This is a genomic window from Gemmatimonas aurantiaca T-27 (assembly GCF_000010305.1).
Classification (GTDB): Bacteria; Gemmatimonadota; Gemmatimonadetes; order Gemmatimonadales; family Gemmatimonadaceae; genus Gemmatimonas; species Gemmatimonas aurantiaca.
Map to the genome: position 1 here is coordinate 863,421 of NC_012489.1, position 230,686 is coordinate 1,094,106.

Annotated in this window: 196 protein-coding genes, 4 tRNA genes and 1 pseudogene (2 of these 201 only partly in view); 126 read left to right on the top strand and 75 right to left on the bottom strand. The window is 64.5% G+C overall.

Annotation, left to right across the window (positions count from 1 at the left end):
• The 8 genes from GAU_RS03740 to dnaE all read right to left on the bottom strand — a co-directional run.
• Positions 1 to 432, bottom strand: partial view of a PilW family protein gene (locus GAU_RS03740; protein ID WP_156798891.1) — the 5' end (the start) only. Its footprint begins 540 nt before the window's first position; 432 of the gene's 972 nt are visible here — the first part of the coding sequence; the start codon lies at positions 430 to 432; its stop codon lies beyond the left edge, outside the window.
• Positions 432 to 833, bottom strand: coding sequence for a type IV pilus modification PilV family protein (locus GAU_RS03745; RefSeq protein WP_012682220.1), 402 nt, complete (start codon positions 831 to 833; stop codon positions 432 to 434). The genes GAU_RS03740 and GAU_RS03745 overlap by 1 nt, the downstream gene beginning before the upstream one ends.
• Before the next feature lie 59 nt (positions 834 to 892).
• The gene (locus GAU_RS03750) at positions 893 to 1,465 is read right to left on the bottom strand and encodes a pilus assembly FimT family protein (protein ID WP_012682221.1); all 573 of its coding nucleotides are present in this window, start codon (positions 1,463 to 1,465) and stop codon (positions 893 to 895) included.
• Positions 1,466 to 1,476: 11 nt separating this feature from the next.
• Complete coding sequence (locus GAU_RS03755) at positions 1,477 to 3,357, bottom strand: hypothetical protein (RefSeq protein WP_041265229.1); 1,881 nt, start codon at positions 3,355 to 3,357, stop codon at positions 1,477 to 1,479.
• Positions 3,358 to 3,566: 209 nt separating this feature from the next.
• Positions 3,567 to 5,114 (bottom strand): methionine--tRNA ligase, encoded by a 1,548-nt coding sequence (gene metG / locus GAU_RS03760; protein ID WP_012682223.1) that lies wholly within the window; start codon positions 5,112 to 5,114, stop codon positions 3,567 to 3,569.
• A 9-nt stretch (positions 5,115 to 5,123) separates the two neighbouring features.
• Positions 5,124 to 6,452: a PSP1 domain-containing protein gene (locus GAU_RS20370; protein WP_012682224.1), complete on the bottom strand. Its 1,329-nt coding sequence runs from the start codon at positions 6,450 to 6,452 to the stop codon at positions 5,124 to 5,126.
• A 31-nt stretch (positions 6,453 to 6,483) separates the two neighbouring features.
• A complete protein-coding gene (locus tag GAU_RS03770) occupies positions 6,484 to 7,452 on the bottom strand; it encodes an acetyl-CoA carboxylase carboxyltransferase subunit alpha (RefSeq protein ID WP_012682225.1) in 969 nt (322 codons plus the stop codon).
• Positions 7,453 to 7,482: 30 nt separating this feature from the next.
• Positions 7,483 to 10,980, bottom strand: coding sequence for a DNA polymerase III subunit alpha (gene dnaE / locus GAU_RS03775; RefSeq protein ID WP_012682226.1), 3,498 nt, complete (start codon positions 10,978 to 10,980; stop codon positions 7,483 to 7,485).
• Between the two features lie 9 nt (positions 10,981 to 10,989).
• On the opposite strand from dnaE, the gene GAU_RS20375 reads away from it, so the two are divergent.
• The gene (locus GAU_RS20375; RefSeq protein WP_012682227.1) at positions 10,990 to 12,090 is read left to right on the top strand and encodes an aminopeptidase; all 1,101 of its coding nucleotides are present in this window, start codon (positions 10,990 to 10,992) and stop codon (positions 12,088 to 12,090) included.
• Positions 12,091 to 12,228: 138 nt separating this feature from the next.
• Here the strand turns inward: GAU_RS20375 and GAU_RS03785 are convergent, their stop codons facing one another.
• Entirely contained in the window at positions 12,229 to 15,081 is a 2,853-nt protein-coding gene (locus GAU_RS03785; protein ID WP_012682228.1) for a M16 family metallopeptidase, read from the bottom strand.
• A gap of 96 nt (positions 15,082 to 15,177) precedes the next feature.
• Positions 15,178 to 17,286, bottom strand: coding sequence for an ATP-dependent helicase (locus GAU_RS03790; protein ID WP_012682229.1), 2,109 nt, complete (start codon positions 17,284 to 17,286; stop codon positions 15,178 to 15,180).
• A gap of 855 nt (positions 17,287 to 18,141) precedes the next feature.
• On the opposite strand from GAU_RS03790, the gene GAU_RS03795 reads away from it, so the two are divergent.
• Both GAU_RS03795 and GAU_RS03800 read left to right on the top strand, forming a co-directional pair.
• Complete coding sequence (locus GAU_RS03795; protein WP_169307580.1) at positions 18,142 to 23,085, top strand: Ig-like domain-containing protein; 4,944 nt, start codon at positions 18,142 to 18,144, stop codon at positions 23,083 to 23,085.
• A gap of 223 nt (positions 23,086 to 23,308) precedes the next feature.
• Positions 23,309 to 23,764, top strand: a complete 456-nt coding sequence (locus GAU_RS03800) for a hypothetical protein (RefSeq protein WP_012682231.1) — start codon at positions 23,309 to 23,311, stop codon at positions 23,762 to 23,764.
• A 172-nt stretch (positions 23,765 to 23,936) separates the two neighbouring features.
• On the opposite strand, the gene GAU_RS03805 is transcribed toward GAU_RS03800, so the two are convergent.
• From GAU_RS03805 to lipA, 9 genes are all read right to left on the bottom strand, one after another.
• Positions 23,937 to 26,189 (bottom strand): beta strand repeat-containing protein, encoded by a 2,253-nt coding sequence (locus GAU_RS03805; RefSeq protein WP_156798893.1) that lies wholly within the window; start codon positions 26,187 to 26,189, stop codon positions 23,937 to 23,939.
• 95 nt (positions 26,190 to 26,284) lie between these two features.
• Positions 26,285 to 27,172, bottom strand: coding sequence for a lipoyl(octanoyl) transferase LipB (gene lipB, locus GAU_RS03810; RefSeq protein WP_052574223.1), 888 nt, complete (start codon positions 27,170 to 27,172; stop codon positions 26,285 to 26,287).
• Positions 27,165 to 28,565 (bottom strand): dihydrolipoyl dehydrogenase, encoded by a 1,401-nt coding sequence (gene lpdA, locus GAU_RS03815; protein WP_012682234.1) that lies wholly within the window; start codon positions 28,563 to 28,565, stop codon positions 27,165 to 27,167. Before lpdA ends, lipB begins: the two co-directional genes overlap by 8 nt.
• A 65-nt stretch (positions 28,566 to 28,630) precedes the next feature.
• On the bottom strand, positions 28,631 to 32,515 hold the full coding sequence (locus GAU_RS03820) for a hypothetical protein (protein ID WP_156798894.1): 3,885 nt from the start codon (positions 32,513 to 32,515) through the stop codon (positions 28,631 to 28,633).
• Positions 32,516 to 32,596: 81 nt separating this feature from the next.
• Positions 32,597 to 35,065, bottom strand: a complete 2,469-nt coding sequence (locus GAU_RS03825) for a hypothetical protein (RefSeq protein ID WP_041265233.1) — start codon at positions 35,063 to 35,065, stop codon at positions 32,597 to 32,599.
• A 107-nt stretch (positions 35,066 to 35,172) separates the two neighbouring features.
• Positions 35,173 to 36,498, bottom strand: a complete 1,326-nt coding sequence (locus GAU_RS03830; RefSeq protein ID WP_012682237.1) for a pyruvate dehydrogenase complex dihydrolipoamide acetyltransferase — start codon at positions 36,496 to 36,498, stop codon at positions 35,173 to 35,175.
• Positions 36,499 to 36,510: 12 nt separating this feature from the next.
• On the bottom strand, positions 36,511 to 37,491 hold the full coding sequence (locus GAU_RS03835; RefSeq protein ID WP_012682238.1) for a pyruvate dehydrogenase complex E1 component subunit beta: 981 nt from the start codon (positions 37,489 to 37,491) through the stop codon (positions 36,511 to 36,513).
• A gap of 14 nt (positions 37,492 to 37,505) precedes the next feature.
• Positions 37,506 to 38,519, bottom strand: a complete 1,014-nt coding sequence (pdhA, locus tag GAU_RS03840; RefSeq protein WP_041265983.1) for a pyruvate dehydrogenase (acetyl-transferring) E1 component subunit alpha — start codon at positions 38,517 to 38,519, stop codon at positions 37,506 to 37,508.
• Between the two features lie 72 nt (positions 38,520 to 38,591).
• Entirely contained in the window at positions 38,592 to 39,503 is a 912-nt protein-coding gene (gene lipA / locus GAU_RS03845; protein WP_052574225.1) for a lipoyl synthase, read from the bottom strand.
• Between the two features lie 194 nt (positions 39,504 to 39,697).
• Between lipA and GAU_RS03850 the strand changes: the two genes are divergently transcribed.
• Entirely contained in the window at positions 39,698 to 39,913 is a 216-nt protein-coding gene (locus tag GAU_RS03850) for a hypothetical protein (RefSeq protein WP_012682241.1), read from the top strand.
• A 45-nt stretch (positions 39,914 to 39,958) separates the two neighbouring features.
• On the opposite strand, the gene GAU_RS03855 is transcribed toward GAU_RS03850, so the two are convergent.
• Complete coding sequence (locus GAU_RS03855) at positions 39,959 to 42,055, bottom strand: glycosyltransferase (RefSeq protein ID WP_012682242.1); 2,097 nt, start codon at positions 42,053 to 42,055, stop codon at positions 39,959 to 39,961.
• Positions 42,056 to 42,208: 153 nt separating this feature from the next.
• On the opposite strand from GAU_RS03855, the gene GAU_RS22390 reads away from it, so the two are divergent.
• Complete coding sequence (locus GAU_RS22390) at positions 42,209 to 42,799, top strand: hypothetical protein (RefSeq protein ID WP_012682243.1); 591 nt, start codon at positions 42,209 to 42,211, stop codon at positions 42,797 to 42,799.
• 77 nt (positions 42,800 to 42,876) lie between these two features.
• Positions 42,877 to 44,604 carry a hypothetical protein gene (locus tag GAU_RS03865; protein WP_012682244.1) on the top strand — a complete coding sequence of 576 codons (1,728 nt, stop codon included), beginning with the start codon at positions 42,877 to 42,879 and terminating at the stop codon, positions 44,602 to 44,604.
• A 70-nt stretch (positions 44,605 to 44,674) separates the two neighbouring features.
• Here GAU_RS03865 and GAU_RS03870 read toward each other — a convergent pair whose 3' ends face one another.
• The 7 genes from GAU_RS03870 to GAU_RS03900 are packed head-to-tail and all read right to left on the bottom strand — an operon-like array spanning position 44,675 to position 52,635.
• The gene (locus tag GAU_RS03870; RefSeq protein WP_012682245.1) at positions 44,675 to 46,204 is read right to left on the bottom strand and encodes a peptide MFS transporter; all 1,530 of its coding nucleotides are present in this window, start codon (positions 46,202 to 46,204) and stop codon (positions 44,675 to 44,677) included.
• Positions 46,201 to 47,202, bottom strand: a complete 1,002-nt coding sequence (locus tag GAU_RS03875) for an ABC transporter ATP-binding protein (protein WP_012682246.1) — start codon at positions 47,200 to 47,202, stop codon at positions 46,201 to 46,203. The genes GAU_RS03870 and GAU_RS03875 overlap by 4 nt, the downstream gene beginning before the upstream one ends.
• Complete coding sequence (locus GAU_RS03880; protein ID WP_012682247.1) at positions 47,199 to 48,221, bottom strand: ABC transporter ATP-binding protein; 1,023 nt, start codon at positions 48,219 to 48,221, stop codon at positions 47,199 to 47,201. Before GAU_RS03880 ends, GAU_RS03875 begins: the two co-directional genes overlap by 4 nt.
• Positions 48,218 to 49,168 carry an ABC transporter permease gene (locus GAU_RS03885; RefSeq protein WP_169307581.1) on the bottom strand — a complete coding sequence of 317 codons (951 nt, stop codon included), beginning with the start codon at positions 49,166 to 49,168 and terminating at the stop codon, positions 48,218 to 48,220. Before GAU_RS03885 ends, GAU_RS03880 begins: the two co-directional genes overlap by 4 nt.
• Before the next feature lie 8 nt (positions 49,169 to 49,176).
• Positions 49,177 to 50,166, bottom strand: a complete 990-nt coding sequence (locus GAU_RS03890) for an ABC transporter permease (RefSeq protein ID WP_012682249.1) — start codon at positions 50,164 to 50,166, stop codon at positions 49,177 to 49,179.
• A 2-nt stretch (positions 50,167 to 50,168) separates the two neighbouring features.
• Complete coding sequence (locus tag GAU_RS03895; RefSeq protein ID WP_012682250.1) at positions 50,169 to 51,857, bottom strand: peptide ABC transporter substrate-binding protein; 1,689 nt, start codon at positions 51,855 to 51,857, stop codon at positions 50,169 to 50,171.
• A 58-nt stretch (positions 51,858 to 51,915) separates the two neighbouring features.
• Complete coding sequence (locus GAU_RS03900) at positions 51,916 to 52,635, bottom strand: lipoate--protein ligase family protein (RefSeq protein ID WP_052574226.1); 720 nt, start codon at positions 52,633 to 52,635, stop codon at positions 51,916 to 51,918.
• Between the two features lie 217 nt (positions 52,636 to 52,852).
• Here GAU_RS03900 and gcvP point away from each other — a divergent pair, with 217 nt between their 5' ends.
• Positions 52,853 to 55,750 (top strand): aminomethyl-transferring glycine dehydrogenase, encoded by a 2,898-nt coding sequence (gene gcvP / locus GAU_RS03905; protein ID WP_012682252.1) that lies wholly within the window; start codon positions 52,853 to 52,855, stop codon positions 55,748 to 55,750.
• Between the two features lie 143 nt (positions 55,751 to 55,893).
• Here the strand turns inward: gcvP and gcvH are convergent, their stop codons facing one another.
• The 3 genes from gcvH to GAU_RS03920 form a co-directional block, all read right to left on the bottom strand.
• Positions 55,894 to 56,277 (bottom strand): glycine cleavage system protein GcvH, encoded by a 384-nt coding sequence (gene gcvH / locus GAU_RS03910; RefSeq protein ID WP_012682253.1) that lies wholly within the window; start codon positions 56,275 to 56,277, stop codon positions 55,894 to 55,896.
• A 28-nt stretch (positions 56,278 to 56,305) separates the two neighbouring features.
• Positions 56,306 to 56,953, bottom strand: coding sequence for a dephospho-CoA kinase (gene coaE / locus GAU_RS03915; RefSeq protein WP_012682254.1), 648 nt, complete (start codon positions 56,951 to 56,953; stop codon positions 56,306 to 56,308).
• Positions 56,954 to 57,049: 96 nt separating this feature from the next.
• On the bottom strand, positions 57,050 to 57,865 hold the full coding sequence (locus GAU_RS03920) for a helix-turn-helix transcriptional regulator (protein ID WP_012682255.1): 816 nt from the start codon (positions 57,863 to 57,865) through the stop codon (positions 57,050 to 57,052).
• Positions 57,866 to 58,116: 251 nt separating this feature from the next.
• On the opposite strand from GAU_RS03920, the gene GAU_RS03925 reads away from it, so the two are divergent.
• Positions 58,117 to 60,849, top strand: a complete 2,733-nt coding sequence (locus GAU_RS03925; RefSeq protein ID WP_169307582.1) for a hybrid sensor histidine kinase/response regulator — start codon at positions 58,117 to 58,119, stop codon at positions 60,847 to 60,849.
• A 45-nt stretch (positions 60,850 to 60,894) separates the two neighbouring features.
• Here GAU_RS03925 and GAU_RS03930 read toward each other — a convergent pair whose 3' ends face one another.
• Together GAU_RS03930 and GAU_RS03935 are read right to left on the bottom strand one after the other, a co-directional pair.
• Positions 60,895 to 61,506, bottom strand: coding sequence for a thymidine kinase (locus GAU_RS03930; protein ID WP_012682257.1), 612 nt, complete (start codon positions 61,504 to 61,506; stop codon positions 60,895 to 60,897).
• Positions 61,507 to 61,509: 3 nt separating this feature from the next.
• Positions 61,510 to 63,534 carry a DEAD/DEAH box helicase gene (locus GAU_RS03935; RefSeq protein WP_169307583.1) on the bottom strand — a complete coding sequence of 675 codons (2,025 nt, stop codon included), beginning with the start codon at positions 63,532 to 63,534 and terminating at the stop codon, positions 61,510 to 61,512.
• Between the two features lie 323 nt (positions 63,535 to 63,857).
• Between GAU_RS03935 and GAU_RS03940 the strand changes: the two genes are divergently transcribed.
• Together GAU_RS03940 and GAU_RS03945 are read left to right on the top strand one after the other, a co-directional pair.
• The gene (locus GAU_RS03940) at positions 63,858 to 65,048 is read left to right on the top strand and encodes a pyridoxal phosphate-dependent aminotransferase (RefSeq protein WP_012682259.1); all 1,191 of its coding nucleotides are present in this window, start codon (positions 63,858 to 63,860) and stop codon (positions 65,046 to 65,048) included.
• A gap of 29 nt (positions 65,049 to 65,077) precedes the next feature.
• Complete coding sequence (locus GAU_RS03945; protein ID WP_012682260.1) at positions 65,078 to 65,356, top strand: Lrp/AsnC family transcriptional regulator; 279 nt, start codon at positions 65,078 to 65,080, stop codon at positions 65,354 to 65,356.
• Positions 65,357 to 65,456: 100 nt separating this feature from the next.
• On the opposite strand, the gene GAU_RS03950 is transcribed toward GAU_RS03945, so the two are convergent.
• Positions 65,457 to 66,365: a hypothetical protein gene (locus GAU_RS03950; protein ID WP_041265237.1), complete on the bottom strand. Its 909-nt coding sequence runs from the start codon at positions 66,363 to 66,365 to the stop codon at positions 65,457 to 65,459.
• Between the two features lie 169 nt (positions 66,366 to 66,534).
• Here GAU_RS03950 and GAU_RS03955 point away from each other — a divergent pair, with 169 nt between their 5' ends.
• From GAU_RS03955 to GAU_RS03965, 3 genes are read left to right on the top strand one after another with little or no spacing between them, the layout of a single operon-like run.
• Positions 66,535 to 67,458, top strand: a complete 924-nt coding sequence (locus tag GAU_RS03955) for a hypothetical protein (RefSeq protein WP_041265238.1) — start codon at positions 66,535 to 66,537, stop codon at positions 67,456 to 67,458.
• Positions 67,459 to 67,496: 38 nt separating this feature from the next.
• Positions 67,497 to 68,690, top strand: coding sequence for a metallophosphoesterase family protein (locus GAU_RS03960; RefSeq protein WP_012682263.1), 1,194 nt, complete (start codon positions 67,497 to 67,499; stop codon positions 68,688 to 68,690).
• A 3-nt stretch (positions 68,691 to 68,693) separates the two neighbouring features.
• Entirely contained in the window at positions 68,694 to 71,096 is a 2,403-nt protein-coding gene (locus GAU_RS03965; RefSeq protein WP_012682264.1) for an AAA family ATPase, read from the top strand.
• A gap of 3 nt (positions 71,097 to 71,099) precedes the next feature.
• Here the strand turns inward: GAU_RS03965 and GAU_RS03970 are convergent, their stop codons facing one another.
• On the bottom strand, positions 71,100 to 71,960 hold the full coding sequence (locus tag GAU_RS03970; protein ID WP_012682265.1) for a PEP-CTERM sorting domain-containing protein: 861 nt from the start codon (positions 71,958 to 71,960) through the stop codon (positions 71,100 to 71,102).
• A gap of 197 nt (positions 71,961 to 72,157) precedes the next feature.
• On the opposite strand from GAU_RS03970, the gene GAU_RS03975 reads away from it, so the two are divergent.
• Positions 72,158 to 73,138: a GNAT family N-acetyltransferase gene (locus tag GAU_RS03975; RefSeq protein WP_012682266.1), complete on the top strand. Its 981-nt coding sequence runs from the start codon at positions 72,158 to 72,160 to the stop codon at positions 73,136 to 73,138.
• Positions 73,139 to 73,173: 35 nt separating this feature from the next.
• Here GAU_RS03975 and GAU_RS22145 read toward each other — a convergent pair whose 3' ends face one another.
• Positions 73,174 to 73,347 (bottom strand): hypothetical protein, encoded by a 174-nt coding sequence (locus tag GAU_RS22145; RefSeq protein WP_012682267.1) that lies wholly within the window; start codon positions 73,345 to 73,347, stop codon positions 73,174 to 73,176.
• Between the two features lie 468 nt (positions 73,348 to 73,815).
• On the opposite strand from GAU_RS22145, the gene GAU_RS03980 reads away from it, so the two are divergent.
• From GAU_RS03980 to GAU_RS03995, 4 genes are read left to right on the top strand one after another with little or no spacing between them, the layout of a single operon-like run.
• Positions 73,816 to 74,229: a 6-pyruvoyl trahydropterin synthase family protein gene (locus GAU_RS03980; protein ID WP_012682268.1), complete on the top strand. Its 414-nt coding sequence runs from the start codon at positions 73,816 to 73,818 to the stop codon at positions 74,227 to 74,229.
• A 7-nt stretch (positions 74,230 to 74,236) separates the two neighbouring features.
• Positions 74,237 to 74,875, top strand: a complete 639-nt coding sequence (gene folE / locus GAU_RS03985) for a GTP cyclohydrolase I FolE (protein WP_231847952.1) — start codon at positions 74,237 to 74,239, stop codon at positions 74,873 to 74,875.
• A gap of 10 nt (positions 74,876 to 74,885) precedes the next feature.
• A complete protein-coding gene (locus GAU_RS03990; protein WP_012682270.1) occupies positions 74,886 to 75,647 on the top strand; it encodes an SDR family oxidoreductase in 762 nt (253 codons plus the stop codon).
• A 16-nt stretch (positions 75,648 to 75,663) separates the two neighbouring features.
• On the top strand, positions 75,664 to 76,353 hold the full coding sequence (locus GAU_RS03995) for a hypothetical protein (protein WP_012682271.1): 690 nt from the start codon (positions 75,664 to 75,666) through the stop codon (positions 76,351 to 76,353).
• Between the two features lie 50 nt (positions 76,354 to 76,403).
• Here GAU_RS03995 and GAU_RS21770 read toward each other — a convergent pair whose 3' ends face one another.
• From GAU_RS21770 to GAU_RS04015, 5 genes and pseudogenes are all read right to left on the bottom strand, one after another.
• Positions 76,404 to 76,988, bottom strand: coding sequence for a hypothetical protein (locus GAU_RS21770; protein WP_425483087.1), 585 nt, complete (start codon positions 76,986 to 76,988; stop codon positions 76,404 to 76,406).
• A pseudogene (locus GAU_RS21775) lies at positions 76,989 to 78,235 on the bottom strand (AMP-dependent synthetase/ligase); the annotation flags it as partial. It lies immediately after the preceding gene.
• A gap of 83 nt (positions 78,236 to 78,318) precedes the next feature.
• On the bottom strand, positions 78,319 to 79,113 hold the full coding sequence (locus GAU_RS04005; RefSeq protein ID WP_156798897.1) for a hypothetical protein: 795 nt from the start codon (positions 79,111 to 79,113) through the stop codon (positions 78,319 to 78,321).
• 79 nt (positions 79,114 to 79,192) lie between these two features.
• Positions 79,193 to 79,960 (bottom strand): ParA family protein, encoded by a 768-nt coding sequence (locus GAU_RS04010; RefSeq protein ID WP_012682275.1) that lies wholly within the window; start codon positions 79,958 to 79,960, stop codon positions 79,193 to 79,195.
• A 2-nt stretch (positions 79,961 to 79,962) separates the two neighbouring features.
• Complete coding sequence (locus GAU_RS04015; protein ID WP_041265239.1) at positions 79,963 to 80,496, bottom strand: tetratricopeptide repeat protein; 534 nt, start codon at positions 80,494 to 80,496, stop codon at positions 79,963 to 79,965.
• 169 nt (positions 80,497 to 80,665) lie between these two features.
• Between GAU_RS04015 and GAU_RS04020 the strand changes: the two genes are divergently transcribed.
• Positions 80,666 to 81,205, top strand: a complete 540-nt coding sequence (locus GAU_RS04020; RefSeq protein WP_012682277.1) for a phosphoribosyltransferase — start codon at positions 80,666 to 80,668, stop codon at positions 81,203 to 81,205.
• Between the two features lie 28 nt (positions 81,206 to 81,233).
• Here GAU_RS04020 and GAU_RS04025 read toward each other — a convergent pair whose 3' ends face one another.
• Positions 81,234 to 81,809, bottom strand: a complete 576-nt coding sequence (locus GAU_RS04025; RefSeq protein WP_012682278.1) for a hypothetical protein — start codon at positions 81,807 to 81,809, stop codon at positions 81,234 to 81,236.
• An 87-nt stretch (positions 81,810 to 81,896) separates the two neighbouring features.
• Positions 81,897 to 83,966: an NAD-dependent DNA ligase LigA gene (gene ligA / locus GAU_RS04030; RefSeq protein WP_012682279.1), complete on the bottom strand. Its 2,070-nt coding sequence runs from the start codon at positions 83,964 to 83,966 to the stop codon at positions 81,897 to 81,899.
• Positions 83,967 to 84,025: 59 nt separating this feature from the next.
• On the opposite strand from ligA, the gene GAU_RS04035 reads away from it, so the two are divergent.
• Entirely contained in the window at positions 84,026 to 84,316 is a 291-nt protein-coding gene (locus GAU_RS04035) for a YtxH domain-containing protein (RefSeq protein WP_012682280.1), read from the top strand.
• A gap of 48 nt (positions 84,317 to 84,364) precedes the next feature.
• On the opposite strand, the gene GAU_RS04040 is transcribed toward GAU_RS04035, so the two are convergent.
• Complete coding sequence (locus tag GAU_RS04040) at positions 84,365 to 85,315, bottom strand: tetratricopeptide repeat protein (protein ID WP_012682281.1); 951 nt, start codon at positions 85,313 to 85,315, stop codon at positions 84,365 to 84,367.
• On the opposite strand from GAU_RS04040, the gene GAU_RS04045 reads away from it, so the two are divergent.
• The 3 genes from GAU_RS04045 (at position 85,300) to GAU_RS04055 (ending at position 89,170) form a co-directional block, all read left to right on the top strand.
• Positions 85,300 to 86,634 (top strand): thymidine phosphorylase, encoded by a 1,335-nt coding sequence (locus tag GAU_RS04045; RefSeq protein ID WP_012682282.1) that lies wholly within the window; start codon positions 85,300 to 85,302, stop codon positions 86,632 to 86,634. The two genes, GAU_RS04040 and GAU_RS04045, sit on opposite strands and share 16 nt — an antisense overlap.
• A gap of 82 nt (positions 86,635 to 86,716) precedes the next feature.
• On the top strand, positions 86,717 to 86,962 hold the full coding sequence (locus GAU_RS04050) for a hypothetical protein (protein ID WP_012682283.1): 246 nt from the start codon (positions 86,717 to 86,719) through the stop codon (positions 86,960 to 86,962).
• Between the two features lie 129 nt (positions 86,963 to 87,091).
• Complete coding sequence (locus GAU_RS04055) at positions 87,092 to 89,170, top strand: cation:proton antiporter (RefSeq protein ID WP_012682284.1); 2,079 nt, start codon at positions 87,092 to 87,094, stop codon at positions 89,168 to 89,170.
• On the opposite strand, the gene GAU_RS04060 is transcribed toward GAU_RS04055, so the two are convergent.
• Positions 89,171 to 89,404 carry a hypothetical protein gene (locus tag GAU_RS04060; protein WP_012682285.1) on the bottom strand — a complete coding sequence of 78 codons (234 nt, stop codon included), beginning with the start codon at positions 89,402 to 89,404 and terminating at the stop codon, positions 89,171 to 89,173.
• Positions 89,405 to 89,532: 128 nt separating this feature from the next.
• Here GAU_RS04060 and GAU_RS04065 point away from each other — a divergent pair, with 128 nt between their 5' ends.
• On the top strand, positions 89,533 to 90,387 hold the full coding sequence (locus GAU_RS04065; protein ID WP_012682286.1) for a CoA transferase: 855 nt from the start codon (positions 89,533 to 89,535) through the stop codon (positions 90,385 to 90,387).
• Here GAU_RS04065 and GAU_RS04070 read toward each other — a convergent pair.
• Entirely contained in the window at positions 90,365 to 90,886 is a 522-nt protein-coding gene (locus GAU_RS04070; RefSeq protein ID WP_012682287.1) for a hypothetical protein, read from the bottom strand. The genes GAU_RS04065 and GAU_RS04070 overlap by 23 nt on opposite strands.
• Before the next feature lie 182 nt (positions 90,887 to 91,068).
• On the opposite strand from GAU_RS04070, the gene GAU_RS04075 reads away from it, so the two are divergent.
• The 5 genes from GAU_RS04075 (at position 91,069) to GAU_RS04095 (ending at position 100,650) form a co-directional block, all read left to right on the top strand.
• Positions 91,069 to 94,239 (top strand): Ig-like domain-containing protein, encoded by a 3,171-nt coding sequence (locus GAU_RS04075; RefSeq protein WP_041265241.1) that lies wholly within the window; start codon positions 91,069 to 91,071, stop codon positions 94,237 to 94,239.
• A gap of 210 nt (positions 94,240 to 94,449) precedes the next feature.
• The gene (locus GAU_RS04080) at positions 94,450 to 94,839 is read left to right on the top strand and encodes a BlaI/MecI/CopY family transcriptional regulator (protein ID WP_012682289.1); all 390 of its coding nucleotides are present in this window, start codon (positions 94,450 to 94,452) and stop codon (positions 94,837 to 94,839) included.
• Entirely contained in the window at positions 94,839 to 96,821 is a 1,983-nt protein-coding gene (locus tag GAU_RS04085; RefSeq protein ID WP_012682290.1) for a M56 family metallopeptidase, read from the top strand. Before GAU_RS04080 ends, GAU_RS04085 begins: the two co-directional genes overlap by 1 nt.
• Positions 96,818 to 97,897, top strand: a complete 1,080-nt coding sequence (locus tag GAU_RS04090; protein ID WP_041265242.1) for a HEAT repeat domain-containing protein — start codon at positions 96,818 to 96,820, stop codon at positions 97,895 to 97,897. Before GAU_RS04085 ends, GAU_RS04090 begins: the two co-directional genes overlap by 4 nt.
• 68 nt (positions 97,898 to 97,965) lie before the next feature.
• A complete protein-coding gene (locus tag GAU_RS04095) occupies positions 97,966 to 100,650 on the top strand; it encodes a DUF5916 domain-containing protein (RefSeq protein WP_041265243.1) in 2,685 nt (894 codons plus the stop codon).
• A 12-nt stretch (positions 100,651 to 100,662) separates the two neighbouring features.
• Here GAU_RS04095 and GAU_RS04100 read toward each other — a convergent pair whose 3' ends face one another.
• Complete coding sequence (locus GAU_RS04100; protein WP_012682293.1) at positions 100,663 to 101,277, bottom strand: hypothetical protein; 615 nt, start codon at positions 101,275 to 101,277, stop codon at positions 100,663 to 100,665.
• A gap of 144 nt (positions 101,278 to 101,421) precedes the next feature.
• Between GAU_RS04100 and GAU_RS04105 the strand changes: the two genes are divergently transcribed.
• The 3 genes from GAU_RS04105 (at position 101,422) to GAU_RS04115 (ending at position 103,863) form a co-directional block, all read left to right on the top strand.
• On the top strand, positions 101,422 to 102,444 hold the full coding sequence (locus GAU_RS04105; protein ID WP_012682294.1) for an AraC family transcriptional regulator: 1,023 nt from the start codon (positions 101,422 to 101,424) through the stop codon (positions 102,442 to 102,444).
• An 88-nt stretch (positions 102,445 to 102,532) separates the two neighbouring features.
• Positions 102,533 to 102,886, top strand: a complete 354-nt coding sequence (locus GAU_RS04110; RefSeq protein WP_012682295.1) for an ArsR/SmtB family transcription factor — start codon at positions 102,533 to 102,535, stop codon at positions 102,884 to 102,886.
• A gap of 2 nt (positions 102,887 to 102,888) precedes the next feature.
• Positions 102,889 to 103,863, top strand: a complete 975-nt coding sequence (locus GAU_RS04115; RefSeq protein WP_041265244.1) for an SRPBCC family protein — start codon at positions 102,889 to 102,891, stop codon at positions 103,861 to 103,863.
• A gap of 55 nt (positions 103,864 to 103,918) precedes the next feature.
• Here GAU_RS04115 and GAU_RS04120 read toward each other — a convergent pair whose 3' ends face one another.
• A complete protein-coding gene (locus tag GAU_RS04120; protein ID WP_197526044.1) occupies positions 103,919 to 104,569 on the bottom strand; it encodes a class I SAM-dependent DNA methyltransferase in 651 nt (216 codons plus the stop codon).
• A 44-nt stretch (positions 104,570 to 104,613) separates the two neighbouring features.
• On the bottom strand, positions 104,614 to 105,207 hold the full coding sequence (locus tag GAU_RS04125) for a hypothetical protein (RefSeq protein WP_012682298.1): 594 nt from the start codon (positions 105,205 to 105,207) through the stop codon (positions 104,614 to 104,616).
• 162 nt (positions 105,208 to 105,369) lie between these two features.
• On the opposite strand from GAU_RS04125, the gene GAU_RS04130 reads away from it, so the two are divergent.
• On the top strand, positions 105,370 to 106,869 hold the full coding sequence (locus tag GAU_RS04130; RefSeq protein WP_012682299.1) for an FAD-dependent monooxygenase: 1,500 nt from the start codon (positions 105,370 to 105,372) through the stop codon (positions 106,867 to 106,869).
• Positions 106,870 to 106,937: 68 nt separating this feature from the next.
• Here the strand turns inward: GAU_RS04130 and GAU_RS04135 are convergent, their stop codons facing one another.
• From GAU_RS04135 to GAU_RS04160, 6 genes are all read right to left on the bottom strand, one after another.
• Positions 106,938 to 108,767: a methyl-accepting chemotaxis protein gene (locus tag GAU_RS04135; RefSeq protein ID WP_083765439.1), complete on the bottom strand. Its 1,830-nt coding sequence runs from the start codon at positions 108,765 to 108,767 to the stop codon at positions 106,938 to 106,940.
• 216 nt (positions 108,768 to 108,983) lie between these two features.
• Positions 108,984 to 109,346, bottom strand: coding sequence for a carboxypeptidase regulatory-like domain-containing protein (locus tag GAU_RS04140; protein ID WP_041265245.1), 363 nt, complete (start codon positions 109,344 to 109,346; stop codon positions 108,984 to 108,986).
• 119 nt (positions 109,347 to 109,465) lie between these two features.
• Positions 109,466 to 111,442, bottom strand: coding sequence for a DNA topoisomerase (ATP-hydrolyzing) subunit B (gene gyrB, locus GAU_RS04145; RefSeq protein ID WP_012682302.1), 1,977 nt, complete (start codon positions 111,440 to 111,442; stop codon positions 109,466 to 109,468).
• Between the two features lie 133 nt (positions 111,443 to 111,575).
• A complete protein-coding gene (locus GAU_RS04150; protein WP_012682303.1) occupies positions 111,576 to 111,887 on the bottom strand; it encodes a DciA family protein in 312 nt (103 codons plus the stop codon).
• Positions 111,884 to 113,014, bottom strand: coding sequence for a DNA replication/repair protein RecF (recF, locus tag GAU_RS04155; RefSeq protein ID WP_012682304.1), 1,131 nt, complete (start codon positions 113,012 to 113,014; stop codon positions 111,884 to 111,886). The genes GAU_RS04150 and recF overlap by 4 nt, the downstream gene beginning before the upstream one ends.
• 37 nt (positions 113,015 to 113,051) lie before the next feature.
• Complete coding sequence (locus GAU_RS04160) at positions 113,052 to 113,831, bottom strand: enoyl-CoA hydratase/isomerase family protein (RefSeq protein WP_012682305.1); 780 nt, start codon at positions 113,829 to 113,831, stop codon at positions 113,052 to 113,054.
• A 107-nt stretch (positions 113,832 to 113,938) separates the two neighbouring features.
• On the opposite strand from GAU_RS04160, the gene mtnA reads away from it, so the two are divergent.
• The 7 genes from mtnA (at position 113,939) to GAU_RS04195 (ending at position 121,231) form a co-directional block, all read left to right on the top strand.
• Positions 113,939 to 114,973 carry an S-methyl-5-thioribose-1-phosphate isomerase gene (gene mtnA / locus GAU_RS04165; RefSeq protein WP_012682306.1) on the top strand — a complete coding sequence of 345 codons (1,035 nt, stop codon included), beginning with the start codon at positions 113,939 to 113,941 and terminating at the stop codon, positions 114,971 to 114,973.
• A 69-nt stretch (positions 114,974 to 115,042) separates the two neighbouring features.
• On the top strand, positions 115,043 to 116,557 hold the full coding sequence (gene glpK / locus GAU_RS04170; RefSeq protein ID WP_012682307.1) for a glycerol kinase GlpK: 1,515 nt from the start codon (positions 115,043 to 115,045) through the stop codon (positions 116,555 to 116,557).
• A 126-nt stretch (positions 116,558 to 116,683) separates the two neighbouring features.
• The gene (locus tag GAU_RS04175; protein WP_012682308.1) at positions 116,684 to 117,139 is read left to right on the top strand and encodes a cytochrome c maturation protein CcmE; all 456 of its coding nucleotides are present in this window, start codon (positions 116,684 to 116,686) and stop codon (positions 117,137 to 117,139) included.
• Between the two features lie 33 nt (positions 117,140 to 117,172).
• Positions 117,173 to 119,212: a heme lyase CcmF/NrfE family subunit gene (locus GAU_RS04180; protein WP_012682309.1), complete on the top strand. Its 2,040-nt coding sequence runs from the start codon at positions 117,173 to 117,175 to the stop codon at positions 119,210 to 119,212.
• Positions 119,209 to 119,865, top strand: coding sequence for a cytochrome c-type biogenesis protein CcmH (locus tag GAU_RS04185; RefSeq protein WP_083765441.1), 657 nt, complete (start codon positions 119,209 to 119,211; stop codon positions 119,863 to 119,865). The genes GAU_RS04180 and GAU_RS04185 overlap by 4 nt, the downstream gene beginning before the upstream one ends.
• Entirely contained in the window at positions 119,862 to 120,422 is a 561-nt protein-coding gene (locus tag GAU_RS04190; RefSeq protein WP_012682311.1) for a zinc ribbon domain-containing protein, read from the top strand. The genes GAU_RS04185 and GAU_RS04190 overlap by 4 nt, the downstream gene beginning before the upstream one ends.
• Positions 120,419 to 121,231 carry a hypothetical protein gene (locus tag GAU_RS04195; protein WP_012682312.1) on the top strand — a complete coding sequence of 271 codons (813 nt, stop codon included), beginning with the start codon at positions 120,419 to 120,421 and terminating at the stop codon, positions 121,229 to 121,231. The genes GAU_RS04190 and GAU_RS04195 overlap by 4 nt, the downstream gene beginning before the upstream one ends.
• Positions 121,232 to 121,247: 16 nt before the next feature.
• Here GAU_RS04195 and GAU_RS04200 read toward each other — a convergent pair whose 3' ends face one another.
• The 4 genes from GAU_RS04200 to cutA form a co-directional block, all read right to left on the bottom strand.
• Complete coding sequence (locus GAU_RS04200) at positions 121,248 to 122,006, bottom strand: A/G-specific adenine glycosylase (RefSeq protein ID WP_156799181.1); 759 nt, start codon at positions 122,004 to 122,006, stop codon at positions 121,248 to 121,250.
• A 68-nt stretch (positions 122,007 to 122,074) separates the two neighbouring features.
• Entirely contained in the window at positions 122,075 to 123,796 is a 1,722-nt protein-coding gene (locus tag GAU_RS04205; protein ID WP_012682314.1) for a putative ABC transporter permease subunit, read from the bottom strand.
• The gene (locus GAU_RS04210; protein WP_012682315.1) at positions 123,789 to 124,544 is read right to left on the bottom strand and encodes an ABC transporter ATP-binding protein; all 756 of its coding nucleotides are present in this window, start codon (positions 124,542 to 124,544) and stop codon (positions 123,789 to 123,791) included. The genes GAU_RS04205 and GAU_RS04210 overlap by 8 nt, the downstream gene beginning before the upstream one ends.
• Before the next feature lie 26 nt (positions 124,545 to 124,570).
• The gene (cutA, locus tag GAU_RS04215) at positions 124,571 to 124,933 is read right to left on the bottom strand and encodes a divalent-cation tolerance protein CutA (RefSeq protein ID WP_012682316.1); all 363 of its coding nucleotides are present in this window, start codon (positions 124,931 to 124,933) and stop codon (positions 124,571 to 124,573) included.
• Between the two features lie 126 nt (positions 124,934 to 125,059).
• Between cutA and uvrA the strand changes: the two genes are divergently transcribed.
• From uvrA to GAU_RS04245, 6 genes are all read left to right on the top strand, one after another.
• A complete protein-coding gene (uvrA, locus tag GAU_RS04220) occupies positions 125,060 to 127,978 on the top strand; it encodes an excinuclease ABC subunit UvrA (RefSeq protein WP_052574229.1) in 2,919 nt (972 codons plus the stop codon).
• Positions 127,979 to 128,047: 69 nt separating this feature from the next.
• Complete coding sequence (sdaAB, locus tag GAU_RS04225) at positions 128,048 to 128,716, top strand: L-serine ammonia-lyase, iron-sulfur-dependent subunit beta (protein ID WP_012682318.1); 669 nt, start codon at positions 128,048 to 128,050, stop codon at positions 128,714 to 128,716.
• A 41-nt stretch (positions 128,717 to 128,757) separates the two neighbouring features.
• Positions 128,758 to 129,642, top strand: coding sequence for an L-serine ammonia-lyase, iron-sulfur-dependent, subunit alpha (gene sdaAA / locus GAU_RS04230; RefSeq protein WP_012682319.1), 885 nt, complete (start codon positions 128,758 to 128,760; stop codon positions 129,640 to 129,642).
• A gap of 1 nt (position 129,643) precedes the next feature.
• Positions 129,644 to 130,585: a hypothetical protein gene (locus GAU_RS20395; RefSeq protein WP_052574230.1), complete on the top strand. Its 942-nt coding sequence runs from the start codon at positions 129,644 to 129,646 to the stop codon at positions 130,583 to 130,585.
• A 76-nt stretch (positions 130,586 to 130,661) separates the two neighbouring features.
• Positions 130,662 to 131,066 carry a YbjN domain-containing protein gene (locus GAU_RS04240; RefSeq protein ID WP_012682321.1) on the top strand — a complete coding sequence of 135 codons (405 nt, stop codon included), beginning with the start codon at positions 130,662 to 130,664 and terminating at the stop codon, positions 131,064 to 131,066.
• A gap of 3 nt (positions 131,067 to 131,069) precedes the next feature.
• Entirely contained in the window at positions 131,070 to 131,924 is an 855-nt protein-coding gene (locus tag GAU_RS04245; RefSeq protein ID WP_012682322.1) for a PspA/IM30 family protein, read from the top strand.
• 116 nt (positions 131,925 to 132,040) lie between these two features.
• On the opposite strand, the gene GAU_RS22960 is transcribed toward GAU_RS04245, so the two are convergent.
• Positions 132,041 to 132,322 carry a four helix bundle protein gene (locus GAU_RS22960; protein WP_083765442.1) on the bottom strand — a complete coding sequence of 94 codons (282 nt, stop codon included), beginning with the start codon at positions 132,320 to 132,322 and terminating at the stop codon, positions 132,041 to 132,043.
• A gap of 323 nt (positions 132,323 to 132,645) precedes the next feature.
• Between GAU_RS22960 and GAU_RS04250 the strand changes: the two genes are divergently transcribed.
• The 7 genes from GAU_RS04250 (at position 132,646) to GAU_RS04280 (ending at position 138,669) form a co-directional block, all read left to right on the top strand.
• On the top strand, positions 132,646 to 133,269 hold the full coding sequence (locus GAU_RS04250; protein WP_012682323.1) for a hypothetical protein: 624 nt from the start codon (positions 132,646 to 132,648) through the stop codon (positions 133,267 to 133,269).
• 97 nt (positions 133,270 to 133,366) lie between these two features.
• Positions 133,367 to 134,788, top strand: coding sequence for a cysteine--tRNA ligase (gene cysS, locus GAU_RS04255; RefSeq protein WP_012682324.1), 1,422 nt, complete (start codon positions 133,367 to 133,369; stop codon positions 134,786 to 134,788).
• 94 nt (positions 134,789 to 134,882) lie between these two features.
• Positions 134,883 to 134,955: transfer RNA gene (locus GAU_RS04260), tRNA-Thr, on the top strand.
• A gap of 34 nt (positions 134,956 to 134,989) precedes the next feature.
• A tRNA-Tyr gene (locus GAU_RS04265) sits at positions 134,990 to 135,072 on the top strand.
• 49 nt (positions 135,073 to 135,121) lie between these two features.
• A tRNA-Gly gene (locus tag GAU_RS04270) sits at positions 135,122 to 135,194 on the top strand.
• 212 nt (positions 135,195 to 135,406) lie between these two features.
• Positions 135,407 to 135,928 (top strand): ECF-type sigma factor, encoded by a 522-nt coding sequence (locus GAU_RS04275; RefSeq protein WP_052574231.1) that lies wholly within the window; start codon positions 135,407 to 135,409, stop codon positions 135,926 to 135,928.
• Between the two features lie 23 nt (positions 135,929 to 135,951).
• A complete protein-coding gene (locus GAU_RS04280; protein WP_012682326.1) occupies positions 135,952 to 138,669 on the top strand; it encodes a serine/threonine-protein kinase in 2,718 nt (905 codons plus the stop codon).
• A 22-nt stretch (positions 138,670 to 138,691) separates the two neighbouring features.
• On the opposite strand, the gene GAU_RS04285 is transcribed toward GAU_RS04280, so the two are convergent.
• Positions 138,692 to 141,130 carry a sensor domain-containing diguanylate cyclase gene (locus GAU_RS04285; RefSeq protein WP_169307585.1) on the bottom strand — a complete coding sequence of 813 codons (2,439 nt, stop codon included), beginning with the start codon at positions 141,128 to 141,130 and terminating at the stop codon, positions 138,692 to 138,694.
• Between the two features lie 169 nt (positions 141,131 to 141,299).
• On the opposite strand from GAU_RS04285, the gene GAU_RS04290 reads away from it, so the two are divergent.
• The 3 genes from GAU_RS04290 to GAU_RS04300 all read left to right on the top strand — a co-directional run bounded on the left by GAU_RS04290 (position 141,300) and on the right by GAU_RS04300 (position 145,365).
• Positions 141,300 to 141,372, top strand: a tRNA-Thr gene (locus tag GAU_RS04290).
• 107 nt (positions 141,373 to 141,479) lie between these two features.
• Positions 141,480 to 144,677 carry a sensor histidine kinase gene (locus GAU_RS04295; protein WP_169307586.1) on the top strand — a complete coding sequence of 1,066 codons (3,198 nt, stop codon included), beginning with the start codon at positions 141,480 to 141,482 and terminating at the stop codon, positions 144,675 to 144,677.
• A gap of 67 nt (positions 144,678 to 144,744) precedes the next feature.
• Positions 144,745 to 145,365 carry a response regulator transcription factor gene (locus GAU_RS04300; RefSeq protein WP_012682329.1) on the top strand — a complete coding sequence of 207 codons (621 nt, stop codon included), beginning with the start codon at positions 144,745 to 144,747 and terminating at the stop codon, positions 145,363 to 145,365.
• Between the two features lie 39 nt (positions 145,366 to 145,404).
• On the opposite strand, the gene GAU_RS04305 is transcribed toward GAU_RS04300, so the two are convergent.
• The 5 genes from GAU_RS04305 to GAU_RS04325 form a co-directional block, all read right to left on the bottom strand.
• Positions 145,405 to 145,938, bottom strand: coding sequence for a DUF1003 domain-containing protein (locus GAU_RS04305; RefSeq protein ID WP_012682330.1), 534 nt, complete (start codon positions 145,936 to 145,938; stop codon positions 145,405 to 145,407).
• 68 nt (positions 145,939 to 146,006) lie between these two features.
• The gene (locus GAU_RS04310) at positions 146,007 to 147,392 is read right to left on the bottom strand and encodes a TolC family protein (RefSeq protein WP_012682331.1); all 1,386 of its coding nucleotides are present in this window, start codon (positions 147,390 to 147,392) and stop codon (positions 146,007 to 146,009) included.
• Positions 147,393 to 147,415: 23 nt separating this feature from the next.
• Positions 147,416 to 148,630: an ABC transporter permease gene (locus GAU_RS04315; RefSeq protein WP_012682332.1), complete on the bottom strand. Its 1,215-nt coding sequence runs from the start codon at positions 148,628 to 148,630 to the stop codon at positions 147,416 to 147,418.
• A complete protein-coding gene (locus GAU_RS04320) occupies positions 148,627 to 149,385 on the bottom strand; it encodes an ABC transporter ATP-binding protein (protein WP_012682333.1) in 759 nt (252 codons plus the stop codon). Before GAU_RS04320 ends, GAU_RS04315 begins: the two co-directional genes overlap by 4 nt.
• Before the next feature lie 11 nt (positions 149,386 to 149,396).
• On the bottom strand, positions 149,397 to 150,764 hold the full coding sequence (locus GAU_RS04325) for an efflux RND transporter periplasmic adaptor subunit (protein WP_083765446.1): 1,368 nt from the start codon (positions 150,762 to 150,764) through the stop codon (positions 149,397 to 149,399).
• 300 nt (positions 150,765 to 151,064) lie between these two features.
• On the opposite strand from GAU_RS04325, the gene GAU_RS22795 reads away from it, so the two are divergent.
• The 11 genes from GAU_RS22795 (at position 151,065) to rpoC (ending at position 165,618) form a co-directional block, all read left to right on the top strand.
• A complete protein-coding gene (locus GAU_RS22795; protein WP_012682335.1) occupies positions 151,065 to 152,231 on the top strand; it encodes a sensor histidine kinase in 1,167 nt (388 codons plus the stop codon).
• Complete coding sequence (locus GAU_RS04335) at positions 152,228 to 153,097, top strand: LytR/AlgR family response regulator transcription factor (protein ID WP_012682336.1); 870 nt, start codon at positions 152,228 to 152,230, stop codon at positions 153,095 to 153,097. The genes GAU_RS22795 and GAU_RS04335 overlap by 4 nt, the downstream gene beginning before the upstream one ends.
• Before the next feature lie 306 nt (positions 153,098 to 153,403).
• Positions 153,404 to 153,556 (top strand): 50S ribosomal protein L33, encoded by a 153-nt coding sequence (rpmG, locus tag GAU_RS04340; protein ID WP_012682337.1) that lies wholly within the window; start codon positions 153,404 to 153,406, stop codon positions 153,554 to 153,556.
• A 2-nt stretch (positions 153,557 to 153,558) separates the two neighbouring features.
• Positions 153,559 to 153,792: a preprotein translocase subunit SecE gene (secE, locus tag GAU_RS20405; protein ID WP_012682338.1), complete on the top strand. Its 234-nt coding sequence runs from the start codon at positions 153,559 to 153,561 to the stop codon at positions 153,790 to 153,792.
• Between the two features lie 10 nt (positions 153,793 to 153,802).
• A complete protein-coding gene (gene nusG, locus GAU_RS04350) occupies positions 153,803 to 154,360 on the top strand; it encodes a transcription termination/antitermination protein NusG (RefSeq protein WP_052574233.1) in 558 nt (185 codons plus the stop codon).
• Positions 154,361 to 154,458: 98 nt separating this feature from the next.
• Positions 154,459 to 154,881: a 50S ribosomal protein L11 gene (rplK, locus tag GAU_RS04355; protein WP_012682340.1), complete on the top strand. Its 423-nt coding sequence runs from the start codon at positions 154,459 to 154,461 to the stop codon at positions 154,879 to 154,881.
• Positions 154,882 to 154,886: 5 nt separating this feature from the next.
• On the top strand, positions 154,887 to 155,576 hold the full coding sequence (rplA, locus tag GAU_RS04360) for a 50S ribosomal protein L1 (RefSeq protein WP_012682341.1): 690 nt from the start codon (positions 154,887 to 154,889) through the stop codon (positions 155,574 to 155,576).
• A gap of 15 nt (positions 155,577 to 155,591) precedes the next feature.
• Positions 155,592 to 156,095, top strand: coding sequence for a 50S ribosomal protein L10 (rplJ, locus tag GAU_RS04365; protein ID WP_012682342.1), 504 nt, complete (start codon positions 155,592 to 155,594; stop codon positions 156,093 to 156,095).
• Between the two features lie 81 nt (positions 156,096 to 156,176).
• Positions 156,177 to 156,560 (top strand): 50S ribosomal protein L7/L12, encoded by a 384-nt coding sequence (gene rplL / locus GAU_RS04370; RefSeq protein ID WP_012682343.1) that lies wholly within the window; start codon positions 156,177 to 156,179, stop codon positions 156,558 to 156,560.
• Positions 156,561 to 156,736: 176 nt separating this feature from the next.
• Positions 156,737 to 161,305, top strand: a complete 4,569-nt coding sequence (gene rpoB, locus GAU_RS22700) for a DNA-directed RNA polymerase subunit beta (protein WP_012682344.1) — start codon at positions 156,737 to 156,739, stop codon at positions 161,303 to 161,305.
• 2 nt (positions 161,306 to 161,307) lie between these two features.
• Positions 161,308 to 165,618: a DNA-directed RNA polymerase subunit beta' gene (gene rpoC, locus GAU_RS04380; protein WP_012682345.1), complete on the top strand. Its 4,311-nt coding sequence runs from the start codon at positions 161,308 to 161,310 to the stop codon at positions 165,616 to 165,618.
• Between the two features lie 99 nt (positions 165,619 to 165,717).
• On the opposite strand, the gene GAU_RS20410 is transcribed toward rpoC, so the two are convergent.
• Entirely contained in the window at positions 165,718 to 167,697 is a 1,980-nt protein-coding gene (locus tag GAU_RS20410) for a serine/threonine-protein kinase (protein WP_012682346.1), read from the bottom strand.
• A gap of 265 nt (positions 167,698 to 167,962) precedes the next feature.
• Between GAU_RS20410 and GAU_RS04390 the strand changes: the two genes are divergently transcribed.
• The 7 genes from GAU_RS04390 to GAU_RS04420 all read left to right on the top strand — a co-directional run bounded on the left by GAU_RS04390 (position 167,963) and on the right by GAU_RS04420 (position 174,222).
• On the top strand, positions 167,963 to 168,520 hold the full coding sequence (locus GAU_RS04390; protein WP_012682347.1) for a hypothetical protein: 558 nt from the start codon (positions 167,963 to 167,965) through the stop codon (positions 168,518 to 168,520).
• A 205-nt stretch (positions 168,521 to 168,725) separates the two neighbouring features.
• Complete coding sequence (gene rpsL, locus GAU_RS04395; protein WP_012682348.1) at positions 168,726 to 169,130, top strand: 30S ribosomal protein S12; 405 nt, start codon at positions 168,726 to 168,728, stop codon at positions 169,128 to 169,130.
• A complete protein-coding gene (rpsG, locus tag GAU_RS04400) occupies positions 169,127 to 169,597 on the top strand; it encodes a 30S ribosomal protein S7 (protein ID WP_012682349.1) in 471 nt (156 codons plus the stop codon). The genes rpsL and rpsG overlap by 4 nt, the downstream gene beginning before the upstream one ends.
• A 259-nt stretch (positions 169,598 to 169,856) precedes the next feature.
• Positions 169,857 to 170,696 (top strand): YaiO family outer membrane beta-barrel protein, encoded by an 840-nt coding sequence (locus GAU_RS04405; RefSeq protein WP_156798902.1) that lies wholly within the window; start codon positions 169,857 to 169,859, stop codon positions 170,694 to 170,696.
• A gap of 4 nt (positions 170,697 to 170,700) precedes the next feature.
• Positions 170,701 to 172,713 carry a hypothetical protein gene (locus tag GAU_RS04410; RefSeq protein ID WP_012682351.1) on the top strand — a complete coding sequence of 671 codons (2,013 nt, stop codon included), beginning with the start codon at positions 170,701 to 170,703 and terminating at the stop codon, positions 172,711 to 172,713.
• 2 nt (positions 172,714 to 172,715) lie between these two features.
• Positions 172,716 to 173,441, top strand: coding sequence for a class I SAM-dependent methyltransferase (locus tag GAU_RS04415; protein WP_012682352.1), 726 nt, complete (start codon positions 172,716 to 172,718; stop codon positions 173,439 to 173,441).
• A 10-nt stretch (positions 173,442 to 173,451) separates the two neighbouring features.
• Positions 173,452 to 174,222, top strand: coding sequence for a glycosyltransferase (locus tag GAU_RS04420; protein ID WP_012682353.1), 771 nt, complete (start codon positions 173,452 to 173,454; stop codon positions 174,220 to 174,222).
• Here GAU_RS04420 and GAU_RS04425 read toward each other — a convergent pair whose 3' ends face one another.
• The 5 genes from GAU_RS04425 to GAU_RS04445 form a co-directional block, all read right to left on the bottom strand.
• Entirely contained in the window at positions 174,223 to 175,269 is a 1,047-nt protein-coding gene (locus GAU_RS04425) for a polymer-forming cytoskeletal protein (protein WP_012682354.1), read from the bottom strand.
• The gene (locus tag GAU_RS04430; protein WP_012682355.1) at positions 175,269 to 176,552 is read right to left on the bottom strand and encodes a glycosyltransferase; all 1,284 of its coding nucleotides are present in this window, start codon (positions 176,550 to 176,552) and stop codon (positions 175,269 to 175,271) included. The genes GAU_RS04425 and GAU_RS04430 overlap by 1 nt, the downstream gene beginning before the upstream one ends.
• Positions 176,549 to 177,538, bottom strand: a complete 990-nt coding sequence (locus GAU_RS04435) for a hypothetical protein (RefSeq protein WP_012682356.1) — start codon at positions 177,536 to 177,538, stop codon at positions 176,549 to 176,551. Before GAU_RS04435 ends, GAU_RS04430 begins: the two co-directional genes overlap by 4 nt.
• Positions 177,539 to 177,588: 50 nt before the next feature.
• Complete coding sequence (gene wecB, locus GAU_RS04440) at positions 177,589 to 178,797, bottom strand: non-hydrolyzing UDP-N-acetylglucosamine 2-epimerase (protein WP_012682357.1); 1,209 nt, start codon at positions 178,795 to 178,797, stop codon at positions 177,589 to 177,591.
• Positions 178,798 to 179,125: 328 nt separating this feature from the next.
• Entirely contained in the window at positions 179,126 to 179,881 is a 756-nt protein-coding gene (locus GAU_RS04445; RefSeq protein WP_012682358.1) for a PEP-CTERM sorting domain-containing protein, read from the bottom strand.
• 984 nt (positions 179,882 to 180,865) lie between these two features.
• Here GAU_RS04445 and fusA point away from each other — a divergent pair.
• From fusA to map, 26 genes are all read left to right on the top strand, one after another.
• Positions 180,866 to 182,986 carry an elongation factor G gene (gene fusA / locus GAU_RS04450; RefSeq protein WP_012682359.1) on the top strand — a complete coding sequence of 707 codons (2,121 nt, stop codon included), beginning with the start codon at positions 180,866 to 180,868 and terminating at the stop codon, positions 182,984 to 182,986.
• Between the two features lie 41 nt (positions 182,987 to 183,027).
• Positions 183,028 to 184,230, top strand: coding sequence for an elongation factor Tu (tuf, locus tag GAU_RS04455; protein ID WP_012682360.1), 1,203 nt, complete (start codon positions 183,028 to 183,030; stop codon positions 184,228 to 184,230).
• 70 nt (positions 184,231 to 184,300) lie between these two features.
• Positions 184,301 to 184,609 carry a 30S ribosomal protein S10 gene (gene rpsJ / locus GAU_RS04460; RefSeq protein ID WP_012682361.1) on the top strand — a complete coding sequence of 103 codons (309 nt, stop codon included), beginning with the start codon at positions 184,301 to 184,303 and terminating at the stop codon, positions 184,607 to 184,609.
• Between the two features lie 143 nt (positions 184,610 to 184,752).
• The gene (gene rplC / locus GAU_RS04465; protein WP_012682362.1) at positions 184,753 to 185,436 is read left to right on the top strand and encodes a 50S ribosomal protein L3; all 684 of its coding nucleotides are present in this window, start codon (positions 184,753 to 184,755) and stop codon (positions 185,434 to 185,436) included.
• Between the two features lie 2 nt (positions 185,437 to 185,438).
• Complete coding sequence (rplD, locus tag GAU_RS04470; RefSeq protein ID WP_012682363.1) at positions 185,439 to 186,080, top strand: 50S ribosomal protein L4; 642 nt, start codon at positions 185,439 to 185,441, stop codon at positions 186,078 to 186,080.
• Between the two features lie 3 nt (positions 186,081 to 186,083).
• On the top strand, positions 186,084 to 186,371 hold the full coding sequence (locus GAU_RS04475; protein WP_012682364.1) for a 50S ribosomal protein L23: 288 nt from the start codon (positions 186,084 to 186,086) through the stop codon (positions 186,369 to 186,371).
• Between the two features lie 5 nt (positions 186,372 to 186,376).
• Positions 186,377 to 187,207: a 50S ribosomal protein L2 gene (rplB, locus tag GAU_RS04480; RefSeq protein ID WP_012682365.1), complete on the top strand. Its 831-nt coding sequence runs from the start codon at positions 186,377 to 186,379 to the stop codon at positions 187,205 to 187,207.
• A 24-nt stretch (positions 187,208 to 187,231) separates the two neighbouring features.
• Complete coding sequence (rpsS, locus tag GAU_RS04485) at positions 187,232 to 187,522, top strand: 30S ribosomal protein S19 (protein WP_012682366.1); 291 nt, start codon at positions 187,232 to 187,234, stop codon at positions 187,520 to 187,522.
• Between the two features lie 3 nt (positions 187,523 to 187,525).
• Positions 187,526 to 187,903, top strand: coding sequence for a 50S ribosomal protein L22 (gene rplV, locus GAU_RS04490; RefSeq protein ID WP_012682367.1), 378 nt, complete (start codon positions 187,526 to 187,528; stop codon positions 187,901 to 187,903).
• Complete coding sequence (gene rpsC / locus GAU_RS04495; protein ID WP_012682368.1) at positions 187,903 to 188,562, top strand: 30S ribosomal protein S3; 660 nt, start codon at positions 187,903 to 187,905, stop codon at positions 188,560 to 188,562. Before rplV ends, rpsC begins: the two co-directional genes overlap by 1 nt.
• Before the next feature lie 11 nt (positions 188,563 to 188,573).
• Positions 188,574 to 189,002, top strand: a complete 429-nt coding sequence (rplP, locus tag GAU_RS04500; protein ID WP_012682369.1) for a 50S ribosomal protein L16 — start codon at positions 188,574 to 188,576, stop codon at positions 189,000 to 189,002.
• Positions 188,992 to 189,195 (top strand): 50S ribosomal protein L29, encoded by a 204-nt coding sequence (rpmC, locus tag GAU_RS04505; RefSeq protein ID WP_012682370.1) that lies wholly within the window; start codon positions 188,992 to 188,994, stop codon positions 189,193 to 189,195. Before rplP ends, rpmC begins: the two co-directional genes overlap by 11 nt.
• A gap of 14 nt (positions 189,196 to 189,209) precedes the next feature.
• Complete coding sequence (gene rpsQ / locus GAU_RS04510) at positions 189,210 to 189,506, top strand: 30S ribosomal protein S17 (protein ID WP_012682371.1); 297 nt, start codon at positions 189,210 to 189,212, stop codon at positions 189,504 to 189,506.
• A gap of 11 nt (positions 189,507 to 189,517) precedes the next feature.
• A complete protein-coding gene (gene rplN / locus GAU_RS04515) occupies positions 189,518 to 189,886 on the top strand; it encodes a 50S ribosomal protein L14 (RefSeq protein ID WP_012682372.1) in 369 nt (122 codons plus the stop codon).
• Between the two features lie 85 nt (positions 189,887 to 189,971).
• Complete coding sequence (rplX, locus tag GAU_RS04520; protein ID WP_041266018.1) at positions 189,972 to 190,292, top strand: 50S ribosomal protein L24; 321 nt, start codon at positions 189,972 to 189,974, stop codon at positions 190,290 to 190,292.
• Positions 190,293 to 190,483: 191 nt separating this feature from the next.
• Complete coding sequence (rplE, locus tag GAU_RS04525) at positions 190,484 to 191,080, top strand: 50S ribosomal protein L5 (protein ID WP_012682374.1); 597 nt, start codon at positions 190,484 to 190,486, stop codon at positions 191,078 to 191,080.
• A gap of 22 nt (positions 191,081 to 191,102) precedes the next feature.
• Positions 191,103 to 191,408, top strand: a complete 306-nt coding sequence (gene rpsN, locus GAU_RS04530) for a 30S ribosomal protein S14 (RefSeq protein WP_012682375.1) — start codon at positions 191,103 to 191,105, stop codon at positions 191,406 to 191,408.
• Positions 191,409 to 191,464: 56 nt separating this feature from the next.
• Positions 191,465 to 191,866, top strand: coding sequence for a 30S ribosomal protein S8 (rpsH, locus tag GAU_RS04535; RefSeq protein WP_012682376.1), 402 nt, complete (start codon positions 191,465 to 191,467; stop codon positions 191,864 to 191,866).
• A gap of 13 nt (positions 191,867 to 191,879) precedes the next feature.
• On the top strand, positions 191,880 to 192,419 hold the full coding sequence (gene rplF, locus GAU_RS04540; RefSeq protein ID WP_012682377.1) for a 50S ribosomal protein L6: 540 nt from the start codon (positions 191,880 to 191,882) through the stop codon (positions 192,417 to 192,419).
• The gene (gene rplR, locus GAU_RS04545) at positions 192,419 to 192,775 is read left to right on the top strand and encodes a 50S ribosomal protein L18 (RefSeq protein ID WP_012682378.1); all 357 of its coding nucleotides are present in this window, start codon (positions 192,419 to 192,421) and stop codon (positions 192,773 to 192,775) included. The genes rplF and rplR overlap by 1 nt, the downstream gene beginning before the upstream one ends.
• Before the next feature lie 2 nt (positions 192,776 to 192,777).
• On the top strand, positions 192,778 to 193,596 hold the full coding sequence (gene rpsE, locus GAU_RS22900; protein ID WP_012682379.1) for a 30S ribosomal protein S5: 819 nt from the start codon (positions 192,778 to 192,780) through the stop codon (positions 193,594 to 193,596).
• A 77-nt stretch (positions 193,597 to 193,673) separates the two neighbouring features.
• Positions 193,674 to 193,850, top strand: coding sequence for a 50S ribosomal protein L30 (gene rpmD, locus GAU_RS21785; protein ID WP_012682380.1), 177 nt, complete (start codon positions 193,674 to 193,676; stop codon positions 193,848 to 193,850).
• 40 nt (positions 193,851 to 193,890) lie between these two features.
• Positions 193,891 to 194,337, top strand: coding sequence for a 50S ribosomal protein L15 (rplO, locus tag GAU_RS04560; RefSeq protein ID WP_041266019.1), 447 nt, complete (start codon positions 193,891 to 193,893; stop codon positions 194,335 to 194,337).
• 17 nt (positions 194,338 to 194,354) lie between these two features.
• Positions 194,355 to 195,701, top strand: a complete 1,347-nt coding sequence (secY, locus tag GAU_RS04565; RefSeq protein WP_012682382.1) for a preprotein translocase subunit SecY — start codon at positions 194,355 to 194,357, stop codon at positions 195,699 to 195,701.
• Between the two features lie 10 nt (positions 195,702 to 195,711).
• Positions 195,712 to 196,356 carry an adenylate kinase gene (locus GAU_RS04570; protein ID WP_012682383.1) on the top strand — a complete coding sequence of 215 codons (645 nt, stop codon included), beginning with the start codon at positions 195,712 to 195,714 and terminating at the stop codon, positions 196,354 to 196,356.
• Positions 196,356 to 197,132, top strand: a complete 777-nt coding sequence (map, locus tag GAU_RS04575) for a type I methionyl aminopeptidase (RefSeq protein WP_012682384.1) — start codon at positions 196,356 to 196,358, stop codon at positions 197,130 to 197,132. Before GAU_RS04570 ends, map begins: the two co-directional genes overlap by 1 nt.
• Before the next feature lie 42 nt (positions 197,133 to 197,174).
• Here the strand turns inward: map and GAU_RS04580 are convergent, their stop codons facing one another.
• Entirely contained in the window at positions 197,175 to 197,981 is an 807-nt protein-coding gene (locus GAU_RS04580; RefSeq protein WP_231847953.1) for an AraC family transcriptional regulator, read from the bottom strand.
• A 127-nt stretch (positions 197,982 to 198,108) separates the two neighbouring features.
• Between GAU_RS04580 and GAU_RS04585 the strand changes: the two genes are divergently transcribed.
• Positions 198,109 to 198,525, top strand: a complete 417-nt coding sequence (locus GAU_RS04585; protein ID WP_012682386.1) for a VOC family protein — start codon at positions 198,109 to 198,111, stop codon at positions 198,523 to 198,525.
• A 54-nt stretch (positions 198,526 to 198,579) separates the two neighbouring features.
• Positions 198,580 to 199,134: a DinB family protein gene (locus GAU_RS04590; protein ID WP_012682387.1), complete on the top strand. Its 555-nt coding sequence runs from the start codon at positions 198,580 to 198,582 to the stop codon at positions 199,132 to 199,134.
• 52 nt (positions 199,135 to 199,186) lie between these two features.
• Here GAU_RS04590 and ftcD read toward each other — a convergent pair whose 3' ends face one another.
• Together ftcD and GAU_RS04600 are read right to left on the bottom strand one after the other, a co-directional pair.
• Positions 199,187 to 200,719, bottom strand: coding sequence for a glutamate formimidoyltransferase (ftcD, locus tag GAU_RS04595; protein WP_012682388.1), 1,533 nt, complete (start codon positions 200,717 to 200,719; stop codon positions 199,187 to 199,189).
• A gap of 58 nt (positions 200,720 to 200,777) precedes the next feature.
• A complete protein-coding gene (locus GAU_RS04600) occupies positions 200,778 to 201,608 on the bottom strand; it encodes an inositol monophosphatase family protein (protein WP_012682389.1) in 831 nt (276 codons plus the stop codon).
• Between the two features lie 49 nt (positions 201,609 to 201,657).
• Here GAU_RS04600 and trpS point away from each other — a divergent pair, with 49 nt between their 5' ends.
• From trpS to GAU_RS04620, 4 genes are all read left to right on the top strand, one after another.
• The gene (gene trpS / locus GAU_RS04605; RefSeq protein WP_012682390.1) at positions 201,658 to 202,671 is read left to right on the top strand and encodes a tryptophan--tRNA ligase; all 1,014 of its coding nucleotides are present in this window, start codon (positions 201,658 to 201,660) and stop codon (positions 202,669 to 202,671) included.
• Positions 202,672 to 202,673: 2 nt separating this feature from the next.
• The gene (locus GAU_RS04610; protein WP_169307587.1) at positions 202,674 to 203,705 is read left to right on the top strand and encodes a D-2-hydroxyacid dehydrogenase; all 1,032 of its coding nucleotides are present in this window, start codon (positions 202,674 to 202,676) and stop codon (positions 203,703 to 203,705) included.
• Between the two features lie 75 nt (positions 203,706 to 203,780).
• Positions 203,781 to 205,115, top strand: coding sequence for a type IV pilus twitching motility protein PilT (locus tag GAU_RS04615; RefSeq protein WP_012682392.1), 1,335 nt, complete (start codon positions 203,781 to 203,783; stop codon positions 205,113 to 205,115).
• 38 nt (positions 205,116 to 205,153) lie between these two features.
• Positions 205,154 to 206,056, top strand: a complete 903-nt coding sequence (locus GAU_RS04620) for a dihydrodipicolinate synthase family protein (RefSeq protein ID WP_012682393.1) — start codon at positions 205,154 to 205,156, stop codon at positions 206,054 to 206,056.
• A gap of 89 nt (positions 206,057 to 206,145) precedes the next feature.
• On the opposite strand, the gene GAU_RS20415 is transcribed toward GAU_RS04620, so the two are convergent.
• Positions 206,146 to 207,222, bottom strand: a complete 1,077-nt coding sequence (locus GAU_RS20415; protein ID WP_012682394.1) for an HDOD domain-containing protein — start codon at positions 207,220 to 207,222, stop codon at positions 206,146 to 206,148.
• Positions 207,223 to 207,374: 152 nt separating this feature from the next.
• On the opposite strand from GAU_RS20415, the gene GAU_RS04630 reads away from it, so the two are divergent.
• From GAU_RS04630 to priA, 20 genes are all read left to right on the top strand, one after another.
• A complete protein-coding gene (locus GAU_RS04630; protein WP_012682395.1) occupies positions 207,375 to 207,893 on the top strand; it encodes a DUF456 domain-containing protein in 519 nt (172 codons plus the stop codon).
• A gap of 133 nt (positions 207,894 to 208,026) precedes the next feature.
• Positions 208,027 to 209,322, top strand: coding sequence for an adenylosuccinate synthase (locus GAU_RS04635; RefSeq protein ID WP_012682396.1), 1,296 nt, complete (start codon positions 208,027 to 208,029; stop codon positions 209,320 to 209,322).
• Positions 209,323 to 209,359: 37 nt separating this feature from the next.
• The gene (locus GAU_RS04640; RefSeq protein WP_197526047.1) at positions 209,360 to 210,415 is read left to right on the top strand and encodes a YpdA family putative bacillithiol disulfide reductase; all 1,056 of its coding nucleotides are present in this window, start codon (positions 209,360 to 209,362) and stop codon (positions 210,413 to 210,415) included.
• 75 nt (positions 210,416 to 210,490) lie between these two features.
• Positions 210,491 to 211,831 carry a glycine--tRNA ligase gene (locus tag GAU_RS04645; RefSeq protein ID WP_012682398.1) on the top strand — a complete coding sequence of 447 codons (1,341 nt, stop codon included), beginning with the start codon at positions 210,491 to 210,493 and terminating at the stop codon, positions 211,829 to 211,831.
• A gap of 162 nt (positions 211,832 to 211,993) precedes the next feature.
• Positions 211,994 to 215,227: a WD40/YVTN/BNR-like repeat-containing protein gene (locus tag GAU_RS04650; RefSeq protein ID WP_156798904.1), complete on the top strand. Its 3,234-nt coding sequence runs from the start codon at positions 211,994 to 211,996 to the stop codon at positions 215,225 to 215,227.
• 105 nt (positions 215,228 to 215,332) lie between these two features.
• The gene (locus GAU_RS04655) at positions 215,333 to 216,040 is read left to right on the top strand and encodes an SDR family oxidoreductase (protein WP_012682400.1); all 708 of its coding nucleotides are present in this window, start codon (positions 215,333 to 215,335) and stop codon (positions 216,038 to 216,040) included.
• 33 nt (positions 216,041 to 216,073) lie between these two features.
• Positions 216,074 to 217,399, top strand: a complete 1,326-nt coding sequence (locus GAU_RS04660) for a GAF domain-containing protein (RefSeq protein ID WP_012682401.1) — start codon at positions 216,074 to 216,076, stop codon at positions 217,397 to 217,399.
• Between the two features lie 75 nt (positions 217,400 to 217,474).
• Positions 217,475 to 217,810, top strand: a complete 336-nt coding sequence (locus GAU_RS04665) for a hypothetical protein (protein WP_012682402.1) — start codon at positions 217,475 to 217,477, stop codon at positions 217,808 to 217,810.
• Positions 217,807 to 218,133 (top strand): hypothetical protein, encoded by a 327-nt coding sequence (locus GAU_RS04670; RefSeq protein WP_012682403.1) that lies wholly within the window; start codon positions 217,807 to 217,809, stop codon positions 218,131 to 218,133. The genes GAU_RS04665 and GAU_RS04670 overlap by 4 nt, the downstream gene beginning before the upstream one ends.
• 14 nt (positions 218,134 to 218,147) lie before the next feature.
• Complete coding sequence (locus GAU_RS04675; RefSeq protein WP_156798905.1) at positions 218,148 to 219,143, top strand: AAA family ATPase; 996 nt, start codon at positions 218,148 to 218,150, stop codon at positions 219,141 to 219,143.
• Between the two features lie 28 nt (positions 219,144 to 219,171).
• The gene (locus GAU_RS04680) at positions 219,172 to 220,074 is read left to right on the top strand and encodes a DUF58 domain-containing protein (protein WP_012682405.1); all 903 of its coding nucleotides are present in this window, start codon (positions 219,172 to 219,174) and stop codon (positions 220,072 to 220,074) included.
• A complete protein-coding gene (locus GAU_RS04685; protein WP_156798906.1) occupies positions 220,068 to 221,357 on the top strand; it encodes a hypothetical protein in 1,290 nt (429 codons plus the stop codon). The genes GAU_RS04680 and GAU_RS04685 overlap by 7 nt, the downstream gene beginning before the upstream one ends.
• Positions 221,354 to 223,519, top strand: coding sequence for a DUF4175 family protein (locus tag GAU_RS04690; protein ID WP_012682407.1), 2,166 nt, complete (start codon positions 221,354 to 221,356; stop codon positions 223,517 to 223,519). The genes GAU_RS04685 and GAU_RS04690 overlap by 4 nt, the downstream gene beginning before the upstream one ends.
• Positions 223,516 to 224,166 (top strand): DUF4159 domain-containing protein, encoded by a 651-nt coding sequence (locus tag GAU_RS04695; protein ID WP_012682408.1) that lies wholly within the window; start codon positions 223,516 to 223,518, stop codon positions 224,164 to 224,166. Before GAU_RS04690 ends, GAU_RS04695 begins: the two co-directional genes overlap by 4 nt.
• Entirely contained in the window at positions 224,150 to 225,604 is a 1,455-nt protein-coding gene (locus GAU_RS04700; RefSeq protein ID WP_012682409.1) for a hypothetical protein, read from the top strand. The genes GAU_RS04695 and GAU_RS04700 overlap by 17 nt, the downstream gene beginning before the upstream one ends.
• 24 nt (positions 225,605 to 225,628) lie before the next feature.
• Positions 225,629 to 226,588, top strand: a complete 960-nt coding sequence (locus GAU_RS04705) for a histone deacetylase family protein (protein WP_012682410.1) — start codon at positions 225,629 to 225,631, stop codon at positions 226,586 to 226,588.
• Positions 226,585 to 227,604, top strand: coding sequence for a magnesium/cobalt transporter CorA (gene corA, locus GAU_RS04710; protein ID WP_012682411.1), 1,020 nt, complete (start codon positions 226,585 to 226,587; stop codon positions 227,602 to 227,604). The genes GAU_RS04705 and corA overlap by 4 nt, the downstream gene beginning before the upstream one ends.
• A gap of 114 nt (positions 227,605 to 227,718) precedes the next feature.
• The gene (locus tag GAU_RS04715; RefSeq protein WP_012682412.1) at positions 227,719 to 228,648 is read left to right on the top strand and encodes a serine/threonine-protein kinase; all 930 of its coding nucleotides are present in this window, start codon (positions 227,719 to 227,721) and stop codon (positions 228,646 to 228,648) included.
• Positions 228,649 to 228,690: 42 nt separating this feature from the next.
• Positions 228,691 to 229,722 (top strand): dipeptide epimerase, encoded by a 1,032-nt coding sequence (locus tag GAU_RS04720; protein WP_012682413.1) that lies wholly within the window; start codon positions 228,691 to 228,693, stop codon positions 229,720 to 229,722.
• A protein-coding gene (gene priA, locus GAU_RS04725) for a replication restart helicase PriA (RefSeq protein ID WP_052574239.1) crosses the window boundary here: on the top strand, positions 229,682 to 230,686 show its beginning. It continues 1,326 nt past the right edge of the window; 1,005 of the gene's 2,331 nt are visible here — the first part of the coding sequence; it begins with the start codon at positions 229,682 to 229,684; its stop codon lies beyond the right edge, outside the window. Before GAU_RS04720 ends, priA begins: the two co-directional genes overlap by 41 nt.

A 230,686-nucleotide genomic window follows, 5' to 3' on the forward strand; every position in this document is an offset into this window, starting at 1 on the left:
GACCTTCTGGAAGTCGATGCAGGTCGCACCGCACGTGCCGCCTGCCGGGTACGTGGGCAGCGTATCACCATCGTTGTAGATGGGGTACACGGCCGCTTCGTTCGGCAGAAACGGCACACTGAGCACGGAGACTGTGTCGCCGCGCGAGTCCATGGAGGCAAAGACGGGCGTGCTGGTCAGCGCGATCCCGGCTTCCTGAATATCACGCGCCAATGACAGGCCCACAAAACGGGCGTCGCGATCCACGGTCTCGCGTAGCGTCCAGTTGCGACGGGTTTTCCAGCTCTGCATGGAGAACTGCGTCGCACTGGCGATGACCACCATGGCGACGGTCATCGAGATGAGGATTTCGGCGAGTGTGAAGCCGCGGCGGGCAAGCATCCGTGCGCCAGTGCGCGCGCGCGGGATGCGTGATGAGCGAAGGGATTGCATCAGGCCTCTCCGGACAGACCGTTGCCGCGGAACATCAGCGTGGTGAGTGTGACCGGCTGCGAGGAGCGTGGGAAGTCCACCCGCACATCGATGCGAATGAGATTCTGCCGCAATTGCCGCACGGTCAGCGTACGCACGAAGGCGCCATCGGCCGATGTGATGCCCTCACTATTCAACCGCACGGCCGCTTCAGTTTCCAGGAGCCAGGGATCACGCGTGCGGACCTGCTCGACGTAGGCGCGCGCGATGGCGATGGCATTGGTGCGATTCTGCGCGATGGTCTGCAGCGTGATCGTCTGCGAGTTGGCACCAGCGAGCGACAGCAAACCAACGGTCAGCAGTACCACGGCCACGATCATGGAAATGAGCGTGAAGCCGCGACGGGCCCGCAGTCGAGCCATCGGTCCGACTGCGACCGCGGGGCGTCGCCGACGTTCAGTGGACGAGATCGAAGGGCGCATCATTTCCATCCTCCTTCCGGACTCCAGGTCCAGAATCGTGCGTTGCCGGAGGGCGCGACCGAAATGGCCACGACCGCTTTCGGCTCCAGGTCGGCCGTCATATAGACCACACCGGATGAGCCCATCGGTCGCACCAGACCGCGTGAATCGAATTCCACCCGCGAATTGGTGAACGTGACGGCCTGACTGGACGCATCATCGGGGATACCAGGAGCGGCACCACGCCCGAAGGAGATGCCCTTCGGCAGCGGACGTTCGCCGAACCCACGCAACGCCTGCCATTCCGCGGCGGACTGGGTCAGTGTGCCGTCGCCATCGTGATCGAGGTAGCCACCGTACTGTTTCGTGGTGGTGTTGAACGACACACGGACCAACAGGCGCGTCGACAACGAACGGGTACGCGCCACGTCGATGTCCTGGGCCATCTGCATACCGGCAAGCTGCAGCTCCGTACTGCGCGCAATACGGAAGCGCGGCGCCGCGATCGCCATCACGGCACCAACGATGGTGACGACAGCGATCAGTTCGAGGAGCGTGAAGCCCGCGCGGTGGCGGGACGAGTGTGCAGGCATGATTCAGGCCCTCAGTAGAGGGGACGGAAAGCGGTTTGCAAGACAGTGCCCACCGACGGGGTGCCGGGTGGCAATCGTTCAGGGAATCGGAAGTTCACGTCGAAGCTCCACTGGCGGGTGGGAGCGTCGTAGTAGGAGCCACCGCCGCCGGTGTTGTTCCACAAACCCGTCGAGTAGCGGCTCTGGAAGAGCGACACGAGTGAACCGGTATAGCGGAAGACGGAGGCGCCCCATGTTTCGAGGAAACGCGGGAAGTTCTCGAGACCTCCGCCGTAATTCGGCGATCCGCACCCGGCTCGCGCATAGTCACACGTGGTGGCCGAGTGTCCGGCGAGGAGGGCCGCGTTGACGGTACTCCCGCTCGACTGGCGTTTGCGGAAGTCGTACTGCAGTGTGTCGCACCAGCCACTGGTGGCGCCGCCCGTGCCGGTCTTGCACTTGGAACCATCGGCAATGGGGCTCCCGGGCAGCATACCGGGGTTGCCTGCTGGCGGATTCGACAGGAACGTGACGGCATCGCCCATGATGGCGGCGGGTCGCCAGACCTGTGTGTTGTAGTCACCAAGCACATACATCGGGCGATCCGTCACCATGGTGAGGCCACCGGTATCCGACGCGACGCGAGACTTGGGAAGTTGAGCGCCTCCCCGCAGTCGCACGGCCACATAGTCGTTGCCGACGTTGGTATTGGTGTTGTTGATCTCGAAGTAGATGATGCGTGGTGCGCGTGTGGACGGCGCCGAGTCGCTCCAGATGCGCAAGCTGTCCACGTACACATCGATCAGGTCGACCCGCAGGTCTTCACGGCCGTCGTAGAAGGCGTTGGGCTTTGGTTTGAAGATCTTGCGGCACATCGCGGCAGACGGCAGCGTCAGCCCACCGGCGCGCGTCTGGGCCATCAAGGTGCTGCACAGCGTGGTGGGCGTCGCGCTGGCGAGACTGGCGGCATTGATCTGGATGTACCAGTCCGCCTTCCAGGCCATCTTCACCTCCTGCACCATGGGATCGTCGCCGCCTGCTTTGGGCAACACCAGCGTCACCGGCGCGAGATTCTCCGGCAACGGCAGCTTGAGTGGGCGCACGCCATGCGCACTGGTCATCAGGCGCCCGTTGAACTTCTGCTCGGATCGGGTTTTGAATGCCGGACCGGACAGGCTGCGCGAATCGAAGTCCAGCTTCACGGCGGTGCCGGCGTTGTTGTTGATGTTCACGCCGTTCAAGCGGTTGTTGGCGTCCTTGCGATTCCAGAACGCGCTGTCAGGTGTGGTCAGGTTCGACTGGAACGTGACACTGTTCGACGACATGTAGAGGTTGCCGTTGGTGTGCACCCAACCGGCAAAATTCATGACTTGGCCAGGCAGGATCTCGAGGTCTTCTTCGTAGAACACACCAAACTGGAACAACGGGATGGTCTGCGCGTTCACCGACAGCACCGACATCGCGCGATTGCCGGAAGAGTCCTTGGCCGTTACGCGGATATCGATGGGCTGATTGAGCGAGTACAGACCCGCGAACGGTCCCGAGGTGATGGTGCGGGAGATCGGCGCGCCGGTGGTCTGCGTGGTCTGCGTGATGTCATAACCGGGAATCTCCGGTGTCTGGATCGAGGAAATATCCTCACCGTTGATGATCCCATCCTGCATCGCGGCGTCGAGCTGCGACATGATGTCGTCGGCACCGCCCTCCGAGGCATAGCTCACACGAGCGCCGCGATAGTCGGCGGTGGACGTGCGAGAGATCGTGGTCACCGCCGAAAGGCCGGCCAGCACGATCACGGAAAACATCACGAGCACGAGGAGTACCATCTCCAACGCAAATCCGCGGCGTGCACGGACGGCACGGCGCGACGGGGTCAGCGGCGAGAGGGCTTGGCGATTCGACAGACAGGGCATGACAGCGTTCTCCGGTGGTGGCTGCACACCACGAGAACGATTATGGCCGCCCGTTGCAACGCTGATTCTGTCCTGCCACTCGCACGACGAAACAGTGGCCTATCACAATGTCATACTGCTCCGTCACATCCTGCGCATCGGGTGCCGGCATGTGACGTCCGGGCGACTGACCCGGACGGCGAGGCGATCAGGAAGCGATCAGGAAGTGATCAAGAGGCGGTCGGTTGCGGCTGCGGTCTGGGGAACAACGGATCCCCCTTCCTGACCTGCCACGCCGATACGTCGAGTGACTCGAGTTGGTCAAAACGTTGCGCGGAGACCTCGCCTGGCGCACCCAGCATGCGCCACAGTTGCGCGGACTTCTCCGGCATGAACGGCACCAGCAGCACCGTCTGTCGTGCGATGCGACGAATCAACGACGCGAGGATGACTTCGAGCTCGGCACGACGGGATTCATCCTTCGCGACGGTCCACGGCGCCGTGGCGGCCGTGAATTCGTTGGCTCGCGCCGTCAGACGCCCAACGGCGGCCAGCCCCTCGTGCAACTGCCATCCGTTTTCGCCGTGCATGGCGCGGTGGTACTCCGCGATCTCCTCCGCGTCCCCCTGCTCGGCTTCCGGCATCGCCGCCGTGGGCACCACACCGTCGAAATACTTCTCCACCATGGCCATCGCCCGACTCGCGAGATTGCCGAACGCATTGGCGAGATCGGCCGTGTAGCGTTCTTCGAAGCGTTCCCAGGAAAAGTTGCCATCGCCATCGAACGGCACCTCTCGCAGCAACACATAGCGGAAGGCGTCGACGCCGAAGCGATCGATGGCTTCACCCAGGTCGAGCTTCACGCCCGCACTCTTGGAGAAGCGCTCTCCACCGAGTTGCACGAAACCATGGGCCCACACCTGCTTGGGCAGCGGCAATCCTGCCGCCTGCAGCATGGCTGGCCAGATCACCACGTGAAAGCGCGTGATGTCCTTGCCGATGATGTGCAAATCGGCGGGCCAGCGCTGGTCGTATCCCTCGTCGGGAAAGCCGGTGGCCGTGAGATAGTTTGGCAGGGCATCGAACCACACATACGTGCCCTGCGTCTCCCCATTGGACAACACCAGTGGGAACGGCACCGCCCAGTCCAGGCGCGCGCGGGAGGCGGAAATGTCTTCGAGTCCCTGCGCGAGCAGCCCGAGAATCTCGTTGCGCCGGCTCGAGGGCTCGATGAAAGACGGGTTGGATGCGAGCAGATCCTGCAGGAATCCCTGATACTTCGACAGACGGAAGAACCAGTTGCGTTCTTCGACTTCTTCGAGCGTGCGCGTCGGGTGCAGCACACACTTGCCGTCGACGATGTCGGCATCCTGCTTGAACGATTCACACCCCACGCAATACATGCCCGTGTACGACCGCTCGTAGAAGTCATCCGGGTTGCGTTCGGCAATACGGCGGATGAGCGTCTGCACACCGAGCTTGTGATGCGCTTCGGTGGTGCGAATGAACTGATCGTAGGAGATGCCAAGGCGGGACCACATCCCCTGAAAGCGGGCGGCAATGGTGTCGGTGAACGCCTGCGGGGCGACACCCTCCTTGGCGGCGGTCTGCTGGACCTTCTGACCGTGTTCGTCCATGCCGATGAGCAGATGGACGTCATCGCCACAGAGGCGGCGATATCGGGCGATGACATCGGCGCCGATTTTTTCGAGGGCATGGCCAAGGTGCGGGTCACCGTTGGCGTAGTCGATGGCGGTCGTCAGGTAGAAGCGAGACATGCCCCAAACCTAATCGTCGCTATCCTCGCCGTCGTCATCGGCATCATCCGAACCGGCATCGGGACCCTCAACACCATCGGTTTCCGACCGCCGCCGTTCTTCGGCGGCACGCAGACGCCGGCCGCCTCGACGCCCACGGCGACGCTTGCGCTTCGGCCCTTCGGCGGACGCTTCCGGTGCCGTGCCGTCGATGAGGGGCTCGCTCTCGCCATCGGCCATCGCGTCTTCGATCGCGTCTTCGCGAACGGCCTCCCCCGGAGAAGCGGCGGTCTCCCGGAGGTTCGTGGCCACCGGCGCGAGGCTGGGGCTGGGCTCGGACGCTGCCGGCTCGGGAGCACGCGACTCGGGCGGACGGCGATCGGCCACTGCGCGCTGGCTGAAATCCGGCGAGGTGAGCAGGACCGTCTCGAACTCCTGCGTATCCAGCATGGAGGCCGTGGCCGCGTCCAGCATGCCACCGGACAGCGGCGACGGATGCTCCATGGTCGTGGAGAGCGTGGCCGCATCATAGCCATCGACTTCCGCACGCAGTTCCTCGAGCGACAAGATGCGAGAGTCACCTTCGGAGGTGCGTAGCGTCACCCGCTCATGGAAGATGTCGCAGGATATCACCTTCTCCTCGCCGCGTGACGTGACGAGGATCTTGCCTTCCTTGGGGAATTTGCGGCGGCTCAGCACGTAAAACTCGTGCTCATACCGCAGGCAGCACATGAGGCGACCACACGCCCCCGAAATCTGCTGCGGATTGAGCGACAGACGCTGATCCTTGGCGACTCCCAGATTGACCGGCCGCAGATCGGGGAGCCACGACGACGAGCAGTACTCGCGCCCACACCGTCCGACTCCGGACAGCCGCTTGGCTTCATCGCGCACACCGATCTGCTTGAGCTCGATGCGGGTCTTGAACATCGACGCGAGATCGCGCACCAACGCCCGGAAATCCACCCGACGTTCGGCGGTGAAGTAGATCGTCAGCTTCCGACGATCCCACTGCCATTCCGCGTCGGTGAGCTTCATCACGAGGTTGTTGGCCTTCACGCGCTCCATGGCGGCGCGACGGGCCTGCTCGTTTTCGGCGGTCAGCGACCGGTCCAGGATCTCTTCTTCGCGCGACGCCAGGCGCAGGGCGCGACGCGGCGGGGGGGCAGAGCCACAGCCATGCGCACAACCGCGGCAGCGGATGTCGGCCAGCTCACCGGTGGAATGCACACGACCGAAGTCCTCTCCCCGGTCGGCATCGACGATCACCGCCGCCTTGAGCGGTGGGGGCGTCTCGCCGTCCCAGGAGAAAAACTCCTTTCGGTTTCCGCGGAATGCGACTTCGATGAGATGAGCCACAGATGGTGCTACCGCGCGCGGTGCGCTGTGTTCACTCAGTGAACTGTCCCATCCGCAGGAACTTCTCGCGGCGCCGGCGAACAAGTTTGTCCGGCTTGAGGCGACGCAGCTCCTCGAGATTGCGGGTGAGGGTTTCGCGGAGTGCACGCGCCGTGGCGGCATGGTCCGCGTGGGCGCCGCCAACGGGCTCCTGGATCACTTCATCGATCACCCGGAGTTCGACGAGGTCGGCCGCCGTGACCCGCAGCGCGGTGGCGGCCTTCTCACGCATCTCCTGACTCTTGCCGTCCTTCCAGAGAATCGCGGCACAGCCTTCGACGGAAATGGTGGAATAGACCGAATTCTCGAACATGAGCACGCGGTCGGCCACACCGAGTGCCAGCGCGCCACCCGAGCCACCTTCACCAATGATGGTCGCGATGATGGGCACCTGGAGCTGGCTCATCTCCAGCAGGTTGCGTGCGATGGCTTCACTCTGGCCACGTTCTTCCGCACCGAGGCCGGGCCACGCACCCGGTGTATCGATGAAGGTCAACACGGGCACCTGGAACTTCTCGGCCAGCTTCATCAGGCGGAGCGCCTTGCGATATCCCTCGGGGTGCGGCATCCCGAAGTTGCGCTTGAGGTTTTCCTTGGTGTCACGGCCACGCTCATGACCGATGAGCATGACCGTCTCACCTTCCAGGCGCGCCCAGCCGGCCATGATCGCCGCATCTTCGCGGAAGAGGCGATCGCCGTGCAGCTCGATGAAATCGGAAAACGCGTGCTTGATGTAGTCCGATGTGAATGGCCGGCGCGACATACGCGCCACCTGCACCCGCTGCAACGGGGAAAGGTTCTGGTAGATCTGAATGCGCAGATCACCCAGCTTCTTCTGCAGCGGCGCCAACTCCTCCGCCACATCGAGTGAGCGGTCAGCGGCGAGTCGCTTCAGCTCCTCGATCTGCTTTTCGAGATCCGCAATGGGACGCTCGAACTCGAGAACCGGGGCAGCAGCCATAATCGTCCTGAAAAGGTGACGCGTTGCTCGTCAGCCACCGGTGCGCACGAGGCGCACACGGTCGGCGCCAAGCAGCGCGCGAAGATCCGAGAGAATTGCCGGTGATGCCGTGACCCTGAGTGACTTGGACCGGAAACGGACCACCTTGCCGTTGCCATCCAGCCACCGCACTTCCAGCGGAGCAGACCCTTCATGGGACTCCACCTTGGCACGGACATCATCCATCATCGCCGGCGATAGATCCAGGCTGACGCCCAGATCGATTGCCACCGCCACATCACCGCTGGCCCGCAGCTCCGCGAAGCGCGTGACCTCGTTCACGATGAAAGTAGCGCCTTCGACGTCCTGATCCTTCCTGGAGTAGCCACCCTTGAGCAGCAGTGGCACGTCGGGGCGCACACGTTCGGCAATCACCCCCCACGCTTCCGGAAACACCAGCACCTCAGAAGATCCGGAAAAATCCTCGACTGTCAACCGGGCGAACTCCGCTCCGGTGCGTTTGGAGATCTGTTTACGGATTGCCGTCACCACCACACCGATGGTCACCGGCTCTGCCGTCCAGGTACCGAGCTTCGCCACGGTGCTGGTGGCAAAGAGTTCGCACTCTGTTCGGTGTGGCTCGAGCGGATGGCCCGAGATGTAGAAGCCGAGCAGCTCCTTTTCCCGTTGCAGCCGCTCGCTTTCCGACCACATGGCGATGTTGGGAAGCATCTGCGGGGCGGCGTTGTTCCCTCCGCCATTGCCGGGGGCGTCGCCCATGAGGTCCCCAAACAGCGAGCCCTGTCCCCGTTCCGCTTCTTCCTGCTGCAAGGACGCTTCGCTGATGGCGTGGTCGAGCGCCCCCAGTAGCTGGGCGCGGTGTCCACCCAGCGTATCACAGGCACCCGCGGCCACGAGGGCTTCGAACACACGCTTGTTGCACAGGCGCAGGTCGACACGCCCGCACAGGTCATGCAGGGTGGGGAAGGCGCCTTCGGTGCGCGCCGCCAGCAGGGAATCGATCGCGCCCTTGCCCACGTTGCGAATGGCGCCGAGCCCGAAGCGGATGCGTTTGTCGCCGATGACCGTGAAGCGCCAGCCCGATTCATTCACATCGGGCGCCAGCACCTCGATACCCATTTCCCGGGCTTCGGCGATGTACTTGATCACTTCTTCCGTCTTCCCGATGTTCGACGACAGCAGTGCCGCCATGAACTCGGCCGGGTAGTGTGTCTTGAGGTACGCGGTGTGGTAGGCAACCACCGAGTACGCCACCGAGTGACTCTTGTTGAAGCCGTACCGCCCGAACGTTTCGATCTGTCCCGCGAGCTCTTCGATGATCTTCTTGCTGTAGCCGCGCGCGATCGCCTTCTCGGTGAACTTGCCGAGCTCCTTTTTGATGAGCTCCGCGTCCTTCTTGCCCACGGCCTTTCGCAGCACGTCGGCTTCGGCCAGCGAAATGCCGGCCAGCACCTGGGCAATACGCATCACCTGTTCCTGATAGGTGATGACGCCGTAGGTGTTGGAGAGGATGGGTTCGAGTTCGGGCAGCGCGTACACCGTGGGCTCTTCGCCGCGCTTGCGCCGGATGTACACGTTGTGCATGCCGGCATCGAGCGGGCCGGGACGTAGCAGCGCGTTCGAGGCGACCAAGTCGTCGAATCGGTCGCAGCGCATGCGCTTGAGCACGTCCGTGGCCAGTGGCGATTCGAACTGGAACACGCCGCCGGTACGGCCGGCACGCAACACCTGGTACGTTTTTTCGTCGGTGAAGCCGCGCTCTTCCAGCACCACGTCCTTGCCGAGTCGCTCCTTGATGTTGCGGAGCGTGTCGGTGATGACGGTGAGTGTGGTGAGGCCGAGGAAGTCCATCTTGAGCATGCCGGCCTTTTCGAGCGCCGTCATGTCGTACTGCGTGACGATCACCCGCTCGTCACCATCGCCGCCGGCTCCCTTGGAGGCCTGCGTGCAGATGGGGACGAACTCGTCGAGCGGACCCGGCGCGATCACCACGCCGGCGGCGTGCACACCGGTGTGCCGTGAGAGACCTTCGAGCTTGACCGCGAAGTCGAGCAACTGCCGGTAGCGTTCGTCGTTCTTGTAGAACGCCTTTACTTCCGGCACCTGCTCGATCGCTTCCTTGACGGTGAGCGAGAAGTTTGGTGCGTTCGGGATCAGCTTGGCCAGCGCGTCCGTTTCCGCTGGCGTGAAGCCCAAGGTGCGCCCCACATCCTTGATGGCGGCACGCGACTTCATGGTGCCGAACGTGACGATCTGCCCAACGCTGTCCTTGCCGTACTTCTGCCGCACGTACTCGATCACTTCCCCGCGCCGCTCGAAGCAGAAGTCCACGTCCACGTCGGGCATGGACACGCGTTCGGGGTTCAGGAAGCGTTCGAACAGCAGGTCGAATTCGAGCGGGCAGACGTCGGTGATGCGGGTCGCATAGGCGACCAGCGAGCCTGCCGCAGAACCGCGGCCCGGGCCAACCGGAATGCCACGATCACGCGCCGCCTTGATGAAATCGGCCGTGATCAGGAAGTAGCCGGCATACCCGGTCTTCGTGATGACGCCCAACTCGTAGTCGAGTCGCTCCTGCACATTGGCCGGCAGCGGATCGCCATAACGTTCCTTCGCACCGTCCGTGGCGATCTGCACGAGCATGTCGTTCTCGGTCGCCACCCCTTCGGGCAGCGGGAACGACGGCACGTAGTACTTCTTCGCGAACTGCACGTCCACCGCATCGGCGATGGCCAGCGTGTTCGTGAGCACGTCCTCACGACCCGGGAAAAACGTGCGGATCTCATCGGGGGCCTTGAAGTACAATCCATCGTCGTACTTCATGCGATCGCGGTCGTTGCGATCCTTGCCCAGGCCGATGCACAGCAGCACGTCGTGCGCGTCGTGATCCTCGTGCTTGAGGAAGTGCGCGTCGTTCGTGGCCACCACCGGCAGGCTCAACTCGTCAGCGAGCGACAGGATCTTCGCATTGAGGATCGCCTGTCCTTCGCTGGTGTGCGCCTGCACCTCGAGGTGATAGCGCCCCTTGAAGAGCTCCGCATACCACGCCGCGGCCTCCCGCGCCTGATCGACGCGGTCTTCCATGAGGTGTGACGCGACTTCACCAGCCAGGCAGGCCGACGAAACGATCAACCCTTCGGAATACTGGGCGAGCAGCTCACGGTCGATCCGGGGCTTCGTGTAGAAGCCTTCGGTGTATCCGAGGGAGGTGAGCTTGACGAGATTGCGGTAGCCCACGATGTCGCGGGCCAGCAGCACGAGGTGGTAGTACGGCTTGACCCCGGGGGCGGGACGCCCGCGCTGGCGGCGATCGCCTGGCGCGACATAGGCTTCCATCCCGAGGATGGGCTTGATGCCGGCCTTGCGCGCCTTTTCCTGGAACTCCCAGGCGGCGTGCATGTTACCGTGATCGGTGATCGCGAGCGCAGGCATCTCGAAGTGCTGCGCGCGTTTGATCAGATCATCGATACGATTCGCGCCGTCGAGGAGCGAATACTCGGAGTGGCAGTGCAGGTGGACGAACGACATGGATCCCGAATGATATCGCAGCAGGAGAACGGACGGCAGGACTTGTCAGGGACGGGACACACCACCTGGAGGCGCTGGGCTCGCCGCATCGCTGGCGCCCTGGTGGCATCCCTGGCGGTGCTGCTCACGCTCACCCCCATGGGATGTTACATCTCGCGCGCGGCGTACGAGGAGGCGCGCATCCTCGCCCGTCGACAGCCGATCGAACGCCTCGTGGTGCGCGACAACACCGAACCGGCCTTGCGCGCCAAGCTGGCGCTGGTGCTTGCGGCCCGGCAGTTCGCCATCGATTCGTTGGGCCTCGAGGCCAAGGAGAGTTTCACCACCTTCTCCCAGCTCGATCGCGATACGCTGGTGCTGGTCGTGTCGGCCGCCTACCGGGACCGCCTCAAGCTCAAGACGTGGTCCTTTCCCATCGTGGGCAGTTTCCCCTACAAGGGGTTCTTCGATTTTGCGGAAGCCCGGCGGACAGCGGCGGAACTGCGGGCCGAAGGGTTTGACGTGAGCATGGGACCATCCAGCGCCTTCAGTACACTGGGGTGGTTCAATGATCCCCTGGTGAGCACCACCGTGCGACAGGATTCGGTGACGCTGGTCAACACGGTGCTGCATGAGCTCCTGCACAATACCTACTTCGCCAAGGGCAAGGTGTCTTTCAACGAGTCCTTTGCCTCGTTTGTGGGCGGGCGGGGGGCCGAGCACTTCTTCCGGTCATTGGGCGACACCACCTTGCTGCGTCGCGCGCAGGACGATTGGCACGATGACCTCGTACTTGGCGCGTTCTGGGGCCGCACGGCGCTCCAGATCGACAGCATCTTCGCGTCATTGCCCGATTCGGCAACGGCCGACCGCATCACGGCGCGGGATTCCGTGTATGCACGCGCCCAGCGGCGTCTCGTCGATTCGGTGGGGCCGCAGCTCCGTGGCTACCCGCCGGGCTGGCCGCAGCGGGTAGTACTCGACAACGCGGTCTTGTTGGCACGCCGCGTGTATGCCGATGGCCTTGATCGGTTCGACTCGGTGTACGTGGCGTCGGGGGCCAATCTGAAGCTGGCGATAGACCGGATCATTGCGGCGCATCGGGATTCGGTGCAGCGGCAGGACCGGTGAACTGCCAACTGCTTCACCGCGGATGACACGGAAACGCGCGGAAACTACACGGATCAAACACTCTTTTGTTTCTGTATCCGTGTAGTTTCCGCGCGTTTCCGTGTCATCCGCGGCAAAGCTGTTCCTGGTGTAAGCGAACTACTGTGGTCTCTCTGGAAGCAGCACAAAACGCGCGCGGTTGGTTTCCATGAGGTAGCGCTTGGCGGCGGCCGCAAGTTTGTCCGCCGTGAGCGTGCCGATACGGGCTTCATCTTCAATCGGCCCATCGAGCGGGTCGCCGTTCTCGACGCGCCCTCGGATGGTGTTGAGCCAGTAGCCATTCTGCTTCTTGGCGACTTCGAGCTCTCGGCGCTGCTGTTCACGCACACGTTCCACTTCTGCGGCCGTTGGTGGTGTGCGGCGCAGTGAGTCGAGCTCCTGCTCAACGGCTTTGAACATCTGCTCCGCGTTGTCGGGCGCCGAGCCATAGCTGATGGCAATCTGCCATTCCTGACGTAGGCGACGCGAAAACGCCGTGCTCACCGAAACCGAGTAGGTGCCGCCGAGCGCCTCGCGCAGGCGATCGAGCAATCGCATTTCGAGCACTTCGCCGACTGAAGAAAGCAGGTAGGCTTCCTCACGCGACCAAGGCGCGGAGCCGGCCAGCAGCACGGCGGTCTGGCTCTGCGGCGCGATGCCCTTGCGCACGGTCTTGTCGATGACACCGGTGAATTGTTTGGGGCCGACATCGCGTGGCTCTTCCTTGCGGCCACTGGCCGGCAGTGCGCCCAGCCACTGTTCCACCAGCGGCTTGAGCGTGGCGGGATCGACATTGCCGACAAACAGGAACGTGAACTCACTCGCGTCGCCGAACCGGTCGCGATAGATGTTGAACATCTCACCCAGGTTGAGTTCACTCAGCATATCGATGGTGAGCGGACGAACACGAGGATGGCCACCGGCCAGCGTCACTTGCACCGTGTCGGAGAATACCGCACCAGGATTCGCGTCCTTGTTGCGCAGCGCGGTCTCGATGGGCGGCAACAGGGCCTGGAATGCGGCACTGTCCACCCGCGGCGCGGTCATGCGCAGCCACGTCAGTTGCAGCAGTGTCTCGAGGTCGCGTGGTGAGGCACGACCATTGAGACTTTCACTCAGATCGCCGATGCCAGTGTTCACCGACGCCACCTTGCCGGTGAGCTTCTTGGTCAGATCGATCAGCGAAAAGGCACCCACACCACCCCGTTCGATCACGGTGGGTGTCAGCGAGGTCTTGAAGACGTCCTTGTCGGCCACCAGACTCGCCCCGCCCGGGCTCCAGGCGCTCATCACGATCTGGTCGGCATTGAAGTCGGTGGGCTTCACCAGCACCCGCACGCCATTCGACAACGTCCAGTCGGTCACATCCAGCGACGCCACGGTGCGTTCGCTCACCACCTTGCCGGCCGCAGGCGGCGTGGGCACCAGGTCTTCATCGCTGACCGTTTCGACCCATGGCTTGATGTCGGCCGCCACCAGCGTGCCAAACACGCGACGCACTTCCGCTTCGGTGGGCACGGCGAGTCCATCCTTGTCCGGCACCGTCACGGTGACCACGCGGTTTGCCGCACCACTGCGTTGCTGCGCCAGCGCGTTCACTTCATCGAGCGTGACATTGGGCAGCAGCTTCTGCACGGCGGCGTATTCGAACGCGATACCCGGGATGCCGTCACCCACCAGGTAGTGGTTCACATACTCGTCGACGAATGCCCCAGAGGGGGATTTGTCACGCTCGGCATAGGCCCGTTCATAACCACGCAGCATGTTGGTGCGCGCTCGATCGAGCTCCGCGGCCAGAAAGCCGTGCCGCTGCACACGCTCGGCTTCCGTCAGAATGGCTTGCAACGACTCGATGACCTGTCCTTCGCGGGCATTGGCGTCGAGTGACGAGTAGGCACTGCCACGCACGAACGCGCCGCTGCTCGCTCCGGCGCCCACAAACGGTGCGTCGGCTTTGAGTGCGAGTTCGCGAAAGCGTTGGTTGATCATGCCATCGTACAATTCATCGAGCAGGCCGACCCGGAGATCGCCCACGGTGCGCGTTGCCTTTCCGGGGCGCTTCCAGAGTACGCCCACATTCGACGACGTGAGTTCCTTGTCGGTGGCAATGGTGACCAGCGTGGAGTCGTGTGCGGGCACCGTGGCAATGGTGCGAGGGCGCGGCGACGGACGACGCGGAATGCTGGCAAAGGTGGTACGGATCAGGCGCTCGAGGCGCGCGGGATCGACGTCACCCACAGCCACGACGGCCATCAGGTCGGGGCGGTACCAATCGCGCCAGAAGCGCTTGAGCGGCGCCGGTGTGGCACCTTCGATGATCTCGGGTTTGCCGATGGGCAGGCGTTCGGCGTATCGCGAACCGCGGAAAATCACAGGGAACTGCTTGTCGCGGAGTCGTTCGCCCACGCCGAGTCCATCGCGCCATTCGGCGAGCACCACACCACGCTCGGCGACCACTTCGGCGGAGTCGAATTTGATGCCACTCGCCACGTCGCCCAGGAAACGGAAACTGCGCTCGAGAATGCCGGCGCTGTCGGTGGGCACGGGCAGGATGTAGATGGTCTCGTCAAATCCCGTGTAGGCATTGAGATCGGCACCAAATCGCACGCCGATGGACTCGAGGTACTTCACGATGTCGTTCTTCGCGAAGTTGGTGGTGCCATTGAACGCCATGTGCTCCACGAAGTGCGCGAGGCCGCGCTGGTCTTCGTCTTCCAGGATCGAACCGGCATTCACCACCAGCCGCAACTCGGCCCGTTGCTCGGGCTTGGCGTTGCGGCGTACGTAGTACTTGATGCCATTGGGCAGCGTGCCCACGCGCACGGCAGGGTCTACCGGCAAGGCGGCCGTCAGCGCGAACGAATCGCGCGGGGCGGCCGGCTTGACGGGTGCTCTCTGCCCGACTGCGATGGCGGGTGTGATGACGAGAAGCGCGGCCGCGAGGGCAGTGGCCCGGTGCAGGAAGCGGTTCATTGGACGGACCTGGAAGGGACTGAAGGGTTCCTGCAGGCGCTGCGCGCGAAAACCGCAGGAACGGAAGGGATGGAAATGAAAAGCGCTGTTGGAGGCTCAAGCACCGAATCGTCCGCGTAACAGGGCGCGCAAATCAACCACGGGTTCGACGGGGGTGAGACCAAGCTCGCCACGCAGGGCGGGCGTGTCGGGCACATCGCCCAGCGTCACGCGCTGCATGGTGTTGCGTACACCGGGGTCGAGGAAGCGGGACAATTGTGTGTAGGAAAAATCGGCACCGGTGCGTGTGGCATAGCTGTGCAAGGGATACACCACGTACAGATCGTTGCGGGCCCGCGTGAGCGCCACGTACAGGAGACGACGCTCTTCCTCGATCTGTGCGTCATCCACAGCGGCACGGGCCATCGGAAACACGCCGTCCGACGCATGAATCACGAACACGGCGTCCCATTCCTTGCCCTTCGCGGAGTGCACGGTGGACAGAATGAGCGCATCGTCTTCATCGGTGCTGCCGATCGCGAGATCCTGCGTGCTGGATGGTGGCTCGAGTGCCAGCGCGGCGAGAAACTCGGTGCGATCGGTGTATCCGGCGGCGATGATCTCGAGCTGATCGAGATCGGCGAGACGCGGTGGGGCGTCGTCGTAGGTGGCGTTGAGCAGCGGGTCGTAGAGCTGCCGCACCAGACGAATGGTCTCTGACGGGCTGTGCGGACGGTCGGCCCGTTCCACGCGTCCCATACCGTCGAACAGTGCGGCCATGGCCAACAGGCCGGGCTTGGCACGTGCGGGAGCTTTCACCGCCCCAATGGCCATCGGTGCCCAGCCATGCTGGTTGAGCAACTCGATGGCATTGCGGGCGGTGGCATCACCCACACCGGGCAACAGCCGCAGCAGGCGATACCAACTCACTTCATCACGCGGGTTTTCGAGCAGGCGCACAAACGCGAGGATGTCCTTGATGTGCGCGGCTTCGAGAAATTTGAGGCCACCCCACTTCTCGTAGGGAATGCGCCGGTTGGACAACTCGATTTCGAGATCCGCCGACAGATAGCCGGCACGGAACAGCACGGCCATCTCCCGCAGTGGGGTGCCTTGTTCATGCAACTCCAGGAGGCGATCCACGACAAACGCGGTTTGCGCGGATTCATCACGTACGGTCACCAGCCACGGACGCTCGCCATCGGTGCGTGCCGTGAAGAGTTGCTTGGAGTAGCGCTCCATGCTGCGTGAGATCAGCACGTTGGTGCTGTCGAGGATGTGCGGCGTGGAGCGGTAGTTCTGCTCGAGCGTGACGATGCGCGTGCCGGGAAACTCGTGCGGGAAGTCCAGGATGTTGCGGATGGTCGCGCCGCGGAACGCGTAGATGCTTTGCGCATCGTCGCCGACCACCGTGATGTGCCCGTTGGTGCACAAGCCGCGCAGGATGCGGGACTGCAGCGGATTGGTGTCCTGGTATTCGTCGACGAGCACATGGTCGTACAACGCCCGGATCTGCTCGGCGATTGGTGGTGCCTGCTCGAGCAGGAGCGCCCACGACAGCAGCAGGTCGTCGTAGTCGAGCAGGTTGCGCTCACTCTTCCGGCGGATGTAGTCGCCGAAGCAGCGCTCGATGTCGCCCGTCCAGGCCAGGAAGTGCGGCCAAAGCTCGTTCAGCAGCTCCGCCACGGGGCGGTCGGTGTTGATGTGCCGCGAATAGATGGACACCAGTGTTTCGGCGCGTGGGAAACGTGGCGCCGACCGGGGGGCGTTCTTGAGGTCCCCGTAGCCGAGTGCGGATCGGGCGAGCCCCATCAGGTCGCCGGCATCGCTCTGGTCGAGGATGGTGAAGTCGGCGGGCAGGCCGGCAGAGGGGCCGAAACGGCGGAGCAGGCGGTGCGCGACGCCGTGGAAGGTGCCGCCCTGGACGGACTGCGAGGCGGGGCCGACGAGGCGCTCGCAGCGGGAGAGCATCTCCTGGGCGGACCTACGGGTGAAGGTCAGGAGGAGGATACGGTGGGGCGGGATGCCTCTTCTTATAAGAGCGGCGACCCGGTGGATCAGGGTGCGGGTTTTGCCGGAGCCGGCGCCCGCGACGATGAGCAGGGGGGCGTCGCCGTGGTTGGCGGCTTCCGCCTGGGCGGGGTTGAGGGCGGGCTCCGCAGGCTCGCTGAGAAGGGAAGGGGGGAGGTTCTGGGTGGTGAGGTGGATGCGGGGGGGCTCGGCCATGCGACGGAAACTACGGGGGAGGAGCGGGGGCTGGAACGACGGGGGCTGGAACGACGGGAGCTGGAACTACGGGAGCTGGGGCTACGGGAGCTGGAACGACGGGAGCTGGGACTACGGGAGCTGGGACTACGGGAGCTGGGACTACGGGAAATGAAACGGGGGGGCCGGGGGTGTGACGGGGGAGGGGGGAGGGGCGTCTTTACTTCCGTACTGGGCGCGGGGCGGGAATTGCGGCGTGCTCTTCCATAAGCCTGTTACTCGCTGCTGGAAGCTCAACGCTGGCATTTCCCACCCAATCTCCCTCTCCGGACTCCATCTCCCGTGTGCATAACTGGCCAAATCCCGGGTTTTGCCACAGAATGTGACGGTCCTTACAAGGCACTAGGGGTTCCGCAACTTGACCGTGTTGCGGGTCACCCCTAGTTTCTCGTCTTGCTATTGTCGCGAGGAGTGTGTGCGTCACCCTATCCCGGTGTGACGCCTGCACGATGTGCGGCAGTAGGGTAGGTGCAGTGTGCAGGGCTCATACTTGGCGGAGCTTGGACCGTCCGGTTGTGAGTGTCGTAACGTCGTCGAGCGGGTTCCCCGAGCGGCGGCGGGCAGGACTTAACGGGCATCGCGGAATTCGCATGACCATGAGCTCCCATCGGCCGCTCCCCGGTTCGAGTTCAGGTTCTCTGTGAAGGCACGTGGATGAGACGCGACCAGAGTGGTCGTTGTCTACACCAGCACGACGTTATCGCCGGATCACCCGACCCCGTCGATGGCAGCTACCTCCACTACCTCGCAAGAGGGGGATGAATGCAACTCTTTTCTCGGAAGCGGACACTCGCTGCCCTGAGTCTAGGTGCCCTCGTGGCACTTGGTGCTTGCGGCGACGATGTCCAACTGACGGAAGTTCCGCCAGTAGAAACGGTGACCATCACGCCGCCCAGCGCCAACATGAATGTTGGTGAGTCGCTGAACTTTGCGGTGACGATCACGGGCGGTAACGCGACCACGCCGCCGACCCTGACGAGCTGCACGTCGAGCAACGCGGCTGTTGCTACGGCGGCGGTGACGGGTTCGGCGTGCCGCGTGACGGCACTGACGGCTGGCAACATCACGGTGACGGCGCAGACCTCGGGCAACAAGGTTGCGGCGGCTTCGGTGACGGTGGCGGCTCCGGCCGCATCCATCAACACCCTGACGGTTTCGCCGAGCTCGTCGAGCCTGGCCGTGAACCAGACGGTGACGATCGTTCCGAACGTGAACAAGGCTGCGGCTTCGGTCGTGACCACGAACGCGTTCACGTCATCCAACACGGCCATCGCGACGGTTAGCGCGGCGGGTGTGGTGACGGCCGTGGCGCCTGGCGTCGCGACCATCACGGTGTCGGTGACGGGTACGGGCACGGGCTACACCACGACGGTCCTCACGGGCGCGTCGACGGTCACGGTCACGGCGCTGCCCTCGGGCATCACGGCGCTGAACGTGCAGCCGACCTCGCTGGTGATGGGCCTTGGCACGACGGCGCAGCTGTCGGCCGCGGTTCAGCAGCCGGCTGGTGCCGCCCAGGCGCAGATCACCTACGGCACGACGGTTCCGTCGATCGCCACGGTGAGCACGGGTGGTCTCGTGACGGCGGTGGCGCCGGGCACGGCGGTGATCACGGTGACGGCCACGTCGGCCGCCAACACGAACTTCGCCGCGTCGACGCTCACGCAGCAGGTTGCGGTGACGGTGTCGCCGTCGGCGAACGTGACGATCCAGACCATCACGCAGGGTCCGATCGCGACGTACTACTCGACGTCGTCGGGTGCGGAAGGCATCGTGACCTCGGCCAACGCCCAGGTCAACCAGCCGATCGACATCACGAACGTCCGTGACCAGATCCAGGTGGTGCTGAACCTCCAGCCGAACAGCCAGCGTGTTGACTCGGTGGTCGTGTTCATCGCCAACGCGGATGGCACGAACCGTCGTCCGGCAGCGCGTCAGCTCTACTCGAACGGCACGGCGAACCAGGGTGACATCACGTTGTTCGTGAACACCGCTGACTTCACGGCGAACTTCGAGACGGGCGCGGCCGACGTCTTCTACCCGAACGGCCAGAAGCTGGTTTCGGCCTCGGTGTTCACCACGCAGGGCACGACGGCGCTTGAGCAGCAGAACGCTGTGAACAACCGCCAGGTGTTGAACTTCAACAACCTCGACGGTTACGCGGCGCGCTACACCAGCCCGTCCCGCTCGGCCATTCACGCCACGAACAACCTGACGTACTGGGGTGGTCCGGGCGCTGAAGGCACTGGCTCGTACGCCATCGTCCCGGTCTTCTACACCCCGGGTCGCGTGGTGACGCGCATCGATATCGGCCTCCGCGAAGGCCTGAACGGCTCCTCGGCTATCTGCTCGCAGGCTGGCCAGCAGGATCGCACGCTCGCCCTTGGTGTTTCGAACGTCGACCCCATCCGCACGGGTGAAGGCACGAGCTTCGAGCGCTACACGGCGCTGCCGTTCAACGGCACGTACAACAGCGAAGTCGGTCGTATCACGGCCGCCACCGCGAACAGCTGGACGAACTACACGACGGCCGCGAACAAGGTCATCGAGTGCCGTGGTTATTCGGCTCCGGCGACGGACGCATCGAACTTCGTTGGCGTCGTTGCTGGTACGGACAACTACAACAACCCGGCGCCGGTCGTGACCCGCGTCGACGGTTACCGTTTCTCGGCGCAGGTTGCGCGTATCGTGGCGAACCGCCTCGACTACGCTGGCCCGTCGACGATCGAACCGGACATCCGTCGTACGGCTCCGGCCCAGTCGAACAACGTGAACAACGCAATCTGGACGGCTCCGGCCGTGACGGGTTGGGTGAACGCCGCGTTCAACTTCCAGTCGCAGACGGCGGCCTCGTCGGATAACGGCATTGGTCTCCCGGCGACGACGTCGCGCGCCTGGCGCTTCTTCGGTTGCGCTGCTGGCACGGGTGGCACCGCCGCGTCGATCGACACCGCCTCGGTGGCGATGCCGAACACGACGGGTGCGGACATCCCGGAATGCTCGAGCGACAACCAGGGTGGTTGGAACCCGGCCGCGACGGCCTCGGGTGACTACAACCTGAAGACCCGTGGACCGTACACGGTCGGCTACACGGAAACCGACGTGCTCGGCAACCCGAGCTTCTCGCCGCTCTCGCGTCGCCTCGGCGTCGACAAGACGGCTCCGCTCATCCGCTTCTCGACGGCCTCGGCCGCCGATACGGCGTGGGGCAACGTCACGCGCTCCGTGCAGGCTGAAGTGATCGACGAACGTGGTGGCTTCATCGACAACAACGACCTCGATGCCGTCCTCCGCGTGAACGCGAGCACCACGTACCTGCTGCAGCCGACGGCGTTTGGCTCGTTCCAGCATTTCGCGACGCGTGGTGCCTCGAGCGCGAACCCGCAGACGCTGGATCGTGCGAGCACGAACAACGTCAACTGCATCAACCCGAACAGCCTGACCGCGATGAACACCTCGCTGTCGAACCCGTTCGGTAACACCAACAGCACCGCCAACGGCGGCACGAACCCGATCACGAACCCGTCCTGCCCGTTCATCAACCAGGGCAACAACGGCGGATCGATCGGCATCTTCGGCGCGCTGGCTGACGGCTACCGTCAGGCGACGGCCGTGTCGTTCTCGAACCCCGGCATCTACGCCTACCGCGCTCGTGTGTTCGATCGCGCCGGCAACGTGTCGACGGTCCTGAACCGTGCAGTGGCTGTTGATGGCAACGCGATCCCGACGTTCGGCGACCTGAACGTGCCGTCGGTTATCGCTGCGGCTGCGGCTCCGGTGTTCGGCGCCCAGATCAGCGATGATGTGGAAGCGCGTGCGTTCAATCTCAGCCTGCTGTGGCCGACGATTGGTACCCGCTTCATCTACCCGCAGACGCTCCTGAACGCGCGCTTCAACGACGAAGTCGTGACGCCGTTCGCGGGCAACCTGTCGCTCCCGACTGGCGCTCCGTTCATCACGGCGCTGGAAACCACGACCGGCACGGTGCCGTCGTTCTCGGCGGCCCCGGCTGCGCTGAACAACATCACGAACATCCAGGGCACCGGATTCGACGTGAACAATGCGGCCTCGGCCGCCTACACGACGTCGTTCGGCGCGGTCTCGCTGACCAACCTGTCGTCCATCTCGGGCGTCAATGGCAACGCGACCACGAACAACTACGTCAGCTGGTCGGTGCTCAACACGCAGGCGTCGCTGCAGCCTGCCTTCCTGGCCCCCGCGGGTCTGAAGGCTCAGTTGACTGGCAACACCAACGTGCCGAACCCGCCGTTCAGCCGCGTCGAGTTCTTCCGCTTCAACGCTGGCACCGGTCTGTATGAGTTCATCGGTCAGGCGCTCGCCGCTGCCCAGTCGGATCAGGGCACGACGCGCTTCTGGACGTGGACGCTGACGACGGATGCCTACGCCAAGACCCCGACTGCGCTGGAAACGACGCAGCGTCAGGTCGCGGTGAATGATCAGATCATCGCCATCGGCGTCCGCGCCAACGGTGCTGGCCTGGCCACGAACCCGGCCGGCACGATCATCGGCGGCGAAGCGGTCAACATCTCCGTCACGGGCCTCCCGGCCGGTGCGACGGCGTCGGTCGTGATCAGCAACGGCCTCGGCTACCAGCAGACGGTGACCGGCCCGGGCACGTACGTTGTGCCGGCCGCTGGCACGTACTTCGTGACCGGCAACCAGGTCGTCCACAACAACCGCGCCTACGTGGTTGGCTCGGTGACCCCGTCCGGCACGGTGATCGTTGGCTCGAACAGCGTTGGTTCGGCCACCGTCAACTACGTCGACGCGACCACGTCGGTCTCGGTGACGGTCAACAACATCGTGGGTGGCGGCAGCGCGGCCTTCACGATCTCGGGTCCGAACGGCTTCTCGGCCAACCTGACGCAGGCCAACGGCACGCAGACGTATGTGGTCCCGGGTGCGGGCACGTACACGGTGACGCCGGCCAACGCGGGTGGTTCGATCGCCATCGGTGCGTACACGCACAACGTCCCGGCTGCGGTCGGTGGTCTGAACGTTGCGCTGCCGCCGGCCGCTGTGCCGAACGCTACGCTGAACTACGTGAACACCACGAACCACCTCCAGTGGAACGTGTCCGGTCTCCCGACCGGCGTGACGCTCCCGAGCGCTGCTGGCTGCGGCGTCGGTGCATTCGGCAACGGCAGCAACCACTTCACGGTTGCTGGCAATGCGAACTGCACGCTCGCGAACAACACGCTGTACCACGCGCCGACGAACACCTTCTACACCACGACGTTCGCCAACCCGTACGCGGCCAACACGGCGGCGGTCGGCTTGGGCACGAACGGCGCTCCGGCGTACAGCGTTTTCTACGCCGCAGCACCGGCGCAGATCACGGTGAACGCGGTGTCGGTGGGTGGCGGTGCGAACAACCTGCCGAACGGCATTCCGTTCACGGTTCGCCTCACCAGCTCGGTCTTCGCGGCCGAGGGTGGCTTCCGTGACTACCCGGGTGTGACGGGCACTGCCCTGAACATCCCGGCGCCGGCCGGCACGTACAACGTCTCGATCCCGCTCCGTCTGACGGTTGGCACGCAGACGTGGGACATCGTGACGCCGAACACGGCTGCTGGTGTCAAGTTCACCGGCACCAATTCGACGACCGCTGCGGTTCGTAACGCCAGCGCGACGAACGCCGTTGTTCAGAACATCATCATCTCGGGCGCCCCGGCTGCGGTCGGCGACATCCAGGCGGTGGTGAACTTCATCTACACGGGCCCGATCGGTACCCCGTGATGATTGAAGCGGTGGCCGCTTCGGCGGCCACCGGCTAACAAAGAGTTGGGGAGGCGTCCTTCGGGCGCCTCCCCTTTCTCTTGCTCCCGCATTCTTGTTGCAAGAACAGGAACATGCGCACTACGCAGGCGTATCTTGGGGCACTATATTGGAAGGCTGCATGCGCGGTTCATCCGCGCATCTGCACCAACCATCCCGTCTACGACCGTCGTTACCTGACTATATGAAGACTGCTTTTGTCCGTTCGTTCGCTGTGATCACCGTCGTCGGCACATTCAGTGTGCTGGCGGCCTGCGGCCCGTCAGACCTGGTTGGCAAGGAAAAGCTCGGCTCTGTCAAAGAAGGGATGACCTTCGCCCAGGTCGACTCGGTCATCGGCAAGGGGCCCCTCGATCCCATGCAGCCGGGCGATTCGCTGCGCCTGCACAATGGCTTTCGCACCCAGATCTTCCTGATCCAGGGGCAGCAATACACGGTGGTCTGGTACCGGGACACGCCGGGCAGCATTGAAGACGGGATCTCACGCCAGACCGAGACCCCGCTACTGTTTCAGGGCAATATGGTTCTTGCCAAGGGCTGGTCGGACTTCGATGCCAAGGCTGAGGAGCTGAACATTCCGAATCCATACCGCGCCAAGGAGCGCCTGGACTCGATCTCGGAGTCACAAACCAAGCGCTAAGGACGCTGAAGAGCTCCACCTTCGGCGGGTTGGGTGATCGGTACAACAGAAAGGCCCCCTTTCATCACGAATGGGGGGCCTTTTGTCATCTTGGTATCGGACTGTCCCGTACCGCTCTGCACCACCGGCATTCAGGGGACCGGCCACCATGGCGGTCCCCTGAAACAGATGACTACGGGGTCACGACGATGGTGTGGACCGTACCCGTCAGGGAGGTTCCACTGATGTTCAGGACCTGCGTGGAGGGCAGGGCCCCGAGATACCAGTTGACCGAAGCCATACCGGAATCATTGGTGGTGGACGTGGCCACCGTCTGCACCGTCGGCAGCGGAACCAGGCTGCCACCACCACTCAATGTGAACTGGATGACGATACCAGCCAGGTTCACGTTGTTGTTGAAGGCATCCTGCAGCCGCGTGGCGATGGCATAGCTGCTATTGCTCGCAGCCGTCACGCTCGTCGGTGGGTTGCTGACAATGACGATCTTCGAGGCCGCCGCCGGGGTCATCGTGGCCGTGAAGGTCACGCCGGTCAGATTCTGGACCTGCGCCACCACCGAGGCGATACCTGCCACCGTGGGGAGTGTCCAACTGCCCAGCGTGGCCACGCCACTCGCGTTGGTGGTCTGCACCTCGCCGGAAATGGTTCCGGAGTTGGCGTTACCGAGGGCAAAGGTCACCTGAACACCCTGAATCGGGTTTCCGGAGGCGTCTGTCACGCGGATCGAGGGCAGCGATGAGGCTGCCTGATTGGTCGCGACCGTGAGATTGCCCAGATTCTGCGAGCTCAGCGCCTGCACCACCGAGGCGGCACCAGCGGTTGCCGTGGCCGAGAAGACCACGTCCGGCAGGTTCGTCACGCGGGCAATCAGCGTCTGTGTGCCCGCCGTGCCGCCCAGCGTCCAACTGGAGACCGTGGCGGTACCGGAGGCATTGGTCACGACCGTGCTGCCCACTACCGTGCCATTGCCAGAGCCGATCACGAAGCTCACCGTAATGCCGCTCACGGGGTTACCGCGGTTGTCACGAACCACAACCGACGGCGCGACCGGAACCGGCGTGCCGACCGTACCGGTCTGGCTACTGCCGGCCACTGCGGTCACCGACACCGGTGTACCAGGCGTGGCGGTGGCCGTGAACATCACCGGGTTGCCGGTGATGGTGCTTGACCCCTGCACCGTGGCGCGGAGGGTATTGGTGCCGATGTCGTCACCGAGTGTCCAGCCACCGACGGTGGCGATACCCTGTGCATTGGTGACCGGGCGACGTCCAACCGCGGTGCCGCCGCCGCTCACCACTTCGAAGAGCACTTCGACGCCGGCGATCGGGTTGTTGAGGGCATCAGACACCCGCACGGCGGGCTCCGTGAGGACTGCACGGCCAACCACGGCGGACTGATTATTGCCTGCCGAGATGGAAACCTGACCGGCAGCGCCCGGGCGAGCCGTGGCGGTGAACACCACACCGGGCAGCGAGCCCACCGTGGCAGTCAGCGTGTAGTTCTGCGTGGCGTTGCCGAGCTGCCAGCTATCGGGGGCGGCCAGACCACTGGCATCCGTGGTCTTGGTGCCACCTCCAACGATGGAACCGGCGGAACCGGTGAACGTCACCGAGGCACCCGAAACCGGGTTACCACCAGCATCCGTCACGCGCACCTGCGGAGCCGGCGTCACGAGCGCACCGACCGTTCCCGTCAGCGCCGTCGAACCCTGCGCCGTGATCGTGGCGGCAGCGCCCTGCGTGGCGGTGGCGTTGAACGTGATCGGATTGCCGGCCACACCGTTGAACACGGCGAGGGCCGAAAGGCGATTGGCGCCGACACCGGGGCCGAGGCGCCATTCCGTCACAGCGGCCACGCCGCTGGCATTGGTGGTCGCGCCGGAGCCGGTGATGCTGCCACCGCCCGCCGAAATCGTGAAGAACACCGAGACGCCCGAAACCGGGTTGTTGTAGCGGTCGCGCAAGACAACGGACGGGGGCGTGGCCACGGCCGCGCCCGCGACGGCGGTCTGGTTGTCACCAGCCTGTACGGCGATCGTGGCCGGAGCGCCGGCCGTAACGGTGGAGACGAAGTTGACACTGCCAGTGACACCCTGCGCAGTGGCCGTCACACGCTGCGCCACCACCTGCTGGCCAAGGCGCCATGTCGTGCTGGCGAGGCCGGAGTTGTCCGTCGTATCGGCGGCAGGGGCCACGGTACCACCACCTTCAGCCACAGCAAATGTGACCGGTACGCCAGACACGGCACCACCACCGGCGTCGGTGACCTTCACGGTCAGCGTGCCAACGGATTCGCCAACGGTGCCGGACAGAGCCGTTGAGGTAACGGCCACAACGGCGGCGGGAGGTGGAGGACTGTCGTCCTTACATGCGCTGATGGCGAGAACGCCAAGCAGCGGAAGGGCGAGGCGGGGGGAGAGACGCATTGGAAGGCGGAGTAGGGGAAATGTTCGCCAACATGGGACCAACACTAGTGGCACAACGCCCACGCTAGCACGCGGGAACTACGTGGTAAAGGTTACTAAGTGTGCCCGTGCCCTATATGTAACGCAGCACACACTTGTTCCCATTTCGCGTTGCCGTCACGAGCTGACAATGCCGATGACAATGCGATGGGTTGCAGTGTGAACACGTCAGCGAGTGCATCCACTACGGCCTGCTGCACAGCGGCGAACTCGGGCACGGGCAGTCCAGCGGACACACACTCGCGCCATACCGTACCCATCGAGACCCCGTCGATGCCACATGGTACGGTAAAATCGAATGTCTGCAGATCATTGGAGACATTGAGGGCCACGCCGTGCCAGGTCACCCAGTCACGGGCATGCACCCCGATGCTGGCCAACTTGCGGCGCGCGATCGGATCCTCGCCACGCCATACACCCGTGAGTCCGGGCACACGACCACATGTGAGTCCGAAGGTGGCGAGGGCGCGGATGATGCCTTCCTCGATCTGTCGCAGATACCAATGCAAGTCCTTGCGATGGCGCTTGAGATCGATGATGGGATAGACCACGAGCTGACCGGGCTCGTGAATCGTGACATCACCACCGCGCTCCACATCACGCAAGGCGATCCCGAGCGATTCAAGACGCTCGGGCGTGGCGAGCAAATGGCCGGGCTTGGTACTGCGGCCCAGCGTCACCACGGGCGGGTGCTGCACAAGAATGAGCAGATCTTCCGGCAATTCCCCGCTGATGCGCGCAGCGGCGGCCCGTTTCTGCAGGGCCCACGCGTCGTCGTACGGCGTGAGCCCGAGGTCCAGCACCAACAGTTGCGGGGCGCGGGGGGGCGGTTCGGAGGCGACCGGCCGGGTTGGTGGTTCCGCGTCTCGCGACTCGTGACCTGGCACCCGGCTGTTCACCTCCAACTCCACCCCCTGCGCCCCGCCACCGGCGGTATCACGCATGCAGCATCTTGCCCAGCGAGTCCAGCACGGCTTCGCCGATGGCCTCGCTGAGGGTGGGATGCGCGTGCATGGCCAGATCGATCTCTTCCACCGTGAACTCGTTCTCGCGGGCGACCACGAGCTCGTGGATCATTTCGGTGGCGTGGGCACCGACGATGTGTGCGCCGAGGATTTCGCCGTACTTGGCGTCGCGAATGATCTTCACGAACCCATCGGTCTCACCGCTGGTGCGGGCACGGCCGTTCGCACTGAACGGGAACTTGCCCACCTTGTAGTCGAGCTTCTGGTCCTTGCATGCCTGTTCGGTGAGGCCAATGCTGGCCACTTCCGGATGGCAGTACGTGCAGCTCGGCACGTTTTTGTAGTTCACCGGATGCGCGTGCAGGCCACCGAGCAGATCGGCGAGCACATGTCCTTCACGCTGCCCCTTGTGGGCGAGCATCTGGTTGCCGGCCACGTCGCCGATGGCGTAGTAGCCCGGCACGTTGGTCTCGAACTTCTCGTTGATCTTCACGAAACCACGCTCGCTCTTCGTGATGCCCACGGCTTCGAGGCCGATCTTCTCGACGTTGGGTGCGCGGCCAGCGGCGACGAGCACCTTCTCCACTTCGAGCGTCTGGGTCTGACCACCGGCTTCCACCGACATGGTCGCGCCCGCCTTGCCGACCTTCACGTTGGAGATCTTGGCGCCGGTGAGCACCTCGATCTTGCGCTTCTTGAACGCCTTGGCGAGCTCGGCGCTGCAATCGGCGTCTTCGATGGGGAGGATGGTCGGGGCCACCTCGAGGATGGTCACCTTGGTGCCAAACGCGGCAAACACGTCGGCGAATTCCACGCCCACGGCGCCGGCGCCCACCACGGCCATGGTGGCTGGGGCCTTCTCAGCCACCAGCACATCGTCGCTGGACAACACGACGTTCTTGTCGAGCTCGAGGCCGATCTGCGGCAACCCCTTCACGCGCGAGCCGGTGGCGATGACCACGGCCTTCTTCGCGTCATGGGTTTCTTTCTTGCCGTCGATGGTGACGGAGACCTTCTTGCCCTTTTCGAGCTGGCCTTCGCCACGCAGCCACTGAACCTTGTACTTCTTGAACAGGAACTCGACGCCCTTCGAGTTCTGCTGACTCACGGAGCGCGAGCGCTTCATGGCCGGGCCGAAGTCGAGCTTCACGCCGTCGATGGTGATGCCATGTTCGGCCGCCTTGCCGATTTTCTGGGCAAGGCCGGCGCTCTCGAGGAGCGACTTGGCGGGGATGCAGCCCCACAGCACACAGGTGCCGCCGAGCGCTTCGCGCTCGACGACAGCAACCTGCATTCCGAGTTGGGCGCAGCGGATGGCGCAGACGTAGCCGGCGGGGCCGCCGCCGAGGACGATGACGTCGAACGAAGCCATGGAAGTCGGGGAAAGACGGTTGATTAGCAGCACTGAAAGCTAGCCAAGCGTACGGCCCCGGGCACCTACCTCACGGTTTCGCTCCGCACGCCATCGGAGAAGACCACGTCCACGGTGCGTCCTGCGGTGGTAACGGCCGCGCCGGGCTCGCGGATGAAGCCGAGGATCTGTCCGGTCGACTGATCGCGCACCAGGGCCATGGCAAAGGCGCGGTTGCTCCAGGAGACCCGCACCTGACGGCTGTCGCGGCTGAGTGTGGCGTCTGGGCCCGCGTCATTCATCCGGGCACCCGGTGTGGCCTGCACTCCAGCCAGACCACGTGTCCGATCGGAGCGGCGCACTGCGCTGCGCGTGGGCAGACGGTTGTCGCTCACGCGCACTGCGGACAATCGAGCTTCCAGTGCGGCCGACCAGGGCACCACCACGGCAAACTGCTGCTCGAGGTGACCGGTCGCATGGTCCACCGCAGCCGCTTCGATGGGCAACTGGAGCAGGGCACTGCCGTCGTCGTCGATCAGATCGAGGCGGTGCGTGGGGCGCGAGGCCGCGGGGGTGATGGGAGCCGATACGCGGAAGGCCGGCTCCAACTGGATCTGGCCATCGATCACACGTCCCCAGACCAGCAGGCCATCGGTGGGTGTGGTGGATGCCGTCGTGAGCGCGGAGGCCACGCGGCCGGTGCTGTTGCGGAACTGCATGACCGCCGACCAGTTGTAGTCGCTGATCCAGGTGGTGTTGCAGTAGCTCATGACGTCGGTGGCGAGCGGCGACACCAGCGCATTGGTCAGGCTGTTCCATCCCCAGTTGGCGATGATGCCGCCTGCGTAGGGGTAGGACGGATCACCCGCCACGCCGCAGGGCGCGTGACCGCGTGAGAAGTTGTGTCCCCATTCGTGGGCCGCCACTTCATCGCCGCTGGGCAGATAGTCCCAACCGATGGCCGAACGCCCCGGGACAAACCCAAGACCGGCAATGCCGCTGCTGTACGTCACCTTCACCACGCCGTAGTAGTGCATGGTGGATGGGGCGCCATCAGACACGCGCAAGGCGTTGAGTTCACTGAGCACCGTCATCCAGCCATCGTTCTCGTCATTGGCCTGCAAGGCGGCGACGCTCGATGTGAACGGTAGACGGACATCAGCGGTGATGTCCTTGATGGGCCAGAGCCGCCGCGCAGTGTTCAGAAACTGCTGATTGTTGGCGACGGACACATTGCCTGTCAGCACTCCGGTGACCACCGGAACGAAGCGCACCGAGAACGGGGGGACATTGTTCACCGTGATCGCCTGCGTCGAGCCGCCTGCCGGCCACACGTTGTCCGAGCGATCGGCGTCGGTGACCGCCTCGGAGGGATCGAGGTCGACCTGGACACGCAGGGCCTGTCGCACATTGGCGCCGGCGACCAACAGGTTCCACGTGGAACCGAGCGTGCCTTCCGCAGTGGCGGTCCGCACGCTGGCTTCCGGCGCGGCAATGGTCGCAGTCTGAATGAGGGCTGCGCCGTCGTACAACCGCACCCGTACATCGGGGCGGGCACTGTTGGTGCCGGAGGCCACGACAAAGACCCGCAGCAACGCGTCACGTCCAGCTACCAGTGGGACCGAACCATCGAACTTCTGAATGGCCTGCGTGAGGTATACTCCAGCGACGCGATAGTTGAGACCACCACCACCTCCACCGCCGCCTGTTGCGTAGACAAACGACGCGGCGCCGGTGCCATTGACGGGCACCGGGACGGCGCGCGTGGCCGGCGTGGGTGAGTAGGTGGTGCTGCCACTGACCACATCACCCGCCGTGACGGTCCAGGTCACGGCACTGAGCCCCGTCACGGTGCCCGGTCCCACCTGCGTACGCGTGGTCGCGCCGTTGCTGAGTTGGAAGGTGGGGGTGGCTCCCGCTGGCAGTCCGGTGGCGGTGATGTTGATCGACCCCGTGCCTTGCGAGTACGACACCGTGGCGGGGGCCGCCACATTCGATGCCCCGACGGTCACAACTTGTGAGGTCGGCGCTGGCGTGTAGGTGACGCCACCGACGGTGACGTTGGCTGCCGTCACGGTGTAGCTGCCCGGTACCAGGCTGGTGTACGTGGTTGTCGCGGTGGCCGTGCGGGAAAAGCCCGAAGGCCCGGCGATGGTAACGGCGCCGGACACACCGGCGGGAAGCCCCGTCACCGCGAGCGCGAGTGATCCACTGTTGATGGCATAGCGCACACCAAAGTGGAGCGTGTCGCCGGGTTCGGCGACGCTGTCGCGCGACGCCGGCGTGGGAATGAAGGTGCCCGTGGGTGTGGTGACCGCACTGGCTGTCAGGCGCCAGCGGCCCGGCGCGGCCGGTCCGATACGCTGCGAAGAGATGATGGCGTAGTGCTCACCCGCCGGACCCACCAGCGAGATCGATGCGTTGTAGCCTGCCGGGAGACCCGTCACTGGCACATCGATGACGGCCGGGATGACGTCGTACTGCAACGTCATGGCAATTGGGGTGGTGCTGGCGACGATATCGATGGTGCGCGATGCCGGCACCACGCCATACACGTCGCTCCCCACCTTGATGGTGCGTGCGGTCACCGTGTAGCGGCCGACCAGCAGGCCACCGACCAGGCCGGAGGCACGGACGCTGCGAACAAATCCATTGGGGCCCGCAATGACCACATCACCGGCGGTGCCTTCGGGCAGACCCCGTACGGTCAGGGCGAGCGATCCGGAGGCGAGCGCATACGTCACCGAGGCCGAGGCCGTCGTGCCGGTACCGATGGTGATGTTCTGGGCCGCAGGCGTTGGGGCATACCGATCGGCGTCGGCGGACTCCGCGCCGGCTGACACCGATGTGGCGGCGAGTGTATACGTGCCGGCTGGCAACGAGTCGATGGTGACACTGCCCGTGAAGGTGCGCGACAGGCCGTTGCCGGACAGCGTGATGGCTCCGGCCGTCTGCGCAGGTAGTCCGTTCACGGTGAGGGCAAGCTGACCCGCCTGTGCGACGTAGGTGAACGTCGCAGGAGCCGCGACGAGCGAGGCCACCACGTTCACATCGAGCGTGTCTGCAGGCGCGCGAAATGTCGTACGCTGCTGGCCCTGCTGCTGCACCACCGTGCTGGCGACGAGGCGATAGCGACCCGGCGTGAGTCCGGTGAGTGTGGTGGTGCGATCGATGGTGCGTGTGCTGTTGTCCGGATTGATGACGAGCACATTGCCGGGTACGGACGCGGGCAGACCACCGACGACCACTGCGATGGCACCGGTGGCAATGGTGTAGCGCACGTTCACGCGCGCGGTGTCGCCGAACGCGACCACGGTATCGAGCGCGGTGGGGGCTGCCGCATATCGGGCGCCATCGATGGTCACGCCTTCTGCCGCGACGCGCCAGGCATCAGGGGTGTGTTGACCAGTGGCGAGTTGCGGAGCGACGTGCAGCGATGTCTGCGTGACGGGTGTTGGCGCGCCGTTGGGCGGCGTGATCGTCACCGCCGCTGCCGCGCTGCCGGGCAGACCCGAGATGGTGAGCGCCATGGCCGACGGCACGGGACGGTAAATGGCCGTCGCCGAAGCAAGCCCACCCGACGACACATCGACGTCGAACGTGGGCGGCGCACCGGCAAATGTGCCCGGCGTGCCGCGCGTCTGCCGCACGGTGATTGCGTAGCGTCCTGACGGAATATCCGTCCAGGTCACCGGTGCGGTGGTCGTACGGGAGAATGTGGACGCGGGATACGGTCCAACCACACTCACGTGCAACGGCACCCCGTCGGCGAGACCCGAGGCGGTGATCGCCAGAATGCCCGGCGGAACCGGCGACGGTGTTACGGGAGTCGTTGGCAGAGTCGGTCCCCCTGATCCGCCCGTGCTGTCGCCTCCGCCGCAGGCGGCAGCCAACACGACACCGCCGATGGCAAACCAACGGCGTGAGGATGATCGGAACGAGTGGGGACGGACGGTGCGTGCTGTCGACATGGCATTGGGAATAGGTCTGCCGAAAGACGAGCAGGCCGTGCGTTCGGGCACGCCAATTCCGCAATCCCCGTCATTTTTCCGTCAGTGGTCGGGTGTCCCCTGGGAACGCACACCGTCCGACCAGAGCACGCGCAGACCGCGCGTGCGGTATTTCGACTCCTGCTGTGCGGTGTTGTGGGCCGAGGACGTGATATCTGTGCCGCGGATGAAACCCCGTGCGGCTCCGGTGCGCATATCCTGCAGCAGTGCCATCGGGCTGTTCGCAGCGCGCCGGCGCACCACGGAAACCAGTGGCGAGCGCGTGTCCTGCACGCGAATGGACGCGATCGCCGAGTCCACCGTGGTGCTCCACGGGATGACCACGGCGAACTGCAGATCGGACGTCGCGCCGCGTCGTGGGGATTCGTCGCTCACGCGTTCGGCTTCGAACGGAAATCGCACGAGCACCTGGCCCGTGGCACCCATCAGTTCCACCACATGCGTGGGTGTGGCGGACGGCGTGGTGATCGGCGCCGTGACGCGGAACGCGGGTTCCACGATCAGTCGTCCGGATACGACACGCCCCCAGACGAGCAGGCCGTCTCCGGTCACCGCGGTCACCGGACGGGCGCTGGTGCCGGCGATGGTCCCTTGTCGGAACGTCAGCGCACGGGTGTAGCTGTATTCCGACACCCAGGCCGGCGTGCAATAGCTCATGATGTCCGGGGTGTTCGCCGGCTGCAACGCATCGTTGGCACTGTTCCATCCCACCAGGCCAATGGCGGCACCGATGTGGGGATAGTTGCCATCGACGTTTGGCGCGTCGCCGCACGGAGCATGCGTACGCCCGAAGTTGTGTCCCCATTCGTGCGCGGCGATCGTGCCCACATCACGCCGGTCCCAGCCGACGGCTACCGGTGTGCCGACAAGCGCGAGGCCGAACATGCCTTCGGCATACGACGGATGCACGACGCCGTAGTAGTGCGTAGTGGCGGGGGCTCCGTCGAGTGTCTTGAGGGCACGCAGTTCATTGAGCAACGTGTTCCAGCCACCGTTGGCGTCGGTGGGGTGCAACGCAGGTGCCGCCGATGTGAAGGCGGCTCGGACGTCGGAAGTGACCTGTGCGATGGGCCACAGGGTGCGCGCGACGGCGAGGTACCGTTCCTGCGCGGCCGCCGTGATGTCACCCATTGCGCCGTTCAGCGAGATCGGTACGAATCGCACGGCGAAGGTCGGTACGGTGGTGGCCGTGATGGGGCGCGGTTGGCCACCGGTGGGCCAGAAATTGTCACTGCGTTGTGATTCGCCCAGCGTGCTGTCCGGATCAACTTCCACCGACACACGGAGTTGCGCGCGCACCAACTCGGCCGGAATGCGCGTGCGGTACGTGGTACCGAGCGCAGCGTCCACCGGCACGGTGGGCACACCGGAATCGGGTGGCGTCAGCAGCAGGGTGGCGATGGCGGTGGTGCCATCGTAGATGCGTGCGCGTGCGAGTGGTCGCAACGTGGTGCGGCGGTCGGCACGCACGAAGGCGCGCAGCAGTGCGTCTCGGCCAATGACCAACGGGATCCCGTTGTCGGCGCGTTGCACGGCTTGCGTGACCACCACATTGTCGATGGTGAGATTGATGGGTGTCGTGACTTCCTGAAAGGCGATCGCGATGGTGTCACGCACCGGACTGTTGATCGTGCGCGTGAGGCTGCGCGCGGTGGGCGTGAACAGTCGCGTCCCGATCGTCACCGGTTGTGGGGAGATGGTGTAGTTCCCAACCGGCAACGCGAGCAATTCACCGAAGCCGACCAGGCGATCGACCTGCAATGGTCCTTGCATCCGCGCGACGGGTCGTGATTCGATCGGCAGGGGCGTTGTACCAGCCGGTAGACCGGTGGCGCTGAAGAGCACCACGCCCTGCACGTTGCTGTAGGCGACGGCCAGCGAACTTGGGATCAGTGACGCCGTCACTGTCACCTGCGCTGGTGATGTACCCTTGAATGCGGTGCCACCGGCATTGAGGGAGTCGACGGTCACGGTGTAAGCGCCGGGCGGCAAGTCGCCAAAGATGACGCTCCCATTTGCCACACGCGAAAGCCCGTTGCCATTGATGCGCACGGACGCGGGTACCCCTCCAGGCAGCCCGCTGATCTGCACCGCCAGCGCACCGGTGGCCACTTCGAACCGGACTCGGTATCGCAGTGTGTCACCGGGTTGCACGGTTATGTCGATCTGGGCCGGTGAGGCCGCGTACGTGAAGCCACCGCTGCGCACGTCGCCGATGCGCAGAGAGTATCGGCCGGACACCACCGGCGCGATGAAGTCACTCGACGTCAGGGTGCGGGAGAATCCGCTGGGGCCACTGATGCGCACATCGGCGTCGGCGCCATTGGGCAGCCCTTCGATGTTGATCGCGAGCGCTGCGGGAAACAGGTCGGGATCGATGAGTGAGCGTTCATGGCAGGCGACCATGACACCCACGAACATGGCCCACAAGACGCTCACTCGGATCCGAGACACAAACGCCCCGATCGTGCGCAGCGGCGCAGTCAATCGGGGCGTTCGATGTTGGACCATCGGTGGCATCCTGAGAGCGAAATCCAAAATTCCCGAGATACGATACTGGAAGACCGGTCAGCAGGCCCGGTAGTACCCCGGACTACGCTGACCGGCCCGCATGTCGGTCAGAAGACCATCAGCAGCGGCGATTCCAGCAACTGCTTGAACGTCTGAAGGAACCGCGCGCCGACCGCGCCGTCAATGATTCGATGGTCACAGCTCATCGTCACGCGCATGCGCTGACGTGGTACGAAGGCGTTACCGTCCCAGATCGGCTTGGTCTCGGTAGAGCCCACCGCGAGGATGGCAGCCTCGGGCGGATTGATGATCGCGGTGAACTGGTCGATACCGAACATGCCCAGGTTGGAAACCGAGAATGTCCCGCCCGAGTATTCGGCCGGCGTCAGTTTGCGCTCACGGGCCTTCTTGGCCAGCTCGCGGGCGTCCCGCCCGATCTGTCCGAGTCCCTTGGTGTGTGCATCGCGGATGACCGGCACGATCAGCCCATCATCCGTCGCCACGGCCATACCGACGTGCGCGGCCGCGAAATAACGGATGTGATCCCCCATCCAATGGGCATTGCACTCCGGATGGCGCGTGAGTGCGACGGCGACGGCTTTGATGATGATGTCGTTGATCGACACCTTGAACGCATCGCCGGCGGCCACCATCTGTTCGCGCAACTTCACCACGTTCGTCATGTCGATTTCCGACGTGAGATAGAACGTGGGTACGGGGCCGATCGATTCGCCGAGGCGACGGGCGATCGTCTTCCGCATCTGGGTGAGCGCGACGTCCTTGTATTCGCCCTCGATCTGGATGGCAGGTGCCGCGGCCGCGGTGGGCTTGGTGGACGCACTCGGCGCCGCACTGGCGGCAGCGGGTGCGGCGGCCGTGCTGGCCGCTGTGCTGCCCGCGGCCTCGATGTCGCGACGAATGACGCGACCATTCGGGCCGGAACCCTGAATGGCAGACAGGCTGAGTCCCCGCTCGGCCGCCAGTCGGCGGGCGAGCGGCGAGGACCGCACCGGACCGGCGGCTTCTGCTGCCGCCGCCACCGGAGCTGCCGGTGTTGCGGGAGCGGGCGTAGCCGGGGCCGCCGCTGGGGCGGCCGGAGCTTCGGCGGCGGGCGCTGCCGCGGCCGTTGGAGCCGGTGCGGCGGCCGCAGGCGCTGCTGCACCACCACCACTGGTCAGCGCACTGATGTCTTCGTCGGCAGCGGCGATGACACCGATCGTGGCACCAATGGGGCTGGTGGTGCCCTCTTCGACGAGACGGGCACGCAGGATGCCGTCGCCGCGCGCGACGAGCTCCATGATGGCCTTGTCGGTTTCGACTTCGGCCAACGTGTCGCCGGACTTCACGGCATCACCGACGTTCTTGACCCACTTCACCAGGCGCCCTTCTTCCATCGTGGGAGAGAGCGCCTCCATCATCACTTTTGTCGCCATGTGGCCGCCTGGTCAGTCGATGTAAAGAACCTGTTTGACCGCCGCGATCGTCTTCGGCAGATCGGGCTTTGCTGCCTTCTCGAGACTCTTGGTATACGGCATGGGCGCATCGGCCTGGTGCACGCGGACAACGGGCGCATCGAGGTCGTCGAAGCAGTACCGCTGCACATAGTCCACCACCTGCGCACCAACGCCGCAGATTTCCCAGCCTTCTTCCAGCACCACCGCACGATTGGTCTTCTTCACCGAAGCCGTGATGGCGTCCACGTCCATCGGGCGGATGGTGCGCAGGTCCACCACATCGCAGCGGATGCCGTCTTTCGCGAGCTGGTCAGCGGCCTGCATGGCCACCAGCACCATCTTGCCATGCGTGATAATGGAGCAGTGATCACCTTCCCGCTTGAGCTCTGCCTTGCCGAGCGGAATGATGTACTCCTCCTCGGGCACTTCGCCCTTGGTGTTGTACAGCATTTCGCCTTCAAGGAAGCACACCGGGTTGTCATCGCGGATAGCGGCCTTGAGCAGTCCCTTGGCGTCGTACGGTGTGCCGGGGGCCACCACCTTGAGCCCGGGGATGTGGGCCAGCCACGACTCCCACGCCTGCGAGTGCTGCGCGCCAAGCTGCAGCGCCGCGCCATTGGGGCCACGGAACACCATGGGCATCGGGAACTGGCCACCCGACATGTACAACAGCTTCGCCGCGGCGTTCACCACCTGGTCGATGGCGAGCAGCGCGAAGTTCCACGTCATGAACTCGATGATCGGGCGCAGGCCTGCCATCGCGGCGCCCACACCCACACCGGCAAATCCCAACTCGGTGATCGGCGTATCCACGACACGCATTTCACCGAATTCCTGCAGCAGTCCCTTCGACACCTTGTAGGCGCCCTGATACACGGCGACTTCTTCGCCCATCAGGAACACACGGTCGTCGCGGTGCATCTCTTCGCGCAGCGCCTGATTGAGCGCTTCGCGGTACGTAATGATGGCCATGGTCGTTGGCGCCCTCAGCTCGTGGTTTCGACGAGGATGTCTTCCATGAGCGCCTCGAGGGGCAACTCCGGGCTCGCTTCCGCGAAGTCGATGCTATCCTGCACCAGCTTCTTGATCTCTTCGTCCATCGCCGTGATTTCGTCGGCGGTGATCTCTCCGGCGTCTTCCATGCGCTGGCGATGCAGCACGATGGGATCACGCTTGAGGTACTGTTCGAGTTCTTCCTTCGTGCGGTAGGTGCCGCTCACCGCGTCGGACATGGAGTGACCCATGAAGCGATAGGTGCGGATCTCGAGCAGCGTGGGCATGCTCTCCTTGCGGGCGCGCTCGATGGACTCGGCCATCGCCTTGCGCACCGCCAGCACATCCTGACCGTCGACCACGTCACGCGGCATGTCGTACGACGCGCCACGCTTGTAGATGTCGTGAATGGACGACGCACGCTCCAGCGCGGTGCCCATGCCATACCGATTGTTTTCGATGATGAACACGCAGGGCAGCTTCCAGAGTGCGGCCATGTTCAGCGCTTCGTGGAACGCCCCGGTGTTGACCACCGACTCGCCCATGAAGCAGGCGATGACCTGATCGCCGCCCCGATACTTGATGGCGAAGCCGACACCGGCCGCCATGGGCACATGCCCACCGACGATGCCGTGTCCGCCGAGGAAGCCGAGCTGCTTGTCGAACATGTGCATCGAGCCGCCCTTGCCCTTCGCGCAGCCGTCCTGGCGGCCGAAGAGTTCGGACATCACGGCGCGCGGTGTCATGCCCCGGGCGAGCGCCTGCCCATGATCACGGTAGGTCGTGATGATGTAGTCGTCGGAGCGGAGCTGCGCGATCACGCCGGTCGAGACGGCTTCCTGACCGATGTAGAGGTGGCAGAAACCACCGATACGGCCAATGGCATACATCTCGGCGCAACGCTCTTCGAATCGGCGCTGCAACAGCATCGAGTACAGCAGTTCCCGGTGCAGCGTGCGCTGATCGGTGCGTGCCGCCGAAGCGGTGCTCTCCGATTTGGAGGACACCGCGGTGTCCGATTTTTTCTTGGCGGGCATCTGGAGAAGCCGTCGTGGAGGGAAGGAGGCGCGTGAGCGGTGTCAGGCCAGCGAGGCGGCCTGCACCTGCTCCCACGCGTGATAGCTGGAGCGCACGAGGGGGCCGCTTTCGACATGGCGGAAGCCCAGTTGCATGCCGACCTCGTAGAACCAGCGGAACTCTTCCGGCTTCACATAGCGGTCGAGTTCGATGTGGGAGTCCGACGGGCGCAGGTACTGGCCCAACGTCAGGATGTCGACGTCGACCGAGCGCAGGTCTTTCATGACTTCCACGACTTCTTCGTTCGTCTCGCCGAGTCCGAGAATGATGCCCGTCTTGGTGGGGATATCGGGCGCGATCCGCTTGGCGATGCGGAAGATCTCGAGGAGACGCGGGTACCGACCGCCTGGACGTGCCTTCTTGTAGAGGCGCGGGACGGTTTCGGTGTTGTGGTTGTAGATGTCCGGGCGTGCTTCGAGCACGGCTCGGATGGAGTCCTCGTTGCCCTGGAAATCGGGCACGAGCACTTCCACGGAGCATCCGGGCAGGCGCTGGCGGATCTGCCGGATGGTTTCGGCAAAGATGTACGCACCAAAATCGGGCAGGTCGTCGCGGTCGACGGACGTGATGACCGCGTGGCGAAGATTGAGTTCACCGATCGCCTGCGCGACGCGGGACGGTTCCTCGATATCGTACGCCGGGGGACGCCCATGCGAGACGGCGCAGTAGGCGCAATTCCGCGTACAGACGCTGCCCAGAATCATGAACGTGGCCGTACCGTGTTCCCAACATTCCCCGATATTCGGGCAACGTGCTTCTTCGCACACCGAATGCAGGTTGAGTTCCCGCATGAGGTGCTTGAGGCGGATGTAATTGTCTCCGCCGGGCGCCTTCACCTTGAGCCACTGCGGCTTCCGCTCGGGGAGCGGATCGCGGCGGTGGCGCCCCATGATCTGAACGAGTTGCTCGGCCATACCTTGCCAGCGTGTGGCCCGCGGGGTCCAGTCGGACCTGGCGGGGCGTGAACTGGGGAAGCTAGTCCCCGGTGCTCTCCGGGGAAACAGCAAGGTAACCATTAAACGGCAAATAGCCGGAATTCATAGTGCCGGAAACCTAACGCCGGGGCTGTGCGTAATGAGAACGAACATTACTTCGCGCTGAGGCGCTCATGCTTCGCACTCTGTTTACGGTTGGTCTTATCGCGCTCGTGGGCCTGGTGGCCCTCAAGCTGGTGTTTGGGTTGCTCGGGCCGCTGGTGGCGCTGTTGTTCGCGTTGCTCTGGCTGGCCGTGCGCATCCTGCTCGTGGGCGCGGTCGTGTACTTCGTGATCCGGATCGTCAGTCCGGCCACGGCGGAACGCATTGAAAAGGCGGTGCGAGGCTAAGCCTCGCACCGCCCCGGGCCTTTTCGCCCGACCTGCTGCACCGCTTCAGTCGTCGCCGTCGGGCGCATCACTTTCTGCCGCGCCGTCGCCCCGCTCGCGTCGCCCACGCGAGCGGCGCGCGCCCCCACGTCGACCCCGACGTCCTCTGCGGCGCGGGCGGGCTGAAGCCTCTTCGTCAAACTCGTCCGAGACCTCGTCCGCCAGATCGTCCGGCGTTTCGATGGCGCTGCCGGCCGATCCGTCTTCGGAGATGGCGTCCTGTTGGCGTCGGGCGACCGGCGCGCCTTCCATCGGGCGCTGGCGACGACGCGGAGCGGGATTGTCGGACGGGGTGTCGTCCGCATCGTCGACGGCTTCACGGCCACCTTCACTCGAAAGGTCGTCGGCTCCACCTTCCGCATCACTCTCGGTGGTTCCTTCGGCGCTGCCTTCCGCGTCGCCACGACGACGACGCCCACGGCGGCTGCGGCGATTCCGACGTCGCTTGCGAGGCTGCCCCTCAGCCTCTGCACCGTCTTCGCCACCGTCATCACTCCCTTCCGCAGCGTCCGCATCCTGCGGCTCGTCATCGTGGGCGGGCGCATCGTTGCGATCGAGCGCCTGATCGATCAGGCTCGGCGTCTCGTTGGACGGCTGGTCGGGCGGCGTGACGACCACCTCGGGCGCCGGATCGCGCGGGCGCGTGCGGTCGGGACGGGCGTCGAGCACCTGCTCGAGCCGATCGCGACGCTGCGGCGGTGGAGCAAACGGATCGTCCAATTCGAGCCCATCATCCAGCGCGGCGCGCAGAGGCTCGTCCCGAACCCCCTCACGGCGTGGCCGACGGGATTCCGAGGTCTGCTCCTCACTGTGGCGCGCCCGCGCCTGGCGCGGTTCACGGACGTTCTCCGCTGCACCGTCCGACGCGCCTTCCGACTGCTCGGCGCGGACACGGGCGCGATCCGGACGCTCTGGACGAGAGGGACGCTCACGGGGCGATGAGGACTCGCCGCGCTCCGGACGGCCGGAGCGTTCCGGGGCACGGTCTGCCGTGCGCTCGGTGGTCTGCTCGCTGCTCCGATCACGACGGGAGGAGCGTTCGCCCGCTGCCCGTTCAGCGCTGCGCTCTGCACCACGCTCTGCACCACGCTCTGCGCCACGTTCCGGTGCCCGCTCGTTCGCGCGTGACTCCGCTTCCCGTTCCCGATCACGGGAACGCTGCCGCTCGCGACGGGATTCCGGCGGCGGTGCGCCATCGAGCCCCCGCGTGCCTTCGCGTTCGCGCACTTTTTCGCGGAGTCGCTCCACGGAGAGCTCAGGCTCGTCGCGACGGTCGCTTCGACGATCATCCTTTCGCTCTTCCCGTCGACGCGTATTGCCTCGTTCCGGACGACGATCACCATCCGCGGCATCGGTTTCCGAACCCAACACCGCCTTCCGGCCCCGGGCGCCCCACGCCCACTTCAGTGCCGCCAGCCCATCCCGCATCGCGACGCGACGCGTGTCCCGCATGCGAACGCCATAGGTGGGCTCCAATGGCACCGATTCCACCCGCCGCGCATGAGGTGCGAGCTTGAGCAGGAGGTCGGCGTTGGCTGTCCAGCTATCGCCACTCAGGAATGGCGCGTTGCCCGCCACACGCAGGGCATCACGCAACGCGGCAATGCGCACCAGACGCATGGACGCGGTGAGATCACGCACGTCGTCCACCCGCACGAAGGGACGCATGGCCCAGTGTGCGGCGCGGAACAGGCGGCGCACCGGAACGGGCGCGTCGGCGACCACGGTGCGTTCGCCCACGACCAGATCCGCGCCCCCTTCGAACCGGCGAGCAAATTCCGGCACCAGGACCGGCGGATCGGTGAAGTCGCCCTGCATCAGCAGCACGGCATCCCGTCGCGGATATCGCGTGGCGTTCGCGATGTGACGCAGCAGGGCGTCGGTGGCACCCGCATACCCCAGATGCTGTGTGCCGCGCAGGACACGCACCGGCATGGCGCGCTCATACTGCTCGGCCACTGCCGCCGTCTCGTCCGTGCTCGCGTCGTCGTAGACGACGACTTCGTACTCGCGCGGAAACTCAGCGAGCACTGTGCGGAGCCGCCACAGCAGGACGCCGATGGTGGCAACCTCGTTGTACGCGGGGATGGCGAGGTAGAGCACGGGACCGGTTACAGGGACAAAGGTGCCCCGAGGAAACCCGGGGCCGAAGCAACTGGTCGATAATAACAGCAGGGGGGCGCCGGTGGTGCGGTTTCGCGCGCGAAGCGTCCCATGGCGTTCCCGCGCCGCGCCATCCCCCGTAGTTTCCCATACATGCTTGATGAGCTTCGTGACGCGCTGGGCGCGTTCTCCAGCCGACTCAACCCCGACGAGCGTCGCCGTGCCACCCACGGCATGCGCGATGCCCTCGTGCACGCGAAACTGGCCCTCCGGGACCTGGCCGCGGCCAAAGCGGCGACCGAGGCACGACTGCAGGCCGAGCGGACCGAGTTGGAAACGGTCCGCCGCCGCATGGGCTACGCGGTGGAGATCGGGGATACCGAGACCGTGGCCATCGCCGAACGCTTCGCCGCTCAGCACGCCGAGCGGGTGGCCATGCTGGAGACCAAGCTCATGGCGCAGGAGCAGGAACTCACGGTCACCGAGCGTGACTACGAAGCCATGAGTGTCGAGCTGCGACGTGTCATGTCGGGGTTGCCCGCGCAGGACCCTGCAGCTTCACCGGAGGCGGCCGCCGCGCGTGAACTCGATGAACTGCTCGGTGATGGTCCCCCGAGTGGCGACGGATCGTTCGGCGGAAGCCCCGATACCGCGTCGGGTACCCCAGTGCGCCGCACCCGGGCCGAGCGGGAGGCCGTTGCAGACGATCGGTTGGCCGAACTGAAACGGCGCATGGGGAAGTGATCCAACGTGTGACGCGCACGTGGTGCGCCCGACTGTCGTCGGCATCCCGTCCAACCCTGTGTGCGACGTTGTGCGCCATGTTTGCCGCCCGAGAGACGTCGGCGCAGAACATGCGCCCCGACTCCGCACGTGTGCGACCGGCGTCGAGTCAGGGCCGTCTGGCGGTCACCGGTTGTTCCGGTCAGCCGATCAATGACATCGTGGTGATCGCGCAGCCGCCGTTCAAGGATCGCTTACCGCGTCAACTGGAGTGGGGACGCACGCTTGCCCGCACGCTGCACATGGAAACGCGCGATGAAGTCATCCGTCGTTTCCTGTTGTTCAAGGTCGGCGATGCCTGCAATCAGATCAAACGCGCCGAATCGGAACGCATTCTGCGCGCGCAGCCATTCCTCGTGGACGCCCGCATCCACGCCTACGACGACGAGAAGGGAGGCGTGCGCCTCGAGGTGGAGACGCGCGACGATTTCAGCCTGATCGTGGAGCCGCGGGTGCGCGCGACATCACCACGGTTTCGCGGTATCCGGCTCGGCGACGGGAATGTCGACGGCTCCGCGACGCTGGCCGCTGTCGAATGGCGTGATGGACTGGCGTACAACGACGTGCTGGGGGTGGAGTTCAGCGACTACCAGTTTGGTGGCGGACGGAACGAACTGCACCTCGTGGGTCGTCGCAACACGTTCGGACAACGCATGGAGCTCGAGATTGTGCGCCCGTACTACACCGATCTGCAGCGGTTCGCGTGGCAGGCATCGGTGGGCGGCACACGCGACCCGCAGCGGTTGTTCCGGTCCGGATTCCCCGACAATGCCGTCAACGTGCGGCGCAGTTACGGCAACCTCAGTGCGCTGACGCGCGTGGGGTCGGTGGGTCGGCTCAAGCTGATCGGCCTGTCGTTCACGCGGGAAGTGACGCGCGCCGATTCGAACACCATCATGCTCACGCCGGAAGGGGTGCGTCCGGACACGATCGACGCGCAGCCATTGCTGTTTCGGCGGCAGAACGTGGCGCGGGCGAATCTGTTGCTGGGCATCCGCGCCATTCGATTCGTGACAGTGCAGGGGTTCGACGCGCTCACCGGCACCCAGGACGTCCGTGTGGGCGCGCAGATCGGTCTGGTCGGTGGCCACTCGCTCAACATGGGGCCGGGGTTCGACCGCGATCGATTCTTCTCGTCGAACATTTATGCCGGTGCCGGCAACGAGAAGTGGTTCGTGGCGCTTCAGGGCATCACCGAGGCGCGCTACGATCTCGATGCCAAACAATGGCAGAACATCGTGGGGAGTGGGCACACCGCGTGGTACTTCCGGCCTGCGGTGCGCCAGACGACGGTGCTGCAGGCCGACTGGGCCACGGGTCGGCGGATGCGCAGTCCTTTTCAGGTGTCACTCGCCGACCTCGATGGCGGCGTGATGGGGCACCGCAACTCGCGGGATCCTGGTGCGCGCCGCCTCGTGTTTCGCGGCGAGCAGCGTCTGGTGGTGCCCACGCGCTTCAACGTGGGTGACTTCGGTTTCGCCGCCTTCGGCGAAGCCGGTCGTCTGTGGGCGGAACAGTCGGTGCCCTACTCCGTGGACTCCCCGTGGCGCGGCGCCATTGGCGTGTCCGTGCTGGCCGCGGTACCGCCACGTTCACGTCGACTGTGGCGCGTCGATTTCGGTGTGCCCATCAGCAGCGATCCACGTCGGCGGTTCGAAGTGCGTATCAGCAGCCTCGATCGCAGCCGCATCTTCTGGCGCGAGCCAAACGATGTGAGCATCTCGCGCGAACGCACCGCCCCATCCAGCCTCTTCACCTGGCCATAACACCAACACCCTCCGCGAGACGTTGAATCGCAGAGGGTGTTGGAGCGTCTCAGGGTGTTGCCTGTGTCGATCAGGCCTTCACGGTACGTGTGAGCCGCTTGAGCAACGGAACGCAGAAGAAGAGCACGATGGCGGCGGTGAGCGACGACACCACGAAGATGGAGAAGAAGCCGCGATTGGTGCCGGCGAGCTGCTGGATGTAGCCACCGAATCCGGCCTGCGGAGCGGCGGCGGCCTCTCCTGGCAGCGGCGTATAGCCGGCGAGGAAGCCGGCCACCTTGTTGGCCGCAGCGTTGGCGAGGAACCACACGCCCATCAGCAGCGAGGCAAAACGCACGGGCGCCACCTTGGTCACGTACGACAAGCCGACTGGCGACAGGCACAACTCGCCGAAGGTGTGGAACAGGAATGCCCCGATCAGGAACATCGGCGACACTTTCACGCCCGTGTCGGCCTGGCTGCCACCGATCATGAGGATGCCAAAACCGATCGCGATGAGCGCGAGACCGATCGACATCTTGAGTGGTGTGCTGGGCTCGAGTCCCCGCTTGCCCACCACCACCCACATCCACGCGAAGATCGGCGCGAAGGCGATGATGAAGAACGAGTTCACTGACTGGAACCAGCTCGATGGAATCGTGAAGGACCCGAGCTGCAGATTGGTGTTCTTGTCGGCAAACAGGCTCATGGACGATCCGGCCTGCTCGAATGCTGCCCAGAAGAACACGACAAAAAACGCGACGATGAACAGTGCGATCACGCGATTGCGCTCTTCGCCACTGGTGCCGAGCACGGAAATCGCGAGCGCACCACCAATTGTGGCACCCACCATGACTCCGAGCAGACTACCCGAGGAGATCAGCCAGGCCAGCACACCGCCCACTACCGCGCCGACGATACCGTTCCGTATGGACACATCCGGCATGGCGGATGCTGTGTTCACCGTGTCGGTGGCCGGTGCGAGGCGTGCCGCCGGAATGTCGCCAATAGTGCCGAGGTATTTCCGCTTGAGCAGCGAATACATGATCAGGCCAAGCACCATGCCCACACCGGCGGCGGCGAATCCATAGTGCCAACCGAACCGCGGGCTCTGTGCGAGATAGCCACACACCAGCGGTCCAAGGAAGCCACCGGTGTTGATGCCCATGTAGAACAGCGTGAAGCCCGAATCCCGTCGTGTGTCACCGGCTTCATAGAGCTGGCCCACCATCGTGGAGACGTTGGCCTTGAAGAAGCCCGTGCCGATCACCACCAGCCCCAGTCCGGCATAGAAGGCCTGCATGCCCGGCAGAGCCAACACGAAGTGTCCTGCGGAAATCACGGCGCCGCCGATGAGCAGGGCGCGGTGGGTGCCGATGTACTTGTCGGCGAGATAGCCGCCGATCAGTGGCGTGAGATACACCAGCATGGTGTAGGTGCCATACAGACTGGCCGCGCTGACCTTGTCCCACTCCAACACGTTCACGAGGTACAGCACGAGCAGTGCGCGCATGCCGTAAAACGAGAAGCGTTCCCACATTTCGGCCGCGAAGAGCAGCCCGAGTCCGCGCGGATGGCCGAAGAACGAGCGATCGGCGACCTGCGTCGCAACGTGTGTCATGGGGTGGGGGTCGAGGTGGACGGTTCCTTGAGGCAGGCCACAAAATGTCCCGGACTCTTCTCCTCCAGCGGAGGCACGAGCTGGGTGCAACTGGCGTCCTTCAAAGGGTGCAGGCAGCGCGGGTGAAACACACAGCCACTGGGCGGATTCGCCGGTGACGGGGGATCACCCGGGAGAAGAATGCGGTGCCGCGGCACTCCCGGTGAGGGGACCGGCACGGCGGACAGCAATGCCTTGGTATACGGCATCCGCGGCCCGCTGAACAGTTGCCGACGTGGCGCCAGCTCCACGATGCGCCCCAGGTACATGACCGCCACCCGATCGGCCATGTGAGCCACCACCGCGAGGTCGTGGGCGATGAACAGGTAGGCCAGGCCTCGGTCGCGCTGCAGATCCTGCAGCAGATTCACCACCTGTGCCTGCACACTGACATCGAGTGCCGATACGGGTTCATCACACACGATGAACCGAGGCTCCACGGCCAATGCGCGTGCGATACCGATGCGTTGCCGCTGTCCACCCGAGAACTCGTGTGGATATCGCGCGGCGTATTCGGGGCGCAATCCGACTTCATCGAGCAGGCGTGCCACACGACGATCCGCCTCGGCACCTTCCGCAATGGCGTGCACGATGAGGCCTTCGCGAATGGCTGCTCCCACCGTCATGCGGGGATTGAGCGAACCGTACGGATCCTGGAACACGATCTGCAGATGACGCCGCATGCGGCGCAGCGATTCTCCACGCAGCGCCAGCAGGTCGGTGCCTTCGATATGCACACTGCCGCTGGTGGGTTCGATCAGTCGCAGCAGGGCGCGACCCGTGGTGGTCTTGCCACACCCGGATTCCCCCACCAGCGCCAGCGTTTCCCCGGACGCGACATCGAACGACACGTCGTCGACGGCTTTCACGGCGCCGGTCACCCGCTGCAGCAGCCCCGAGCGAATGGGAAAATGCTTGCGCAGGTTGCGCACCGATACGAGCGGCAGGGGACCGGTCATGCGGCGCCCTCGGTCACCGGCAGGCGTCGACGCTGTGGCTCTTCGACGAGATGGCAGCGCACACGATGCAACGATCCCACGGTCAGCAGTGCCGGTTCCTCTTGTGCACAACGATCAAACGCATGCGGGCAGCGGTCGCGAAAGGTGCAGCCGCTGGGCAAGGCGTTGGGGGGCGGTACGCTGCCGCGAATGGTGGTGAGCCGATCCTGCTCCTGACCCAGGCGCGGCATCGCTGCCATCAGTCCTTCGGTGTACGGGTGAGAAGGCGACGCGAACAGCTCCTGAACCGGCGCTTCCTCCACCACGCGCCCGGCGTACATCACCAGTACGCGCGATGCCATTTCGGCCACCACGCCGAGGTCGTGCGTGATCAACAACAGCGCCAATCCCGAGCGTTCACGCATGGTGCGCAGCAGGTCGAGAATCTGCGCCTGAATGGTCACGTCGAGTGCCGTGGTGGGCTCGTCGGCGATGACGAGCTTGGGCGACAGTACCAGCGCCATGGCGATCATCACGCGCTGACGCATACCGCCAGACAACTCATGCGGGTACTGCCGCGCACGCGCAGCGGCATCGGCAATCCCCACCTGCGAGAGCATCTCCACGGCACGCGTCCACGCCTCCCGCGCCGAGCACTTCGTGTGCACGCGCACCACTTCTGCGATCTGATCCCCGACCGTGAGCACGGGGTTGAGCGCCGTCATGGGTTCCTGGAAGATCATGGCCATCTGCCGGCCACGCACGGCGCGCAGGGAACGCTCGTCGAGCGAGAGCAGGTCCTGTCCATCGAAGACGATCGACGAGCCCGTGGCGATCTGCCCCGGAGAAGGGACCAGGCGCAGCAACGACAGTGCGGTCATGGACTTGCCACACCCGGACTCGCCCACGATGCAGACGGTCTCACCAGCCTCCACCGCCAGGTCCACGCCGTCCACCACGCGCACCGGGGCAGGCGAGGCGGGAAAGGCGATGCGCAACGATCGCACATCGAGCAGGGCGCGAGCAGAAGGAGCGTTCACGTCCGGGGTGCGGAACGGTGGAAGGACTCGGGGTCACCGATCGCACGCTGGTCGTTCGACGGTGAGTCACTGGAAGTACTGACGATGGCACCCGGCAGGGGGGTCACGACGCCCGCAACGTGCGCCGGGGCGAACCGGTCGCGCAAGGCATCGCCGAGGATATTGCACAGCAACACCGCACCGATGGTGGCAAGTCCCGGAAAGACGGTGATCCACCATTCCGATTCAATGGACCCGGCTCCGTCCTGCAGGATGGTGCCCCAACTGGCCGTCGGCGGTTGGATGCCCAGACCGAGGAAACTCAGGCCGGCCTCCAGGGCGATGGTGTTGGCCACCGCAAACGTACCGGTCACGGCGAGGAGCGGTGCCAGATGTGGCAGCAGATGCCGGTGAAAGAGGCGCGCGGTGCGCACGCCCATGGCCTGCGCCGCCAGCGCAAACTCCCGGCGCTGCAGGGCGTCGAGTTCATCGGTCACTTGTCGCGCCGTGGCAAACCAGCCGGTGAATCCCACCAACAGCACCAGTTGCCAGACGGAGAGCGGTCCGAGAAACGCCGTGAGCGCGAGCAGCACGAGCAGACGGGGAATGGACAGCGCCACATCGATCGCGCGACGCAGGATGGTCGAAACGGTGCGCGGCGCGAACGCGGTGAGCGCGCCATACGTCGTCCCGAGCACGAGACCGAGCAACACGGCGGCCAATGCAAACCCCAGCGAAATCCGCGCGCCGTGCAGCACGCGACTCAGGACATCGCGTGAGAAGCTGTCGGTGCCGAACGGGTGCATCCAGGATGGGGCCGCACTGCGGAGTGCCACGATATCCAGTTGCCGTTCCGGGGCATACGGGGACACCCATGGAGCCGCAATCGCCAGCAGCGTCAGTGTGCCAAGCAGCACCCACAGACTGCGGTCCGATCCTCGAATGCTCGCCGACGATGGCCAGGACACGTCCAGGCTCACGCGCTCACCGTCGTGTGCAACGCCGCACTCGCGCGCAGTCGGGGATCGGCGCGTTCACGCAGCCACTCCGCGAACCAGGCACCCAGCGCGGTGAGTGTGCTGCCAAGCACCACGCAGGACGCCACGACGGCATAGTCGCGTGCGGCGATGGCACGCAGCAGCACGTAGCCCAAGCCGGGCCAGCTAAAGATCTGTTCCACGAAGATCACACCCGCCAGGTAGGACGGCAGCAACACGCCGGCAAGCGTGATCACGGGCAGCAGGGAGGCTCTCCAGGCGCCACGCAGTACACGCGCACGCGGCAGCCCACTCGCCGATGCCGTGCGCACGAACGGCAGGTCCACGGTGTCGCGCATGCTGCTGCGTTGATATCGCGCAAAGGTGGCCACACCGATGAGTGCCACCGAAGTCACCGGCAGCACGAGATGTTTCAGGCGATCGACCAGTTGCGCGCTGGTACTGAGGTAGGGATAGAGCTCGCTCGTCACGCCGGTGGCCGGCAGCAGATGCCATGTGCGCGCGAACAGCAGCATCAGCGCCATCGCCAGCCAGAATTCGGGCACCGAGTAGATGACCAACAGCATGGTCGACGTGATGCGATCACGCCGCGAGCGGGCGTGTGCGCCCTGCCAGGCCCCGATGGCCATGCCGATGCCTGCACTCAGCACAAAGGCCGGCAGGATCAGCATCAAGGTGTTGGGCAGGGCGTCCATCAACACGGCGGACACAGGGCGTCGCTGTTGGGTGGACCATCCCAGATCACCCTGCAGCAGGGCCCCCAGCCATCGGCCGTACTGCGTCAGCAACGGTTCCTCGAAGCCATACAGTGCCCGCATGCGCGCGCGGACATCGGGCGGGACCGCGTCGCCCAATGCCGCCGCCGGATCACCCGGAGCGAGATGCAGGCAGAAGAAGGCGAGGGTCGCCGCCGTCAGGATCACCAGCGCGCATTGCCAGGTGCGTGCGAGCAGGCGCCGAGACGACACGATCAGCGCGCGGCGCCGAGGCCGATGCGATCGCGATCGATGCGCTGGGCAGGATCCACGCGCCAGTCGGCGAGGTCGGCATACCACCCGTCGGGACGCAGCGGCGGCACGATGAAGCGTTTGTGCAACGCCACCGGCGCGCGCTGTTCGGCGAGCCAGATGGCCGGCGCATCGTTCACGATCTGCTGGAAGGCGCGTGCCCAGTATCGATGACTGGCCTCACGATTGAACGTGGTGAGGGCACTGTCCACCAGCGCATCGAATGCCATGCTGCGATACCGACCGACATTGCCCGAGCCCTTCGCACCCCAGGTCTGCGGCATGCCCACCAATCCCGGTGAGCTGGCCCAGCCCCCCATGTAGGCATCGAACTTTCGGCCATCGGTGCGCGTGGAGAACGCGCTCACTTCGAGCACCAGGGGCTTCACTTCAGCGCCCACGGCCCGCAACTGTTCCTGCAGCAGGATGGCCAGGCTGCGCCGTCCCGCACTGGAATTGGGCACCAGCAACTCGAACGACAGACGTCGCCCATCCCGCTCGCGCACCCCATCGTTGTTGGTGTCGAGCCATCCGGCCGAATCGAGCATGGCACGGGCGGCGGTCGGATCGTAGGGGAGCTGTTTGAAGCTGGTGGTGTCGGGAATGAGTGCACGCGGCGCAGGCCCCAGCGCCACCAACCCCAACGAGTCGTAGGCGTTGCGCACGATGGACGCTCGATCGACCGCCATGTGCAGCGCGCGGCGCACCTGCACGTTGCCGAAGATCGGGTGTGGCGCCGCACTGCCCGAGGCGTCGTTCAGATTGAAGCCGAGGAAGAAGTACTGCAGCGCGCGATTGTCGACGAGACGCAGCGACGGTGCCCGCGCGATCTGCCCGAGGTCACCCTGGCGGATGTATTCGAAGAAGTCCGCTTCGCCGGCAAACAACTTCACCGTGGCCGCACCGAAGTCGGACGCGATGCTCCAGATCACGCGATCGAGCTTGGCGCGCCCGCGCGGATTGCTGGTGTCGGCCACGATCTCGACGCGCTGGCCAGCCACCCAGCTACCAAAGCGGAACCGCCCGCTGCCCACCGGATTGCGTGCGAACGGTGAGGCCGCAAGCTGTTTCATCGACGTGCCGGCGAGCAGGTGCGACGGCAGGACGTACATGTGGTAGGTCGCATCATGGAACTGCTGCGGCGTGCGACGCTTGAACCAGAAGACGGCGGTGCGTGGATCACGGACGCTGACCGAATCGATGTTGCCGAGCATCGAGCGATTGCTGGCCGCGACGGAATCGGACGTGTACACCTGGAAGGTGTATCGCACATCGTTGGCGACCACCGGCTGTCCATCGTGCCAGCGGGCCAGAGAATCGATGGTGAACGCAATCGACAGGGAATCACCGGCCCAGACCCAGGAGCTGGCCAGGCGGGGACGGAAGCCACCGTCGCCATAGGTTTCCAGTGCGGGGCCGATCTCGGCCAGGCGATCAAACACCGCGCCGATGATGGCTGCGTCCTGACTGCCTTCGGCCAACGGCGGAAAGAGGGTCGCCGGCTCGGCGGGTACGGCCACGATCAGGGTGCCGCCCGCTTCGCCGGTGTCACCTGGCGTACGGGCCGCGTCACCGCAGGCCGCGAGCGCGGCGCACAGGGATGCGATCACGCCATGTACCAGGACGCTGCGTCGGAATCGGGTCGGGATCATGGCGGGCGGGGTGAGGCGAGTCAAAGTCGGAACACCATCGAACGATGCGGAGCGTGCGTCAGCGGCGCCAGAGTTGGTCCGCATTGGTGAACACACGGTGCTGTACGTCGATCTCTTCGAGGAGCGACGCGGAAGCGGTGAACGCGGTCACGATCGCATCACGCGGCAACGCGTGCCGTACGGCGGCATCGAGCGTCGCCCGCGCCGTTTCGGCGTCTTTGATGCCGGGCATCTGCAAAAGTGCCGCCGCGGGTGGAATCGGGTCCATGGGTTGCATCGACGCGGTGGCCAGCATCGCCTGATCGTCGTGCAGCAGAATGCTGCCGTGTTGCAGGTAGCGGGTGCCCTGCCGCCAGACGGCGCTGCCCACCAGCTTGCGTCCCTCGACCACCAGCTCGCCTTCGGCAGGCAGGTCGAAACACACCGGGCCATCCGGTGCCACCGGAGGCTGCGCGCCAGCGCGCTGCACGTCCACGCCCATGTGACGCAGGGCCCCGTGCAGGATGTGGTTCACCGCATCGTAGGCGTCCCGCCAACCGGCTTCGCTCGCCAGTCCCACCGTGACGCTGTAGGTGATCTCGCGGGCGTGGAGCAGGGCCCGGCCTCCGGTTGGACGCCGTACTGCGGTCAGCCCGGCCTTGGCCAGACTGTCCGGCGAGAAGCGACCGGCCACGCGCTCATTGCGTCCGAAGGAGACCGTGGGCGCTGACCAGCCATACCACCGCCAGACCGCGACTCCGGGCACCGCCTGGGCCAGGAGCGCGGCATCGATGGCCATGTTCGTTGGTCCATCGGCCGGCTCACAGGGCCAGACGGACCAGGTGGTGGGGAGAACCGCTCGGCGGGGCAACATTCTGGTTAAATTAGACAGGCTGCACACACCGTACGGCATGTCAGGACGCCGGGCTGTGGTGTCGGCCCCCAACCACGTTGCTTCACGCCGCTTCAAGCTGCTTCCATCGGGCAGGGCCGCGAGGTCCTGTCCGTTCCAGAGGATGGTCATGGCCACGCGCACCATCTCGCCCGCACCCGCGGCGGGCGATTCGTTCATTCCGCGTCATGTGGGTCCCAGCGCCGCCGATCAGCAGGCAATGCTGTCGACGCTCGGATATCCCACCCTCGATGCCTTTATTGACGCAGTGGTGCCCGAAGCGATCCGCTTCCGGAGCACGCTGCAGACCGGTGCAGAACAGACCGAAGCCGAGGTCCTCGCCTCGCTGCGACAGATCGCGTCGCGCAATCGTGTGTACCGCTCCTACATCGGGATGGGCTACTACGGCACCCACACGCCGAACGTCATCCTGCGCAACATCATGGAAAATCCGGCGTGGTACACGGCGTACACGCCGTATCAGGCCGAGATCGCGCAGGGCCGTCTGGAGGCGCTGCTCAACTACCAGACGCTGGTGATCGATCTCACGGGGCTCGAGATCGCCAACGCGTCCCTGCTCGACGAAGGCACGGCTGCGGCCGAGGCCATGGCACTGGCGTTTGCGGCCAAGGGCAACGCCACCCGCAACGTGTTCCTCGTGGCGTCCGATTGTCATGCACAGACGATCTCGGTGGTACAGGCACGAGCGGAAGCGCGTGGCATCGTGGTGCGCGTGGTCGATGCGGCCCAGATGGCCGCCGATGCGACGGTGTTTGGCGTGTTGCTGCAGTACCCCGGCACCGACGGCGCGGTGGTCGACTATCGCGGCCTGTGTGAACAGGTGCATGCCACCGGCGCACTGACCATTGTGGCGAGCGACTTGTTGGCGCTGTGCCTGCTCACGCCGCCGGGGGAATGGGGCGCGGACATGGTCGTTGGCAGCTCGCAGCGCTTTGGTGTGCCGATGGGTTACGGTGGCCCGCACGCGGCGTTCTTTGCGACACGCGATGAGTTCAAGCGCTTGCTGCCCGGTCGTATCATCGGCATGTCGCGCGATATCGAAGGCACCCCGGCGCTGCGCATGGCGCTGCAGACGCGCGAGCAGCACATCCGTCGTGAGAAGGCCACCAGCAATGTGTGCACGGCGCAGGTGTTGCTGGCGGTCATGGCCAGCATGTACGCGGTGTATCACGGCCCCAAGGGGCTGGTGCAGATTGCCGAGCGCGTGCACGGTCGTGCCGCGACGCTTGCCGCGGGTCTCGAGAAGCTGGGCTTTGCCATCATGCACGAGCACTACTTCGACACGATTCGTGTGGAAGTTGGTGCGCATGGTCAGCAGGACATTCTGGCGGCCGCCGACTCGCGTCAGATGAACTTGCGGGTGCTGGAGCCGGGTACGCTCACCATCGCCGTGGACGAAACGACCACGGCCGCCGATATCGCCGACCTGTGGGCGGTGTTCAACGGCAATGCCGCGGCTGACTTCAGCTACGACGATGTGGCGGCCGGTGTGGACACCCGCTACGACGAGCGTTTCCGTCGTGTGACGCCGTTCCTCACGCACCCCACGTTCCATCGTTATCACAGCGAAACCGAGATGCTGCGCTATCTCTATTCGCTGCAGGCCAAGGATTTTTCGCTGGTGCATGGCATGATTCCGCTCGGATCATGCACGATGAAGCTGAACGCCACGGCGGAGATGATTCCGGTGACGTGGCCCGAGTTCGGGCAGTTGCATCCTTTTGCGCCGCGTTCGCAGGCCGAAGGTTATGCGCAGATGTTCGAGGAGCTCGAACATGACCTCGCCGAGGTGACGGGATTTGCCGGTGTGTCGCTGCAGCCGAATGCGGGTTCCCAGGGCGAGTATGCCGGTTTGCTGGTCATCCGCGCGTATCACGAAGCGCGCAAGGAAGGCCATCGCACCGTGTGCCTCATCCCGCAGTCGGCGCACGGCACCAACCCGGCCAGCGCCGTCATGGCCGGTTTTTCCGTGGTGGTGGTGAAGACCGACACCGATGGCAACATCGATGTGGCCGATCTCGAAGCCAAGGCCGCGCAGCACGCCGCCAATCTGGGCGCGCTGATGGTGACCTATCCCAGCACGCACGGGGTGTTCGAAGAGAGCATCAAGGACATCACGGCGATCATCCATCGTCATGGTGGCCAGGTGTACATGGACGGCGCCAACATGAACGCCATGGTGGGCATCGCTCGCCCGGGTGATCTTGGCGCCGACGTGTGTCACCTCAACCTGCACAAGACGTTCTGTATCCCACACGGTGGTGGCGGCCCGGGCATGGGTCCCATTGGTGTGGCATCACAGCTCGTGCCGTTCCTGCCCACGCATCCGGTGGTGTCGGTGAGCGGCGACCAGGCCATCGGCCCGGTGTCGGCGGCGCCGTGGGGCAGCGCGAGCATCCTGCCCATCTCGTACGTGTACATCAAGATGATGGGCGGTGAAGGGCTGGCACTGGCCACCAAGATCGCGATCCTGAACGCGAACTACATCGCCAAGCGGTTGGAGGCGCACTACCCGGTGCTCTATCGCGGCCAGCATGGCCTCGTGGCACACGAGTGCATTCTGGACACCCGCAATGTGAAGTCGGCTGGTATCGAGGCCGAGGACATTGCGAAGCGCCTGATGGACTATGGCTTCCACGCTCCGACGCTGTCGTTCCCGGTGGCCGGCACGCTGATGGTGGAACCCACCGAGAGCGAGTCGAAGGCGGAAATCGATCGTTTCATCGAAGCCATGATCGGCATTCGGGAAGAGATCGCCGCGGTGGAACGTGGTGAGGCCGATCGCGAAGACAACGTGCTCAAGAACGCACCGCACACGGCGACGCATTGCACGAGCGACGACTGGTCGCACCCGTATACGCGGCAGCAGGCGGCGTATCCCACGGCGTGGACGCGTGATCGCAAGTTCTGGCCGGCTGTGCGCCGCGTGGAAAGTGCGTTCGGTGATCGCAATCTCGTGTGCGCCTGCCCACCGATCGAAGACTACGCGCCGTCGGCGTGATGGATCGGGTTTGGTGAAGCAAGAAAACGAAGCCCCCCAGACCACGCGTGGTCTGGGGGGCTTTCCATAGTTCCTATCACTTACCACTCACAGCCTACAACCCGCAGCTTCACACCCGATACCGCTGTGGGCCGCAACCTTGCTCAGCCAACCTGTGCTTTGTATTCGTCGGCTGTCATCAGGCCCGCGTCACCGCCGGCCGCGAGGCGCACCTTGATCATCCAGCCGTCGCCATAAGGATCGGTGTTGATCAACGCGGGCTCTCCATCGAGACGCCCGTTGACCTCCACCACTTCGCCGGACACCGGCATGAACAGCTCGGAGACGGCCTTTACGGCTTCCACGGTGCCAAAGACATCGTGCTCGCCATACGTCGCGCCAACCTTGGGCAGCTCGACGTAGACGATGTCGCCCAGCTCACCCTGCGCAAAATCGGTGATGCCGATGGCCACGACACCGCTGTCAGTGGTCGTGCGGACGTATTCATGGTCCTTCGTATAGCGCAGGTCGGCGGGGATGTTCGACACGGTGACTCCACGAGAAAGGGAAAAGCGTTCAGGGCGTAGTATCCGCTGTCGGCACGCGTTGCGGAAGCGGGCCACCGGCCGGCAAGGTCAACAGTGTTGTCCAGAGGGAGTCCACGCGCGCCTGCAGCGTCGCGAGATCACCCTCGTTGTCGATGACCCAATGTGCATCGCGGCGCTTCCGTTCCGATGGCCACTGCGCATCGATCATAGCCTGGGCGTCGGCCCGCGGCAGCCCCCGGGTCTGTACGATGCGCTCGAGCCGCACGGGCGCTGGAGCGTCCACGAGGATGACCCCATCGAACGCGTGTTCGAGCCCAACTTCGAAGAGCAGGGGGATGTCGGAAATGACCACCCGGTCGCCACGGGTCCGCGCGGCCGCGAGGGCTTCTTCACGGAGCCGCCCCACGGTCGGGTGCACGATCGCATTCAGGGCATCTCGTGCGGCGGCGTCGTGAAATACGACACGGCGCAGCGCGGCACGATCGAGTGATCCGTCTGCCTGCAGCATGCCGGCGCCGAAGCGGTCGACCACGGCTTCGAGGCCTGGCGTGCCCACGGCCACGGCTTCACGCGCCAGTTGATCGGCGTCGATGATCGTGGCGCCATGGCGGGCCAGCATGGTGGACACGGTCGACTTTCCTGACGCGATGTTGCCGGTGAGCGCGAGGTGCAGCATGCCCCAAAGGTAACGCGCGGGCTTCCGGACGCGGCACCATACGACAAAGGCCCGGGTTATCCCCGGGCCTCGGTCAGACGGTCATTCCGCGACTGCTCACGCGGCGGCAGAGTCCTGCATGTCCTCTTCGATGTCAGAGACCTGACGTCGCTTCTCACGATTGACGAGCAGCTCCTGGATGACCCACTGGGCACCACCACGCAGACGGATCTGGTGCGGTGTGCACCCCAGGTAGCGCTGGCAGGTGTTGCGGAACGCGCTGCCCGACGGGAAGTCGAGCGCACTGGCCACACCGTCGGCGCTCCGCGAGCCGTCTTCCAGCATGCTCGCGGCGACGATCAGACGTCCCCACGTGAGCAACTGATGCGGTGGCGGTAGCTGCGCCCCCTCGAGACGCTTGGACAGCAAACGACGCGACACCGCGATGAGGCGGGCCAGGCTGTCCGGCGTCAGGCGCTCGTGTGCACGGGTCACCGACAGCATGACCGCGTCACGCACCACACTGCGCAGTCCGGCCAGATGCGGCTTGAGCAAGCTGGACACGCTGCGTGCCTCGGCCTGGTCGAGCAGCGTCGCGAGCAACTGCGGCGTGTCGGTTTCTTCCGCGACGATGAGCACATCGATGCCACAGCGACCGGCGTCGAACATGTCGCGCGCTCGTTCGCGGGTGATATCGACATATGCCACCAAGGCCGCCCGGGGCACACGGACGCGCAACTGACGCACGCGTTCGAAGTCCGCGCGTCCATCGACATACAAATCGAAGACGACAACATTGATCGGCCCGCGCTCGCACGCACGGGTCAGCGAAGTCCAATCCTCGCAAGGCACGAAGCGATACCGATCACGCGCGGCGGTACGTAGCCGGGCGAGTCGGGGTTCGTGAGCGAGAAGCGTCGCGATTACGCCCATGCGACGGTCCGTTCAAAGGGAATGAAGAGAGTTAAGGAACGCATCACCTTCAGGACGCGGAAGCCGTGGGGAGCGTCACAGTCCCGGCTTTTGTGCCCGGTGCGGCGGCTCGGGCCGCCCATGCGGGCCGCCCATGCGGGTCGCCCGTGTGGGCCGCCCACACGAGGGCTCCACCCGACTCCTGTCGCACATCACCCCCTGACAGGCGTCGCCTCGGCGGACACATTACCGAGGCCGCCCTTTTCCCCTCTGTGTCCGCCATTCCTCCTTCTGCCGTCACTGCATTGATCGACGCCGCCAATACTCTTGGCGGGGCGTTGCTCGTGTTCGATGATCAGGGTCGGATCGTGGGGGCCAATGCGCAGGCCGCAGAACTGTTCGGCCTTTCACGGCGGGGCGCGTTGCCATTGCCCTACGCCGAGCTGCGGGATCAGCACGCCGAGTTCGTGGGTTGGCTCGATGCGAGTTTTGCGGGGCGGCAGGCAACCCCCTTCGAGCTCAACGCCGCCTGCGGTGGGGTCCCCTGCTGGTGGACCAGTGTGCTGACGCAAGCGCCGGCATCGACGGATGACGCCGAGTCTGCGCGATGGTGGCTCTGGCGCGCGCACGACATCACGGCATGGCGCGCGCCGCAGCGGTTTGTGCCGGAGCAGGCACACATGGCCGCCCTCGCAGAGTCCGAGGCGCGCCTGCGTGGTGTGCTCGACGCCGGCTTCGATGCCGTGTGTGTGGTGCGGGCGGTGCGAAGCGTCGACGGCACTATCCGGGATTTCCTCATCCTCGACGCCAATCGTCTCGCGGGTGAACGCGCCGGCATGGCGCGGGAAGCGATGATCGGCCAGCCGGTCCTCACGGTGTTTCCCAAGAGCCGCGACTGGGGGCTGTGGGAGGAGTGCTGTCGGGTGCTGCTGACGCGCGAGCCCCTGGAGACCACACACGCCGCGCCCATCGACGATCAGCCCGTGCGCTGGCTGCAGCGACAGATCGTGCCGGTGGATGTGGAGAGCCTGGCCATCAGTTCACGCGACGTGACCGATCGCCACGTGGAGCAGATGGCGATCGCCGCAAGCGAAGAGCGGCATCGCCAGTTGTTCGAGAACAATGGCGCCATGCAGTTGCTGGTGGACGCCGAAACGTCGCTCATCCTCGATGTGAATGCGTCGGCTGAAGCGTTCTACGGATGGTCGCGGGCCACGATGCGCGGGATGTACGTCACCGATCTCGATGCGGCGCCGCTCGAACATTGGCGTACGGTCGTGGCGAAGATCGCGATTGGCACCGGCACCCGTGTGGCGCAGGACCATCGACTGGCCACCGGTGAGCGCCGTCGTGTAGAGACCTTTCTTGGCGTCGCGGAAATCAGCGGTCGGCGCGCCGTGCACATCATCGTGCAGGACATCACGGATCGGGCGCAGGCCGAACGACGTCTGCGTGAATCGGAAGCGCAGTTTCGCGCCGTCATCAACGGCATGCGGGAGGGCGTGCTGCTGTACGACGAGGCCGGTGTCATCCGGGTGTGCAACCCCAGCGCCGAGCGCATTCTCGACATCGAGGCGTCGCGCCTCATCGGATCGGAGCCGTCGCGCATCGACTGGCACGCACAGCGTGAGGATGGCAGCACCTGGCCGCAGGATGCGCCGCCGGGACTGGTGGCGCTGCACAGCGGGCAGAGCCAGATGCAGCAACTCATGGCCATCCAACGCAAGGATGGTGAGACGACCTGGATCAGCGTGACGGCTGAGCCGATTGTCCGCAATGGTGAATCCAAGGCGCATGGTGCCGTGTCCGTGTTCAATGACGTCACGGAAACACGCGCGTCGAGTGAACGGCTGCAGCAGATGCAGAAACTCGAAGCCATCGCGCAGTTGGCCGGTGGCATTGCGCATGACTTCAACAACCTGCTGACGGTCATCACAGGCGCGACCAGTTTTCTGCGCGATTCCCTCGATACCGAGTCACCGCTGCTCGAGGATATTGCGGCCATCGAACGTGCCTCCGAGCGCGCAGAGGAGCTGACGCGTCAGTTGCTGGCGGTGGGGCGTCGGCAGATGCTGCACACGGAGTTGGTGGAGATGAACCACTACCTCCGGGAGTTGCAGCCCTCCATTCGGGAATTGTTGCCGGACGCGGTGGAGCTGCGCTATGAGCTGTCGGCCACTCCCGTGGCGGCAGCGCTCGACCGCTCCCGACTGGGTGACGCGATTCTTGCGTTGGTGGCCAATGCCGGTGCGGCGATGCCCACCGGTGGTGTGCTCACGCTCACGACGCAGGACGTGGTGTGTCCACATCCGCATGACCACGCGGTCGGGGCGCGTCGTCGACCGTACGTGGTGCTGGCGGTGCAGGACACCGGGGCCGGCATGGACGATGGGACGCGGGCGCGTTTGTTCGAGCCGTTCTTCTCGACGCAGCCCTTCGGCAACAGCCGCGGTATGGGACTGGCATCCGTGCACGGCATGGTGCACCAGAGTCGCGGATTCATCGAATGTGATTCGGTGCCGGGCATGGGCACCACCCTGCGACTCTTTTTCCCCATGAGCGGCACGCCACAGACGGTGTGCGCGGTGGAGCCTCGCTCGGAATCGCGGCAGTCATCATCGGGTGCCGTGCTGGTGGTGGATGATGATCCCATGCTTCGTGAACTCGGCCGCCGGATGATCGAGAAGATCGGCGAGTTTGCCTTTACGGCGGCATCAGGGGCAGAGGCGCTGGCATTCCTCGAGCAGCGTGCCGGTGATGTGTCGACCGTGGTCACGGACCTCACCATGCCCGACATGGGTGGGCTCGAGCTGATCGCCACGCTCTCGGAGCGCTATCCGACGATCCCGGTGGTCGCGATCAGCGGCTTCACCGTGCAGGTGGGCGCCCGCGCCGCGCTCGATGCGCGTCAGGTCCCGTTCGTGGCGAAGCCGTTCACGATTCCCGAATTGGCGCAGGCATTGGCCGTTGCACGCGCGCGGCACGCGGATTCGGCCACGCGGTGAGGCGCGCGACGCGAGTATCGCGCGCCTCGTACACCAATGTGTTGATCAGAACAGTTGCTGCTGTGCTTCGTCCCGACGCGGCACGATATGGCAGGCGCGGCACCGGGCTTCGTAAGAATCGGCTGCTCCCACCATGATGGTGGGCGATTCGTAGGGTGCCGGCTTGCCGTCGATGAGCCGCTGATTGCGGCTGGCCGGCGAGCCACACAACACACAGATGGCGTGCAGTTTGTCGACCATTTCCGATACGGCCATCAATTGGGGCATCGCGCCGAATGGCTCGCCGCGAAAGTCGGTATCAGTGCCGGCGAGGATGACCCGCCGGCCCCGATCGGCCAGACTCGATGCCACCTGCACAATACCGGCATCGAGGAACTGCGCCTCGTCGATGGCAATGACCTGCGCCATCGGATCGAGGCGCAGCAGGATCTGCGCTGAGGAGTCCACAGGCGTCGCTTCGAACGTCCGTCGATCGTGGCTGGACACCGCCCACAATCCCGCGTACCGGTCGTCGAGATGCGATTTGAATACCTGCACGCGCTTCCGTGCAATGGTCGCCCGGCGCACACGACGGAGCAGTTCTTCCGTCTTGCCGCTGAACATCACGCCAGCGACGACTTCCATCCATCCGCCTGACGCCTGGAACCCCCCACTCATCGCTTAGCCCTCGGCGTCGAAGTCCGTGCTGCGCTCGGGCGCCGGACGGGCCGGCCGACGCGCGTGTTGCATGCGCTCGGAACGTTCCGCCCATTCGCTGCGACCTTCTGCCCGCTCGCGCACCGGACGGTCGCCAAACGCGCGACGCTCATCCGCCGCGCGGGGCGGACGCCCACCGCGATCGCCGCCACGGTCTGGACCACGGTCGCCGCGCGGCCCACCATCACGTCCGCCGTCGCGTCCACCACGATCATCCCGACCGAACGGTCGCGGACCACGCGGTCCACCGAATCCGCCCGGGCGCTCACCTGGGCGACCAGCGGGACGGTCACCACGAGGCCGGTCTCCACCGGGCCGATCGCCGCCACCACGCGGACCACCGAATCCACGGCCACTGTCACGGCCACCATCACGACCGCCGAAGCTACGACCACCATCGCGGCCGCCGTCACGACCACCCTCACGCCCACCATCGCGGCCGCCACGACCAAAGCCACGATCGCCACCGCGCTCTCCACCACGATCACCGCGGTCGCTGCGCGGACCACGCTCGAATCCACCGCGCTCTGCGCCGCGCACGTCGATCCGCGCGCTCAGGCGACGGCCACGCAGGGTGCTGTTCGAGAGTGCGGCCACGGCCTTGGCCGCGTCTTCAGCATTCAACTCGACGATGGCGTGAGATTCGAACAACTCCACCGTTCCGATCCGATCACCCGGGATCTCGGCTTCGTTGGCAATCGCGCCCACGATGTCACCGACGCGCACTTCATCGCGTTTGCCGACGGCGAGGAACACCCGCTGGCGTCCCGACGCGCCCGTGCCACTGCCGTCATCGGGCCGATCACTACGCTCGGCACGCGGTTCACGCACCCGCGCACCAGCCGCGGCATGTTTGGCGCGCAGGGCGATGCTATCACGGCGGGCTCCTTCGTACAGACGCACGGCCGCGGCGGCGATTTCGAGCGCGTCGTGGTTCTCGAGCAGCGGTGCCAACAGCGCCAGCTCACTGGCCGTCGCGCCACCATTCGACAACGTCGAACGCAACGCGGTGCGCAACTGCTGGACACGATCCTCGGCGCTCGCCTTGCGTGGCAACGGCGTCCAGGCTTCGGCCAGGCCATCGGTGAACAACCGGAACGTCGGCAGTTCTTCCGGCAGCAGCAACGCCACGGCGTCCACCGGGCGCATGGCCACAGCTTCCACCAGGGCATCGTGCGAGGCCGGTGCTTCCCAGAGCACCGTGAGGGCCACATGCTGCGCGCTCGGCTGACGCACGACCTGCACGCTCACACCATCGACGGCCACTCCGAGACGGTGCAGTGCTGCTGTCGCCTGTGCGAGGCCGACCTCCGTGTTGGCCACAATGGTCACCGACGGCGGATCCTGCTCGTCGAGCAGGGCACGCAGACCATCTGCACGGCCGGCGACCGATGTCAGCAGGAAACGCGGGGTGATGGCGAGCGGCGTGTCGCCGACGATGACCGGCGTCAGGCGACGCGCGCGACGAAGCTGGGCTTCGAGGAAGGCTTCGGTCTGCTCGTTCTCCGCTTCGAGTGTTGCCACCCGCATCACATCGCCCGGTGCATCGCCGAGCAGTGCCTGCAGGGTTTCAGCCCCATTGGCGGACAGCACGTCGTCGAGGCCCACGATCACCACGACCTGCAGATGCTGCAGATTGAGGGCGGCGTCACGACGCAGGGCGAGCAGATCGGCGGCGGTGCCTGTGACGACGGCCACCGGACCGGCCGCGAGCACGCGACGCGAACGCGCAACGGCCGTGACGGGCACGACCCGCACATCATCGGTGCCCAGCAGCACGCGGGCCTGCGTGGCCGCCGCCAGGGCCTGTTCGAGAGTTGGCGTGATCACGAGGCATGTCGGGGCGGCGTTTTCGCCGGTCTCACGACTGCGTTCAATTCCGGGCCGCATGGCAGCGGCCATCATCCGCAAATCAGCGGGTCCCTGCAGCACCACGTGCTGGCTCCGCGTCGCCCCTGGCGACGTCTCTTCCCGTTCCTGCTCGCTCACGTCCCACTCCGTCAGTTGTCGGTCAGCCCGGCCGCCCAACGGCCGGTGATAATGAAAACGCCCATGGACGTTTTCGTGCGTGTCATCGCAATCACACCCGTCGCCAGACTCGCTGTTGACCTGATGTCCCGCAGCCCGGATTCCGCATGGCGCACCATGTCGGACCGCGCTTAATTGCGCTGCACGGCGCCACGCGTGCGATGAAGACCATCGCATGGGTGGCGCATTGTTCGCCGCCGCGCCGTCCCTTGACGGCCCGCGACAGGATCCGGGAAAACTACACGGTTCCGCCCCCGAAACCCACTCCATAACCCCGCTCGGCCATGTCCCTGCTTTTCCAGCCCTCGCCCAATATCATTCGACTCAAGGAATCCGCCACGCTGGCGGTGGCCGCGAAGGCACGGGCACTGAAAGCTGCCGGAAAAGCCGTGATTGATCTGGGTGCTGGAGAGCCCGACTTCGATACACCGGCCTTCATTCGGGAAGCCGCTGCGGAAGCCATGGTTGCCGGTCACACCCGCTACACGGCCACCGAAGGGGTATTGCCGCTGCGGGAAGCCATTGCGGCGGACGCCAACCGGATCCAGGTGCAAGGCACCCCGGTCACCCCCGCCGAGGTGGTGGTGTCGAACGGATCGAAGCAGTCGTTGTACAACGCCTGCGTCTGCTGCTTTGGACCGGGCGACGAAGTGCTGGTCCCCACGCCGTCATGGACCAGCTACTACGAGATGATCGAGCTGGCACGCGCGGTCTCGGTGCCGGTGTTCGGTGATGCGGCGAACTCTCTCAAGGTGACGGCCGAACAATTGGCCGCCGCGGCGACACCACGCACGAAGGGGCTGATGCTCAATTCGCCGAGCAATCCCACGGGCGCCGTATACTCACGCGAAGAACTGTCGGCCATTTTCACACTCGCCGCTGAACGTGGCTGGTGGGTCATCGCCGACGAGATCTATCTGCGGATCGCGTATGAGGGGGGAGCGCAGTCGGCGCTGGAAGTGGCGCCCACACGCGACAACCTGATCATCATCAATGGCGTGGCGAAAGCGTACGCCATGACCGGCTGGCGTATCGGCTGGTCGATCGCTCCGGTGGCGCTCAGCAAGGCGATGAACGCGTTTCAGTCACACACCACGTCGAACGCCTCATCGATCTCGCAGTATGCGGCGGTCGCGGCGATTGCACGGCGCGAAGAAGCCGACGTGGCCGTCAACGCGATGGTGCAGTCGTTCCGCGAACGGCGCGATGCGGTGGTCACGGCGTTGTCGGCGTTTCCGTCGGTGCGTTATGTGCACCCCGCCGGGGCGTTTTATGTGTACATCAACGTGGAAGGGTTCCGCGGAGCGGCCGATCCCGGCGCGGCCTTTGCCGCAGCGGTGTTGGACGAATATGGGGTGGCCGTTGTGCCGGGCGGGGCGTTTCTCACCCCCGGGTGGGTTCGCGCCAGCTATGCCACGACACAGTCGGTCGCGGTTGACGGCGTGACGCGCATCGCGCAGTGTCTGACGGCCTGAGTTTTTCTGCCTCCCTTTTCGACGGCCCCATGATCACCACCATCGTCCTGGTGCAAGCCGACCCCAAGTCCATCACTGCCTGCGCGATCGCGTTGGCGGGGATCACGGGAGTTGCCGAGGTCTATTCCGTGTCCGGTGCCTGGGACCTGGTGGCCATCGTGCGTGTGGCCGATCTCGAACAGATTGCCACCGTGGTGACCCAGGAATTCGTGAACGTGCCGGGCATCGTACGTACGCAAACGCTTACGGCGTTCCGGGCGTACAGCCGCACCGATCTCGAGCAGTCGTGGGATATCGGCGTGGAGTAGTGTGAAAGGAGAAACGTCTCACGCACGAGGATGTGTGAGACGTTTCTGTTCGCGGTCGCGATGGTTTATCGATGAACGGGGGATGTCGTGGCCACCGAGGCTACTGGCAGCGCCCCCGTTCGTATTTGAAGACCTCGAGCCAGGTGTCGCCTTCATAGCCGTACGCGTAGGTGACCAGGGGGAACTGCGGCAACTGTACGCCGAAATAGAGTTCCGCCTTGCCGTCCCCGTCGGCGTCGAGTGCGCCCAGGAACTTGCGACGGGGCTGAATGCGGCTCGAGGACACGTCGCTGTAGGTGTACGAGGGCTTGTATCCGTACACCCCCTTGTCGAGCACCACCATCAGATGGCGCGGCCGTTCGGTGATGCGGGTGGCCGAGTCGGGCAGTGCTTCCGGATCATCGTACGTGACAATGACGGTGGGGCGGGTTGAGGCGCCGGTCGCGACCGCATACACGTTGCGCTGATAGCGCGACATCCGCGACAACGAAATGCCGGCGGTGGGTGCAACCAGCGTGTTGACCGTGGACAGCACCCCCTGCAATTCGCCGTCGCTGAGGGAGGTCATGTGCGGGCGCGCGAGTGGGGTGCCGCCGCTGGTGAGGAGTTCCACCCGGGAGTCGATCGACGCGAGGGCCGCGGGCAATGGTGACGGGCAGGGCAGCGTGTCGAGCGGTTCACCCTCCCACATGCCCCGTGTGCTGCGAACCGCCGACAGCGGCTCGCCGTATCGGTACGGTGTGAAGGTGGCGTTGCTGTGCAGGTAGTCGATATCAAAGGCACGCCAACCACGACTGGTCATGCCCAGCGATCGCAGTCCTTTGGCTCCCACGGTGGCGATCGGGATCAGGCGCGGAAGATTGCCGCTCCGATCGACCCGAAAGAGCACCGTGGGCTTGCTGGCCAGGAAGGTGCTGTCGCTCTGCCAGTAGGTGTCGACTTGCGGAGGATTGAGCGCGGTCTTCACTCGATCGCACGAAGTCACTCCGGCGAAGAGCAGCGGGAGCATGAGGGCACGGACGCGGCGCGTGCGGGAGCGATGAGATGATATCACACAGTGAGTTTCGGTCGATGCCTGCCGGAAGTCCACACCTGCCGCCCAGAGTCTGGAGCTTCGGGCGGAATGGGGGGTATGCCGGGAAGGAATCAAATCGGCGGTGTGGGGTGTGGAGGCCCGGATGGTGACACGCGCGACGGCGAGCGCCGCGCTCCTGATGGCGATGTGTGCTGCCGTGACTGGCGTATCCGTGGCAGGTGCCCAGGGTACCGGTCAGACGGTGGGAGCGACGAAGGGGCACAGCCGCGAGGCGGTACGTCTCATGGTGCGCCCCCGCGTCGGCGACACGCTCTGGATGCAAATCGAGCAGTCGGTCGAACTCCGCCCTCGTCGCGGGACCAATCCTCGCAGCAGCGGCACGACACCCGACTACGGGCCGCGCGCCGACCGTCCACCTGGGCAGGTCACGCGGCTGTCGCTGTTCGCGCACTCGCTCGTCGAGGCCAGCGATCTGTCCGAGACCGTCTTGCTGGCGACCAGTGATTCCATGACACTGGCTTTTGGGGCCGGCGGGGAGTTCGGTGCGCCGCGGCGGCAGACCATCAGCGACGATGCCCGGCAGGTCCGTGTCCGCGTTCGGCCTGACGGTTCCATGCGTATCCACGATCCACCACCCACCGCCGTCTCCCTGGGGGCCACGCTGGCATCGGTGCCAGGGTTGCTTCCGGAGGCACCCATCAGCGTCGGCAGTGAATGGACCCGGGAGATGACACTCCCCACTCTGCCGGTGGGTGGCTTTCGTGCGGCCGGGGTCGTGCAGGTGCGATTGCGTCTCGACTCGCTGGCCCGCAACGGTCGGGACGCCTGGGTGTCGTTGTCCGGCGTGTTGCGCCGCAGTGGTGCCGCTTCCGATTGGCCCCCGGGCGCGTCGGTGGTCACGGCCGGTACCATCAGTGGATTCATGCAGGTGGATCGGCAGCGGGCCTGGATCGTGAAGGCCTATACCGAGCTGGAAGTGTCGAGCGACCTGGCGCCGGGAACCGGGGTCACGGGACCCGCGCGGACACTCGATATGCGCATCGTGCAGCAAGTGCGTGTGTGGTAGGCGTCATCCGTCCGAGCGCATGCCGTTAGCTTAGGCGCATGCGCCTTGTGCACCTCGCCGATCTTCATCTGGGGTTTCGCCAGTATCAGCGTTTGACCGCTGCTGGTGTGAACCAGCGCGAAGCCGATGTCGAGAGCACCATTCAACGCGCGGCTGCCCAGATCACCGCGCTGGCGCCCGATGTGATCGTGATTGGTGGCGATGTGTTTCACACGGTCAGGCCGTCCAATCCCGCCATCCTGCATGCGTTCCGGGTTCTGCTGGAATGGCGGACGCAACTGCCGCACACAAAGATCGTGATGGTGGCCGGCAATCACGATGCGCCACGCACCTCGGAAACGGGCTGCATTCTGGGACTGTTTCGCGAGATCGGTGTGCACGTGGCCGACGCCGACGCCGAGCAGTTCACGTTCCCGGAATTGTCGCTCGCGGTGCTGGCCGTGCCCGACGTGCCGGGCATCGTGCGACCCTCGCTCGTGCCACCCGAAGGTTTTCGCCATCGGGTGTTGCTGATGCACGGCGAAGTGGCCGGCATGCTCCCTGCCCACATGGCGAGTCCGGAACGGGCCGCCCTCGAGATCCCGATCGACGCCCTGCATGTCGATCAATGGTCGTACATCGCGCTTGGACACTACCACGTCTACCGCGAAGTCGCGCCACGCGCCTACTACAGCGGCTCCATCGACTACACCAGCAGCAATCCCTGGGGAGAGCTGCAGGAAGAGCGCGAACATCGCGTGCCCGGCAAGGGGTTCATCGAACATGACCTTGTCTCCGGCGCGCATCGGTTTCATCCGGTGATGCCCGCCCGGGCGCTTCGCGATCTGACACCGATCGATGCCACCGGCATGAGCGCTGCCGATCTGGATGGGGCGATCCGGGCCCGCGTGGAAACCGCTCCGGGCGGGATCGATCAGTGTGTGGTGCGACTCACGGTACACAATGCCCCGCGCCACATCGTCCGTGAGCTCGATCATGCGGCGCTGCGGGAGTTCCGGAAGCGCGCCATGCACTTTCAACTCGATACGCATCGCCCCACGCCCATCGCGCATCGCGTGGCGGGCGGCGCCGCGATACGTCGGGCCACGCTGGCCGATGTGGTCGCCGATCGACTGCGTGAACGCGTGTTGACCTCCGGCATTGAACGGGACGCGCTGGTGTCGCTCGGCTTGCACTATCTGCAGCAGGCGGAACAAGCGGCGATGGCGGCCCTGCCAACGGTGGACGGCTGATCCGTGCGCCTCCATTCGCTGCATCTCGTCAATTTTCGTCAGCACGCCGACACACGCATCGACTTTGCTCTGGGACTGACCGGCATCATCGGTCCGAACGGTTCCGGCAAGAGCACCATTCTCGAGGCCATTGCCTGGTCACTCTATGGCAACAGCGCCGCGCGTGGCAACAAGGACTCCATCCGGCGTCTGAGTGTGGAGGATGTCCGGGCACCGGTCCGTGTGGAGCTCGTGTTCGAGCTGGCAGGGCATCGGTATCGTGTCGCGCGCTCGCTCTCCGGGGCCGAGTGTTTCCTCGACGACGCCGAACAGCCCATCGCGAGTACCGTGACGGGGGTGTCCGAGTTCATGCAGCGCCGACTCGGCATGACGCGCAGCGAGTTCTTTCACACCTACTTCACGGGGCAAAAAGAACTCGACGTCATGAGCGCGTTGGGGCCGGCGGAGCGCGCGCGGTTTCTTTCGCGGGTCCTCGGGTACGATCGCATCAGCGGTGCGCAGGAGTTTGTGCGCGAGCGTCGCCGGACACTGGCCGCCGAGATCAACGGGCTCCGACAGGGCATGTCCGATCCGGAGGCCATCTGGCGCGCGGTCAGTGATGCCGAAGCGCGCCTCGCCATGGCGACCGTGCGTGCGAGCGAAGCCGAACAACAGCGGCAGGTCGCCGTGGCCCTGTTGGAGACCCTCGTGCCGCAGTGGCGTGATGTGCAGGCGCAGCGTGAACGACTGCAGTTGCTGCAAGCGGAGTGTCGTGTCACCGAAGGGGAGTTGCTGGCGCGTGTGCGCGATGCGGAGCGACTGACCCGTGAGCTCGACAGCGTGGCGCAGGCCCAACGCACGCTCGAGCCACTGCGTGCCGAAGCGGCGGACCTGCGTGAAGTGCCGCAGGCGCTCGAAGCGATGGAACAGCTAGCGGCGGCCGACGTGCGACGCCAGGGCTGGCTGGAGCGGGTTCAGCAGACGGCGGACGAAGATGCACGACTGGCCGAACGGGCCGCGCGTCTCGAGCAGGCTCCCACGCTCGAACAGGATGCGTTGGCGCATCTGGGGACACTGCGCGAGCAGTTGGCCGATGTCGAACGCCTCGTCGATGAACAGCGCACGGCGTGGGCGCGCGATCGCCAGGAGGCCGAGACACGACTCGAAGCGCTCCGCACGCAGTACACGGAGCTGTCAGACCAACGGACCACCCTTGAAGGATTGGGCGCCGAAAGTCCGTGTCCCACCTGCGGTCGGCCGCTTGGTGAGAGCTTCCAGGGTGTGCTCGATACCGTGTGCGATCAGTTGGAGACCGTGCGCCTCGACGGCAACTACTATCGGCAGCGCGTGGCGCAGCTCTCGACTTTGCCGGCCAGTGTGGAAGCGCAGGAAGAGGCGCGCCGACAGCTACAGGCCGATGTCCAGAATGGTGATCGGCGATTGCAGCGCATACAGGCCGCTATCGCCGAGTCGGGTGCGCTCGGCGTGCAACGGGCGAAGCTCGCCGAACGCCTGACCGAAGCCACCAAGGCACTCTCCGAGTTGCCAACGGGATATGAGGCCGCGCGCCACAGTGCCCTGAAGCGTGACCTCGCGCGTGCGCAGGAGCTGGAAACGCGCATGGCCCGCATCGGGGCGCAGATCGAGCGGGAGCCGGAGCTTCGCTCGGATCAGCGGCGCTCGATGACGACGCAGGAACAGTTGCGTGGACGCCTGAAGGAGCTCGAACAGCAGTTGACGGCTGTGGCGGCGGGTGACACCGACTTCGCCAGCATGCGCGAAGGATATGAACGGGCCGAAGCCACGGCACGGCAAGCCGAACTCGATGCGTTGTCCGCGCGTGGAGAGTCGGAGCGTGCCCGTGCGTCACTCGATAGTGCGGAGCAGGGACGTCGTGAGCTGGCCCGTCGACAGGAAGCACTGGAAGGACTCGAACGGGACCGACGGTTGCATGATGAGCTGGACCGGGCTTTCACCGATATCCGCACGGATCTCAATGTGCAGTTGCGCCCGGAGCTTGCAGACATTGCATCGGGATTTCTCGCCGAGCTGACCGATGGTCGCTACAAGTCGCTGGAGTTCGACGAGGACTATCGCCTGCTGGTGCTCGAAGACGAGGTGCGCAAGCCGGTGATTTCCGGCGGCGAGGAGGACCTCTGCAACCTGGTGTTGCGCCTCGCGATCTCCCAGATGATCGCCGACCGGACGGGACAGGCGTTCTCGTTGCTCATTCTCGACGAAGTTTTCGGATCACTCGACGAAAACCGTCGCACCAATGTGGTGGAGTTACTGCGGCACCTGCACGACCGGTTTGAGCAGGTCATCGTCATCACCCATATCGAACAGGTGCGTGACGGACTCGATCAGGTCGTGCAGGTGCAATTCGATGAAGCGCGCCGCGTCAGTGTGACGACCGCGGCGCGTTGAGACTCAGGAGTTCTTGCGGCGACGCGCGGCGGCCCACAGGCCCGCGAGGCCAGCGGCCATCAGGGCGTAGGTGCTCGGCTCCGGCACCGTGGTGTTGGAACCGCCCGGCGTGGTGATCTGGAACATGATGTCGTTGTAGTCCCAGTCGCTCTTGTACGTCGTGGGGGTGCTCCACGTCTCGCACTGGTTCTTCTTGTTCTTCTTGTACTTGAGGCAGGTCTTCGCTTCCGTGAAGTCCCGCGTGTCCTCGAGGCCGAGGATGTAGTGGGAATCCGTCCCGTAGTTCAGCGTGCTGCCGGAGAACGTGCCGCCGTTGTCGAACGCGAAGAGCGCGAACTGCTTGTCGCTGCTGTTGTTGGAGTAGGCGATGCTGCCGTCCACCAACTGGACCCACAGGCCCCACACCGATTCGAACGTGACCGTCACGCCGCCGCTGAGGTCCGTGAGATTCAGGTCCGTACGCGTCACGCCGCTGGGGCTCGACGTGTAATATCCCCACGACGTGTTCTGGCCTGCGATATCGCCGCCGAACTTGGCGCCGGGGAGCAGCGAGAACGTGTAGGTGCCCTCGGCAAACGCAAACTTCTGGCTGCCACCGCTGCCGTTGTTCAGGTAGTGGGTCGGATTGTCGCCGTTGTACGGAAGCCAGCCACTCGGGCGCTGGTTCTGGCAGGCGTTGCCGGCCGAACCCGCCGTGCCGTTCAGGACGTAACCGACGTTGCAGCGCTTGCCATCGGTGGACTGCTGATCCCAGAACTGGCCACCGTTGTTGGCCGGTGTGACGTTGCTGCTCCAGGACTGGGCAGACGCCAGCGCGGGTGACATGATGAAGGTGGCTGCGACAGCCAGACGAACGAGACGCATTGGAACTCCAAGGAGGGTGTACCGGTTGTGGCAAGCAAGTGGCATGCCATATGGCCGGGTTCGGCTGCGTCCTCGCAAGTCGTTGAGGGGAAACCAGTTGGCTTTTGGTCTTATGGTCGAGCTCGTGGAGCTGTTGTGCAAATCCCTCACGCGACGTTCACGTTCACTACGGCATTTTGCATGACTGCCCAGAAACCATGACCAGCGTCAGTCCCGGTTCTCCACGTCCCTCACGTGCCGTCCGAGGTCCGGACGTCGCGACCATCGACGACATTCCGCAGCTCAATGAGGTGTTCGCCGAGGCGTTCACGGAGCGCTACCGGAAGGACGGGATGGCGGGGGTCCGGGTGCCGCCTCTGAGCCAGGCCATCTGGCGTTACGCGATCGAGGACGCCGGTGACGGTGCCCTGTGCTGGCGCGACGGAACGGGGCGCATCATCGCGTTCAACATGGTCCATCAGTCCGGAAGCGAAGGCTGGATGGGACCACTGTGTGTCTCCCCGGGCCACCAGGGTTCCGGACTGGGCAAGATCATGGTGCAGACCGGCATGCAGTGGCTTCGGCAGCGCGCCGCGTCGGTGATCGGTCTCGAGACGATGCCACGCACCATGGAGAACATCGGCTTCTATTCCAATCTCGGGTTTGTGCCGGGACACCTCACGGTCACGTTGACGTTGGACGCGACCTCCTCCGACGTGACGCCGCAACTGCTTTCGCGATGTGCCTCGCAGCAGAAGCCGGCGGTGATGGAGGCCTGTCTCGCGCTGACCACGCAGGTCATGCCGGGCTATGACTTCACCCGGGAGATTGAGCTCACTGACCGGCATGCCATTGGCGATACACTCATTCTCGGTCCGCTCGAAGCGCCACACGGTTTTGCGCTCTGTCATTCGGCGCCTCTGGTGGAAGGGCGCACGCGGGACGAACTCCGGGTCTTGAAACTGGTGGTGTCGCGTCAGGCGCACCTACCGCCATTGATCGGGGCACTCACCGATCTGGCCCGCCGCACCGGCACCCGCCGGGTGGCTATTCGTCTGCAGGGCGACTACACGGAGGCGTATCGCACCCTGATTGCGTTGGGCGCACGCGTGCGCTGGACCGACTTGCGCATGAGTGTCTTCGGGTGGAGCGAACTGCCTCCCGCCGAAGGCATGGTGCTGTCGAACTGGGAAATCTGACGCCGCGTGGGTGTGCCGGACTACGGCTTGCCGAGCTACGGCTTGCCGCTGCGTGGACCGCTTGGTGTGTCGCGCACGACGATGCGCCAGATGATGACGAAGACACCCGCCGTCAACAGCAGATGTACGACACCCGGGGCATCCGTGGCGAGCGTCAGCCCGCCCCAGGCGAGCAGCATCGCGATTCCAGCGGCAAGGTAGAGATCCATTCCTGAAATGTACTCGCCTGGAGGCACATTTCCATGGATGGATCGGGCGCCACCATCGGGGGTATCTGTCACACGTCCGGCTCTCCTTGGATGAGGACGGCGTTGCAGGAAACCGCGAGGGGACTGCATTGCGCCGGGTGTGTGCCGCCGGTAAGTTTTTGCAGCGTATAGCGGGGCGGAGAGACTTACTTCTTGAGCCGATAAGCTCATTGAGAGGGCTCGACAAACGGTGTGAACGTCATGCCCCAGTGCGGGGAAGGCGGAAGCGCGGTGAGGGTCTCATCCTTTCTACTGGGCTTCAGGAACCCCTCTTCGTTCCCGTGTTTTTCGAGGGCCCCGTCCATGTGGCGGGGCCTTCGTTTTTGTGGCAGGATCGGTCGCACCGTTCGCCTGGTGCCGGGACGTTGCGAGCACTTCCCGTGGGACGGCCACACGGGAACTCCACCCTCCTTCCGTCGGTTGAACGGCATGCCCATCGTCACGGTGACGCGTCGTCTGCGCTTCAATGCGGCACACCGCGTCCACAATCCCGCACTGTCCGACGCCGACAACACCCGGCTGTTCGGCAAGTGCAACAATCCGAACTGGCACGGACACAACTACACGCTCGATGTCTCCGTGCGTGGGCCGGTGGCCGAGGACACCGGGTACGTGATCGACCTGGGCGCCCTGCGCGCCATCGTCGAACGCGAGGTGCTCTCGCAGACCGATCATCGCAACTTCAACATCGACGTCCCCTACATGCAGGGCATCAATCCGACGACGGAGAACATTGTCGTCGCGATGTGGCAGGTGCTCGGGCCCGCGATTGCCCCGGCCACCCTGCAGCGTCTGCGTCTCTGGGAGACGGAGAACAACTATGTCGACTACTCGGGAGAATGAGCACGTGATGCGACGTGAACTCAACGTGGGTGGTGGTGCACATGGCGCCGATCCGGACGAATTGCCGATGGCGGGCGAACGGTCGTCCGAGTACGAGACGATGGTCCGCCGGCAACTCGAGCTGATCGGCGAAGATCCGACACGGGATGGCCTGCTCAAGACACCGGGGCGGGTGGCACGCTCCATGGCATGGTTGACCCGCGGTTACGACCTCGATCCACGCAGCGTCATCGGCGACGCACTGTTCGCCGAAGACCATGAAAACATGGTGATGGTCCGTGACATCGAGATGTACTCCATGTGTGAACACCACATGCTGCCGTTTTTTGGCAAGGTGCACATCGCCTACATCCCGAACGGCAAGATTGTCGGCTTGAGCAAGCTGCCACGCGTGGTGGAGGTGTTTGCCCGTCGCCTGCAGGTGCAGGAGCGTCTGGGCGAGCAGATTGCGAACGCCATCGTCGACGTGCTGCAGCCGAAGGGTGTGGGTGTGGTCATCGAGGCGGTGCACCTGTGCATGATGATGCGCGGCGTGGAGAAGCAAAATTCGCGCACCATCACGTCGTCACTGCGTGGACTGTTCCGTGATGATGCGAAGACCCGCAGTGAGTTTCTGCGGCTCGCCTACGCCACGCCCGGCTTCTGATCGCACGCCCATGTCATCCACCTCTCCCTCTTTCGCGTCGACATCGGCCGAAGCCCCGCTACGCGGACGGCGCGCGCTGGTCACCGGCGCCTCGCGCGGCATCGGGCGTGCCGTGGCGCTGACCCTGGGGCGTGCCGGCGCGACAGTGCACGTGCTGGCGCGTACGGCGTCATCGCTCGAGGTGGTCGCGGGCGAGATCCTAGCCGCGCAGGGAAGGGCACAGGTCCACCCGTGTGATCTCACGGATGGCATGGCCGTCATCGCCCTGTTGGCGGAATGGGAAGCGCGTGGTGAGGTGCCCGATATCCTGGTCAGCAATGCGGGCATCTTTCCACTGCTGCCCGTACAGGACACGTCGCCCGAACTGTTCGAGCAAACGCTGCAGGCGAATCTCGGTGCACCGTTTCGCCTGGTGCATGCCCTGTTGCCCCGTATGCGGGCGCAGGGCGCCGGTGACATCGTGACCGTCGGCTCGGTGGCCGATCGCCACATCTTCGGCGGCAATGGCGCTTACTCGGCGTCCAAATTTGGCGCACGTGCCCTGCACGAAGTGTTGCGCGCGGAGTTGGTCGGCACCGGTGTGCGCTGCACGCTGGTGTCACCGGCCGCGACCGACACTCCCATCTGGGATCCCATCGATCCCGACAACACGCCGGGTTTTCCACCACGTGCCGCCATGTTGCGGCCGCACGACGTGGCCGACGCCGTGTTGTGGGCGATCACTCGTCCGCCGCATGTGAATATCGACGAACTCCGCCTCAGTCGGTCCTGAGAGTCATAGCGTCATCATGCAACGCGACCTGCTCGACGCGCTCCGCTGTCCCGCGCCACACGAGGAATCGTGGTTGGTGGCCATGGTGCATCGCGCCGATGGCGCCACGCTGATAGAGGCCGATCTGGCATGCCCCGTGTGTGGGGCCGAGTACGCGGTGACTCAGGGGGAAGCCTGGTTCCACGCTGCGCAGGACCGTGTGCTGTCCACAATGCCCGCGAATGCCTCAACCACTCCGCTGCCCGACGTTGAACGTCTGGCCGCGCAACTTGGCGTGATGGGTGGACTGGCTCCGGTGCTGTTGGCGGGGGGCTATGCGGCGGTCGCCGCAGACTACGCCGCACTGACCGGCGCGCCGGTGGTGGCTGTGCCCACCGCGTCCGCGTCCGCTCCGCTCGCGATTCGCGCTGTAGACGTCTCCGTGTTGCATGTTGGTCTGCAACTGCCATTGGGAGCCAGTACCTTGGCGGCAGCGGCCTGCGATGTCGCCCATCTGGTCCCTGACGACGCCGCGAGGCTGCTGGCCAGCATTGCCCGGGCGGTACGCGCGGGCGGCCGAATCGTCGCGCCGGTCTCTCAGGAGCTGCCGGCCGTGCTCATGGGCACCGTACGGACATTGGCCCGTGATGAGCGCGAATGGGTGGCCGAGATGACGGCCAAGTCGAGCGGATTGGTGGCACTGCGGCGGTCACCACCGCCCGTGTAGCGTCCACGGATACCCGTCACGGATACCCGTGGACGCGGAGCGCTGCCGTCTCAGTGCGCTTCGACGTACAAGCTGTCGATCAGGTCCTTGTACGTCTTGTCGATCACGCGCCGCTTCACGCTGAGCTTGGGTGTGAGTTCACCCCGTTCAATGGTGAAGTCGTGCTCGAGCAACGCGATCTTCTTGGGGGCCTCGAAGCTGGCCAGGCCGGAGAGCTGTCCCTTGACCTCTTTTTCCATCTTCGCGTGGATGGTCGGCATCTGCAACAGCTCGGCGCGTGAAGTCCACACGATGTTCTGGCTGGCGGCCCACTTCTCGAGCTGATCCCAGTTGGGCACGATCAGCACGATCAGGAACTTGCGCTTGTCGCCGATCATGACGGCCTGCGACACGTACTTGTTCGTCTTGATCGTGTTTTCGATCGGCTGGGGCGCGACGTTCTTGCCGCCGGCCGTGACGATGATGTCCTTCTTGCGATCGGTGATGCTGAGGTAGCCCTCATTCAGCACGCCGATGTCGCCCGTGTGAAACCAGCCATCACCATCGATGGCTTCCGCCGTCGCCGTGGGATTGTTGAAATACCCCTGCATGATGTGCGGACCGCGCGACAGGATTTCGCCGTCCGGAGCGATCATGACTTCCACGCCGGCAATGGGCTTGCCCACGGTGCCGAGTCGGTAGGCAGACAGGGCGTTGCAGGCGATGACCGGAGACGTTTCCGTCAGTCCGTATCCTTCGAGAATCACCAGTCCGGCCGCGTAGAAAAATTTCGCGATTCCGGTGAGAGGGGCGCGCCGCCAGATACGAAGTAGCGAAGGTTGCCACCGGTGCGCTCGCGCAACTTCGAGAACACGAGTTTCTGCGCAATGCCGTACTGGAACGCCAACAGGCCACCGGGCTCCCGGCCCGCGAACTTTTCATCGGCCCACCGTTCCCCGGTGCGGCGTGCCCAGAAAAAGATGCGCTTCTTGAGCCCACCACCACTCACGGCGTTCTCCAGAACGCGCGCATAAATCTTCTCGTACAGTCGTGGCACCGACATCATGAGCGATGGCTTCATCTCGCTCATGTTGACGGGCACGGTGTCGATGGACTCGGCGTAGGCGATGCGACAGCCGGTGGCGAACAGGTAATAGTCGCCCGTGCGCTCGAAGATGTGACTGAGCGGCAGGAAGCTCAGCGCGAGGTCGGAAGTGCCGACATTCAGCACCTGCCTCACACCTTCCACGTTCGAGTGAATGTTGTCATGCGTGAGCATGACACCCTTCGGATTGCCCGTCGTGCCCGACGTGTAGATCAGGGTGAGCAGTTTGTCCGGGGCCACTGCCAGCGCGGCTTCCTTGAACGTGGTCGCCCGCTCCGGTGAATCGTTGGCGGCGCCCATGGCCTCGAGCTCGGCGAGCGTCATGTCACAGCCATGTTCCTTCGTGGCCGCAAAGCCGATCACCCACTGCACGCCCGGGATCTGCGCGCGAATGGACTGGATCTTCCGGGCCTGTTCCGGCGTGGACACGAACAGCACCCGCGCGCCCGAATCGTTGATCAGGTAGGGGATCTGCTCGGACGGCAGCGTCGCATAGATCGGCACATCGGTGAACGAACTGCAGGCGCAGGCATAGTCCACGATCAGCCATTCGGGGCGGTTTTCCGAGAGCAACGCCACGCGTTCTTCGGCCACCACCCCAAGGTGAGCGAGTCCGAGCGCGGTACGACGTACACGCTCGAGGATCGTGCGATGGCTCAGAGGCTCCCAGACGCCATTGACCTTGTACAGGACGGCGTCGGTGCGATCAAATCGTTCGACTGCATCGAAAAACAGTCGATTGATCGTGCCGGGGGCGGGGCGGGGACCCCCCGAAGCGAATTGGGTGGGTGAGGACATACTTGAGAAACTGGCCCCGGGATTCCCAGCGCGGGAGCCCTTGACGGCTTTTCGCTACCTGAGCGTTGCGGCTCGGGTGGTGCTCAGTGCACCACCCGCGTGACCAGTCGCAGTGGGCTGCCCGGCACGGCCTTGCCGCGGTACTGCACGGTCGCCTGCACCACCAACGAGTCGGCGGTACCGCTGTCAGGCAGAAACCGATTCTTGCGAACCATCACTTTCCGGGTCGCGTCGGAGTCGCCGGTCGTGTCGACCACCGAGGCATTCCGCTCATCGACCGCGAGATAGGCGACGGCGGAGGTGTCATTGGTGGGGTTTGCCGGATGCAGCAATGTGTAGCGCACGATCCAGCCTTTCACGGCGGTTGGGGTGGTGCCCGTTTTGTTGTGGCGCACCAATACCGAGAAATCGCCTGTGAGCACCTTCTGTGCCGAGTCGCCGGCCTCGAACTTCAGGTCTCCCGGCGCCGAGCCGGTCACGGTATCGGGGGGCAGTGTGACAAAGAGGGTACCGAGAATCTGCAGACTCGATCCTGCACGGGCGGCCACACGACCTGTGGAAACGGTCGTGATCTTGCGCGCGAAGACCGTGCCGCTCGTGGAGTCGATAACGAGCGACGAATCGCGATTGTAGTCGGCATACAGGTAGGTCACCGGCGCGCCGACGATTTCCTCGCCCGCCGAATTGCGCACGATGGCGCGAAGGGGGGCTATCACCCCCGCTTCGTTGCGCAGCGAATCGCCAACGACGACCGCCGGATAGGGGAGCCGCGCGAACTCGAGAGCGGCCGGTACATCGGGGCCCGATCCCACATCCGCGCACGCGGTAGCGATAGTTGCGACGATCGCCACGGTGCTGCCGATGATCCTGCGTCGCACTCGCTGCGCTGCGTGTCCTGCGTCGATTGAAGCCGTGTCCTGCGTCACTTCCCGTCCTCGTGCCCCCGATGGGCACCCGTCACGTGAATCGTTCAGCGAGTCGCGTGGCAATGTTGATGTACGCCTGACTGGCCGGATCGGCGGGATTCCGCAGCACCACCGGCTGGCCGGCAGCGAAGGCCTCAGCCGTAGCCGGTGTCCGGGGTACCGGCACATCGAAAATCAGATGCTGCGGCAAATGCTCGCGCACATAGTGTACGACGCGCTCGGTCGCTGGGTTCCCCTCTTCGTGCATCGTGAGGAGAATGCCTTCCAGCGTGAGCTCATCATTCTCGGCGATCACGTCCTGGATTGCACGCAGGATCTGCGGTGTGGTCTGCAGAGCCAGGGGTTCGCACTGCAGCGGTACCACGACATGCTGGCTGGCGGCCAGCACCCGGCGTGTGATGGCCCCGAGTCCGGGCGGAGTGTCCACCACCACCACGTGGCATCGTTCGCGGGCCATGGCGAGCAGGTCGCCCAGCAGACTGGTCTCACCGACCGCACGCTGGAAGGCCGTATGGTCGGCGGTGTCGCTCACCGAACCGGCCAGGATCACGCGCAGCCACGGCATCGCCGTCGGCAGGATGACTTCGCGCAGCGACCGTTCGCCGCGGAGATAGTCATCGAAGCCCACCGTGGGATGACCACGGCGCAGTCCCACTCCGTAGCGCACCGCGCCCTGCGGATCGGCATCGACCAGCAGGGTCTTGAGACCGCGGCGTGCGAAGGCCACGGCAAGATTCACCGCGGTGGTGGTCTTACCGACCCCACCTTTCTGGCTGACGATGGAGAGGACGCGCCCCATGTTCAGTACTCGTCCCGTCGGGGCTCATCGGCAGGCGCCTGCCAGTGATCGCCCGCCTCGTGTCCGTCTTGCGCCCCCTCGGTGGCATAACCGTCCTGCTCCGCTTGTTGCATCGAGGCGTTCTGCAACTGCATCAGTGTCCGCTCGGCGTGCTCACGGAACTTGCTCGCCTGTGGATCGTCGGCGTTGCTGGTGCGCAGGTACGATTCCAGATGCATGCCCGCGTGTACGGTGTCGCTGCGCTTGAGCAGCAGGAATGCGAGACCGTAGTGCGCGCCGGCCAGATTGGGGTCGAGCTGCAGGGCGCGTCGGTACGTGCGAATCGCTTCCTCGGGTTGCCCCGTTTTGGAGAAGGCGATCGCGATGTTCTGCAGGACGCGCAAGTCGTCGGGACGCTCGCGCAGCGCGAGTCGGTAGGACGTGAGCGCGTTGCCGTAGTCCCCACGCGCTTCGAGATCGAGCGCCTCTTTCAGGAAGTCGGTCTTCCCTGAATGGGGTGCCGACGAACCGCCCACGAGGCGGCGCCACCAAGTCATGCGCTCGCAGGGTTTCGGAGGAAAGAAGGAGGCGATGACCGCACGGTGGCAATCCTCACCGAACACGTGCCAAGCTATCGCCCCGCAAGCATCGCTACAAGTTGGTGATGGTACGTTGTTGCGCGTGCGTGCGGGGGCTACACTCCAAAGATCCTCAGAGGAGCCGCCAATGCCTGAACCGCAGCCGTACGCCCCCGATCCCAGCAAAGGGGTGCTGATCGTCGACTGGCCGCTGTTTGGCGAGTTGGCCCGTGCATTGGCCGTGCGCGTGGCGCGCGAGTGGATGCCCGATCTCGTGGTGGGGATCGCCACGGCCGGTGTGGTGCCTGGGGCGGCTGTCGCCGCCATCCTCGACCGTCCGTTCCATTCCATTCTGATCTCGCGACGCTACAGCGCCGATCAGGTCCGCGAAACGCCCGCCGTATTTGGTGCGGCGCCTGCCGAAGTGCGCGGACGTCGTGTGCTGGTGGTCGACGAGACCTGTGATTCCGGGCAGACACTGCGCCTCGCCGTAGGCGCGGTGGTCAATGGGGGCGCGCGTGAAGTGCGCTCGGCCGTGAGCTTCCGCACAGGCGCGTACGCGCCCGACTACCACGCGCTGGCTACGCAGGCCATGATCGTGCTGCCATGGGATCGGGAGATTCTGATTGACGGCGACCTGCGTCCCAACCCGAAATACGAAGGGCTGCTTCCGCAGCCCGTGGTCTGACCCCAGTCACGCGGACGGGCGCCGGAACTCAGGCGCTGGCGGCGGCCCGTTCGTAGGGAATGCCGCGTTCCATGGCTTCCCAGACGTACTCCAGCACATCCACCGACCCGAGCAGGAAACGGCTCCGACCCGGAGCCATGTCGGGAGGTGCCACTTCGAGCACTGAAATGGGGGCGGCCGCGAGTCGCCCGAAAAAGCCGGCGAACAGCCCGGTGGTGATCAGGCATCCGCCTTCCAGCTCCCCTGCTTCGCTCCAGTCGGACACGTCGAGGGCCATCACCGCCTCGCTCAACGGCACCAACTCCGCACGCCCCCACCCCTGCTGATGCAGAAATGCTTCCAGCAGCCAGGGAAACCGTTCGTCGGCAAGATCAGCGGCAGGGGCTTCACCCTGCTCCTGCAACCAGGTCGCGAAGTGATCAAAAAGCGCCTGGCCGGCCGCATACCCGGCGTCGCGGATCGCGTCAATCGACGCGGCGGCGCCGTCAACTGCACGATCACCCTGAGGATGATGCACGGCCTGCTGGAGTCCCGTGAAAAACTCCACGGGAACGGTCACGGTGCGTGAGGCCACCGGCAACGGGGCGGAGATCGAGGTGCTCATGTTCCGGTGACGCTCGCCCACGGGCCCCGTCACGTCAAGCGGGGGGAGAGGACCGCCGGTGTGACGGAACCGGCCACGGGTGTATGGTCAGGCCGATGCATCAGCCGATGCATCAGCCGATGCCCCGGACAGTTTCTCCAGCAACTCGGCTTCCGTCAGCACCGTGACGCCCAGCTCCTTGGCCTTGTCGAGCTTGCTGCCGGCTTCTTCGCCGGCCACGACAAAGGTGGTCTTTTTGGAGACACTGCTGGTCACCCGCCCCCCGGCCTGCTCCACGAGGGCCGTGGCTTCACCACGCGAGAGCGAGGGCAACGTGCCGGTGAGCACGACCGTGGCTCCGGTGAGCACGCCATCGGCCTGCACGGCATTGGGTTCGTCGAAGCGCAGGCCGCGCGCGCGAAGCCGTTCCATCAGGGCGCGCGTCGTGGGGTCGGCAAAATAGCTGGCCACCGACTGGGCGATGATCGACCCGATGCCGCGCACGGCCCCGAGTTGTTCCGCGGTGGCGTTCATCAGGGCGTCCAGCGAACCGTACTGACGTGACAACAGTTGCGCGGCCTGTGCACCGACATGCCGAATGCCAAGACCAAACATGAGTCGCGACAGCGGCTGCTGCTTCGCGGCGGCAATCGCTGCCACCAGATTTTCAGCGCTCTTCTTCGCGAATCGCTCGAGGCTGGTGAGCTGATCGACGGTGATGTCGAACAGGTCGGCGACATCGTGCACCAGGCCGGCGTCGAGCAGTTGCTGAATGCGCGCGTAGCTCAGGCCATCGATATCGAGCGCGTCCTTGCTGGAAAAATGCACCAGCCCTTCGAGTTGCCTCCCCGGACAGGCGACGTTGGGGCAGTACACCGCCACGTCGTCGCCATACCGCTCAACTGGCGTATTGCAGCGCGGACACTGTGTGGGCATCGACCAGGGCTGCTGCGAACCATCGCGCTGCTCGGGGACCGGACCCAACACGTACGGGATGACATCTCCTGCGCGTACCACCTGCACCGTGTCGCCTTCCCGCAGATCCTTGGCCGCGATCTGATCGGCATTGTGCAGTGACGCAAAGGTCACCGTCGCCCCGCCAACATCGACCGGTTCGAGCACGGCAAACGGTGTGAGCACACCGGTTCGCCCCACGTTCACATCGATGCGACGCAATTTTGTGAGCGCCATGTCCGGCGCAAACTTCCGCGCCACGCCCCAGCGGGGGGTGCGATCGGCCCGAATGCCCAGCTCGTCCTGCAGGGCCATGTCGTTCACCTTCACCACACCGCCATCGATCGCGAACCCCAGCGTGGCACGTGTCTCGTGCTCCACCACCGTGGCCCAGGCTTCGGCTTCCTGAATGGTGTGGCAACGCTGACGATGTGGCGCAACCGGCACCCCCCACGCACTGAGCTGCTCGAGCAACTCCCACTGTGAACGCGCCGGTGCGCTGCCATCGGGCAACACGGCCGCGTATCCGAAAAAACGCAGCGGTCGGGCGGCGGTGTTCGCCGAATCGAGCTGGCGCATGGAGCCGGCGGCGGCGTTGCGCGGATTCACATACACGGGCTCACCAGCGGCCACACGCGCTTCGTTCATGCGCTCGAAGCCGGCGAAGGGCAGGTACACCTCACCACGCACTTCCATCAGCGGCGGATGGTTGTCGCCATGGAGGCGCAACGGTACACCCCGGATGGTGCGCACATTGGCGGTGACGTCCTCGCCATCCGTACCATCGCCTCGGGTCGCCGCCGTGACCAGCACGCCCTCGCGATAGGTCAGCGCTACCGCGGCCCCATCGATCTTGAGCTCGACGGTGTACCCCGATGTGTGTATCGCGTCACCAACGACGCGCTTGAGTGACTGCTCGAAGTCTTCCAGCTCGCTGAGATCGAACGCATTGTCCAGAGACAGCATACGCACCAGATGCCGGTGCGGGCTGAACGCGGACTGTACGGGGGCACCGACTCGTCGGGTGGGTGAATCTTCCGTGCACAACGTGGGGTATTCCGCCTCGATGCCCTGCAGCTCCCGGAACAGTCGATCGTATTCCTGATCGGAGAGTGTGGGGCGATCGAGGACGTAGTACTCGTGCTGGGCGGTGCCGAGCTGTTCGCGCAATTCGCGAGCGCGCTCAACCGTCTGGTGTGGTGGAGTTCCCGATGACGCGGTCATGTCGGGAATCTACCATTCCCTGAGTGGAAACTCATCATCGAACTGAGGAGGATCGCGAGATGGATGATTCGAGAGATGACGAAACGCGTCGTGTGGCGCGCACGTTTGGACTGGGTCTGCTGATCGGTGCCGCCATCGGTGCTGGTGCGGCCCTGTTGTTGGCTCCGGCGACGGGGCAAGCCACGCGTCGGCAGCTTCGGCGCGGTGCACGAAAGCTCTACGAGCGCGGTGAAGATTCCCTCCACGACCTGATGGAAGATTCCGACCGCAAGGCCCGACGGTTCGCGCAGCGCGGCTTCAAGCGGGGGCGCAAGCTGGTGGCCGACGCGCGCGATACGGTCGGCTGGTAACACGCGGCCCGATACCCTACGCCCCGACGGACGACTCAGACAGCCCTGCTACTTGAGGGCCTTGAGTTCGTCCTCGGCGGCGCGGCGGTACCGGTCGTCATTGGCATCCATGGGCGGCGACTTGAGCGCGGCCTGATACGCCGCACGGGCATCGTCGGTGCGGCCCATGTCGCGATAAATGCGCGCCTGGTCGAGACGGTGAATGAGCCGTTGCGGATCGTGCGCCACCGACTCCTCCATGTACCGCGCGGCCTCGGCCCAACTGGCCGTTCCCATCACCTTGCCTCCCATGAAGGTCTTGGCGAACGCGCGGGCGATACCGTTCAGGCGCATCACTTCCGCGTTCCACACGCCCATGATGTGCAGCGCGCCCGGGTGTTTTGGATCGCGCGCCAGCGCCTCCATCGCGTGGTCCCGCACACTGACCGCGTATTTCACGCGATCGCGCGAACTCGCCGACATCGCGGTCCGTCCGATCGCACGCGACATGTGGAAGTGCACGTCGGCCTGTTCCGGATGCATGGCCAGTGCCTGACGTGCATACCGATCGGCGCGCTCGTAGCGTGCCGCCTGTGTCTTGCGGTCCGGCTCGAACTCGCCGAGATCCACCAACTCACGGGATGCCCGCCAGAGGGCGTCGAAGGAGAGTGAATCCCGCTGCAGAGCTTGCTCGTACAGCGCCAACGCCTGTGCGGGGTGCCGTGCGACGCTGGCCTTGTCGCCGCGTGCGATGAGGTCGGCCACTTCCGCGTGTACCGATGTGGTCACACGGGCGTTGGGCGCCGCGGCCTGGGGCAATTGCGCGACCAGTGTACGTGGCGTGGTGGCGAGCGACAACACCATGGCCGGCACCAGTAGCCGCAGCGCGGAGGCAGGTGACACAATGGCGCGTGATACCACTGCCCGTCGTGCGGACGTGCGTGGGCTGACACCCGCACCGGTGCGTGCGGTGACGGTCGATTGGATGTAGGTTGGCACCACGTATGGAAGCTCGGACACTGATCGAACGGAAACGAGATGGCGGACGGATTGCTCCGTCCGAATGGCGCAGCCTCATGAAGGCCTATGCTGCGGGCGATGTGCCCGACTACCAGATGGCCGCACTGGCGATGGCCATCTTTTTTGTCGGACTCGATCGCGATGAGATCGTCGCGTTGACTGACGCCATGCTCACCAGTGGCGCAACGCTTGATCTCGATCACCTCCGCGTCGGCCGGGTGGACAAACACTCCACCGGCGGTGTGGGCGACAAGGTGTCGCTGGTCCTCGCCCCGCTGGCAGCGGCGTGCGGCGTGGCCGTGCCCATGATGTCCGGGCGTGGGCTCGGTCACACAGGCGGTACCCTCGACAAACTGGAATCGATCCCGGGATTCCGCACGGATCTTTCGCTGGCCGCCGCGACCACCCAGATCGAATCCCTCGGCTGTGCCCTGATCGGACAAACCCGCGAAATCGCGCCGGCTGATCGCAAGCTGTATGCCCTGCGTGATGCGACGGGCACCGTGGAAAGCATTCCACTTATCGCGGCCAGTATCATGTCCAAGAAATTGGCCGAAGGTCTGACAGGGCTTGTCCTCGACGTCAAACATGGCTCGGGGGCGTTTCTCCCCGAAGTGGAACGCGGACTCGAACTGGCGCGCACCATGATTGCGCTCGGTGCCGATCACGGTTGTCCGGTGGTGGCGCTGCTGACGGCCATGGACCGGCCGCTCGGACGCGCCTGCGGCAATGCCATCGAGGTGGAGGAGTCCATCATGGCCCTGCGAGGGGAGGGACCGTCCGACTTGATGGCCGTCACGTATGCGCTGGGTGCCGAAATGCTGCTGCTCGGGGGCGCGGCGCGTTCCCGGGACGAAGCACGGCGACGCATGGAGGTGGCCATTTCCAGCGGCAAGGCTGCCGAGCGATTCCAGCAGATCATCGAAGCTCAGGGTGGCAATCCGGCGGTGGTGGACGATCCGTCGCTGCTTCCGCAGGCTGCGGAGTGCGAGCTGTATCTGGCGCCTCGTGGTGGTGTGGTGGCGCAGGTCGAGCCCCGGGCCATCGGGCGTGGCATCACGGCGCTGGGCGGCGGGCGCACGCGGGTGGACGATATCGTGGACCCCGCCGTGGGATTTGTCATCACCGCGCGACCGGGCGACGTAGTGCGGGCCGGGGAGCCGCTCGCCACCATTTTTGCCCGAGACCCAGCCGGCATTGCCATCGGACGAGAGACGCTGGCGCGGGCCATTGTCGTGGCCGATGACGCGGAGCCACCACTTCCCCTCATCAGCCACCGGGTCACCGAAGCCGGGGAAGAGCGCTGGGTGGACGAATGAGGGTCGGGGTGCCTAGTTTTGGGGGTCAGCGGCTCACGCCGCGCCCGTCTTACCGGTGCTCTGCGCCCCAAGCCTTTACGCGATGCTTGCTCCGTCCACGAATCGTCTTCTGAGCCTGGCCGCCGCTGCTGCGGTGCTGCCGTTGCTCGGCATCTATGCCCTGCTGCTGTACATCTCCACGCCCAGTGCGACGGGTGGTATGGAGCCGACGACGACGATGCTGTGCTACATCGCACTGACGATCATCTTCGGTGCACTGATCACCGTGGCGCTCAACTTCTCGCGGCAGCTCACCCGCGAAGCCAAGGGCGAGTACCAGACGCCCTGAGCGAACCGCTCCGATTTTCCTGATCCCGGTCGTCAGCCTCGCTGATGACCGGGATTCTTGTTTTGACGTGCGCGGGCACGATCTTGGGTGGTCCGTGTTACCGCGTAGTCTTCCCGCGCCTGAGCTCCTATGCACGATGCGCACGCCTTTCTGGCGAACCTGACGCTCGTCCTCTGCGTCGGCGCGCTTACCACCTATCTGTTCCAGCGCATCCGGCAGCCGGTGGTGTTCGGCTACCTCGTCGCGGGCATGATCGTGGGGCCGCACGTCGGTGTGCCGTTGTTTGCCGACCTGTCGATGGTGACCACGCTGTCCGAGTTGGGCGTGATCATGCTGATGTTCGGCCTGGGACTCGAGTTCAGTCTGCGCAAATTGGTGCAGGTGGGGCCGACGGCGGGCGTGGTGGCGTTGGTGGATACCAGCGTGATGCTGGTGTTCGGCTATGGCGCTGCCCAATTGCTCGGGTGGAGTACGCTGGAGAGTGTGTTCTGCGGCGCGATCGTGGCGATTTCCTCCACGACCATCATCGTGAAGGCGTTCGCCGAACAAGGCGTGCGCGGCCGTTTCACCGAGTTGGTGTTCGGCATCCTCATCAGCGAAGACCTCATTGCCATCCTGTTGATCGCAGTATTGACCACCGTGGCCGCCGGTGGTGGCGTATCGGCGGGAGAGGTCGGCATCACGGCCGGCAAGCTGGTGCTCTTCCTGGTGGGATTTGTCGGCATCGGGTTGCTGGTGGTGCCGCGTCTGGTGCGCGCGATCGTGAGACTCGATCGGCCGGAAACCACATTGATCGTCAGTCTCGGGCTGTGCTTTGGTGGGGCACTGCTGGCGCTCGGCGCGGGGTATTCCGTGGCGCTCGGCGCGTTCATCATGGGATCCCTGGTTTCGGAGTCGGGCGAAGCGCGGCGCGTGGAACATCTCATTGCCGGTGTGCGCGACATGTTCGGCGCGATCTTCTTCGTGTCGGTGGGCATGATGATCGATCCGCGTCTGGTGGCCGAGCATTGGGGCGCGGTGGTGCTGCTGTCGGTGGTGGTGATCGCCGGCAAACTGATCGCGGTGTCGACGGGCGCGTTCCTCATGGGCAACGACGTGCGTACCTCGACGCAGGCCGGCATGAGCCTCACGCAGATCGGTGAGTTTGCCTTCATCATCGCGGCGCTGGGACTGAGCAGTGGGGTGGTGCGGGAGTTCCTCTATCCGGTGGCCGTGGCCGTCTCCGCCATCACCACTCTCACGACACCGCTACTCATTCGCGCGTCGGGGCCATTTGCGTCGATGGTCGATCGCAATCTGCCGCGGCCGCTGCAGACGTTTGTTGGTCTGTACGGCAGTTGGATCGAGCGCTTGCGCGTCGCATCGGCAGATGCCGGGCTCGCGCCGCTCATTCGCCGCAAGGTGATCCTGCTGGCCGTGGATGCCCTGTTGCTGGCCGGTGTGGTGATCGGCGTGGCCTATGCGAAGGGGCCACTGGCGGGCTACGTGGAGCGCACGACGGCCTTCTCGCCGGGCGTCAGCACGGTGGTGCTGTATGGCATCGCGGCGATGGTGGCGGCCCCGTTGATTGTGGGCATTGTGCGAGTCTCGGCCGCTTTCGCGTCGTTGCTGGCGTATCGCGCGCTGCCACTCGCGGCCGGCAATCGTCTCGACTACGCCCAGGCACCGCGTCAGGTGCTCATGGCCACGCTGCAACTCGCGCTGGTGACGGTGAGTGGTCTGCTCGTGGTGGTCGTGACAGGTCCGTTCGTGCCACTGGGGCGAGGCGCCGTGGTACTCGCGCTGGTCGTGGGGTGGTTGGGGGTGGTGTTCTGGCGCAGTACGGCCAACCTGTACGGACACACGCGAGCTGGCGCAGAAGTGCTGATCGCGGCGTTGGCGAAGGGGATGGTCGCGCAGCAGGCCGACGCGCAGGAGAGTGGGCACGCACCAGCCCCGCGCGATCTCACGATGGTACATCGCATGCTGCCTGGGCTTGGTGATCCGGTGCCGGTGCTGCTGCTGGCAGAGAGCCCGGCGGTGGGACGTACCCTCGGCGAATTGCAACTGCGTTCGCTGACCGGCGCGGTGGTCCTCGCCATCACGCGTGGCGATGAGCAAGTGATGCTGCCGGTTGGCAGTGAGCGGTTGCTGGTTGGCGATGTTGTGGCGCTGGCCGGATCGAGTGAAGCCATCGATGCGGCGCGGTTGATGCTGCAGTTGGGGTGATCAACGTTCCTGACGCAGCGTCTGCCCGGAGCGCTTCAACTCTTCCTCGAGCATACGCATGCCTTTGGGACCCATGCCGTGCATGGCGGCCAAGTCGGCCTTGCTGTGTTGCGCGAGTTGCGCCATGGACGTGATTCCCGCGGTCGACAGCGCGCGCAATGCCGGTCCCGAGAGGCCTGCGGGAAAAGCGGTGGCGTTGGGGTGGGTCTTCTCGCGTTCTGCGGAATTGGGCATGGAGATACGCTCGAGAATGCGCGGAGTGCTTGATGTGGGCGGTGGCGTGCGTCAATCGTTCCCATGCGCCCGCGCCGTAGTCGCCGAAGCAGCTTCACTACTACTTCACTCTGATCCCGACCGCAACGATGTCGCCTGCCGGCCGTGCTGCTGATCTGTCGTCACTTCTGGCAGGTGTTCGTGTCGTCACCATCGCACAGAATGCGCCCGGACCGCTGGCGGTGCAGCGGCTCGCCCAACATGGCGCATCGGTGTGCAAGATCGAGCCGCCGGAGGGAGATCCGTTGCTGACGATTTCACCGTCGTGGCACGCGGAAATGCATGTCGGCGTCACCATCGAGCGCCTCGATCTCAAGACATCGGAAGGCCAGGCGGCGCTGCGTGAACACCTGGCCACAGCCCAGGTGTTCATCACCAGCCAGCGACCAGCGGCGCTCACGCGACTGGGACTCGACCCGCGCACATTGCTGCAGAGGTATCCCACGCTTCGTGTGTTGCGCATTGTGGGAAGCCTCGACGCACCGGATGACGCGGGACACGATCTCACCTATCAGGCAGCAGCGGGGTTGATCGGTGCGGCCATGCCACTGGCACTGGTTGCCGATGTGATGACGTCGGAACGTGCGTACGCGGGCGTGCTGGCCTTGCTGCGTATGGACGAAGGCCATCTGATGGACATCGGCATGGTGGAAAGTCTTGCGCCGATGCAGGCCACCCTTCGTCACGGGCTGACGGTACCCAACGGCATACTCGGTGGCGGACTGCCGCGCTACATGCTGTACGAATGCCGGGAAGGGCAGGTGGCCGTGGCGGCGCTTGAGCCACACTTCGCGGCGCGTCTGCGGGATGAGCTGGGCACAGACGACCAGGCGATCATGGCGGTGCGCTTTCTTGAGCGCACCGCCACGGCATGGGAGGAATGGGCGAAAGCGCGGGACCTGCCCATCGCGGCCGTCCGCGCTACCAATCCGACATGGGCTTGAGCCTGGTGCCGATGGAAATGCCTGCCGGAAGCTGTTGGATCGCCATGCCGATATAGGCATCACCACCGGCCAGCACTTTGGCGAATGCCTCCCGGACCGCTGGCAGGGAGTTCTGGTGCTTTCGCACAAATGATGGCGAGTAACTGCTCAACTTGTTCAGATTGACGTGCATGCGCTGAGTGCCGTCGGTGACACGCCGCTGTTCCGTCCAATCGGCGAAGCACATGACCGCATCGGCAAAAGCCGACTGCGTGGTCGGCGGCCCGTTCCAGAGGCAGATGGTCGCCGACGGCATGTCCTGCCAGGTGAATTGCACTGCCAGGGAACTGTCGGCCATCGTCATGATGGCGTGAGCCGCCCCGGCCGACTCGTTCGCCGGGATCGCTTCCTGCCCAGTCAGGGTGCCGGACCAGGATTGCGCTGCGAGCGCGCCGGGCGTCATGCCACTCACGATCAGGAGCGTGGCGGTCAGTACGCCATGGATGCGGTGGTTGAGCATCGGGTCACCCTCGGGAATGGGACCGAAGTCTGTGGGCGGCCGCACGATTGCCCGCCCACTTCCAATTCTACGTCGCGACCGGTGAGAAGGCTCCCGGTGCGAACGGGAAAAGATGCGGGCTCTGGTGTGAGGGGATTCGGCGCCGCGTTGCGCGTGTCGGATATCACCTTCTGCGCCGACTCATGATCGAATCCACTGCTCGCCTGTTGCGCCTGACCGTCATCTGCTCTCTCTGCGTGCTCAACGCGTGCGGTGGCGGTGACACATCGTCCGGCGGAACACCTACGGTGCCTGTCACGCCGACCACACCCAATCCTCCGGCGACGAATGTCCCGGCATCGGTTGCCATCGTGGCTGGTGATGCCCAGTCCGGTGAAACAGGAGCGCGTCTGCCCAATCCGTTGTCGGTACTGGTGCGCAACAACGCGGGGACGCCCATCGCAGGTGTCGCGGTGGAATTCAGCATCGATTCCGGCGGTGGTTCACTCAGCAGCACGGCGGCCACCACGACCGCCGAAGGCATTGCCACCAGCGGCATGTGGACGCTTGGCGCGGTGGGCAACAATGTCGTCGTCGCGCGGGTAGCCTCGTTGCCGGTGGTGCGCTTTCACAGCATTGCTGTGGGGCCCGCAGTGCGCACACTGGTTGATCGCACGACCGTGCCGGCCAGCGGAGGCATCATCACCTATCGCAAGCCGGGCGACCCACTGGATGGCCTCACGGTCACGATCCCAGCGCAATCGTATGCCACGGCGACGGCGTGGACCATCACCGCCGATTCCGTGACACGTCCTACGCTACCGGCTGGTTTTGTCCAGGTGGGGCCCACACTCACCGTGGACAATGGCGCCGCACACGCGGACAGCGTGATGTCGTTGTCGATGCCGACATCGGCTGGCGGTGATGACGCCGTGGCGCCGTTTTATTTCGATGCCGCGACCGGCTACCTCGAACCCATTCCCATCGTGGAGCGCAGTGCAGGCACCGTGGGACTCGCCACGCGGCACTTCTCACGGGACTTGCTGGCGCTGCCTGGTGTGGATCCAGGTGTCAGCGCCGCCCGCAGCGCGCTGATGGCCGGTGGTGTGGCGTTGCGCGCCTTCGGGGCCGTGAAGGTGGTGTGGATCAAGACACCACGTGCTCAGCTCGCGGGCACCTTCACGTCGGGTTTCACCGCTGGACAGGACAACTGGGAGTTCGAGAATCGCGGCCACTTTGCGGCCCCTCGCGGAAGCTGCGAAGGCATGAGCATCACCGCGCTGCACTACTGGTACTTCCTCAAGCGCAATGGTGCGCCATCGCTGTACCACCGTTTCGACAAGTCCCTCACCGATCTGCTCGACAACGTGCAGGGGCAGCGATACGCCGCGGCGGTGCAGGCCGACTACCTCGCCTATGCCTCCGCGCATGGCGATCAGGTCGAAAAACTCATCACGCAGGCGACACAACGCGGCACCAAGCTCGAAGAGCTCACGCCGAGCTGGATCGTGCTCACACTCAAGCTGCTCAAGCAGCCGGTGCTGATTGGTCTGCTCTCCGGCAGCGGCGGCCACGCAGTCATTGCCACGGCGGCCACCTACGATCCGGGCACAGCGATCACCACCGTGACATTTGTCGATCCCAACCTCCCCACGCAGGCCCGCACGATGCGCTTTCAGGGAGGGACGCTGATGCCAGTGGCCCTCTCGACAAAAGCCAATGATCCCCAGATCTCGTTCACCCGTGCCTACGCGATCGCCGTCTCAGCCGAGCTGCCGCTGGCCGATATCTCCAAGCGATGGGCCGAATTCCAGAAGCAGCAGGCAGGAGCTGGTCTGTATCCCGCCAACTATCGCGCCGAGTATTTCAATCCGCTGACGGAAAGCTGGGAGCGTCTCACCGATACCGTGCGGACCACCAGTGAGCGATTGCCACTTCGGCACATCTGCCCATCGTGCAAGGCGCCCACCCGCGGAGGAGTGGCCAACGAACATCCGCTCAAGCTCTGGGATGGTGGTGGAACGGCGGGTGTGCCGCAGAGCTACGTGGAGAACGAACCCGGCGTCGAGTCGTACTATGCCGAGCTCGAGGCCTATACCGACATCGATCCCACCCGCTCCTCACAACTCGACGCCAAGCGGTTCACGGTGGTCTACAGCCCTGTTGAACTGATTGCGCCAACCACCAGCGCGTTGGTGGGAACACCGGAAACCTGGCGCATCAATGCCGGCGCACTCGCCACCCCCGGCGTCACCTACACCTGGAAGACCAGTGATGGAGCGCCCGACGTCACCACAACCACCACGTCGTTCACTTTCACGCCGAAGCAGCCCGGTGAGACCACGATCTCGGTGCTGATGAAGGACGCCAACGGTGTGCTCATCGCCAAGCCTGCCAGTGTGCGCGTGGTCGGCCTTCGCCTCACCCTGACACCAGCGGCCGGCATCCTCTCGCGGAACACGCCGGTGACGTTTGTATTGTCGTCACCCGACTATCCCCTGTCGTCGCTCCGGAACAAGCGGTTCTCGTGGTTCATGGCCACGCCGGATGGAGCCGTCGAGGAATACACCGATGTCCCCACACTGACTCGCACGTTCATCGGCCGCGGACCGGTGACCGTCAACGTGCACGCCTACACCTTCGGTGTCGACTCCATCGATGTGCCGCTCGGCAAGGTGCTCGATCAGCAGTACACCGTCAGTGAGATCCTGCCCACATGGAAATTCACATCATTCACGGTGCAGGTGGACAAATCGGGCCCCAATCCCTGGCTGAATAATCCGTCCATTGGCAGCACCACCCACTTCACGCGGCCGGAACAACTCTGGGTTGAGATCCAGAATGGTGTGAAGCGCGGTGGCTTTCTGTTTCTCGAGCGCGATTCGACGTTTGGCACGCAGAACCGTGCGGCTACGCTCAAACGACGTGGCATCTACTTCGTTGACACCGATCAGCCACTGCTTTCTGCCGACGATGTGGTGCGTTATCTCGACATGCCGCAGCTCGGGACCACGCTCAACACGAGCAGCCTCCCGCAGGTGCGCGCCAACTGGTTTGCCAATCCGGTCATGCCTTTCCGCGCAGCCGATGCTGCAGATCTGAGTGAGAGCTACACCCTCAGCGGCACCATTGCCGGAGGGAGTCTGATCAGCACCACATGGAACTGGCAGTTCAGCACCTTCAAAGGAAATGGGCTGACATTGTGGTTCCCCTTCGAGACACGACAGATCCACGTGACGTTTGGTGCGACGACGGCCACGGGAACCATCACCGTGATCAGCCGCGATTTTGATCACTCGCTCGAGGTGTTGCCACGTCCGGAAACCAAACGCTGGACGATCACCGCGCGGTTCACGGCCGAACGTGTGAAATAGTCGGGCTGGCTCGACGGCGGTTTGCTCCGGCGGCCAGGCCAGCAATGGTCTGGCCGCTCGTGTCTCGGCCCCCGCGATCCCATTTGAACCCTTTGGCACCAACCGGCATCCAATGCCGTAGGGGTGGCCGATCGGCTCACCGAGCCATGTGCCTTGACAGGCTTCAACTACAGGTGTAAAACTACACTTGTAGTAATAACCGGAGCCTTCATGTCTGAGCAGCACAGTTTCACCGCCCTCCAACTGGCTATCCTGCGCGTCCTCTGGGAGCGCGGCGAAGCTACCGTCGTCGAGATCTGGGAAGCGCTGCATGAGGAGCGTGGTCTCGCCCAGACCACCCTCGCCACCATGCTGTCGCGCCTCGAAAAGCGTGGGGCCGTGAGTCATCGCACCAGCGCCCGGCAGTTCGTCTACCGTGCCGTGGTCAGCGAAGACGCCGCCCGCCACTCGATGGTCAGTGAGCTCACCACCCGGCTGTTCGAGGGTGATGTGCCGTCGCTGGTGAGTCATTTGCTCACTGCACAGGACATCAGCCCCGGTGACCGTGAGCGGATCCGCGCCATGCTCGATGCTGCTGCCCCCAAGCCGGAGTCCCAGTAATGGAAGCGATGACGCGGACAGCCCTCGCGTGGCTGCTGACCTACGCCATTCACAGCACCGTACTGCTGGCTCTCGCCTGGTTGCTCTCGCGATGGGGGCGGCTGTCGATGCATACGCTCGACTTCATCTGGAAGCTCGCGCTCGTCGGTGGACTGCTCACGTCCACTCTGCAATTGGGCTTCAATGTGCGACCCTTCGGATCGTTCGCATTGGAAGGCGCACGCCTCCCCGTCGCATCGCTGGTGGACCGATCTTCGTCGATCGTTCCGGCGGCAGGATCGTCACACGAGCAGGCCAAAGAGCACGAGCCCGTCGTGAGCGGATCTACCGCCATGGCCCCTGCGACACCGCTTGTCGCCGCGGCGGCGACGCCGACTCCCGCAGGATCCCGTCGAGTCGGGATCGAACTGCTGCTCTTCGCGGCGTGGGCGGTGGTGGCACTCGTGCTTTCGCTGGTGTACGTGGCTCGGCGTCTGATGTTGGTGGGTCGTCTCGCCAATCGGCAGCACATCACCGAGGGCAGCTTGCCGGTGATGCTCGACGCGTTGCGTCGTGCGGTGGGGTTCCGTTCACATGTGGCGCTCACGTCGGTGAACACGATCTCGAGTCCGGTGGCACTTGGACTGCATGAGATCTGTGTGCCCGAGGCGGCGTTGACGGAGCTCACGTCGGACGAGCAACGTGGACTGCTCGCACACGAACTCGCACATCTTGCCCGCCGCGATCCAGTGTGGCTGGACGTGGCGTCCCTCATCGAGCGGGTGTTCTTCTTTCAGCCGCTCAATCGTCTGGCGCGCCAGGAAATCCAGCGCAACGCGGAGTTCCTGTGCGACGACTGGGCTGCCGAGCGCACCGGAAACGGCCTTCCACTGGCCCACTGCCTGGCCCGTGTGGCCGAGTGGATCGAGGCATCGCCGGTCGGAGTGCCGGTGGCGGGCATGGCAGAGCAGCGTTCACTGTTGGTGACACGCATTGCGCGCCTCATCGAAGGACGCCGTGCCGAAGGACGCCGCGCCAGCTCGCCCCTGTCGCGGGTGCTCACCATCGCCACGGCCACGGTACTGCTTTCCGCGGTGGTGGCCGCAGCACCCGGCGTGCGGCGTACCCACGGACCTGTTTCATCGAGCGCCAGCATCGGGTCGACGACCGACGAGCCAACGGTGCGCCTCAGTGCCGCGCTGGACGAGGCCGACGAAGAGCGTCACCAGGATCGCCGCGAACCAACCGACGCCGATGATCCGGCCGTCATCACCGCGCTCATTGCCCGCCTCAAGGATGCTGATGCCAGCGTGCGCCGCGCCGCAGCGGGTTCACTGGGCAACCTGCGCAGCAAGGCCGCTGTGCCGGCGCTCATCGCGGCCATTGATGATGCGAACAAGGATGTCCGGGTGGCCGTCTGTGAAGCGCTCGGTCATATCGGGGATGCTCGTGCCGTGCCATCCCTGACACGGTTGCTCACCGATGCCTCACCGGAAGTTCGGCAGCACGCCCTCGATGCGCTCGACGATTTTGCCGAAGAGCTCACGGTGCAACAGATCCTTCCGAGCACGCAGGATGCTCGCGCAGAAACGCGCGCCAAGGCCGCTGAACTGCTCGGAGAAATCGGTGATCGTGATGCGATCCCCACGTTGCAGCGGTTGCTGAGCGATGCCTCCGAGGACGTACGATCGACTGCGCTGGAATCGCTGTGTGAACTCAAGGCCGTGTTGAGCGCCCCGCAAATTGCCGCGCTGTTGAGCGATGCATCGGCCGATGTGCGGCACGCCGCGCTCGAATATGTGAAAGAACAGCCCACCCTCGGCAACGTAGCCACCATCCGGAAGATGGTGAGCGATGCCGACGAGCATGTGCGGGAAGCGGCCATCGAAGCACTGGCCGAACTGCGCAGCCCGGAAGCGCGGACCGCGTTGCGTGAGGCGCTCAACTCCAGCGATCCCGCCGTACGTCGTCGGGCCGCCGAAGCCCTGGGAGAACGGCCATGAGCCCGGTGCGCGTAGGACTTGCCGCCGCCGCGATTGCCGCGATGGGTTGGACCACGGTGAGCGCACTCGATCGTGTCACCATTCCGGCCAGCCTGCAGTCGTCTGGAATCGTGCGTGAGCAACACCCTGGGCCGGATTCACTGCGGGTCGCCTCGTTGCTCATCGCGCTCGACAAGGGAGACCCTCTCATCTGCGAAGTGTTTGCCGACCGTATGGGCAACTCCTGGTGGGGACGTGCCAGCCGAATCGGAGACTTTGGCGACGCGGCTGCCAACCAGCGTGCGGCGCAGGATTCGCTCAGTGGACGTATCGAACATGCGGGCACGATCCAACTGCTCACGGCCTCACTGTCTCATGGCAACCCGTGTGTGCGTCGTGTCGCCGCCCGATGGTTGGGGCGGAGCAGTGTGGCGACCTCGCGTCTGACTGGACTGCTGGATGATCCCTCCGCCACCGTGCGTGAGGCTGCCGCGTATGCCATTGGCTCCGGCGAGAAGCGCCAGACCCGGGTCGCGCTGGAAGCCATGTTGGCTCGGCGCGGAGGCGCGGAGGCGGCGATGGCCGCCTGGGCGCTTGCCGAAGAAGATGATTCGGCGTCGGTGCCAGCGCTCCAGCGTGCTTTGCGTCATGCCGACGCGCCCGTGCGCCGCGCTGCGGCCTACGCGTTGGGTGAGATCGCGGATCTGCGTGCGCTGGATGCGCTCAGCGCAGCGCTGCGTGATGCCGACGCAGAGGTTCGTTATGCGTCGGCCCACGCCATTGGTGAGCTGGATGATCTCGAGCATCCGCCAGCAGCGCTGCTGGAGGCGTGCCGGTCGAGCGACCGGAAGCTGGCCCGCATTGCCGCCATGACGGTCGCTGAACTGCACGATCCGGCTACGCTCGATGTGCTCATTGCGCTGGCCGATATGGACGACCGCGATGTACGTGTGCACGTGGCCGAAGCGCTTGGCGAGATCGGCTCGCTCAAGGCCAACGCGCCACTGCTGCGGATGCTGCAGGACCAGGACGCCGAAGTCCGGCGGGCCGCCGCCGAAGCGCTTGGTGAACTGCGCGAGAACGGCTCGCGCGACTAAAGTAGACTGCACGAACTCTCCTACCGTTCTCTCCCGCGTTTCCGCGCGCGAAACTCTCCCTCCCGTTCATGTCTGCATTGTTTCCCCGCGCGACGGTACTCGGCGTCGCGTTGATGCTCGTCGCGCTCGATCGTACGGATGCGCAGCCCGCACTTGGCAGTGGCACGCCGGGCAGCAGCAACTCCACGCCGTTCCAGCGACTCTTGGTGGGGGAGCCTGGTCGCGCGGAGGCCACCCGTACCACCGGGTCCATTCACCTCGACGGGCGGCTGGACGAGGCGGCCTGGCAGACGGCGCGTTATGTCAGCGGGTTGATTCAACGCGAGCCAGCGGAAGGATCTCCGGAGAGCGACTCGACGCTCGTGACTTTTGTGTACGACAATCAGGCGTTGTACATCGGGGCACGCATGATGAGCAGCCATCCCGAGAGTATCCGGCCGCTGGTGGCCCGTCGCGACAAGGAAGGGAGTGCCGAGCAACTGATTCTGTCATTTGATACGTTTGGCGATCGGCGTACCGCCTATACGTTTTCGGTGACCTCCGGTGGGGTGCGTGTCGATTACTACCACGGCTCGGATTTCGAGAACTCGCGTGACTACACTTTCGATCCGGTGTGGGAAGTGCGCACCACCGTTGATGCGAAGGGATGGACCGCCGAAATGCGCATCCCCTTCTCGCAGTTGCGCTTCAGTACAGCCGACGAACAGAACTGGGGCGTGAATATTGTGCGCCTGGTACCGGACCGGAACGAGTCCGACTACTGGATGCTGATCAAGCGCAACGAGACCGGATGGTCCTCACGCATGGGACAACTCACCGGCTTGCGTGGGTTGCGTGCGCGTCAGCGGCTCGAAGTGTTGCCGTATGTGGCGAGTGATACACGAGCCAAGAGCACCGTGAATCCCGCCAATCCGTACGACGCGAAGAACCGGAGCGAAGTCCGTGCTGGCGGTGACGTGAAAATCGGCCTCGGGCCCAATGCCACACTGGAGGCTACCATCAATCCTGACTTCGGTCAGGTGGAAGCCGACCCGGCAGTGGTGAATCTGTCGGCATTCGAGGTGTTCTTCGATGAACGGCGACCCTTCTTTACCGAAGGCACGCAGTTGCTGAACGCGCGTGGCAATTTCTATTCGCGCCGTATCGGTGCGCCGCCTCCACTCAACCCCGGCGGCACCTACGCCGACGTCCCGCACAACACCACCATTCTGGGCGCGGCGAAGGTGTCTGGGCGTTTGCCGTCCAAGTTGTCCTTCGCTGGGCTGACGGCCCTGAGCGCGCAGGAGAATGCGCGCGTCTTCAATGCCGCGCAACGCACCGAAACGACCGCCGAAGTCGCGCCTCGCACCTTGTACGGTGTGGGCGTCGTGCAGCAGGAATTCGGCAAGGATGGATCGACGGCCTATGCCATGTTCACAGCCGTGGAGCGAGATCTCACCAACGGCAGCCAGGCGGAGCGGGTGCTGGCCCAGCGGGCCTACACGGGACTTGCGGATACACGGCTGCGATGGGCCGGCGGTGGGTATGACGCGAGTGCTTTCATCGGATTCAGTCACATCGCCGGTGACTCTCTGGCCATGCTCGCCCAACAGCGATCGAGTCGGCGGTTCTTCCAGCGCCCGGACGCAGGGTACGTGCGCGTGGATCCCAGTCTCACATCGATGAACGGCTATTTCGCCGGCATCAATCACAGCAAGCTCAGTGGGTCATGGCTGTGGGATCTCGATTTCTCGGCAGAGTCGCCGGGGTATGAAATCAACGATGTCGGTCGTCTCGGTGGCACCGATGACATCAGTCAGTCGTCCAATCTGCGGTATCGCCAGACGAAGCGTGGTCAGTACTTCCACAACTGGGATGTGGGCGTCTCGCAGTTCGCCGGTTGGAATTTCGGCGGTGTGACCACGTACAATGGCTTCGAACTGTATAGCAACCAGACGCTGAAGAACTTCCTGCGGTCCTGGGTGGAACTCGGGGTGAATCTTCCTGCGACATCCGATGACCTGACGCGTGGTGGTCCGCTGATGCAGGTCTATGGCAGTCAGTCGCTCGGCGCTGGCATTTCGAGTCGCTCCGGTGCCCGGACGAGTTGGTCGGCGTCGGCCGGCGCCTCCACGTCGAAGGATGGCAGCTACACGTTTGACATGGACGGTGCACTCACCTTGCGTCCCGGTACACGCGTGGAACTCTCACTGACACCATCGTTCAGTCAGAGTGAAAATGCGCGCCAGTATGTCGCGACCCGGGCCAACGGCACGGCGGCCACCTTTGGTTCACGCTACGTCTTTGCCCATGTGGACCAGGTGCAGTACAGCCTGCGCTTCCGTCTCAACTTTGCGCTCACACCAAACCTCACCTTCGAGACCTACGCCGAACCGTTTGCCGCCAGCGGACGGTATCATGAATACGGTGAACTCGGAGCCCGACTCGATCGTGACTTGCGCACCTACGGCACGAATGGCACGACCATCTCGGCACCCGACAGCACCGGCACACGGGTCGTGACGGATGGCGCAACGACCTTCACGCTGGGCAACAGCGACTTCAACCTGCGCTCGTTCCGCAGCAATGCCGTGATGCGTTGGGAATGGCGGCCGGGGTGCACACTTTTTGTGGTGTGGCAACAAGACCGATCAGCGCAGCGCACCCGTGGTCTCACCGTACGACCCGGCGCGCTCTGGGATGCCCTGAGTGCCGATGGCACACAGGTGCTCGCGCTCAAGGCGAGTTACTGGCTGCCACTCTCATTCCGGTGACAAGGGGGGCGTTCAGCGCCCCCATTCCCATCCCGCGTGAATCGACGCGTTGGGGCCGAACTTCTCGACCGTGTATGCGACGCCATGGAGGGACGGCGATCCCGAGACGACGTGGTTGCGGGTGAATGCTGCGGTGGGGTACACGTAGAAGTGCTTCCCAAACTTCGCGTAGTACCCACCGGACAACCCTACACTCAGTGGGCGAAAGCGCGTTTCGCCACCCAGTGATTCCGAGCGCAGTCGCCAGTTCTGGTTGAGTACCACAGCCGCCAGTGCCGGTCCACTGCGCATCGGTCCGCGGAAGCGATAGCCCACCCGCATGACCTGCACCGAGGTCGATCGCGCCTGCCACTCCGCCACGTCGTTGTTCTTGTCGCCTTCCGTGAGGAAGCGCGGCACATCGTAACTGCCGGTGCCTACGGCAATCTGGAAGCCGTTGCGCAGGGTCAGATTCACGATACCGGAGTAACCTCCGATGAAAAACGAGATCGCGTCAGCTTCGGCGGCCACCGAGTACGCAGGCCGTTCGGTCTTGGTCTGGGCCCGTGCGGTCAACGGTGTAAACGACAGCAGCGTGAGTGCGCCCCAAAGGCGTCTGGCAGGCCGAAATGCGTGCGGGAATGACATCGGATGGTCCTTGGCTGATGGAGGTGTCCCCCGCTCCCGGCGGGTTGACGGAAGGCTAGGGTCGCACCGCGTGGCGGTCGTTGACCGGAGGCGCCATCTTCTTGTTCCATCCCGCCGTCCTGGGCGTGCACTCCCACCACGCGAATGCCTGAAAGCACGCTTGCCGCGACCATCGTCGTGGACATGTTGCAGTACCTCGAGGCGCATGGGTCGCCTGCTGAGTCCATTGCACACCGCTGCGGTATCGACCTGCCGGTGCCACTGGAGACCGACGCCCGTGTGCCGGGCCGACAGGTGGAGCGTCTCTGGGCCGCCGCGGTGGAGGCTACTGGCGATGAACTGGTAGGGCTGCACATGGCCGAGGACTACAGCCCGGGAACGTTGGACATCCTGGGGTATGTCGTGCTGAGTTGCCGCACGATCGAAGAGGTACTCGATCGGTTGTCTCGCTATGTGCGGGTGCTGAATGACGGCTTGCGGGTGACCATCGTGCGTGAAGGGTCCGTCACGTACTGCAGGCCGTCGTTCATCACGTCCATCGACAACTACCTGCTGCGGCGGCCCACCGAAGCCATCGACGCCCTGTTCGGTGGTATCGCGCGCGAATTGCGTCGGCTGGCGTCCACACCGTTGACAGCGCAGGAAGTGTGGCTGCGACGGCCACGGCCCGGCAACGATGCTCGCGCACGCTATGAACGGGTGTTTGGTGCACCGGTGCGCTTCGGTATGTCCGAGGATCGATTCATCCTGCCCACATCGCATCTCGCCGAGCGTGTGCGATCAGCCAACCCGATGTTGTTGGCGACGTTCGAACAGCATGCCGACGCGCTGATCGCCGCTCTCGATCGTCCGGCATCGCGTTCGCATCAGGTCGCGCAGGTGTTGGTGCAGCGGCTCAAGGGCAGTGTACCACCACTCCGCGAAGTGGCGCGTGAACTCGCGATGAGTGATCGCAATCTGCAGCGCGCGCTGCGCAACGACGGCACCTCATATCAGAAGCTGCTCGACGATGTGCGCCGCGATCTTGCCCTGCGACATCTGTCGGCGCCCGGCACGTCGGCCAGTCAGGTGGGATTTCTGCTCGGCTTTTCCGAGCCCAGCGCATTTCATCGTGCCTTTCGGCGGTGGACGGGGAAAGCGCCCGGCGCGTATCGGGCCACCACGTGAAGCGGGTCTGCACGTACGCCTGGGCGATCGCCAAGAGGCTCACACTGCCCCTTGTGTTCGGATAGGGTCGATCATAATATACAACCATATGGTTGTACGTTCTCGTCTCACCGACACCGAGCTGGACCGCCTGTTCCGGGCATTGGCTGATGCCACACGGCGCGACATCGTGGCGCACCTGTTCTCGGACGAGCCGGCCTCTGTCTCGACGCTGGCGTCGCGCTATGACATGTCCTTCGCCGCGGTGCAGAAGCATGTGGCCGTGCTCGAGGAGGCTGGCCTGGTGACCAAGCACTCGCAGGGGCGCGAACGCATTGTGCGCGCCAACCCGGAACGTCTCGCGCAGGCCCGCGCCTTGCTGATGCAACTGGAGCAGCTCTGGATGTCCCGCTTCAGTCTGCTCGACGCCATTCTCGCCGAACCTCGCCCACCCAAGGAGTAGTCATGCCGATCACCGAAGTGGTTTCGAACGCCAAGGACCTCACGCTGACGGTCATCGGCGACTATGCCGTGCCCGTGGAGCGCTTGTGGGATGCACATGTGGATCCGCGCCAGCTCGAGCGCTTCTGGGGCCCTGTGGAGTGGCCAGCGACATTCATCCGTCACGAGGTGGCAGTAGGTGGAGAGTCGCAGTACTACATGACGGGTCCCGATGGCACGAAGGCGCACGGGTGGTTTCGCTTTACCGCCGTGGAGCCGCTCAAGCGCTTCGCACTGATCGATGGGTTTGGTGATGCCACCGGTGCGCCCGATCCCGCGATGCCGACCATGGAGATGGTCTTCACGTTCCAGAGCACGGCCACCGGATCGCGCGTGCAGAACGTGACCACGTTTCCGAGCGTCGAGGCGATGGAGCAGTTGGTGAACATGGGCATGGTCGACGGTATCAAGTCGGCGATGAGTCAGACCGATGCGGTACTGGCCGATCTCGCGTCCTTTGCGGCGGGCCGGGCCACGGAAGCGCAGTTGCTCAGTGACACGCAGGTACGCGTGAGCCGTGTGATTCGCGGCAGTGCAGAGCAGGTGTGGCGCGCGCATCACGACGCCGGGCTCCTGCAGCAATGGCTCACCGGGCCGGACGGATGGACCATGCCCGTGTGCCGTGTCGCCAACAAAGTCGGCGATCACTATCGCTATGAGTGGGCGCAGGTCGACGGCACACAGCGCTTCGGTTTCGAAGGCGAGCTATTGGAACTGGCGGCGCCCTACCGTGCAGTCACCACCGAACGGATGGCCGACACCGAAGGTCCGTCCACGCGCAACGAACTCACGCTCACCCCGGTGGCTGGCGGTACCCTCATGAGTCTGGTCATCACCTATCCCACCAAGGAGCTGCGCGACATGATCCTCGGCACGGGCATGACGACCGGGATGGAGACGAGTTATGCGCGGCTCGAGAGTGTGCTGAAGGCGGCGTGACTTCTGGAGGCGATGGAGGGTCTGCCTGCGACCCTCCATCGCGACACGCCGTCCGTCAGGTGGACGATGGCATATCGCTGGTCGCCAGCCACACCGTATGCCCACCGCATTCCGCATCATGCCCGTTGAACGCCTGCACGGTGAAACGGTGATCACGCAGCAACGTCTCGTATTCCGCCGGGGAAAGGCTCGCGTGATACAGGGGCTCGTCGCCGTAGCTGCCGATCGCCTCGCCCTCGGCTGGTCCACTCGTGAACAGCAGCGGCGCACCCGCGTTCACGTGCGCGGCGAAACGCGGAAACATCTCACGCTGTTCGCCAATGCCCAGGTGAAAGAAACTGTCCCACGCCACGATCCCATCGAACCGGCGTCCCAGGGCCAGCGTGCGCATGTCGGCAACATGCCAGGTGCACTCGGGGAAACGCACGTGGCAGCGCGCAATCATGGACGGTGACGAATCCACGCCGACCACCGAGAAGCCGCGCTCGATGATGTAGCGCGCAATGGGTTCACCCATGCCACACCCCACATCGAGCACCGTACCGCCGACAGGCACATGGCTCAGGAACTGATCCAGCCATGCGCGTTCCTGTAGAGAGCGTCCGCGATCGCGGTCGTAGATGTGCGCGTGTCGTTCGTAGAGGCCAACAACCGCGTCTTTCGGCAACAAGGCAGGTTTCTCCGGGATACGAACTCTCGTCATCATGCATCCGTGGTGGGATGCTGTGTGCTCCCCTCTCGGGGAATGCACTACCAATTGAATCGCACCAGCACGGGCAGGAAGAATCGTGTGGATTCAATCGGTTGAGCCAACCACTCGTAGCGTACCTCAATGTCAATGCGCCGTGATACGGGGACAATCGTTCCGGCCTGTATCCCCACCGTATTTCGGACGCCACGCCGCGCGCCGGGATCATTCAGCGACGGCCCCTGCACGGGACGAGAGAGCACCTGATACCCGCTCAACGCCAGCACGGCACGTGGGCCAAGCTGCCAGGCGCGCCACTCTGCTCCGATCGCTTCGCTCGCCACGGTGACGCGGGGGGCGTAGTAGTCACATGGCCCATCGGGGTTGCAGAGTCGTCCTTCATGTTCGAAAGGCGACCCGAAATGTGCAATCCCCAGCGTCAGACGAGGCGACACGCGAGTGTTCGGCTTTCGGACAAGTACTTCACCGAACATGCCGACACGACGTTCGCTATCGGCACCGATACCGCGCCATGTCGGCGCCACGCCCACGCCGAATCGTGCGAGATGTTCACTGGCCTGATCCTGCGCCAGAAGTGAACGGGAGGCCGTGGACAGTACCAGTGCGGCACAGGCGGCTCGGAACAATACGTGCATCCTGGAGCGTCTCCATGTGGCAATGGCGTGAAGTGTGCGACTCCACCCCTTGGAGAGGCGTTCCTCGAACGCCCCCACGGACATATATCAATGACCGGGAGGCTTGCGGCAAGGCCCATGCAGGAAGCGATACTGCGCGCCTCATTCTGACCAGGAGTTGCGATGATCAGTCATTCGGTCGTGATCGCGGGCGGTGGACCAACCGGACTCATGCTCGCTGGAGAATTGGCGCTCGCAGGGGTTGACGTTGTGGTCGTCGAGCGCCGACCCAATCAGGAACTCTCGGGGGCGCGTGCGCTCGGCATCTCGTCGCGCACCATCGAAGTGCTCGACCAGCGTGGTATCGCCGAGCGATTTCTATCCGCGGGACAAGCCGCGCAGGTCACCGGTTTTGGCGTCACGCGCCTCGATATCAGCGATTTCCCGACGCGCCACAACTACGGCCTCGCGCTGCGGCAAAAGCACATCGAACGCCTCCTGGCCGAATGGGTCACTGAACTCGGGGTGCCCATTCTCTACGGCCACGAGATCGCCGGCTTTGTGCAGGATGACAGCGGTGTCGACATCACACTCGCCGACGGACGATCACTACGCACGCCATATCTTGTGGGGTGCGACGGGGGACGGAGCATCGTCCGCAAGACCGCCGACATCGACTTCCCGGGGTGGGACGCCACCACCAGCAATCTCCTCGCCGAAGTGGAGATGACGGAGACGCCGCCCTACGGTGTACATCGCTCGGCGGCCGGTACCTACGCCTTCGGCCGCTCCGAGTATGAGATCAAGGATGGTGCGATCGTCTACAAGGAAATCGGGCCTATTGGGGTGATGGTCACTGAACCCAATGCCCATGCCACCACCGAACCCACGTTGGATGATCTCCGGACGTTGCTGACTGCCGCGTGCGGAACCGACTACGGCGTGCACAGTCCCACCTGGATCTCCCGCTTCACCGACATGACGCGGCAGGCCGCGACCTATCGCCGAGGGCGTGTGTTATTGGCGGGCGATGCCGCGCACATCCACTCACCAATCGGTGGCCAGGGACTCAGCGCCGGCGTGCAGGATGCGGTGAATCTCGGATGGAAGCTGGCGCAGGTGGTGAGGGGCACCTCACCGGACCGTCTGCTCGACACCTATCACGCTGAGCGCCACCCGGTTGGTGCACGGGTGCTCAAGACCACGATGGCGCAGGTGGCGCTGCATCGGGAGGACGATCGCACATTGGCCGTGCGGGATATCCTTGGCGACCTGCTCAGGATGGAGGAGCCACGCAAACACATCGCTGGCATGATGTCGGGACTGGACATCCGATATGATCTGGGACCGGGACATCCACTGCTCGGTCGTCGCATGCCGGACCTGGACATCATCACCACGAGCGGCCCGCGGCGTGTCTTCAGTTTCCTGCACGCGGCGCGGCCGGTGTTGCTCAACTTTGGTGCGCCACGCACGAGCGACCTCGCCGCGTGGGCGGACCGTGTGCCGTACGTGCACGCGACATACGACCGTGCGTGGATACTGCCGGTGCTGGGCGCGATCCCGGCGCCCACTGCCGTGTTGGTTCGCCCCGATGGGTATGTCGCGTGGGTTGGCGACGGCGCGGAAGCGGGACTCACGGACGCACTGACCATGTGGTTCGGGGCGCCCGCAGAACACTAGGGGAAACACGGGATGGTCAACCTGCGGGGGCGGCACCAGCACCCCGCCCCCACAGGTTCACGACGCCATCAGGCGACGGCGCGCGTAGTGTCCCGTACGGTGCGCGAACTCCACTGATGCCGATTCTCACCACCCCTCGGTGGCTGGTTGGCATCAAGGCGGAAGGCGCTGATCTGCTGCTGCAGGATACCCGACTGCTCGTCCAGCGACTGACTGGCCGCCGACAACTCTTCGGCCAGTGCGGCGTTCTGCTGGTTGGCCCCATCCATGGTGGACACCGCCCCATTCACCTGCTCGATGCCCGCGGATTGTTCCTGAGCGGCCGCGCTGATGTGTTCGATGAATCCGGTCACATGCTCCACCGCCGTGACGATGCCGCTCAACGCTTCGGCGGTTTCGCCAACGACTCGGCCTCCATCGCGGACTCTCAGCATGGTTTCGTCGATGAGATCTCCGATCTCCTTGGCGGCATTGGCCGAACGCAAGGCCAACTGGCGCACTTCGCCGGCGACGACGGCAAATCCCCGTCCATGATCGCCAGCGCGCGCCGCTTCGACCGCGGCATTGAGCGACAGCAGGTTGGTCTGAAACGCGAGTTCGTCGATGACACGGGTAATGTCGCCGATGCGCTTGCCACTCTCACTGATGGCGGTCATGGCCGCCATGGCTTCGGCCATCAACTGCCCACTCTGCTGCGCTGCTGCGCGCGTCTGGCGGCCTACGTCTTCTGCTGCTTTGGCACGATCGGCGTTTTGCCGCACGCTCGCCGTCATCTCTTCCATGGCCGCAGCCGTCTCTTCGAGTGCACTCACCTGTGCATTGGTGCGATTCGCCAGGTCGACGGTGCCATCGGCCAGTTGCGTCACCGATTCCTTCATGGACCACGCGACCGCATTCACTTCGCTCAATGTGTCGGCCAGCGATGCCGCGGCGCGGTTGAGACCGGACGCCATGCGTTCCAGTTCACCCTGATAGTGCTCACTCACGCGACCGGTGAGATCACCGCTCGCCATGCCGTTGAGGACATCACCGGCTTCACGCACCAGGGCGGCGAGTGCGTGCTCCCGTTCGACTTCTGCGGTTACATCCGTACAGGCCTTGATCACCCCGGTGACCAGACCCTTCGCGTCCCGGAGCGGTGTGTACGCACCCTGAATCCAGATCGTCGCACCATCCTTGCGAACACGCGGATAGCGGCCGGAGAATGCCTCGCCGGCACGAAGCCGCTTCCAGAAGTTCGCATACTCGATGGTGGCCGCAAACGCCGGATCGCAGAACATGCGATGATGATGTCCGATGATCTGCACCGCTTCGTACTGCATCGCTCGCAGAAAGTTGTCGTTGGCATGCTGTACCATGCCTTCGAGCGAGAACTCGATGATGGCCTGCGTCGCGTTCATCGCCTCGAGCTGTGAGGCCGTCGCGGCCAACTGCCGGCGTTCCTCGGTGACATCGGTGGCGAACTTGATGATGCGTGTGACACGTCCGAACCGGCGCATCGGCGTGTACGATGCCTGCAGGAACACGTCGCTGCCGTCTTTGTGTCGACGGGGGTACACACCACGATCGGTCTTGCCCGAACGAAGCTGCGCCCAGAAGTCGGCGTAGGCGACCGAAGCCGCGTACGCGGGATCGCACAGCACACGATGATTCTGACCAAGGACCTCCTTTCGGGTGTATCCCAGGCTTTGGCACAGATGGTCACTGATCTCGACGATTCGGCCGGAGGGTGAGAACTCCACCCAGCCCTGCACATTTTCAATTGCCGCCAATTTCGTTGCCGCTGATGACCCGCGCCGGAACCCGAAAAAATGCACCTGATCCTCGATCCGTTGGAGAGAGCAGCCGTCGTCGGATGCCCACTGCGAGGGGTGTGGTTGGTTCCAGCGACGCCTCACGTCGCCTCACCTCCGAAAAGGCCTGACCTCTACGCAGTACTTTGGGTATCGGCGCAATGGTTGCGCACTTGAGCAATGCGCATGACAATCACCGGCAGAGCAATAGGCGGTGATGTATGCCACTCAAGTGGTGTCGGTGGCGTACCGATACTTCCGCGCCGGCGGTACGTCGTGACCGGATCGCTCCAGCCGGCGAGTCGTCAGCGCGCCGGGTGCCTAGGGCGTCGCGCTCTGTTTGAGCCGCGCGGTGAATTCGTAGTCGCCACCCGGTAGTGGGATCTGGGCACGCAGTGTGTCATAGCCGACGCGGCTCGTGACCAGCTCGGTCGCCCCGACCCCCAACCCGCCCAGCACATAGTTGCCATTCGAACCCGACGTGGTCGAGACGCCATTGGTGGTGACTCGTGCGCCCACCAACCCCTCACCTGAAATCGCGTCGATGACGCGGCCGCGCAGGTGCGTGGACTGTTGGGCGGTTGGTGCGGGCACATGCACGTACGTCACCTTGGGATCGCCGCAGGCAACCAGCAGGCCGGCGACGGGCGCAGCGGCCAGGAAAAGGATGGGTGTCCTGCGCATTGTGACTCCAGGAGAGGGGGCATCCTCAAAATGATGCGGTTCGTCATCTCCAGCAAGCAATTCGGCCCTGCCTGCCACCGCCGGTATGTGTCGCGCGGTGGCAGGAGATCATGCCCGGGTCAAACGTCCAGATTGCTCACGAAGCGGGCGTTGCTCTCGATGAACTGACGACGCGGTTCCACGTCGTCACCCATCAGGGTCTGGAAGGTCTGGTCGGCCAGCACGGCATCTTCCATGGTCACGCGCAGCATCGTGCGCGTTTCCGGATCCATGGTCGTCTTCCAGAGCTGCGCGGGGTTCATTTCACCGAGACCCTTGTAGCGCTGCACCATGATGTTGCCACGGCCTTCGGGGCCGCCGAGACGCTCGGAGAACGAATCGCGCTCCTTCTCGGAGTACGCGTAGAACTCTTCCTTGCCCTTGGCCACGCGATAGAGCGGTGGCTGCGCGATGTACATGTAGCCGGCATCGATCAGCTCGCGCATCTGACGGAAGAAGAACGTGAGCAGCAGCGTGCGAATGTGCGCGCCGTCGACGTCGGCGTCGGTCATGATGATGATCTTCTGGTACCGCGTCTTGCCCAGATCGAATTCATCCTTGATGCCGGTGCCGATCGCCGTGATGATCGTGCGGATTTCTTCGTTCGACAGCACCTTGTCGAAGCGCGCCTTTTCCACGTTGATGATCTTGCCGCGCAACGGCAGGATCGCCTGGAAATTCCGGTTGCGTCCCTGCTTGGCCGAACCGCCGGCCGAGTCACCCTCGACGAGGTAGAGTTCGCAGAGCGCGGGATCGGACAACGAGCAATCGGCCAGCTTGCCAGGCAACGCGGCCACATCGAGCGCGTTCTTCTTGCGCGTCAGGTCGCGTGCCTTTCGCGCCGCCTCACGAGCCCGTGACGCCGAGATGGCCTTGTCGATGATCGCGTTGGCCGTCTTGGGATGCTCTTCGAGGTACTGTGACAGCAGCTCGTTCATCACGCTGCGCACCGCACCTTCCGCTTCGGAGTTGCCGAGCTTGGTCTTGGTCTGCCCTTCGAACTGGGGCTCGCGCACCTTGACCGACAGCACCGCCGTGAGCCCTTCGCGCACATCATCACCGGACAGGCGGATTTCCTTGTCCTTCTTGTTCAGGTTGCTCGACCGCTCGATGTACTTGTTGATGACCGAGGTGAGCGCGCTCTTGAAGCCGGTGAGGTGTGTGCCGCCTTCGTGCGTGTTGATGTTGTTGACGAAGGAGAAGACGTTGTCGGCATAGCTGTCGTTGTACTGCAGCGCCATCTCGATGCCGATGTCGTCGCGCTCGGTGTCGAGGTACACGACATCCTGGTGCAACGGCTTCTTGTTGCCCGTGAGGAACACGACAAATTCCCGCAGACCGCCACGCGCGAAGAACACTTCTTCGCGGGGCTGGCCATCCTTCATTTCGTCAGGGCGCTCGTCACGCAGCGTGATCTGGATGCCCTTGTTCAGGAACGCCAGTTCGCGCAGACGATTCGCCAGCGTTGCCCACTCGTAGCGCGTGGTTTCCTGGAAGATCGTGGCGTCAGGCTTGAACCACACCTTCGTGCCCGTTTCCTTGGCCGGCACATTGCGCAACGTCTTGAGCTTCGTCGTGGTGACACCACGCGCGAAGTCCATGAAGTGTTCTTTGCCGTCGCGCTTGATCCAGACCTTGAGGACATCGGACAGGGCGTTCACCACCGACACACCAACGCCGTGCAAGCCACCAGACACCTTGTAGGTGTTCTTGTCGAACTTGCCACCGGCATGCAGCACAGTCATCGCGAGTTCGACACCGGGCAGTTTTTCGATCGGGTGCACGTCGACGGGGATACCGCGACCGTCGTCTTCTACGCTGATCGAATCATCGGCATGAATGGTGACCTCGACCCGCTTGGCAAATCCGGCCAGCGCTTCGTCGATGGAGTTGTCCACCACTTCATACACGAGATGGTGCAGGCCGCGCGCCGATGTGGAGCCGATGTACATGCCCGGGCGCTTGCGGACGGCTTCCAAGCCCTTGAGGACGGTGATGCTGTGTGCGCCGTACTCGTTCTCGTCTTCCTGCGCTTCGGGGGCGTTGCTGTTGGCCATGAGGACGTGCTGAACTCGTGCTGGAAGTGGCTTGGAAACACAAGCCTGAAATCTACCAGAATGGAGCCCCGGAAGCAACTTCACGGTTCAGTTGCAAGTTGTTGTCATTCAACAGCTTGCGCGGTCGCTCCGATCAGCGGCGCAGCATGAGCCGCAGCTTGACCACCGGCGCACGCGACGGATCCCGGTTCAGCGACCGCAGCAATTCGGGCTCGAGCAGCGTCAGCTCCTGCATCCACCCATGAGTCTTCACCATCACGACCAGCGTGCCGTCCTGTTGCAACAGCAGCGGCTCCGTCACGCTCGCGATCTGCGGGCCCACCAGTTGGGGCCACTCGGGAATGACCGAGACCTGTGCCAGCCGGTCGGTGAGCCCCGCCTTCTGGAGCACCGACGCCACGACATCGCTCATCGCGGTCGGTTTGCGTGGCGGCTTTTCACTCATGACAACACCCCGTCCCGCATCGTGCGGCGGGCGAGTCGTGTGTAGGCTGCGGGGATGTCCTGTTCGCGTGGGACGGCCAGCAGGACCTGCGATGCACCGGCCGCATCGAGCAGATCGAGCACCCGTGCCGCACGTCCGAGATCGAGCTCGGCGAATGGATCGTCGAGCAGCAACAGGGGCGAATAGCCCAGCGCGTCACGGAGCGTGATGAGTTCGAGCAGGCGCAAGGCGATCGCCGCACTGCGCTGCTGGCCTGCTGATCCGAAGGTGCGAAGTTCTCGGCCACCCAGCGTCAACTGGAGATCGTCGCGCTGTGGTCCGACCAGAGTCACGCCACGTCGCAATTCCGCGGAGCGCTGCTGGGTGAAAGCCCGTGTCAGCGCGTCCTGTTGCATCAGGGGATCGGTGAGTGCGTCGCTGCGTGTGTCACCGCCGACGCTCACGTAGCGCAGCAAGGCTTCCTGCCGTTCGCCGATGGCGGCGCACAGCTCGGCGTAGTATCCGGCCTGTGCCCGCACAAACGCGTGGCGCGCGGCGACAATCACGCCACCATGTTCGGCCAGGGCGGGTTCCCAGACACTCACACGGGCTTCCTGCTCCTGTGCCCGCACCGCGCTACGCTGCGCGGCCTTGAGCACCGCGTTGCGACGGAGCAGGGCGCTGCGATATCCCTGCAGCGCCACCAGATACGCGGGCGACGACAAAGCCAGCATCACGTCCAGATATCGACGGCGCTCGCCTGGGCCACTGGCGACCAGGGCCACATCGGCCGGAGAGAACTCCACCGACGGCAGTGCGCCGAGCGCAGACGTCAGTCGTGGCTGTTCCACGCCATCGAGCGTGGCGCGTTTGCGCTTGCTGCTGCGCTCATAGCCCACACTCACGGTGTGCCACGCCGCTGGTGCGTGCAGTGTGGCCCGGACGTGAAACGCCGGTGCACCAAAACGAATGACATCGGCGTCCCGGGCACCACGAAACGATCGCAACAGGCCGAGATAGGCCACGGCTTCGAGCAGATTGGTCTTGCCATGGCCATTCTCGCCAATCACCACGAGCCCGCCCGTGGGCACCTCGAGATCGAGACTGTGAAAATTGCGATACTCGCGGACGGCGAGCTGCGCGAGCACGAGCGGGTGATTCGGTGAGAGTGGTCGTACCGCGGGATCAGCGGCCCGTGAACACGGGCGCGCGCTTCTCGAGGAAGGCCTTCATGCCCTCGCGCATATCGCTCGTGGCCGAGAGCAGGCCGAAGAAATCCGACTCGATCAGGCAGCCTTCTTCAAGCGTGGCATCCTGTCCACGATTGAGTGCTTCGATGCAGCCGGCGAGTGCCAACGGTGCGTTGGCAATCATCGACTGCAAGAGGGCGCGCACCGTGTCGATCAAGGCATCGGGCGCCACGACCTGGTCCACCAGGCCAAGCCGGTACGCTTCGGCGGCGTCGATCATTTCGCCGGTGAGCAGCAAACGCAGCGCGGGGCCACGACCCACCAGGCGCGGCAGGCGCTGTGTGCCACCATACCCCGGCACAATGCCGAGCTTCACTTCGGGCTGGCCCAGCTTGGCCTTCTCGCTGGCGATGCGCATGTGACATGACATCGCCAGCTCACAGCCGCCACCCAGTGCGAAGCCGTTGATCGCGGCGATGGTGGGCTTGGGGCTCGTCTCGAAGCGCCGGAAGATCACCTGGCCGGCCCGCGCGCGCTGCAGCGCTTCCAGCGGCGACTGGCTTTCCAGTTCGGAGATATCGGCACCGGCCACAAACGCCCGTCCGGCGCCCGTCAACAGCACGGCGCCCACGTCCTCACGAGCATTGGCTTCATCGATGGCACGCCCGAGTTCCGCGATGGTCGCGTCGTTGAGGGCATTGAGCTTGTCGGGACGATTCACGGTGATCGTCGCGATGCGGTCGGCGACGTCAAACTGCAGGAACTGGTAGGACATGGTCGGCGCGGAGGGAGAGGATGGGGACAGTGCAATGTAAGGCGATGGTGGGTCGCGGGGGGCGGTTCACGCCCAACCCACCTCGGCGACCCATCACCAGCTAAGTTATGCCCGTGCCGCCTCTTCCTCTCCATGTGCCCGCCGTCGGGTGGTCGCCCGACTTGCGCGCGCTGCGCATTCTCGATCAGCGCCTGTTGCCTGGTGCCCAAGAAGTGCGCGATCTGGTGCAGCTCGAGGAGATCGTCGAGGCCATCCGCACGTTGGCGGTACGTGGTGCTCCGGCGATCGGGGTGGCTGCCGCCATCGGACTGGTCGTCGCTCTCGAGGTCGACAGTGGCGGGCAGGAGACCCGAGCGCGGGCGCTGCTGGCCGACTACGCCGCCCGTTTGCAACGGGCGCGTCCCACCGCCGTGAACCTTGGCTGGGCCATCGATCGTCTGGTGCGTACCGCACACCGCACCGCGGTGGGCTCCATGCTGGCGGCCCTGCGCGCCGAAGCCGAGGCCATCCGCGCCGAAGATGTGGCCATGTGCGAGGCCATTGGACAACATGGCCTGGCCGTCGTGCCCGATGGCGCGCGCGTGCTCACACACTGCAACGCCGGTGCGCTCGCCACGGCGGGGATCGGCACGGCGCTCGCGCCGCTCTATATGGCGCATGCCCGGGGACGCGCACTCACCGTCTACGCTGATGAAACGCGGCCGCTTCGTCAGGGCGCTCGGCTTACGGCGTGGGAGCTTTCGCGGGCCGGCATTTCGGTGTCCGTCTTGCCCGATGGTGCGGCGGCCTCGCTGCTATCGCAGGGGTTGGTGGATCTGGTGATCGTCGGCGCCGACCGCATTGCCGCCAATGGCGACGTGGCGAACAAGGTCGGCACCTACGGCGTCGCACTTGCTGCCGCCGCCCATCACGTGCCGTTCTACGTGGCGGCACCTGGCAGCACGATCGATCCGCATACCGCCACTGGTCGTGACATCGTCATTGAACATCGGGATGCCGATGAACTGGGAGAGTTGCCGCCCGGTGTGCCGGCATGGAACCCGGCCTTCGATGTCACGCCACGAGCGTTGATCCGGGGCTATATCACCGATCGCGGGTTTGTCGAACCGCCATTCACTCTCGCCGACTACGCCGGGCGCTGATCCGCGCCAGCACTCCGTTCGTCATCCTCCCAACGTCTCGCGCATCGTCTGCGCGAAAGGAGTCTCCGCATGACTTGCGTACTGGCCATCGATCAGGGCACCACCGGCACCACCTGCCTCGTCATTGCGCACGATGGACGGGTGATCGGCCGAGCATATCGCGAGATCACGCAGTTTTATCCGGCTCCGGGCTGGGTGGAGCACGATGCGCACGAGATTCTCGAGCGCACGCTTGCCGCAGCGCGTGAAGCGATCGCTGAAGCGCAGTTGACGGCCAACATGGTGCCGGCAGCGATCGGTATCACCAATCAGCGTGAAACGATCGTGCTCTGGGAGCGCGCCACGGGACGCGCGGTGCACAAGGCCATCGTGTGGCAGGACCGCCGCACCGCGCAGCGCTGCGCCGAGCTGGCACCGCAGGCGGCCATGATCGGCGAGCGCACGGGTCTGGTCACCGATCCGTATTTCAGCGCCACCAAGCTCGAATGGTTGTTGGCGCAGAACGATCATCGCACGCGCGCCGAGCGCGGGGAGCTGGCGGCGGGGACCATCGACAGTTGGCTCATCTGGCATCTCTCGGGCGGGACCGCGCATGTCACCGATCACACCAATGCGTCGCGCACGATGTTGTATGACATCGGCTCCCGGGCGTGGTCGCCCGAGCTGTGTGCGCTGTTCGGTGTGCCGGCATCACTGTTGCCGACGATTGTGGCGTCGAGTGGTGAGGTGGCTCGCTCCACCCAGGCCACGTTGGGCGCGACCATTCCCATTACCGGTATTGCCGGTGACCAGCAGGCCGCGCTGTTCGGCCAAGGCGGCTGGGCGGCTGGCGACGGCAAGAATACCTATGGAACGGGCGCGTTTCTGCTATTGAACACGGGGGCCTACCGTCCGGCACCCGGCAGCGGGTTGCTCACCACCATCGCCTGCGACGAACGCGGTGCTCCGGTGTTTGCGCTCGAAGCTTCGATTTTCATTGCCGGTGCGGCCGTACAATGGTTGCGTGATGGGCTGGGCATCATCGAGACCAGCGCCGAAACCGAAGCGCTGGCCCGCGGCCTGGCGAGCAACGACGGCGTCTACTTTGTGCCCGCTCTGGTGGGGTTGGGCGCCCCCGATTGGGAGCCCAACGCTCGTGGCACCATTGTGGGCCTCACCCGTGGCACCACCCGGGCGCATATGGCCCGCGCGGCGCTCGAAGCCATGGCCTACGCGACCCGCGACGTGCTCGGCAGCATGGGCAGCCAGGGCGGGGTCGCGTTCGACCGTCTCCGGGTGGACGGCGGAGCCAGCGCCAACGATTGGCTGATGCAATTCCAGTCGGACGTGCTGGGCGTGCCCATCGAGCGGCCTGATCTGGTCGAGACCACGGCATTGGGGGCCGCTGGGTTGGCCGGTCTGGCGGTCGGGATCTGGAAAGACGGGGCGGAATTCCTCGCCAGCCGACATTTCACCCGATTTACTCCCGACAAAGTCGGAACGGTATCGGCTGCTTCGGCGTACGCAGGGTGGCGACGTGCGATCCGGGCGGCGCTGGGGTGGGCCCGAGACACCGAACGGGATGCCGGGACGAGCGGGCGCTAAAAGCGGCTGATTCCCCGAAGCTTTCCCGGCAACGGCTGTGAGGCGCCCGCCACCGTCGCTATCTTCCGGATATCCCACCGGGGTGCTCCATCGGGAGTACCCATCCGGTCCTACAGGACGAGTCCCGTGAAAGCTCGCAATAAGTTCCTGCTCGGCGGCGTATTGGTGCTTGGCACCGCCGGTTATCTGATGGCCAGCTCGATCGACGAGACGGCCACCTATTACCTCACGCCCTCGGAACTCGCTGGCAAGGTGACGGCCAACCCACGGTTCGTACAGAACGGCGTGAAGGTGGGCGCGCGGGTGGTGAGCGGCACGATCGTTCGCCAGCCTGGCGGGCGTGAGCTGACGTTCAAGATGACCGACGGCGCCCATACCTATGATGTGCACTATCGCGGGCTGATCCCCGACACGTTCACCGATGGCGTGGATGTGGTGGTGGAAGGGCGTCTCGACGCCACTGGCACGTTCCAGGCCACCACGTTGCTGGCCAAGTGCGCCTCGCGCTATGAAAACGCTCCCGAGAAGTACCAGCAGACGCCCGGCTATCAGCAGGGTACTGCAGCCACCCCCCGCGCGTAATACTCGCGCGCCTGCGCGCGTGCGCGAGGCTCCATGATTCTCGTCGGTGAATTGTCGCTCTGGGTCGCCCTGTTGATGGCGGCCTGGACGACGACGGTTTCTTTCTCGGGCGGGCTGCAGGGCCGCTCCGATCTGGTGAAGAGCGGTGAGCGGGCGATGTATGCCACGTTCGGCTTTACGCTCCTGTCCTCGATAGGTCTGTGGACGGCGCTGTTCACCCACGACTTCTCCATCAAGTTCGTCGCGTCGTATACCAGCGCGAACCTGCCGAAGGCATACCTGTTTACGGCCTTCTGGGCCGGCCAGGCCGGCTCACTGCTCTTCTGGGGACTCATTCTCACGATGTACTGCGCGATTGCCGTGTTCAGCAATCGCCGCAGCAATCGTGCGATGATGCCGTATGTGACCGGTACGCTGGGCGTGGTGTCGCTGTTCTTCCTGATGGCGACGGCGTTTGGTGCCAACCCCTACGAGCGCCTCGACTGGGTGCCGGCCGATGGGCGTGGCATGAACCCGCAGTTGCAGAATCCGGGCATGGCGGCGCATCCGCCGATGCTCTATCTGGGCTACATCGCCACCGCCGTGCCGTTCGCATTTGCCGTCGGCGCGCTGATCACCCGTCAGCTTGATGCGCAGTGGTTGGGTGCTGTGCGACGGTGGGCGCTCGTGTCGTGGTTTTTCCTGACCATCGGCATCGTGCTGGGCATGTGGTGGGCGTATGTGGAGCTGGGCTGGTCGGGTTATTGGGCGTGGGATGCGGTGGAGAACTCCTCGTTCCTGCCATGGCTCACCGTGACCGCGTTCCTGCACAGCATCATGATCCAGGAAAAGCGCGGCATGCTGCGCAAATGGAACGTGACGCTGGTGGTGCTGTCATTCCTGCTGACCATTCTGGGCACCTTCATCACGCGTTCGGGCATCATCGAGAGCGTGCATGCGTTTGCGCAGTCGTCGGTGGGCAACTGGTTCCTGGGCTTCCTGATCGTGGTCACCGCGCTGACGGCCTGGCTGGTGAGCACGCGCCTGAACGATCTGCAGGCCAATGCCGAATTGGAGAGCATGGTCAGCCGTGAGGCGGCCTTTCTCTACAACAACCTGGTGTTGATCGGCATCTGCTTCGCCACGCTGTGGGGCACGATCTTCCCGATCCTCAGCGAATGGGTGAAGGGCGACAAGATCACGGTGGGGCCACCGTTCTTCAACGCGGTGAACGGCCCGCTGGGATTGTTGCTGCTCGCGCTGACCGGTATCGGACCGCTGATCGCCTGGCGCCGTGCGTCCGTGAGCAACCTGCGCCGTCAATTCACCTGGCCGGTGGGCTTCGGTGTGGCGGTGTTTGTCACGCTGATCGCGCTGGGGATGCGGGACGCCTATGCCCTCATCTCGTATCTGCTGGCTGGCTTCGTGTTTGGCACGATCATCCAGGAGTTCGTGAAAGGCATTGGCGCCCGTCGCAAGATGTATGGCGAAGGACTGGTGTCGGCCTCGCTGCGCCTGGTGGCGCGCAATCGCCGGCGCTACGGCGGCTACATCGTGCACTTCGGTGTGGTGGTGATCTTCTGCGGGTTTGCCGGCTTGATGTTCAAGCGTGACGTGACGGCTGTGCTCAAGACGGGCGAGTCGGTGAAGGCGACCGATCCGTACGGCCACGAGTGGACCTTCACGAGCCAGGGCATCTCGCGCTTCGAACAGTTGAACCGCAATGTCGTGGCGATCACGTTCGACATGACACGCGACGGCAAGCGCATGGGCCTGCTCTCGAGCGAAAAGCGGCAGCACGTGAACTCGATGGGTGAGCCCACGTTCGAGCCGTCCACGGAAGTCGGCATTCTGGAATCGCCCAAGCAGGACGTGTATCTGGTGTTCACCGGCGCGGTGGACGCTGACACGGCCGCCGTGCACATCCACTTCAACCCGCTGGTATGGTGGGTGTGGTTCGGTGGCATCGTGATGGCGTTTGGCGGGGTGATCGTGATGTGGCCGCAGGCGCAGCGCGCCGAACGGGAGAGCGGATACATGGCGCAGATCCCGATGGGGCGTGAACGCGAAACGATGAGCGGAGCGGGCGTATGAACACCGCTGCGCATTCGCGGCGGGTGTTTCTGCGTCAATCGTCAGGAATGATCGCCGGTGTGGGTTCGGCGATGGTGCTGGCGGCACGTCCCGTGCTGGCACAGGCCGGGGCGGGGCAACCCACGCCCACGTCGGCCAGTGGCGAAGAGATGTCGGCGGGGGCGTACAAGCCCGTGTTGCGTCCGGCGAAGCCGAACGCCAAGCCGTCGATGGATGCGAAGCAGATCGATGAATTCGAGCGCAAACTGGCCTGTCCATGCCCGTGCACGCTCGATGTGTACATGTGTCGCACCACCATGTTCTCGTGTGGTATCTCGCCGGCGGTGCATGGCGATGTGCAGCGGCTCGTGGAAGGCGGCTACAGCGCTGACGAAATCATGAACGCGATGATGGATACGTATGGTGACTTCATCCTGAACGCGCCGCGCAAACAGGGCTTCAACCTGCTGGCCTGGTTTGCGCCGTTTGTGGCACTGGCGGCTGGAGCGGTGGCCATTGGAGCCCTGCTGCGTGGTTGGCGCATGAATGCGGTGAAGGCGGCCGCCGTGACCAAGGCGGAGTCCGCCGCCATGACCACTGCTCAACGGACAGATCTCGAAGCGACGCCGGAAGAGCTCGAACGTTTGCAGGCCGCGTTGCGGGAGGATCGATGATGGCGTTGCCTGATGGTGCCATGCCACTCGTCGTGGGCACCGCCCTGGCGTTGGGCGCATTGACCATGGTGCTGGCGCCACTGATTTCGGGTGTCCAGACCGAGGAGCCCGTGCGTGGTCCGGTCGCGCTCGACGCGGATGATGAGCCCGCGTCGCACGTGGACGCGTTGCGTGAGATCGAATTCGATCGCGCGACCGGCAAGCTGAGCGACGCGGACTATGCGGACCTCAAGGCGCGATATACGAAGTTGGCGCTCGAGGAGTTGCGGGCTGGTGACCGGGCTGTAGATCTGTCGGGTAGGATGGCAGACGGGCGGACGGCGAATGCCGTGCTGACCGCGTCAGCGACAAGCCCGGATCCCGTCGAGGCGGCCATTGGACGGGCGCGGGCCAACCAGAGGAGCTGTCAATCATGCGGGCCTCGAAGCGAACCCGATGCGATCTATTGCTCGGACTGTGGCCGGTATCTCCCCGGAGCGTGCGGGAGCTGCGGCGAGACGGTCGATCTGAAGGGCGCGCGTTTCTGCAACGCCTGCGGAGCGTCGCTGGCAGCGTGACGCTCGGGACTGGTGTGGTGGCGCTCGCTCTTGCGGCGGACACCACGCCAGCCTTTGCCAAAACCACGGACCTGACACCACGCGCCTGCGTCGTACCGTCGGACACGACTTCGGACGTTGGCCGCCTCTGGCAGGCGGTGCGCATGACGTTGCTCGATGCACGCACCGCAGACGGGCAGTCGGATATCGCGCTCTTTGAGCGCACGGTTTCCCGTGATGGCAAGAAGGTGAAAGACGCGACGAGCCGAAATACCACGCTCCCCGCACGGCGTCCGTTCAGCAGTCGCACGCAGCAGGAAATCGCGACCGGCGGATATCTCGTGGACACCGACCAGGAGAGTGCGTACTACGCGCCGGACATGGACATCCTGCTGTCGGACACCTTTCTCCAGTCGCATTGTTTTTCCGTGGAGAAGGGGCCTCGTGATGCGCCACAGTTGACCGGACTGGCATTTCGCCCGGAGCGCAATCAGCCCAACGTGTCGGACATCGAGGGCACGTTCTGGATTGATCCTGCATTGCAGGGGCCGGTGCGCCTCGAGTTTCGGTACACCAATGTCTCTGCGGCCTTTCGTTCGGCGCGCGTGGGTGGTGAACTGCTGTTTGCCCGCGTAGAGGGCGGACAGTGGCTGTTGTCGGGGTGGGAAATCCGCATGCCCCTCGGCGTCGTGAACTCGAGACGGGTGATGTCGGACGGTGGTGGTACCCGCACCCAGAAGGTCTATACCATCGATGAGCTCAAGTCTTTCGGCGGCACGGTGAAGGCCTACGTGGAAGGAGCCAAGACGATCACGTTGCCCACGAGGTAGCGGGAGATGGTGCCCGTCAGCGCGGCGCGAAGTGATCGACGCTGGCACAACCCTGCCGCACCGGGCATTGGCCGCACTTTGGTGATCGCGCGGTGCACACGAGGGCGCCGAGCTCCATGATGGCCTGATTGTGCAACCAGGTGGCCTTGCCGGTGCGTGGTAGCACATCTTCGGCAATGCGCCACAAGCGCTTGAGGCCTGGTCCGGACTTGGGCGCGGCATCGGGCGCAAACACCCGATGCAACACACGGGCGACGTTGGTATCCACCAGCGCCGCCCGTTTTTCATACGCGAAGGACGCCACCGCGCCGGCCGTATAGGCACCAATGCCGGGCAAGGTGCGCAGCTCCACCGGATCGTGTGGAATCACGCCGGCGCGATCGGTTGTCACTTCCCGGGCGAGTTTGTGCAGGTTTCGCGCGCGGGCGTAGTAGCCGAGTCCCGCCCACGCTTCCATGACGCGCGCCGGCCTCGCCGAGGCGAGCGCGGGCAGATCGGGGAAACGATCGAGAAACCGGGCGTAAAAATCGAGCACCCGTGACACCTGCGTCTGCTGCAGCATCAACTCGGAAATGAGGATGCGGTACGGATCCCGGGTGCGACGCCATGGCAGGTCGCGGCAATGCCGGCGATACCAACGGTGCAGCCGACGCCGGAAAACGGCTGCGGTTTGCGGGCTCACTTCAGCAGTGATCGCCGGGGCAGGCTTCGCGGCGACCTTCAACGCGGGTTTGGTGGTCGCCGACGGCGCGGCGCGCTTGCTGCGAGGCGGCATGGTGCGCACAAGCTATCAGGCGCCGCAAGCCGGCAACACCGTCCAGCCGCGCGCGCGGTCACCCGCCGTCAAGCGCGTTCGATGCCTTCCAGCCGCCTACGTGCCAGTGACAACGGCAGCACCGTGCCGGCCACGCACAATGCCAGTGCCACGCCGAAGGGCAGCAACATGTCTGTGGCGTTGTGAGCCCATCCGAAGTGTTCGGCGACCACAAAACGCGCTGCCGGACGACCGGTGAGGTACGCGATGGCGCCGATCAACACGATGGCCGTCATCATGAACAGCAGTCCGCCAAAGGAGGTCGGAATCTGCGCGGCGTTTTCCGTATCGAAGCGCGGATACCAGGTGCCGTACCCGAGGGCCAGTGCCGTGAGCGGGAACACCAGGCCCGTGATGGCGGCGAGGGACACGAGATGCACAAATGGTCGCACGCCCAACATCAGATTGGTGCAACCCACGAGTACCAGTGCCAGCACCAGCAGCGGCAATGCGCCCACCCAGAACTTGGCCCACAACAGATCTTTCATCGGGAGTGGGCTCGAACGCAGCAGCCACAGCACACGCCCTTCGAGGCTCACACTGGGAAATACGAAACGCGCCGCAATCGAGGCCAACACAAATCCCGCCAGCGCGAGATTGAGGAAGGGAATCACATTGCGCAGCAAGGTCGTGATGCCGGCGCCGTTGAGCGGGAGGTAGCGGACATTGGCCACGTACACCACCAGCAGCACCCCCAGCAGAACCAGTTGCGACCATTGGGTGCTGTCGCGCATGAAGACCCGCAGTTCCTTGAGTACCAGCTCCCGCCGTACGGGGCCGATCGACGTGAGCAGACGATCGAGCAATGGACGGCGCACACTGGAGCGGCTGCGCTGATTGGCGCCTTCCTGCGCCATGCTGTACGCGCGGCGCCATCCCCGGGCATACAGGAAGTGACCGATCGCCGTGAACGCCGACACCAGGACCCAGAGGCGCAGCAGCGGCTGCCAGGCCGCCTTGCCGTTCAGAAAGTTGATGAGTGCTTCGCTGACCCACTCACTGGGCATCCAGGGCGACGATGGTGTATCGAGGGCGGCGATGAACTGCATGAAGTTGGCAAACCCTTCCGGTCGTGCGAGTTGCTCCGGCCGTGCGGCACGCAACATCACCACCAGCCCCGCCACTGCAAGCGCGGTGATCACACTCAGCAGGTCGCGCGTGCGACGGGCCGGGAAGACATTCACCAGCAACAGCGTGGCCGCAGATCCCAAGGCGGCCGGAATGAACAGAAACGGCGTGATGGTGATCAGCGCGAACAGCACGAACCCTACGCCGCCACTGTAGGCGACCCCATACGCCGCCAGAATGGGCACGAGCAACAGTGCCACCATCCAACTCGAGTGCAGTGCGGTTTCGAACAGGCGCGCCCGATAGAGCGCACCCGCCCGCACCGGTGCCGCAGCGAGTTGATCGAGGTCGCGTGCCAGAAAGAAGTTCGACAGCGCGGCGATCGTATTCGAGAGCAACAGGATGGTCCCGAACGACAGCAAGATCATCGCCAGCAACTTCGACGCGAGCAGCGTGCCGATGTCTTCGGCACTTCGGAAATACCGCAGCAAGCGCAGCGCGAGGGCAAACGCACCAGCCCAGAAGCCGAAACCCAACAGGCTCACCACCACCAGTCGGCGCAGGTCCCCCCGCTCGTGACGCTTCGCGCGATGACGCGCCATCTGCCACTTGGGAGCAAGCAGACGCCATGCGCTTCCCGTACCGGCATACGTGGCCGTTTCTGCGGCCGCCATATCAGGCATCGAGCACTTCCATCAGGTCGCGTGCGGCGCCATCACCGGTCAGACGCAGGAAGATGTCTTCCAGCGCATCATCGTTACCAGAGGCCTGCTGCAGGTCGTGCATCGTGCCACAGGCGACCAATTCCCCCCGCTGCATGATGCCGATGCGATCGCACATGCCTTCGGCTACTTCCAGCGTGTGTGTGGACATCATCACGGTGTGGCCACGCCGGGTGTACTCGCGGAACAGATCCTTGAGGATCTTCGACGACTTGGGGTCGAGTCCGACCATGGGTTCGTCCACCACGATCACTTTCGGGCGATGCACGAACGCGCTCGCGATGATGAGTTTCTGTCGCATGCCGTGGCTGTAGCTCTCCACGAGTTCATCGCGCCACGGTTCGAGATCGAACAGCGCCAGCAATTCCTCACCTCGCCGATCCACCTCCGGGCCTTCCTGACCGTACAACCCGGCCGAGAAGCGCAGGAACTCCATGCCCGTGAGCTTCTCGTAGATGAATGGGCGATCGGGGATGAACCCGAGCGCACGTTTCGCCGCGAGTGGGGCGTCGCGCAGGTCGTGCCCGGCGATGCGGATGATGCCGGCCGTGGGCTGCAGGATCCCGGCGATCATGCGCATGGTGGTCGTCTTGCCGGCCCCGTTGGGGCCAAGAAAGCCGAAGAGCTCTCCGGCAGGCACGACAAGGTCTAGGGAGCGGACGGCGGTGAAGGAGCCGTACCGCTTGCTGAGCGACGTGATCTCGATCATGCCTGTCAGACGATCACGCACTCCCCCTACGCAACTTCCTCGCGCACCCACTGCAGATAGGCCGGCAATCCGTCGCTCGTCTCGAGCACCAACAGTTCGGGCACGTCGTATGGATGCTGTGACAGCATGTGCTCACGCAGCAACGGCACCCGGCGCGCGGTGGTCTTGAGCAGCGCGATCGTCTCCGCACTCTCTTCGATCGTACCCTGCCAGCGATACACCGACGTGGCCCCGGGCAGCAACGACACACAGGCGACCAGGCGCGCTTCGAGCAGCCCTCGGGCGAAGGCCCGGGCGTCCAGGTCCGGAGGCAGGGCGGCGAGCGCCACGACCACGGGATCGGAGGCGTCTGCCGCGTCGGGCAGGGAGGAGGAGACCGGTGTTGTCATGAGCCGTTGCGGAGGGGGAGTTCGAACGGGTGGTACCAGGGAAGCGACACGGTCGCGGCAACATGACCGGATCGTCCCACGGGGCGGGGTTGTTTCCGTCCGGTGGTTCCCGCACCTTCCAAGACTATGTCCGAATCGGTAAAACCGGGGCCGGGCGTGAAGCCCTCTGAAGCGCTCATCGTGCGTGGTGCGCGTGAGCACAATTTGCGCAACATCAGCGTGACGATCCCACGCGACAAGCTCACGGTCGTGACCGGGCTGTCGGGATCGGGCAAGTCGTCGCTGGCTTTTGACACGATCTACGCCGAAGGGCAGCGACGGTATGTCGAGTCGCTCTCGGCCTATGCGCGGCAGTTCCTCGGGTTGATGGAAAAGCCCGATGTCGACGCCATCGAAGGATTGTCGCCGGCCATCTCCATCGAGCAGAAGTCGGCGGGACACAATCCCCGGTCGACGGTGGGGACGGTCACGGAGATCTACGACTATCTCCGTCTGCTGTATGCGCGTGGTGGCACACCACATTGCCCGAATTGCGGGCGCGCCGTACAGCGTCAGAGTCCGGTGCAGATCGCCGAGCTGATTCTTGCTTGGCCCGAAGGCACCCGCATCGAGATTCGTGCGCCGCTGGTGCAGGAACGGAAGGGGGAGTTCCGCGAGCTCTTCGAGAATGCCCGCAAGCAGGGGTTCGTGCGCGCAGTGGTCGACGGCGAGTTGATCGAACTGGCCGATCCGCCAAAGCTCAACCGGCGTCTCAATCACTCCATCTCGGTGGTGGTCGATCGTCTGGTGGTTCGGCCCGATGATCGTGGGCGCATCACCGACTCCGTCGAGACGGCACTGCGTCTGGCCGAAGGGCTGGCCGAAGTCGTGCGCCATGACGACGAGGAGCCAACCACGGAGATGTTCTCGGAGCGCTACGGCTGCCCGGTGTGTGGCATCTCCATGCCCGAACTCGAGCCGCGGCATTTTTCGTTCAACTCTCCGTTCGGGGCCTGTGAAACGTGCAGTGGTCTGGGCACGACCCGCAGCGTGAGCGAAGATCTCATCCTCGGCGATGCCTCGATCTCGATTCTCGAGGGTGTGGTGCTCCCCTGGGGCGAGCCCGATGGGTATCTGCGCAAGGTGATCCTGCCCGGCCTGGCCAAGCTGCTCGCATTCGATCTCAACGCACCGTGGGGCAAGTTGTCGGCCACGGTACGCCAACAGTTGCTGTATGGCATGGATGACGCCCCGCCGCGTGCGCGAAAGGGTGTGAAGAAGGCGGCCAAGGGCGCTGCGGCAAAGACCGCTGCCAAGTCGGCTGCAAAAGCAACGGCGGACAGCACCTGGGAAGGCATCGTGGCGCACGTGCAGCGCCGCTATGACGAAAGCAGTTCCGATGGCGTGCGCCTCGAGCTCGAAGCGTTCATGGTGGCCGCAGCGTGCCCGTCATGTCTGGGACGCCGTCTGCGTCCCGAATCGCTGGCTGTCACCATCCACGGCCGCAATCTGGGTGAAGTCGTGGAACAGAGCGTGGTGGATGCCCTCGCGTTCTTCGATGATGTGCCTGTGCGCAGTGCCGGACATCCGGGGCTCGATCCGGGCATCGCTGGCCCGATTCTCAAGGAAGTGCGCGAACGTCTGCGCTTTCTCGTGGATGTGGGGCTCGACTATCTCACGCTCAACCGCAGCGCCGAGTCGCTGTCGGGTGGTGAGGCACAGCGTATTCGGCTGGCCACACAGATTGGCTCACGTCTGGTCGGCGTGTTGTACATCCTCGATGAGCCCAGCATCGGGCTGCATCAGCGTGACAACGGACGGTTGCTCACCACGCTCAAGCAGCTTCGCGATCTCGGCAACACCGTGATCGTGGTGGAGCATGATGAAGAAACCATCCGCGACGCCGACTACCTGATCGATCTCGGACCGGGCGCCGGGAAACACGGTGGGGAAGTGATCGCGGCCGGTTCGGTGCAGGACATCATGACGAATCCGGCATCGATCACGGGCGCCTATCTCACGGGTGCGCGCAAGGTGGACGTACCCACGAAGCGTCGTCCGCGTGATCCGGCGCGCACGCTGACGGTGCACGGGGCGCGCGAGCACAATCTCAAGGATGTCACCGCGGAGTTCCCGCTCGGCATGTTCGTGGCCGTGACGGGAGTGTCGGGTTCTGGCAAGTCGACCCTGGTCACCGACATCCTGCAGAAAGCCCTGTCGCGGCACTTCTATCGGGCGCGTGTGATTCCCGGGGCGCATACGCGCATCACCGGACTCGAGCACCTCGACAAGATCATCGACATCGACCAGAGCCCCATCGGTCGCACGCCACGCTCCAACCCGGCCACGTACACCGGGGTGTTCACGCCGGTGCGTGAACTGTTTGCCGAGTTGCCGGAAGCCAAGATCCGCGGCTACGGACCGGGACGCTTCTCGTTCAACGTGAAGGGCGGCCGGTGTGAAGCGTGTCAGGGCGACGGTCTGGTGAAGATCGAGATGCATTTCCTGCCCGATGTCTTCGTGCCGTGTGATGTCTGCAAAGGCAAGCGCTTCAACCGCGAGACACTCGAGGTGCGGTTCCGCGGCCTCAGCATCTCCGAAATTCTCGATCTCACCGTCGAAGACGCCTGTGGCGTGTTCGAACATCAGCCACGCATCGTGCAGAAGCTCGAAACACTGCGTGACGTGGGGCTGGGGTACATCCATCTCGGGCAGAGCGCGACCACGCTGTCCGGTGGTGAAGCGCAGCGCGTGAAGCTGGCCACCGAATTGTCCAAGCGGGACACGGGACGCACGCTGTACATCCTCGACGAGCCCACCACCGGTCTGCATTTCGAAGACGTGCGGGTGTTGCTCGGTGTCATGCACAAGCTCGTCGATCGTGGCAACACCATTCTGGTGATCGAGCACAATCTCGATGTCATCAAGACCGCCGACTGGATCGTCGATCTCGGGCCGGAAGGCGGCGTGCGGGGTGGCACCATCGTGGCCCAGGGCACGCCGGAAGTGGTGGCCAAGGTGCGTGAAAGCCACACGGGGCACTACCTGCGACCATTGCTGCGTTGAGGGGTAGCGGGGTAGGCTTCGTGTGTACACACGGTCTGCCCCGCTCGTTCACTTCCCACCCCGCGTTCCGTGGTCTCCCTCCTCGATATCATCGGTCCCGTCATGGTCGGACCGAGCTCCAGTCACACCGCCGGCGCGTGTCGTCTGGGGTTGTTGGCCCGCTGCCTGGTGGGTGGCACCCCCGAGCGCGCACTCATCGAGTTGCACGGTTCGTTCGCCCGCACGGGTGAGGGCCACGGCACCGACAAAGCGATCGTGGGTGGGTTGATGGGATTCCGGCCCGACGATGAGCGCCTGCGGACGGCGCTCGAAATCATGGATCGTGAAGGGCTCGACTATCGCTTCGAAAAGACCACCCTGGGCGACGACGCCCATCCGAACACGGTGCGCATCACGCTCGAGCGCGGCGATCGCAAATCGCAGATGCTCGGTGCATCGCTGGGCGCTGGTCGTGTGCTCGTGACCGAGATCGATGGGTATCCCGTGGAGGTGCCGGGCAACAGCGACACGATCGTGCTGGTGGCCGAAGACGTGAAGGGATCGATTGCCCGCATCGCCGGCCTGCTCGCCGATGCCCAACTCAACATCGCCACGCTCAAGCTCACGCGGAAAGAGCGTGGTGGGGATGCGTTCATGGTCATCGAAGTGGATGAACGCCCCAACGAAGAAGTGCGCGACGCCATTCGGGCACTCGGCTGGGTGAAGTGGGCGTTTCGTCTCGACAAGGTGAGCGCATGAGCGCGCACCACGCATGGATCCTGTTCGGCGAGGGCCGCTAGATGTACCGCAGCCTGGCTACGGCCATTCACGATGCTGAAGCGCGTGGTGTGACACTGTCCACCGTCGCACTCGAAGTGGAAGCGAAGGATCAGGGACGCCCCGTTGGTGAGATCCGTGATGCCTTGCGGCGCGCGCTCGTGGTGATGCGCGAAGCCGTGGATCGTGGGCTCGTCGGTGATCTCAAGTCCTCGTCGGGCTTGGTGGGTGGTGATGCCGCCAAACTGCGTACGGGCCCGGATGGACCACTCAGTGGCACGCCATTCCGTGATGTGTTGGCGCGTGCACTGGCCGTGCAGGAAGTGAATGCCGCCATGGGTGTGATCGTGGCAGCGCCGACGGCCGGTGGGGCCGGTGTATTGCCGGCGGTGCTCACCGGCCTGGCGTCGGCGCGTGGCATCGACGACGAACGACTGATTGATGCGCTGGCCACGGCCGGGCTGATTGGCGCCGTGGTGGCGGATCGGGCGTCGTTGTCGGGGGCCGAAGGTGGATGTCAGGCCGAAACGGGGGCTGCCGCGGGCATGGCGGCCGGTGCGGCTGTGGAGATGCTGGGCGGCACACCGCGGCAGGTGGGACATGCGACGGCGCTTGCACAGCAAGGCACCCTGGGCCTCGTGTGTGATCCACTCGGTGGACTGGTGGAGTTGCCCTGTGTCTTCCGGAACGCCACCGGTGCCGCCATCGCATTGGCCGCGATCGAGATGGCCATGGCCGGTATCGAGTTTGCGATTCCGGCCGATGAAGTCATCGATACGATGGGCGAGATCGGTGCGAGCATGGACGTGCGCTATCGCGAGACCGCCGGTGGTGGACTGGCTGCCACACCCACCGGGCGTCGGCTGGCGAAGGAACGCCTCTACGATCTCAAGCGCGCCGGCGGCTGAGGTGACGCGTCGCGTCATGGCGCTGCTGGTGGGAGTATTGGGCATCGCCGTGGTGTCGCTGAGCGCCTGTGACGGCATCGGTCGTGTGCGCACCACGTGGGTGGCCGATGGCGACACCATCATGCGCGAAACGGTGCGGGTGGGCCGTCTCACGGAACAGGATTTGCGCGAAGCGTCAGGGCTCTTCCCGTCACAGCGGGAGGCCGGCGTCTTCTGGTTTCTCAATGACAGCGGCAACGACGAACGGCTGTTTGCCGCCGACAGTACCGGACGGGCACTCGGCACCGTGCGGGTAACCGGCCCCCGCAATCAGGACTGGGAAGCGCTCTCGGGCGGTCCTTGCCCTCAGGGCCACTGTCTGTATATCGCTGACACCGGCGACAACATGGCACTGCGTCCGGTGGTGCAGTTGCTGCGTGTCGTCGAACCGTCCACCAACGATCGCGAGATCCCGATCGCGCAGACGGTGGTGGTGCGTTACGCTGACGGTGCGGTTGATGTAGAGGCGATGTATGTCGCACCTGACACCAGTGTGTGGCTGATCACGAAACGGCCCGCGGTGGATACGGCCGGTGCATTCCGGCCCGTGCGGGTGTATCGGATTCCACCGGAGGCGTGGGGGAGTACGGAGCCGGTCACCGTGTCGGTGATCGATTCGCTGCCGGTGGTACCGGTACGACGTTCCTCACGCGACTGGGTGACCGATGCGAACCTTTCCGCACCTGACAGCCTGGGGCGTCGCCGGTTGGTGCTGTTGAGCTACGGTGCGGTCCATGTCTTCGAGGCCGATGGAGCCTCCGGGCGCCCTGGAGCCAAGGTGGCCCGCTGCTCGTTGCCCATCCACGAGCGGAGCTCGGAAGGGGTCACCTGGCTGCCTGATGGCCGGCTCCTGCTGGTGAACGAGGGGCGCGGCGGGGTCATGTACGCGGGCGCCTGCCCCTGAGGGTATCTTCACGGGCGAAACGAATCGTCCCGGTGCACCGTACGGCAGAGCATCCGAACCTACAGGAACCGCATTTATGGTCACGCGTGAAGACATCGAGGCCTTCCTCGATCGCTTGAGCGCCGATGGCGCAACCCACGAGGAAGTCGAACCGGGCCTTTGGGCCGTCACGCCAGGCGGCGCGCTCGATTTTGTGGTGGTCGTAACGCACAATCCGCCGGTGGTGGTGATGCGCGTGAAGGTGATGGCATTGCCTGCTGACGCGACGGATGCAGCAGCGCTCAACCGGCGTCTGCTCGAACTGAATGCGTCGGACCTGCTGCATGGGGCCTATGGTATCGAAGGAGATGCCGTGGTCCTCACAGAGGCTCTCGAACTCGCCCATCTCGATTTCGAGGAGTTTCTCGCATCGTTCGAAAGCATGACACTCTCGCTCACCACGCATATGCGTGAGCTGGCCGCCTTCCGCGAGGCTCGCTGATCCATGGGTATCTTCGATCGTCTTTCGACTGTCATCAAGTCGAATCTCAACGACCTCATCTCCTCGGCGGAAAATCCCGAGAAGATGCTGAATCAGATCATCGTGGACATGCGCGACCAGCTCGCCAAGGCCAAGCAGCAGGTGGCCGCCGCGATCGCTGACGAAAAGCGCCTCAAGGATCAGGCGGACGCCGAGTTCAAGCTCGCCGATGATTGGGAAAAGCGCGCGATGCTCGCCGTGCAGGAAGGGCGTGATGATCTGGCCAAGCAGGCGCTCATGCGCGGGCAGGAACATCTCGAACACGGACAGGCGCTCGCCACGACGTGGGAAGCGCACAAGATGGAGACGGAGAAGCTCAAGCAGTCGCTCCGTGACCTGAACGACAAGATCGAAGAAGCCAAGCGCAAGAAAAACTTGCTGCTGGCCCGTCAGCGTCGTGCCGAAGCCCAGGCGCGCATTTCGCAGACGATGTCTGGGTTGTCGAACAACTCAGCGTTCGATGCGTTCGCTCGCATGGAAGAGAAGATCACGACGAACGAACGGCAGTTGCAGGCGGCCCAGGAGATCGACGAAGAGTTCAGCGGCGATCGTCTGGCCGGCGAGTTCAAGCAGCTCGAGCGCGCGACGGGTGGAGCGAGTGCCGATATGCAGTTGCAACTGCTCAAGCAGCGCATGGGCGCACTGTCGGCAGGGGCGCCGACGTCGGCGCGTCAGCTTGCGGCTGGGGCACCGGAAGCGGCCAAGCCGGCTGAACCGGCGGCGCAGCTAACGGCTGGCAAGACTGAAGACAAGAAGACCGGGGAAGCGGAGCTTATCGCAGAGATTGAGCAGCTACGCGATATCAATCCTCGCTCCTGAACAACGGGTGGGTTGTGGCTTGCGCCGAAGCGTCGGGATTGTGCCGATGCTTCGGCGCATTCCTTTGAGGGCGCGGGGTTTTAGGGGGCGAGGTACTAGGCTGTAGGTGGTAGGTGTTAGGGGGCGGCTGGTTCTGGTGTGGTGAGGGGTGGACTGAGGCGATTGTGCAGGGCGATTAGTTGGCGGCGGGTGCTGTTGCAGCGTTCGAGAAGATCGTCGCATTCTGCGTGTGGCAGTGCACGGGTGTCGCGGGCGAGCAATACGTGATTGGTGACTTCATTGGCGGAACCGATGGCAATGCCGAGGAATCGGGCGAATTGCGCGCGCGAGGGCTGGCCGGAGCCTTCAGCGATGTTGGCGGCGATCGATGCGGACGCACGCCGCAGTTGAAGGATCAGCGTGGCCCTGCCTCATGCGGCTTTGCCACACACACGTTCCGTCTCGACCGCGAGACCATGTGCCGCATGCCATACCCTGAGCTTTGTGAAGTCTTGCATGGGGGTACAGTGGCGTATGCTGATACCAGATGTCTCACCAAAATGCTGCTGTCTCACCGATTGGAACGCAGAAGCCAGTCCACCCTACCACCTACGTCCTATCACCTATCACCAAGCCCCCTAAGACCAATGCCCGCAGTTCCCAACTCCCCACCCGCGTTCCCATAACACCCCCCGCGCATTCTTGATGACACTCCCCCGGTCGACTTGCTGCATAGTCGTCCGTGCCCCAAAACCCTCTCCTCTCCCTCGTCAACGCAACCGCCGTCTGGCATGCCGGCCTTCCACCGGACTGTCTCGCCTCGGTCCGTTTCCTCGATGCGCTGACCCTGGCCATCCATCGTGGTGATTGTGCGGTCATTCGGCACCACGACCCCGCCGGTGCCCAGGTGTTGCTGGCAGCTCTTGCCGGTCACCCGGCCACCTTCGCGCCCGCACACTGGACCGGCGAGCGCCTGGCTGCGCATGGTCTGCGTGTTCGACGCGCTGCGGTTCGGGTCGATGTGATTCCCTGGATCCTCGCCGGGTGGCACGCGGCAGCGGCGGCAGACGGGCCCGAACGCGCCTCACCGCCACGCGCCGTCGCGGAGCCGGCCGTACCACTTGCACCCGTGGTGCACCTGCTCCGCGCGTCGCGTGAGGGCGTGCTGTCGTCCTTCGAAGGTCGCCAGTGGGAGCGCTGGGCACGTGCGGAATCTCGGCAAGGCAACGCGGTGGTACTGGTGGCGTCCTCGCTGCCTCGCAGTGCCAGACCGCTCTGGGGATCGGATCACCGTCCCCCCGCACCACCGCGCGCGTCCCCCTCCGTGCGTGAATTCCGGTTTCGCGATGGCCGTCTGCTCCCTTAGTCCACGCCTGCGTCCAAGTGCGCTAGATTGCCAAGGTTCCCACCCTCACCCGCGCAAACCGGGCCGAGGGCGCTTTGTGTCCTCACGTGCTGCCGCCATGCCCGAGTTCCGCCTGTACAACACGCTCACGCGCCGCGTGGAGCCGTTCGCGCCCGTCGATGGTCAAACGGTGCGTATGTACACGTGTGGACCGACGGTCTATAACCCCGCGCACCTCGGCAATTTTCGCACGTTCCTCTTCGAGGATCTGCTGCGTCGTGTCATCCGGCTGGCCGGCTGGCAGGTGGAGCAGGTGATGAACCTGACGGATGTCGACGACAAGATCATCCGGAAGGCCGCAGCCACAGGGCAGGACATCCTGCAGGTCACGGAGCCGTTCACGGCGCTGTTCCATCAGGATCGTCGTTACCTGCGCATCGAAGACGCCGAGCGCTATCCCAAGGCCACCGAGCACGTCCCCGAGATGATCGAACTCGTGGAGCGGCTTGTGGCGAATGGTGTGGCCTACACGGCCGAAGATGGTTCCGTGTATTTCGCCATCGATCGGTTCGCCGACTACGGCAAGCTCTCTCAGCTCGACAAGCGCGAGCTGAAGAGCGGGGCCCGTGTGGCGCAGGACGAGTACGCGAAGGAAAACGCCCAGGACTTTGCGCTCTGGAAGAGTGCCAAGCCGGAAGACGAAGCCACCGGGGCCGCATGGGATTCTCCCTGGGGACGCGGACGTCCGGGCTGGCACCTCGAGTGCTCGGCCATGGCCATGAAGTACCTCGGCGAAACCTTCGACCTGCATGCCGGCGGTATCGATCTCATCTTCCCGCACCACGAAGACGAAATCGCGCAGAGTGAGGCCGCCACCGGCAAGCAGTTCGCCCGGTGCTGGTGCCATGGTGAGTTCCTGCTCACCGACGGTGCCAAGATGGCCAAGCGCATCGGCAACGTGGCCAATGTGGTGGAGTTGCGGGAGCAAGGCATCAGCGGCACGGTGTATCGCCACTTTGTCTTCAACGCGCACTACCGCAAGCAGCTCAACCTCACCGAGGATTCGCTCGAGCAGTCACGCGCGGCGGTCAATCGCATCGGCGCGTTTGCTCGGCGACTCGGAGAGGCCACGCACGGCACACCGGCGTTGGTGGTGGTCGCGGAACGTGCCGAACAGGAGTTTTACGCCGCGCTGTTCGAAGACCTCAATGCGCCGGAAGCGCTGGCCGCATTGTTCACGTTCATTTCCGACGCCAACCGGGAGCTCGATATCGCGGTGGCCGAACCGGCGGTAGGTGACACGGCGGCTCTGGAGCGCGCGAGGACGGCGTTCCGGCTGATGGACAGTGTGCTGGACCTGGTGCCGGAGCAGTTGACCGACGGGGAGTTGGCCGATTGGGTGGAAGAACGCCTCGCAGCCCGCCGGGCGGCCCGGGAGCGGCGGGATTTTGCGGCCGCCGACGCTATTCGGGTCGAACTGACCGAACGGAACATCCTCATCGAGGATGGACCAGCCGGTACCCGCTGGCGCCGGGGCTGAGGTGGGTCGGTGCCGTGGCAATGAGCCTCGGCACCACCTACCAAAAGGGGAACACCCCGATTATCGTTGGGGACTCCGGGAGTTCGGGTCCTTCGCTGGCGTAGCTCAGTTGGTAGAGCAGCTGATTTGTAATCAGCAGGTCAGGGGTTCGAGCCCCCTCGTCAGCTTTTGCCCCCGACCGGTGCAGATGCCGGCGGACTTGGTGGGGTACTCAAGTGGCCAACGAGATCAGACTGTAAATCTGACGGCGCAAGCCTTCGAAGGTTCGAATCCTTCCCCCACCACTCGTAGTTGCAGGACGGGCTCCCGGGCCCGAAGTTGTAGGCCAGCCTTGCGGGAGTAGCTCAGCTGGTAGAGCGCAAGCCTTCCAAGCTTGATGTCGCGGGTTCGAGCCCCGTCTCCCGCTCTGTCATACACGCAGTACACAAAACGCCGACCATCTGGTCGGCGTTTTGCGTTTCGGCCCTTGAGTCTCGAAGAGGTGACGGTTTTCCGGCCGTTGCTGCGCAATGCCGGAGGACGCCAGCTCCTGTGCCGGTGTCCGCCGAGACCTCTGCGCGCATCCATGCCGTACATTCGCCGATTGCTGCCGCCCACCCCGGTACCCACATTTCTCGGGTGTCTGCGGATCAGGCCGCCCTCGATGCACTCTTCAGTCTCGCCTACGAAGAGCTGCACCGCCTCGCACAGCGTGTGTGGCGGGGCGAGCCCGGCGTATCCCTGTCACCCACCACGCTCGTCAACGAGGCGTGGCTCAAGCTCTCGGCCACACCGGCGGCGGCCAACACGTCGCCACTGCATTTCAAGCGCATCGCGGCGCGCGCCATGCGACAGGTCCTCGTCGAAGCGGCCCGTCGACGGCAGGCCACCAAGCGCGGTGGGCGCGAGGTGGTGCATGTCACCCTCGACCAACAGGTGCCACGTGCCGACGAGAGTGACGACGTGATTGCGCTCCACGAAGCCCTCGATCGTCTCGCCCTCCTGTCTCCACGACAGGCGCAGTTGGTGGAAAGCCGCTATTTCGGTGGTCTCGACGTACAGGCCGCGGCCGAGCTGCTCGGCATCAGCGAATCCACTGCACTACGGGATTGGCGACTCGCGAGAGCCTGGCTGGCCCGCGAACTCCAGGCGTCCCGGTGAACGGCTCGGAGCGCCCCGACGGCATGTCCGCTCGCTGGGCCGTGGTGCAGGAACTGTTCGACGCCGTGGTGGACTTGCCGGCCGAAGCCCAGCGCAGTCGCCTGCAGCAACTCACCGACGATGCCGCGCTGCGTGAGGAGGTCGTGCAGTTACTGCAGGCCGATCGTGGACCAGCCGGTCTCATTGATCACCCGCTCGAACACGTCGCTGCTCGGCTGATCGACAACGCTGCCGCGTATATCGGACGTGCCGTGGGTCCGTATCGATTGAGTGCCCTGCTCGGCGAAGGCGGCATGGGCGTGGTGTATCGCGCGGAACGCGAAGACCTGTCGCGTCCCGTGGCGGTGAAGATTCTCCGTGACGGAGCACTGTCTCCGGCGCGACGTGCGCGTTTCATCGCGGAACGTCATGCGCTGGCACAACTCACACACCCCGGTGTCGCGCAGTTGTATGACGCCGGCACGCTCGATGACGGGACGCCATGGTTCGCCATGGAGCACGTGTCCGGTGTTCCCCTCGACGAATATTGTGCGACGCGCGCGCTCGGACTCGAGGACCGCCTCGCTCTGATCGAACGGGTGTGTGATGCCGTGCAACACGCGCACGAACACGCCATCGTGCATCGGGACCTCAAGCCGTCCAACGTACTCGTCACCGAAACGGGTGACGTGAAGCTGCTCGACTTCGGTATCGCCAAACAGCTCGCCGCGGCCGACGACCCCGCGACGGCGGATGCCGGGGCCACCGTTACGAACACGGGTGGCGCCTCGACCGCCACACGATCGCAGTTGCGTCTCCTGACGCCGGCCTATGCGGCACCCGAACAGGTGCGTGGGGATGCGGTAGGCGTCTACACCGATGTGTATGCGCTCGGTGTGATGCTGTATCAACTGCTGGCGGGACGCCTGCCCTTTGACCTGTCGCGTTCGACGCCCGGCGAAGCCCTCACCGAGATTGTCGATCGTGAGCCGGAGCGTGTCTCCGTGGTTGCGCAGCGCGAAGCCGCCGCATGGATGCATGGCGTGCGACGTCCGCAATGGACCGATATCGACCTGTTGTGCAGCACGGCGATGCACAAGGACGCCAACCGGCGCTACCGCACCGTGGATGCCCTGCGACGGGACCTCCAGCATCTGCGGCGCAGCGAGCCACTGGAGGCACACCCGGATAGTCTGCCCTATCGCACCGCACGTTTCCTGCGTCGACACACACGCGCCGTCGCCCTTGGCGCCGTACTGGCTCTGACGATCGCCGGCATTGGTGGTGCTTCGGTGCGGCAGATTGCCGGCGCGCGAGACGATGCCCGCGCGGAGCTGCATCGTCGCGCCGAGTTGCAGCGATTCCTGCTCGCGATCTTCAGTGGCAACGAACACGGTGCTCCACCGGACAGTCTGCGCATCACCACCGTGATCGAACGCGGCGAGCGTCAGGCGTCGATGCTCGAACAGGACCCGTTGGTGCAGGGGGATCTGCTCGTGGCGCTCGGACGTATTCAACGGGCTCTCGGGCGGTATGATCGGGCCGATTCACTGATGCTCGCGGGAATCGGTGCCCTGCAGCGTGCGGGGGATACTCTCGCCGTGGCGGGGGCACTGTTGGCTCGAGCCGACGTCCGTCTCGAGCAGGCACAGTATCCGGCGGCGGACTCACTGCTGGATGCCGCGCAAAGGCTGGTGAAGCATGCATTGGACAAGCCCACGCCGCTCGCCTGGCGTCGGGACGCCGATCGTGAGCGGTCTGCGGCGACGCTCGATGCGCAGTTGTTCGATCTGCGCGGTCGTCGGCAGGTGCTGCAAGGGCAATATGATTCCGCGCGTACGACGCTCGATCTGGCGTTGCGTCTGGTGCCACCGCAGTCACCGGATCCGATGCTCACGGCCGATATTCTCGGTGACCTGGCGGATGTGGCGTTCTACACCGGTGCATACGATCGCGCCGATACACTCAATCGTGATGTGCTGACGCGGGTGCAACGGCATGCGGGAGCGTTCCATCCGCGCGTGGCGAGTACGATGGTGAACATCGGTGCCACGGAGTTCGAGCGTGGACGGTATGGCGAAGCGGAACGATGGTTTCGTGATGCGCTGGTGATCGCGGAACGCTACTTCGGCACCGAACATGTGCAGGTGGCTTCCACGCGGACGATGTTGGGTCGTGCGCTGGTGTTCCAGAACCGGCTCGAAGAAGCCACCGTGGCATTGGAGCAGGCCCTGCGTGTGCAACAAGCGAGTGTCGGCGCGAATCACCCAGGGGTGGCGAGTATCCTCAACGAACTCGGCAACGTCGCCATCCGTCGCCAGCAGCTCGACCGCGCCGATGCGTACTTCGCGCGAATGGCCGAGGTGTATTCGGCAAGCAATGGTGATGCGCATTTCACGGTGGCGGTTGCACTGTCCAATCGTGGTACCGTGGCAATGGAGCGCAAAGATCTTCCGGCGGCCGAACGCTGGTATCGTGAGGTGGTTCAGCGATTCGCCGCGGCGCAGGGCGCAGGGCATCTCAATACCGGCATTGCCCGCATCAAGCTGGGGCGGGCTCTCATTCGTCAGCAGCGCTGGCGCGAAGGCATCACCGAATCAGAGGCCGGCTACGAGATCGTGAAAACGAATGCCGCTCCCGGTGTCAGTTTCTTGCAGGCCGCGCGCCGCGATCTGGCGATCGCCTATGAGGCACTGGGCCAGCAGGACACGGCCACGAGATACCGTCGCGAAGCCGAGCAATACGACCCGCCCAAGCCGTAGCAGAGCGTTCCGTCCGCCGATTTCAGGGCGTGGCGCGGGCCGCGCGACGCACGCGCTTTTCCTCGTACAAGGTTTCATCGGCGCTACGCAGCAGCTCGTCGAGTGTCGACGGTGTGCCGGGATGGTAGGCCGCATAGCCGAAGCTCATGCCGATCGGGCAGGGACATACCCCCAACGCGTTCACGTCCTCCAGCGCGGCGTCGATCTTCTCGCGCAGGGCCTCGATCGATTCCGCCGGGGTGTCCACCAGCATGGCGACGAATTCATCGCCCCCCAGTCGTGCGACGATGTCACCGGAACGGAAGCACGTTCGCAGCACCGAGGCGATCGTTTGTAGCACCCGGTCGCCCACTTCGTGCCCATAGGTGTCGTTCACCTGCTTGAATCGATCGGCGTCTCCGTAGAGCATCAAGGCGGGCGCATTCCGCCGCCGCGCGTCGTCGAGTCGGGAATTGGCCATGGCAAAAAACCCGCGGCGATTGAACAGGCCCGTGAGTTCGTCATTCATCGCCTGTGTACGCAGCATCTCTTCGGCACTCTTGCGATCGGTCGCGTCCCGCATCACGCACACCAGACCACCCGTCGGCAACAGCGTGATGGAGAGTTCCTGCGGGAAGGCTTCGCCGTTGGCGCGCAACCCAATGACTTCGCCACTCCAGGCACCCAGTCGCGTCACGAGTGGAATGATGTCGCGCTCGATACGCATCGCTTCATCGTCCGGGAATCGTGATGTCCATGGACGGCCGATCAGGTTGCGGGGACGATCGCGATGCACGCGTGCATAAGCGTGATTCACAAATTCCAGCCCTCCGCCCACACTGACGATGCCGATGCCGTCGGTGGTCACGGCCAACGCCGCCGCGAGCTGCTGGCGCTCGCGTTCTTCGCCTTTCCGACTCGTGATATCGCGCTCCACCGAAATCCACGATGTCACCTCACCATGTTCATTCCGCAGTGGCGTGGTGTGCACCTCCATCCAGAACGGTGTGCCATCGCGGCGATAGTTGAGTACCTCGCCGGCGAACGGCTCTCCCTGTCGCGCCGCGGCACGCATACGCTCGACGGTGTCCGCCGCCGTATGGGTGCCATGCAGCAACTCACCGGGACGCTTGCCGATGGCCTCTTCGAGAGAATACCCGGTGGCTTCGCTCCAGGATCGGTTCACCCAGGTGAATCGCAACTGGGCATCGGTCATGGCGATCGGCTGGTCGGTCTGCTCCAGGACCACGGAGAACGAGCGCAGGCGTTCTGCCGTGGCGCGCTCGTCGGTGATATCGACAAAGGACCCCACGACCGCTCGGCGCCCCTGCAGTCCGAACTGGTCGCTTTGCACCAGACGCAGATTGATACGCAACCAACGCATCGTTCCGTCCTGACGGCGCACCGTCAGGACGCGGCCCGTCTGGGCGACGCCCGTGCGAAGGACCTCGTTGAACGGATGCTGATCTTCCTGCACGGACTCACCGCTTTCATCGAGCACGTCGAAGACCTTGCCCGTGCCGACGATCCGTGCGAAGTCGGCCTCCGAGATGCCCGCGATGCGTGCCGCGCTGGGATTCCAGGCTTGTAGCCGTCCGTGGTCATCGCGCAAGACGAGTCCTTCCGCCATGGTGGCGAAAATGGCGCGATAACGTTCCTCGTTGGCCCCCAAGGCCACCTGTACGGATTCGAGCAACTGGCGATGCTCTTCCATGGTGCGTTGCTGCGCCTGCAACTCGTGGTTCTGCGCCTCGAGTTCGTGTGCCGCGTCTTCGAGCGCGGCGGCCTGTTCGGCGAGCCGGCGATTGGACTCCGCAATGGACTTGGCCATCGCGCCCATGCGCATGGCGGCCGGGCGCAACACGATCAAGACGAGCAGCAGCACCACGACGATGATACCGCCGAACACGATGCCCTGGTCGCGCTGCAGGGCGTGTGTGCGCTGCTCGGTCCATTGCACTTCGTTGGCGACGATCGCATCGACGAGGGCGATGAATTCATTGAGTTGCAGCACCAGGGCCGCGATTTCCGACTCGCTCAACTGGCCGCGGGTGCCGTCGAGGCGTTCGGTGATCAGCGCGTCCCCTGTGCGGAGCAGGGCGTGCGCCGCGCTGTCCATGCGGGACAGATCCGCGATCAGCGCTGGTCGTACCGTCAGCGAGCCATCCGTGGCGCGACGTGAGATTTCGTGCAGTTCTGCGAGCGACCGTTCGATAGCCGTGCGGGTCCACTCCCGTTCGGCGAACCATGGGGCGCGTGCCTGGCTCGACGGGGCCTGCATCGAGGCGATGGTGCCGAAGATGAACCGCTGCGAGAGCATGCGATCACGCGCGATCAGCGCCGTGCGCGCCGGCACCGCCGTGATCTGCTTGGTCACCGCGCGCACCCACAGCCACTCCACACCACAGAGGACCAGGAACGCGACCATGCAGGCGGCCGCGAGGCGGGTGAATTGACGAAAAGGGCTGGTGCTGGTGGGCACGCGCGCGGAAGCTCGGGAATGCGGGCGCCGGACCACCGTCGGTCCATGCAGGTCGGCCGAGTCAGGTCTGACGGCCTTCGATACGGGACGCGCCATCGGCCGGCACCGTCACGCCCCGGGTGCCTTGTCCAAGCCCTGCCAATCCAATACCTTGGGTGTCTGCTGTACTGCTCACGTAGCTCAGTCGGCAGAGCACATCCTTGGTAAGGATGAGGTCACCGGTTCGATCCCGGTCGTGAGCTCTTGGTTATTGGCTTTGGCTGTGTCAGCCCCATCGTCTTTCTCAGGACGGTGGGGTTTGTTCTTGTCGGTACGCGTCCACCCTCCCCGGCCGCTCCGGACCCTCGTGGTGATATCCGGCTGGTTCCGCCCAGTACGCGCTGTTCTGATCGCCGCCCTGTCGGCCGCGATCCTGTTTGGGCATCCCGCCCCGGTGGAGGCGCAAGCCCGTGCCAACCGCCTGCGTATCGATCCCGTCGACGCCCGGGTTAGCGCCCGGGCGTGGGGCGTCGAACAGGGGCTGCCGCAGGGTTCGGTCACGGAGCTGGCCATCGATGCCGATGGGTACGTCTGGGGCGCCACCTTTGGTGGCCTGTTCCGCTTTGATGGCCAGACCATCACCCGCTATGCTGTGGCCGATGTCCCCCTGTTGGTCACCAACTCGGTGACGGCCCTGCTGACGGCGCCGGACGGCCTCCTGTATGTCGGCACCCCCTTGGGTACCGTCGGGCGCCTGCAGGGCGGACGCCTGCTCGACACGCTCAGTTCTCAGAACCGGCCCCTGCTGCGGGGCGTCGACGCGCTCGCCATCGATGGGACTGGGACCACCTGGCTGCGGAGCAGCGGACACGTCTACGCCTATCGGGATGGACGATGGCGCCCGGGCTCGATGCCCCACCTGGCCTATTCCGCGATGGTCATTGATCGCGAAGGGGCGATGCTCTACGCCGGGCCGGAGGGGCTCATTCGGGCGACGGACGCGGGGTCGGAAATCCTCGCACCTACCCGGCACAAGATCCTGGACGGGCATGACTTCGGGCTTCACGCCGATCGGTACGGTCATCTGTGGCTTGGACAGCCCAACGGCCTGTACCTGTTCACCGATGGAGCCCTGCGCCGTATTCCCGGCATCGAGGGCAGGGTGCGCTCGATCATCTCGGACGGGCGCGGCATGATCTGGGTGGCGGCGGACGGTCGCCTGTACCGGTTTCGCTCCGGCGCGGGAGAAGCGGTCCTCTCCCGCCCCGAACTGGTCCTGACCACCAATAGCGACATTTACTCGCTGTTGCTCACGCCGGACGATGTGCTGGTGGGCGGCACCTTGCAGGGGCTGTTCACCATGCGGGAGAGCGTGGTGCGCGTGGTCGAGAATCCGGCCGGTCCGCGCCATCCGGAAGTCTCGTCCATGATGCCGGCAGGCGGGGGGCGGATCTGGGTCACTGGCAGTTGCACCGATGTCTATCTCATCGATCAGCAAGGACGGGCCCTGGATTCGATCGCCCGCCCGAACAAGAACGTGTGCGTACGCAGCATGTTGCTGGACCGCCGCGGTGCCCTGTGGTTTGGCAATGATGGCTTCATGAAGCGCCGTGATGCGTCGGGCCGTGAGCGCGAATGGTCGCTGCCTCAGTGGGGCTACAATCCGAGTCTGGCGCGGCCCATTCTGCTCGCTGGCGACACGGTGATGTTCGGCCTGTCCGACGGTCGCATTGCCGGTATCACCCCCGATGATTCCCTGCGCATGATCGCGCCATGGGATCAGGTCACCAACGTCGCCATCGAGTCGATGACTCGCGACGAAGACGGCACAATCTGGGTGGGGCAACTGGGCCGCGTCACACGCTGGCGGGGACAGGTGCTGGAGAGCTCGGACGAAACGGCCGGTGTGCCGAAGGCCGTACCGCGTGCCTTGCTGGTGGAGCCGGGGCGCGGTGTCTGGATCGGCACGTACGGCAGCGGGATGTGGTATCTCGCCACGGGCCGGCGGGCGCGTCCGGTGCCTCTGGTCGATGAAACCATCTCGGCCATCCTCAGTGACCCGAGAGGACGCCTGTGGATGCCGGGCAATCGTGGCATCAGCGTAGTGTCCCGCGAGTCGTTGCGGCGCTGGATACTCGATAGCATCGACATTCCCGATGTCCGGCTGCTGAGTGATGGTGACGGCGTGCCGGAAGGCAACTCCGGCTATCCGGCCGCCGGCATCATCGCACAGGATGTGCTGGGTTTTGCCTCGGTATCCGGGCTGGTGTCTCTCCAGGAACGACAGATTCTGTCGACGTCGGCATCGTCCACCGTGCAGGTCGACGAAGTCCGCACATCCCGGGGACGGCGCGTGGTGGAGGAAGGGGTCGTGCGCCTCGCTCCCGACGAACGCATCGTACTGCTCAATTTCAGCGCGCCCACGTTTCGTTTCGCGGACGAAGTCCAGTTTCGGTATTGGCTGGATGGACGTGACACCGAATGGGTCTCCGCTGGCAATAGTCGGGAAATGCGCCTGGTGACAGAATCGCCGGGGGTCTACACGCTGCACCTCGAATCCCGTATTCCGGGTGGGCAGTGGCAAGTGGCCGACGCCATCCGGTTCGAAGTGGAGCCCATGCTGATGGAACGCCAGTCGCTCCGGGTGCTGCTGGTCCTCACCGTCATTGGCCTGGCGGCGCTGTTCTATCGTCAACGCATCAATGCCCTGCAGGCCGTGGCCCGGGCCCGGGAGATCAGCCTCAACGCCCGGCGGGACGCAGCGGAAGAAGCGGCGCGCCATGAACGTGAGCTGGCCCAGGTCGGCCGCCTCGGCGTGGCCGGCGAATTGACGGCGTCCCTGTCGCACGAACTCGGACAGCCGTTGGCGGCGATCGTGAACAATGCCGAGGTGGCCCGCCGCATGATCGAACGGGGGCGCGATGGCCGGCATGTCGACCGCCGCGCACTCGACGACGTCCTCCGGGATGTGGTGGCCCAGGGGCACCGGGCCTCGGAAATCGTGCGCGAGTTCCGGCGATTCCTGCGCCGCGAGAAAGGGGAACGCGAAACGATGTCGGTGCGGGAGCTCATGGAAAGTGCGGCCCTCCTGCTTCGCCAGGAGTACAGCGCCGCACACGTGCCGCTGGAGATTCGCATCGGCGCACGCACGCCCACTATCACAGTGGAACGGGTTCTTTTGCAGCAGGTGATCGTGAACCTGTTACAAAACGCACTCGAGGCTGTGCGGCGTGTGCAGGGCGGGCGGGTGTTGATCCGTGCGCGCCCCGTCGCCCGGGGTATCCGGATCACCGTCCTCGACAACGGACGTGGATTCACCCGCGACGTACGCCGCTTGGCCTTCGAGCCGTTCGTGACATCGCGGGCCACGGGTATGGGGCTGGGACTGGCCATCGCCCGACGGGTGGTGGATGCTCATGGCGGACATATCGCGCTGGGGTGCTTCCCCGGCGGCGGCGCCGTCGTATCCTTCTGGATCCCGTCCGTGCCGAATCCTTCGGAACACTCTGATTCGCTTGTGCCGCCACAAATCGTGGCGTCGGCATTTCGGGAAGAGACGTTGCAGTAACGACGCTATCCGGAGTGAGGTGATGGAAGAGAACGTGCGGAATACCGCAGACCCCGCGCACAGCGGGATGGGAACACCGTCGGTCATTACCACCGTTGCTGTGGTGGATGATGATGCCGCGGCGCGCATTTCACTCGTGCGGCTGTTGCAGCTCGAGGGCTATCACGTACATGAGTACGATTCGGCCAGCAGTTTTCTGGAGGGGGCCGAGAACCGAGCGTATTCCTGCATCGTCACCGACCTGCGCATGCCCGGGGTGACGGGGCTCGATCTGCAGAAATCACTCGAGGGGCGCGGCGTGTTTGTCCCCCTCGTTTTCGTGACAGCCTTTGGCACCGTGCCGGCCAGTGTACAGGCCATGCGGAGCGGGGCGGTGGACTTCCTCGAAAAGCCCGCTGATCCGAGTGCGCTGCTCGATGCCGTGAAGCGCGCGGTCGCCCGATGCGACGCTCACGCCACCAAGCAGGAACTCCTGTCCGCCGTGCTGCAGCGCATCGAGCGACTCACCGCCCGTGAACGCGAAGTGTTCGAAGGTGTTGCCCGGGGATTGCCCAACAAGAGCATCGCCACAGAACTCGGCATCGCACTCAAGACGGTCAAGGTGCACCGTGGTCGCGTGATGACCAAAATGGACGCTGAATCGGTGGCTGATCTCGTGCGCGCCCGCGAAGTCCTCGGCGACAAATAGGCATCGCGCTCCGCGACACCCCACCGCGTCCCGCTGTCTTCAGCGGGGCGCGGGTGGCTGCAAGCTCTCGCGCAATGCCTGCATCTCCTGTTGCAGCCCCTCGAGTCGGCTCTGTACGAGCCGAATTTCGAGCTCGGCCTTCAGGTTGACTTCATAGTCGTTGCGTGTCTCGAGACGGTCCCGTTCGGCCTGTCGATTCTGCGACATCAGAATGACCGGCGCTTGCAGCGCCGCCAGCATCGACAACATCAGGTTGAGAAACACATACGGGTACGGATCGAACGCATCCTGCCGTGGGCCCAGAATGGCCGTGTTCAGTAGCGTCCAGGCCACCATCACCACCAGGAACGTGATGATGAATGGCCATGAGCCACCAAAACCCGCGATGCGGTCGGCCATGCGATCGCCGAAGCTGCTCTCGGTCCGGAATTCATGCTCGGTATCGCGCACGAGCGGGAGATCGAGCAGCAAGCGTCCAAGGGTGCGTCGTTCGTCTTCGCTCAGGCCACCAAAGGCGGCGGAGCGCAGCGACTGGAGCAACACCTCGGAGGGAGGCAGTGGGTCAGCAGGCATCGTCGGAGGGAAAGCGGACGGAGCAGGGAGCGGCGTCCGTGTGACACCGCTCCGCTGACCGAAATTGACTAGCGCGACGACGCGCCCGACAGCCCGGCCAATGATGTGCTTTCCGGTACCATGTCACCCACATAGTACGACATGAGCGATTGCTGGAATGCCAGGGCGTACTTGGCTGACACGACAGCACTGGCCGCCTGCACGAGCTGTGCGCGTGCCGCCGTCACTTCCACCAGCGTGCCGGCACCCACCGCATACCGACGGGCCTGTGTGTTGGCGGCGAGGTCCGCTGCGGCCAACTGCACACGCGCCGCGTCGTACTGCTCCACCGCCGCCGTGTGGTTGAGGTAGGCTTCGCGCACTTCCGATCCGATGGCCAGACGGCGGTCCTGCACCGAGAGTCGGGCGTTGTCTGCCGCGATCCGGGCCTGCTGGGCGGCCACGCTGGCCTGTCGTCGATCGAAGATCGGAACGCTCAGCGCCAGTCCCAGGGAGCCACTGCGCCGCTGGTTGAACTGATTGCCAAACGACAGTTCACTCGCCGAATTGAACGCCGTGCCGTAGCCCAGGCTCATCGACACCTGCGGGAGTCGTGAGCCCGCAGCGTTGCGAACCGTGAAGGCGGTGGCTTCGAGGCGGGTGTCGAGTGCTTCGAGATCGGCACGTGATCCCAGGGCCTTCACCAGGAGACTGTCCAGATTGAACCGCAGGATCTGCATCGAGTCGGCCATCGCTGGCGCCACGAAGTTGTATTCGCCGCGCGGGTCGAGCTGCAGGGCACGCATGAGCGCCACACGCGCCAGTTCGCGATCACGCTGTGCCGTCACGAGCGAGTACTGCGAGCTCGCCACCGTGGCCTGCTGCTGATACTGGTCGGAGATCGGTCGTGCACCCGCACGCACCATGCGCTGAATGGCGGTGTCCTGCGCCATCTGCGCGGAGAGGTTGTCGCGTTGCACACGCACCTGCTCCTCGCGCTGGACGAGGGTGAGGAATCCCGACGCTGCCGTGAACACCGCCGTCTGCCGCGCGCGCGACAAGTCGGCGTCGTTGGCGTTGTTCGACAAACGCGCTTCCTTCAGTTGCGCGATGTTGCGTCCCCCGTCGTACACGGTCAACGCCGAGTTGGCGTTCAGGTTCACCGACGTGGTCGTCTGATCGACGATGCGTCCTTCGTTCTGGTTGAACGTGTATCCGTACGACTCGGACGTATTGGTGCTCAACGAAAACGACGGCAGAAATGCCGAGGAACGCTGACGCACCGTCTCGGTGCTGGCAGCCACGGTGTTCTCGGCCTGCCGAACGGCGACGCTCTGCTTGAGCGACAGGCGGATGGCATCGTCGAACGTGATGGTGATGGCGCCCTGGGCCGCGCTCCGTGAGGCGAAACCCGGGATCGCGAGGCACAGCGCCAATGCACTGTGCCGAATGGTGCTCCAGCGGAACGAAAGCATCGTATGAGTTCTCCCGCGCGCGTTCATTCGTAGCGCAGCGCCTGAATGGGGTCCAGCGCAGCAGCCTTGCGCGCCGGGTAGTAGCCGAAGAAGACGCCGACCGCTGCCGAGAATCCGGTGGCGATGATGATCGACGTGATGGAGGTGGCCGTGTGCCAGCCCGTGATGCGCCCGACGATCATCGAACCACCAATGCCGGCGAGCAGTCCCACGATGCCGCCCATGAGACAGAGCACCACGCTCTCCACCAGGAACTGCGTGAGCACATCGGAACCGCGGGCACCGATCGCCATGCGGATGCCGATCTCGCGGGTGCGTTCGGTGACCGACACCAGCATGATGTTCATGATGCCGATACCGCCCACCACCAGGGAGATCGAGGCAATCGCAGCCAGCAGCGCCGTCATCACCGTGGTCGTGCTGGTCGCCGTGGTGGCCAGCGCCGACTGATCGCGCACCGTGAAATCATCGGCGCCCCCGCCGACACGGTGGGATTCCCGCATGATGTCGCGGATCTCGTTCATCGCGGCTGGGATCGCCTTCGTGTCATCGGTCATCGCCAGAATGGAACCGATGAAGAAAAAATTGCTGATGCGCGTCTGGGCGGTGCTGTACGGCACGACCACGATATCGTCCTGATCGGTACCAGTGGCCGCTTGACCTTTCGCCGACATCACGCCAATCACGGTGAACGGTGTGCGTCCCAGGCGCACACGCTGACCCACTGCGTTGCCGTCGGGAAAGAGACCATTGGCTACGGTCTTGCCCAGGATCACGACGGTCCGCTTGCCCTGCACGTCTTCTTCCGTGAACTCGGCACCGCTTTCCACCGTCCAGTTGCGAATGCGGAAGAAACCCGTCGACACACCGTTCACTTCCGTGCGCCAGTTGCCGGTGGTGGCAATCACCTGCGTGCGAGTGTTGATGACCGGCGACACCGCCGACAACAGCGTGCCCTCGCGCTGCAACTTCTCCACGTCTTCGATCGTGAGACGATTGAACGTCTGCGCGCCCTGATTGGAACCGCCAGCCTGCGTCGTGCCCGGCGTGACGACGATGAGGTTGGTGCCCAGTGTCGCGATCTGTGATTCGATCTGACCACGGGCACCGGCGCCGATCGCCACCATCACGATCACCGCGGCCACCCCGATCACGATGCCAAGCATCGTGAGAAAGGTGCGCATCTTGTTCTTGACGATGCTTTGCATCGCCATACGGAGCAGGACCATGAGCTTCATGTGACTACCTCCTGCGCGTCGTAGGCGGCCAGGTCGATGGCGGCATCACCACGGTCTTCGACCGGGTGATCCTTTCGGATCTTGCCGTCACGCATCTCCACGATGCGCTTGGCGTAGTGGCTGACTTCCGGTTCGTGCGTCACCAGCAGGATGGTGATCCCCTGGTTGTTGAGCTGTTGAAACAGCGCCATCACATCGAGTGTGGTACGCGTGTCCAGGTTGCCCGTGGGTTCGTCGGCGAGCAGCAGCGTGGGACTGGTCACCAGGGCCCGGGCGATCGCCACACGTTGCTGCTGGCCGCCCGAGAGCTCACTCGGGTGGTGATCCATGCGGGTGCCGAGGCCAACGCGCTCGAGTGCCGCACGCGACATCGCCTTGGTGTCCTTGTGTCGTGCCAGGCGATCGTACAACAGCGGCAACTCGACGTTGTCCAATGCCGAAGTCCGCGAGAGCAGGTTGAAGCCCTGAAACACGAACCCGAGCTTGTGATTGCGGAGGTCGGCGCGTTCGTTGCGCGACATGCCATCCACCCGCACACCATCGAGCAGGAACGTGCCGGCGGATGGAGTATCGAGACAGCCGAGGATGTTCATCAACGTGGACTTGCCGGATCCCGACGTGCCCATGACCGCGATGAACTCGCCGGGCATGACCGTGAGATCCACTTGCCGGAGTGCAGCCACTTCCGTGGACCCCATTTGATAGGTCCGCGTGAGTCCATGCACTTCGATGACGGGAGTGGTAGAGGTGCTCATGTCAGCTCCGGTCAGAAGGGACCAGGAGGGCCGCCGCGACCACGCTGCTGCTGTTGCTGGAACGGGCTGGCCGTCGTGCTCGACGCTGCGCCCGTCGCACCGGCCGCGTTCGTACCGATCACCACCTGCATGCCCGCCGTGATGCCTTCGCCGCGAATCTCGGTGCGCGTCCCGTCGGTGATGCCGATCTGCACACGATGTGGCACGAGCTTCGTCCCTTCGAGTGTGAAGACCATGCCCATGTCCGACCGCGGACCACCGGCGCGACGTCCTTCACCACCGGCTCCACCCGCTCCGGCGCCACTACCAAACCCACCCTGACCACTCGCTCGCGGTGCGGCGCCTGCAGCGGTACTCGCCTGCGCACCCGTTGCGGCACTACCGGTGTTCGCTGATGCACTCGGCGAAGCGCTCGCCGAGGCACCCGCACCGGTGCGACGCGCTGCACTGTCGGCCGGATCCACCGGAGGACGGAAACGCAACGCCGTGTTGGCGACCATCAGCACGTCGGAGGCTTCACCGGTCACGAACTGCACCGTCGCCGTCATGCCGGGGAGCAGCGCACCATCCGGATTCGCCACGTCGATGACCACCGTATAACTCACCACGTTGTTGGCGGTGGTCGACGACAGACGCACCTGCTCCACGGTGCCTCGGAACTGCCGGTCCTGGAACGACTGCACGGTGAAACGTGCTTGCTGGCCTTCCTTGATCGACCCGATATCAGTTTCGTCGACCGAGGCGAGGATCTGCATGTGCGACAGATCGTTGGCAATCACGAACAGCTTCGGCGCCGAAAGACTGGCGGCGACTGTCTGGCCAAGATTGATCGCCCGCTCGATCACCACCCCGTCGATCGGCGCATAAATGTTCGTGTAGGCGAGATTCTGTCGCGCACGTTCCAGCGCGATTTGCGCCGAGGTCACGCTGGTCTGTGCCAGGGCGAGTGTGGTGCGCGCCGTATTGTACTCCGTCTCGGTCACGATCTTTTCGTCGTGCAGCGTCTTCGTGCGATCGAATTCCTCCTTGGCTTGCGCCAGTGAGGCATTCGCCCGAGCGACACCGGCGTCGGCGTCCTGCACGGCCTGCTTCAGAAGACTCGGGTCGATGCGCGCGATGAGCTGCCCCTTCTTCACGCGGGAGTTGAAGTCGACCAGCAGTTCGGAAACCTGCCCCGACACCTGCGTACCCACTTCGACGGTCTGCACCGCGTTCAGGGTGCCGGAGGCCGATACGGTGGAGCGGAGCGAGCCCTGCTCCACGGCGGCGAGTCGATAAGTCGTTTCTTCGGCGCCACGCTTGGACATGGTCCACATGCCGGCACCGGCGAGTGCGGCAACACCGATTGTCGCCGCAGTGATCTGCATCAACCTGGTCATGGTCGTTCGGATAAGGGGCGGAACGGGCGGGGGCGCCCAGCGCGCGCATCTCCACCACGGCGGTGGGGCGCGGTCCACTCACCTTGGTAGACGTCGTCCTGGCGCGACGTTTATGGCCGCGGCACGAACCGCCGTCCGGTGTTCTGAACCGTCGGTTGACGCACACGAACGCCGAATGCGCCTATTGGAATCCGCATTTTGTGGCGACCGATCCACCGTTCATGTGCCGCCGACGGCGGTCCACGACACGGTCTCCCCTCGATGCTGGCGCCCGATGCGGGCCCCGGGGTATGCTGGGGCATGTCACGTGATCTTCAGCGCGCCGAGGTGTGGACTACCGGAACGCACGCCGTGCTGTCCACGACCGTCTCCCGCCGAGAACGACTGCTCATTGCGGCGTTCTGGCTGCTCTATGCGGTGGTGACCGTGGTGAACGTGCTGTTCGGTGGTCGTCGCGGCCCCGATGGCACATCCGATGCCGTCATCTTCTGGATCGCCATCGCAGAAGCCGTGGGCTGGGCCCTCGCCACCCCGTTGCTCTTCGAACTCGTCGCCGGCCATACGGTCGAAGAGGGCGACGACGCACTCACCTCCGGTGAGTTGCTGCGCTTTGTGCTGATCGGGCTCGGTGTCGTGGGCCTCATGACCGCGTTCGGAGTCGGTCTGCGCGCGGCCCTCTTTCCGCCGCGTCGTGGGGGAGGCGGGCCGCCCATCTGGTTCGCGTTCACCAACAACGCGGTGCTCTATGGAGCTGTCATCGCCGCGGGGCTGGCGCGCGCCTATTCCCTGCAGTCCCGGTGGCGTGAGCAACGGGCAGTGCGACTGGAAGCCGAGCTCGCCCGGGCCACCCTGGCAACGCTGCGGCAGCAGATCGATCCGCATTTTCTGTTCAATACCCTCAACCTCATATCGTCTCTGGTTGATCGGGATCCGAAAGGCGTGCGGCGCATGATCGCGCGTCTGAGCGAGCTGTTGCGCGCCAGCCTGGAGACAGGCGGACGGCAGGAGATCCCGCTGCGGCAGGAGTTGGCGTTGCTCAATGCCTACCTCGACATCATGCGGATGCGTTTCGGCGCACGACTCGATATCACACACACCGTGGACGAGTCACTCATGGATGTGTTCGTTCCGAGCTTCCTGCTCCAGCCACTGGCTGAAAACGCCATGCGTCACGGCATCGAGCCGCTGCGAGGAGCGGGACGGGTGGAGGTGCAGGTTCACCGGGCCGACCACGAACTGGTCATGCAGGTACGTGACAACGGCAACGGCAGTCTTCCGGACGACACCGCGCCAGACACTCCCCGGAACACCCCTGTGTCTCCGGATGAAGCGGGAGGGATTGGTCTTGGCAACACGCGCGCGCGACTGATGCAGTTGTATGGACCGGCCGCTTCTCTCGATTTGCGCCGGGAGCAGGGCATGACCGTGGCCGAAGTCCGCATTCCGTTGCCGGCAGGTGTGGCATGAGCGTCAACGCGCGGATACGGGTGTTGCTGGTCGACGACGAGGAGTTCAATCGCCTGCGTCTGCGTGACCTGCTGGACGCCGAGTCCGACGTGGATATCGTGGGCGAAGCGGCTGACGGGGTGGAGGCGGTGGAGCAGATCCGTGCCCTGCGCCCCGATCTCGTCTTCCTTGATATCCGGATGCCCGGGCTCTCAGGTCTCGACGTGGTGCGTCAGGTGGGGGTCGACCTGATGCCGGCCACGGTGTTTGTGACGGCGTATGACCAGCACGCGGTGGAGGCGTTCCGGTTGGCGGCGCTCGACTTTCTGGTCAAGCCATTCGACGACGAGCGCTTTGCGCAGACCCTGCAACGGGCGCGGAAGCTGGTGGTCATGAATGATCTGGCCACGATGCGGGCTCGGCTTTTGGAAGTGCTGGCGCCGTCGCCGGTGAGTGCGGTGGTCGAGGGGGCAGCGCCTGACACGACCGGAGCCATCACCGGCCCTGGTCCCGGCTCCGGTCCCGGCACCGGCCATGGCAGTGGTGGTGGCTATCTCGAGCGCATCGCGGTGGAGGCGCAGGGGACCATCAAACCAGTGGCGGTGGCCGACATCGACTACATCCTGGCCAGCGGTCCGTATGCGGAGCTGGTGGTGGCGGGTCGGCGGCATCTGGTCCGGGAGTCGATGCAATCGCTGGAGGATCGGTTGGACCCGCGGCGTTTTCTTCGCATCCATCGCTCGGTGATCGTGCGTCTGGACCGGGTGGAGGGGCTCAAGCGCGGGGCCGGTGGTGATGGCGAGGTGCTGCTCAAGGGGGGCGGGCGCCTGCGTGTCAGCCGTACTCGGCGGGAGGCGCTGGAGCGCTGGCTGGGGATCGTGGCCTGAGCCTGGCGAGCTCTGCTATAGCGATGGGCGGTGGCGAGTGTGCCGGGGATCTTGCGTGTCTCTTCGGCCGTGATTCGGGTCCGGGCGGAGCGCACTAAGCGTCCATTTTACCGGGACTTGCGGCGCTGATCGTGGTCATGTGGACACGACCAGACCGTGACTTGCGACAGGAATCGGACCGCGCTACCTTGCAAGGCTCACCCTGCACCGGCGAAATCCGGGTGTGGGTGGCGTTCGTTATTACGTCACGCTGTACGCCACAGTCGCAGCCAACGCGTTGCCAGCAACGCAGTACGGAGCCGGATCATGCCGCGCGAGAAGATCATCCTCGGTTGCACCGAGTGCAAGAACCGCAATTATTTCACGATGAAGAACAAGCGTCTTCATCCTGAGCGCGTGGAGTGGAAGAAGTACTGCCCACGCTGCAACAAGCATCAGACGCACAAGGAAACCAAGTAGTCATGAATGCTCCCGTCGAGGTAACCCGTCCGGGAGCCGGCACGCGGCTGGTCACGTTCTATCATGAAGTGATCGCCGAGATGAAGAAGGTCACCTGGCCGGATCGCCCGCAACTGCAGCAGGCGACCATTCAGATCATCATCTTCGTGCTGGTCCTTGGTGCTGTGATCGGGCTGGTGGACGTGGCGTTGCAGGCGCTGTTGGTGCGTCTGCCGAGCATGCTCCTCGGCAATTGAGCGCGCACCCATGACCGTGTCGATGCTCGAGCACCGGTGGTACGCAATCCAGACGACGTCAGGCCATGAGAACAAGGTGCAGCGGCTGATCCAGCGGAAGATCGACATGGATCCTGCGCAGCCTGAAGATCGTCTCATCCGCCAGGCACTCGTGCCGACGCAGCAAGTCGTGGAGATCAAGAACGGCAAGAAGGTCACCGTCGAGCGCAAGATTTTCCCCGGCTACGTGCTGGTGGAGATGGTGGCCAGTCAGGATACCCTGCACGAGATCAACGCCATTCAGGGCGTGATCAAGTTCGTGGGGAAGGACAAGGATCCGATGCCGCTGCGCGACGACGAAGTGCGTCGGTTGCTGGGGCAGGCGGATCCGGCCGATGAAACACCGGTGCGTGAGGAGATTCCGTTCCTCGTGGGGCAGGCGGTGGCAATCACCGAAGGCCCGTTCGCCGATTTCAACGGCACCGTCGAGGAGATTCTCCCCGACAAGGGCAAGGTACGGGTGTCGGTCAGCTTGTTTGGTCGACCCACGTCCGTGGAACTGGATTACCTCCAGTTGCGCGGATACTAGAGAGAGAGCAGGACGTCGCTACCACCCGACGAAAAACACCGTGGCAGCAAGACCACGCGCGGATGGTCCGTGTGTGGAACTCGCGATGAGGAAGTCGCATGGCCAAGAAGGTCACTGGATTCGTCAAGCTGCAGATTCCTGCAGGCAAGGCGAACCCGGCGCCCCCAGTAGGTACGGCCCTCGGACCCCAGGGTATCAATATCATGGGGTTCTGCAAGGAGTTTAACGCTCGCACGCAGGGCGGGGATATGATCATCCCCGTCGAGGTCACGATCTATGCAGACAAGTCATTCACCTTCATTCTCAAGACGCCGCCCGCGGCGGAATTGATCAAGAAGGAGCTTGGCGTGGAGCGGGGCTCGGGTCAGCCGAACAAGGTAAAGGTGGGCACCATCACGCGGGCGCAGTTGGAGAAGATTGCGACCACGAAGATGCCCGACCTCAACTGTGAGTCGATGGAGAGCGCAGTGGCGATGATCGCCGGTGCCGCACGCTCGATGGGCATCACGGTGAAGGATTGAGCCTCATGAAGACCAACGGGAAGAAGTTCCGCGCGGCGAGTGAGCAGCGCGTACTCGGGAAGTCGTACGAGGCCAAGCAGGCGATTGCCCTGGTGAAGCAGATGGCGTTTGCGAAGTTCGATGAGACCGTCGAAATCGCCATCCGTCTCGGCGTCGATCCGCGTCATGCCGACCAGGTCGTGCGTGGCACGGTGGTGCTTCCGGCCGGTACCGGCAAGACGATGCGTGTGCTCGTCATCGCCACGGGTGCCAAGGTGCAGGAAGCGCAGGAAGCCGGTGCCGATTTCGTGGGAACCGAGTTTCTCCAGAAGATCAAGGATGGCTGGCTCGATTTCGACGTCATGATCGCCACGCCGGACCAGATGGGACAGATCGGCCAGTTGGGTCGTGTCCTCGGTCCGCGCGGTCTCATGCCGAATCCGAAGGCGGGCACGGTGACCTTTGATGTGAGCAAGGCGGTGCGCGAGTCGAAGGGCGGCAAGATCGAATTCCGCGTCGACAAGGGCGGCAATGTGCATGCCCCGATCGGCAAGGTGTCGTTTGCGCCGGACCAGCTCGAGACCAACTTCTCCGCACTGATGGACACCATCGTGCGCGCGAAGCCGGCCGCCGCAAAGGGCCTCTACATCCGCAACGTCGCGATCTCGAGCTCCATGGGTCCTGGCGTCACCATCGACACCACGCCGTTCCGGTAAGAGGGAGACGTCACCATGAAAGGCAAGCCCAAGGCCAAGCAGAGCGACAAGCAGATCCTGGTAGATAGCCTCAAGACGCAGTTGGGTGATGCGCAGGCCGTCTACTACACCGACTTCACGGGATTGAACGTGAAGCGCATGACGGAGCTGCGTCGCCGCCTGCGGAAGGCCGGTGTCGAGTACGTCGTGATCAAGAACACGCTGGCGCTCCGTGCCGTCAACGAGAGCGGTCTGGTGTCCCAGCGTCTGAAGGGTCCGACGGGGGTGGTGGTTGCAAAGGATGGCATCACGGCGGCCAAGGTTCTCTCCGACTTCGCGAAGGAGAACGACCAGCGGCCTGCGGTGAAGGGTGGGATCTACGAAGGCAATGCGGTGGACGAAGCGATGGTCAAGAAGTTGGCCGCGCTCCCGAACCGTGAGGACGCCCTGTCGATCTTCGCCGGCTACCTCAACAGCATCCCGATGATGTTCGCCCTCGCCCTCGACGCCCGTAAGACGCAGCTCGAAGGCTCCAACTGAGTTCCCCAGGCGTTCGCCGTAAGGCATCCCTGATCACAAACGCCCCAGGCTCCCTGGGGGAGATACGGAGAAAGTACCACCATGGCTAACACGACCCTGAGCAAGGACGAGATCCTCGACGCGATCGGCGCCATGAGCGTCATCGAGCTGTCCGAGCTCATTGAAGCGTTCAAGACGAAGTTCAACGTCACCATCGCGGCCGTCGCCGCGGGCGGCGGCGGTGCAGCAGCCCCGGCTGCGGCCGCGGAAGAGCAGACCGAGTTCACCGTCATCCTCAAGGAAGCCGGCGCCAAGAAGATCCAGGTCATCAAGGTGGTGCGCGAGCTCACCGGCCTGGGCCTCAAGGAAGCCAAGGACCTCGTCGATGGCGCCCCGAAGGCGCTGAAGGAAAACGTGTCGAAGGACGAAGCCGCGCAGATCAAGGCCAAGCTCGAGGCTGAAGGCGCCGGCGTCGAAATCAAGTAAAGTCCGGCCCAGGCCAGGCTCTACGTCGACATACCGTAGTTCCGTCGTTGTAACGCTCCGCCCCGGGGGCGCCGGTCGCGATTTCGTGACCGGCGCCGTCGGGGACGGAGCGCTTTGCGCCTCCGGTTTCCCGGATTGTGCGCGCCCCGCACGAGGGTGAGCCCCACAAGGATATGATGAACCAGATCTCGTTCGCGAAGCTCGAGACGGGCATGGATATGCCCCACCTGCTGGACATCCAGACGCGCGCTTTCGAGTCGCTGCTGCAGCTGGATGCCGCCTCGCAGGAGCGCGAGGACGTCGGCCTCGAGCGCGTTTTCAAGGACCTGTTCCCGATCACGGATGTCCACGAGAATTTCTCGCTGGAATTCGTTCGGTACAGCCTCGGTGAGCCGAAGTACACGGTCGCGGAGTGCATTGAGCGCGACATGACGTACTCGGCCCCCCTCAAGGCCACCCTGCAATTGGTCATCTTCGAGGATACCGGCGACGGCAAGCGTCCCCGGAACATCATCGAAAAGGAAGTCTATCTCGGCGAACTGCCGCTCCTCACCGAGCTCGGCACCTTCGTCATCAATGGCGCCGAACGCGTCATTGTCTCTCAGTTGCACCGTTCGCCCGGTGTCGTGTTCGAAGAGAGCACACACCCCAACGGCCAGCGCCTGCTCTCGTCACGGATCATTCCGTTCCGAGGCTCGTGGGTGGAGTTCACCGTGGACATCCACGATGTGATCTACGTCCACATCGACAAGAAGAAGAAATTCCCCGCCACCGCGCTGCTGCGTGCGTTTGGCTACGGGGAAAATCGCGATATCCTGCGCCTCTTCTTCGCCGAACGCGATCTCGACCTCACCAAGAAGCGCGAGACCCGCAACGATCAGCGCGAAGTCCTCGGCGCCATCATCGCCGAAGACATCACGCTCGAAGGCGAGGTGACGGCTGCGGATGCGCCCAAGCCCAAGACCAAGAAGGCCAAGGCCGAACGCGAACGCTCGGAAGCCGAGCTGCTCGTCCGGGAAGGCGACGAACTCACCGAAGAAGTGCTCAACCGCCTCGTGCGGCAGGGCATCAAGACGGTCAAGATGTTCGCCTCCTACACGCAGATCGATCTGCGCGACGAACAGGACGCGATCGACCGTGGCGAGCGTGAAGTGCGCCGCATGCTGGCGCGCGATGTCATCGATCAGGATACCGGCGAAGTGGTGGCGGAAAAGGACACCACGCTCACCGATGCCGTGATCAAGCGCATCCGCAAGGCCGACATCGTCAAGGTGTTCGTCTTCGTGGCATCAGGCCGCGCCGAATCGACGCTCATCAAGAACACCCTGGCCAAGGACCCCACCAAGGCGGAAGAGGAAGCGCTCAAGCAGATCTATGCGCTGCTCCGTCCGGGTGATGCCCCGAACCGTGAAACCGCGAAGCAGGCGCTCGAGCGTCTGTTCTTCTCGCCGAAGCGATATGACCTCGGCCGCGTCGGCCGGTACAAGATCAACCAGCGTCTGCGCCTCAACACGCCGATGCGGACCACGGTGCTCACGAAGGAAGACTTCGTGGAAATCATGCGTCAGCTCGTCGAATTGCATGAAGGCCGCGGCGATGTGGATGACATCGATCAACTGGGCAACCGTCGTATCCGCTCGGTCGGTGAACTGATCGCGAACCAGTTCTCCGTGGGCCTCTCGCGCATGGCGCGTCTGGTCAAGGAGCGCATGTCGATCAACACCGATCCGGAGAAGATCAGCCTCGACGATCTCGTCAACGCCCGCACGGTGTCGGCGGTCATTCAGGCCTTCTTCGGATCGTCGCAGCTCTCGCAGTTCATGGACCAGACCAACCCGCTCGCCGAACTGACGCACAAGCGTCGTCTGTCGGCGCTCGGACCGGGCGGTCTGACTCGTGAGCGCGCCGGCTTCGAAGTGCGAGACGTGCACTACTCGCAGTACGGCCGCATGTGCCCCATCGAAACGCCGGAAGGTCCGAACATCGGCCTGATCACGTCGCTCGCCTGCTTCGCGCAGGTGAACGACCTCGGCTTCATCGAGACGCCGTACCGTATCGTGAAGGAAGGTCGTGTCACGGGTGAGATCGTGTGGCTCGATGCGAATCGCGAAGAAGATGCGATCATCGCGCAGGCCAACTCGAAGCTCAATCCGGACGGTACGTTCGTCGATGATCTCGTGTTGTCGCGGAAGCGCGGAGATCTTCCGCTCGAGCCGCCGATGAACATCGACTACATGGACGTGGCGCCGGAGCAGCTCGTCTCCATCGCTGCCGCGCTCATTCCGTTCCTCGAGCACGATGACGCCAATCGCGCGCTCATGGGCTCGAACATGCAGCGCCAGGCGGTGCCACTGCTCAACCCGGCCACGCCGTTTGTCGGTACCGGACTCGAAGCCACCGTGGCGGTGGACTCGGGCGCGGTGATCATCGCGCGCCGTCCGGGTGTGGTGACGAATGTGACGGCCGATGAGATCATCATCGACGCCGGCCTGAACCAGGAAGCGGTGGACGATGGTCGTCCGCTCACGCGCTTGGGTCAGCTCGATCGGTACCGCCTCAAGAAGTACTGGCGCACCAACCAGGACACCGCGATCAATCAGCGGCCCCTGGTGCGCATGGGCCAGACGGTCGCCAAGGGTGAAGTGCTCGCCGATGGTGCAGCCACCGAAATGGGGCAGCTTGCACTCGGCCGCAACGTCACCGTGGCGTTCATGCCGTGGTACGGCCACAACTTCGAAGACGCCATCGTGCTCTCCGAACGCCTGGTGAAGTTCGACGTGTTCTCGTCGATCCACATCCAGGAGCTCGAACTGCATGTGCGCGACACGAAGCGTGGTCAGGAAGAAATCACGCGCGAAATTCCGAACGTCGCCGAAGAGTCGCTGGTCGACCTCGACGAGCGTGGCATCGTGCGGATCGGCGCGGCGGTGAAGGCCGGTGACATCCTCGTCGGCAAGATCACGCCGAAGGGTGAGACCGAGCTGTCGCCGGAAGAGAAGCTGTTGACGGCCATCTTCGGTGAGAAGGCGAAGGACGTGAAGGACTCGTCCCTCAAGGTCTCCCCGGGTATGGAAGGTGTCGTCATCGACGTGAAGATCTTCTCCCGTGTGGAAGACCAGGTCGTCGAAAAGGATCGTGGTGAGCGCATCGGTGAAGTGCGCCGCCTCGAAGGCGAAGAGAAGATCCGCGTGAACGAAGTGCGCGATGCCGAACTGTCACGCCTGTTGGAAGGCGAGACGGTGGCGCTGGCACTGAAGGCGGGCACGGTGGAAGAGGCGATTGGCGCGGGCACAACGCTCACGCGCGAGATCCTCGACGGCTTGCGCTTCGCCACGCTCGACCTCAAGACGTTCCGCGTCGAAAACAAGAAGGCGAACGATCGCGTGCGTGATATCCTCGATGCTGCGGCCGAAGAAAAGGCCCGCATCGAAGAGCGCGCGGAAGATCGCATCGACCGCATTCTGCAGCCCGACGAATTGCCGCCGGGCGTGATTCAGTTGGTGAAGGTGTACCTGGCGGAGAAGCGCAAGATTTCCGTCGGTGACAAGATGGCCGGCCGACACGGCAACAAGGGTATCGTGGCCCGCATCGTCCCCGAAGAAGACATGCCGTTCCTTCCGAACGGTCGTCCGGTGGACATCGTGCTCAACCCGCTGGGCGTGCCGTCGCGTATGAACGTGGGGCAGATCCTCGAAACCCACCTTGGGTGGGCCGCGAAGCTGCTCAACTTCTACGCGAAGACGCCGGTGTTCGAAGGGGCGAACGAGCGCGAAATCGGCCTGCTCATGAAGCTGGCAGGTCTGCGCTGGGCGCGCGAAACACTGATGTTGGGTGGCCCGGCGTCGGATACGACGACGGCTGAAGTGAAGGCGTTGCTGTCCGACATCAAGCCGGATCGCCGTCTCCCCGACAAGGTCGAGCTGCTGGGCGATGCCAACCTGAACGATCTGGGTGGCAAGGCCATGTCTCCGGAAACGAAGGCCCTGTTCACGCGTGTGCGCGAATTCGCGACGCAGAGTGCACGGGCCATCGCCGACCGGGAACTCGATGCCGTGCGTGCGGCGATCTCCATTCATCGTGGAGAGGCCAGCGAAGTGCCAGAGGGCGCACCGGCTGCGCTCGAGGTGCTCGAAGGGTTTGCCGCTCTCTCGTCGACGGAAACGTTGCAGCGCATCGGTCAGCCCGCGCTGGCCGCCATGCTGGTCGGTGGCAAGGATGCGGATGTCGACGCCGCGGCTTCGGAGTTGATCCGTCTCGCCGGACTGACGCCCACCGGCAAGGTCCGCCTGCGGGATGGTCGTACCGGAGAAACGTTCACCGCGCCTGTCACGGTGGGCGAGATCTACATGCTCAAGCTGTCGCACCTTGTCGACGACAAGATTCACGCCCGCTCCATCGGACCGTACTCGCTGGTGACCCAGCAGCCGCTCGCCGGTAAGGCGCAGTTTGGCGGCCAGCGTTTCGGAGAAATGGAAGTGTGGGCGCTGGAAGCGTACGGCGCGGCGCACACGCTGCAGGAAATCCTCACGGTCAAGTCCGACGACGTGAACGGACGCAGCCGTGTGTACGAAGCGATCGTGAAGGGTCAGAATCTGCCGGAGCCCGGCATTCCGGAGTCGTTCAACGTGCTCGTGAAGGAATTGCAGGCGCTCGGTATCAAGGTCACGCTCGGTGCCACTGACGGCACTGGTGTTGAGCTTGTGGACGCCGGCGGTAGCGTCGCCGGTAACGGTGGGGAGGAATAAGCATGATCGATTTCCGCAGCTCGCGCGAAGCCCGCGCGTCGGCGTTCGACTACATGTCGGTCCGCATCGCCTCTGCCGAGGAGATCCGCGGCCCGAAGGACCCCAAGGAGCGCGAACGGCTGGAGATGGCCGGTCTGCGCACCTGGTGGTCATGGGGCGAAGTCACCAAGCCCGAAACCATCAACTACCGCTCCTTCAAGCCTGAGAAGGACGGTCTGTTCTGCGAGCGCATCTTCGGTCCGGTCAAGGACTGGGAATGCCATTGCGGCAAGTACAAGCGCATCCGCTATCGCGGCGTGATCTGCGATCGCTGCGGCGTGGAAGTCACGCTCAGCAAGGTGCGTCGTGAGCGCATGGGCCACATCGAACTGGCTGTGCCGGTTGCGCACATCTGGTTCTTCAAGACCCTGCCGTCTCCGATGGGCAACCTGCTCGATGTCACCCTGCGTGATCTCGAGAAGGTGATCTATTACAGCAACTACATCGTCATCGAGCCGGGCAATCAGGAGGTGCGTGAGCGCCAGTTGCTCGACGAAGACGAGTACCTGACGCTGCGCCAGAAGGCCAAGGCCGAAGGCGACGCGGCATTCCAGTGTGACATCGGCGCACCGGCCGTGCGCGAGCTGCTCAAGCGCCTCGACATCGACAAGGTGGCCGAGACGTTGCGTGGTTCGGTGGTCGGCGAGACGTCGCAGCATCGCAAGAAGCAGATGCTGAAGCGCCTCAAGATCGTCGACGCGTTCCGTACGTCGGGTGAGGGCGGTGAGATCCGCAATCGGCCGGAGTGGATGATCCTGGACGTGATTCCGGTGATCCCGCCCGACCTGCGTCCGCTCGTGCCGCTCGATGGCGGCCGTTTTGCGACGTCCGATCTCAACGACCTCTATCGTCGTGTGATCAACCGCAACAACCGCCTGCAGAAGCTCATCTCGCACCGCGCGCCGGAAGTCATCCTGCGCAACGAGAAGCGCATGCTGCAGGAAGCCGTCGACGCGCTGTTCGACAACGGTCGTCGCTCCAAGGCCATTCGTGGCCGCGGCAAGCGTCCGCTCAAGTCGCTGTCCGACATGCTCAAGGGCAAGCAGGGCCGGTTCCGTCAGAACCTGCTCGGCAAGCGCGTGGACTACTCGGGTCGTTCGGTCATCGTCGTGGGCCCGGAGCTCAAGCTGCACCAGTGCGGCCTGCCGAAGATGATGGCGCTCGAACTCTTCAAGCCGTTCATCATTCACAAGCTCGTCGAGAGTGGTGAAGCGGAAACGGTGAAGCGCGCGAAGAAGATCGTCGAGCGTGAAAACGCGATGGTCTACGAAGTGCTCGAAGGCATCATCAAGGATCACCCGGTTCTGCTCAACCGCGCACCGACGCTGCACCGTCTGGGTATCCAGGCGTTCGAGCCGGTGCTGGTCGAAGGCAAGGCAATCCGTATTCACCCGCTCGTCTGCGCGGCGTTCAACGCCGACTTCGACGGTGACCAGATGGCCGTGCACGTGCCGCTGTCGTTCGAAGCGCAGATCGAATCGCGCGTGCTGATGCTGTCGTCGAACAACATCCTCAAGCCGTCGGACGGTCGTCCGGTCGCCGAGCCGTCACAGGACATCGTGCTCGGCTGCTACGTCGCGACCAAGGCGCCGACGGATTTCGACAAGCACGCGAAGGACGAAGCCTGGGTGCGCAAGCTGCCCACCTTCACCGACACGGCCGAAGTCGAGATCGCGATCGCCAACGGCCGCGCGACCTACCAGTCGCCGATCCGCTGGCTCGATCGCCGCGAAGAGACGCCGACGTGGGTCACGACGACCACCGGCCGCGTCCTGTTCGACGTGATCGTGCCGAAGGGGCTGCCGTTCCTGAACAAGGACATGAAGAAGAAGGCGCTGGGCGAACTCGTGTTCGAGAGCTACCGCAATGCGGGGCTCGCGGAGACGGTGGCGCTGCTCGATCGCCTGAAGGAGTTCGGGTTCCGCAACGCGACGCGCGGTGGTGTCTCCATCGGCATCGAAGATCTGCACATCCCGAAGGAAAAGCAGACGCTGTTGCAGGAAGCGTCGGAGCGCGTGGAGCGTTTCCAGCGCGCCTACGCGACGGGCAACATCACGAACGGCGAACGCTACAACAAGGTCATCGACACCTGGACGCACGCCAACACCGACGTCGCCGACGCCATGGTGAAGACGATGCGCGAGTCGCAGGGCGGCTTCAATCCGGTGTTCATGATGTACGACTCCGGTTCACGTGGTAGCCGTGACCAGATTCGTCAGCTTGCCGGTATGCGTGGCCTCATGGCCAAGCCGCAGAAGAAGCTCACCGGTGGTATCGGTGAAATCATCGAAAACCCGATCAAGTCGAACTTCCGTGAAGGCTTGTCGGTGCTCGAGTACTTCTCGTCCACACACGGTGCGCGTAAGGGTCTGGCCGACACCGCGCTCAAGACGGCCGACGCCGGGTATCTGACGCGTCGTCTGGTGGACGTGGCGCAGGATATGACCATCGCCGAAGAGGATTGCGGCACGATCCTCGGCATCGATACGTCGGCGCTGAAGGAAGGCGAAGATGTGATCGAGCCGCTCGCCGAGCGTCTCGTGGGCAACGTGGCGGCCGAGGACGTGATCGATCCCCTCGAGCGCGACGAAGCAGGACGCCCGCGTCTGCTGGTGGAAGCCGGTACGCTCATCTCGGAAGAGATGGCGCAGAGCATCGAAGAAGCAGGCATCGAAACGGTGAAGATCCGTTCCGTGCTCACCTGCGAAGCGAAGCGTGGCCTGTGCCGCATGTGCTACGGCCGGAACCTGGCGACCATGCAGATGGTCGACCTGGGCGAAGCGGTTGGCATCATCGCTGCGCAGTCCATCGGTGAGCCCGGCACGCAGTTGACGCTGCGTACGTTCCACGTCGGTGGTACCGCGTCGCGTATTGCCGAACAGACGGCGCGCAAGACGAAGAAGGCCGGTGTGATCGAGTTTGGTGATCGTCTCTTCACGGTCATCAACAAGGAAGGCCAGAAGGTCGTGACGTCCTATGAAGGCGAACTGGTCATCAAGACCTCCGCCGACAAGAACGCCTCGATTGAAGCCCGCTTGCAGGTGCCGCTCGGCGCGTACCTGATGGTCGAAGACGGTCAGGTCGTCAAGAAGGACGACACGGTGTTCACGTGGGACCCGTACTCCAATCCGATTATCGCGGACGTGGATGGTACGGTGCGCTTCGTGGATCTCGTCGAAGACGAATCGCTGTCGGAAGAACTCGATGAACTGACCGGTTTGCGTCAGCGCGTCGTGATCGAAGACCGCGAAAAGAAGCTCCACCCGCACATCGAGATCTGGCAGGAAAGCGGCGGCAAGGAGAAGCGCGTACGCGACTTCATCCTCCCGGTGGGCGCCGTGATCACGATCGACGATGGCGGACACATCGCGGCCGGTACCATCCTGGCGAAGGTCAGCCGTGAAGCGTACAAGACGCGCGACATCACCGGCGGTCTGCCGCGTGTTGCCGAACTGTTCGAAGCCCGTCGCCCGAAGGATCCGGCCACGATCTCCGAAATCGACGGCTTCGTGCGCTTTGGTGAGATCAAGCGCGGCAAGCGTGAAGTGTTCGTGCGCCCGGCCACGGTCGACAAGGGCTTGTGGACGGCCGACGACACGGCCGAAGAACAGACGTACGAAGTGCCGTCGGGCAAGCACTTGCGTGTGCACGAAGGTGATCGGGTGCGCGCCGGTGATCGCATCTCCGAAGGTCCGGTCAATCCGCACGACATCCTGCGGATCAAGGGCCCGCGTGCGGTGCAGGAGTATCTGCTGAACGAAGTGCAGGAGGTGTACCGCCTGCAGGGCGTGAAGATCAACGACAAGCACATTGGCGTGATCGTCAAGCAGATGCTTCAGAAGGTGCGTGTGGCCGATTCCGGTGACACGGAACTGCTCGAAGGCGAGCATGTCGATCGTTCCGAGTTCCGCGATGTCAACGACGATGCCAAGAAGCGCAAGATCCGTCCGGCAACGGCGGAGCCGCTCCTGCTCGGTATCACGAAGGCCTCGCTCACCACGCAGTCGTTCGTGTCGGCGGCCTCCTTCCAGGAGACCACGCGCGTCCTTACCGATGCGGCCATTCGTGGCTCGCGCGACGACTTGCTGGGTCTGAAGGAGAACATCATCATCGGTCACCTCATCCCGGCCGGTACGGGTCTGTACCGCTACCATGATGTGCAGGTCGACTCGGAAACACTCCCCGAGCCGGAACCGATGCCCGAAGCACTGGAGCCGAATTTCGATTCGCTTCCGACCTTCGAACCATCGGCCTTCACGATGCCGAACGAATAAGTGATGCAAACTGAAAACGGCGGCGGACCATTGGTCCGCCGCCGTTTTCTGTTTCTGGTACCGAGTCACGCATCAGGGCCGCGGCTCGGTCGTGATGCGTCAGCGCCGTCCTTCGGTCTCGCCGCGTGGGACGCGTCTCTGCGAGATCGTGGCGGCTGAGTCCAGCCAGGCTTGTACCTGCCGCTGCGCCGGCTCGATGGTGCGCCGCAGGTCGTTCACTGGCGCGGCACTCTCGAAGGCGCGGGAGTACCGGCCACCGCGCACATCGGTGAGCAATGTGAGCAGCACTGCCGAATCGGCCCGCATCGTGATGATGCCACTGACCACATAGTCGGCGCGCAGAGCCCAGCCCACGGCCATGCGGTCGGGAGTCATGCGTGTGGCGCGCTCCGTGAAGTTGGCGCTCACCACATCGAATCGTTCGGAGCCGATGCCTTCGCGCAACTGGCGTGCAATGTCGCGCGTGAACCCACCGAGTTCGCGGTGACTGGTGGTGTTGTTGTAGTCCGTCACCACGATGCGCAGCCGTCCATCGGTGGGCGGCGCCATCAGGGGAGCAAACCCCTGAAGCGGGCGACCCGGCTCGATCTGCACCATGCGTGGAATGTTGCGCGTGAGCGCGACGTCCATCTGTCGCAGGGCATGGGACATGGAGTCGGCAAAGATGCGTCCCACCTCCGCCAGCAGGGCATCACGATCGATCGAAGCCGTGCTGCCGTCACCGGTGCGTACGATGATGCGGGAGGCCGCTCCGGAGGACGTCCCGGCAAACGCCCCTGGCGCTGCCGGACTGGCCGGCGCGGCGGCCGGTGCCGGGTTGGCGGACAGGCCCGTGGCGAGCGTCGGAGAAGTCGTCGCGGAGTCGGTGCGGGGACGGGCAGGGCCCGCTGCCTGCCGTCGATGCACCGCTTCCGCGATGGCGAGGGATTCCGCGCGGGTGATGACAAACGGCACGGTCGTGGTTTGCGCGCCGTCTGTGATCTCGCGGAATACGGGGATGGTTTCCGCCACGGCCGCCGAATCGCGGCGCGCGCCGGCGCGGGCCACCTCCATGCTGGGGGCACCGCCGGTGCGATTGGCATCACGCGCGCGCAGCGAATCGGTCTCGCCCACCGTGGCGACGGTCGAAGCGGGGCTCATCATGGCAAAGGCGATGGCTACCACGGCAGCACTGCCAATGGCGGCCAGCGCCCAGGGCCGCTTGCTCCTGCGCACGGGCAGCACCACACCACTCGACATCGCGGGCAGCGCTTCGAGTTCGGTCAGCAAAGCCCGGGCCGACGCCGGACGCTTGTTCGCGTCCTTGGCCAGACAGTGCATGATGAGCACCGACAACGGTTCCGGGATATCGCTGACGGCCCGGTGAGGAGGTTCGGGCATCTGCGTGAGCTGCGCTGCCAGCGTGGCCTGCGGCGACGCTCCGCTGAATGGGCCTGCGCCCGTGAGCAGTTCGTAGGCCAACAGCCCCACACCATAGAGATCGACACGGTGGTCGGCCGCGGGATCGGCAGCGAGCTGCTCGGGCGCCATGTACGCCGGCGTGCCGATGGCCATGCCCGTGGTGGTGCCCCCGTGCACCGGACTGGCGGCACTCAGTGCCTTGGCCACCCCAAAATCCGTGACGAGGGCGTGCATGCCCGACGTGAGGATGTTGTCGGGCTTGATGTCGCGGTGCACCACCCCGCGCGCGTGGGCGTAGGCCAGCGCGTCAACCACATCGTGCAGGATGCGCACGACGTCACGAGCAGACATGCGCTGCTGGCGCTGCAACGCCCCGCGCAGGGATTCTCCCTCGATGTATGGCATGGAGAACCACAACAGCCCCTGATCGTCGCCCGCCGCCAGCAGCGGCACAATGTGCGGGTGCTGCAACTGCGCGGCGAGCTGGATCTCGCGTCGAAACCGATCGACGTTGACACCAGCGGCCAGCTCAGGGGGCAACACCTTGATGACAACCTTGCGCTGGAGGGCGCGCTCGGTCGCGACGAACACGCGCGACATGCCCGCGCCGCCAAGCTCCCGTTCTATCAGGAAATCGGCGTCGAGGGCACGTTGTAGACGGGACTGAAAATCGCTCACGAGAGATGCCGACGGGGCGTTGGCGGTTTGGGCTGTTCAATGTACAGGGGCGGCTGCCGCGGTGACGGCGGACCAGAAAAATCCGGTCGACGCACCAGGATGGCGCCTTGTCCCTGAATTTCGTAACGTTGCAACATCCATGCTGTTAAGACACCAGGTGGTGCTTCCACCGATGCGCTGGAGTGGTTCCATGGAAATGACACCTTCAATCCATACGGGTGTTGCCCCGTATCTGCTTCGACTGCCGGTACGGAGGGTGGTGCGAATGAGCGTGCTGCTGGCCGCGGTTACCGGGTGCGCCAGCGGAGGAAAATCCGGCCCCAAAGCCGATGACATGGGTGGTACCAGTGTGTCGACGGCCGTGGTGCGGAGTGAGACGGCGGGCATCGCCAGCGGGGTCAACATGGTGTCCATCACCGAGGTGAACAACACGATCGTCATGGCGCCGCCCGACAAGGTCTTTCAGGCCCTGTCGGCCGCGTATGGGACGCTGAATATCCCTGTCACCGAGGTCAACCAGAGCGGCCGGACCATCGGGAATGCGGCGTATCGGGTCCGCCGCCGCATCGGTGATGTGCCCACCATGCGGGCACTGGACTGCGGAGGGGATTCCGGCATGCCCAACGCGGAAACCTACCAGCTCACGCTGGCCATCCGGTCGCGGGTGGTGCCCAATGACGCCGGTGGCAGTGTGGTGCAGAGCACGGTAGAGGGCTCGGGGCGCAACCCTACCACTTCCGCGACGAGCGACGTACGGTGCAGTTCGCTTGGTGTGCTAGAGAAGCGAATCGGGGAACTGGTCAAGAAGACCGTTGCCCCCTGACCGACCCAGGGTGGCCCGCTGGGGCTCGGATGTGGGCGGTTGACCACCTCTGCCCGGTGGACTAAGCTTAGGGTTCTGTTCCGTGCCGCCTCAGGTATGCGCCGTTGCACTGCACACCGTGCGTGGGTGAGATCCTGAGGCGATCCACGTAGAAGTCGGAGTTCGAACGCCCCGGTGGCGATGTCACCGGTCAAACCACTCGCGAATGCCTACGATTAACCAGCTGGTCCGCCGCGCCCGTAAGGATGTGGTGGAGAAGTCCAAAGCGCCCGCGCTCAAGAGCAATCCGTTCAAGCGTGGCGTCTGCACCCGCGTCTACACCACGACGCCCAAGAAGCCCAATTCGGCGCTGCGCAAGGTTGCGCGTATTCGTCTGACGAATCAGCTCGAAGTCACGGCTTATATCCCCGGTGAAGGCCACAACCTGCAGGAACACTCGATCGTGCTCGTGCGCGGCGGTCGTGTGAAGGACTTGCCGGGTGTGCGTTACCATATCGTTCGCGGTACGCTTGACGCCTCGGGCGTGAACGGCCGTAACCAGAGCCGTTCGAAGTACGGCACCAAGCGTCCGAAGCCGGGTCAGGCTGCGGCTGGAGGTAAGAAGAAGTGAGCCGCCGCAAAAGTGCCGTAAAGCGTACCATCCTGCCGGATGCGCGCTACGATAGCCAGACCGTTTCGAAGTTCATCAACTCCCTGATGATTCAGGGCAAGAAGTCCACCGCCGAAGGCATCTTCTACGGCGCCATGGACATCGTCGAAGCGAAGACCAGCCAGCCGGGTGTGGGCGTGTTCAAGCAGGCGCTCAACAACCTCAAGCCGGTGGTGGAAGTGAAGAGCCGCCGCGTCGGTGGCGCCACCTACCAGGTGCCGGTCGAAGTCCGTCAGGATCGCCGGACGGCGCTCGCCATGCGCTGGTTGATCAGCTACTCGCGCGATCGCAACGAGAAGAGCATGAAGGAGAAGCTGGCCGCCGAAGTGCTGGCCGCTTCGCGTGGTGAAGGCAATGCGGTCAAGAAGAAGGAAGACACGCACCGCATGGCCGAAGCCAACAAGGCCTTCGCGCACTATCGTTGGTGAACACCGAGTTGTTTGCAGGAATCAGAAAGGCTCCGGGATCTCCCGGGGCCTTTCTTGTTTCCCCGTGCCTGTGGCGTGATGGTTTCACTGGCGAAAGTTGCTGACGGCAGTCACGTTTGAGGACGTGACGGTTGGGCAAATGTGCCCGACCTGCAGGAGAGGTACGAGCGTTACCGGTTGCGGGATACTGCGGTGATGCGTCCTGACCCTGACCCCCTGCATCAGCTTCGTGACATCCGTTCCTGGAGCGGGACTGCGCTTGTCTTCCGTCAGAATTTTCTCTCTCCGCCTCGCGCGTCAATTGGTGCTGGCGTGCACGGTGGCGCCGGTCATGCTCCAGGCGCAGACACGAGACAGCACCCGTGTAGTCACCCCTCCGGGGCCTGCAGCATGGCACTTGCAGCTCTCGACCTTCCACAGCTCCGCTGACAACGGCTACGGCGTCTGGCAGGGGCAGGATGCGCGCCTGCTGTATTCGTCCACGAGACTGAGTCCTTTCGTGAGCGTGGGCACGCAATCACGACCCAATGGCCGCCAGCAGGTGTTTGGCGCCGGGTCGTACATCAACATCGCGCCATGGATTTACGCCATCGTGGGTGTGGGTGGAGCGCCTGACAACGGTACGGTGCTTTTCCCCAAGATCCGCAGCGACGCCAGCGTGTTCGTCGCCGTGCCGAAGCTGAAGGGCGTGTTGGTTTCCACGGGGTTCACCGACTTGCGCTACACCGACAAGCGGGCCGGCGGGCACATCGTGTCACTCGGTTCCATGGTGTATCGCGGACGGGGCATCTACAACGCCGCCGTGTTTCTCAATGAAGATCGCGCCAGCGGCGCACGCTCGAGTGCCTGGCAGGCCGGCGGCCAGTGGGGCACGCAGGGGAAGTTCTGGGTTGGCGGTGGTGTGGGCTCGGGCAATGAAGCCTATCGATTGCTCTCCACCACGCCGTTCGACGCGCGTTTCAAGAGTCAGTTTGTCACCGCCTTCGCCTCGAAGTGGATCACGACCAGCACCGGTGTGTCCGTTCGCCTCGACTACGAACGCAAAGTGGATGTCTTCAATCGTCGTGCCATTGGCCTGACGTACTTCATCGATTTCTGACCGTATGAAGGCATCGTCGGACGCGCCCGCGTCGCGCCAGCGCTGGGTGACCTGGGCATTGGCCGCGCTCGCGACGGCGAGTCTGATGACCTGGATGGTGCAGAGTCGTGCCGTCGCACTCTGGTGGGAACAGGCGTCGTTTCTCACGTTTGTTCTCAAGTCCTTCATGCAGACGCCCGTTCTGCACGCACTGCCGTTCAAAGTCCCTGTATCCGTAGCGGATGCAGGGTTCGGCGTGCTCGGGGCGGCCATCTGTATTGCGACGGGAATGTTCGTGGCGCGCGGAGCACGTGGTGCATCGCACGCTGCGCCTGCGGGCTGGTTGACCGCTATTGCCCTGGCCGTTGTTCCCCCGATGGTGCTCGCCGGCATTGGCTGGCCTGACGGGAAGGGCATGATCACCAGCGGCACGATGGTGATGGCGCAGGGCGCGCTGGCACTCGCGACACTTGGATGCCTGCGGATGCTGCACGGGGAAAACCGCACGCCCCCTGCCGCCGGCACACCGCACGAAACGATCAGCACTACCACGGCTGATGTCGGTCCTGCCATGCATCGCCATGTGCTGACGTTGCTCACGATACTGGCCGTGGTCTACTGGCTGATCGTATTGCTTGCCGGCCAGTCAGGGTTGCAAGGTTACGACTCGTTCAGTGACCATATCGCACGCCCCGCGCGATGGCTGGTGACCGGCCGACTGGAGCCGGGCATCGACGGCGAAGTCGTGACGTACTACCCCGGCAATTTCGAGATCCTCGTTCGCTGGTTGCTGTCTTTTGGCAGTGATCGTTTTGCGTTCCTGGCGTCGTATGCGAGCAGTCTGGCTTCCACCTGGGTGGTGTATCGGCTGGCGCGGGAAGTCGGACAATCGGTGTCGGCCGCGCGCCTCTCGGCGCTGGCGGCCGCTTCGCTGCAGGTGCTCGCTTACCAGAGCATCGTGGTGTACAGCGACACGTTCACGGCCCTCTGTTTGTTGTTGGCCACGTGGCTGTTGCTGCTGTGGGTGCGCGGTGGTGGAACCGATCGATCGCTGAGCTTTGCATTCGGTCTCGCGCTTGGCATCGCGATGGGTGCCAAGTATTCGGCCGGTCCGCCTGCGGTGGTCCTCACCGTGTTCTGGGCCTGGTACGCGAGTCGCGGTCCGCAACGCGAAGGATTCGATCAGCCGTTGGTGGACTGGGGCGCGTTGGTGCAGCAGGGGCTCTGGTATGCAGCGGGCGTGCTGCCGGGCATGATCTTCTGGTATGCACGCAATCTCGTGCGCGAAGGGAATCCGCTCTATCCGCTTTCGGTGGCCGGGCTTCCGGGTATTCCGCTCGACAACCTGCTCGCTGGTGCGCCGGGGCCACGCACCTTCTGGGAGCGCGTTTCGTATCCGTGGACGGAAACGGGACACATCCTCGGTTTCGAGACCGGCCTTGGTGCAATCGTTGCCACAGTGGTGGTGCTGGCCGTACTCATGGGCCCGTGGACCAGTCAGGGGTCGCGACTGCACCGTCTGCTGTGGCTCATACTGGCCGCCGCCGCATTTGCCTGGGTGCGCACGGGTGTGCTGGTGCCGCGCTACGGATTTTTCCCGATGCTGCTGGCCTTTGTCTTCGTCGGCAGTCTGCTCACGGCATTCCCGTCACGATGGCTGCAGGGCGTCACGGCGGCGGCGATTGCCGTGACCATGGTCGGTGTCGGGTTCCAGCTCGCCGGTGGTGCCGCGTACAACATGCTGTTCTACGACGCCCGACCGCCGATCCCGGCGGTCATCGACACGCTCCCTGGATCTTCCATTGTCAATCTCGCGGCGCAGCCGTCAGGCTACTACGCGATGGGCGCCGACTATCGGCATCGGGTGTTGACGCCGTTCCGGCATTTCACGCCAGACGATGTCCGGAAGACCGGAGCGAAGTATCTCCTCGTGTTGGAGTCCGAAGAGACGGTCTACACGCGTGCATTGCCCATGCAGTTGGTGGAGCGGTGGTCACGCCCCAATTGGCCATCCACTGCGCTGTGGCGTCTTGAATAGCTATGGACCGTGATGCCTTTACGCTGATGGCCGACGCCGAACGGGATCATTGGTGGTTCCGGGGGCGTCGGTTTTTCATCGAGCGCATGATCCAGCGGCTGTCTCTGCCACCTGCAGCGAACGTGCTCGATGCAGGATGTGGATCAGGAGGCAATCTCGCGTTGCTCTCCGGCCTTGGAACGCTGCATGGGTTCGAGTACGATGCCGAGGCCCGCGCCGTCGCCGAGACATTGGGGCTGGGGAAGATCGCGGCGGGGGCATTGCCGGATGGCATTCCCTTCGGCGACACACGCTTCGATCTCATCGGTCTGTTCGATGTGCTCGAACATCTGGCCGAGCCGGTGCCCTCACTCGAGGCTCTGCGTTTGCGGCTTCAGGATGGCGGTGCGCTCGTGCTCACCGTGCCTGCGCTCCCATGGCTCTGGGGGCCGCACGATGTCGTGCACAATCACTATCGCCGCTACACGGCCTCCACGTTGCGCGCACACCTGACGGCGGCGGGCTATGAGGTGGAATACCTCAGCTACATGAACCTCCTGTTGTTGCCGCTTGCGGTGGCACAGCGGCTCAAAGAGCGGCTGTTTGGCTATCGGGTGGAGGCGCTCACGCCGTCACCGTTCATCAACAACCTGCTGTATCGGATCTGGCGACTGGAACGGGCCTGGATTCCCCAACGCCGCCTGACGTTGGGATTGTCCTTGCTAGCTGTTGCCCGTCCTGCGCGGTGAGCACCTGATCATGCCGCCCTTGGTGCTGGTGGTGCCGTGTTTCAATGAAGCGGCCCGTCTCGACGGCGCGCGTTTCATCGAAGCGGTGGACCGCTATCCGTGGTTGCAGTTGTTGTTCGTCAATGACGGCAGCACCGACAACACGGAGCAGGTGTTGCGCGCCCTGCAGGATCAGCGCGCCACACGCATTGCCTGCCTGCATCTGGCCCGGAACGGGGGCAAAGCTGAAGCCGTTCGGCAGGGGCTTCTCCAGGTTCAGGTATCCACCCATGAAGATGGTCTCTGCGGCTTCTGGGACGCTGACCTGTCGGCGCCGCTCACCGAGTTGGTCGCGCTGCGGGAGACGCTCGAACGTCGACCGGATGTGCAGTGGGTATGGGGGATCCGCCTGCGTGCGCTCGGTCGTCAGGTGACACGGCGTCCATTGCGCCACTATCTTGGGCGCTTGTTCGCGACCTGCAGTTCCATCGTCCTGGGCATTGACTCGTACGACACACAATGTGGTGCGAAGCTGTTTCGCAATTCCGCGCTGCTGCGCACGGTGCTCGCTGAACCTTTCCGTTCGCGATGGATCTTCGACGTGGAACTGCTCACTCGCGCGCAGGGCGTCCTCGCATTCACCAAGCAGACCACCCTCGAACAGGCGGTCTACGAACAGCCCCTGGGCCATTGGGAGCACCGCGCCGGCTCGAAGGTGCGCAGCGCGGATTTTGTGAATGCCCTGCGGGAACTGCTGGTGATCCGCAACGCACGAGCGCACTGGCATCGTGCGTGCGATTGATCAGCTCACCGTCAGACCGTCTGCAGCGGCCATGACGGCACCATAGACGGTCGCACCTGGAAGCAGGCGGACGATCGGTGCCGTGACCGTGGTCCGCTTCCCTGAACCACCCACCACGGCGGCCTCGACCACGACGGCGGTTTCAGAGATGATCGGGCCACTGACGCGCGCGCCACGTTCGATGGTGACGCGATCACGTGCGGCGACGGAGCCCACCACCACGGCACCATTGCGCACAATCACCTCACCGTGCGCCTTGATCGATCCGGTGATGCGCGCCCCATCGTTGACGACGATGGAACCGGTCGCGATCAGTGATCCGATGAGCACACTGCCTGCCGGAATCGATACGCCGCCCTCGACACGCCAATATGCCGGCCCGAGTTCGCGGGCCTTCTTGGGCACGAATCGCTCGTAGGCGCCGGTGGGGAGTACCGGTGCTTCGGCCGTTTCGACATCGGTGACACGAATGACATCCGATTCGAGCCGATCGAAAGCCACGTTGGTTCCCAGCACGATCTGCCGCTCTGCGGTCGCACGGCCCCACAGCCGCGAATTGTCCGCCACCTCGAGGCGACCACGGGCATGCACCCAGCGCTGCACCACGGACTGGGGGCCGAGGTACACGTCGCGCTGTCCGAGCAGCGCGCGGTACGTGACCCGGGCGCTACCACGCACCGTCAGACGCGCCAGGCATTCGCTCGCGAGTTCCGTGCCCTCTGGCAGCGGCTCGCTGTCCATGAGCACGATGAACTCTTCGAACGCTTTGCGCTGTGCCGGCAGCGGCTGACCAACCGAATGGGTGCGCACCGTGGTGCCATCGGACAGGCGTGGCGGCACCATGGTCCCCAACAACCCTTCGCGCGTCGCGCGCGCCGTGAAGGACTCGGCGAAATACGTCAGGTTGCCGGCATCGTTGCCAACCGCATCGAGCGGTGCCGCATCCCGCGGACGCATCAACTCCATGAACGCGGGAATAAGCGGGATCGCCATCCACGCCAGCATGGTGAGCAACAGCAGGAAAAACATCATCGTGGGAGATCCCATCACTTGCTCCTCGACTGCACACGTGACTCGCGATGACGTTCCGTCTTCTGCCACTGCACGGGCTGACCACGCAACCACGACGCTCGTGACAGGGATGCCCGGCCTACCGACACGGTGCTCACCAGGAACCCGAGGAAGAGGAACGGCAGCATCCGGATGCGCTCACGTGAACCATCCAATCGACTGGCCGCCGCCACCTGGAAGAACGCGGCGAAGTTGCCGACGGTGTTGAAGGACGAAATCGCCAGAATGGTGACACGTCCCCACTGCGGCGGATAGCCGGCATAGAACAGGGCGATGGTGCAGAGCCATCCTGCCAACAGCACCAGCGGCACCACGAATACACCGAGCAACAGCACGCCGTCGAGTACCTGCCAGAACGGAAGGTCGCTGCGATTGCGGATCAGGGCGCCGAGGTAGCGACGCAGAGCCTGATTGTGCCCCTTCGCCCAGCGCTTGATCTGCCGGATGCGCGATTCCCAGGTCTCTGGCACCTCTTCATAACACTCAGACCGGTTCTGATAGACCACTTCCCAACCGGCAATCACCAAACGCACGGTGAGATCGGTGTCTTCGGCCAGCGAGTCCACACGCCAGCCGCCCACGTGATCCAATGCCGCACGACGCACGCCGCCGACGGTACCGCCATACTGCGGCACGAGGCGCAGATTCATGCGGGCCTGCTGGTCGACCTGATAACCACCGGCCCGCTCGAGATCGAGCAGGCGCGTGAGCAGCGACACGCCCACGTTCAGCGGCACAACGCGTCCCATGACTGCGCCGACTTCGGGATCGAAGAACGGTGACACGAGCTGCTTCAGGAGCCGCGTGCCGGGGATGTAGTCGGCGTCGAACACCAGAAACACTTCATCGGTGTGCAGCGCCATCGCGTCGGCGAGCGCGGCGGCCTTGCCGGGAATGCCATCGTCGCGCAGGAAGGGGATGACACGCCCGGGATAGTTCTCGGCGTACTCCACCAGGATACTGCGTGTGTCGTCGCTCGATCGATCGTCGATGGGGACGATCTTGAGGCGATCTTCCGGATAGTCACAGGTGAGCAGCGCGTCGAGCGAATCGCGCACCACGCGCGACTCGTTGTGCGCGGGCACAAACACCACGAGTGAGGGCCAGTCTGCCTGCAGGATGTCGACAAACGGCTGCCGATGACGCCCGAACAGCCGGTTCAGCGTGAAGAAGTAGTGCCGCAGTGTGTAGATCGCGAGCACCGCGATGCAAAACCACAGCACCACATTGGACACGCTCACCAGGGTACCGACGTTCATGTGCGTCCTCCCATGCCCAGGCGACGCATCACGAAGTTCCCGAGCATGCCACCAAGGCTCACCGCGCGTACGACGCGCGAACCGATCGGTGTGATCGCACGCACCGACTGCGGCGTCGGTGTCGGGCGCGGACGGGTGGTCGGGTAACGGGCCGGACGCATGGGCGGACGACGATCTGTGGCGTCAAGGACACCGCCGGAACGCCAGCTCATGCCCCAGCCGTACAAGGCCACATACACGAACACGTCGAGCAGTACGCCGAACACGAGGAACAGGAGCGGCATCGCCAGCACCGACGCGCGGTGGATCACCCAGGCGTGCACCGCCGCCTGCATCGGCAGGAGCAGACTCAGATGCACCAGCAGCATGGTGGCCATGGCCAGCTTCTGCCAAAGCAGGAAATCGAAAATGTGAAACGTGAACGCCACGAGGAACGGCGCCAGCACGAGGATGATGACACCACACACCAGCAGACCGGCGATGTAGTCGGCCAGGGAGTAGGTGAACGGCGGCGAGGCGAAGCTGAACCAGAGTTGGGCCGTCGCCTGGAGTACCGCGAGCGCGCGCAGCAGGTATCCCACAGGCAGCAGGCGGCCCTTGAGGAACATGCCTGTCACGAAGAGGATGCCACACACCAGCCATCCGGTATTCACATCGAGTGACTGCGGCCATTCGGCCGTTGCCGTGAAATACGGAATCGCCACGCCGAAGGGCCCGACTTCGAACACCTGTGTCGAGACCACGCCCGGGAGACCCAGGGGTTCACGAATCAGGTTGAAGAAATCGCGCCAGAGTGCCATCAGGGGGTCGAGCAACGCAAACATCGCCACCGCAAACATCAGCGGCAGCACGACCAGATCAATGAGAAGCGACCACGACACCTCGAGGCCGATCATGGCTCGGTGTGGCGCAATGCGACCACCTCGGAATCCACGATCCCGCAACTCGCTGGTGCGACGAGTCGGACTACCAGTTACGCGCGACACCGACGGCTACTCCGTGGTTGGAAAAAGTGGACGGGATGCTGGAGTCGTACTCACAGTCCCACCGAAAGACGTTCGAGCGTCGCGTTGACTTGCTGATGATCGAGGCGCCGCGGTCCGCGCCGATCCTGCGGACTACGCAGCAACGTGTCGATCACATCGGCGATGCGTTTGGCCGCGTGCCCGTCGCCAAAAGGATTCTGGCCACTCGAACGCGCCTGGTAGAGCGCAGGGTCATTGAGGAGGGCCGAGGTGCGCGACAGGATGGTCTGGGTGTCCGTACCGACCAGTTCACCAAAACCGGCATGCACGACTTCCGGACGTTCCGTGGTGTCGCGCAGGATGAGGATCGGCTTGCCGAAGGAGGGCACTTCTTCCTGGATGCCGCCGGAATCGGACAACACAAAATGCGAACGGCGAATGAGCTCGAGCAGTTCGGGATACGGCAGCGGGTCGAGCAGATGGATGCGCGGGGTCTTGCCCAGTCGCGCAAACACCACGTCGCGTACGCGGGGATTGAGATGCACCGGGAAGGCGATCTCGACGCGCTCGTGTTGTGTGACGATGGCTTCCAGCGCGTCGCAGATGGCCTCGAGATGGTCGCCGAGGGATTCGCGACGGTGCACCGTCGTGAGCAACACCCGCCCCTCACTCCACGGGATGGCATTGAGCGCCGGCGTGTCGAATTGCGCGCGCGGTGGCACCATGTGCAGCGCATCGACCACCGTGTTGCCGGTGACGTAGATGTCCCCGTCGGGAATGCCTTCGGCGATCAGATTGTTGCGCGCTTCGTTGGTGGGCGCGAAGTGCACATTGGCCGTGCAGGTCGCGACGCGGCGATTGACTTCTTCCGGGAACGGGCTCGAGAGATCGAAGGAGCGTAGCCCTGCTTCGATATGCCCGATGGGGATGCCTTGATAGAAGCCAGCGAGGCAGGCGGCGGTGACTGTGGAGGTGTCACCCTGCACCAGCAGAAAGTCGGGGCGGTGCTCGAGAAAACACTCGGTGAGCGCAGCCATCGCTCGAGCCGTGAAGACTCCGAGATTCTGACCGTTCTGCATGAGCCCGAGGTCGATGTCGGGTTCGATCCCGAACACATCGAGTGCCTGTCGCAGCATTTCACGATGCTGCGTGGTCGCGACGACGAGTGGCGTGAGAAACGGGTGCGCCTGCACGGCTTTGACGACCGGGGCCATCTTGATGGCTTCCGGGCGTGTGCCGATGACGATGCACACCTTGTGGAGCGCAGGAGCGACGGACATCAGCGGTCTAGACGTGGGAGAGCTCGCCGGGGCCACCGGTCGGTGACGCCCGTCGCTGTGGAGGTGTGACAACGTCGATTCCGGAGCAATCGTATCTCGCCGGATCGGGCGCCAGGGCGTGCAGGTGTGAGGATTGGCATCCCGCTGCCACACTGCCTCTGCAGCACCGTCACAGATCGAGCGCCCAGCAATATGGCATACTGACCTGATCGTGGTGAGGGAGGTGCGCTAGATCACCCCATTCATCGCTCGTGCTGGCAGTAACGGGAAAAAGAAGGCGCCCCCTGTCGTGAGACAGGGGGCGCCGACGTTCTTCGCGTGATGCCGATCAGGCCTGCTGCTGCTTGCGGCGACGCGCCACCAGACCCAGTGCCAGCAGACCCGCGCCCATCAGCGCGTAGGTCGACGGCTCGGGAACGACCGTACCGGCCGCGCCCACCGTGAAGCCGTGCCAGTTCTCGTTCTGTTCCACCGTGAACTGGATCGTGTTCATCGAACCCGCGAAGCGCAGCACGCCGCTGAATTCGATACCCGTGAACAGGTAGCCCAGCAGCGGATCGAACCCGGTCGTGTACGTGCCGTTGCCCCAGTACGCTCCCGGCGTGGTTCCCGGCGCATTGTTCGAGATGATCTCGAAGGGGCGATCAAAGGCGTAGGTCACCGCGTTGTTGGCGTTGCCGACGCTGATCAGGGCGATGTACGGATCGATCACGGCCTGACTGAAGGTGATCGTGCTCGGCCGGATCGGCTGATAGCCGTTCGGGCCAGCGGCCACCATGTCGATCAACTGGATGAACGACGAGTTGTCGGGCATCGGGTTGTACGAGCCCGGCGAACCGCTGAAATAATTGATGCCGCCAGTCGGCACCGAGCCAGCGCCCCAGCTACCGGTTGGAGCCGCGCAGCCATTGCCGGCGGCGTCGACGACACCGTTGTACTGACCGGTGTAGGAAACGGTCGTGCTGCCGAATGACCCGGTGACGGTCGAGGAACACGACGCGTTCCAGGACGCCCAGGTCTGCGCCGTGAGGGCACTCGGGAGAGCGAGGAGAGCAGCGACCGCGAACGTCAGGGACTTCTTCATGGTGTTAGGCCTCATGGGCACAGAAGATAGCGAAGTGACTCAACGCACAGTAGAGGTGCGACGCTCATCCTGAATGCATCTGGCGTACCACGGTCGATCCTGGCGATGGAATGCCCCCTTGCCGACCGCGGTCAGGTACCTCGATGAATAGTATATAACGCCTTGCCGTGGAATGACATATACGCTCGTGGCCGCCATTGCACCTGGGGGTCTGAATGGTCGAGTTCGGCATATGTTACCAAACGGCGAGTGTTGCATCTGCAGCAGAGGTGATACGGACTCATCGTGGTCTGTAGGATTCATGCAACGGTTTGTGGCCTGCTGGTGCGGCCAGTCTTCCCAGGGCACGTGCCCACCCGTCCCTTCCCTTCATGTAGACTTGGCGCAGACCAGCGACCGAAGGTACGCCGGACCGGCTGAACGACCGATGAACGCGCCCATGCGCCGGCCGATGTACCTCGATGATGTATGTGGATGATGTATGTGATGATGTGCACCGCTGCCCGAATGTGCGCCGTCGTGCCCGGTGGTGTGGCCGGAGGCTGTAATCCCTCTGTGGGCTGGGTTGACTTGCCTCACGGCCTCGCTCATCTTAGGTGACTGCCGAAAAACGCCGCCCCTTGGGGCGACACCGGCACCCGCTTTCTGTCGGCGATCTGCGGCCGACTCCTATGGGCCACGGCCAGTGCGGCGTGGGGTGTCAGTGATGGTTCGCCACTACTGATGCGCTGTACCGGCGACTCCACCGTGATGGTGCGGGCCGCTCCCGAAACACAACGCAGCCAATTCAACGTCGTTCCTGGAGTCAGCAGTTCTTCGGGGTCGGCGCGCTTGGGTCCCCACTCGTGCAGCAGCGGCGAGCGTACCCGGCGACAGCGGATGGATACCGCTCCTGCATCACGGCAGGGGGCCAGGTCCAGCCGTTTTTTTGCTGGTCAACCTCGTTCTCCCACTGCGCCGTTTCGGCGGCGCTGACTGAAGACTATGCCGCGTACGACCCCGCTCGAGCACTACCGCAATATCGGCATCATGGCGCACATCGATGCCGGCAAGACGACCACCACTGAGCGCATCCTCTATTACACGGGGAAGTCGCACAAGATTGGTGAAGTGCATGATGGCGCTGCCACCATGGACTGGATGGAGCAGGAACAGGAGCGCGGCATCACGATCACGTCTGCTGCGACGACCTGCTTCTGGATGCGCCATGGCCAGTCGCATGAGAAGGGCACGGGTGCGGAATACCGCATCAACATCATCGACACCCCGGGACACGTCGACTTCACGGTCGAAGTGGAGCGTTCGCTCCGCGTACTCGACGGCGCCGTGACGCTGCTCGACTCGGTGGCCGGTGTGGAGCCGCAGACCGAAACGGTGTGGCGTCAGGCCGATCGGTATCGCGTGCCGCGCATGATCTTCTCGAACAAGATGGATCGCGTGGGCGCGAACTTCGATCGCTGCCTCGCCATGATCCGCGACCGCCTGAGCAAGCGCGCGTTCCCGCTGCAGCTGCCGGTCGGATCGGGTGAGACGTTCACGGGCCACATCGACGTGCTCGAGCGCAAGCAGTACATCTTCCACGACGAGACGATGGGCAAGACGTTCTCGGTGGTCGATGTGCCGGAAGAGTTCAAGGATGCCTGTGAGATCGCCCGTCACGAAGCGATCGAAGCGGCCGTCGAACATGACGAAACGCTGATGGAGAAGTATCTCGCCGGCGAAGAGCTCTCCATGGAAGAGATCCGTCGCGCGATCCGTCAGGCGACGATCGCCATGGAATTCATCCCGGTGTTCTGCGGCGCCTCGTTCAAGAACAAGGGCGTGCAGGCGTTGCTCGATGCCGTGATCGATTACCTCCCGGCGCCGATCGACGTGCCGGCGATCAAGGGACACCTGCCGCACCACGACGAAACGTTCATCGAAGCGCCGATCAAGGACGACGCGCCGTTTGCCGCGCTGGCGTTCAAGATTGCCACCGATCCGTTCGTCGGTAAGCTGACGTTCTTCCGCGTCTACTCGGGCGTGATGGCGTCGGGTTCGTACGTGTACAACAGCACGAAGGACAAGCGCGAGCGTGTCGGCCGTCTGTTGCAGATGCACGCCAACAAGCGTGAAGAAATCGAAGAGGTGCGCGCGGGTGACATCGCGGCCGCCATCGGTCTCAAGGACACGCGCACGGGCGATACGCTCTGCACCGAGGACAATCCGATCATCCTCGAAGCGATGAAGTTCCCGAACCCCGTCATCGACGTCGCCATCGAGCCGAAGACGAAGGCCGACCAGGACAAGCTGGCCATCGCGCTGCAGAAGCTGGCCGAAGAAGATCCGACGTTCCGTGTGCGTTCCGACGCCGAGACGGGCCAGACGATCATCGCCGGCATGGGCGAACTGCACCTCGAGATCATCGTCGATCGCATGATGCGCGAATTCAAGGTCGACGCGAACGTGGGCCGTCCGCAGGTGGCCTATCGCGAAACGATCAAGAAGCGCGTCGAGAAGATCGAAGGCAAGTTTGTCCGCCAGTCAGGCGGTAAGGGTCAGTACGGCCACGTGGTCATCAACATGGAGCCCAGCGAGCAGGGTCAGGGCTACGTGTTCGAAGACAAGGTCGTGGGCGGTGTCATTCCGCGTGAGTACATCGGACCGGTGGAGCAGGGCATCAAGGAAGCGCTCGAGACGGGCGTCCTGGCCGGCTACCCGGTGGTGGACATCAAGGTGCAGCTGGTGTACGGCTCGTACCACGACGTCGACTCCTCGGAAATGGCGTTCAAGATCGCCGGCTCCATGGCATTCAAGGAGGCGGCCAAGCAGGCCAGCCCCTGTCTGCTCGAGCCGGTGATGAAGGTCGAGGTCGTGAGCCCCGAAGCCTACATGGGCGACGTCCTTGGCGATCTCTCCTCGCGGCGCGGCAAGATCGGCGGCATGACGCAGCGTGGTGAGGCGCAGGTGATCTCGGCGACCGTGCCGCTCGCTGAGATGTTCGGTTACTCGACCAAGCTTCGCAGCATGTCGCAGGGTCGGGCGGTCTACTCGATGGAGTTCTCGCACTACGAAGAAGTGCCGAAGTCGAAGGCCGAAGAGATCATCAGCAAGGTGAAGGCGTAAGCCTCACCCACTCATTCACTACCCAACACAGATTCCGAACCATGGGCAAGGCAAAGTTCGAGCGGAACAAGCCGCACGTGAACGTGGGAACCATCGGCCACGTCGATCACGGCAAGACCACCACGACGGCCGCTCTCACGAAGATCTCGGCGGACAAGGGCTACGGCACCAAGTACATCGCGTACGATGAAGTCGCCAAGGCCTCGGAGTCGCAGGGTCGCCGCGACAGCACGAAGATCCTGACGATCGCCACGTCGCACGTTGAGTACGAGACGGAAAACCGTCACTACGCGCACGTCGATTGCCCGGGCCACGCCGACTACGTGAAGAACATGATCACGGGTGCCGCGCAGATGGACGGCGCGATCCTGGTGGTCTCGGCCGTGGACGGTCCGATGCCGCAGACGCGTGAGCACATCCTCCTGGCCCGCCAGGTGAACGTGCCCTCGGTCGTCGTGTTCCTCAACAAGTGCGACCTCGTCGAAGACGAAGAGCTCCTCGACCTCGTCGAGCTCGAAGTCCGCGAGTTGCTCTCGAAGTACAACTATCCTGGCGACGACGCCCCGGTCATCCGTGGCTCGGCGATCAACGCGATCAACGGCGACCCGAAGTGGGTGGCCGAGTTCATGAAGCTGTACGAAGCGCTCGACAGCTACATCCCGGAGCCGGTCCGCGAAGTCGACAAGCCGTTCCTCCTCCCGGTCGAAGACGTGTTCTCGATCACGGGTCGTGGTACGGTGGCGACGGGTCGTATCGAGCGCGGCATCGTGAAGGTCGGCGAAGAAGTGCAGCTCGTCGGCTACAACGCCGAGAAGAAGACGATCGTCACGGGCGTCGAAATGTTCCGCAAGCTGCTGGACGAAGGCCAGGCCGGTGACAACGTCGGTCTCCTCCTCCGTGGCGTGGACAAGAAGGACATCGAGCGCGGCATGGTGTTGGCCAAGCCGAACTCGATCAAGCCGCACACGAAGTTCCATTCGGAAGTGTACGTGCTCACGAAGGAAGAAGGCGGCCGTCACACGCCGTTCTTCAAGGGCTACCGCCCGCAGTTCTACTTCCGCACGACGGACGTGACGGGCACGATCGAATTGCCGGAAGGCATGGAGATGGTGATGCCGGGCGACAACGTGCAGATGACGATCGAACTCATCATCCCGATCGCCATGGAAGAGCAGCTGCGCTTCGCGATCCGCGAAGGCGGCCGCACGGTTGGCGCCGGCGTCGTCACGAAGATCCTCGCTTAATCACGGAGCAGGTCGCGCGCGACGGTCCGGACGGACTCTCGCGCGCGACCGGTTCACAGACGGAACCCAGATGGCTGGCCGCATTCGTATTCGCCTCAAGGCTTTCGACCACGCCGTGATTGATCAGGCGTCGGCGGACATTGTCCGCACCGCCGAGAAGACCGGTGCTTCGGTTTCGGGGCCGATCCCGCTCCCGACCAAGACGCAGCGTTGGACGGTGCTCCGTTCGCCGCACGTCGACAAGAAGTCGCGTGAGCAGTTCGAACTGAAGACGCACAAGCGTGTGATCGACATTCTCGATTCCCGCGCCGGCACCGTGGACGCGCTCACCAAGCTGGATTTGCCGGCTGGTGTGGACGTCGAGATCAAGGTCGAATAGCAGGACCGTAGTACCGCAGGAAGCAGGGAGTTCACGCCGCAGTGGATCGCGGCGCGTACCGGTGGGGCTGCACAGGGCGGTCCCATCCACAGTCCAACGGCGGCGCGAAGGCGTCCCGCGACTCGTACGGAGTGAGTCATTTCATGATCGGTATCATCGGCAGGAAGCTGGGGATGACCCAGCTGTTCAACGAGCTGGGGCAGCAGGTGCCCTGCACCGTGGTGGAGGCCACGCCCAACCCCGTGACGAAGGTGTCCACGGTGGATCAGGCGGGTTTCGCGTCGGTGGAGCTCGGATTCGGCGCGCAGCGTGTGGCGCGCGCCAACAAGAAGGGTGAGCGTACCCCGAAGGGACATCGCGCCAGCAAGGCGGAAGTCGGGCATGCGAAGAAGGCGGGGCTCGATGCACCGCCGGCCGTGCTGAAGAGCTTCCGTCTTGACGACGCCCCGGGCAAGAACCCGGAGATCCCGACCTATACCCCCGGCGACAAGATCACCGTCGACATCTTCACGCCCGGTGAGCGTGTGAAGGTGACCGGTACGTCGAAGGGTCGTGGCTTTCAGGGTGTCGTGAAGCGCCATGGTTTCCATGGCGGTCCGAACACCCACGGCAACACGAAGCACCGCAAGCCCGGCTCCATCGGCGCCGGCACCGACCCGTCGCGCGTGATCAAGGGCAAGAAGATGCCCGGCCAGTACGGCAACACGCAGCACACGGCGCTCAACATCCGCATCGAGAAGGTCGACACCGAGCGGAACCTCATTTATCTGCGCGGCAGCGTAGCGGGGCCGACGAACGGCATCCTCTTCGTGCGGAAGCAGGGCTGATCATGACGACGGAAACCAAGACCTTCGAAGCGCCGCTCTATTCGGCGCAGGGCAAGCAGGGCGGTACGCGCCAGCTTCCCGAAGGCACGTTTGACGGCATCGTCAACGTGCCGGTCATGCACCAGGCGGTGAAGGCGTTTCTCGCCAATCGTCGTCAGGGCACGGCCAAGACCAAGACCCGCGGTGAAGTCACCGGCGGTAACCAGAAGCCGTGGAAGCAGAAGGGCACCGGTCGCGCCCGTCAGGGCTCGACGCGCGCGCCGAACTGGCCGGGCGGTGGTACCGTGTTCGGTCCGCAGCCGCGGAGCTACACGCAGATCGTGCCGAAGCAGGTGCGTGTGCTGGCGCGCAAGAGCGCGCTGAACGCCCGCGCCCGTGAGAACGCCGTGGTCGTGGTGGAAGCGCTGAACTTCAGCGCTCCCAAGACCAAGGCGATGACTGAGCTCTTCACGAAGCTCGGCGTGCTCGGGAAGAAGGTGCTGGTGTTGACCGACGGCGTGAAGCCGAACGTTTACCTGAGCGCCCGCAACCTCGGCCAGGCACACGTGATGCCTTACAGCGATGCGAACACGTATCACATCCTCTGGTCGGATGTGGTGGTGATCGAATCGTCGGCACTCACCCAGACTCCGGCGGAGGGTTAAGCGATGTCCTCACTGTATCGCACCATCGTGCGCCCGCTCATCACGGAGCGCACCTCAGCCGCCTATCAGGATCGCGGCGAGTACACGTTCGAAGTGGCGCCCGACGCCACGAAGCTGAACATCAAGGAGGCCGTCGAGCGCCTCTTCGGCGTCAAGGTCACCGGTGTCTGGACGTCGATCGCGCGTGGTAAGGCGCGTCGCGTCGGCCAGTCGATCGGCCGCCGTCCACATACCAAGAAGGCGATTGTGAAGCTGCGTGACGGCGACACCATCGCGATCTTCGAGGGCTGAGTCGCATGGGTATCCGTCAGTTCAAGCCGGTCAGCAAGGCCTCGCGCTTCCGCTCGGTGTCCGATTTTGCCGAGATCACGCGTTCGACGCCGGAAAAGTCGCTCGTCGAGCCCCTCAAGAAGTCGGGCGGTCGCGACAATCACGGCCACATCTCGATGCGTCGCATCGGTGGTGGTCACAAGCGTCGCTATCGCGTCATCGATTTCAAGCGCGACAAGCATGGTGTGACGGCCACGGTGGCCCACATCGAATACGATCCGAATCGTTCGGCGCGCATCGCGCTGCTCGAGTACGCGGATGGTGAGAAGCGCTACATCCTGCACCCGAAGGGGATCAAGCAGGGTGACACGGTGGTGTCGGGCTCGGGCAGCGATGTGCGCACGGGCAACGCGATGCCGCTCAAGGAAGTGCCGCTCGGCACGTCGGTGCACAACATCGAACTGAAGATCGGCAAGGGCGGCCAGATGGCCCGCTCGGCCGGCACCTTCGCCCAGGTCGTGGCGAAGGAAGGCGATTACGTGACGCTCCGACTGGCCTCCACGGAAATGCGCCTGGTGCACGGCAACTGCATGGCGACGATCGGCGAAGTGGGCAACTCCGAACACGAGCTGCAGTCGCACGGCAAGGCCGGCAAGAGCCGCTGGCTCGGCAAGCGCCCGAAGGTGCGTGGTGAAGTGATGAACCCGGTGGATCACCCGCATGGTGGTCGTACCCGCGGTGGTCGCAACGTGGTGAGCCCGTGGGGCAAGAAGGAAGGCGTCAAGACGCGCAACAAGAAGAAGGCGTCACAGCGTCTCATCGTGCGCGGCCGCAAGCGCGGCCGGGCAACGCAGTAACCGCCAGGCGAGACGAGAACCGATATGTCGAGAAGCATTAAGAAGGGTCCGTTCGTCGCTGAACGCCTGGAGGCCAAGGTGGTGACGATGAACGCCAAGAGCGAAAAGAAGGTCGTGAAGACCTGGTCGCGCGCGAGCACGATCCTCCCCGAGTTCGTGGGCCACACCTTCGCGGTGCACAACGGGAACAAGTTCATCCCGGTGTACGTGACGGAAAACATGGTGGGCCACAAGCTGGGCGAATTCTCGCCGACGCGTCTGTTCCGCGGTCACGCGGGCCAGAAGGCGGACGTGAAGAAGAAGGGAGGCAAGTAACCCATGGCCAAGGCAGCCAAGACGGGGATTGAGGCGCGCGCGATTCAGCGCACGACGCGTCAGTCGCCTTACAAGATGCGGCTGGTCATCGACCAGATCCGCGGTCAGCGCGTCAACGATGCGCTGGCGCTCCTGAAGTTTTCCAAGAAGCACGCGGCCGAGCAGATCGGAAAGACGCTCAACAGCGCCGTGGCGAACGCGGAACAGGCGGCCCGTGCCGCCAACCTGTCGCTGGACGTGGACACGTTGGTGATCACGAAGGCTATCGTGAACGAAGGACCGAAGCTCAAGCGCTGGACGCCGGCGGCCATGGGCCGTGCGACGCCGATGCTGAAGCGGACGAGCCATGTGGAGATCGTCGTGACGGAGGCGGTGCGCTAATGGGACAAAAGACAAATCCGATCGGGTTCCGCCTCGGTGTCACGAAGAACTGGCGCTCGACCTGGTACGCGAAGAAGGAGATGCCGGCGCTTCTGAAGGAAGACGCGCTGCTGCGGAAGTACCTGAAGGCCCGTCTCGACAACGCCGCGATCGCCGATGTGACGATCGAGCGCAAGCCGGGCAAGGTGGTGGTCACGGTGCACACGGGTCGTCCGGGTGTGGTGATCGGCAAGAAGGGCGCGGAAGTCGACAAGCTGCGTGACGAGCTGGCTCAGCTCACGGGCAAGGAAGTCGGCATCAACGTCGAAGAGATCAAGCGTCCGGAAGTCGAGGCCCAGTTGGTGGCCGACAACATCGCGGCGCAGCTCTCGCAGCGTATCTCGTTCCGTCGCGCGATGAAGCGCGCGGTGCAGAGCGCGATGCGGATGGGCGCACTGGGTATCAAGGTGAAGGCTGGCGGCCGTCTTGGCGGCGCCGAAATCGCGCGCGTCGAAGGGTACATGGAGGGCCGGGTGCCCCTTCACACGCTGCGCGCCGACATCAACTACGCGACGAGCACGGCGAAGACCACCTACGGCACCATCGGTGTGAAGGTGTGGATCTTCAAGGGCGAGATCGTGGAAGATCGTCGCGGCAAGACCTACTCGACCGGCAACTGAGGAACTGAGAGATGCTGAGTCCGAAGCGGGTCAAGTTCCGCAAGATGTTCAAGGGCCGGATGACCGGCCTGGCGCACCGCGGCTCCGACGTGTCGTTCGGCACGTACGGCCTGCAGGCGCTCGAGCCGGGCTGGGTGACGAGCCGGCAGATCGAAGCGTGCCGCGTTGCGATGACGCGTCACATCAAGCGTGGCGGCAAGGTGTGGATCCGGATTTTCCCGGACAAGCCGATCACGAAGAAGCCGGCCGAAACCCGCATGGGTAAGGGTAAGGGTTCGCCGGAGTTGTGGGTGGCGGTAGTGAAGCCAGGCCGAGTGATGTTCGAGATCGAAGGCGTGTCGAAGGAGCTGGCCGAAACGGCCATGTCCCTCGCCGCCGCGAAGCTCGGCGTGAAGACCAAGTTCGTGGCGCGCGAGGAGGCGGTGACCCATGAAGGCTGAAGAAATCCGCGGACTCGCTGACGACGAACTCGTCGCCCGCGTGCTGGAACTGGAAGAGGAGCGTTTCCGTCTCCGGTTCCGTAGCGGCACCGAAGCGCTTGAAGAGCCGCTGCGGTTGCGCAGCATCCGCAGGGACATTGCGCGCCTCAAGACGGTGCAGCGTGAGCGTCAGCTCGCTGCTCGTGGCCGCTAACCGGAATCCGATCGATGGCTGAACTGAACAACGCGAGCGCCGCGCAGAACGGCGCCCCCGACCGGTCCGCGCGCAAGCTGCGCGTGGGCTTGGTGGTGAGCGACAAGATGGACAAGACGGTGGTCGTGAAAATCGATCGCCGCATGCCGCACCCCCAGTACGGCAAGATGGTGACGCGGACCCGCAAGCTGAAAGCACACGACGAAGAGAACTCGGCGAAGCTCGGCGACACGGTGCGCATCATGGAGACCCGGCCCTTGTCGAAGGACAAGCGGTGGCGCGTGGTCGAGATCGTCGAACGCGCACGCTGAGGTAACGGACCATGATTCAGCAGGAATCCGTCGTAAAAGTCGCGGATAACAGTGGCGCCAAGCGCGCCCTGGTGATCCGTGTGCTGGGCGGCACGCGCCGCCGCTACGCGGGACTCGGAGATCGGGTCATCGTGGCGGTGAAGGACGCCTTGCCAAACGGCACCGTGAAGAAGTCGGACGTGGCCAAGGCCGTGGTGGTGCGCACGGTCAAGGAAACGCGCCGCAAGGATGGCAGCTACATCCGCTTCGATGAAAACGCCGTCGTGATCATCAACGACAACGGCGAACCGAAGGCGACGCGTATCTTCGGCCCGGTGGCGCGCGAGCTCCGCGAGAAGCGCTACATGAAGATCGTCTCGCTGGCACCCGAGGTGCTCTGAGATGCGTAAGAACGTGTACTACCGAACGGATCGCGGCCAGCGCCTCGGCGCCGGACGTCACGCGCTCAAGGCGTCGCGTGAAGTGATCCACGTAACGAAGGGTGATACCATCCGCGTGATGCGTGGCGACGACAAGGGGAAGGAAGGCAAGGTCCTTCAGGTGTACCCCAAGACGGGCCGCATCAAGGTGGAAGGCATCAACATCGTAAAGAAGCACCGCAAGGCGCGGAACGCGGAAGAGCAGAGCGGCATCATCGAGATGCCGGCGCCCTTCCACGCGTCGAACGTGATGCTGCTCGATTCGAAGACCGGCAAGCCGACGCGTACGAAAGTGCGCATCGACAAGGACGGCACGAAGGAGCGCATCGGCGTGAAGAGCGGTGAAGTCATTCCCCGCGCGCGCTGACCGGAGTAACGACGATGGCGACCAAGGAAAAGGGCGCTGCCAAGGGCGGCGCCAAGGCTGGAGCAAAGCCAGCAGGCAAGACCGGCGCTGCCAAGGGTGGCGCGGGTCAGAAGGGTGGCAAGGGTGGCAAGCAGGCGGGTCAGCCGCGGCAGGCCATCGACTTCACGAAGCGTGAGCATGCCGGATCGGAGTTGCCGGCAGCGGCTCCGCGTCTGAAGACCCACTACGAGCAGACGGTGCGTGCGGCGCTGGCCAAGCAGTTTGGCTTCGGCAATCCGCACGAGATTCCGTCGCTGACGAAGATCGTGATCAACTGCGGTGTCGGCGAAGCGGTGAAGCAGCCCAAGCTGCTCGACGTCGTGGTGGAAGAACTCGCACTGATCTCCGGCCAGAAGCCGGTGCGCCGCAAGGCGAAGAAGTCGGTCGCGAACTTCGGTCTCCGTGAAGGTCAGGAGATCGGCGCGTCGGTGACGATGCGTGGCGCGAAGATGTGGGAGTTCCTCGATCGGTTCGTGACGGTGGCGTGCCCGCGTATCCGCGATTTCCGCGGCCTCGGCACGAAGTCGTTCGACGGTCGTGGCAACTACACGCTCGGCATCAAGGAGCAGATGATCTTCCCCGAGATCAACTACGACATGGTCGAGCAGATTCACGGCATGGACATCACGTTCGTGACGACGGCGTCCAAGGATGCGCACGCGTTTGCGTTGCTGCATCAGTTGGGCATGCCGTTCCGTGGCGACGACAAGCCGGTGACGCCCAAGGTGGCGCAGCCGAGCGCGGCCTGACCGGACACCAGGACTTACTACGATGGCAAAGACGAGCAAGTTGGCCCGGAATGCGCAGCGCACGGAACTGGTACAGCGCTACGCCCAGAAGCGCGCTGCGCTGAAGGCCACGATCAGCAGCCCGAAGAGCACGCCGGAAGAGGTGCAGGCCGCGGTGAACGCGCTGCACAAGCTGCCGCGTGATTCGTCGAAGACCCGCATCCGCAACCGCTGCAGCATTAGCGGCCGTCCGCGGGCGTATCTCCGGCACTTCGGTCTGAGCCGTATCGCACTGCGCGATATGGCCCTCAACGGCTTCATTCCGGGCGTCCGGAAGGCGAGCTGGTAACCATTCACTTCCTACAGGTCCGCCGAGTGCGGAAACCATAGGAGAACTCCGAGAGCATGAGCCTCAACGACCCTATTGCCGATATGCTGACGCGGCTTCGTAATGCGTGTGCGTCCAAGCACCGCCGCGTCGACATGCCGGTATCGAACATCAAGATCGAGATCGCGCGCATCCTGAAGGAGAACGCGTTCATTCAGGACTATCGCACCGTCGACCTCGAGGACGGCAAGACCATCCTGCGCGTGATTCTGAAGTACGCGCATGGTGGCCAGTCGGTCATCCGTCAGGCGCGCCGCGTTTCGACGCCCGGCCTGCGGAAGTACGTCGGCGTGAGCGAAATCCCGCGCGTGCGTAACGGCCTGGGCATGGCCATCCTCAGCACGTCGAAGGGGATCATGTCGGATCGTGATGCGCGTTCCGCCAACACGGGCGGCGAATTGCTCGCCCTCGTCTGGTAAGGAGACCGCACTCATGTCCCGTATTGGCAAGCGCCCGATCCCGGTTCCGGCCGGGGTGACAGTGGCGATCGACGGCAGCGCGGTCACGGTGAAGGGCCCGAAGGGAGAACTCTCCCGCGTGCTGCCCGCCGACATCGTGGTGTCGCAGGAAGGGGCCGAGCTCCTCGTGAAGCGGCCGTCGGATGAAGAGCGCCACAAGGCGCTGCATGGTCTGACGCGTACGCTCGTGGCGAACATGGTCGAAGGTGTGACGACGGGCTTCAAGCGCGTGCTGGAAATCACGGGCGTCGGCTACAAGGCCGAGATCAAGCCCTACGGCGCGCTGCTGTCGCTGGGCTTCTCGCACCAGATCGAGTACAAGGCGCCGCAAGGCGTGCAGATCACCGCGCCGAATCCGACCACGGTCGTGATCGAAGGCGCGAGCAAGGAGCATGTCGGTCAGGTCGCCGCGGAGATTCGCAGTCTGCGCAAGCCCGAGCCGTACAAGGGCAAGGGCGTCAAGTACCAGGGTGAAGTCGTCCGTCGCAAGGCCGGCAAGGCCGGGGGCAAGTAATGGCCAAGATCGCGATTCCGCGTACGAACGCGGAGCGGCGCAAGCGCCGGCACCTTCGGGTGCGCAAGGCGGTGTCGGGGACGCCAGAGCGTCCGCGTCTCGTCGTGTTCCGTTCGCTGAAGCATATCTACGCCCAGGTCGTGGACGACGTCGCGCAGCGCACGCTGCTGACCGTTGGCGACGAAGGGATGAGCGGCACGAAGTCGGAGCGCGCGCTCGCTGTCGGCAAGGCCGCGGCGGAGAAGGCGAAGGCGGCCGGCATCTCGAAGGTGGTCTTCGACCGCGCGGGTTACCAGTACCATGGCCGTGTGAAGGCCGTTGCCGAAGGCGCCCGAGAGGGCGGCCTGGAGTTCTGATCATGGCAGACGCACAGAATCAGGGTGGCGCACGCGCGCCGGGTGGACGCGGTGGCCCGGGTGGCGGCCGTGGGCGTGGTGGTCCGGGCGGTGGCGCCGGCCGTGGCCGTGGTCCCGGCGGACCGGGTGGCCCGGGCGCTGGCCGTGGCCGTGGCCCCGGTGGTGAAGGTGGTGGTCCGGGCGGCGGCCGTGATGGCCGTGGCCGTGGCCCCGATCGTGGTGGTCAGCAGGATCGCGAACAGAGCGATCTCGTTGAGAACGTGATTGCGATCAATCGCGTCGCCAAGGTCGTGAAGGGTGGTCGCCGGTTCTCGTTCAACGCCCTCGTGGCAGTGGGCGACGGACAGGGCAAGGTGGGCTTTGCCACCGGCAAGGCGAACGAAGTGTCGGAAGCGGTCCGCAAGGCCGTGGACGCCGCCCGTCGCAGCATGGTGTCGATCCCGCTGACCGGTTCGACGATCCCGCACGAAGTGGTGGGCAAGCACGGGGCCGGTAAGGTCTTGATGAAGCCTGCCGCGCCTGGTGCCGGTGTGATCGCTGGTGGTGCGGTGCGCGCCGTGCTCGAGTGCGCTGGCATCCATGACATCCTGACGAAGTCCCTTGGCTCGACCAATCCGCACAACATGGTGCGGGCGGCAATCGATGGCCTGACGCATCTGATCACCGTCGAACAGGCGGCGAAGGAACGTGGGCTCGATGTTTCGCAGATCGGGTACAAGTCCCGTGCAAAGGCTCGCACGGAACTTCACGATAGCCGGAAGGCCGCTGTGGTTGGCAGCGCTCCGGAAGCAGCCGCTCCGGCGGCAGAGGTGGTGGCCTAATGCCGCGCACATTTGTTTGGCATCCGTCGAAGGGTCCCGCCAAGACGCCGAAGCTTCAGGCGCCGACGGACGGGAAGGTGAAGATCACGCAGGTCCGCAGCGCTATCGGCCATTCGTGGCGGATGCGGGCGACGCTGGCGGCGATCGGCCTGCGTAATCATCAGGCGAGCGTGGTGCAGCAGGATTCCGCCTCGCTGCGCGGTCAGCTCAAGAAGGTGCGTCACCTGGTTCAGGTGACGCCCGTGGAGGAGTAAGCACGTGGCGAAGAATTCAGGCGCCGAAGGCGTCGAGAAGATCGGCCTGCACAACCTGTCGCCGGCGCCCGGCTCACACCGTTCGCGTCGTCGTCTCGGTCGCGGTCCTGGCTCCGGCCTGGGCAAGACGTCCGGTAAGGGTCACAAGGGTTCCATGGCCCGTTCGGGTCATGGTGGCCCCGGTGGTGGCAAGCCGCACTTCGAAGGCGGTCAGATGCCGATCACGCGTCGGATCCCGAAGCGGGGTTTCACCAATCCGTTCCGTGAAGATGCACAGGTCGTGCGCCTTGACTCGCTGACGGCGGTGTCGGGTGATGAAGTGACGGTGGAGACGCTGGTCGCGGCGGGGCTGATTCGTGTGGGCCAGGGCCCGGCGAAGCTGCTTTCGAACGGTGAAGTGTCCCGCGCGTTCACGGTGCGCGGCGTGAAGGTCAGCGCTGGCGCCAAGGCGAAGATCGAAGCGGCCGGTGGCCGCGTCGACGGCTGACGGAGATAACTCGGCGCATGGCGGACCAAAACAACCCGGCGGCGCAGGCAGTCGCCAACATTTACCGGACGCCCGAGCTGTGGGCGAAGATCACCTTCACATTCATGTGTATGGTGATCTATCGCCTGGGTTCGCATATCACGGCGCCCGGCATCGACGTCCAGGCGCTGACAGACTACTTCACCCGCCAGCAGGGCGGTGGCCTTCTGGGCCTCTACGACATGTTCGTGGGTGGTGGTCTTTCCCGCGCGACCGTGTTTGCGCTCGGCATCATGCCCTACATCTCGGCGAGCATCTTCGTCCAGATCGGTGGGGCGGTGTTGCCGAACGTGGACAAGATGCAGAAGGATGAAGAAGGTCGGAAGAAACTGACCCAGTACACGCGCTACCTCACGGTGGTGCTGGCCCTGGTGCAGGCCTACGGCTTTGCGCTGTTCACCGCGTCGCTTCCGGCGGCGGTGTCGCGTCCAGGCCCGTGGTTCACGATTCAGATGATGCTCTTCCTCACCACGGGCGCGATTTTCGTGATGTGGCTGGGTGAGCAGATCACCGAGCGCGGCCTGGGCAATGGCGCGTCGCTGATCATCTTCTTCTCGATCGTCGAACGCATGTGGCCGTCGATCTTCCAGACGTTCAACTTCGTGACGACGGGCGCGATCGCGCCGCTGTCGCTCGTGGTGCTGGGTCTGGTGATGGTCGCGGTGGTGGCTGGTGTCGTCGCCATTACGGTGGCGGCGCGACGGGTGCTCATTCAGATCCCGCAGCGCACCATGGCACGTGGGCGTCAGCGTGAGGCGGCGCGGAATTTCATTCCGCTCCGTATCAACACGGCCGGCGTGATGCCGATCATCTTCGCGCAGTCCGTGATCGTGATCCCCGGTGCGCTCGCGCAGTTCAGCGGCAATCCGAAGCTTCAGGAAATCGCGGAGTACTTCAACCCACAGGGTCCGAACCCGTGGCTGTACTTCGTCCTGTCGGCGATCCTGATCATGCTGTTCACGTACTTCTACACGTCCATCATCTTCAATCCGGTCGATCTGGCCGAGAACCTGAAGAAGCAGGGCGGGTTCGTGCCGGGCATCAAGCCGGGCGCCAAGACGGCGGAGTACATCGAGCAGGTGGTGGAACGCATCACGCTTCCGGGCGCGATCTTCCTCACGTTCATCGCACTCATGCCGATCGTGATTGCCCGCATCGTGAACGTGCCGTTTGCGTTCGGTGGCACCTCGCTGCTGATCGTGGTCGGTGTGGCACTCGATACGATGGCGCAGATGCAGCAGCACCTGCTGCTTCGCAAGTACGACGGCTTCATGAAGAAGGGTCGCGTCCGTTTCCGCGGGCGTCAGGCGACTCAGGGCTTCTGAGGGTTCTGATTTGATCATCGTCCTGCTTGGACCGCCGGGCGCGGGCAAGGGGACTCAAGGCGAGCGGCTTGCCGCTCGCCTTGACGTTCCTAAGATCGCGACCGGCGATGTGCTTCGTGCCGCGGTGAAGGAAGGCACCCCGCTGGGTCTCGAAGCGAAGGCCGCAATGGATCGCGGCGATCTGGTACCGGATGCCGTGATCATGGGCATCATGAAGGAAGCCCTCGCGGCGCCGAGCGCGGCCAAGGGCGCCATCCTCGACGGTGTGGTTCGTACCACGCCGCAGGCGGCCGGGCTGAACGACATGCTCGTCGCGCTGGGACGCCCGCTCGATGCGGTGCTCCTGTTCGAGGTGGATGAAGACGAACTCGTGCGCCGTCTGAGCGGCCGTACCACGTGTGAAGCCTGCCAGCGGCCGTTCTTCGGTCGTCAGCCAGGCGAGACGTGCACCGAAGGTGGAGTCTCGGGGACGCTCGTCCGCCGCAAGGACGATGAGCCCGAAGCCATCCGGAAGCGGATGGAGGTCTACCGCGAGCAGACGTCGCCCGTGATCCATTGGTACGAGAAGAGCGGAGCGAATCTCGTACGCGTCGATGCGATCGGCACGCTGGAAGAAGTGGAAGGGCGCGTGTTGTCGGCGCTCCGGATCTCCTGATGGTGCTCGGTAGCTCGGCACCAGCCACGCTGCTCAAGTCACCGCGTGAGATCGAGATCATGGCGCGTGGCGGCGTGATCCTGCATGCCACGCTGATGCACCTCAAGGACCAGGTGCGGGCCGGTATTTCCACGCTCGAGCTGGATCAGATGTGCGAGGCATTCATTCGCTCGCATGCGGGTGCCGAGCCGGCGTTCAAGGGACTCTATGGATTCCCGGGCAGCGCCTGCATCTCGATCAACGAAGAGGTCGTGCACGGCATTCCGTCGCGCAAGCGGGTGCTGCGAGACGGTGATATCGTCACGCTCGACGTGGGCGTGAAGCTCGATGGCATGTACACCGACTCGGCCATCACCGTCCCCGTGGGCGAGATCGACGAAGAGACGCAGCGGCTGCTCGATGTCACCCGCGCTTCACTCGATGCCGGCATTGCGGCCGCCGTTGCCGACAATCATGTCGGCGATATCGGAGCGGCGGTGCAGGCCGTGGTGGAAGCGGCGGGTTTTGGTGTGGTGCGTGAACTGGTCGGTCATGGTGTCGGCTTCTCGCCGCACGAAGAACTGCAGATCCCGAACTACGGCAAACCGAAGCGTGGCAAGAAGCTCAGTGTTGGCCTCACGATCGCCATTGAACCGATGGTGAATGTCGGGACGGCCAAGATTCGCACGCTGAGTGACAAGTGGACCGTGGTGACGGCGGACGGCAAACGTTCGGCGCACTTCGAACACACCGTGGCAATCACCGAAGACGGTCCGCGCATCATCACGCTGCCCTGATCGATTTCGGAACCGCCAGGAACGACCTGCAGAAACGCCCGCCTATCCGCGGGCGTTTTTGATTTCCGCACCTGTGCTGGACGGCACGCCTGTCTGCGAACTGACCGGTGAGGTGCGGGAGCGGACGCCCGGTGTGGCATAGGCTCCCGGCGTGGTACCCGTGGTGCGCCGGAATGCGTGTACGAAGGCACTGGTGCCGGCAAACCCTGCAGCGATCCCTGTCCGGGTCACCGACTCGCCGTTGGCCAGCAGAATCATGGCGTGCATCAGGCGCGCCCGGAGTCGCCACGCTCCGAATGCGAGGCCGGTCTCTGCACGGAACACCCGTTCCAGCGTGCGCACACTGGCCCCAGCGTGGCGGGCAATTGTGATCGCGTCGGGTGGCTGTGCCGGATGTTCGCGCACCAGTGCCGCTGCTCGTATGGCGCGCGGATCGGTGGGCATGGGCAGATCGAATGGCGCGGGGGATACCTCGCTCAGTTCATCAACCAACACACCAAGCAGCCGGCCATCACGCGGGTCCGCAGTGGTCAGCGTGTCACGCGCCAGCACACGTCGCAGTATCTCACGAAGCAGCGGCGTGAGCGCGCGCACGGCCGGTGTCTTGGGCAGTGCTCTGGCGCGAGCGCGGGCAATGAACACCAGGCGCAACACGCCTCGGCCAATCATGCGCACATCGTGTGTGGTGGCGGGAGGCAGCCAGAGGCCACTTCTGGCGGGCACCAACCACAATGACTGCCCCACCATGACACTGATGGCGCCCCGAGAGGCCCAGATGAGCTGACCCCAGTCGGAGTACCGCTCCCGCCACAGGTATTCGCCGTGGAATCCGATGGAGCTCGTGCGCACCAGGTCTCGTGATCGGCGGCTATGCGACATCATCTGGCAATTTTGCGCAAGCACGTCACACAGGGGAAGTGCTATTGTCTGCCCGTCGCGCCTGGCCGGCGTGCATTCCCTCAACATGGAGTGATTCATGAGTGTCCCCGCATCACCGTCCTCACCCGTCCGCCACTTTGCCATCAACGCTGACGATCTGGAGCGAGCACGACGGTTTTATGGCGATGTATTTGGATGGCGATTCCATGCATGGGGACCACCGGGGTTTTTCATGATCGAGACCGGCTCAACGGCCGAGACCGCCGCGATCTTCGGATCCTTGCAGGGGCGTCGCACGCTCGTGCCAGGGGAACGCATGACGGGATTCGAATGCACCATTTCGGTGCCGGATATTCACGCCGCGCAACAGGCCATCGAAGCGGCAGGCGGTACCATACTGATGCCGGTGGCTACGATACCGACCGTCGGTCATCTGCTTTGGTTTCGTGATCCGGAGGGCAATGTGGCCGGTGCGATGCAGCCGGACGCACGACCACTCCCTGACGAAGTGTGAGACGGGGCGCATCAACGCGCGCTAGATTCTCCGGCACCTCAACTGGAGTTTTTCATGCGCAAGACCTTACTGCTTGCGGCCGCCGTGATGGCCGCGCCGTTGTGCACGACTGTCGCATTCGCTCAGACCGCACCGGTGGTGTCGGAACTGATCAAGGACATCGATGGTGTGGAGAAGAAGTTCGTCGCCCTCGCCAAGGCCACGCCGCCGGAAAAGCTCGCCTGGCGCCCCGGAACGGGCGTGCGGTCGTTCGGTGAGGTGCTGCTGCACGTGGCGTCGGACAACTACTTCATTCCGTCCTCGTTTGGCACGGCCATTCCCGCCAGTACGGGCATCAAGAGCGATGATTTCAAGACGCTCACGGCCTATGAGACCCGCAAGCTGACGCGCGAACAGATCGTCTCCGAACTGGAGAAGAGCTTCGTCCACCTCAAGGCCAGCATGGCCAAGACGACAGCCGCGCAACTCGATGCCCCCATCTCGATGTTCGGGATGAAGTCGAATGCGCAGGGGATGTGGATCTTGGCCACGACACATTTGCATGAACATCTGGGCCAGGCCATTGCCTACGCGCGCATGAACGGCATCGTGCCGCCCTGGAGCAAATGACCGGACGTGAGCAGGGCGCGGGATGAACGTGCCCTGCTCACGTGCCGGTGCCTCACCCCGCGTTGATCGCGCGCTCGGCCGCCGCTTCTGCGCGCCGGGCGTGTGATGCGGCTTCGTCCACACAACGCTTGGCTTCCGCGATGAGCGCGGCCCCGCGTGCCGCGCCGCCGTCTTCGAGCGACGCAATGTTGATGCGCACATTGAGCACGGCTCCCTTGCACGCCGCTTCGGCCAACAAGGCACCGACACACGCGTCGCTCACCGCATTGGTGTTGCCGCGTTCCGCGACATCGGCACTCAGCGCCGCTACCCGCACCGCGGCGCGCGCCGATTCGAGCGGTACTTCGGCCGCATACAACAGCGCCTCACGAATGGCCTCGTTACGCGCGGCGAGTGCCGTCTCCGGCTCCTTGGGCATCTGATAGGCACCGCGCACACGCTCGTACGATTCGGCGTCGCGCACCACGAGTGTGTTGAGCTCGCGTCGCAGCGCCGAGGCATCGAGTGCCGCCTGCTTCATCTCTTCGTCCACGGCGGCGTACTTCTTCTTGCCCACGGTGAGACCGGAGACCATCTGCACCAGCGCCGCGCCCAGTGCGCCGGCATGGGCGGCCACACTGCCACCACCTGGTGTGGGTTCGGCAGACGCCACACGCGACATGAAGCCGTCGACCGATTCTCCACCGCTCACGGCGTCACGCACCTTGGTTTCGAGCAACATTGCCTTGGAGAAACCGCGCAGTTGCACGTGACGGGCGCCGGCTTCGAGGAGCACACGCTCGGGCACCAAGCCCACGATCTCGCTCCACGTGGGCGACACGCCATGGGCCGCCGCTTCCGACTTCACGATTTCGAAGACACGATGCAGCGGGGTCTTCTCGGTATCGACGAGATTCATGGACACCTGCGCCTGCCCGTCGACTTCCATGCCGAGGCCCTTCACGTAGCGCAGACCACCCGATGAACCGCGAATGGCCTTCGCGACTTCCTTGGCCACGGGCAGGTTCTTCGTGTCGCCGAGATAGACGTTGTAGGCCACCAGGAACGGGCGCGCGCCGATGGCGGTGGCACCGGCCGTGGCATGCAGCTCGGCCGGACCGAAGTCGGGACGGCGCGCGGGATTGGTGCGCACGTCGTCACGCAGTCCTTCGAACTCGCCGCGGCGTACATCGGCGAGGTTTTCGCGGGCCGGCGTGCTGGCGGCCCGCTCGTAGAGATACACGGGAATGCCGAGTTCTCCGGCCACCCGCGCCCCGAGCTCGCGGGCCAGCGCCACACAGTCGTCCATGGTGGCTCCATCGAGCGGAATGAACGGCACGACATCGGTGGCACCGATGCGCGGGTGTTCACCCTGATGCTTCGTGAGATCGATGCGGTCACGCGCCACGGCCATGGCCGCGAACGCCGCCGGCACGGCCGCTTCGAGCGACGCGACGAACGTGATGACGGTGCGGTGGTGCGACGCGTCGCTCGACACGTCGAGCACGTGAGCACCGGGCGTGTTGGCGATGGCATCACGAATGGCCGCGATGACGAGCGGGTCACGCCCTTCGGAGAAATTCGGAACGCATTCGACGAGAGACACGAGCGATTGACCGGGAGAGAGGGTGAATCGGGATCTGGTGGAAACCTAGCGTCGGGATTCAGCGTGGCGAACGGTCGTTGAGGATGTCGAGAAACCAGTCGTGCAGCACGCCGTTGGACGCCACCACGGTGCCACCGACGAGCCGAGCCTCATGGCCCTCGAGATCGGTGACCCGGCCGCCGGCTTCGCGAATGAGCAGGACACCCGCCGCCAGGTCCCAGGCATTGAGCCAGAGTTCCCAGAAGCCGTCGAAGCGGCCCATGGCCACATCGGACAGATCGAGCGCCGCTGAACCGGCGCGACGCATCCCCGATACCTCCGGCATCAATCGGCGCATCATGCCGAGGTACTCCTCGGCCCGCGTGACGTCCTTGAACGGGAAACCTGTGCCAATGAGGGCGCGGGGTGGTTCCGCAATCGTGGACACGCGCATGGGCACGCCGTTGGCAAACGCACCGTCGCCCGCCGTGGCGGTGAACACCGTCCCGACGGTGGACGAGGCGCCGGAGGTGCGCGCGATATCGTGCACGACGGCTGCCTGGGGAACGCCATCGAGGGCGATGCAGATGCTCACGCCGTAGTTCGGCGATCCGTGCAGGAAGTTCGTGGTGCCGTCGAGTGGATCGACAATGGCCACGAGCCCTGATTCGGTATCACCATCGGCGCCCAGTTCCTCGCCGACAATGCGAATGTCCGGAATCTGACTGAGCAAGACGGCGCGGATGCGTTCCTCGGCGCCGATGTCCACATGGCTCACGAAGTCGGTGGCGCTCTTCGACTGCCAGGTGATGGCGCCCCGCGTACGGGATTCCTGCGCAATGAACTCGGCGGCAACGGCCGCGGCCTGCACGGCGGCGTCACGCCACCGAAGACGATCGGGATGGTTCACGGAGGTTCGGTGCGTTGCTGGGGAATGTGGCCGAAACTACGTTTGAAGGATGGCACGCATCTTCAGTGGCATCCAGCCGTCGGGCGAGTTGCACATCGGCAACTACCTTGGCGCCGTCAAGAATTGGGTTCGTCTGCAGGACACCCATCCTGGCGCGATCTATTGCGTGGTGGACTACCACGCCATCACGGGCACCTACGACACGGCAGTGTTGCGTGCCCGCCGGTGGGGCATGGCCAAGTCCCTGCTGGCGGCCGGTGTGGACCCGTCCAAGGCGGCGCTGTTCATGCAGAGTGATGTGCCCGCGCACACGGAGCTGTCGTGGCTGTTCACGACGCTGACGCCGCTGGGTGACCTGGAGCGCCAGACGCAGTTCAAGGACAAGTCGTCGAAGATGGAGAGCATCCCGGCCGGCCTGCTCATGTATCCGGTGCTGCAGGCGGCGGATATTCTGCTGTATCGGGCCGACAGCGTGCCGGTTGGTGAAGATCAGGTGCAGCATCTGGAGCTGGCCCGTGACACCGCCCGCAAGTGGAACGCGAAGTTCGACCAGCCGTACTTCCCCGAGCCCAAGCCGCTGCTGACGCCCACGCGTCGCATCATGGGCCTCGATGGGCAGGCGAAGATGTCGAAGTCGCTGGGCAACACCATCGCGCTGCACGAGACGGATGAGGAGATCTGGGCGAAGATCCGCCCGGCAGTCACCGATCCGCAGCGTGTGCGCAAGAGTGATCCGGGTCGCCCCGAAGTGTGCAACATCTTTCAGTTGCACAAGGCGTTCTCCAGTGACGAAACGCAGACCCACGTGGCGCAGCAGTGCAGCACAGCCGGCTGGGGGTGCATGGACTGCAAGAAGGTGCTGCTCGAAGGCATGGTGCTCGAGCTGACGCCGATCCGTCGCCGTTCTGAGGAACTCGATGCGGAGCCGGCGCGCGTGTTGGACGCGCTGGCCGACGGTGCCGCGACCGCGCGGGCCATTGCCGGCGAAACGATGCGGGAAGTCCGTGGCTACATGGGACTGGATGTCCTGGCTGGACCACCAGCCGCCGTGGCGTCGGCGTGACCATGCGCCGTCTCGTGGTGGACATGCAGAGCAGTGCGCCGCACATGCGCCTGCCCGCCTGGGCCGCGGACGAGATCACGGCGAATACGCCAGACGGCTGGGAAGTGGCGCATATCGCGACCCAGTCACGCAGTCTCGGCAATGGCACGAACGAACCGAGCGCCGAAACACTGGCCGCCATCCCGGCGGCGGAGGCGTATTTCGGCTACGGACTGACGCCGCCATTGCTGGCCGCGGCGCCAGGGCTGCGGTGGGCGCACAGCGCATCGGCCGGTATCGGTGAGAGCATCACCCCCGAGCTGCGTGAAAGCCGGGTGGTGTTTACCAACGGGGCCGGTATCTACGCCGAGCCCATGGCCGATACCGTGCTTGGCGGCGTCCTGCATTTTGTGCGCGGACTCGACCTCGCCGTGCGTCTGCAGGCGGCGTCGATCTGGGACCGGCATCCCTTCGTGGACAACAACGGCGGTATCCGGGAGCTTTCCGAATACCGTGTGCTGGTGATCGGCGCCGGCGGCATCGGCAGCGCCGTGGCCCAGCGTCTGCAGGCCCTGGGCTGTACGTGCATCGGTGTGCGACGTCGCCCGGCGCTGGGCATACCGGCCGGATTCACCCGGGTTGTGGGACCGGACGCACTGGAGGAGGTGCTGCCGCTCGGAGACATCACGGTGGTCGCGGCACCCCTGACCGACGGGACCCGATCCCTGCTGGATGGCGGGCGAATGGCGTTGCTCCCTGCCGGGGCAATCGTCGTGAACGTAGCACGTGGACCCCTGGTCGACGACGCGGCGTTGCTGGAGGGATTGGAAAGCGGGCGGTTGCGTGGTGCGGTGCTGGACGTGTTCAGCACAGAGCCACTGCCGGCCGACAGTCCCTGGTGGCAGCACCCGCGTGTTCTGGTCACGCCTCACGTGTCGGGTGTATCTCCGCGGCGGACGTGGCAGCGGGGCATCGCGTTGTTCATGGACAATTGGCGGCGTTGGAGTGCGGGGGAACGCCTGCACAACGTCGTGGACCTCGACGCCGGATACTGATCGCGCAGGCAGGCGATGAGTGATGGCTCGGGAGTCCATCAGTGACTCACCGAGCGGCTATTCAAGGTTCTGCCTGTGGCAATCGAACGGATCATCAAGGCGGCAGTCGATCGCGGGGCTTCCGATGTGCACATCAAGGCCGGCGATGTGGTACGCGCGCGGATCGATGGGCGCCTGGTCGTGCTCACCAAGCAGGCCCTGACGGCAGAACAGACGCGCGCGATTGCGCTGCACCTGATGGTGAATGACACCGATCGGGCGAACATCGACACGCTGAAGGATCACGACTGCTCCTGGGCCACTCCAGGCGTGGGTCGCTTTCGTGTGAACATCATGCGTCAGCGTTCGGCGCATTCGATCGTGATGCGTGTGATTCCGGAGCAGGTGCCCACGGTTTCGTCGCTGCACCTGCCGTCCGTCTTGACGCGTATCGCGCACACCGAGCGTGGCATGGTGCTGGTGACCGGCGTGACCGGCTCCGGCAAGTCGAGTTCCATGGCGGCGCTGGTGCACGAAATCAATGCGTCGTACGAAAAACACATTCTGACGCTGGAAAATCCGATCGAATTCATTCACGCCGACCTGCGCAGTTCAGTGACGCAGCGTGAAGTGGGTATCGATACGGACACGTTCCGCATGGGACTGCGCGCTGCGCTGCGTCAGGACCCTGATGTGATCCTGATCGGTGAAATGCGCGACGCCGAGACGATCGACACGGCCATGAAGGCGGCGGAGACAGGCCACTTGCTCATCTCCACGCTGCACACGCCGGATGCACAGAGCACGATCCTGCGCATCGTGGCGATGTTCCCGCCGGAAGAGCAACTGGTGGTGCGCACGCGTCTGGCCGAATCGCTGCATGCTGTGGTGTCGCAGCGTTTGTTGCCGCGGAAGAACGGGCAGGGGCGTGTCGTGGCGGCCGAGGTGATGATCGTGACGAGCACCATCCGCGATCTGATCGCTGAAGGCAACATCGCCGAGATCCGGGACTACATCGCCGATGGCGCGCAGTATGGAATGCAGACCTTTGATCAGCATCTTGCCGAGCTGGTGACGACGGACGAGATCGAATTCGAAGTGGCGAAGGCGGCGGCGACGAATCCCGCCGATTTCGAGCTGGGCTTCCGTATGGGTAAGAACGGCCAGGCGATGGCCGGCAGTGCCTTGCCGCGCACCGGCAACCACAACGCCGTCATGCCGGCGGGCCATGGAACGATTCCTGGTGGGATTGCCGCGCAGTCCGGTGCCGGGATGGGGTTGGGGTTGGGGATGAACCCGTTGGGAACCGGCAACACACTTCCGCCGTTGGCGACCAGTCCCGCGGGCCATGGCGTGGTCTCGAGTCCGAATCCGCTGGCTGGTGATGCGTCGGTGTTCGGGAGTGGATTCGAGAGCTTGTTCGGAAGCTGAACAACGCGAAATCCGCGATCGGCGGCTAGTTTGTCGCCATGTCTTCCCTGACCGTTGCCCATCTGGGTGGGCTCATGGTGCCCGCCGTGTCGACCTTCACCGCCAGCGGTGAAATCGACGGTTCCGCGTTTCAGCGCAATCTCGACGCACACCTGTCGTTCGGCATGGATGGTGTGCTGGTCGGTGGATCGAGCGGCGAGTCTTCGCTGCTCGATGACGAAGACCGCCGCACGCTGTTGCGTCTGGCCCGTGAGCGTGTGCCCGCGGACAAGTGGCTACTCGCCGGCATCGGCAGTGAGAGCACCCGGCAGACAATGTCCCGGGCGCACGATGCGAAGGCGGCCGGTGCCGACGCGGTGTTGGTCATCTCGCCGCATTACTTCCTCAAGCGCATGACGGAAGCGGCGTTGCTCACCCACTTTCGCGCCGTGGCCGATGCCAGTCCGTTGCCGGTGCTGTTGTACAACATGCCGGCCTATGCACACCTCGTGCTGAGCCCTGCGTTCGTGCAGGAGATGGCGCAACATCCGAATGTCATCGGCATGAAGGACAGTGCCGGCAACCTGCCGGTGCTGGCGCAGTATCTCGAAGCGCAGAGCGACTCCTTCCGTGTGCTCACCGGTAGTGGGGGCACGGTGGTGCCGGCGCTCGAAGCTGGCGTGTCGGGCGCAATTCTGGCCATCGGGCTGTACGCCGGTGCTGCTGTGCGTCGCATGGTGGATCTGTACCGTGCTGGCGACCGTGAGGCGGCCGCGGCGCTGCAGCAGACCCTGGTGCCGATCGCCGCCGACATCGGTGGGGCGTTGGGCCCGGCTGGGATCAAGGCGGCCATGACACTGGTTGGTCTCGATGGCACGGTGCCGCGTGGGCCGCTACTGCCGGTGTCCGATGAAGAACGGGCCATTGTGCGTGCGCGTCTCACCACCGCGGGCCTGCTCTGATCGTCGTGAGGCAACGGTAGTGAACGCGAAACGCGCGCCGGACAGTCTCCGGCGCGCGTTGTCTTTTGCGGTGCGTTGAGCGGGCGGTGTCAGTAGACGAACGGCACCGAGAAGCTGTGCAGAATCGGCACCATCCGTGGGAGATCCACCGTGATGTGCGCATCGAACCAGACACGCTGCAGATCGAGCGGCACGTTCCGGCGCGCAGCGTGATCGCTCAATTCCGCGACAAACACCACCTCGGCCAACGGATTGGGTTCACCATCGCTGGTCCGGCAATGATGGGCCCCGATGGCGCGCGCCGAACGCGGTCCCATGCCCCAGGCCTGCAACGCGCTGGCGCCGAGCGGTTCATGCAGGGCATTGAGCAGGTCACGCACGAAGCCCGGGCGGAGTTGCACATCGCGGCGTTTGTTGGCACGCAACACCGAGATGCGGTCGAAGATCACCAGCTTGCCGACGTCGTGCAGCAGCGCGATGGAGAACGCCTCGTCGGGGTCGGTGTCGAACAGTGGAGCCAGTGCGCGGGCGATGGGAGCGCTGCGCACCATGTGGTTCCACACATCCGACGCCATGCTGTTGAACTCACCGCCCGGCCGACTGAGCGCGCCGTCGACGGCGTTGGCGAAGATGATGGCGCGTGCACCACCGATCCCGATGCGATCCAGCGCCGGCTCGATACCGATCACGGGTTCTTTGCCCACCCCGAATGCCGCACTGTTGGCGGTGCGCAGCACGGCCTGCACCAGCGCAGGGTCCGAGGACAGTTTTTCCGCGAACTGCCATCGTGAGAGCGATGCATCGTCGCAGAGCGACAGGCTGGCGCGTGCCGCTGCCGGCAATTGGCGGATGATGGTGTCGGGATCGCCCGATAGCAGGTCGAGGATCGCCACCGCATCGGGTGAGGTGGCCACGTCCGGGTGCTCACGGAGGCGGGCGATCAGCAGGTCGACCGGAGTCGCCGGCGGAGCGGCTGGCGCCATGTCGTTGGCGTCGAGGAACCGCACGGGCGCACCAGATTCGGCCTGCTGCGGCGCATTGGCATCTCCCGGGGCCGATTCAGCAGAGGAACTGCGCTCCACGCTCGCCGGTGGTGTTGCACTGGGAGAGGCGACCACGAGGGGCGGCTCCTGCTTCAGGAGGCGACTCAGCCAGCCGAGAGCCATTGTGATCCTCGTCGATCAGTGAAATGGGAGAGACCTGCAATCGCAGGCAAGACGCGAGAGGTGTGTCATTCGTCACGATGGCCGAAGGGCTCCGGACCTGTGGTGAGAAGGGAGGCACGAAACCGTGGGCGGTCCGGTGCGTACCATTGCACATGATCGCGATGACGCTGCTTTTCCTGACGTTGTTGCTGGGGCTCGCGCTGGTGCCGCTGGGGCTGCCCGGACTGTGGGTCATGCTCGGGGCCACGCTGGTGTACTGGATTGTCGTGCCGGCGGGCAGCATTGGTGGCATCACCTTCGGCGTGTTGGCGGCGCTGGTGGTGGTGGCCGAAGTCCTCGAATTCACGATTTCGGGGCGCTACGCCCGCAAATACGGCGGTTCCCGGCGTGCCGGCTGGGGTGCCATCGTGGGCGGCATCGTGGGGGCGGTGATTGGTGTGCCGCTGCCCATCATTGGCTCCATGGTGGGGGCCTTTGCGGGGGCGTTTGCCGGCGCGCTGGTCGCGGAGCTGACGGTGGCGCGTGAAACCCGGGGCGAGCCGATCCGGGTCGCCACGGGGGCTTTGATCGGCCGCGTGGTGGCGGCGGCCACCAAGGTGGCCTTCGGCATGGCCATGGTGGTCTGGGTGATGGGGGCAGTGCTGGTGGGCCGTCTTTCCGGCAACGGATAACCTGCCCGAGGGCACGGAAGCGCCGTCGCCGATTGCTTCAGCGGCCCCACTGGCTAGATTCCTTCAACGCCCCGCGGACTGTCCGCGGGGCGTTTTTTTGTGTGCGGCCGTCAGGCTGCCGGAGACTGAACGCATGTTCGATTCGACAACGCGCACCGTCGTGGTGGTGGGAGCGCAGTGGGGCGATGAAGGGAAGGGCAAGCTGGTGGACGTGCTGGCCGAGCGCGCCGATTGGGTGGTGCGCTACCAGGGCGGTGCCAATGCCGGGCATACGGTCCATATCGGGGACAAGTCCTTCATCCTCCATCAGATCCCGAGCGGCATTCTGCACCCCGGGGTGCGTTGTGCGATCGGCAACGGCGTGGTGATGGATCCGGAAACCCTGTTCACGGAAATCGACGAACTGATCGCCGATGGGGTGGACGTGGAAGGCCGCCTGTACGTGAGCGAGCGGGCGCACCTGGTCATGCCCTACCACAAGCTGGTGGACAAGGCCAGCGCGGCCAGCAAGGCCATTGGCACGACCGGCCGCGGCATTGGCCCGGCCTATGAAGACAAGGTGGCGCGTCGCGGCGTGCGCGTGCTGGACCTGCGCAACACCGAACGGCTGCGTGAGCTGGTGACTGCGGGCGTGGAGCGCGCCAACGCGCAGCTCGAGCGGTCGGGCTCGGACGTGCGCGCCTCGGTGGACGAAACCCTGGCCACCCTCGGCGCACTCGCGCCCCGTCTGCTCGGCCTGGCCGACGACGTGGGGCTGTGTGTGCACCGTGCCATCAAGACCGGCGCCGCCATCCTGCTGGAAGGCGCGCAGGGCTCGCTGCTCGATATCGATCATGGCACGTACCCGTTTGTCACGTCGAGCAACACCACGGTGGGCGGCGCAGCCACGGGCGTGGGCATTTCCCCCATGGCACTCAACGCCGCGTTGGGTGTGGTGAAGGCCTACACGACGCGGGTGGGCAATGGCCCGCTGCCCACCGAACTCGAAGAGCCGTTGCAGAGCCATGTCCGGCAGTTGGGTCACGAGTTTGGCGCCACGACCGGACGTCCGCGTCGGTGTGGCTGGTTCGACGGGGTGGTCGTGCGCTATGCCGCGCGCGTGAACGGTCTGACCGGTCTCGCCATCACCAAGCTCGACGTGCTCGATACGCTCGACGAGCTCGCCGTGTGCACCGGCTACAAGATCGGTGGTGAGGTCTACACCGAATTCCCCGCCGATCTGTCGCTGCTGGAGAAGGCGGAGCCCGTGTACGAGTGGTTCCCGGGGTGGAAGCAGTCCACCCAGGATGCCCGTTCGTTGTCCGACCTGCCCCCGGCGGCGCGCGCCTATCTCGACCGGCTCGAAGCACTGTGCGAAACGCCGATCGCGTTTGTCAGCGTGGGCACGCGTCGCGATCAGATCATCGGCGTGCACGCCGCTGTGGCCTGAGCGCATTGCACGGGGTGGTGTCGAACCGGAGGGATCGATGAGCCGGGTGGAAACGGTGACGGGCACGCAGACGCCTGCCTTGCCGGACGTGGTGGATGTGGTGGTGGTCGGCGCTGGTCCGTGCGGACTGGCGGCGGCCATCGCGGCCCGCCGTGCCGGCATGTCGGCCGTGGTGTTCGATCGCGGCTGCATTGTGAACGGTCTGTCGAGCTACCCGACCTACATGACGTTCTTCTCCACCGCCGAGCGGTTGTCGATCGGTGGAGTACCGTTCATCGTGGCGACGGAAAAACCGACCCGCCGCGACGCGCTGGCGTACTACCGCGGCGTGGCGGATCTGTACGACATCGATGTGCGTCAGTTCGAAACGGTGGAAGCCCTGCGGGCGGTGCGCGTGGATCCCAAGCCCGGTCAGGCCGAGCCCAAGCGCGGGGCCCGCTGGTTGGTGCGTTCACAGACACGTGGGGGGGGAGTCCACGAGACTGCAGCCCATGCGGTGGTGATCGCCACGGGCTACTTCGGTCGCCCGAACCGACTTGGTGTGCCCGGTGAATCGCTGCCGCATGTGCGGCACGGCTATGTGGAGGGCCATTCGGCGTGGCGCGAGCCGGTCGTGGTGGTGGGCGGCGCGAATTCGGCGGTGGACGCGGCGCTCGACATGTACCGGGCCGGCGCCAAGGTCACCATTGTGCACAACGGGGAAGCGCTCGGGGCCAACGTGAAGCCCTGGGTGCGTCCTGATATCGAGGCGCGCATCCGGGAAGGCGCGATCGCGGCGCGTTTCCAGACGCGGGTGGTCGCCATCGAAACCGACACCGTGGTGGTGGAAGGGCCGGAGGGCACGTCACGGATTCCGGCCACGCAGGTGTACACCATGACCGGCTTCCTGCCCGAGATCGGGTTGCTGGAGCAGATCGGTGTGCCCATCGAGGGGGAGACGGGGATTCCCCGCCACGACCCATTGACGATGGCGACGCCCGCGGCGGGTATCTACCTTGCGGGAGTGATCGCTTCGGGCAACGAAGCGAATCGCATTTTCATCGAGAACGGGCGCGATCACGGCGACGCGATCGTAGCCCACGTGCTGCGCTGACATCTCGTCGTGCGCACATGAAGACCGTGGTGCCTCGACGCCCACGTCCACTTCGTACCCCAGACCGTTTCGCCAATGTCCGGCTACCCTGATGTGATGGACAAGCTCGTGTCGCTGTGCAAGCGACGTGGCTTCATCTTCCAGTCGTCCGAGATCTACGGCGGTACGGGGTCGGTGTGGGACTACGGTCCGCTCGGCGTGGAGCTCAAGAAGAACATCAAGGACTTCTGGTGGAACGCGATGGTGCGTTCACGCGATGACATCGAAGGCCTCGATGCCGCGATCCTGATGCACCCGCGCACCTGGGAAGCGTCGGGCCACGTGGCCGGCTTCACCGATCCGCTGGTGGACTGCAAGCAGTGCAAGGCGCGCTTCCGGGCCGACAAGATGGACCCGAAGAAGCTCGAGGCGAACGTGTGCCCGAATTGCGGCAACAAGGGCACGCTCACCGAACCGCGTCTGTTCAACCTGATGTTCAAGACACACATGGGCGCGCTCGAAGAGAGCTCGAGCATCGTGTATCTGCGCCCGGAAACGGCGCAGGGCATCTTCGTGAACTTCCTGAACGTGCAGCAGTCGATGCGTCAGAAGGTGCCGTTTGGCATCGCGCAGATCGGCAAGGCGTTCCGCAACGAAATCACGCCGGGCAACTTCATTTTCCGCACGCGTGAGTTCGAGCAGATGGAGATGCAGTTTTTCGTCGAGCCGGGCACGGACATGGAGTGGTTCGAGCAGTGGAAGGCCAAGCGCATGCAGTGGCACTTCGATCTCGGACTTTCGCCGGACCGCCTCAAGTTCCATCAGCACGATGCGGGCGAACTCGCGCACTATGCACGCGCCGCGTTCGATGTGACGTTCGATTTTGGTGGCACGCTGGGTGACCAGGAAATCGAAGGCATCCACAACCGAGGTGACTTCGATCTGTCGCAGCACCAGCAGTATTCGGGCAAGAAGCTCGAGTACTTCGATCAGCCCAATAACAAGCGGTACGTGCCGTACGTCATCGAAACATCGGTGGGTGCCGACCGTGTGACGTTGGCCACGCTGGTGAATGCGTATCGCGAAGAAACGGTGGAAGGCGAAAGCGAAGGTCGTGTGGTGCTGGGGCTCAAGCACAGCATCGCCCCGATCAAGGCGGCCATCTTCCCGCTCACCAAGAAAGACGGTCAGCCGGAAATGGCCAATCGTATCGTGGACGACCTGCGCAGCGCGTTTGCGGTGGACTACGACGAGACTGGTTCCATCGGCAAGCGGTATCGCCGGCAGGACGAAGTGGGCACACCGTTCTGCGTGACGGTGGACGGACAGAGCACGGGTGACCAGACGGTCACGGTGCGTGACCGTGATACCCTGGCGCAGGATCGGGTGGACGTGTCGCAGCTCAAGGGCTACCTGGCAGCCAAGCTGGTCGGCTGAGCCATTGAGCGTGCCGTTGAGCGTGCCATGGCACGCCGACGGGTGCTGATCGCGGTGCCATCCGTACCGGAAGAATCACCGACGCAGGGATGAGTTGCGAGAGGGGCGGAGAGTCGACAACGTAGGCACGTTGTTCACTCCCCGCCCCTCACCGTTTTCCTCATGGTTGCTTCGCGAACACTCGCGTGGCTGGCCGTGCCTTTGGCATTCCCTCTGGTACTGCCCGCTGCCGCCCTTCTCCAGCCGCCGGCCAAGCCCGCGGCTCAACCGCCTGCACGAGCAACATCGCCTGCCGTGGCTCCGCGTCCGGCCCTTGCACCGGTCACGCTCGACTCGGCCTTTCTCTCCCAGTATCGCTGGCGCAACATCGGCCCTGACCGCGGTGGGCGTTCCATCGCGGCCAGTGGTGTGAAGGGACGCAAGAACGAGGCGTACTTCGGCGCAACGGGCGGCGGCCTCTGGAAGACCATCGACGCTGGCGAGAACTGGTTCCCCGTCACCGATGGTCACATCACGAGCGCATCCGTGGGGGCGGTGGCGGTGAGCGAGTCGCATCCGGATGTCGTGTACATCGGCATGGGTGAGAGCGCCATTCGCGGCAACATCATGCCGGGTGATGGCATCTACAAGAGCAGCGACGCCGGCAAGACATGGAAACACCTTGGCTTCCGCACGGTGGATGCGATCTCGAAGATTCGCGTGCATCCCACCAACCCCGACATCGTTTTTGCGGCGGTGCTTGGCAAGTACAGTGTGCCCAGTGAAGAGCGCGGCGTGTACAAGAGCACCGATGGTGGTACGACCTGGAAGCGCGTGCTGTTCAAGGATGCGAAGAGCGGTGCGGTGGACATCGTCCTCGATCGTGCCAATCCTCGCGTGTTGTACGCGACACTCTGGGAAGCCTATCGCAAGGAATATCAGATGTCGTCGGGCGGCCCGGGTTCTGGTCTCTACAAGAGCACCGATGGCGGTGATACCTGGACGGAGATCACGCGCGCCAGCGGGTTGCCATCGGGTCTGGTCGGACGCATCGGTGTGGCTGTCACGGCGGCCAATCCCAATCGTGTGTACGCGCTGATCGAGAACGAGAATGGCGGGCTGTTCAAGAGCGACGACGCGGGTGCCACGTGGACGCTGATGAACAGTGACCGTAACATCCGTCAGCGGGCGTTCTACTACACGCACCTGTACGCCGATCACAAGAACGCCGATCGGGTGTACATCCAGAACGTGTCGTTCTTCCGTTCGGACGATGCCGGCAAGACCATCACGAGCATTGGACAGGGTAGCCATGCCGACTGGCATGATCTGTGGGTGGATCCGGATGATGCGGAGCACCTCGTGGCCGGCAATGACGGCGGCGGTACGGTGACGTTCAATGGCGGCAAGGCCTACACCGCGCAGGACTTCCCCACGGAGCAGTGGTATCACGTCATCACCACCAAGCACGTGCCGTTTCATGTCTGCGGATCGCAGCAGGACAACAGCACGTTGTGCACGCCGATGAACTGGAACATGGGGCGGCAGAATGCCGAGCCGGGCCAGGAGGCACAGGGTGGCGTGGCCGTGTCGTATCAGGTGGGCGGTGGTGAGCCGGGCTACATCGCGCCCGACCCGCTCGACCTGGATGTGTTCTACGCCGGCACCAACAACGGCGGATACGTGGACAAGTTCAACAAGCGCACCGGCCTCTCGCGCGAAGTGAATCCGTATCCGTGGTTTTACTCCGGCGAGCCCTCGAAGGAAATCCGCGAGCGCTGGCAGTGGACGTTCCCCATTCTGTTCTCTCAGGTCGATCCCAAGCTGCTCTTTGTGTCGTCGCAGCGCCTGTGGGCCACACGCGATGGGGGACGCACGTGGATGAACCTGAGCGGGGATCTCACGCGGCACGCGCCGGAAACGCAGGAGAAGTCGGGCGGCCCGATCACCGGTGACATGAATGGTCCCGAAGTGTACGGGACGATCTTCTCGGTGGGTCCGAGCAAGAAGGACGTGAACACGATCTTCACCGGCTCCGATGATGGTCTGGTGTTTGTCACCCGCAACTTCGGCAAGACGTGGACGAACATCACGCCGAAGGACATGCCGGACTTCGGGCGCGTCTCGCAGCTCGATGCGTCCTCGCATGATGCGGGCACCGTGTACATGTCGGTGCGTCGTCCGCTGCTCAACGATCGGGCGCCGTACATCTTCAAGACCACGGACTACGGTCGTACATGGACCAAGATCGTGAATGGCCTGGGCGCGGAGGACTACGTGCACGCCGTGCGCGAAGATCCCACCCGTCGCGGCCTGCTGTATGCCGCCACGCAACACGGCGTGTACATCTCGTACGACGACGGCGCGCAGTGGCAGCGTCTCAATCTCAACCTGCCGGATGTCCCGGTCGCGGATCTCATCGTGGAGCGCGACGAACTGGTGATTGGCACGCATGGCCGCGGCTTCTGGGTGCTGGACAACATCACCCCGCTGCGTCAGGCCACGCCGACCGTGCTGGCGGCGTCGTCGCACCTGTATGCGCCGGTGACGGGTCTGCGGTCGTCGCCTGGCGTGACGCTGAACTGGCGCTTTGCCACCAAGCCCAAGCGGGCGATGCTGGCCATTCTCGATTCCACGGGCACGGTGGTGCGTGAATACACCGGAGACACCGCTACGGCGACGGCAGGTGCAGCGGGCGGACGTCGTCGTGGCACGACGGCCACCTTCCCCATCACGGCGGGGTTGTCGCGGTTCACGTTCGATCTGCGTTCCACGGGACTGGAGAGCTTCCCGGGCATGATCCTGTGGGGGGCCGGCACGGCCGGTCCGGCACTGCCGCCCGGTCGCTACAGCGTGCGTCTGACAGCGGATGGCCAGGAGCTCAAGGCGCCGCTCACCATTCGGCGCAGTCCCCTGGTGGCCGATGTGACCGACGCCGACCTGCGGGCGCAGTATGCTTTCGGCAAGAAGGTGCGCGACAAGACCAACGAAGCGCAGCGCGCGGTGATCGAGATCCGCCGGGTGAAGGACCAGCTCACCGACCGTCTCAAGCGTGCCACCGACGATGCCGCGCTCAAGAGCAAGGGCGAGGTCCTGCGCACAAACGCGTCGGGGGTCGAAGAGAACGTGTATCAGGTGAAGAACCAGAGTGGGCAAGACCCGCTCAACTTCCCGATCAAGGTCAACAACCGCCTCGCGAATCTGTTGGCCATGGCCGAACGGGGGGATGGCACACCGGGCACCTACATGCCGGAGATCCTCGATATCCTGACCAAGGAGCTGGCGGGATATCAGCGCACGCTCGAACAGGTGTGGAAGACCGACCTGACGGCCGTCAACACCGAGCTGACGCGGCTCAAGCTGCCTCTGCTCGATCCCAAGTGCACCGTCGTGACCGGCTGCGGCGCGACGCCGTAACCTGCGCGACGGCGTAGCAGGACAAAGCCCCCGATGGTCCCGATACCGTGGATCGTCGGGGGCTCTTGTCTCTCCTGTCATGCGTTCGTGATCTAGATTCCGGGCATGACTGCTTCTACACGTCCTGTCGCTCTGATCACCGGCGCCTCCCGGGGCATCGGCCGCGCCATCGCATTGCGTTTGGCGCCTACGCACGACCTGATCCTCGTGGCGCGCGATCTCGAACGCCTGCAGCGCCTCACCGAAGAATGTGCCGTGATCGGCGAGCGGGTGCGGAGCATCGCGCTCGACGTCACGGATTTTGCCGCGGTCGCCGATGCGCTGCGTGATGTGCAAGTGGATGTGCTCATCAACAATGCCGGCGTGGCCCACCTCAAGCCGTTCCTCGAAACCACCCCAGAGGAGTGGCATCATCAGGTGGATGTGAACGTGCACGCGCTCTATCACGTGACACGGGCGCTGTTGCCGGGCATGATGTCACGTGGCGTGGGCCATGTGTGCATCATCGGCAGCACGGCAGGGCGCAACACGTTCGTGGGTGGCACGTGTTATGTGGGCACCAAACACTTCGTGATGGGCTTCGCGGAATCGCTGATGCTGGAAGTGCGCGATGCCGGTGTGGGCGTCTCTGTCATCACGCCGGGATCGGTTGCTACCGACCTGTTTCCCGAGGGCACCAATACCACCTGGATGCTCGAGCCGGAGAATGTGGCCGACGCGGTGTACTTCGCCGTGACCACGCCGCAGCACATGCTGGTGCACCGTCTCGAGGTGCGTCCGTTGTCGCCGAAGCGCCCGCGTCCGGGTGCCTGATATCGCTTCTCCTTCCCCTGCGGCGACTTGCTGATGGATGGACGTGACCTGCTCGCTGTGCGCGAGATTGCCCATGCGTTTCTCGTGGCCGAACACCCGACCGATGTGCAGCAGTTCGCGCTGTCGCGTGTCACCCCGCTGCTCGGCGCCTCGTTTTCGTTGGTGATGCAGTTGGGCGCCGACGGGGAATTGCTGCGCCCCGTGGCCCAGCATGAGTGGCCGGCGGCGCATCGCTCGTGGATCGGTGCGTTGCGCGTGCGTGTGGGCGATGGCCCGTCTGGCCTGGCCGTGGCCGAACGGCGGCTGGTGGAGGTGGAAGATCTGTTTGCCGATCCCACCCTGACCGGGTGGCACGAGGTGGCGAAGGAGCTGGGATTCCGGTCCATCATTGCCGCACCGTTGGAAGCGCCTGAGGGGCCGATCGGCGCGGTGGCATTCTACTTCACGGATGCGACCAGCCTGCGCGATGAACAGCGCTCATTGGTCCGTCTCGTCGCCGACCAGATGGCGGCCGCCACCGACAAGGCGCGGCGACTCGATGCGCTGCGCCGAGCCAATGCGGCACTGGCCGATGCCAACGCCGAACTCGAGACGCGCGCTGCTGCGTGGCGCGAAGCGGAAGACGATCGGCGCGCCGTGGAAACGCTGGTGCTGGATGCCATGTTGGCGTTGACCGCGCCCGTCGCACCCCTCGCTGGTGGAGACGGCACAGGGCGTGATCCGATCAGCGGCGATGCCGCGATGCGGTTGACCGCCGTGCGTTCGCTGGCCCGCGTGGCCCGCGAGTATGCGGCGGTGACCATGACCGCCGCGCCCGGTGGCGCACTGGAGTTGCTGCGTGATGGCGAAGAGGTGGATGTGCGGGCGCTGGTGCAGGCGGCGGTGACATCGTGGCGCCGCGTGGCGCCGTCGATTCCGGTGCAGATTCTGGAACCGCCCACGCTGCTTCCCACCCTGCGCACCCAGACGTTGTTGCTGCAGCGCGCGCTGGAGCTGCTGGTGGGGTTGGGCATCCTGGGAGCCGCCACCGAGCGGGGATTGGTACGGGTGGCGATCGGGCAGGGACAGGACTCTCTGTCCCTCACGGTGGGGTGGGACGGGCGTCCCATTCTCCCCACTGATGACCAACCCCCTGCGACGTCCTCACGTATACTTCGCATACGCGAGGAGGCGCTGTCACTCGAAGCGCACGATCCGTACCTTGCCGTGCGCCAGTCGGTGACCGCCGCCGACCTCCCGATGGCGCAGGCGTTGGTGGCGCGCCTGGGTGGTGACCTCCGTCTCGACGACGGGCGCGACCATGCCGACGGTGCGCAGTCGATCACGGTGGTATTTCCCGTGTTCTCCGGCCACGCGTGACTTCGGTTGCGCCGGTGGTTGTGGCGCACCGGTCTTCCCGTCACACGTACTTCACGAAACCGCGGACCTGACGTCATGCATCAGCAATCGTCTCGCCAGTTGCAGGAGCAATTCACTTCACTCAGCGTCGCTGATGTCCTTGCGGCCGCCGTGCGTTTTTTCGCGCAGCGCGGGGGCATCTACACGGCGTTCGTGGAAAAGCAGGGCCCGTCGCATGTGGTCTTGCGTGGGCAGGGTGGTGAGGAAATCGCCATCGCGGCGCGCGTGACCGACGCCGGCACCGCAGTCAGCGGGTCGAGTTATCTCTTCGATCAGCAGATCGCGCGGTTCCTCGATTCCTTGCCGCCGGCACCACCGGTCGTGCCGTCGTCGGTTGAACCGGCGGCCCTGCTCGCGGAGAGCACGTCGTGAGCGGCTTTCCGAACACATTGCGCGTGCGTCCCGGCATTCTTTCGGTGACGCCCAACGGAGCGCCGGCCGTGTGGACCTTGCGTGTGCAGGCCGCCGATGCCTGGGATGCCGTACGGGTGGAGTGCACGCCGGACACCACGGTGCGTGCCATGAAGCAGGCGGCCATGGCGGACCTGCTGCCGGACATCGAACATCACGAGCAGTATCTCGTGAAGCTGCGGGGCGCCGAGATCTTCAACGAAGCACTCACCCTGCAGCAGGCCGGTGCGTTGAACGCCTCGACGCTCTTTCTCACGTCGCGGCGGCGGCGCCCGGTGCGGTGAGTGGCGGTGGCGACGTGAACACGGACGTACACGCATTGGTTGCATCGGTGCAGCGACTGCGCGCCGAAATCGGCAAGCGAGTGGTGGGACAGGATGCGGTGGTCGATGAGATCCTGATGGCGCTGGTCGCCGGTGGACACGCCTTGCTGGTGGGTGTGCCCGGTCTGGCCAAGACGCTCATGATCAAGTCGCTGGCCGATGCGATGGCGCTCGAATTCCGTCGTATCCAATTCACGCCGGATCTGGTGCCGAGCGACATCACTGGCACCGAGATCCTCGAAGAAAGTGGTGGTGGCAGTCGGGCTTTCCGCTTTGTGCGGGGGCCGGTGTTCGCCAACATCGTGCTGGCCGATGAGATCAATCGCGCGCCGCCACGCACGCAGGCCGCGTTGCTCGAAGCCATGCAGGAGCACAGCGTGACGGCCGCAGGGCAGACGATGCGTTTGCCGGAGCCGTTCTTCGTGTTGGCCACGCAGAATCCCATCGAGCAGGAAGGCACCTATCCGTTGCCTGAAGCCCAGCTCGATCGATTCCTCTTCGATATCCGTGTGGGGTATCCCACCGAAGCCGAAGAGGTCTCCATCCTGCGGGCGACCACGGGCGCCCGTGGTGCACCCATCACGCCCGTCTTTACGGCAGACGAAGCCCTCGCACTGCAACGCGCCGTGCGCGCGATGCCGTGCAGCGAATTGTTGCTGCAGTATGCGGCGCGTCTCGTACGTGCCACGCGTCCACAGGAAACGAATGTGCCGGCGATCGTCTCACGGTATGTGCGGTGGGGCGCTGGTCCGCGCGCTGGTCAGGCGCTGATTCTGGGCGCCAAGGCAGCCGCCTTGTTGGCGGGGCGGGCGGCGGTGTCACCGGCGGATATCCGTCGTGTCGCCATGCCCGTGTTGCGGCATCGTATCCTGCCAAATTTTGCGGCGGAAGCCGATGGTGTGTCGGCTGAGCCGATCATCGAGGCGCTGTTGTCGCATGTGGCGGCGCCCACGAGTGCTGCGGCACTGTAAGCGCAGACTCGGTCAGTAGGCCACGGCGATGTCGCACGGCCCAGAGAACCCCGCAGTGGGATATGGCGCGTTACTCGACGCGGTCCGTGGGCTTCGGTGGCCCGCGCGCCGCGCCGTGGGCGCTGCGCCTCCGGGGGCCCATCGGTCGTCGCAGCGTGGTACGGCCGGCGAGTTCACGGAGTATCGCCTGTACCGACAGGGCGATGATCCGCGCGCGCTCGATTGGAAGCTGCTGGGGCGCAGTGATCGGGCATTCATCAAGCTCAGCGACGATCGGGCTCTGCTCACGACGTGGGTGGTGGTGGACGGCAGTGCCAGCATGGCATTCCCCGAGAAGTCATCGGGCTCACGCAGCAAATTCCGTATGGCCTGTGATGTCGCCATCGGATTGGCGGCCGTCGTGCATGCGTCGAGTGACCCGATTGGTGTGATCGTCACCCACGCAGACGGTGTGTCGCGCATGCCTCCGCGCACACGACGCGGCGCGGTGCCAGAGATTGCCCGCGTACTCGACGGCGTCTCGTGTGGTGGTACGGACGCCCTCACACCCACCGTGGCGTCGCTGTCATCCAACGCCCGCATCGTTTGCCTCACCGATTGCCTCGGCGATCAGGACGCCTTGCTGCGCGCGGCGGCAGCGCTCACGGCCGCGGGGGCGCAGTTCGAGTGTGTGCACGTGGTGGCCGCCGAGGAACTTTTGCTGCCGTCAGGCGCTCATCTCGTGCGCGATCCGGAGTCTGCCGAAGCGCGCGCGGAAGGCGTGGTGCTGCCGGCCCGCGAACGCACCGCGTACACGCAGGCCTTCGGCGCCTTCCGCGATGCCACGCGCCAGCGCTGGCGCGCGATCGGGGCTGGTTACACGGAAGTGCACACGAACCAGGAACCCGCCCGTGCTGTGCGCGCGGTGGTGGTGGGCGCCGGATCGTGCTGAGCTTCGGGGTGCCCTGGGTGATGGGAGTGGCCGTCGCGGCAGCGTTGGTGATTGCCGCGTTGCATTTGCTGTCGGTGCGACAGCCGCCAACGCTGTGGTTGCCAACGGCGCGTTTTGTGGAAGCCGGCGATGCACGTGCGGTGGCGCGCAGACCGCGTCCGAACGATCTGCTGTTGCTGGCCCTGCGTATTGCTGCGCTGCTGCTCGCTGGCGCCGCGCTGGCCGGCGCACGATGCCACGCCGGTGGTCCGGGTGGTGTGCACCTCGTGGTGGCCGACTCCACCTTTCGCGCCGACTCGGCCGTCTGGTGGCCAGCGATCGCCGCGGGGACGCGCAATGCGCCTGGTGATCGATCTTCTGAAGTGGCAACAGACGACGTGATGCAGGTGGTCTGGAGTGCTGGAGTGCGCACCGACCCCGGCGCCGCACTGGTGACGGCGCAGCGCGAGGCCTCCCGTATCGCCGCGTCCGACGCGGCGGTGGAGCGCATTGCGTTGACCGTCGTGCTGCCAGCCCAGGTACGCTCGACACGTGGATGGCAGGCGTGGCGCGCGGCCTGGCCTGGTGACGTGCGTGTGATCCCGCATGAGCACCCAAGCGCGCGCGACGCGGCGCTTGCGGACAGCTCGGCTGGCCGAATGAGGTTCGCGGTAGCGGTGCGTTCGTCGCTGGAAGATGATCCGGTGACTGCGGCGTTTGCCGATGTGCGCACGGCGCGTCCGGTGGTCATCGAGCGTGATTCGCTGCCCGAGACGATGGTGTCGCAAGGGGACACCATCGTTGTGCATTGGCCACGAGTGGGTGCGCCGCGTGGTTGGCACCCACGCACACCTGCCGACAGCGCAGGCGGTGTGGCCGCGATGGAGGTGGCGTTGATCGCACCCTTTGTGCGCGCGTATCGCCACGAAGCCGATAGCACCCAGCGAGAGCATCCGCTGGTGTGGTGGACCGATGGTGAGGTGGCGGCTGTCGAGCGCACGACCGATGGTCGCTGCACCCGCGCCGTGTATCTGCCCGTTACAGCAGGCAGCGACCAACTGCAAGGCGCCGCGGCGGCCGGTCTGCGCACCGCGCTCACGGCACCCTGCGGCACCACATTGGTATCGACCGAAGGATTGGGTGACAGCAGCATGGCACGACCTGCCGCGGCGGACCAGTTCCGTCGCGCCGGCAGTGTGTCGACGCGCAGCGAACCGTGGTGGCTCACACCACTGTTGTTGGTGGCTGCACTCAGTCTGCTGGTGGTCGAGCAGGTGATGCGCCGCCGCGAGGTATCCGCGTGAATCGCACCACGCCCATGCACGATGGCACGCCTGCGGCCAAGGATGTCGACGATCTGGTGGCACAGGTCGACGGGGTCCGTCATGCGTTGACGCGCGCGCAGCATGGTCGGGCACTGCTGCTTGCCCTCGGTGTCGCGCTCGGCGTCGCGATTGTCATGCGGACGGTGACCATCGCGCTCGGCGCGTCCGCGTCTTCAGTTGTGCTGACCGGTGTGGCGCTGCTGATCGGTGCGGCGGCGTGGTGGTGGTTGCGTCCGCGTCGTTCCCCCACGCGTGCCATCGCCGCGCTGTGGATCGAAGAGCGTCAGTCCATGTCACCATCGTTCGCTCTGGTGACGTTGGTCGAACACGCCAACACTCCCGCGATCCGGCAGGAGACCACACCGCTGTTGCAGGCTTCGCAGCAGATTCTGCGTGGCGTGCACGTTGGTGACGGTCTGCAAACTGTGCGGTGGCGCGCCTGGCGCGGACCGTTCGCCTTCGTGGCGGCGGGCTTGGCCGTCCTCGCATTCTCGAACGTGTCGCACCGCATCGTGCCCGAGCGCGTGCGTCGCGCGATGCCGGCCGCCACCGGTGTGCCGGCGGGCAGTGATGTGCCGCTCGGTGCCTGGCAGGTGCGCGTCACACCACCCGCGTATGTGGGTGGCCGCGTGCAAACGTCCGGGGACGTGGCATCCATTGCCGCATTGGCTGGCAGCACAGTGGAGATTGTCGGTGACGGTGCGGCTCCGGAGGTGTTTTCAGGGCGCCCAGAGTCGACGGTGACCGTGCCGGTCGCAACACAGGTGCGAGACGGCGATTGGTCCGCGCGCACCGTGGCCGACAGCGCCCCCAGCACGATGCACGTCGCGCGGGGAGGGCGAAGCCGTCTGTTGGTGATTGAAGGGCGTGCCGACACCATTCCGGCGGTCACGCTGGACGCACCAGCCCGCGACAGTGTGTTTCGTGAAGCCCGCGGCACGTTGACGCTGGCCGCGTCAGCACGTGACGACATCGGTCTCACGCGCGCGGCGTTCGAGCTCATTGTGAGTTCTGGGGAAGGCGAACGTTTCACCGTACGCACGGTGGCGATCGGCACCACGACCTGGCCCAATACGGCACGGCAGCGACAGGCCACGGTGCGGGCCACACTCGATATCGCCGCGCTCAAGCTGGTGCCAGGTGACATCGTGCACCTGCGGGCGATCGCGCGCGATGGACATCCTTCGCCAACACGGGACGTGGGCAGCAGTGAGACCCGTGTGTTCCGCATCGCCAAACCCAGCGAATACGATTCGGTGGCGGTGGAGCCTGCACCGCCGCCGGAAGTGGACAAGTCGTTGCTGAGTCAGCGCATGCTGTTGATGCTCACCGAAAAGCTCGATCGTCAGCGTCCCCGTCTGGCCCGGGCCGACGTGGTCCGTGAATCGCAGAAACTGGCGCGCGACCAGGCACGTCTGCGGTTGGCCGTCGGGGATGTGATCTTCCAGCGTCTGTCGGGTGAGTCGTCGGCGGAACATGCGCATTCAGCCGACGATGGTCATGACCACGGCATCGACCAGCAGGGTGGAAAGCTCAGCATGAACAGTGCGAGCACCAACGGCATGTTGGAGGAAGGCAACGACTCGCCGGTGGTGGCCATCAACAAGCCGCTACTCGAAGCCTACAATGCGATGTGGGACGCCGGCCGAGCCCTCGAGCAGGGAGATCCGCACGGTGCGATTCCGCCGATGCGTCTGGCGCTCGAAGCGATCGAACGGTCGCGCGCAGCTTCGCGCGTGTATCTGAGGGGACGTCCGCCGCAGGTGGTCATCGACATCGCCAAAGTTCGCCTGGTGGGCAAAGACACCGGCATGGTGGCCCAGCGGTCCCTGCGTTCGGCTTTGCCACGCCGCGATGTCGAGCGTGATGTGCGACTGGTGTCGATCGCGCAGTTGCTGGCGACCCGCGGCGCGGATGCTGGCACACTGGCCATCACGCGCAGTGCGGCCCGGGATTCGCTGGCGCTGTTGCGTGTGGAGACGCTGAGCGATGCCCCCGCATTTGCCGCCGCGCTGGGTCGTGTGCTCGAAGCGCTCGAGCGGGGTGACGATCTCACCCCGCTGCTAGTGGATGCGCGACGCACACTGGGCAACGTGGAGCGAGCGCCAGTCGGACGCTGGTCGCGGGTCCTGCCGCCATGAGCAGATTTGGCGAGACCGCGATGCCACACGCGTCCACGGAGCCGTTTATCTTCGCGACGGCGCAATACGAAAGTGGTGACTGGGATTCGGCACCCCTGGTGCCTGCCAACGTCATTGATTCGATCGCGCGCTACACATCCCTGCCGGTGCGCCCGCAGGGTGTGATCGTCCCTCTGGCTTCCGAAGCTGCGTTTCAGTACCCGCTGCTGTACCTCACCGGTCATTTGCCGGTGCGTTTCACGACGCGGGAAGCCGATGTGCTCACGCGGTATCTGGCCCGTGGCGGCATGCTGTTCGTGGATGACCACAACCACGATGTCGATGGGGCGTTCCACAAGACGGTGCGCGAGGAGATTCGCCGTGTGGCGGGCCCGCTGGTACAACTGCCCAACACCCACGAGCTCTATCGCTGCTTTTTCAAGTTCGACGATGGTCCTCCCACCACGTCGCACGAGATGAATGGGTGGGGCGACAACCTGGTGCATGAGCATCTCGAAGCCGTACTGCGTGATGGTCGCATCAGCGTGCTGTATTCGAACAAGGACTACAGCTCGGAATGGAGCTTCCATCCCGACAACAAACGTTTCCTGTCGATCGACAATACGAAGTTCGGCGTGAACCTGGTGGTGTATGCGCTCACGCGCTGATACGGTCGCGTCCGGCCGCCTGCTGTTCGAGCGCTGCTGTCGCGCGATCGCGTTCATGGCGTTGGGCGCCGGTGTGGTCGCGGCGTTCATGGCGCATCGCGTCGACGATCGTCGTGGTGCATCTCGGCTGGTGGCGCTGGGCACCGTTGGTGCGACCGATACGGCAGGTGAGCAAGGGGATGGTCCGACGGTCGCGCAGCGTGAGCTGGCTGTGCTGCAGCGGATGGTACAGGATCCTCGCACGGCGCACGACACCCTCTTGATGTCGCTCGACAAGCTGCCCACCTCGGCCACCCGCGCGGCACTGGGTGCCATGCAGTCTGCCGGACAGCCCATGACGTGGGTGGATCACACGCGTGCGTTGGGTCTGGCGCTCTCCATCACTCGCGACGCCACACCGCGCGCCACGTTCGATGTACGCGTGAGTCGGCCTGCCGCGAGTGTACTCACGTTGCGTGATGCCGGCGGACTGCTCGATTCCATTGGCGCGGCGTCCACCACCGACTCACTGACCACCGCCACGCCCCACGTTCCAACCGTCGACGGTTGGCGCATTGTTTCACTGACGGCGCCGGTGCGGGCGCGGGTGGGAGCATCAGTAGCCGTGCAGCAGGCGGTGGATTCCGCCTCGCCCAAGCGTGTGCTGGTGATGGCGCAGCCGGGATGGGAGAGCAAATTCACTATCGCAGCGCTCGAAGAATTGGGGTGGCTGGTGGATGGTGCACTGCGCATTTCCCCCACCGGTGTGTCCACCGTTGGCGCACCACAGCGCCTCGATACCGCGCGATACGCGGCGGTGGTGGTGCTCGACAGCATGGCCGTCGACGCGGCCCTTGTGCGCCGCTTCGTGATGCAAGGCGGAGGGTTGCTGTTGTCGGGCGATGCATTGCGTGTGCCGTCATTGGCCGCACTGCGGCCCGTCCGCGCGACGGAGATACGCAATGCCACGCCCGGCGCGCTGCTCACGTCGTCTCCGCGTCAGGGACTCGATGCCTGGGAGCTTGCGGTGGCCGCCGATGCGGAGCCTGTGTTGCGCGACGCGGGCTCTCATGGCCACGACGAAGTGGTGGTGGTGGCCCGACGCCTGGGTGCGGGACGGGTGGTGGCGTCGGCGTATCGGCAGAGCTGGCGCTGGCGCATGGAAGGCACCGATGACGGCATCACCGATCATCGCCGGTGGTGGGGGCGTCTGGTCGCACTCACGGTACCCGAGGGGGTGCGGGTGGCTCCCGCCGTGGGAGCCTGGCCGGGTGACGTGGCGCCCTACGCGGACCTCGTCGCCCTGGCTGGTGCACCGCTCGACTCGTTGCCGGCGATGAACCGGGCGAATGGCGGCTCACGTGGTTTCGGGGGGCAGGTGCCGGCGATACTCTTTGTGCTGGCCGCCCTGACGTTGCTCGCCGAGTGGGCGTCGCGGCGACTTCGTGGACTGCGCTAGGATCTCCCCCGCCGCTGGGCATCGATGACCGAAACTGCGGGACCCGCCTCCGGATCTGCCACCGTCGCACTTCTTTCGCATTCCGACTGCGGTCGTCATGACACGGGGTGGGAGCATCCCGAACATGTCGGTCGCTTGCGGGCGATTCCGCGCGCCCTGCGGGAACGTCAGGCGTTGTTCGAACGTCTGCTGCACCTCGAAGGTCGGCACGCCACCGTGGACGAACTCGCGTTGGCACACGACCGGGGGTACATCGCGCGGGTGCATGATCTGGTGCAGTCGGGTGGTGGACGTCTCGACCCCGACACGGTGGTCAGCGAGGGCTCATGGGATGCCGCCACGGCAGGCGCTGGTTGCTTGCTCGATGGCGTCGACATGGCATTCGACGGTCGCGCGGTGCGCAGCTTCAGTGCCGTGCGTCCCCCGGGGCATCATGCCCTGCGCGACCGGGCGATGGGGTTCTGTCTGTTCGGCAACGTGGCCATTGCCGCGCACTACGCGCTGGCGCATCACGCGTGTGAGCGGGTGCTGATCATCGACTGGGATGTGCATCACGGCAACGGCACGCAGGCGCTGGTCGAAGACGAGCCGCGCATCCACTTCGTGTCCATGCATCAGTGGCCGTGGTACCCTGGCACTGGCGCGGCGGACGATCGGGGGCCGCATGACACCGTGTGGAATGTGCCTATGCCGCCGTCACTCGAGCCGGCGCGCTATCGGGAGGCGTTGTTGCAGGCGATCGATCGGGCCACTGAAGGCTTCACCCCGGATCTCGTGATCCTCAGTGCCGGCTTCGACTGTCTCGAGGGGGACCCACTCGGCGCGTTCACACTCACGCTTGATGATGTCCATCTGCTGACACGAGCTCTCGTGGAGCGCGCAGAGGGGTGGTGCGGCGGACGGCTGGTGAGTGCGCTGGAGGGAGGATACGCCCCGGATCCGGTGGCGCAGGCCGTGATGGTCCATGTGGAGGCACTGCTGTGACCCGTATCGTCCCCACGTCTGATCCGCATCGACCGGATCCGCTGCCGCGCACCGTGTACCGCGCACGGGGCGGTGGCGAGGTCATCGACTGTCATCCGCGCGAGGTCTCGCAGTTGCTGGCCGAAGGCGGCCCGCTGTGGGTGGACATCGATTCCACGGTGCGATCGCAACACGCGTTGCTCGAAAAGGTATTCCACTTCCATCCACTGGCGGTGGAGGACACGCTCAATCCGAATTCCCGCGTCAAGATCGAGGAGTACGAAGGCTTCCTGTTCATCATCATCCGCGGCGTATCACTCGCTTCGGGCACGGATGACCCGTACGACCTCGAGACCAAGGATCTGTACTGCTTTCTCGGCTCCAACTACCTCGTGACGGTGCATGCGGGGCCGATGGAATCGGTCGATCGCATCTCGGACGTCATCCGACGCTCCCCGGACCTGCTCAACCGCGGCGTGGAGCGCGTGTTACACGCCATCCTCGACGATACCGTGGATGCGTACTTCCCGATCCTCGAGCAGATCGATGCATTCATCGATGGCCTCGAAGAACGGGTGTTCGTGGAGTTCGACGATACCGCACTGCGCGACCTGTTCCAGGTGAAGCGGCTGGTGTTGTCGCTGCGGCGCTATCTGCAGCCGTCCCGTGAAGTCATGAACGTGTTGACCAACCGGCCCAGCACGCTGATCACACCGGAAGTGCAGATCTATTTCCGGGATATCTACGATCATGTGCTGCGCATCAACGACGCGCTGGACACCTATCGCGAATTGTTGAGCAGTACGATGGACTCGTACCTCACGCAGGTCTCCAACCGTCTGGGGACCACGACCAAGGCCCTGTCTCTGGTGGCCACGATGTCGCTGCCATTTGTGGTGGTGAGTGGTATGTGGGGGATGAATTTTTCGCATATTCCGCTGTCGGCATGGCCGCACGGTTTCTGGCTGTTGCTGGTCGTACAACTCGGATTGGGTCTGCTGCTACTTTGTTATCTGCGGTGGCGGCGGTGGCTGTGATGGTGTTTCCGGCCGCTGCCGGCTTTTCTCCTCTACCGGTGCGCGATGTTCTGCCCTGACTGCGGGACCTGGAATCGAGCGGCGGCGGCCAAATGCACGCGCTGTGGTTCGCCGTTGCCAGAAGTCTCGGCGCCGCCCATCGACATTCCCGATGAGGAACTGCGCGAGCTGCGCCACGCCACCGGAAACCGATACACGGTGGTGAAGCGCCTCGGCAGCGGCGGTATGGCGCATGTCTATCTCGCACGCCATGCCGTGCTCGGGCGTCCGCTGGTGATCAAAGTGCTGCACCGCACCTTGGCCCAGGAGGCGGAAATGCGTGAGCGCTTCCGACGGGAAGCCGAAGCCGCCGCGCGGCTGGTGCATCCGTACATCTGCGCCATCGCCGACATGGGCACCTCGGGCGACATCGAGTACCTGGCCATGCCGTACTACGCCGGTGGGTCACTGGCCGACCTGCTGTCGCGTCGCAAAACGGTCAGCGCTTCAACGGCCGCGTCCATTGCGGTGCAGGTGGCCAGTGGGCTCGACTATGCGCATCGCCATGGGGTGGTGCACCGCGACATCAAGCCCGACAATATCCTCTTCGACGAAGATGGCAATGTCGCGCTCACCGATTTTGGTATCGCCACTGCCCGATTCCATGGTCGTCTGACAGCGAGTGGCCGCGCGATGGGTACGCCACACTACATGTCGCCTGAACAGGCCATGGGGCGTCTGGTGGACGGTCGCAGTGATTTATACGCGGTCGGGCTCCTGCTGTACGAGATGCTGCTTGGCCATCCGCCGTTCGATGGGGAAGACTCCTACGCGGTGGGGTACAAACACGTGCACGAAACACCCCTCGCACCGGATCAGGTGGACACCCGCGTGCCGGCAGCACTCAGTGCGATCGTGATGAAGTGCCTCAACAAGCAGGCCGCCGAACGATACGATCGTGGGTTCGAGCTCGCCGACGCGCTGGTGCAGTTTCTCTCCGCCGGCGGGGGCCTGGACTACCGGAACGCGCGCATCGCACGCGCCACCGGTCTGACACCGCTCTGATCTTCGTACGTCCTCTTTCGCCCACTCCGACTCGCGCCGCTCATGCAGTTGCTCGCTGAAATCGTCACGGTTCACACGAAACACCCGTTCATCATCGCCCGCGGTGGACAGAGCGAGTATCAGGTGGTGTGGGTGCGCCTGATCGATGCGGATGGGGCGGAAGGGTGGGGCGAGGCATCGCCCAGCAAGTACTACGGAGAAACCGCCGACACCGTGATGGTGGCGCTGCAGCGATTTGCGCCGGTACTGGCTGGTGCGGATGCGTGGTCCATCGAGGCCATCGAGCGCGAGCTGGAGAAGGCTATGCGGTGGAACGCCGCCGCCCGCTGCGCCGTGAGCGCGGCGTTGCACGATCTGGCGGCGCGCCGTCTTGGCGTACCGTTGTGGAAGATGTGGGGACTCGATCGCCAGGCCACGCCGATTTCGAGTTTCACCATTGGCATTGCCCCCGATGCGGCCACGTTGCGCGCACGGGTACGTGAAGCCGCGCACTACCCGCTGCTCAAGATCAAGCTCGGTTCATCGTGGGATCGTGAGGTGCTGCGCATCGTGCGCGAGGAAGCACCCAAGGCTCAGTTGCGCGTGGACGCCAACGCCGCGTGGACGGCCAAGCAGGCGCTCGGCATGCTGGACGTGCTGAACGAAGTGGGCGTGGACATGCTGGAGCAGCCACTGCCACCCCAGGAATTGGCCGGACTGCGCTTCGTGCGCGAGCGGTCGAACATTCCGGTGGTGGCCGATGAATCCTGCCTGGTGGCCAGCGACATCCCGAAGCTCGAGGGTATTGTCGACGGCGTGAACATCAAGCTGGCCAAGTGTGGCTCCCTGCGCGAAGCGCTGCGCATGATTGCCGTGGCACGTGCGCATGGGATGCGCGTCATGTGCGGTTGCATGATCGAAACCACGCTCGGCATCGCGGCCGCGGCACACTTCTCGCCACTGCTCGACGACGCAGACCTCGACGGCGCGGCGTTGCTGTCCGACGATCCGTTCGATGGTCCCGGCATCCCCGACGGACGTGTGGTGCTCGGCGATGCGCCGGGGCTCGGTGTCACCCGACGTGCCGGGAACTGATTCCGATACTCCGCGCTGCATAGAAGTTGCACTCGCGGTTCCGCTCTTTCGCACCTTCACCTACACGGTGCCCGCGGGCATCGCGTGGCCGGTGGCGGTGGGAAGTCGGGTGCTCGTGCCATTCCGCAATCGGGCCGAGATTGGCATCTGTCTGGGGCCCGGCACTGCACCGGAAGGCGTACGTCTCAAGCCCATTGTGTCGGTGGTGGACAGCGAACCCTCGCTGCCAGGACCGCTGATCGATACGGCGCAGTGGATTGCCGATTGGTACGCGGCGCCCATCGGACTCACGCTGCGTGGCATGTTGCCCACGTTGCTGCTGCAGACAAAAACGCCCACACCGAGGGCAAAAACCCAACGCGTGGTGCGTGTGGTGCAGGAGCTGCCCTCGCTGTTGCAGCGTGAACAGACCTTTGCGCGGGCCAGGCAGCAGCGCGTGGTGTATGACTTGCTCGAAGCGCAGGGCGGCGTAGCGCCTGTCGATGCGCTACTCGTGCAAGCCAACTGCACGGCCGGCGTGATCGTGGCCATGGTCAAACGTGGCATCGTGGAAGTGAAGCAGGAGGTGGTGGAACGCGATCCGTTTGCCAATCGGGCCGGTGTGGCACCACCACCGGAACCGAGTGCGTCGCAGCGCGCGGCGATTGCTGCGATTCTGGCCGGTGATCCCGGTCAGGTGTTTCTGCTGCACGGCATCACGGGCAGCGGCAAGACGCTGGTGTATATCGAGGTCCTCCGTGCCGTGCTGCAGCAGCCGGGTCGTACGGCCATCGTGCTCGTGCCCGAGATCGCCCTCACCTCACAAACGGTCGATCGCTTCCGGGGAGCATTCGGCGACAGTGTAGCCGTGCTGCATTCGGCACTCAGTGATGGCGAACGACTCGACGCGTGGCAATCACTGCGCCGCGGTGAACGTCGCATCGCCGTGGGCGCACGCTCGGCGCTGTTCGCTCCGCTCGAGCGT

Bases quoted from the DNA above. Each gene is read 5' to 3' on its own strand.
- rplD (WP_012682363.1), top strand. From the start codon at position 185,439: ATGACGACGGAAACCAAGACCTTCGAAGCGCCGCTCTATTCGGCGCAG.
- GAU_RS04410 (WP_012682351.1), top strand. From the start codon at position 170,701: ATGAAGGCATCGTCGGACGCGCCCGCGTCGCGCCAGCGCTGGGTGACC.
- GAU_RS04475 (WP_012682364.1), top strand. From the start codon at position 186,084: ATGTCCTCACTGTATCGCACCATCGTGCGCCCGCTCATCACGGAGCGC.
- secY (WP_012682382.1), top strand. From the start codon at position 194,355: ATGGCGGACCAAAACAACCCGGCGGCGCAGGCAGTCGCCAACATTTAC.
- lipB (WP_052574223.1), bottom strand. From the start codon at position 27,172: ATGCGTGATACCGCCGGTGGCGGGGCGCAGGGGGTGGAGTTGGAGGTG.
- GAU_RS04640 (WP_197526047.1), top strand. From the start codon at position 209,360: ATGAGCCGGGTGGAAACGGTGACGGGCACGCAGACGCCTGCCTTGCCG.
- GAU_RS04695 (WP_012682408.1), top strand. From the start codon at position 223,516: ATGAGCAGATTTGGCGAGACCGCGATGCCACACGCGTCCACGGAGCCG.
- rplF (WP_012682377.1), top strand. From the start codon at position 191,880: ATGTCCCGTATTGGCAAGCGCCCGATCCCGGTTCCGGCCGGGGTGACA.
- gcvP (WP_012682252.1), top strand. From the start codon at position 52,853: ATGGTCATGGCCACGCGCACCATCTCGCCCGCACCCGCGGCGGGCGAT.
- GAU_RS03945 (WP_012682260.1), top strand. From the start codon at position 65,078: ATGATCACCACCATCGTCCTGGTGCAAGCCGACCCCAAGTCCATCACT.
- GAU_RS04240 (WP_012682321.1), top strand. From the start codon at position 130,662: ATGGTCACGCGTGAAGACATCGAGGCCTTCCTCGATCGCTTGAGCGCC.
- GAU_RS04080 (WP_012682289.1), top strand. From the start codon at position 94,450: ATGTCTGAGCAGCACAGTTTCACCGCCCTCCAACTGGCTATCCTGCGC.
- GAU_RS04020 (WP_012682277.1), top strand. From the start codon at position 80,666: ATGCCTGAACCGCAGCCGTACGCCCCCGATCCCAGCAAAGGGGTGCTG.
- rpmG (WP_012682337.1), top strand. From the start codon at position 153,404: ATGCCGCGCGAGAAGATCATCCTCGGTTGCACCGAGTGCAAGAACCGC.
- GAU_RS04320 (WP_012682333.1), bottom strand. From the start codon at position 149,385: ATGAGCACCTCTACCACTCCCGTCATCGAAGTGCATGGACTCACGCGG.
- rpsC (WP_012682368.1), top strand. From the start codon at position 187,903: ATGGGACAAAAGACAAATCCGATCGGGTTCCGCCTCGGTGTCACGAAG.
- GAU_RS04035 (WP_012682280.1), top strand. From the start codon at position 84,026: ATGGATGATTCGAGAGATGACGAAACGCGTCGTGTGGCGCGCACGTTT.
- rpsQ (WP_012682371.1), top strand. From the start codon at position 189,210: ATGGCTGAACTGAACAACGCGAGCGCCGCGCAGAACGGCGCCCCCGAC.
- GAU_RS04430 (WP_012682355.1), bottom strand. From the start codon at position 176,552: ATGAACGTCGGTACCCTGGTGAGCGTGTCCAATGTGGTGCTGTGGTTT.
- GAU_RS04205 (WP_012682314.1), bottom strand. From the start codon at position 123,796: ATGCCTGATATGGCGGCCGCAGAAACGGCCACGTATGCCGGTACGGGA.
- GAU_RS04310 (WP_012682331.1), bottom strand. From the start codon at position 147,392: ATGCTTTCGTTCCGCTGGAGCACCATTCGGCACAGTGCATTGGCGCTG.
- rpsS (WP_012682366.1), top strand. From the start codon at position 187,232: ATGTCGAGAAGCATTAAGAAGGGTCCGTTCGTCGCTGAACGCCTGGAG.
- nusG (WP_052574233.1), top strand. From the start codon at position 153,803: ATGACCGTGTCGATGCTCGAGCACCGGTGGTACGCAATCCAGACGACG.
- GAU_RS04720 (WP_012682413.1), top strand. From the start codon at position 228,691: ATGCAGTTGCTCGCTGAAATCGTCACGGTTCACACGAAACACCCGTTC.
- GAU_RS20415 (WP_012682394.1), bottom strand. From the start codon at position 207,222: ATGGCTCTCGGCTGGCTGAGTCGCCTCCTGAAGCAGGAGCCGCCCCTC.
- GAU_RS04700 (WP_012682409.1), top strand. From the start codon at position 224,150: ATGCGCTCACGCGCTGATACGGTCGCGTCCGGCCGCCTGCTGTTCGAG.
- GAU_RS03755 (WP_041265229.1), bottom strand. From the start codon at position 3,357: ATGCCCTGTCTGTCGAATCGCCAAGCCCTCTCGCCGCTGACCCCGTCG.
- trpS (WP_012682390.1), top strand. From the start codon at position 201,658: ATGGCACGCATCTTCAGTGGCATCCAGCCGTCGGGCGAGTTGCACATC.
- rpsJ (WP_012682361.1), top strand. From the start codon at position 184,301: ATGGCTGGCCGCATTCGTATTCGCCTCAAGGCTTTCGACCACGCCGTG.
- GAU_RS03980 (WP_012682268.1), top strand. From the start codon at position 73,816: ATGCCCATCGTCACGGTGACGCGTCGTCTGCGCTTCAATGCGGCACAC.
- rplV (WP_012682367.1), top strand. From the start codon at position 187,526: ATGGCCAAGGCAGCCAAGACGGGGATTGAGGCGCGCGCGATTCAGCGC.
- GAU_RS04680 (WP_012682405.1), top strand. From the start codon at position 219,172: ATGTCGCACGGCCCAGAGAACCCCGCAGTGGGATATGGCGCGTTACTC.
- GAU_RS03745 (WP_012682220.1), bottom strand. From the start codon at position 833: ATGGCTCGACTGCGGGCCCGTCGCGGCTTCACGCTCATTTCCATGATC.
- GAU_RS04630 (WP_012682395.1), top strand. From the start codon at position 207,375: ATGATCGCGATGACGCTGCTTTTCCTGACGTTGTTGCTGGGGCTCGCG.
- cysS (WP_012682324.1), top strand. From the start codon at position 133,367: ATGCCCGAGTTCCGCCTGTACAACACGCTCACGCGCCGCGTGGAGCCG.
- GAU_RS04280 (WP_012682326.1), top strand. From the start codon at position 135,952: ATGTCCGCTCGCTGGGCCGTGGTGCAGGAACTGTTCGACGCCGTGGTG.
- GAU_RS04115 (WP_041265244.1), top strand. From the start codon at position 102,889: ATGCCGATCACCGAAGTGGTTTCGAACGCCAAGGACCTCACGCTGACG.
- GAU_RS04305 (WP_012682330.1), bottom strand. From the start codon at position 145,938: ATGCCTGCTGACCCACTGCCTCCCTCCGAGGTGTTGCTCCAGTCGCTG.
- GAU_RS04015 (WP_041265239.1), bottom strand. From the start codon at position 80,496: ATGACTTGGTGGCGCCGCCTCGTGGGCGGTTCGTCGGCACCCCATTCA.
- GAU_RS03825 (WP_041265233.1), bottom strand. From the start codon at position 35,065: ATGGTCCAACATCGAACGCCCCGATTGACTGCGCCGCTGCGCACGATC.
- GAU_RS04210 (WP_012682315.1), bottom strand. From the start codon at position 124,544: ATGATCGAGATCACGTCGCTCAGCAAGCGGTACGGCTCCTTCACCGCC.
- GAU_RS03995 (WP_012682271.1), top strand. From the start codon at position 75,664: ATGCAACGCGACCTGCTCGACGCGCTCCGCTGTCCCGCGCCACACGAG.
- rpmC (WP_012682370.1), top strand. From the start codon at position 188,992: ATGAAGGCTGAAGAAATCCGCGGACTCGCTGACGACGAACTCGTCGCC.
- glpK (WP_012682307.1), top strand. From the start codon at position 115,043: ATGACTTGCGTACTGGCCATCGATCAGGGCACCACCGGCACCACCTGC.
- secE (WP_012682338.1), top strand. From the start codon at position 153,559: ATGAATGCTCCCGTCGAGGTAACCCGTCCGGGAGCCGGCACGCGGCTG.
- GAU_RS04065 (WP_012682286.1), top strand. From the start codon at position 89,533: ATGTCGCCTGCCGGCCGTGCTGCTGATCTGTCGTCACTTCTGGCAGGT.
- GAU_RS21770 (WP_425483087.1), bottom strand. From the start codon at position 76,988: ATGATCGCTCCGGACGGCGAAATCCTGTCGCGCGGTCCGCACATCATG.
- GAU_RS04660 (WP_012682401.1), top strand. From the start codon at position 216,074: ATGGATGGACGTGACCTGCTCGCTGTGCGCGAGATTGCCCATGCGTTT.
- sdaAA (WP_012682319.1), top strand. From the start codon at position 128,758: ATGTACCGCAGCCTGGCTACGGCCATTCACGATGCTGAAGCGCGTGGT.
- GAU_RS04585 (WP_012682386.1), top strand. From the start codon at position 198,109: ATGAGTGTCCCCGCATCACCGTCCTCACCCGTCCGCCACTTTGCCATC.
- GAU_RS04315 (WP_012682332.1), bottom strand. From the start codon at position 148,630: ATGAAGCTCATGGTCCTGCTCCGTATGGCGATGCAAAGCATCGTCAAG.
- rplJ (WP_012682342.1), top strand. From the start codon at position 155,592: ATGAAAGGCAAGCCCAAGGCCAAGCAGAGCGACAAGCAGATCCTGGTA.
- wecB (WP_012682357.1), bottom strand. From the start codon at position 178,797: ATGTCCGTCGCTCCTGCGCTCCACAAGGTGTGCATCGTCATCGGCACA.
- GAU_RS04140 (WP_041265245.1), bottom strand. From the start codon at position 109,346: ATGCGCAGGACACCCATCCTTTTCCTGGCCGCTGCGCCCGTCGCCGGC.
- fusA (WP_012682359.1), top strand. From the start codon at position 180,866: ATGCCGCGTACGACCCCGCTCGAGCACTACCGCAATATCGGCATCATG.
- GAU_RS03850 (WP_012682241.1), top strand. From the start codon at position 39,698: ATGCTTCGCACTCTGTTTACGGTTGGTCTTATCGCGCTCGTGGGCCTG.
- rplR (WP_012682378.1), top strand. From the start codon at position 192,419: ATGGCCAAGATCGCGATTCCGCGTACGAACGCGGAGCGGCGCAAGCGC.
- metG (WP_012682223.1), bottom strand. From the start codon at position 5,114: ATGTCTCGCTTCTACCTGACGACCGCCATCGACTACGCCAACGGTGAC.
- rpsE (WP_012682379.1), top strand. From the start codon at position 192,778: ATGGCAGACGCACAGAATCAGGGTGGCGCACGCGCGCCGGGTGGACGC.
- GAU_RS04655 (WP_012682400.1), top strand. From the start codon at position 215,333: ATGACTGCTTCTACACGTCCTGTCGCTCTGATCACCGGCGCCTCCCGG.
- GAU_RS03865 (WP_012682244.1), top strand. From the start codon at position 42,877: ATGTTTGCCGCCCGAGAGACGTCGGCGCAGAACATGCGCCCCGACTCC.
- rplB (WP_012682365.1), top strand. From the start codon at position 186,377: ATGGGTATCCGTCAGTTCAAGCCGGTCAGCAAGGCCTCGCGCTTCCGC.
- rplC (WP_012682362.1), top strand. From the start codon at position 184,753: ATGATCGGTATCATCGGCAGGAAGCTGGGGATGACCCAGCTGTTCAAC.
- GAU_RS04150 (WP_012682303.1), bottom strand. From the start codon at position 111,887: ATGAGTGAAAAGCCGCCACGCAAACCGACCGCGATGAGCGATGTCGTG.
- GAU_RS04335 (WP_012682336.1), top strand. From the start codon at position 152,228: ATGAGCGTCAACGCGCGGATACGGGTGTTGCTGGTCGACGACGAGGAG.
- lipA (WP_052574225.1), bottom strand. From the start codon at position 39,503: ATGGCCGAGCAACTCGTTCAGATCATGGGGCGCCACCGCCGCGATCCG.
- GAU_RS04610 (WP_169307587.1), top strand. From the start codon at position 202,674: ATGCGCCGTCTCGTGGTGGACATGCAGAGCAGTGCGCCGCACATGCGC.
- GAU_RS03975 (WP_012682266.1), top strand. From the start codon at position 72,158: ATGACCAGCGTCAGTCCCGGTTCTCCACGTCCCTCACGTGCCGTCCGA.
- GAU_RS04130 (WP_012682299.1), top strand. From the start codon at position 105,370: ATGATCAGTCATTCGGTCGTGATCGCGGGCGGTGGACCAACCGGACTC.
- rplL (WP_012682343.1), top strand. From the start codon at position 156,177: ATGGCTAACACGACCCTGAGCAAGGACGAGATCCTCGACGCGATCGGC.
- GAU_RS04425 (WP_012682354.1), bottom strand. From the start codon at position 175,269: ATGGGATCTCCCACGATGATGTTTTTCCTGCTGTTGCTCACCATGCTG.
- GAU_RS04125 (WP_012682298.1), bottom strand. From the start codon at position 105,207: ATGCACGTATTGTTCCGAGCCGCCTGTGCCGCACTGGTACTGTCCACG.
- GAU_RS03950 (WP_041265237.1), bottom strand. From the start codon at position 66,365: ATGCTCCCGCTGCTCTTCGCCGGAGTGACTTCGTGCGATCGAGTGAAG.
- GAU_RS04025 (WP_012682278.1), bottom strand. From the start codon at position 81,809: ATGAGCACCTCGATCTCCGCCCCGTTGCCGGTGGCCTCACGCACCGTG.
- GAU_RS04095 (WP_041265243.1), top strand. From the start codon at position 97,966: ATGTCTGCATTGTTTCCCCGCGCGACGGTACTCGGCGTCGCGTTGATG.
- GAU_RS03790 (WP_012682229.1), bottom strand. From the start codon at position 17,286: ATGGCCGAGCCCCCCCGCATCCACCTCACCACCCAGAACCTCCCCCCT.
- GAU_RS03960 (WP_012682263.1), top strand. From the start codon at position 67,497: ATGCGCCTTGTGCACCTCGCCGATCTTCATCTGGGGTTTCGCCAGTAT.
- GAU_RS04300 (WP_012682329.1), top strand. From the start codon at position 144,745: ATGGGAACACCGTCGGTCATTACCACCGTTGCTGTGGTGGATGATGAT.
- GAU_RS04445 (WP_012682358.1), bottom strand. From the start codon at position 179,881: ATGAAGAAGTCCCTGACGTTCGCGGTCGCTGCTCTCCTCGCTCTCCCG.
- GAU_RS03870 (WP_012682245.1), bottom strand. From the start codon at position 46,204: ATGACACACGTTGCGACGCAGGTCGCCGATCGCTCGTTCTTCGGCCAT.
- GAU_RS04090 (WP_041265242.1), top strand. From the start codon at position 96,818: ATGAGCCCGGTGCGCGTAGGACTTGCCGCCGCCGCGATTGCCGCGATG.
- GAU_RS04245 (WP_012682322.1), top strand. From the start codon at position 131,070: ATGGGTATCTTCGATCGTCTTTCGACTGTCATCAAGTCGAATCTCAAC.
- dnaE (WP_012682226.1), bottom strand. From the start codon at position 10,980: ATGTCGTTCGTCCACCTGCACTGCCACTCCGAGTATTCGCTCCTCGAC.
- GAU_RS04665 (WP_012682402.1), top strand. From the start codon at position 217,475: ATGCATCAGCAATCGTCTCGCCAGTTGCAGGAGCAATTCACTTCACTC.
- GAU_RS04010 (WP_012682275.1), bottom strand. From the start codon at position 79,960: ATGGGGCGCGTCCTCTCCATCGTCAGCCAGAAAGGTGGGGTCGGTAAG.
- gyrB (WP_012682302.1), bottom strand. From the start codon at position 111,442: ATGGCCAACAGCAACGCCCCCGAAGCGCAGGAAGACGAGAACGAGTAC.
- GAU_RS03835 (WP_012682238.1), bottom strand. From the start codon at position 37,491: ATGGCCATCATTACGTACCGCGAAGCGCTCAATCAGGCGCTGCGCGAA.
- folE (WP_231847952.1), top strand. From the start codon at position 74,237: ATGCGACGTGAACTCAACGTGGGTGGTGGTGCACATGGCGCCGATCCG.
- GAU_RS03900 (WP_052574226.1), bottom strand. From the start codon at position 52,635: ATGGCCATCGATGCCGCGCTCCTGGCCCAGGCGGTGCCCGGAGTCGCG.
- GAU_RS04190 (WP_012682311.1), top strand. From the start codon at position 119,862: ATGATGGCGTTGCCTGATGGTGCCATGCCACTCGTCGTGGGCACCGCC.
- GAU_RS03930 (WP_012682257.1), bottom strand. From the start codon at position 61,506: ATGAGTGGGGGGTTCCAGGCGTCAGGCGGATGGATGGAAGTCGTCGCT.
- GAU_RS04390 (WP_012682347.1), top strand. From the start codon at position 167,963: ATGAGCGTGCTGCTGGCCGCGGTTACCGGGTGCGCCAGCGGAGGAAAA.
- GAU_RS03875 (WP_012682246.1), bottom strand. From the start codon at position 47,202: ATGACCGGTCCCCTGCCGCTCGTATCGGTGCGCAACCTGCGCAAGCAT.
- GAU_RS22795 (WP_012682335.1), top strand. From the start codon at position 151,065: ATGTCACGTGATCTTCAGCGCGCCGAGGTGTGGACTACCGGAACGCAC.
- GAU_RS04185 (WP_083765441.1), top strand. From the start codon at position 119,209: ATGAACACCGCTGCGCATTCGCGGCGGGTGTTTCTGCGTCAATCGTCA.
- GAU_RS04420 (WP_012682353.1), top strand. From the start codon at position 173,452: ATGCCGCCCTTGGTGCTGGTGGTGCCGTGTTTCAATGAAGCGGCCCGT.
- mtnA (WP_012682306.1), top strand. From the start codon at position 113,939: ATGCCCGTGCCGCCTCTTCCTCTCCATGTGCCCGCCGTCGGGTGGTCG.
- GAU_RS03940 (WP_012682259.1), top strand. From the start codon at position 63,858: ATGTCCCTGCTTTTCCAGCCCTCGCCCAATATCATTCGACTCAAGGAA.
- rplK (WP_012682340.1), top strand. From the start codon at position 154,459: ATGGCCAAGAAGGTCACTGGATTCGTCAAGCTGCAGATTCCTGCAGGC.
- GAU_RS04160 (WP_012682305.1), bottom strand. From the start codon at position 113,831: ATGTCCTACCAGTTCCTGCAGTTTGACGTCGCCGACCGCATCGCGACG.
- GAU_RS20375 (WP_012682227.1), top strand. From the start codon at position 10,990: ATGATATCGCAGCAGGAGAACGGACGGCAGGACTTGTCAGGGACGGGA.
- GAU_RS03805 (WP_156798893.1), bottom strand. From the start codon at position 26,189: ATGCGTCTCTCCCCCCGCCTCGCCCTTCCGCTGCTTGGCGTTCTCGCC.
- GAU_RS03785 (WP_012682228.1), bottom strand. From the start codon at position 15,081: ATGAACCGCTTCCTGCACCGGGCCACTGCCCTCGCGGCCGCGCTTCTC.
- rpsL (WP_012682348.1), top strand. From the start codon at position 168,726: ATGCCTACGATTAACCAGCTGGTCCGCCGCGCCCGTAAGGATGTGGTG.
- GAU_RS04180 (WP_012682309.1), top strand. From the start codon at position 117,173: ATGATTCTCGTCGGTGAATTGTCGCTCTGGGTCGCCCTGTTGATGGCG.
- GAU_RS04050 (WP_012682283.1), top strand. From the start codon at position 86,717: ATGCTTGCTCCGTCCACGAATCGTCTTCTGAGCCTGGCCGCCGCTGCT.
- rpoB (WP_012682344.1), top strand. From the start codon at position 156,737: ATGAACCAGATCTCGTTCGCGAAGCTCGAGACGGGCATGGATATGCCC.
- GAU_RS03920 (WP_012682255.1), bottom strand. From the start codon at position 57,865: ATGGGCGTAATCGCGACGCTTCTCGCTCACGAACCCCGACTCGCCCGG.
- uvrA (WP_052574229.1), top strand. From the start codon at position 125,060: ATGTCCGAATCGGTAAAACCGGGGCCGGGCGTGAAGCCCTCTGAAGCG.
- GAU_RS22390 (WP_012682243.1), top strand. From the start codon at position 42,209: ATGCTTGATGAGCTTCGTGACGCGCTGGGCGCGTTCTCCAGCCGACTC.
- GAU_RS04055 (WP_012682284.1), top strand. From the start codon at position 87,092: ATGCACGATGCGCACGCCTTTCTGGCGAACCTGACGCTCGTCCTCTGC.
- GAU_RS04085 (WP_012682290.1), top strand. From the start codon at position 94,839: ATGGAAGCGATGACGCGGACAGCCCTCGCGTGGCTGCTGACCTACGCC.
- tuf (WP_012682360.1), top strand. From the start codon at position 183,028: ATGGGCAAGGCAAAGTTCGAGCGGAACAAGCCGCACGTGAACGTGGGA.
- GAU_RS04635 (WP_012682396.1), top strand. From the start codon at position 208,027: ATGTTCGATTCGACAACGCGCACCGTCGTGGTGGTGGGAGCGCAGTGG.
- rpsH (WP_012682376.1), top strand. From the start codon at position 191,465: ATGAGCCTCAACGACCCTATTGCCGATATGCTGACGCGGCTTCGTAAT.
- GAU_RS04705 (WP_012682410.1), top strand. From the start codon at position 225,629: ATGACCGAAACTGCGGGACCCGCCTCCGGATCTGCCACCGTCGCACTT.
- GAU_RS04075 (WP_041265241.1), top strand. From the start codon at position 91,069: ATGATCGAATCCACTGCTCGCCTGTTGCGCCTGACCGTCATCTGCTCT.
- GAU_RS04105 (WP_012682294.1), top strand. From the start codon at position 101,422: ATGCCTGAAAGCACGCTTGCCGCGACCATCGTCGTGGACATGTTGCAG.
- GAU_RS04100 (WP_012682293.1), bottom strand. From the start codon at position 101,277: ATGTCATTCCCGCACGCATTTCGGCCTGCCAGACGCCTTTGGGGCGCA.
- map (WP_012682384.1), top strand. From the start codon at position 196,356: ATGGTGCTCGGTAGCTCGGCACCAGCCACGCTGCTCAAGTCACCGCGT.
- rplP (WP_012682369.1), top strand. From the start codon at position 188,574: ATGCTGAGTCCGAAGCGGGTCAAGTTCCGCAAGATGTTCAAGGGCCGG.
- GAU_RS04200 (WP_156799181.1), bottom strand. From the start codon at position 122,006: ATGCCGCCTCGCAGCAAGCGCGCCGCGCCGTCGGCGACCACCAAACCC.
- GAU_RS04045 (WP_012682282.1), top strand. From the start codon at position 85,300: ATGGAAGCTCGGACACTGATCGAACGGAAACGAGATGGCGGACGGATT.
- GAU_RS03770 (WP_012682225.1), bottom strand. From the start codon at position 7,452: ATGGCTGCTGCCCCGGTTCTCGAGTTCGAGCGTCCCATTGCGGATCTC.
- GAU_RS04110 (WP_012682295.1), top strand. From the start codon at position 102,533: ATGGTTGTACGTTCTCGTCTCACCGACACCGAGCTGGACCGCCTGTTC.
- GAU_RS22145 (WP_012682267.1), bottom strand. From the start codon at position 73,347: ATGGATCTCTACCTTGCCGCTGGAATCGCGATGCTGCTCGCCTGGGGC.
- cutA (WP_012682316.1), bottom strand. From the start codon at position 124,933: ATGACAACACCGGTCTCCTCCTCCCTGCCCGACGCGGCAGACGCCTCC.
- GAU_RS03800 (WP_012682231.1), top strand. From the start codon at position 23,309: ATGAAGACTGCTTTTGTCCGTTCGTTCGCTGTGATCACCGTCGTCGGC.
- GAU_RS04070 (WP_012682287.1), bottom strand. From the start codon at position 90,886: ATGCTCAACCACCGCATCCATGGCGTACTGACCGCCACGCTCCTGATC.
- lpdA (WP_012682234.1), bottom strand. From the start codon at position 28,565: ATGGCTTCGTTCGACGTCATCGTCCTCGGCGGCGGCCCCGCCGGCTAC.
- GAU_RS03830 (WP_012682237.1), bottom strand. From the start codon at position 36,498: ATGGCGACAAAAGTGATGATGGAGGCGCTCTCTCCCACGATGGAAGAA.
- coaE (WP_012682254.1), bottom strand. From the start codon at position 56,953: ATGCTGCACCTCGCGCTCACCGGCAACATCGCGTCAGGAAAGTCGACC.
- GAU_RS04645 (WP_012682398.1), top strand. From the start codon at position 210,491: ATGTCCGGCTACCCTGATGTGATGGACAAGCTCGTGTCGCTGTGCAAG.
- rplN (WP_012682372.1), top strand. From the start codon at position 189,518: ATGATTCAGCAGGAATCCGTCGTAAAAGTCGCGGATAACAGTGGCGCC.
- rplA (WP_012682341.1), top strand. From the start codon at position 154,887: ATGAAGACCAACGGGAAGAAGTTCCGCGCGGCGAGTGAGCAGCGCGTA.
- ligA (WP_012682279.1), bottom strand. From the start codon at position 83,966: ATGACCGCGTCATCGGGAACTCCACCACACCAGACGGTTGAGCGCGCT.
- rpoC (WP_012682345.1), top strand. From the start codon at position 161,308: ATGATCGATTTCCGCAGCTCGCGCGAAGCCCGCGCGTCGGCGTTCGAC.
- GAU_RS04620 (WP_012682393.1), top strand. From the start codon at position 205,154: ATGTCTTCCCTGACCGTTGCCCATCTGGGTGGGCTCATGGTGCCCGCC.
- GAU_RS04415 (WP_012682352.1), top strand. From the start codon at position 172,716: ATGGACCGTGATGCCTTTACGCTGATGGCCGACGCCGAACGGGATCAT.
- rpsN (WP_012682375.1), top strand. From the start codon at position 191,103: ATGGCAAAGACGAGCAAGTTGGCCCGGAATGCGCAGCGCACGGAACTG.
- GAU_RS03895 (WP_012682250.1), bottom strand. From the start codon at position 51,857: ATGATCCCGACCCGATTCCGACGCAGCGTCCTGGTACATGGCGTGATC.
- GAU_RS03955 (WP_041265238.1), top strand. From the start codon at position 66,535: ATGGTGACACGCGCGACGGCGAGCGCCGCGCTCCTGATGGCGATGTGT.
- GAU_RS03820 (WP_156798894.1), bottom strand. From the start codon at position 32,515: ATGTCGACAGCACGCACCGTCCGTCCCCACTCGTTCCGATCATCCTCA.
- GAU_RS04120 (WP_197526044.1), bottom strand. From the start codon at position 104,569: ATGATGACGAGAGTTCGTATCCCGGAGAAACCTGCCTTGTTGCCGAAA.
- GAU_RS03990 (WP_012682270.1), top strand. From the start codon at position 74,886: ATGTCATCCACCTCTCCCTCTTTCGCGTCGACATCGGCCGAAGCCCCG.
- GAU_RS04325 (WP_083765446.1), bottom strand. From the start codon at position 150,764: ATGACCAGGTTGATGCAGATCACTGCGGCGACAATCGGTGTTGCCGCA.
- GAU_RS04060 (WP_012682285.1), bottom strand. From the start codon at position 89,404: ATGCCCAATTCCGCAGAACGCGAGAAGACCCACCCCAACGCCACCGCT.
- GAU_RS03750 (WP_012682221.1), bottom strand. From the start codon at position 1,465: ATGCCTGCACACTCGTCCCGCCACCGCGCGGGCTTCACGCTCCTCGAA.
- GAU_RS04650 (WP_156798904.1), top strand. From the start codon at position 211,994: ATGGTTGCTTCGCGAACACTCGCGTGGCTGGCCGTGCCTTTGGCATTC.
- GAU_RS03970 (WP_012682265.1), bottom strand. From the start codon at position 71,960: ATGCGTCTCGTTCGTCTGGCTGTCGCAGCCACCTTCATCATGTCACCC.
- GAU_RS04590 (WP_012682387.1), top strand. From the start codon at position 198,580: ATGCGCAAGACCTTACTGCTTGCGGCCGCCGTGATGGCCGCGCCGTTG.